Raw genomic sequence first — 202,133 nt, forward strand, 5'->3', positions numbered from 1 at the left:
GCAGCCTCGGCGACATCTCCACCCTCGCCGAACCCGAAGTCGTCGACGACCTCATCCAGAACAGGATGAACAGAGGGTGAAAAAAGGGGGCTAGTCCCTCTGCATCCACGACAGCGCGGCATCCGAAGGAGGATCGGGTGCTGCAAGACCAGCCCGACAGGAAAGGCAGCGCGCTGTTCCGGCAAGGCCCGGAACGCGGCCAGGAAAGGCTTGCCCGCTGCCCATGCCTGATGGGATCCCATGCCGGCGCAAGGCCGGTTCAACAGGAGGAGGAATGATGGCTTATGCATCGCCCGACGCGACGACCCGTTCGCGTCCCATGACGTCCGAGGAAAAGAAGGTCATCCTGGCCTCGTCCGCGGGCACGATCTTCGAATGGTATGACTTCTACCTGTATGGTTCGCTGGCGGCGATCATCGGGGCGCAGTTCTTTACCGCCTTCCCCGAGGCCACCCGGAACGTCTTCGCGCTTCTGGCCTTTGCCGCGGGCTTCCTGGTCCGTCCCTTTGGCGCGCTTGTCTTTGGCGCCCTGGGCGACCTGATCGGCCGGAAGTACACCTTCCTGGCCACCATCCTGATCATGGGCTTCTCGACCTTCCTGGTCGGCCTTCTGCCCGGCTATGCGTCCTGGGGGATCGCGGCGCCGATCATCCTGATCGTGCTGCGAATGTTGCAGGGCCTGGCGCTTGGGGGCGAATATGGCGGCGCGGCGGTCTATGTGGCCGAACACGCCCCGGCCAATCAGCGCGGCTATTTCACGGCGTTCATCCAGACCACGGCCACGCTGGGCCTGCTGCTGTCGCTGGTCGTGATCCTGCTGGTCACGTCCTATGTGAACGCAAATTATCCCGCCGTGCCGCAACTGGGCCTGGACGGGCAACCGCTGCTGGACGCCGCCGGCGCACAGGTCATGCTGGAGCCCTTCAAGGCTTGGGGCTGGCGCATCCCGTTCCTGGGTTCGGTCTTCCTGCTGCTGATCTCGCTGTATATCCGCCTGCAGATGAACGAATCGCCTGCCTTCAAGAAGATGAAGGAAGAAGGCGCGCAGTCGAAAGCCCCGCTGAAAGAAGCCTTCGGCAACTGGAAGAACGGCAAGATCGCCCTGATCGCGCTGCTGGGCCTGACGGCCGGCCAGGCCGTGGTCTGGTATTCGGGCCAGTTCTACGCGCTGTTCTTCATCCAGAACGTCGTGAAGGTCGACCAGTTCAGCGCCAACGTCTTCGTGGCCTGGTCGCTGATCCTGGGCACCGCGGGCTTCATCTTCTTCGGCTCGCTGTCCGACCGCATCGGCCGCAAGCCGATCATCCTGGGCGGCTGTGCCCTGGCTGCGGCGACCTACATGTGGGTCTTCCCGATGCTGACCAGCGTCGCGAACCCCGCGCTGGCCGCGGCGCAGAACACGCCTGTCACGGTCACGGCCGCGCCCGACGACTGCTCGTTCCAGTTCAACCCGGTGGGCACCGCGCAGTTCAACAACAGCTGCGACATCCTGAAGGCGGCGCTGTCTAAATCATCGGTCAACGTCCAGGAAACGGTGGATGCTCCGGCGGGCACCGTGGCGTCGGTCAGCATCGGCGAAACCGTTGTGCAGTCCTATGACGGCAACACGCTGACGGGCGACGCCCTGGCCGCCGAAAAGGCACGCTTCACGGCCGAGGTGAACGCGGCCCTGACCGCCGCCGGTTATCCGCTGACGGCGGCGGACAATACCACGGTTGCCAAGGCCAGCCACTTCTTCGACATCTTCAAGGCTCAGAACATCCAGATCGTTTTGATCCTGACCTATCTGATCGTTCTGGTGACGATGGTCTATGGCCCGATCGCGGCCCAACTGGTCGAGCTTTACCCGACCCGCATCCGCTATTCCGGCCTGTCGCTGCCCTATCACATCGGCAACGGCTGGTTCGGCGGCCTGCTGCCCGCGACTGCCTTCGCGATCTCGGCCCAGACCGGCAACATCTATGCGGGCCTGTGGTATGCGATCGTGATCGCCGTGATGACGGTGATCATCGGCACCCTGTTCGTGCCGAACGACAGCCACAAGAAGGACATCTTCGCAGACGACAACGTCTGACCGATGACGGCCGGTCCGGGGTTGCCCCGGTCCGGCCTTTTACCCCTAGCAGAGGAAGGCTTGGCCCATGGCGCGCATTCTGGTTGTCGAGGACGAGGACAACATCGCCGTGGCCCTGGAGTTCCTTTTGGCGCGCGAGGGCCACGTCCATTCGCGCCATGCTGAAGGCGGCACCGCGTTAAGCGCGATCCGCAGCGAGCGCCCGGATCTTGTGTTGCTGGACGTGATGCTGCCCGACATCTCGGGCTACGAGGTCGTGGAAAAGCTGCGCGCCGATCCGGGCCTGTCGGGCGTCCGCATCCTTCTGATGACCGCGCGCGGGTCCATCGTCGAAAAGCGGCGCGGGCTGGCGCTTGGGGCGGACGGCTTCATCGCGAAGCCCTTCGAACTGTCGGAACTGCGGGCCGAGATGACGCGCCTGCTAAGCTGACGATCAGCGCCGCGCCGTCCACAGCGACCAGGCGCCAAGCCCCAGGGCGATATAGGCGGCATTGACCAGAAGGCCCGCCAGAACCTGCTGCATCACCGGCTCGGGGCGGGGGCTGGTGCCGGTCATGGGGATGATGACCGCCACGAACAACGCGCCCGCAGCCAAGGGCAGCAGCATCCCGGTAATGGGGCGGTTGCGCAGCGTCGTCAGCAGCAGCATCACCAGCAGGCCGATGCGGAAGATGTCGCTTGCCTGCGCCGCCAGCAAATCGCCCATGTCCTTCATCCCCTTGCGTTTTCCGCAGCCTAGCCCGTGCGGTCCGGGCGGGTCCAGAGCCTATAGCGGAATTTCGGGCTGGTCCGGGTCCACCGGAACCGAGGGTGTTACATCGCCGTCTGCCGAAGGGGCATCGGGCAGCGGCGGGGGCGGTGGAGCGTCGGCTCTGCGGCGGATCAGGATGTCGCCATTCTCCAGCCGCTCGGGCGCCTGGTAATTGCCCAGGTCGTCCACCAGCACGCCCAGGTCCTGAAGGACCGGGCCAAGGTCGGTCAGCGCATTGCCCATGCCCTGTCCCAACTGGTCAAGCTGGGGGCCGAATTCGGTCCACAGGTTTTCGGCGATGATGCCAAGGCCCCGCTCGATCAGGCCAAGGCCTTCCTGGGTCTCGGTTTGCGCCACAACCGGGGCGGGAAAGGCCAGAAGGCCAAGGACCAGATAGCGATGCATGATCACCCCCGCAGGCAGACCGTCGGACAGGGACGATGCTACGCCCGCAGGGCAGGCCTGTCGAGGCGCGCAAATGGAAAAGGGCCGGCCAAAAGGCCAGCCCTTTAAACCGTGACGGAACCGGAGTTCCGCTTCGGATATCAGCTGTCGTCGTCGTCCGAAGCAACGGCGGCGATGACGCCCAGCAGCAGCAGCGCCGGGACAACCAGACCAGCGTTGGTCGAAGCGGGACGCTCCTCCACAACGACGGGCTCGACGTCGACGACGGGGGCGACATAGCCACCAGCCAGAGCCGAAGTGGCGGTCAGGCCGAGAGCGGCAGCGAAAGTAGCGAATTTGGTCATGATCATGCTCCGTTTCGTTGAAGGCTGCCGTCACCGGCAACATCGAGGCGACAGTTACACAATCCCCAGACGTTTGAAAGCTGCATTGGTTCAAATCCGTCGCTGGTTCATGCTGACTGTTGCATATTGGCCAACACCCCCCGCGGCCCCTGGTTCCGGCCCTGCAACGGGCACCGCAGGGGGTGTGGCATTCCTGCACTAGGCGCGGCGAAACACCTGTGAAAACGCGAAAAACGCGGCGGCGGCGGTGATGATCGAGGGGCCTGCCGGGGTGTCCAGATACAGGCTGGCCGTCAGCCCGCCCATGACCGCCAGGGCGGCGATCAGCACGGCATTGCCGACCATCCGTTCGGGGCTGCGCGACAATCCGCGGGCGGCGGCGGCAGGAACGATCAGCATGGCGGAAATCAGCAGCGATCCGACCACTCGAATCGACAGGGCCACTACAACCGCAAGGGCAATGGACAGGACCAGCCGTTCGACTCGGGGGTCGATGCCGGCGGCCATCGCCAGTTCCTCGTTCAGCGAGGCTGTCAGCAGGCGCTGCCACCGCCAGGCCAGCAGCGCCAGCACGCCGGCCGCGCCCGCCCAGATCAGCGCCAGATCGCCCCGGCCCACCGCCAGGATGTCGCCGAACAGATAGGCCGACAGGTCCGACCGGGCCTGCGGCACGAAGCTGATCGCCACAAGGCCGATCGCCAGTGCGGAATGCGACAGCACGCCCAGCATCGTGTCCATCGACTGTCCGCGCGTCACCAGGCCCGAGATCGTGACCGCCATGGCCGCCGCGACCAGCGTCGTCCCCGCATAGATCGAGATCTGGAAGGCCAAACTGACGGCCACGCCCAACATCGCCGCATGGGCGGTGGCATCCCCGAAATAGGCCATGCGCCGCCAGACGACGAAGCTGCCCAGGGGACCAGCCACCGCCGCGATGCCCAAGCCCGCCAGCATCGCGCGCATGAAGAAGTCGTCCAGCATCAATGCGCCCCGGCGTGGTGGTGGTGATCGTGGTCATGATCGTGGTGATGACGATACAGGGCCAGCGTTCCCTCGGCCTCGGCACCGAAAAGGGCGCGGTATTCGGGGGCGCTGCTGACGTGCTGGGGCGTGCCCTCGCAGCAGACATGGCCGTTGAGGCAGATCACCCGGTCAGAGGCGCGCATCACCACCAGAAGGTCGTGGCTGACCATCAGGACGGCCGCGCCGGTTTGGCGGCGCACCTCCTCGATCAGCTTGTAGAAGGCGACGATGCCGGGCTGGTCCAGCCCCTGGGTCGGCTCGTCCAGGACCAGAAGCTGCGGGTCGTGCAGCAGGGCGCGGGCCAGCAGGACACGCTGGAACTGCCCGCCTGAAAGCTGCGTCAACTGGCGCGCCTCGAGCCCCTCGACCCCGGTGCGGGCCAGGGCGCGGGCGGCATCCCCGTCGCTGACGCGCAGGGGCAGGGACAGGAAGCGGCGCACGGTCATCGGGATCGTGGTATCCACCTGCACGCGCTGCGGGACATAGCCGATCCGCAGCCCCGACTTGCGTTCGACATGGCCCGCCGCCAGCGGCATATGTCCCAGCAGCGCGCGCACCAGCGACGACTTGCCCGACCCGTTCGGCCCGACGACCGTCACGATCTCACCGGGGCGGATCTGGAAGTCGACGCCTTGCAGGACAGTTTCGGATCCGCCGGGACGCAGGATCGTCAGGCCGCTGGCCTGGATCAGGGCGGTCATGGCCGTGCCGCGCCGGCGCAGGCGGGGCAGAGGCCAAGGGCCTCGATCGTGGCGCGTTCCACCTGGAAACCGGACTCGGCGGCCAGTTCCGTCAGCGCATCGCGCACGGGCGCGGCGGGCAGTTCGGCCAGCATGTCGCATTCCCGGCAGATCAGGAAGGCGGGCGCATGGTCATGGCCTGGATGCAGGCAGGCGGCGAAGGCGTTCAACCGCTGCAGGCGATGCGCCAGCCCGTGTTCCACCAGGAACTCCAAGGCGCGATAGGCGACCGGCGGCTGGCGGCCGAAACCCTCGGCGGCGAGACGGTCCAGCACCTCATAAGCACCCATCGCGCGATGCGATTCCAGCAGGATCTCCAGCGTCCGCTGCCGCACGGGGGTCAGTCGGGCGCCATTGGCAGCCAGACGGTCGCGGGCCTCGTCCAGCACGCGCGCCTCGCAGGCGCGGTGGTCATGCGGGGCAAAGGCAGAATGAGGATCGTGATGGGCCAATCTTGTTACTTTATCACATTCTGTTTGACTTGTTATCATGTAACATGAATAAGCACGGCCCTGCAAGAAACCAACCCGTCGAGGTGACATGATGCGCATGATCCTTTCCGCCCTGGGCCTTCTGGCCGCCGGTCCAGCCCTGGCCGAACCGCCGCAAGTGGTGGTTGACACGCCCGTCACCGCCTCGCTTGTCCAGCAGGTGATGGGGGATCTTGGGCAGGTGCAGGTGCTGCTGCCAAAGGGGGCAAGCGCGCATCACCACCAGATGCGTCCGTCCGATGCGCGCGGGCTTCAGGAGGCCGGGCTGCTGGTCTGGACGGGGCCGGAACTGACGCCCTGGCTGGACCGCGCCGCGTCCTCGGTCGCCGGCGATGTCGCGCAACTGCGCCTGCTCGAGGTGCCGGGCACCTATCTGCGCGGTTACGACGATGGCCATGACCACGGCCATGAGGAACATGGGCACGGGCATGGCTCGGGTCATGGCGACGACCATGCACATGACCACGACCACGCACATGATCACGCACATGGTGACGATCACGCGCACGATGACGACGATCATCACGCGCATGGCGATGTCGATCCCCATGCCTGGCTGGACCCCGAGAACGCCCGCCTCTGGATCGCCGCCATTGCCGAAACGCTGGCCGAGGCCGATCCCGACAATGCGGCCGCCTACAGGCAGAACGCGGAAACGGCGGGCGAAGGCATCCTCCGGCTCGAGGAAGGCCTGCGCGCGCAGCTTCAGCCCCACGCCGGGGGCAGCTTTGTCGTCTTCCACGACGCTTATGGCTATTTCACCGATCACTTCGGCCTTCAGCCCGCCATCGCCGTTTCCCTTGGCGACGCCAGCACCCCGTCCGCGGCAAGGCTGAACGAGATTCGCGCCCGCATTGCCCAGTCCGGCGCCCTCTGCGCCTTTCCCGAATATGGCAGCGACCCGAAACTGGTCCAGGCCGTCACGGAAGGCAGCACCGTTCGGGCCGGGCGCGAACTGATGCCCGAAGGCGGAGATCTGGAGCCGGGCCCCGGACTTTACGCGCAAATACTGGGCGAGATGGGCGGGGCCATCGCGGATTGTCTGTCACAGTGACCTGACCCCGCCAAAAATTTCCGACGCTTTTACTTTGACAATCCAGACTGAATTGGTCAGATTTCGGGTGAAGGAAGACGGACCCCATTTTCGAGAGGCTGATCATGACCGCAGTACGTCCCGCAGACTTCGCGCAACCCGGCACCAGCGTGCTGGCCCGGATCCCGCAGCATGACGCGACCCAGCTGACCCGCGGGGGCAACCAGGCCCTGATCATCCTGGACGACCAGATCTATCAGCTTCGCATCACCCGCGCCGGCAAGCTGATCCTGACGAAATAGGAAAGGCCGCCCCGGACGCATGGCGCGATCCGGGGAGCAGGCCTGTCAGCCGCGCGGCTTGCTGCCGGGACGGCCGCCGCCCGAACCACCTGGCCGTCCGCCGGGCTTGCCGGAAAAGCGCGGCTTGTCGCCGCCGGCACCGCCGCGCGCGGGCTTCGGCCCGCCTGGTTTTCCAAAGGGCTTGCGATCCCCAGCCGGCTTGCCGCCCGGACGAGGACCGTCGCCCCGAGGCTTGAAGCCGCCCTTGGCCCGGTCGCCGCGCGGCTTGAACCCCTTGTCGCCGGGTTTTCCCTCTCCGCGCGGCTTGAAGCTCCGCCCGGCGTCATCGGCGTCGCGGCGGGGCTTGAACCCCCCTTCGGCACGATCCCCGCGGGACTTGAAGCCACGCTCTCCCTCGGGCCGGTCGCCACGCGGCTTGTAGCTGCGCTCACCTTCGGGCCGATCCCCACGGGGCTTGAAACCACCTTCCGGACGATCCCCACGGGGCTTGAAACCACCTTCCGGACGATCCCCACGAGGCTTGAAGCCGCCTTCGGGCCGGTCACCACGGGGCTTGAAGTCGCCCTCGGGTCGGTCGCCGCGCGGCTTGTATCCGGGCTTGCCACCTTGGCCTTCGCGGTCAGGCTTGGTGAAACGGGGACGGTCACCAAAGGCCCCGTCGCGATCCGTGCGCGGCTTGTCGGACCAACTGCGGGCGGGGCGGTCGCCGTCGCCTTGCGGGCGCTTGGCGCGGAACTGGGGCCGGTCGCCGCCTTCCTCGGATCGGGGCTTGCCGGACCAGGGGCGCGCCGGGCGGTCGCCGTCCTCGCGCGGGCCGGACTTGCGGGCAAAGCGGCCGTCGCCTTCGCCTCCTGACGCGCTGCGGAAGGTGCGGCGGGGCGCGTCACCGTCCTCGCGGCGCGGGCCGCGCGAGCCTTCGGCGCCACGCGGGCGCATCTCGCGTTCCTTCGGAGGTGTTTCCTCGCCGGTCAGCAGGCCGCCAAGCTGGTCGCGCAGCACGCGCTTCTTGACCTCGACCACCTCGTTCTTCTCCATCCCGGTCAGCTTGAAGGGACCATAGCCGATTCGGATCAGCCGGTTCACCTGAAGCCCGACATGGGACATCGCGCGGCGGATTTCGCGGTTCTTGCCTTCGCGGATGCCGACGGTCAGCCAGGCATTCGCGCCTTGCTGGCTGTCCAGCTTGATTTCCATCGGGGCGAATTCCTCGCCGTCGATGGTCGCGCCGCGGCGCAGGGGGGCGAAGGTCATGTCGCTGGGCGTGCCGTTGACCCGCACGCGGTAACGCCGCAGCCAGCCGGTCGAGGGCAGTTCCAGCCGGCGCTTCAATTCGCCGTCGTTGGTCAGCAGCAGCAGACCTTCGGAGGTCAGGTCAAGCCGGCCCACGGTCATCACGCGCGGCAGGTCGCGGGGCAGGGCATCAAACACCGTCTGGCGGCCCTTTTCGTCGGATTCCGTCGTCACCAGGCCCAAGGGCTTGTAATACAGCCACAGCCGGGTTTCCTGCGGCTCGTCCAGCTTCTTGCCGTCCACGACGATGCGGTCGGTCGGCAGCACGTCAAGCGCCGGGCTGTCGATCTTCTTGCCGTTGACCGAAACACGACCTTCCAGGATCATCCGCTCGGCCTCGCGGCGGCTGGCGACGCCCGAGCGCGCCATCACCTTGGCAATGCGGTCGGGGGACTGGGCAGAGGCCGGGGTCTGGTCGGCGGATTTCGGGGCACTGTCGTCGGTCATGGCGATATCTCCTGCGCATCGCTGCGGTGGCAAAGTCGCGCTTCTATCGGGCGCGGCAGGGCATGGAAAGGGCGACTTGCATGGCTGCCGCGCCCTTGCGACAAGCGGGCATGACCCGCTTCACCTCTCATATGGCCCTGGCGCTTGACCAGGCAAGGGCCGCCGCCCGCCGGGGCGAGGTTCCGGTGGGCGCGGTGGTGGTGGCCCCTGACGGCAGCGTGGTGTCGGCGGCAGGAAACCGTACGCGCGAGTTGTCGGACCCGACTGCCCATGCCGAGATCCTGGCGATTCGCGATGCCTGCCGGGCCGCGGGTTCCGAACGGCTGCCCGGCCATGACCTGTGGGTCACACTGGAACCTTGTCCGATGTGCGCGGCGGCAATCTCGGCCGCGCGGATCGGGCGGCTTTATTACGGGGCCAGCGACGTGCGGATGGGGGGCGTGGAACATGGGGCGCGGGTGTTCGACCACCCCCAATGCCACCACCGTCCCGCCGTCTATGACGGCATCGGCGCAGACCCCGCGCGGGCGCTGTTGCAGGGGTTCTTCCAGACCCGCCGATGATGGTTGCACGCCCCGCGCGGCTCGCCTATACGGTTTCCGACGCGGGTGTAGCTCAATGGTAGAGCAGCAGCCTTCCAAGCTGAATACGTGGGTTCGATTCCCATCACCCGCTCCAACCATCATCCCTGACGGACATCACGGGCGCGCGGGCGGCCTGTCATCGGCGACGCTGTCCTTGCGAAGGACCGATTGCAGTTCCATCGTATCAGCGTCCACCCGCACCAGATGGCCCTGCACGATGGCATAGCGGCTGCCGCGCGGTTCGGTGCCCAGGCCGTATCGGCCGGGCTGTTCGATGAAATCCACAAGATCCGCGGGCAGCACCTCTCCGGGAACAAGGGGGACAGCCGCGGCGCGAACGGGATCGGCCCCGGCCCGGCCCTGGGCCTGGGGGGTCGGGCCTTCGAAGACCGTCAATCCGACGGCCGCTGCTGCGGCAGTCGCGATCATCATGACCTTGTGTATCATCGTCTCGCCGGTTCTTCTGTCCTTATCGTTCGAAAACAAGGCAAGGACTGCGGCGGTTCCATCGACGCGTCACAGTTCCGTCGCGTTAGCGGTTTTTTCCGGCGAAGCGTGGCAACATTGCCGAAAAGTCGCGGCCCCGGCCGTCTTCATGCTCGACGAACTGGTGATAAAGCTGTTGGGCAAGCGCACCCATCGGCGTGTCCGCCCCGGCCGAGGACGCAGCCGCCTGCGACAGATTCAGGTCCTTGAGCATCAGTTCCGCCGCAAAGCCGGGCTTGTAGTCATTGTCGGCGGGCGATTTCGGGCCGACGCCGGGCGCCGGGCAATAGGCGTTCATGGACCAGCTATAGCCGGACGAAGTGGACACCACGTCGAACATCTTCTGCCGGTCCAGGCCCAGCTTGTCGGCAAGCGCGAAGGCCTCGCAGGTGGCGATCATGGTGACGCCCAGGATCATGTTGTTGCAGATCTTGGCGGCCTGACCGGCACCGGCATCGCCGCAGTGGACGGCCTTCTGGCCCATGATATCGAACAGCGGCTGGACGGTCGCGAAAGCATCATCCGGCCCGCCCACCATGAAGGTCAGCGTGCCTGCCTGCGCGCCGCCGATCCCGCCGGACACGGGGGCGTCAAGCGCCGCCAGTCCCGCCGCCTGGGCCTGCTGGGCCACGGCGCGGGCGCTGTCCACGTCCACGGTGGAACAGTCGCACAGGACCGCGCCTGGCTTCATGGCCGGGATCACCTGGTCGGCCACCGTGCGCAGGATCTGGCCGTTGGGCAGCATGGTGATGACCACGTCCGCATCCGACGCGGCGGCGGCGGCACTGTCGGCCAGGGTCAGGCCATCGGAGCGGGCGGCGGTGTCGAAGCCCGTCACCTGATGCCCCGCCTGCGCCAGGTTCAGGGCCATCGGCGCGCCCATGTTGCCAAGCCCGATGAATGCGATCTTCATGCCCGTTCCTCCCAATCCAGCTCGTTCGGTCCAAGGGGCGCCAGCAGCGCCGCGACATTGTCGGGGCTGGCATCGGCCATCCACTTGGGCTTGCGGTCCTTGTCGATGATCTGCGCACGCACGCCTTCCAGGAAGTCGGTGTCCTGCGTCGCGCGATAGGTAAAGCGGTATTCGCGGGCCAGCGAATCCTGCATCCGGCTGTCGCCCCGCGCTGCCCGCACCATGGCCAGACCCGCCGCCATCGACAGGGGCGAATTGGCGTGGAGGATCTTCAGCACCTGCGCGTTGCCGTCTTCCTCAAGCGCGTCGATGATGTCGGGCACCGTCTCCGCGGCAAAGGGCGACAGATCCATCGTCCGCAGGGGGGCAGTGGGGGCGTGTGCACCTTCGATCAAGGACAGATCGCCCGTTTCCTCCAGCCGAGCGATCAGGTCGGGCCATTCGCTTTCGGGCAGGTAGGTGTCGGCAAAGCCCGCGTGGATCGCGTCGCCCGCGCCCATCCGCGCGCCCGTCAGCGCCAGGTATTCGCCGATCCGGCCCGGCGCGCGGGACAGAAGCCAAGTGCCGCCCACGTCGGGGATCAGGCCGATGCCGGATTCGGGCATGGCGATCTGGGTCGTGTCACCCACGATGCGGTGGCTGGCATGGCCGCCCATGCCCACGCCGCCGCCCATCACGAAGCCCTGCATCAAGGCGACGATGGGCTTGGGATAATCGGCAATGGCCGCGTTCATGCGGTATTCGTCGGCGAAGAAGCGTTGCCCCGCCGCATGTTCGCCCGCCAGCCCGGCGCGATAGACGGCAGCGATGTCGCCGCCCGCGCAGAAGGCCCGGTCGCCTTCCGCGTCGATGATGACAAGCGCCACGTCGGCATCATCGTGCCAGCCGTCCAGGGCGCGGTGGATCGTCCTTGCCATCTCGTGGCTCAGGGCGTTCAGGGCCTTGGGCCGGGTAAAGGTGATGCGCCCGGCGCGGCCGGTCTTGCGGATGTTCAGATCGTCCACGTTCTACCCCCGTTCGGCCAGCATCGCCCGCGCGACGATCAGGCGCATGATCTCGTTCGTGCCTTCAAGGATCTGGTGGACGCGCAGGTCGCGCACGATCTTCTCGATCCCGTAATCGGCCAGATAGCCATAGCCGCCATGCAGTTGCAGGCACTGGTTCGCGACCTCGAAGGCGCGGTCGGTCACGTGCAGCTTGGCCATCGCGCAGAACTTGGTGGCATCCGGGGCGCGGCTGTCAAGCTTCCAGGCCGCCTGGCGTAGGAAGATGCGCGCCGATTGCAGCGCCGTCTCCATCTCGGCCAGACGGAACTGCAGCGCCTGGAACTGGTCGAGGCTTTGCCCAAAGGCGCGGCGCTCGCCCATATAGGCGACGCTCGCGTCAAGCGCCGCCTGCGCCCCGCCAAGCGCCGCCGCCGCGATGTTCAGCCGCCCGCCGTCAAGGCCCGCCATGGCATAGGCAAAGCCGCGGCCTTCCTCGCCCAGCAGGTGGTCGGCGGGAATGTCGCAATCATCGAACTGGACCTGCGCGGTGGGCTGGGCCTTCCAGCCCATCTTCTGTTCCAGGGCGCCGAAGGACAGGCCGGGGACGCCGTCGGGAACGATCACCGCGCTGATGCCCTTGGGACCGTCGGCCCCCGTGCGCACCATTGCGATATAGGCGTCGGAATAGCTGCCGCCCGAGATGAAGGCCTTGGTCCCGTTCAGCCGCCAGCCCGCATCTGTCCGGTCCGCCCGCGTCCGCAGGGCCGCCGCGTCCGAACCGCTGCCGGGTTCGGTCAGGGCATAGCTGAAGACCGTCTCCATGCTGCAAAGCCCCGGCAGCCAGCGGGCTTTGGCTTCGGGCGATCCGAACTTGTCGATCATGCCCCCGCACATGTTGTGGATCGACAGAAAAGCCGCGACCGAGGGGCAGGCCATGGCAAGCGCCTCGAACACAAGGGTGCCGTCCAGACGCGACAGGCCGGCCCCGCCGTATTCCTCGGACACGTAAAGCCCGCCAAAGCCCAGTTGCGCCACGTCGGCCCACAGATCGCGCGGGATGGTGCCGGCCTCTTCCCAGGCGCGGGCATGGGGGGCGATGCGGTCCTGGCCGAAGTCGCGCGCCATGTCGAAGATGGCCTGCTGTTCCTCGCTTGGTGCGAAGTCCATGTCCTCATCCCTCCCCTTAATTGAACATGCGTTTAATTGCCTCAGGATGCTGCCGCTGGCAAGGGTCACAGGCCGAGGTGGAACTCGGCCATCAGGTGGCGCACCAGTTCGGCCATCGCTTCGTCGCGGGTGGCGCCTGCGGCCAGGGCGCGCGACAGGACGGCGCGTTGCCGTGCGGCCGATCCGCCCCCGGCCACCATGTCCCTGGCGCGGGCCACCTGGGGTTGGCTGCCCAGGGCATCGGCGTCCTGGGCAATCAGCGCCAGCCAGTCCTCGAGAGCCTGGGCAAAGGGGATGATCCGGCCCGCGCCGAAGTCGATGGGGCCTTCCGCCAGGCCATAGCGCGCGGCGCGCCAGCGGTTTTCCCCCAGCAGGAAGGGGTCGTATTGCCGCCACCGCTGGTTCTGGCGCGACAGGCGCCACAGCATCCGCAGCGTGGCCTGGTTCAGCGCGGCCAGCGTAACCGTGTCGTCCAGCCGGGGCGAGGCATCGCAGACCCGCGTTTCCAGCGTCGGGAACCGGGAAGACGGGCGCAGGTCCCACCATATCTTGCTGCTGTCCTCGATCACGCCCAGGTCCACCAGCACCTGCACGGATCGTTCGAATTCGTCCCAACCACCGAACTGCGGGGGAAAGCCGGTCCGGGGCATCCCGCCGAAGACCGTGGTGCGATAGGACGCAAGCCCGGTATCGCTGCCCTGCCAGAACGGGCTTGATGCCGACAGCGCCAGCAGATGCGGCAGGAAATAGGACAATTGGTTCATCAGGTCGATGCGCTGGGCGGGCGACGGTATGCCCACATGGACGTGCATCCCGCAGATCAGCATCCGGCGCGACACCGCACCCAAGGCCCGCGACAGTTGGTGATAACGGTCCTTGTCGGTGTGGAACTGGTCGCGCCAATCGGCAAAGGGGTGGCAGGAGGCCGAGATCGGGGCCAGCCCGTATTCCCCCGCGATCCGTGCCACGGTGCGGCGCAGATGGGCCAGGTGGCCCCGCGCTTCGCCGATGTCGGCGGAAACGGGGGTCCCGACCTCGATCTGGCAGCGCAGGAACTCGGGGCTGACGCTGTCGCCCAGGGCGTCCCGGCAGGCAGCCATCAGCGCGTCGGGCGCCGGGGCCAGATCGCCCGTCTGCGGATCGACGAGAAGATATTCCTCCTCGATGCCAAGGGTGAAGTCGGGATCGTCGGACATGGGCTTCCTGTGCTGGCCTGGCGGGATGGAAATGCGCGGCTGCCGGCAATGCAAGGGGCGGATAAGGAAAAGGGCGGGGATGATCTCGCCCTTCGGCCTGTCAGTCCATGGCGCGGAAGTTGAACTCTCCGCCTTCCTTGATGCCCGAGGGCCAGCGGGCGGTGACCGTCTTGGTGCGCGTGTAGAAGCGGAAGGCGTCGGGGCCGTGCTGGTTCAGGTCGCCGAAGCCCGACTTCTTCCAGCCGCCAAAGGTGTGGTAGGCCAGCGGAACCGGGATCGGCACGTTGATCCCCACCATGCCGATGTTGATGCGGCTGGCGAAATCCCGGGCGGTGTCGCCGTCGCGGGTATAGATCGCGGTGCCGTTGCCGTATTCGTGGCTCATCGCCAGGCCGATGGCTTCCTCGTAGGATCCGGCGCGGACGGTGGACAGGACGGGGCCGAAGATCTCGGTCTTGTAGATGTCCATGTCGGGGGTCACGCGGTCGAACAGGTGCGGGCCGACGAAGAAGCCGTTCTCGTATCCCTGCAGGTTGAAGTCGCGGCCGTCCACGACCAGTTCCGCGCCCTGGTCGATGCCCGACTGCACCAGCCGCAGGATGTTTTCCTTGGCCGCCCTGGTCACGACGGGGCCGTAATCCACGTCATTGCCGGCGGTATAGGGGCCGACCTTCAGCTTCTCGATCCGCGGGACCAGACGCTCGATCAGCGCGTCGGCGGTCTTTTCGCCCACCGGAACGGCCACGGAAATCGCCATGCAGCGTTCGCCCGCCGCGCCATAGCCTGCGCCCACAAGGGCGTCGGCCGCCTGGTCCAGATCGGCGTCCGGCATGATGATCATGTGGTTCTTGGCGCCGCCGAAGCACTGCGCCCGCTTGCCGGTCGCCGCCGCGCGTTCATAGATGTACTGCGCGATCGGGGTGGAACCCACGAAGCCCACGGCCTGGATCACCGGGTTGTCCAGGATTGCATCAACGCTATCCTTGTCGCCGTTGACGACCTGCAAGACGCCATCGGGCAGCCCGGCCTCCTGCAGCAGTTGCGCCAGCATCAGCGGCACGGAGGGGTCGCGTTCGGACGGCTTCAGGATCATCGCGTTCCCGGCGGCCAGGGCGGGGCCCATCTTCCACAAGGGGATCATGGCCGGGAAGTTGAAGGGCGTGATGCCCGCCACGACGCCCAGCGGCTGGCGCATGGAATACATGTCGATGCCGGGGCCGGCGCTGTCGGTGAATTCGCCCTTCAGCAGATGCGGCGCGCCGATGCAGAACTCGATCACCTCAAGCCCGCGCTGGATGTCTCCCTTGGCGTCGGGAAAGGTCTTGCCGTGTTCGCTGGACAAGGCCTCGGCCAGCTTGTCCATGTCGCGGTTTATCAGGCCGACAAAGGCCATCATCACGCGGGCACGGCGCTGCGGGTTGGTGGCGCCCCAGGCCACCTGCGCCTCGGCGGCGCGGGCGACTGCGTGGTCAAGCTCGGCCTTGGTGGCCAGCGACAGGCGCGCCTGGACCTCGCCCGTGGCAGGATTGAAGACGTCGGAAAAGCGGCCCGAGGTGCCCTTGTATTCCTTGCCGTCGATCCAGTGGTGAATCTCTTTCATCGAATCCTCCTTGGTTGGACGCAGCCTAGCCTTGCGGATTTGCCGGATAAAGAGGAAGGATGGCAAAGACGTTTTGCGTTTTTGCAAAAAGGGCGGGCATGGACTGGGACGACCTGCGCATCTTCCTGGCGGTGTCGCGAACCGAAAGCCTGTCGGGCGCGGGCCGCAGGCTGGGGATGGATGCCTCCACCATCGGGCGGCGCATCGCACGACTGGAACGCGCGGTGGGTGCTGCGCTGTTCGCCAAGACGCCGCAAGGCTATGTCCTGACGGCCGAGGGCGCGCGGCTGGTCGCCCCCGCCGAGGCCGCCGAGCAGGGGGCCAATGCCGCGGCCGAGGCTGTGGACCGCGAGGCCGGGCTGACGGGCCAGCTTCGCATCGGCGCGCCGGACGGTTGCGCCAATTACCTGCTGCCGCAGGTGGCGCGCGATCTGTGCGCCGCCCATCCGGGGCTGGAGATCCAGATTGTCGCCTTGCCCAGGGTCGTGAACCTGACCAAGCGCGAAGCCGACATGGCCGTCGCGGTTTCGCCCCCGGACACGGGGCGGCTGACCGTGCAGCGGCTGGCCGATTACCACCTGCACCTGGCCGCGCATGAGGATTACCTGCGCGACACGCCCCCGATCCGCGACCTGCCAGACCTGCGGCACCACCGGATGATCGGCTATATCCCCGACATGATCTTCGACCCCGAACTGGACTATCTGTCGGAAACCGGGGTGCAGGTGGCGGCGATCACCTCGAACTCGGTGTCGGTGCAGATGCAGGCGATCCGGGCGGGGGCGGGGGTCGGGATCGTCCATGACTTCGCCATTCCCTTTGCGCCCGGCGTCCGGCTGGTGCTGCCGGACCGCATCGCGCTGAAGCGCAGCTTCTGGTTGATCCGCCACGCCGACGACCGCGCCTCGCGCCGCTTGTCGCTGCTGGCCGACCTGTTGGCGCAAGGCCTGCGGGCCGAGGTGGCGCGCCTTGAATCGCTGCTGGCCGTTCCGCGCCTTTGTCGGACTTGACGGATCAGGATTCCGGGAAAAGGATGGCCGTGAAGCACGTCGCCAAGAAAGGATGCACCATGCTCGTCAATCAGTTGCTGTCGATGAAATCCAGCTCGGGCAAGCCGGGAATCGAGGCGCAGACGATCCTGACCATCCGGCCTGACGCAACCCTGGGCGAGGCGGTCAAGATGCTGGCCGAACAGCGCATCGGCGCGGTCGTGGTGTCCGACGACGGCAGGAAGCCGCAGGGGATCCTGTCGGAACGTGACGTCGTGCGCCAGCTTGGCAAGCACGGCCCCGAGGTGCTTTCCACCCCCATCGCCGAGGTCATGACGCGCGAGGTGCAGACCTGCGCGATGAGCGACGACGCCCTGGCGATCCTGGAACGCATGACCCAGGGCCGCTTCCGCCACATGCCGGTGGTGGACGGCGACGGCAACATGCTGGGCGTCGTCTCCATCGGCGATGCGGTCAGCGGGCGGCTGAAGGAACTGGCGGCCGAGAAAGAGGCCCTGACCGGCATGATCATGGGCGCCTGACGCGGCGCCCCAACCGCTTGCCATCCCGGCAGAAATCGGCTTTCCCTGCGCGGCAGGCAAGCATAAGGACGCCCGTTCATGCGCATCGGTCTTTATCCCGGCACCTTTGATCCGATCACGCTGGGCCATGTCGACATCATCCAGCGCGCAATGGCCTTGGTGGACCGGCTGGTGATCGGCGTCGCCATAAACCGGGACAAGAAGCCGCTGTTCGACCTCGAGGAGCGGGTCGCGATGGTGCAGGCCGAATGCGACCAGATCGCCAGCCGCACCGGGGGCGAGATCGTCGTCCATCCGTTCGAGAACCTGCTGATCGACTGCGCCCGCGACGTGGGCGCCCAGGTCATCGTGCGCGGCCTTCGGGCGGTCGCGGATTTCGAATACGAGTTCCAGATGGTCGGCATGAACCGCGCCCTCGATGCCAGCATCGAGACGGTCTTCATGATGGCCGATGCCCGCCGCCAGGCCATCGCCTCGAAGCTGGTCAAGGAAATCGCGCGGCTGGGGGGCGACGTGTCCAAGTTCGTGACCCCCCCGATCCAGCAGGCCCTAGCAGACCGCTTTCGCGGATAAGGCTTGCGGCAGGTCGCCGCGCTGATAGCATCTGGACTGAACGCGCTGTCTGGAACCGGAGGGAATCCTTGACCCGATCCGACCTGTCCGCGCGCGACCACCGGAACCTGCCCGACGACATTCCCGATCCACGCCCGATCATCCTGTCCGACTTGTCGCAGGCGCTGACCCTGGGCTGGCGCGACTTCCGCCGCGCGCCTGCCTTCGGCCTGATGTTTTCGGCCTTTTATGTTCTGGGCGGCTGGGTGCTTGCCTCGGTCGCGCTGGCCTCGGGGCAGGAATGGTGGCTGATCCCCTTCATCCTGGGCTTCCCGCTGATTGTGCCCTTCGCGGCCGTTGGTCTGTACGAGGTCAGCCGCAGGATCGAGGCGGGCGAGCCGCTGGACACAGCCCGCATCCTGCGCGTGGTCTTCGATCAGCGCCAGCGGCAGATCCCGTCGATGGCGATGGTGATCCTGCTTTTGTTCATGTTCTGGGTCTTCGTGGCCCATACGGTCTTCGCGCTGTTCATGGGCGTGTCGGCGCTGACCAACATCACCTCCTCGCTTGCGGTGCTGCTGGAGGGCAGGGGGCTGGCGATGCTGGTCCTGGGCACGATCATCGGCGGCGGCTTCGCGGCCGTGCTGTTCTGCTTCACCGTCGTGGGCCTGCCCCTGCTGCTTGATCGAGAGGTCGATTTCATCACCGCCATCATCACGTCCTGCCGTGCCGTGGCGGAAAATCCAGGCGTAATGGCAATCTGGGCGGCGCTGATCGCGATCTGGCTGTTCCTGGCGATCCTGCCTGGCTTTCTGGGCCTGCTTGTGGTGATGCCGGTCCTGGGCCATGCCAGCTGGCATGTTTATCGCCGGGTGATGCCAGGCTGCTAGCCGCGCCCGATGAAAGGCATGTTGGTCGCCAGGACGGTCAGGGACTGGACATTCGCGCCCCTGGGCAGGCTGGCCATGTGAAGGACGGCATCGGCGACCACGCCCACGTCCATCAGCGGTTCCGCGCCCGGCGTGTTGGCGCTGACCTGGGCCAGCAACCCGGTCGCGGCATTGCCGATGTCGATCTGGCCGCAGGCGATGTCAAAGGGACGCCCGTCCAGCGACAGCGATTTCGTCAACCCCGAGACCGCGTTCTTCGAGGTCGTATAGGCAATCGAACCCGGTCTCGGCGCATGGGCGGCGATCGACCCGTTGTTGATGATCCGCCCGCCCTGCGGGTGCTGCGCGCGCATCAGCCGGAACGCCGCGCGGGCACACAGGAACATCCCCGTCACGTTGGTTGCGATCACGTCGCGGAAGGTGGCGGGATCGACTTCGTCCGGCGTGGCGGGATCGGCTCCGCGCCCGGCGTTGTTGAACAGCACGTCCAGCCGACCCCATTCCGCACGGCAGCGGTCGAAGGCCGCGTCCACGGCGGCCTCGTCCGTGACGTCGCAGGGCAGGATCAGGGCAGGTGCGTCCCCGGCGGTGTCCCGCAAGCCGCCTTCCTTGCGGCCCAGCAGCGAGACCCGCCAGCCTTCGGCCAGGAAGCGCCGCGCGGTGGCCCGCCCGATGCCGCTGCCCGCGCCGGTGATGACGACGGATCGCGCCGCGGCCATGTCAGACGACCTTCTGGGTCTGCTGGCCCAGCCCGTCGATGCCCAGGCGCATCACCTGCCCGCGCCGCAGATAGACCGGCGGCTTCTGCCCCATCCCGACGCCCGGCGGGGTGCCGGTGGCGATCACGTCGCCCGGCATCAGCGTCGTGAAGCGGGACGCATAGGACACGATCTCGGCCGGGCCAAAAACCATCGTCGCGGTCGTGCCGTCCTGGAAGCGGTGGCCGTCAACCTCCAGCCACAGGCGCAGGGCGGCGGCGTTCGCGACCTCGTCCGCGGTGACCAGCCAGGGGCCGATGGGGCCAAAACCGTCATAGCCCTTGCCCTTGTCCCAGGTGCCGCCACGCCGCAACTGCCAGTCGCGTTCGCTGATGTCGTTGATGACGCAATAGCCGGCGATGTGATCCGCCGCCCGGTCCAGCGCGATGTCCCGCCCACCGTCGCCGATCACGATGCCCAGTTCAACCTCCCAGTCGGTGGCGGCCGAATCGGGCGGCAGGGCAAGGTCGTCGTCCGGCCCGGCGATGCAGCTGGTCCACTTGGTGAACAGGATCGGCTCGGCCGGGACGTCCATTCCCGCCTCGGCGGCGTGATCGGCGTAATTGAGGCCGACCGCCAGGAACTTGCCGACGCTGCCCACGCAGGCCCCAAGCCGCAGATCCTGCTGCGGCGTCCCCTCGACCAGGGGCAAGGAGGCCGGGTCGATGGCGCGCAGGGCGGCCAGGCCCTTGGTGGTCAGGCAACCGCCATCGATGTCCGACAGATGCCCCGACAGGTCGTGCACCGCTCCCTCGCCGTCCAGGATGCCGGGTCGTTCCTGACCTTTCGCGCCGTATCTTACCAGTTTCATGCGTCCTCCCCTGTTTCGTTCCGTCGAACCTGTCCCGGAACCCTAGCGGAAGTCCAGCCGCCGCATTCTTGCGGATTGGCAGATGCTTTCTGCAGGCCCGCGCGAAAGTCGGGCCGGGGCAGGCATGACAAAACGGCCCGCGCAGGGCGGGCCGGGATGACAAGGGCAGAAGGCTTACTCCGAAGCGGGCGGAGCCAGCTTCTTGGTCGGGCCGTTGGCAATGGGGTCTTCCTGCCGCTGGACCGAACCTTCGAAATGCGCGCCGGATTCGATGGCGATGGTCTTGTGGATGATGTCGCCCTCGACCCGCGCGGATGCGGACAGGCGCACCTTGAGGCCGCGGACCCGGCCGACCACGCGGCCGTTCACCACCACCTCGTCGCCCACGATCTCGCCCCGGATGGTGGCGGTTTCGCCGATCACCAGCTGGTGGGCGCGGATGTCGCCCTCGACCGTGCCCTCGATCTGGATGTCGCCTTCGGTGCGGATATTGCCGACAACCGTCAGGTCCGGCGACAGGATCGACGGCGCATTGCGCCGCGCGGGCGATGCCGCAGGCGCTTCGGGCCGGTCATGATGGGGGGCGGGGGCCACGGCATCGGTCCCCGGGGCCGCGGGCGAGGGGGGCGTATGGGGTTTTTCGGTCACGCGGGTCTTACTGAACATTGCTGGCTGCCTTGATGAAGCTCATCGGGTCAACGGCCCGACCCTTCATGCGCACCTCGTAATGCAGATGCGGCCCGGTCGAGCGTCCGGTATTGCCCATATCACCGATCAGTTCGCCTTGCGACACCCTTTGGCCGGTCTTCACGCGAATCCGGGACAGATGGCCATAGCGGGTTTCCACCCCCAACTCGTGCTGGATCTTGATGAGATTGCCATAGGCCCCCAAACGTCCCGCATAGATCACCACGCCGTCGCCCGTGGCATGGATCGGCGTGCCGACCGGGGCCGCCATATCGATGCCTTCATGCGCGCGCCCCCAGCGGCGGCCGAAGCCCGAGGTATAACGGAACGACTGCTTCACCGGCATGGCCAGCGGCAGCTTCTCCATCGCGATGCGATAGGTGTTCATCTGGTCCAGCGTGACGATGATCTGGTTGGCCTTCGTCTCGCTGTTCGAAAGGGCCGCGTCGCCACGGGTCGAATAGCTCATCGGGGTCAGCGGGCCGCCCTGGCCGGAATAGCCTTCGCGGATGGTTTCCAGCACGTCATCGGGGTTCATGCCGACGGACCGGAACACATCGTCCAGTGGCTCGACCGAGATCGAGACGGCGTTTTCAAGCTGGGTCAGGATCTCGTCGTTGCGGGCCAGGATCTGTTCACGTTCCAGGGCCAGCTCCTCGGCCGTCTGGCGGGCCGCCTCGGCTTCCTGGACGGCGGAGGCACGTTCGTCGGCCGCCTGGCGCAGTTCGCCCGTCACGATATCCAGCGCGGCGGTCACTTCCTCGGCGTGGACATGGGAATGGTCGTCGGTCGCATCGGCCACGGCGCGGGCGCTGTCGCGTTCGTCGATGGCGCTGCGCAAGGTGGACTGCACACTGTCGAGGCCGGCTTCGAGTTCCCGGCGGCGTTCCTCGGCGGCCAGAAGCTGGGTCTGCATCTGCGAGACCTTGTCAAGCGCCAGGGCAAAGCGGTTCTGCGCCGCAAGCGCCTCGGCCGCGCGGGCATCGCGTTCCTGGGACAGTTCTGTCAGGCGCTGCTCGAAGGCCGAGGTGGTCGCAGTGATCTGGTCGCGGGCCGAGGTGCCGGCGCTGAGCGCGTCGATCGCCAGGATCGAGCTTGCAACCAGCGTCCAGCCAAAAGCCAGCGTGATGCCGCTGATGCCGACAAGCTGGGTCAGGGGACGCAGGCGGACGAACCGGCTTTCGTCGTCAGAGCGCAGGTGGAGCCGTTTTTCCGGCAGGATGCGTTCCAGCGAAGCGTTGAGGCGGTTCGTCAAGGTTGGCAAATCATGTCCCCCGTTGGCGCGTCCGAGATGACTCGGGCGATCTGGTTCCGGTTCGCTGCGGGTAAACCGCATGTGTGCCTTCCTGGCAACATCAGGATCGTTTCGGTTCCCTTTATGCGCGGAACCTCGCCCCTTCGGGCAAAAATCCGCCGACTGGCACAAGATGTAGGGGCCGCCCTCAGGATATCTCATAGGGTAGTGGTCCGTTGCGTTCGCCCGGTATGCGCAGCGGCCGGTCGATGGGCGGCACGGACCGCTGGTGGCAGTCGGGGCGGGGGCAGATCCGGCAGGAGATGCCGATGGGCTCGAACGCGCGGGGCTTGGTCAGGTCCAGCCCGTCGGCATAGACGACGCTGCCGGCATGGGACACTTCGCAGCCCAGGCCGATGGCAAAGCGGCGCACCGGCGCGTTGAAGGCGCCCGCGTGCTTGGACACGTCGCGCGACATCAGCAGATAGCGCATCCCGTCCGGAGTCTCGGCCAGCTGGCGCAGGAAGCGGCCGGGCTGTTCAAAGGCCTGGTGGACATTCCACAAGGGGCAGGCGCCGCCGAAGCGGGCGAATTGCAGGCGCGTGGCGGAATGGCGCTTGGTGATCGTGCCCGCCTGATCGACGCGCACGAAGAAGAAGGGAACCCCCTTCGCGCCGGGCCGCTGCAGGGTGGACAGACGGTGCGCCACCTGTTCCAGCGAAGCGTCGAACAGGTGCGCCAGCCGTTCCAGGTCGTGCCGTTCGGCCTGGGCTGCGGCCAGAAAGGCGCGATAGGGCATCAGCGCCGCCCCCGCGAAATAGTTGGCAAGTCCCACCCGCGCCACGTCCCGCGCGGTCTGGCTGCGGAACCGCGCAAGATCCAGCGTAGCGTCCAGCAGGTCCGACTGGCGTTCCAAAGCAACAAGATGCAGCAGCTGAAAAAGCTGCGTCGGCCGTTCGGCGGCGGCATTCACATGGATTTCCGTCCCCACGCGTCGAAAGACCGCATTGGCGGGCAATTCCGCCCGCGTCACGCGGATCCCGCGGGCGGCAAGGGCTGCGACGCCCGCATCCCACGGATCCAGCCGCTGGCCCGCCGGGCAGGCAAAGCGTTCCGCCGCGCGGTCCACGGCGTCGATGTAGTTGTCGCAGTAATGGAAGAAGTCCCGCACCTCCTCCCACGGGGTGGAGAGGGCGTTCTGACCGGACGCCCCGATCGCCTCGTCCAGGGCGGCAAGGCGTTCCTGGCCTTGCCGATGCGCGCGGTAGAGGTCCAGGAAGGCCCGCGCCAGCACCGGCGCGTTGGTGGCGGCAAGGCGCAGGTCGGCCAGGGGCGGAACGGCATCAAACAGCGGATCGGCCAGGGCTTCCTGCATGTCGATCACCATGCGTTCGGCGTCGCCCGCAGCCAGCGTTGTCAGGTCCACCCCGAATTCCTGCGCCAGCCGCAGCAGCACCCCGGCGGAAATCGGGCGGTGGTTGTTTTCCATCTGAGACAGATAGGGCAGGGACACCCCCAGCCGTTCGGCGAAGCGCCGCTGGGTCAGCCCGCTGCGCCCCCGCGTTTCGCGCAACGACGTTCCGGCATAGATCTTCTGCATGGCCATGATGCGTCCCCCCCTTTTGCAAAAGCTGCATTAGCTTTTGCAAAGCGGTCACGACAAGAGCCGCGATGGATGGACCGACGATGGGACGGATCAGGATCATGGCATGATCGTGGCACAAAATCCCTAAGATATCGTTGCGGCTTGCACCCCGCCCCGCCACGCGGTTTGATCGTGTCATGAAGCAGCGCCCCGGAAACCGCGTCCTGACGGGAACCCGCATCCGCGAACGCCGCCTGGCGCTGTCGCGGCGGCAGGCGGACGTGGCGCGCGAGGCCGGGATCTCGGCCGCCTACCTGAACCTGATCGAGCACAACCGCCGTCCGGTGGGCGACCATCTGGTCCTGCGCCTGGCCGCCGCGCTGGACGTGTCGGCGGCCGAACTGGCCGAAGGGCGCGAGGAGGCCCAGATCGCGGCGCTGCGCGAGGCCGCGGCGCGGCTGCCCGACGACGTGACGCCCGAGCTGGACCAGACACCCGAACTGCTGGCCCGATTTCCCGGCTGGGCCTCGGCGCTGATCGCCACGGCGCGACGGGCCGATGCGCATGAACGCCAGCTTGTCACCCTGTCTGACCGGATGCGGCAGGATCCCTATCTGCTGACCACCCTGCACGAGGTGCTGTCGGCGGTGACTTCGGTCCGGTCCACGGCTTCGATCCTGGCGGAAGGGGGCGAAATCCCGCCCGACTGGCGCGCGCGGTTTCACGCGAACCTGGACGGGGACAGCCTGCGCCTGTCCAGCACCGCGCAGGCCCTTGTTGCCTATCTGGACAGTTTCGAGGCGCAGGACGCGATCTTCACCCCGCAGGAGGAGGTCGAGGCCTGGCTTGCAGCGGGCGCCCCGCCCGTCGAGGAGGCGGCCGACCTGGCCTCGGATGCCGCCCGCGCCTTGGCTCGCGCCCACCTGCTGCGGATGGAGGAGGAGCGCCTGGCCCTGCCGGATGCGGCCCTGGCCGAGGCCGCGGTGGAAGAGGCCGACCCCCTGCGCATGGCCGACCGGCTGCGCCAGCCCCTGGACCTGGTGATGCGCCGCCTGGCGCTGCTGAAACCGGCTGGGTTCGAGGCGGCGGGCCTTCTGGTCTGCGACGGATCGGGCGCGCTGACGCTGCGCCGCCCGGCGCCGGGCTTTCCCCTGCCGCGTCCCGGCGACGCCTGCCCGCTTTGGCCGCTGTTCCAATCCCTTGCCGCGCCGCAGACCGCCATCGCAAGGCTGGTCGAGGCGCCGAACGGCCGACGGTTCCGCACCCTGTCGCTGGCCACCCGCCACCAGCCCCTCGGGACCGAGGGGCCGGTGCTGACCCGCGCGCAGATGCTGATCCTCCCCGAGGAGCCGGGCTCGCCCGGCAGCCCCGATCTGCTGATCGGTCCCGCCTGCCGCATCTGCCCGCGCATCGATTGCGCGGCGCGGCGTGAACCCTCGATCCTGCTGGCGGCGTGAATCCTTTGACAGCGCGGGCCCGCCCGGCACATTATCGTGGCACCTGGGGGGACCATCGACCGAATGCTCGACATCCTGATGATCGAGGATGAACCCAACATCGCCGAGGCGGTGCGCTTCATCCTGTCCCGCGAAGGCTGGCAGGTCGCGCTTCATGCCGACGGCGCGGGCGGGATCGAGGCGATCAGGGGCGCCAAGCCGCGCCTGGTCATCCTGGACGTGATGCTGCCGCATCGGTCGGGGACCGAGATCCTGGCGGAACTTCGCGGCGACCAGGATCCCAGCCTGGCGGCGACGCCGGTGCTGATGCTGACGGCGCGCGGGCAGGCCTCGCTGTCGCTGCCGCAGGCGGATGCCGTGCTGGCCAAGCCCTTCGCCAATGACGACTTGCGCGCCATGGTGCGCCGGATGCTGAACTGACCGCCATGCCCGACCGGCCGCTGTTTCTCGAACGCGCCTCGTTCCGCCGCCGGCGGCTTGGCGACGCGGCGCGCGTTCTTCCGATGCTGGCGGCGATCCTGGTCCTGGTCCCGGTCTGGTGGATCCCGGCGCAGGTCAGCTTCGCGGCGGGCGCGGTCTGGCTGTTCGGCCTGTGGGCCGGGTTGATCCTGGCCATCTTCGTGCTGCACCGCGCGCTGCGCCGGGCGGATGCCGCCACCCTGCGCGCGACCCAGGCGATGGCGCGGGACGACGACCATGCCCTTTGAGGCGCTTGTCGCGGGCTGCCTGGCCTATGTCGCGCTGATGTTCGGCGTGGCCTTTGCCGCCGACCGTGCCGCCTCCAGGGGCCGGGTCCGGTGGCTGGACCATCCGGCGGTCTATACGCTGTCGCTGTCCGTCTATTGCTCGGCCTGGACCTTCTACGGAGCGGTCGGCTACGCCACGCGGTCGGGGCTGGAATTCGCCACGATCTATCTGGGGCCGACCATCGTCTTCTGCGGCGCCTGGTGGGGGCTGCGGCGCCTGGTGCGGGTGGCCAGGATGCATCATGTCACCTCGATCGCCGACCTGATTTCCGCCCGCTTCGGCAAGTCGAACCGCCTCGCCGCCCTGATCACGCTGATCGCCGTCATTGCCGCCACGCCCTATGTCGCGCTGCAGCTGCAATCGGTCAGCCTGTCCTTCGAGGTCTTCGCGACCGACAGCCTGACCGACATCCCGCTTGCCGGCGGCGGCGGCACGGCCCTGTGGGTGGCTGCGGGACTTGCGCTGTTCACCATCGTCTTCGGCACCCGCAACCTGGCCGCCGACGAACGCCACCACGGGGTCGTCACGGCCATCGCGCTCGAGGCGGTGGTCAAGCTGATGGCCTTTCTGGCGCTTGGCGTCTTCGTGGTCTGGGGACTGGCCGAGGGCCCTGCCGACATGCTGGACCGGATCGCGCAGGCCGCGGCCGGCCATGATGGCTGGCTGCTGAAGCCCGACCGCTGGACCGCGCTGATCGTCGTGTCTGGCGCCGCGATCATCGCCCTGCCGCGGATGTTCCAGGTGCTGGTGGTCGAGGCCGCGGACGAGGATCGGCTGGCGGTGGCCGGATGGGCCTTTCCGGCATACCTCTTCGCGATGTCGCTGTTCGTGCTGCCCATCGCGGTCATGGGCCAGCAGCTTCTGCCCGCCGACGCCAATCCCGACCTGTATGTCCTGACGCTGCCCGCGCAGTCGGGGCAGAACTGGCTGGCCTTTCTGGTCTTCCTGGGCGGCTTTTCGGCCGCAACCTCGATGGTGGTCGTCTGCACCATCGCGCTTGCGACCATGATCTCGAACCACTGGCTGGTGCCGCTGTGGCTGATCCTGCGCCGCAAGCCCCAGACGGGCGACCCCGAGGATCTGCGCGGCTTCGTCCTGAACGCCCGGCGGCTGGCGATCCTGGCGGTCATGGCGGTGGGCTGGGTCTATTACCGCGCAACGGGCGGGACGGCGGCGCTTGCCTCGATGGGGCTGGTGGCCTTTACCGGCATGGCGCAGGTGCTGCCCGCGATGATCGGCGGGCTGTTGTGGCGCGGGGCGAACCGGCAAGGGGCCTATGCGGGCGTGGGCACGGGCTTTGCCTTGTGGCTGGCGCTGATCTTCCTGCCCTCGGTCGGCATCGGCCAAGATCCCGCGCTGCCGCCAAGCGTGGATCCCCTGGCCTTCGCGATCTGCCTGTCGCTGGCGCTGAACACGCTGGCCTTTATCGTCTTCTCGATCTTCGGGATGCCCGACCCGGTCGAACGCCTGCAGGGCCTGTCCTTCGTCAGCGCCGTGGATCCGGTCCGTCACGGGCGCATGGCCCGCGGCGCCGACCAGGTCGAACCGCTGCTGGTGATGGCCCGCCGCGTCTGGGGGGCCGAGGACGCGCTGCGCTTTTTCCAGTCCGAGGCCGCGGCGCAGGGCAAGTCCGGCTATCTGCCCGACATGACGCCGCGCTTCCTGACGCGGCTGGAACGGCGTCTGGCGGGATCCATCGGCGCGGCCACCGCCCATGCGATGATCGACAGCGTGGCCGGCGGGTCCGAGTTGACCGTGTCCGACCTGATGCAGGTCGCGACCGAGGCGCAGCGTGCCAAGGAGGAAACGCAGCGCCTTGAAAACGCCCGCGCCGAACTGGCCCGCACCGCGACCCAGTTGCGCGAGGCGAATGACAAGCTGACGGCGCTGTCGATCCAGAAGGACGCCTTCCTGGGCCAGATCAGCCACGAATTGCGCACGCCCATGACCTCGGTCCGGGCCTTTTCGGAAATCCTCCGCTCGCCCGATTTGTCGGATGCGGATCGCGACCGCTTCGCGAAGATCATCTATGACGAATCCGGCCGCCTGACGCGCCTGCTGGACGACCTGCTGGATCTTTCGGTCCTGGAAAGCGGGCAGGCGCAGTTGTCGATCACGCCCGCGAACCTGCACGACCTGATTGAACGGGCGCTGTCGGCCGCCTCGGCCACCCAGCCCCAGCGGGTGTTCCGCCTGGACCGGGAACCGCTGGCCGAATACGTGGGTGTCATCACCGACGCCGATCGGCTGCTGCAGGTGCTGATCAACGTCATCAGCAACGCCCGCAAGTATTGCGATGCCGAGCCTCCGGTCCTGTCCATCCGCGTCCGCCGGACCCTGCGCGGCGGGGCGCAGATCGACATCGCGGACAACGGGTCCGGGATCGAGACCGCCCGCCAGGCGCTGATCTTCGAAAAGTTCTCGCGCCTCAACGACCCCGCGCGGGCAGGGGGCGCGGGCCTGGGCCTGGCCATCTGCAAGGAGATCATGGCCAACCTGGGCGGAGAGATCACCTATCTGCCCGGCCAGGGCGGCGCGGCCTTCCGCATCGTCCTGCCCCGCCGGCCGCCGGTCCCGGCGGATGCGGGGCTGAGGCGCGCATAAACCCTTTCTCAACCGCTTTTTGCCAGATTGCGGATCAGGCAAGGACGATTCGGGGCGAACATGGCGCAAACTGGTCAGGCAGGACTGTTAAGGACGCTGCTGCGGGCGCGCGACCGTGACGGGGACAAGCTTGCCCGCCTGCCGCAGCCCCAGCCCTTGTCGCCCGCGCGCGCGGCAGCCAATGCGGTGGGCCGCGCGGCAGAGCGCCTGTATCGCCTGCCCGTCCTGCCGGTCGAGGTCAAGCCGGGCACAGCGACCCTTGCCGAACTGCCCGAAATGCTTCCCGACCAAGGTCTTCTGGTCGTCCTTCAGGGACCGGGCGACCAGGTCGGCATGATGGCCCTGGGGTTCGAGACCGTGACCGCCCTGATCGAGGTGCAGGCCTTGGGCCGCGTCACCGCGCGCCCCAGCGAAAGGCGCAGGCTGACCCGCAGCGATGCGGCGATCTGCGTCGATTTCGTCAACGCGCTGATGGCGGAACTGGGATCCGAGATGGCTGGGCTTGACGGTTTCGGCGGCGTGCAGGGCTATCGCTATGCCACCTACCTGGACGATCCGCGCCCGCTGATCCTGATGCTGGAGGATCGGCCCTATCGCAGCCTGTCCCTTGACCTGCGCATGGGGGGCACGGAAACCCGCGATGGGTCCATCCTGATCGCGCTGCCCCACAAGGCCGAGGCTAGGGCGCCACAGCCCCTGCACCCCCCGGCGGCGCTGCCGCCAGCGGCCACGTCCCAGGATGGTGCGCCGCTTGCACCCCCCGCATCGGCTGCGGACGCGACCCTGGCCGCAGCCATGGCCTCGGCCCCGGTCGACGTCGTGGGGGTTCTTTGCCGCCGCACCATGACGCTGGGCGAGTTGCGCGGGCTGGTGCCGGGCAAGCTGTTGCCGCTGCCCCGCGTCACCCTGGCCGAGGCGCGGTTGGAAACGCGCGACGGCCAGCTTCTGGCGACAGGCAAGCTGGGCGAGTCCGAGGGCTGCCACGCCCTGCGGCTGCACAACCCGGCCCGAGCGACCCCCGCAGGCCGGCTTGACCCGATCATGCCGCCGGTCACGACCACGCCGCCCGACCTGACCCATGCCGACCCCTTCCGCAGCGCTGAACTGGTCCAGCCCGCCGGCCGCGACGCCCTTGCCCGGCAGGCGGCAGGGGCGTGAAATGCTGATTACACTTGAAATCCCGGCGGGGCGGTTCCATTTAACCCCGGTCCCGAATCAGCCGGGGCGATCAGGATGGAGTGGTCATGGCCAAGGAAGAAATGCTCGAATTCCCCGGCGTCGTGAAGGAACTCCTGCCGAATGCGACGTTCAGGGTCGAGCTGGAAAACGGCCATGAGATCATTGCGCATATGGCAGGAAAGATGCGGAAGAACCGCATCCGCGTTCTTGCCGGCGACAAGGTGCAGGTGGAGATGAACACCTACGACCTGTCCAAGGGACGGATCAATTATCGCTTCAAGTGACACGGGTGCCGCGATGACCGCGCCCCGTCCCGACCCCCGAAACGACCATGCGCGCCCGCGGCTGATCCTTGGATCGGCCAGCCCGAGGCGCCTGGATCTTCTGGCGCAGATCGGCATCGTCCCCGACGAGGTCCGCAGCGCCAATATCGACGAAACCCCGCTCAAGGGCGAACTGGCGCGCGACTATGTCCGGCGCATTGCGCTTGCCAAGGCCCAGGCCTTCCACCTGGCGCCGTCCGAAGTGCTGCTTTGTGCCGACACGACGGTGGCCGTCGGACGCCGCATCCTTGGCAAGCCAGGCTCGCGGGCCGAGGCTGCGGATTTCATGCGCCTCATGTCCGGCCGCCGCCATCGCGTTCTGACGGCCGTGGTCCTGCGCGACGGCGACCGCATCCGCGACCGCCTGGTCGAGACCACCGTGCGGATGCGGCCCATTGCGCCCCCCGAACTGGAAGCCTATCTGGACATGAACGACTGGCAGGGCAAGGCGGGCGGCTATGCCATCCAGGGCGCGGCGGCAGCCTTTATCCCCTGGATCCAGGGCTCGTTCTCCTCGGTCGTCGGCCTTCCGTTGTCGGAAACGGCGGCCATGCTTGCGGCCTGCGGTATCACCATGAAGGAACCCCGATCATGAAGGGACGTCAGGTCGTTCTGGGCCAGCTTTTCGGCGTCGAGGCCGCCGCGCTTCTGGAGGACGGCGTCCTGACTGACCTGCTGGTCGACGCGAACGCGCTGTCTCCGCTGGTGCCCGGCGACATCTGCCGGGGCGTCGTCGAACGCCTGATGAAGGGGCAGGGCGGCGTCTTCCTGCGCCTGCCCGAAGGACAGCGGGGCTATCTGCGAGACCGATCCGGCCTGCGCGAGGGGCAGTCGCTGCTGGTGCAGGTGACGGGCGTTGCGGACGAGGGCAAGGCCACGCCCGTGACCGGGCGCATCCTGCTGCGCGGCAGGCACGTGCTGGTCACGCCCGGCGCGCCCGGCATCAACGTGTCCCGCCGCATCCGGGAAGATGAAACCCGTGCCCGGCTGACCGGCCTGGGGCAGGCGGCCTTGCCCCCCGAGGATACCGGCATCATCATCCGCAGCATCGCCGAGATCGCAGAAGACGAGGATATTGCCGGTGAACTGCGCGGCCTTCTGGACCTGTCGGCCCGGATCGCGGGCGAGGTGGCGGGTGGTCCGGAACTGCTGCTCGGCGCCCCGTCACCCCATGAACAGGCCTGGATGGACTGGGCGGATCCCGAACCCGAGGCGGTCGAGGAAGGCCCTGACAGCTTCGAACGCTGCGGCGTCCTCGAGGCGGTGGACGCGCTGTTGTCGCCCGTCGTGCCCCTGCCGGGCGGCGCCCATGCCGCGATCGAGCCCACGCGCGCCCTTCTGGCCATCGACGTGAACACCGGCCAGGACGCCAGTCCCGCCGCCGCGCTGAAGGCCAATATCGCCCTGGCCCGCGACCTGCCGCGCCAGTTGCGCCTGCGCGGGCTTGGCGGGCAGGTGGTGGTGGATTTCGCGCCGGTCCCCAAGCGCGACCGGGCCACGCTTGACCAGGTGCTGCGTGCCGCCTTCAAGGGCGAAAGCGCCGAAACCTCGCTGATCGGCTGGACCACGATGGGCCTTTACGAAATCAACCGCAAGCGCGACCGCATCCCCTTGCATCGCCTGGCGCAGGCGGCCCGCTGATGGCCTGCCCGATCTGCAACAAGCCGGGCGTGCCGGCCTATCGTCCCTTCTGTTCGAAACGCTGCGCGGATGTCGACCTGGCGCGCTGGCTGCGGGGCGATTATGTCATCCCCGGCCTGCCGCAGGACGACCTGTCGTCGGACCAGGCGCCGGAAAGCGAAAAAAACACCGGCGGGGGTCTGGACAGTCGCATCAAGCGTCCGTAAACACCGCGTCACGCCACGCGCCAGACGGCGCGCAAGGTTGCCCGGATAGCTCAGTTGGTAGAGCAGCGGATTGAAAATCCGCGTGTCGGCGGTTCAAATCCGTCTCCGGGCACCATCCATCCTTTCGAAATCCATCTGATCCCGATATCCGGTCTGGCGCAGCGTCCGGTCTTGCACCGGGGCCGTTCGCGGTGCAGATGCTGCGAAACCCGCCGCGGTCTTGCGGCGCTGTGCACGAAGCAGGATCGTTGCGAAAGGAAGGCACATGTCACCAAAGGCAAACCTTGCAGGAGCGGCGCATGTCTGACAGCAATCCCGGCCCGGTCGAGCGGGATTGGTCGGCAGCGATCTCGCCCATCGAGGAGATCATCAACGAGGCCCGCAACGGCCGGATGTTCATCCTGGTGGACCACGAGGACCGCGAGAACGAGGGCGATCTGGTGATCCCCGCGCAGATGGCCACGCCCGAGGCGATCAACTTCATGGCGACCCACGGGCGCGGGCTGATCTGCCTGTCGATGCCCGGCGCACGGATCGACGCCCTGGGGCTGCCGCTGCTCAGCGCCAAGAACTCCAGCCGCCACGAGACCGCCTTCACCATGTCGATCGAGGCGCGCGAGGGCGTGACCACCGGCATCTCGGCCCAGGACCGGGCGCATACGATCGCCGTGGCGATCGACCCGACCAAGGGTCCGTCCGACATCGCCACGCCCGGCCACATCTTTCCGCTGCGCGCGCGCGAAGGCGGCGTCTTGGTCCGCGCGGGCCATACCGAAGCCGCGGTCGATGTCGCGCGGCTGGCGGGGCTGAATCCGTCGGGCGTCATCTGCGAGATCATGAACGACGACGGCACGATGGCGCGCCTGCCCGATCTGGTGGCCTTCGCGCAACGGCACGGGCTGAAGATCGGCACCATCAGCCAGCTGATCGCCTATCGCCGCCGCCACGACAACCTGATCGCGGAACGCGGCCAGATGGCGGTCACGTCCGTCCACGGCGGCGACTGGATGATGCGGGTCTTTGCCGACGACACCTCGGGGGCCGAACATATCGTGTTGACCAAGGGCGACCTGACGCAGCCCGGCCCGGTGATGGTGCGGATGCACGTCCTGGATCCGCTGCACGACGTTCTGGGCATCGGGCGCGAGAACGCAGGCACGCTGGGCCAGGCGATGCGGATGATCGCCGAAGAGGGCAGAGGCGTCGTGGTGCTGTTCCGCGACATCGAGCCGCGCCTGCCGCGCCAGGACGAGGTTTCGTCCCATGTCCTGCGCCAATACGGGCTGGGCGCGCAGATCCTGTCGGTGCTGGGGCTGTCGGATCTGATCCTGCTGACCAATTCGGCGCCGGTCAGGGTGATCGGCCTGGACGCATATGGCCTGTCGATCCATTCGACCCGCCCGATCAAGGAGTGAACCCATGGCCGCCAGCATCGAACACCATCAACTGCCCTTGCCCCGCATCGACGGCAACCTGCGCCTGCTGATCGTCGTCGCGCCCTATTACCGGCAGGTGGCCGACGGACTGGTCGCGGGCGCCCGCGCGGTAGCAGAATCCGCAGGCGCCGAGGTCGATCTGGTCGAGGTTCCCGGCGCGCTTGAGATCCCGACGGCAATTGCGCTAGCGGCCGCGGGCAACCTTTACGACGGCTATGTCGCGTTGGGCTGCGTGGTCCGGGGCGAAACGACCCATTACGACACGGTCTGCAATGACAGTTCCCGCGGGCTGACGCTGCTGGGCCTGCAGGGACATTGCATCGGCAACGGCATCCTGACGGTCGAGAACCTGCCACAGGCCGAGGTTCGGGCCGATCCGCAGGGCCAGAACAAGGGCGGCGGTGCTGCGGCGGCGGCGCTGCACCTGATCGCGCTGAAGCGTCGCTGGCAGGTTTGACCGCCCGCGCCACGTCATGAAAAAGGGGGCCTTCCGGCCCCCTTTCCTTATCCCGCCAGCAGTGCCGCGTTGCCGCCCGCCGCCGTCGTGTCCACGCACAGGTGGCGTTCATGCGCGACATGGCCGAAGTCGGGCAGGCCAGTGATCAGTTGCACGATCTCTCCGTCCCGTGCGGCCAAGCCTTCGGCATAGGCGCGGCCCTGCGCCTCGTCGCCCCACCACAGCACCGCAGCCATGGCCGGCAGGCGCGTCAGGACATCGGGCGCAAGCGTGCCATCCGCGCCAACCGCATCACCGCCAAGCGCCGCAACGGCGGCCATCTGGGCGGCCACGGTGTCTGCACCCGGCCCCATGCACAGCACCGGCGGTCGCGTATGGGCCGTCAGGCGGTTCAACTCGCCAGTCGGGCCAGGCATCAGGCGCTCGTCGATCTTGCGCGAGACATGGGCCTCAAGCTGCGAACGGATGCGGGCTTCGTCGGCCTGGGCCTGCCAGTTTCCGGTGCCGCCGGCAGGTGCCCGGGGCGCGAAGAACCGGGGCACATAGCGCGGGCCGCCGGCCTTGGGGCCGGTCCCCGACAGCCCTTCGCCGCCAAAGGGCTGGCTGCCCACCACCGCGCCGATCTGGTTGCGGTTGACATAGATGTTGCCGACATGGACCGCGTCCGAGATTTCCTGCACACGGCTGTCGATGCGGGTGTGCAGGCCGAAGGTCAGCCCGAAGCCGCGCGCGTTGATGTCGGCCACGACCCGGTCCAGCTTGTCGGCCTTGAAGGTCGCCACATGCAGGACCGGCCCGAAGATTTCGCGTTCCAGGTCGCCGATCCCGCCGACGCGCAGCATGGTGGGCGCGATGAAGGTTCCGCGCGACGGCGCGTGCAGCTTGTGGATGACGCGGGTGCCGTTGCTGGACAGATAGCTTGCAATGTCGTCACGCGCGCGCGTGTCGATCACCGGGCCCACGTCGGTGGACAGGTTCCAGGGATCGCCCACGACGAGTTCGTCCATCGCGCCCTTGATCATCTCGATCAGGTGGGGGGCGATGTCTTCCTGCACGTAAAGGCAGCGCAAGGCGGAACAACGCTGGCCCGCCGACCGGAAGGCGCCGTTCACGATGTCGCGGACCGCCTGTTCGGGCAGGGCGGTCGAATCGACGATCATGGCGTTCAGCCCGCCGGTTTCCGCGATCAGCGGCGTGCCGGGGGCCTGGTGCCCGGCCATCGTCCGCGCGATGGTCTGCGCGGTCGCGGTGGAGCCGGTGAAGACCATGCCGTTGACGCGCGGATCCTGCGACAGGGCGGTGCCCACCACGCTGCCGCGCCCGGTCAGCATCTGCAGGGCGGCAAGCGGCACTCCGGCCTGGTGCATCAGCCTGACGCCCAGGGCCGCGATGATCGGCGTCGCCTCGGCGGGTTTCGCGATCACCGCGTTGCCCGCCATCAGCGCAGCCGCGATCTGGCCGGTGAAGATCGCCAGCGGGAAGTTCCAGGGGCTGATCGCACCGACGATGCCGCGGGGGGCGCCGGGATTCGTCTCGCCCTCGGCCGCGTAATAGCGCAGAAAGTCGACCGCCTCGCGCAGTTCGGCCACGGCGTCGGCCAGCGACTTGCCGGCCTCGCGCGCAAGGATGCCGAAGATCGGGCCGAAGTTCTCCTCGTAGAGGTCGGCCGCGCGGCGCAGGACGGCGGCGCGTTCCGACGCGGGCGCGTCCCAGATACGGGCATCGTCGATGGCGCGGGCGGTGGTTGCGGCATCGGCCATCAGGACCGAGGCCAGGCGTTCGCCCGTGGCGGGGTTCACCACCTCATGCGCCTCGCCCGTGGGCAGGGATACGGTCAGCGGCGCCACGTCGGACAGCGCAACATCCCGCGCCGCGTTGATCCGCGCCAGGGTCTGTTCGTCCGACAGGTCGAACCCAACCGAATTGCGGCGCGAGGAACCGAACAGGTCCGCCGGGGCCAGCAGGGATGCGGGGGCCTTGGCGGTGGCAAGCGCATCAAAGGGATCGCGCGCCACTTCCTCGGGCGTGACGGTCTCATCGACGATCTGGTTCACGAAGCTGCTGTTCGCGCCGTTTTCCAGCAGGCGGCGCACCAGATAGGCCAGAAGGTCGCGATGCGCGCCCACAGGGGCGTAGATGCGGCAGCGGCCGCCCGTCTTGCGCAGCACGATGTCGTGCAGGCGCTCTCCCATGCCGTGCAGTCGCTGGAATTCGAACCGAATGTCGCCGGCCATTTCCAGGATCGCGGCGACGGTATGGGCGTTGTGGGTGGCGAATTGCGGATAGATCCGGTCGGCATAGCCGATAAGCTTGCGGGCATTGGCGATATAGCTGACATCGGTCGCAACCTTGCTGGTGAACAGCGGAAAGCCCGGATGCCCCTCGACCTGGGCGCGCTTGACCTCGCTGTCCCAATAGGCGCCCTTGACCAGGCGCACCATGATGCGGCGGTCCAGCCGGGTCGCGGTCTCATGCAGCCAGTCGATGGTCTGGCTGGCGCGCTTGCCATAGGCCTGCACCACCACGCCGAACCCGTCCCATCCGGCCAGCGAGGGGTCGGACAGCACCGCCTCGATGACCTTCAGCGACAGGACCAGGCGGTCCTGTTCCTCGGCGTCGATGTTCATGCCCATGCCGGCGGCCTTGGCCTGCCGAGCAAGGCGCAGCACGACGGGCACCAGCTCGCGCATGACGCGGCCTTCCTGCGCAACCTCGTATCTCGGATGCAGCGCCGACAGCTTGATCGAGATGCCGGGATTTTCCTCGACCGAGCCCTTGTCGCAAGCCTTGGCGATCGCGGCGATGGCGTCGGCATAGGCGCGGTCATAGCGGGCGGCGTCGGCCCCGGTCATCGCGGCCTCGCCCAGCATGTCATAGCTGTAGGTGAAGCCCTGCGCCTCGCGCGTCTTGGCACGCGACAGGGCGTCGTTGATGGTCTGGCCCAGCACGAACTGGCGGCCCATTTCCTTCATGGCCCGGCCCACGGCGGTGCGGATCACCGGCTCGCCCAGGCGGCGCACCATGCGGCGCAGCGTGCCCGCCTGGTCGTCGTCCAGCACCTTGCCCGTCAACATCAGGGCCCAGGTGGATGCGTTGACCAGCGAGGACGATGCCTCGCCCAGGTGCTTGCCCCAATCGGACGGGGCGATCTTGTCCTCGATCAGGGCGTCGATGGTGATCTTGTCGGGGACGCGCAGCATCGCCTCGGCCAGGCACATCAGGGCGACGCCTTCGCGCGTGGACAGGCCGTATTCCGACAGGAAATGCTCCATCAGGGACGGACGCGCCTCGGCCCGGATGCGGCGGACCAGGTCGGCCGCGCGGGCGGTGATGGCGGCGCGGGCGGCGGGCTGCAGGCCGGCCTGGGCCGTCAGGTGTTCCAGAAGCTGCGCTTCGTCAGCAAACTTGGCCTGGGTGGAAAAGACGCTGGGGCTGACGGAAGACGACATGGCCTGACTCCTTGACTGGTCCGGCGGAGTTATCAGAGAATGTCTAGGCCGTGTGCCTGAAGATGAAGATCGTCCTGGGCAGATCGAACAATTGCGGAAGGATCCTCAGGATGAATGTCAAGCTGGACGCCTATGACCGCAGGATTCTGGCCGAACTGACGCGCAACGCCCGCATCCCGGTGGCCGAGCTGGCCCGAAAGGTCGGCCTGTCCAAGACGCCGATCACCCTGCGCATCAAGCACCTGGAGGAGATCGGCCTTATCACCGGTTATCGCGCGATCCTGTCGCCGCTGAAGCTTGGCCTGACTCATGTCACCTATGTCGAGGTCAGCATGAGCGACACCCGGGAGGCCGCGCTGCAACAGTTCAACGCCGCCGTCCGCGCCATTCCCGAGATCGAGGAATGCTACATGATCGCCGGCGGCTTCGACTATCTGATCAAGGTCCGCTCGCGCGACATGGCCGATTTCCGGCGCATCATGGCGGAGAAGATCTCGGGCCTGCCGCATATCAGCAACACGTCAAGCTATGTGTCCATGGAGGCGGTGGTGGAGCAGACCTTCACCCTGGGCGAATAGACCGCAGGATGGCAGCAGGGCCAGGATGACGTGAAAGTGGCGGAGAGGGTGCCCGCCATATTAGGGTTGCTTCGCAGTCCTTACAGGGACTTTGAAGCCTTATAACACATTATATCATAGAAATTTTTTGACCATGATCTTCCCGTGAGTTGCGGTGAAATCCAATGGGATGCTATAGCTATGGCGGGTATTATAGCGGGTAAGAGATGCCGAAGGCTGCAAGGGAACTGTCCGCGCTTGAAGTCAAGCGCCTGCAACATTCGGGCAAGGGGAAGAATGTCACCTTCGCAGTTGGTGGCGTGTCGGGGCTACTGTTGCAAATTACCCCCTCCGGCGGGCGCACATGGCTGTTGCGCGTCGTCGTCGGAAACAGGCGGCGGGAAATTGGGCTGGGCGGCTATCCCGAGGTGACGCTTGCTGTTGCCCGTGACCGCGCCCGCGAGATCAAGGACCAGATACGGCGCGGCATAGACCCTGTGGAAGAACGGAAGGCGGCGAAGGCGGCGCTGGTCGCGGCCCAGCGCAGGGGGCTATCCTTCGCGGATGCCGTTGAGCGATACCTTGCGGCGAAGCTGGACGCCTTCAAGAACCCCAAGCATCGCCAACAATGGCGCAACACCCTCGAAACCTATGCCATGCCGGAACTGGGAGAAATGCTGGTGCAGGACATTACGGTTCAGGACGTGCTGCGGGTTCTGGAACCGCTCTGGCAAGCAAAGACGGAAACGGCCTCACGACTGCGCGGACGAATAGAGGCGGTGCTGTCATGGTCCACGGTGTCCGGGCACCGCACGGGCGACAATCCGGCGCGCTGGGCGGGCAACCTGAAAGAACTGCTGCCCACGCCATCCAAGGTTGCCAAGGGCGACAATCACCCGGCATTGCAGATAGACGATGCGCCGCGCTGGTTCGCAGCCATACGGGCCAAGCAGGGAATTGGCAGTCGGGCGCTGGAATTCGCGGCGCTGACCGCTGCCCGATCACAAGAGGTGCGCGGCGCGTGCTGGGATGAAATCGACCTTGATGCCGCAATGTGGGTTATTCCGGCGGAACGAATGAAGATGGACCGCGAACACCGGGTGCCCCTGACTGCTGAAGCGGTCTCGCTGCTGAAGGCTCTTCCGCGCTTTTCAGGCAATGCGCTGGTCTTCCCGGCACCGCGGGGCGGTAGAATGTCCGACATGACGTTGAGTGCGGCCATGAAACGGCTGCACGAGGCCGAAACCAAGAAAGACCTGCCCGGGTACATAGACCGGGTAAGCAAGCGTCCTGCGGTTCCCCACGGCTTGCGCAGCACCTTCCGCGACTGGGTTGCCGAACGGACCCACTTCCCCGGCGATATGGCGGAAATGGCCTTGGCGCACCGGCTGGCAAATGCGGTGGAAGCGTCTTACCGGCGCGGAGATATGGTGGAGAAGCGGCGGACCATGATGCAAGCTTGGGCGGATTATCTGACCGGCACAGGAGCCGGAAGCAATGTCATCAGCATCGGAGCGCGGGGCTGATGCAACGGGTTGCAAATCGCTTTCCTCCGGAAGCGTCTTCCTATCAGCGCAAATTCTGCGCCAATTATGCATTTACTTTCGTGCAGGGTCCTGCATTTCGGCCGTGACAATTAAAGGAACAGCGAAAGCGGATTAGACGTCAGTACAGAGGATTGTTACTTATCCGGCTAAACATCTAGCTTCCAGTTTCCAATATGAATTGCAACTTGTTGCAAATTAGTGTGTTGACGATGAATTTAGGGAGTAGTATTTTACGATATTGACCTGATTTGTTTTCGAATATATCTCGCCCTTGGAACCTATCCAATGCGGTGAGTAACTATGAATACCCAGGCCATTTTTCTAAATGCTGCTCAACTTGCTGCCCGTCACGGCGAACACCCTTTAACTCCGTGGAAACGTCTGAGGGCTGATCCCACTTTTCCCAAGCCGTATCGGTTTTCGGCGCGCCGCACAGTCTGGAAAATAGAAGAGATAGTGGAGTGGGAAAACTCGAAGAAACTAACCGAATAAAAACCCCGCCCAAGCGGCAAGCACGGGCGGGGCATAGTCTCTTGACAGGTAAATTGAGACTATCTCTCGCCCTTGATCCATTCAAGGAGCATTTACCATGCCATCGCATAAAAATCCAAGCGACGTGCGACATTATACGGTCCACAACACCAGAGCGGCGCAGGCAAATCAGTTTTCACTTGGGCCGACGCGAGAGCGGGCGGCCCTAGAGGCTCTAATCCGAGGTGGTTCTGCCGGAGCGTCTTTCTACGATGATCCTGCTCCACGCTGGGCAAGTTCGGTCTTCCTGCTGCGGAAAAGAGGCCTAGATATTTTGACCGCCAAGGAGCCACATGGCGGATTATACCAAGGAACCCACGCTCGATATTTCTTGCGGTCGATTGTGGTTCCGGTTCCTGCGTCCGTCACGGAGACGGAATGATGTCGGAGGCCTTTGCTGTTCAGGAAGATGCGAATGGCTATGACCGGTCTTTCCTTCGTCCGAGTGCCTACCCGGCGATACCACTCTTCACCCAACCCTGCGCACGGTGGCTGGGTGCCGGGCCAGAGGTCGATGGGGGCGCCTACACGTTTCAGACTGCCCGCGACATCCTTCCGTGGCTCTGGGGGCAAAAAAAGGCCCTTCTGGCGTGGCAGGGTGCGGCGCGAGCTATCAGACGCCCTGCTAGCTGTTCTTTTCACCCAGTGCAATCCGTTGCAGCGCAATAGGGGTATAAACAATGGGGCGTGACCGCAGGAACGAAATCCGGACAGAGCACTTCACAAAAATGGTTAGAAATCTGATGGCGACGCCCGCTTGGCGTGAATTGTCGCCCGTTGCCCAATCCTTATATCCTTGGCTGAAGCTGGAATGGGGCGGGCCAAGCGCAAACAACAACGGGAAAATCCGGCTTTCTGTGCGTCAGGCGGCTGATTGCATGGGATGCAGCATAAACACGGCGGCAAAAGCATTCCGAGACCTTCAAGGCAAGGGCTTTATCCATGTGCAGGAACCGGCCCGCTTGGGAGTGGGAGGAGAAGCGAAATCACCCTGCTATGAGATTACCGAACTAGCAATGCCAGGGCAGGTTTCAGGCCGGAAGCAATATCTGCAATGGTCGTCTGGAAACGACTTCCCTGTTGTAAAGGCAAACCACCCAGGGCCATGCCGGAAGAGGGAAAAAACAGAACCCCGTCTTAAGGCTGACGACAGCGCTGTCATACATTTTGATATGCATCCCCGGCGCACGTCACAGAAATGAATACGGCTTGTCTTAATAGTTGTGACGATTTGTCAGTTTTTTGGCTCCTTCACGTCACAGCTTTTGCGACATCCTTATCTACCAGTATGGGAGGCAGGAAGAATAGCCCAACTTCCTGACACCAACCGCTCGCCGGTGAGAAGGCGGCTCCGGCCAAACAGATGCCCGAAGCGCATCAGCTATCGAGAGGAAACCTAATCATGAACATCAATGATGACTGGAAACTGTCCCTGCATAAGGAGGAATTGCGAGCGTTGAAAAGTGGACTGATCACGGAACAAGACTTCAGGGCTATGATGTCCGGCAATACCGAGGCTGTTGCCCGCTGGGACAGGATATGCGGTGAGGTAAGCCGTGAGATGGGCAAGGCGCTTACACGCGACCCGATGGAGGGCATAAAGGTGCTCCCCGATTGGCCATATATTGGGACTAGTCCGTCAGGTCCGTCCGAGTGTTTTGCAGGGGGCACGGAGGACAGCCTTGACCCCCGCCCGGATGCCGATAGTCCATCTGAAGCATCCGAATATCCTGTACTCCCCTACGACGATGACGACGATGGCGGCTGCCCCCCTGGCGATACCGCTAGCCCGTATCAAGAACTATCTCTGTCCGCCCAGCGCCTAGAGGATAAACGCCAGCGAGAAGAAGGGTGAAAGGATGCAGCCTCTTTTGATCGCGGTCATCGCGGCCTATTTGATTGCGGGTCGGTTGTGGTGGCTCCGGATAATCGACGGGCTGACAAGACACCGTCTGGAAGGTGGCGCGCTGACCTGCTTGCCGACGATGCGCGCAGCGATGTTTCCCATCCCAACCCGACGGGAACATTCACCCTTCTCTGGCAGCTAACGTTCGGCCTCGGCTGGCTATCGGGTAGGTTAGCACATTCCGCAAACTTGCCGAGAACCTACCCATCCGGGATACTCTATAAGTTCTTGATAACATACAGTTCCTGTGTCTCTCTGATTGCAACGCGTTGCAATACAACATCTCAGTGCGGTTTGCCCCATTCGTACCCGGTAACCTACATCTCATGCCGTAATTTCTGCTGGTAGGTGGCTGACCTACGTTGTCGAGCGTCTTTCTTGCACTGTAGCGGTGCTCACGATTGAAAGAGCCGCGGCTGGTTGGCGCTGCAAGAACCAACAGGCGCGGCAGAGTGCAAAATCTGCACTTCCTCTCTGTACTTCCTTCCATTTAGAGTCGTCTAGAGCTGCCCTATCCAGGGAACGGCTATCCAGACCGCCAGAACCACAAAGAAAGTTGCTTGGCCAGCGCCGCTGACTGCTAAGTGGTGACGTGCTCTCTGAAGAGGCAGACCCGTTACCGAACCACAGTCTACGGTGGTAGTGGTTGGGAGGATGCGCTAGAGCGTCTGATCCAGCACCCAAAGTTCGCGATTTCCAACCCACGGCGTCACATGACAATCGAGCAGAACTACAACATCGCTTTCGTTGCCGCGCTCGCTCTGAAGGAAAAGCAAATTCAGCAGATTTATCGGCCGATCATCGCGGTGCATAAGTGGTTTGCAAGACGTCCTGGAACCCTCTTCCGCGGACTAACTCTCTCAGAGTTCGGCGAGCGCCCCATTGAAGATACCTTTTTCGAAAGCAACGATTTTCCTGGCAGGAAGGTCGCTGATCCCTTTATGGGCGGAGGCACCCCCCTCATCGAAGCCAACCGCGTGGGATGCGACGTACAAGGCTATGACATCAATCCCATGTCAGCGTGGATTGTCCGGGAGGAAATCGAGCATCTCGATATTCCGGCTTATCAAAAAGCTGCTCGTGAACTCCTCTCGGCGCTCGAAGAGGACATTGGAAGTTTCTACAAAACCGACTGCCCTATCTATGGCGATAAAGATGTTCCGGTTAAATACTTCATCTGGGTTAAGGAAGTATCCTGTACGAATTGCAGCGAAGACGTTCCACTCTTTCCTAGCTACCGGATTGCGGAAGACAAACGCCATACGGCTAATGTTTTGGTTTGCTCGAAATGCTACGCTCTCAACGAAGTTGCCTCGGTTTCCGAACCTGGAGCATGTAAATCTTGTGACGCGGAGCTCACTATGGCGGGTCCCGCAAAGCGCAATAGCTGCGCATGTCCATCATGCGGCGTAGCCAATAAGTACCCCCAACCTGAAAATGGTCCGCTTCGCCATCGTTTAGTTGCGCTAGAGTACTATAATCCCTCAAAAAAGAAGGATCATAAGGGTCGCTTCTTCAAGTCTCCCGATAAGAAAGATCACGAGCGTTTTGAAGCGGCCCAAAAATTGTGGGCCGATCATTCTCCGAAACATGTGCCTGAGCAACTCATTCTTCCCGGAGATGAGACGGACAGATTGCACCGGTGGGGTTACACAAAGTATCGGGAGCTCTTTAATGAGCGGCAGCTCTATGGGCTCGATAAAAGTGCTGCCTACATTGCCGCAATCCCCGATAAGCGAATTCGTCATGCATTAGCCACTAATTTCTCTGACTTGCTACGATATCAGAATATGCTTTGTCGATATGATACCATGGCGCTTAAGTCCCTCGACATCTTCTCGATTCATGGTTTTCCTGTTGGGTTAATCCAAGTTGAATCCAATCTTCTTGGCATTGCTAATAGCGGAGGTGCCAACGTGGGATCAGGAGGGTGGAGCAACATCATAGAGAAGTACACGAAGGCCAAGCGCTACTGCGACACGCCTTTCGAAGTTCGGCATGAAGGTAACCGGAAAACGCAGGTACCAATTTCTGGCGAGTGGATTGGTGAGCGTCTTAATGGTCATCGTCGGCGGGATATATCTATTCGCTGCATTAGTTCAACAGAGATTGACATCTCACCGAACAGTCTCGACGCGGTTTTCACAGACCCGCCATATTTTGGGAATGTTCAATACGGTGAGTTGATGGATTTCTGTTACGTCTGGCTGCGCGCACTCCTTGGCAAAGAGGCCGAAGGCTTCGAACGCATGTCATCACGTGACGATGGAGAACTCACCGGAAACCAGACACAAGGTCGCACGCTAATACACTTTACGGAAGGTCTAGCCGCCGTTTATTCTAAGATGGCAACGGCCCTGAAGCCCGGGGCACCGTTGGCATTCACCTATCACCACAATAAGCTTTCAGCATACGAGGCGGTCTCTGTCGCAATCCTGGATGCGGGACTTGTCTGTTCCGCCGCACTACCTTGTCCGGCAGAAATGGGGGGCTCCATTCATATCCACGGTACGAGCTCCTCTATCGTGGATACGGTATTCGTGTGCCGGACAAATGGGACAGTGGCAAGAAGCACACTCTGCGAAAATGCCGATCAACTAGCCTTGCTTATAATCGGTGAGCTCCAACAGCTATCCCAAGCCGGGATGAAGGTCCGCCGAGGCGATATTCGTTGTATTACCTTCGGACACCTGTCGCGTCTTGCCGTTTGGAGTCTTCGTAAAGCTTGGGATGCAACAATGACCACCGATGCTAAACTGCGGCTGGTCGCCGAGAAGCTAATGGCTTTTGGTGATCCCGAAGCAATTGTCGCACAATGTGAGGCAGCAGGATTTACTACTCATTTTCAAGTTTTGCCAGCTGGAGGCGCGAATATGAAGGGCCTAGAGAAAAATGCCATCACCTTTTGAAGTATCATTTGCTGAAATCGAACAGAATATTGAATTATACGTAGATGAAGTTTTCTCTACTCTTCAATCCGATTTTATGACAATGCCTAAAGGGGAAGGGTTTTTAGAGTATCCTATTTTTGAGGATGGATACGAGGCTCTTAAAAAGAACACCAAAGGCTTTTCAATACTGGATACAGAGTCGATCCTTCGGCTCTCCTTTGAGAAGCCAATAGTATTAATTGTCCTTCGGGCGATGCTTGGTTTTACGCCTCCGGAATGGGCTGATGCCGCGACGGCGGAGATCAAGTTAGAAGTTCCGCAGAACGCGGCTCGTGCGATTGATCGAAGAGTGAGGCTCAGACCCGGTGTTCCGCTCAAAACATCAGGTGTCACTGCCGAGCGCGTGCGCGCGCTCGTCATTGCCGCATGTCGTCTGCTTACAACAGGACCCGAACTGGTGGACGGCAAGCTCATTCATCGCCTGAGCAAGGCAGATACTATCTCCGGCTTAGCAAGCATCGCGCCTCTAGCCGACCTAGGAGTACCCTATTCTATGTTGCTTTATGAGCGCTTCCTTGGGCGCCCGTTCGCTGGACATCGAGACTCTGTTAGTGAGCTAGTCGGCGATGTTGTCGAATTGGCAATCGAAGAACTGCTCACAAAACACCATATAAGCTTCCGAAAAACTAAACGTGCCGAACGGATAGCTGGCTTCGAACAAGCTCCTGATTTTATCATCCCGAGTGAATATAATCCCCGCATCGTGATTGAGGCAAAGTTGACCAATGATGATGGGACCGCGCGAGACAAGGTGACGCGCGTTCAACACCTGCGCACGATGAGCCTAAAAGATCGTTCTCTTAAAGAGGGACCGCGTTACGAAGTCATCGCGTGTATCGCAGGACGGGGTTTCAAGCAGCGACGACAGGATATGAAGAAGCTGCTCGAAGCGACACAAGGAAAAATCTTCACTCTGCAAACCATTCCTGAGATGGTGCAATATTCGAGCTTGAAGAACTACGTAACTCGGTAGATTGACGCGCGTTATGGTGTAAGCTTCCAAAGCTTTACCGCCTTGTCTGCCAATTCATTCTGTCTTACTTGGATTGCATCCAACGTCCACTCTTTGACCTCGGAGAGTGACCGGGTGATCTCAATCTGAGACTGAGCATAAATCTTCTTTTTTTCATCGAAGGATGCGTTCGCCGCAGCTACATTCAGGGCACTATCCATGATGGTTAGGTTGCCCAACCGCTTGTACCAGTTAGTAGCGTCCTCCGCTGAGATATTACTCCAGTTCTCGCCTGGATTTTGAGGCAAGATATGCTCTAGATTAACGTCGTCATGGTGCTGGCTAATCCGGTATTCACCCTCTGGATTATCATGGCTGGCAATGGAACGAAGGTAGAAGCGAGCAAGGTAGTTTTTCGCAACGCTGGCATTGGAAAATGCTTCCCGGAAGGTAGCGTCTGTGGGGAGCGTCGCACGAGTAGCCTCATATAACTGGCGTGCTGTCGCGATTTCCTCAGTTGATACTTTTTCTGCTGTCGAGGAGAAGAGATTTTCTAGTGTCCCGCTGCCTCCTGATCCGCCAATTAGGAAGCGAACTGTCCAAGAAACCAGCATGGGCAATGCCCGTCGTATTTCTGCGTCCGTGAATTTTCGCAAAATCGCCAGGATCAGTGGTCTGCTTTGAGTGACACGAAGTTCAGCCAACGCATAAATTGCATCTTGCGTTGCAGAGCCGAGCGCACGCCACTTTGGATTGCCTGGATTTTGAAGCGCTACATAATCTGCCGCTGAGTTGTTAAGTTCTACTGAAAAGTCCACGGCTTGCTGGCGTCCGGTCACACGCTCTTTGATGCGGTCATACAGCTCTCGCTCGCGCGTCAATCCGTACTTCGAGGACCAGACATGCCGAATAAATGTTTTTATTTCCTTTTCGTTGTCTACACTCTCAATTCGGCTGCGCATACTGGTCCAAGCGTCTTGAACCTCGCCAAGTCTCGTCTCGGAAATTCGAAACAAGTAGTTCTTAAGAAGATCTGCAATTGAGAGGTCAATGCCTCGGTCGTTTAAAACTTCGAAGATAGTATAAGCGTTGGCTTTGCTGCTGACATTAACAACAATGACTTTCGCCTTGTTGTCGATGAAGTCCAGCCAATCGTTTAATGCCTCTATTGGTTCATGGGATTGGTCCGTAATTCTTTGTACGAACTCTCCTGCAATTTTCTTCGCGTCTGCAATACGTTTGTGAGCCTCGGTGCTAGGCGCGGTAATGGTATCCTCTATGATAGCTCCCTGAAAGAAGGGGTTATCGCTTTCATTCAGAACTACGTTCGCATGCGTTTCAAGCGTGCGCCGGTCGCGACGAGCTATGTACTCTGCTTGAATGGTTTCCGCGCGCTCTGCATCCCCGCGTGCCCGAAGATAGTTTCTCACCTGAGCGATGAAGATTAGCGTCGAAGCAATACGCTGCTGTCCGTCGATAACATGCACCTTGTCGTTTTCCGCAGGTGTCAAAACGATAGTTCCGAGGAAGTATTCCGGAGAGTTAGCGCGAATTGCGTCGCTGATGTCTCGCAACAAATCTGTAATCTGATCAATTTCCCACGCAAACGAGCGCTGGTAAGCCGGTACCTCGATTTTCCTGTCTGAGATCAGGTGTCCAATTCCATCCAGATGCACATCAATGCGCTCGATTGATCCCAGCATGCCCTCGGCCTCATTTGTTCATTTCGCGCGGTTGGCGATTCTTGGCAGCAATGTATCAGACCCGTCTGCGTGTGGAAGTTCTGGGGAGGAGTGCGTTGCTAACGTTCTCCATCTGATTAGGTGGAGCAGGCTCCGCAACGCTTCTTAGTACGCAGCGACAAAAATCGATGCTTAGTAGCTGAGGCATTCGAGTAAGCTTCGGCACTGACCAATTGGCACTTTTGCTCATCAACGTCAGCAACTGTGGAGTTTTTAGTTCGCCATGCGCCTTCTCCTGTCAAGCCAGTGGGTAGGCTTGCCCCAGTGCTAACCCGAGCACCGGGTCGGTACATGTACATTTTCAACCGTTTACCGGATGGAGGGTGGTATAGCGGGTAAAGCGGAAAAAAGCCGCTTTTTACTAACGAAATCAATGATTATTGGCGGAGAGGGTGGGATTCGAACCCACGGAACCCGTGAAGGCTCAACGGTTTTCGAGACCGCCCCGTTCGACCACTCCGGCACCTCTCCGCGCTTTTGGGGTGGTGAGGCGGGGATTTAGAGGGGTAGGGGTTGAAGCGCAAGTGCTTTCTGTCGAAAAAACACCTGTATCAGGAAAGGATGCCCGATGCTGCGGTTCTTGTGTTTCTGCTTTCTGGTCGCCTTCGCACAACCCGGTCATGCGCAGCCCGCGCCGCCCGCCCCGCAGCACCAGCAGGCGGCACGGATCCTGTGGGAGGTGATGCAGCTTGACCAGCTTGCGCCCACCCTGCGCGACGAGGCCCTGGCCGAGGGTCGCGAGATGGCCGCGACCATGTTTCCGCGCGGCGGGACCGGCCGGTGGCTGGAACAGGTTGCGGCGATCCATACGCCCGCGCGCATCCGCGCCTTGTTCCTGCGCGGGGTTGCCGAGGCGCTGCCCTCGACCGATCCGGCGCATCTTCAGGCAGGGCTTGCCTTCTACCGGACCGGCCTGGGGCGGCAGCTTCTGGCCCTGGAGACCCGCGCCCGCGTCGCCATGCTGGACGACAAGGTCGAGGAGGCCGCGCGCCGGGCCTGGGAACAGGCGCAGCGACAGTCCACACCCCGCGCGGACCGAATCGAGCGCCTGATCCAGGCCGCCGACCTGATCGAGCCGAACGTGGCGGGCGGCCTGAACGCCTCGGTCGCCTTTGCCCGCGGGTTCGAGGCGGGCGGAGGCTTTCCGATGCCCATGGGCGAGGACCAGATGATCGCCGACGCCTGGGCCGAGGAACCGCGGATGCGGGCCGACACGGAAAGCTGGATCGGCGCCTATCTGTTCCTGGCCTATGCGTCCCTCAGCGACGCGCAGCTGGACCTTTACACGATCTTCGCCCAGTCGGACGGGGGCCGGGCCTTGGCGCGCGTGATGTTTGCAGGGTTTGACGGCGTGTTCACGCGGACCTCGCAGGACATGGGCCTGGCCGCCGCCGCGGAACTGAGGGGGCGCCAACTGTGAGCGGCACCGTTCTTCTGGTGGGCGTCCTGGCCCATCCCGACATGCTGCAGGTCCTGGGCCTGGATGGCCGGTCCGAAGTCCTGCCGGGCAGGCTTGCAGGCGGCGCGCGGGCCGGGATCGACAAGGACGGCTGGCCCCGGCTCGAGGGGGGCGGGGGGACCGTTCGCGCGGTCCGGGTCACGCCCAATCCGGCCCTGGATCGATATTCCGCCGTGATGGATCTGAAGCCGCGAAACGGCATCCTGGGCCTGGGCGATGGCAAGACCGAGGGCGAGGCGCAGCCTGCCCTTGCCGCCGGAATCGCACGGCATATCCTGACCGCGCCCCCAGATCGGCCCGCCGGGGATATCGCCAAGCGGCTGACGATGATCGGGGTGATTGCGGCCTCGGAACTGCGGGGGTCGGAAAGCCCTTATTCCGGCAGCCCGCTGGTCGATCGTCGCGCGCCCGAGGATGTCCAGATCCTTGAACAGCACGAAGCCTATGGCGGCTTCTTCTCGGTCCAGGTCTGCAAGCTGCGGCATCGGACCCATGCGGGCGGGATGACCCCGGACCTGCCTCGCGAGGCGCTTGTGTCAGGTGATGCGGTCGTGGTGCTGCCCTGGGATCCGGTCCGCGACCGCGTGCTTCTGATCGAGCAGTTCCGCATGGCCCCAGTGTTCCGCCGCGACCCGCAGCCCTGGCTGCTAGAGGCCGTCGCCGGTCGCGTCGACGCGGGCGAGACGGTCGAGCAGGCAGCCCTGCGCGAGGCGCGCGAGGAAGCGAACCTGCCGCTGACCCGCCTGTTCCCGGCGATCCACCACTATCCCAGCCCCGGTGTGCTGGGCGAATATCTCTATCTTTATGTCGGCATCGCCGATCTGCCCGACGGGATCGAGGGCGTCCACGGCTTGGAAACCGAAGCCGAGGACATTCGCGGTCATGTGATCGGCCGCAGCGACCTGGCCCGGATGGCCATGTCGGGTCAGGTGGCAAACGGCCCCCTGGCCATGCTGTCGCTGTGGCTGGAACTGCGAAAGGACACGATCCGGGCTGCGCTTGGGCAGGTCTGAACAGGGGGGCGGGGTTGTGCCCTGGCGGGGGCCATGTGTAGTTAGCGCGGAACTTGATCCAGACCGGAAGGTTGCTTGACCATGCGAATTTGCCCCGACCTGGCCGACATGATCGGCAACACGCCCCTGATCCGCCTGCGCCAGGCCAGCGAGGCGACGGGCTGCGAAATCCTGGGCAAGGCCGAGTTCATGAACCCCGGCCAGTCGGTCAAGGATCGCGCCGCGCTCTACATCATCAAGGACGCGGTGGCCCGCGGCGCGCTGCGGCCCGGCGGCACGATCGTGGAGGGCACTGCGGGCAATACCGGCATCGGGCTGGCGCTTGTCGGCGCCTCGATGGGCTTCCGCTCGGTCATCGTGATCCCGGAAACCCAGAGCCAGGAGAAAAAGGACATGCTGCGCCTTGCCGGCGCGCATCTGGTCGAGGTTCCGGCGGCCCCCTACAAGAACCCCAACAACTATGTCCGCTATTCCGGCCGCCTGGCTGAGGCGCTGGCCCGAACCGAACCCAATGGCGCGATCTGGGCCAACCAGTTCGACAACACCGCCAACCGCCAGGCCCATGTGGAAACCACCGGCCCCGAGATCTGGGACCAGACCGGCGGCAAGGTCGACGGCTTCATCTGCGCGGTGGGTTCTGGCGGCACGCTGGCGGGCGTGGCCGAGGCCTTGCAGCCCAGGGGCGTGAAGATCGGCCTGGCAGACCCCGAAGGCGCGGCGCTGCATTCCTTTTATACCACGGGCGAGTTCGATGCGCCCGGAAGCTCGATCACCGAAGGCATCGGGCAGGGGCGCATCACCGCGAACCTGGAGGGTTTCACCCCGGACTTCAGCTATCGCATCCCCGACGCCGAGGCGCTGCCGGTGGTCTTCGACCTGCTGGAACACGAGGGCCTTTGCCTGGGCGGCTCATCGGGCGTCAACGTCGCGGGCGCGATCCGCATGGCGCGCGACATGGGGCCGGGCCACAGGATCGTCACGATCCTGTGCGACTATGGCAACCGCTACCAGACCAAGCTGTTCAACCCGGACTTCCTGCGTGCCAAGGGCCTGCCCGTGCCTGGCTGGCTGACCCGCGAAGCGGCCGACATTCCCGAAGTTTACGAAGGCTGACCCCCATGATCCGTGCGTTCCTGGCTGTCGTCCTGACGGTCCTGACCCTCCATGTGTCTCCTGCCTGGGCGCAAGAACCGACGGTTCCCAATTACCAGACCTGGGAACGTGTCGCGACCCAGAGCGAGGAACTGGCCGGCAATGCCGACACGCCGGCTGCGCAACTGAACGACATCCGTGCCCGCGTCGTCGAATGGCGCAGGCAGTTCGAGGATGCGCAGGGGATCAACGCCGACCGCATCGCCACGGTGGAGGGGCAGATCGCCTCCTTGGGTCCGGCGCCGGCCGAAGGGGCCACGGAACCCGAGGACATCGCTGCGCGCCGCGCGGAATTGCAGGCGCAGCTTGCCGAATTGCAGGCCCCCCGCCTTGCCGCAGTCGAGGCTTTCAGCCGGGCCGACGCCTTGATCCGGCGGATCGACCAGGTGTTGAGCGAACGGCAGGTCAGCGAACTGGCAAGGCTTTCTACCTCGCCGGTGCTGCCGGGCAACTGGCTGCTGGCGGCATCGGAGACGACCCGGCTGGTCAACGGGATCTGGGAAAACACCGGCCAGCGGATCAACGAACGCGCCACATGGAACGAGATTCGGCCCCGGTTGCCGCAGGTCGCCGGATATCTGATCGCGGCGCTGCTGCTGCTGACGCTGGGACGGCATTGGGTGGAAACGCTTCCCTCGCGCCTGTCGGCGCGGGCGATGGATTATTCGCGCGCCGTGGTGGCCTTTGTCGTGTCGCTGGCTCAGATCGTGCTGCCGATGATCGGGATCTATCTGCTGATCAGCGCCCTGACGGCGACAGAGATCTTTGGTCCCTGGACGCGGCCTTTCCTGGACGCCTTGCCCGTCGCGGCGGTGATCCTGTTCGGGGCCGCCTGGCTGGCACGGCAGTTGTTTCCCACAAAGTCGGTCGCCTATGACACGCTGAACGTTCCCCCGGAAAAACGCCAGAATGCACGCTGGCTGATCAATTCCCTGGCGCTTGCCCTGGCGGTCCATCATGTCGCCTCGGTCGCCTTCCTGCCGCTGTCGGGCCTGGCCGAGCGGAACGCCCGGCTAGAGCGCGTGCCGCTGGATTTCGCCGAAGGCGCGGCCGTTGTCTGGCATTTCGTGCTGATCGTGATCGCGGGGGCACTGCTGTTCAAGCTGGGCGTGATCCTGCGCCGGTTGAAGCCTTGGCCCGACCAGCCCGGCGCCAGCTATCGCCATCGCGTCCTGTCCTTTGCGGGCACGCTGAGCCGGCCGCTGGCCATCGCGGCGGTGATCGCTGCGGCCATCGGTTACGTCAATATCGGCAACCTGCTGATCTGGCCCTGGATCCAGACCCTTGCCATGCTGGGCCTGCTGATCCTGCTGCAGGACTTCATCGCGGACCTGTTCAACATGCTCAAGCGCGGCCAGGAAGGCGCGCGCGACGGGCTGGCGCCGCTGCTGATCGGTTTTGCCCTGGTCTTGCTGTCGATCCCGATCTTCCTGCTGATCTGGGGTGCGTCGGGCAACGAACTGGCAGAATACTGGAACCGCTTCCGGCAGGGCATCACCCTGGGCGGCGTGCGCCTGTCGCCCGGCGCGGTGCTGATGTTCCTGCTGGTCTTTGCCATCGGCTATTCCATCACCCGCGCGGTGCAGGGGGCGATGCGCACATCCGTCCTGCCGAAGACCAAGCTGGATCCGGGGGGCCAGAACGCCCTTGTGTCCGGCATCGGCTATATCGGCATCATCCTGGCGGCGCTGCTGGCGATCACCTCGGCCGGGATAAACCTGTCGTCCTTTGCCATCGTCGCCGGTGCGCTGTCGGTCGGCATCGGTTTCGGCTTGCAGAACATCGTGTCGAACTTCGTGTCGGGCATCATCCTGCTGATCGAGCGGCCGGTGGGCGTGGGCGACTGGATCGGCGTGGGCACGCAGCAGGGCATCGTCCGGCGGATCTCGGTCCGGTCCACCCAGATCGAGACCTTCGACCGCCAGCAGGTGATCATCCCGAACGGCGACCTGATCACGCAGCAGGTCACGAACTGGACGCGCGGCAGCCTGATGGGGCGCATCACCATCACCGTAAGCGTGGCTTACGGCAGCGATACCCGCCGGGTGTCCCAAATCCTGCGCGAGATCGCCGAGGACCAGCCGACCGTCACCATCGATCCGGCCCCCTTTGTGCTGTTCAGCGGCTTTGGCGCGGACGGCCTTAACTTCAGCATGTATGTCGTCGTGACCGACGTGAACGGCAAGGGCGCCGTCCAGAACGAGATCAACCACCGCATCGTCGAACGCTTTGCCGAGGAAAACATCGAGATCCCCTATGCGCAGCGCGACATCTGGCTGCGCAACCCCGAAGCGTTGAAAGCCTCGGTTCCGGCGCCAAGGCTGCGGTCCACGCCCGAGGAGGGCGACGGGGTTCCAGCGGACCGCAAGGCCGTGGCCGAGGACGAAACAGAAGCGCCTGCTTCGGACAGGCGATAGGCTTTGGCGTGCAGGGGCGGAACGCCGGAGGCTTCTAGCGCCCGACCGGATCCACATCGGCCAGTCCCTCGCGCGACAAAAGGATCGCGACGGGGCGCAGCCAGGGGATGTGCCAGCAGACGATCATCACCGCGACCATGATCGGCACGGCCAGGAAGGCGCCCGCGATGCCCCAGATCGCGCCCCAGAAGGCCAGCGACAGGATGATCCCGAAGCTGGACAGCTGAAGCGTCTGGCCGGTCAGCATCGGGTCCAGGATATTGCCCAGCACGAAGTGGACCAGCAGACAGGCAAAGCCCACGGCGATGGTGGCGGTCGAATCGCCTGTCAGCACGAAGGCCAAGGCCACCGTGATCCCCCAGGCGATGACCGAGCCGATATTGGGGATGAAGTTCAGCACGAAGGTCAGCAGCGCCATCGCCATCGCCAGTTCCAGCCCGGCCACCACATAGATCAGCCAGACACCGGCGGCGGTCAGCGCGCTGACGAATGTCTTGACCACCAGGTATCGGTTCACCCGCCGCATGATCGAGGCCATGATCAGCCGCACGCGCAGCGCCTGGTCGGGATCGCCCGTCAGCCGTTCGACCTTGATCGGCAGCCAGGCGCGTTCCGCGAACATGAAGCCCACGAACAGGATCACCAGCAGGCTACCCGACAAGAGCCCCGAGGCCTGTCCTGCAAGCGAGCGCAGCCATCCGGTGATGTTGAACTCGGTCAAGGCCGCCAGAAGCCGCGTCTGCGCCTCGGGGCCGAAACGCTCGATCAGGGCCGTCAGCGCCACCTGCACGGATTCGGCATAGGTGATGGCGCGGCCCACGACCTCGTTGACCTGGGACATGATCGTGGTGGACAGCCATATCAGCCCCAGCGTGATGCCGATCAGCGCCAGCGTGGTGGCAAGCCAGTTCGGCACCTTCAGCCGGGTCGAGATCGCGTGGATCGCGTCCGAGGTCAGCGAGAACAGGATCACCGCGATCGCAAGGCAAATCAGCACGAAGCGCGCCTGGAACAGCAGGAACAGGACCAGCGAAAAGGCGATGATGCCCAGGAACCCCGTCTGGAGCCTTTGGCGCAGCACATCTTCGCTGGATGGGGTCAAGCTGTCCTCACGTGGAAAAAGGGCCCGGACGATGCCGGGCCCTGGTTCATGCGTCGGGCGCTTCCTCGGTATCGCCCTGTTCGGCGATCCGCGCGACCGAGACCACTTCTTCGCCCGCGGCAGTACTGAAGACCCGGACACCGCCCGCGCTGCGCGACCGGAAGCTGATGCCGTCCACCGGCACCCGGATCGACTGGCCCGTGGAAGTCGCCAGCATGATCTGGTCGTCCATTTCCACCGGGAAGCTGGCGACAAGCGCGCCGCCCCGCATGGCCTTGTCCATGGCCATCACCCCCTGGCCGCCGCGCCCGCGCACCGGATAGTCATGGCTGGAACTGATCTTGCCCGCGCCCCCTGCCGTGATGGTCAGGATCAGATCCTCGGCCGCCGACATTTCGGCATAGCGTTCCTGGGTCACCGCGCCCTCGGCCACGGCTTCCTCGTCCTCGTCGGCCTCGGCCCCGTCGTCCAGGGCGCCTTCGACCGCGCGGCGCATCTTCAGATAGGCGGCGCGTTCGGCTGGATCGGCCTCGAAGTGGCGGATCACGGACATGCTGACCACGCGGTCGCCATCGGCCAGCCTGATGCCCCGGACGCCCGTGGAATCGCGGCCCTTGAAGACGCGCACATCGGTCGTCGGGAAGCGGATAGCCCGGCCAAGCGCGGTGACCAGCATCACGTCGTCATCCACCGTCGCCATGCGAACGCCAACCAGTTCCACGCCATCAGGCAGCTTCATGGCGATCTTGCCGTTGGACCGCACATTGGCGAAATCCGACAAGGCGTTGCGGCGCACGTCCCCATCCGAGGTCGCAAAGACCGCTTGATAGTTCTCCCATTCGGTTTCCGGCGCATCGACCGGCATCAGCGCGGCGATGGACACGCCCGGCTCGATCGGCAGGATGTTGACGATGGCCTTGCCCTTGGCGGTCCGCCCGCCCAGCGGCAGCCGCCAGGTCTTCAGCCGATAGACCATGCCGTCCGTGGTGAAGAACAGCAGTTCGGTATGGGTATTGGCGACGAACAGCGTGGTGACCACGTCGTCTTCCTTGGTCGCCATCCCCGACAGTCCCTTGCCGCCACGACGCTGCGACCGGAACTCGGCCAGGGCCGTGCGCTTGATGTATCCACCCGAGGTGATGGTGACGACCATGTCCTCGCGCTCGATCAGATCCTCGTCCAGCATGTCGCCGGACCATTCGGTGATCTCGGTCCGCCGGGGCACAGCGAACAGTTCGCGCACCTCGCGCAGCTCGTCGCTGATGATGCCCATGATCCTTTCCCGCGACCCCAGGATCGCCAGATAGTCGCGGATCGAATCGGCCAGTTGCTGCAATTCGCTGGTGACTTCCTGGACGCCAAGCTGGGTCAGGCGCTGCAGGCGCAGGTCCAGGATCGCGCGGGCCTGGGTTTCGGACAGGTTATAGGTCCCGTCCTCGTTCACCGGATGCAGCGGATCGTCGATCAGGCGCAGGTATTCCAGGATGTCATGGGCCGGCCAGCGGCGTTCCATCAGCCGCTCGCGCGCCTCCGCCGCGTCAGCCGAGGACCGGATCGTCGCCACGACCTCATCGACATTGCTGACGGCCACGGCCAGGCCGCACAGCACATGGCTGCGTTCGCGGGCCTTGCGCAATTCGTATGCGGTGCGGCGGGCGACCACTTCCTCGCGGAAGGTGATGAAGTGGGTCAGGAAGTCGCGCAGCGTCAGTTGTTCGGGCCTGCCGCCGTTCAGCGCCAGCATGTTGCAGCCGAAGCTGGTCTGCAGCGCGGTAAAGCGGAACAACTGGTTCAGCACCACGTCTGGCGTGGCGTCGCGGCGCAGTTCCACAACGACGCGCACGCCGTGGCGGTCGGATTCGTCCTGAACCGAGGCGATGCCTTCGACCCGCTTTTCCTTGGCCAGTTCCGCGATGCGTTCGATCAGGCTGGACTTGTTGACCTGATAGGGAACCTCGTCGATGACGATGGCCCAACGGTCCTTGCGCAGTTCCTCGATATGCGTCCTGGCGCGGATGATGACGCTGCCCCGGCCTTCCAGATAGGCCTTGCGCGCGCCGGACCGGCCCAGGATCAGCGCCCCGGTGGGAAAGTCGGGGCCGGGAATGATCTCCAGCAGGCGCTCGGTCGGCAGGTCGGGGTTGTCGATCAGTTCAAGGGTGGCGTCGATCACCTCGCCCAGGTTGTGGGGCGGGATGTTGGTCGCCATGCCGACGGCAATGCCGCCCGCGCCGTTGACCAGCATGTTCGGGAAGCGCGCGGGCAGGACGGTGGGTTCGCGGTCCTTGCCGTCGTAGTTGTCCTGGAAATCGACCGTGTCCTTGTCGATGTCCATCAGCAGGAAGTTCGCGGGCTTGTCCATGCGCACCTCGGTGTAACGCATGGCGGCGGGGGGATCGCCGTCCATCGACCCGAAGTTGCCCTGGCCGTCCAGCAGCGGCAGCGACATCGAGAAATCCTGCGCCATCCGCACAAGCGCGTCATAGATCGCCGCGTCGCCATGGGGGTGGTACTTGCCCATCACATCGCCCACGGGCCGCGCCGACTTGCGATAGGCCTTGTCGGGCGTGTTGCCGGATTCGTCCATCGCGTACAGGATGCGGCGATGCACGGGCTTCAGACCGTCGCGCAGGTCGGGGATCGCCCGGCTGACGATGACCGACATGGCATAGTCCAGATACGAGGTCCGCATCTCGGCGCTGATGTCGATCATCGGCCCGTCATGGGGCATCACCTGACGGGTCGGAGCGGTGGTTTCGTCACCCGCCCCGGGCGTCTCGGGCAGGTCGTCTTCGGGGGTGTCGGCCACGGGATTTCCTCAACATCTTGTTGAGTTACATATAGGTGACCCAAGCCCCGGAGGCAATCTTGGGGCCGCGTTTTCAGGCCTGTTTCGCCCGTTTTGCCGCCATTCCCCACATGATCGCCAAGCCTGCCGAAAAGATCGCGTTCCAAGCCGCCATCGACAGGCCCAGGAAGCGCCAGGCGACCTCGTCGCAGCGCACCACGGGGGCGTTCTGCAACCGCGTCATCAGATCCTGGGGGGACATGGTGGCAAGGTTGCCGATGGTCCCGGAACAATGCGACGGGCCTGCCCACAGCTTCCACTCGACGCCGGTGTGATAGATGGCAAGGCCCATCGCAATGCCCGCCGCGATCATGCCCAGGACCGCCAACGCCCGCACCCGGCCCGTCCACCAGACCAGCAACGCCACGGCGATCGCCGCGACATGGGGCCAGCGTTGCAGGATGCACAATTCGCACGGGGCATAGCCGACGGCCTGAAAGCCAAGCGCGGCGATCAGCAGCGCCGCCGACCCGGCCCCGGCCAGCAAGGAAAGTTGTCGTTCGTCCATGATATTCCCCGGTCTGTTCCGGCCTTGTGGATCGGCCCAGCGGGCGCCCGCGTCAAGCGCCTTGCAGTTCCGTCGCAGCGCTGTGATCGTGAAGGCGAAGGCCCCTTTGCGGAACCCGCTGGACGGGCCGGTGTTTTGGTGATGACGGCCCCGCGGCATGGGGCCAAAGGAGGTCTCGGCACATGCGATGGCGTGGACGGCGCGGCAGCAGCAATATCGAGGATCGGCGCGGCATGGGTGCCGGCGGGGCAGGGGGCGTTGGCATCGTCGGGATGCTGGCGATCCTGGCCGTGGGCTATTTCTTCGGCATCGACATCTCGCCGGTGGTGCAGGGCCTGGATCAGGGCCGGCCGCAGGAAAACCGCGCCATCACCCGCGAGGAACAGGAATGGGGCGAATTCGTGTCGGTCACGCTGGCAGACACCGAGGAGGTCTGGGGCCAGGTCCTGCCGCAGCAGGCTGGCATCGACTATGCCGAACCCCGGCTGGTGCTGTTCAGCGGCGTCGTTCAGTCGGCCTGCGGGGGTGCGTCCTCGGCGATGGGCCCGTTCTATTGTCCGAACGACCAGCGGGTTTACCTGGACACCGACTTCTTCGACATGATGGCAAGCCGGATGGGGGCAGGGGGCGATTTCGCCTATGCCTATGTCATCGCGCATGAGGTCGGCCACCATGTCCAGAACCTGACCGGCGTGCTGGGTGAAACACAGCGCCTGCGCAGCCAGTTGAGTGAGCGGCAGGCCAACCAGATCTCGGTCCTGACCGAACTTCAGGCCGATTGCTATGCGGGCATCTGGGCGCGGCAGGCGCAGCAGCGTTTCGGCACCCTGGAGGCTGGTGACCTGGAAGAGGCGATGTCCGCGGCCGAGGCCGTGGGCGACGACGTGATCCAGTCGAATGCGGGCCGGACGCCGGTGCCCGACAGCTTTACCCACGGCAGCGCGGCGCAGCGGCAGGAATGGCTGATGCGCGGCTTCAACTCGGGCGACATGGCCCAATGCGACACATTCAGCGCGGCAGGAAACTAGCCGCAACAGGAGGAAAGACGATGCTGACGACGTTGACGATCCTGACCCTGGCAACCGGTGCGCTGATGCTGCGCCGCCGCCCCCAGCCGAAGCCCGTGCCGGTGCGCCGCCGCCGCTAGCGCGGAAGGCGCGGCGCCCGGCCTTCGTCCAGCGTGGCCCATTCGGGCCAAAGCTGCAGCCATTCAAGCGCCGCGATCGCAAGGCCCGCCGCCACGATCAGCAGCACCAGCCTGACGGTGCGCGCGCTTGGCGGGTTTCGCGCCCATTTCGATGCCCGAAGCAGCCAGATCAGGTTGTTCACGGCAACGCCCTCCTGCTAGATCGGGGCGACTCGATCAGAGAGCGGGTCGCCTTTCAAGACCGAACCTGCGAGACTGCTTTGCCCCATCATCAGGATTCCCGCGACCTTCCCTATAGCGCCCGGCAGATGTACGACCTGGTCGCGGACATCGAAAGCTATCCTCAGTTCCTGCCCTGGAACAGCGCCGCCCGCATCCGGTCCCGCGACGAACGCCCCGACGGATCCGAGGAGATCGCGGCGGATCTGGTCATCAGCTTCAAGGTCTTCCGCGAACGCTTCGGCAGCCGCGTGGTGCTGTGGCCCCAGGAGGAACCGCTGCGGATCGACACCGAATATCTGGACGGCCCGTTCAAGTACATGCGCAGCGGCTGGACCTTCGCCGACCGTCCCGAAGGCGGCTGCCATGTCGAGTTTTTCGTGGATTTCGAGTTCCGCAACGCGATCCTGCAAAGGCTTATCGGCGTCGTCTTCCACGAGGCGATGGTGCGGATCGTGCGGGCCTTCGAGGCCCGCGCAAAGGTGCTTTATGGCGCGGACGCCGGCAAGGTGGGGTAAGACCCTCGCCAACCGGGTGGCATGGCGGGGCGTTACCCCCACCAGACCATGTCAGGTCAGTGCGGCCTTCAGCGCCTCGGCCCGGTCCGTCTTTTCCCAGCTGAAGGCCGTGCCCCGGTTCAGCTGGTAAGGCTGGCGCCCGAAATGCCCGTAGCTGGCGGTGGGGCGATAGATCGGGTGCAGCAGGTCCAGGTCGCGGATGATGGCGAAGGGGCGCAGGTCGAAGACCTCTCGCACCGCTGCCACGATCCTGTCATGCGCGACCGTTTCCGTCCCGAAGGTATTCAGGCTGATCGACGTGGGCTGCGCCTCGCCGATGGCATAGCTGACCTGGATCTCGCAGCGGCTGGCAAGTCCGGCCGCGACGATGTTCTTGGCGACCCAGCGGCCGGCATAGGCGGCCGAGCGGTCCACCTTGGACGGATCTTTGCCCGAGAACGCGCCACCGCCGTGGCGGGCCATGCCGCCATAGCTGTCCACGATGATCTTGCGCCCGGTCAACCCGCAATCGCCGACCGGCCCGCCGATCACGAACTTGCCGGTCGGGTTGATGAAATACTTGGTGTTGTCCGACAACCATTCGGCGGGCAGCACCGGCTTGATGATCTCCTCGATCACGGCCTCGCGCAGGTCGGACAGGGTGATTTCCGGGTTGTGCTGCGTGGACAGCACCACCGCGTCGATCGCCTCGGGGCGGCCATCCGCACCATAGCGCAGCGTCACCTGCGACTTCGCGTCCGGGCGCAGCCACTTCAGGGTGCCGTCGCGGCGGACCTTGGCCTGCCGTTCCACCAGACGATGCGCATAGGTGATGGGGGCCGGCATCAGCACGTCGGTTTCGTCCGAGGCATAGCCGAACATCAGCCCCTGGTCGCCCGCGCCCTGGTCTTCAAGGTTGTCGCGATCGACGCCCTGATTGATCTCGGGCGACTGCTTGCCGATGATGTTGATGACCGAGCAGGTCGCGCCGTCGAAACCGACGTCCGACGAGGTATAGCCGATGTCGTTGATGACACCGCGCACGATGCTTTCCAGGTCGACCCAGGCATTGGTCGAAATCTCGCCCGAGATGATGGCGACGCCGGTCTTGACCATCGTCTCGCAGGCCACGCGAGCGCGCGGATCCTCGGCCAGGATGGCGTCGAGGATCGCGTCGGAAATCTGGTCGGCGATCTTGTCGGGATGGCCCTCGGAAACGGATTCCGAGGTAAACAACGAATATTCCATGACTCAGTACCGGTAATGATCTGACTTGAAAGGACCTTCGGGCGTCACGCCAATATAGTCGGCCTGTTCGCGCGACAGTTCTGTCAGCTTGGCGCCCACCTTGTCCAGATGCAGCCGAGCGACCTTTTCGTCGAGCGCCTTCGGCAGGATATAGACCCCCGGCGCATATTCGTCGCCCTTGGTCCACAGCTCGATCTGGGCAAGCACCTGGTTGGTGAAGCTGGCCGACATCACGAAGGACGGATGGCCCGTGGCATTGCCCAGGTTCAGCAACCGGCCCTGGGACAGCAGGATGATGCGGTTGCCCGAAGGCATCTCGATCATGTCTACCTGGTCCTTGATGTTGGTCCACTTGTGGTTGCGAAGCGCCGCCACCTGAATCTCGTTGTCGAAATGGCCGATATTGCCGACGATCGCCATGTCCTTCATCTCGCGCATATGCTCGATGCGGATGACGTCCTTGTTGCCGGTGGTGGTGACGAAGATGTCGGCGGTGGCGGCCACGTCTTCCAGCAGGACGACCTCGTATCCGTCCATCGCGGCTTGCAGGGCGCAGATCGGGTCCACTTCCGTCACCTTGACGCGCGCGCCCGCGCCGCGCAGGGACGCGGCCGAGCCCTTGCCCACGTCGCCATAGCCGCAGACCACGGCGACCTTGCCGGCCATCATCGTGTCGGTGGCGCGGCGGATGCCGTCGACCAGCGATTCCTTGCAGCCGTATTTGTTGTCGAACTTGGACTTGGTGACGCTGTCGTTCACGTTGATCGCGGGGAAGGGCAGCAGGCCCTTCTTGTGCAGGTCATAAAGGCGATGGACGCCGGTGGTGGTTTCCTCGCTGACGCCTTTGATGGCGTCGCGCTGGCGGGCGAACCAGCCGGGCGTCTCGGCGATCCGGCGGCGGATCTGCGCGAACAGCGCCTCCTCCTCCTCGCTGGTCGGCACGTCGATCAGGCCGGTCTCGCCCGCCTCGACCCGGGCGCCCAGCAGGACATACATCGACGCGTCGCCGCCGTCGTCCAGGATCATGTTCGCCGTGCCCTCGGCGAACTGGAAGATCCTGTCGGTATAGGCCCAGTATTCGGCCAGCGTCTCGCCCTTGATGGCGAAGACCGGCACGCCGGTCGCGGCGATCGCGGCCGCGGCATGATCCTGGGTCGAATAGATGTTGCAGGACGCCCAGCGGACCTCGGCGCCAAGGGCCGTCAGCGTCTCGATCAGCACGGCGGTCTGGATCGTCATGTGCAGGCTGCCTGCGATCCGCGCGCCCGCCAGGGGCTTGGCCGCGCCGTATTCGGCGCGCAGCGCCATCAGGCCGGGCATTTCCGTTTCGGCGATGTCCAGTTCCTTGCGGCCGTAACCGGCCAGCGAGATATCCCTGATGATGTAGTCGGTCACGGCGGTTCGTCTTTCGTCTATTCTTGCAACCCTGCCCGGATAGCCCAAGCGGGCCGGAATCGAAAGGGAAAAGGGATATGCCCTGGCGCCCCTATGTGGCTGCGGCGGAACCCCAGATCCGCCGCAGCCCGGAGGACGGCGGTGCGCCGCACATCCCCCTTTGATGCGACAAGCCTTCGCAAGTCGGGGAAAGACCCTCCCGACGCCAGGTTGTCAAAGGAATCTGAAAATAGGTTTAAGCCGGGGCGCGGCCTTGGCGGGCCGACTGCACAGGCTCGAAAGGCGTTTTACAAAACGCGTGGCGGCCCGACGGCATCAGCCGCCTTTCCGCCGAAGCTTCACCGTCGCGGTCCGGGCGATCCGCTGCACGAAGTCCGACAAGGCCTGTTCGGCGGCTTCCAAGGGCGTGCGGGCGGGCCGCAATGCCTCGACCCGGCCATCGACGACCATCTGGGCAAGGCCATAAACGAAGATGCGCGAGGACATCACCAGCATCGGGATGTCCTCGTCATCGCGAAGACGCCCTGCGTCGCGGGCGCGTTCCAGCATCCGCGTCATCAGGTCGATCACCGAATCGAGGTAGCGCCGCAGTTCCGGCACCCGACCCACGTTCAGACTGGGGTGGCTTGCGATCATCCGGAACTGGATGCGGTGGTCGGCTGCCCAGCGGATATAGGCCTTTCCAAGCGCCAGGAACTGCCCGACCGCATCACCGGGATCGACCTTGACGACCGCCTTGGTGCAGGAATCCATCAGGCGCACCAAGGCTTGTTCGGCCACCGCCAGAAGCAGGCTGTGCTTGTCGGGAAAGATGCGCTGCAGGTCGGACGGGTCGATCCCCAGGCGCGCTGCAACCTGTTCCAGATCCGGATCTCGCCGGTCCAGATCATCCATCATCTGAAGGGTCGCCACCACGGCCTGCCCATGCAGGCCAAGCCCCCTCATGATGTCGTCATGTCTGCTCACGGCACGATCCTGATCAACCACGCTCATGTCAGGGCCGACCCGGGGCGTCATGCGACGGATGTTCCCTGACACGGAACGAACCACGTTCACCAAGGTTCCCCGCCAAGCCACCGATCCGGCTGGACAGGATCCTGGCGGTCCTGCCGGCAGCTATGCCGGAACGGCCGAGGAAACCCGGTGAACAACGACTGAACATAACCACTGACGATCCCGACACGGGGCCCATGAAACAAGGTAACACGCAGCAAGGCTGCTGCGAACTTCGCTAAAACGACAGGTCGCGTCCCGGCCTAGCCTTCCGCGCGGGATTGGCGCTTGCGTTCGTGGGGATCCAGGAAACGCTTGCGCAGGCGGATGTTCTTGGGCGTCACCTCGACCAGCTCGTCGTCGTTGATATAGGCGATGGCTTCTTCCAGCGACATGCGGACCGGGGGCGTCAGGCGCACGGCCTCGTCGGTGCCGGACGCGCGGACGTTGGTCAGCTTCTTGCCCTTGAGCGGATTCACTTCCAGGTCGTTGTCGCGGCTGTGTTCGCCGATGATCATGCCCTGATACAGTTGTTCCTGTGCGCCGATGAACATCTTGCCGCGGTCTTCCAGGTTCCACAGCGCATAGGCGACGGACACGCCGTCCTCCATGCTGATCAGCACGCCCTGGCGGCGGCCCTGGATTTGGCCCTTGTAGGGGGTCCAGCCGTGGAAGATGCGGTTCAGCACGCCGTTGCCGCGCGTGTCCGTCATGAATTCGCCGTGATAGCCGATCAACCCCCGGGACGGCACATGGGCGACGATCCGCGTCTTGCCGTGGCCTGCCGGGCGCATGTCGACCATGTCGCCCTTGCGTTCGCCGGTCAGCTTCTCGATGACGACGCCGGTATAGTCGTCGTCCACGTCGATGATGACTTCCTCGACCGGCTCAAGCCGCTGACCGTCCTCCTCGCGGAAGATCACGCGGGGGCGGCTGATCGACAGCTCGAAGCCCTCGCGGCGCATGTTCTCGATCAGGACGCCCATCTGCAATTCGCCCCGGCCCGAGACGATGAAGGCGTCGCCGCCCGGCGTATCCTCGACCTTGATGGCGACGTTGACCTCGGCCTCGCGCATCAGGCGCTCGCGGATGACGCGGGACTGGACCTTCTTGCCGTCCTGGCCGGCCAGAGGGCTGTCGTTGATGCCGAAGGTCACGCTGATGGTGGGCGGGTCGATCGGCTGGGCGGGCAGGGCGGTATCCACGTCAAGCGCGGCAATGGTGTCGGCCACGGTGGCCTTGGACATGCCGGCCAGGGTGACGATATCGCCGGCCTGCGCCTCGTCGATGGGGGTCTGTGTCAGGCCGCGGAAGGCCAGGACCTTGCTGATGCGGAACTGTTCGATCCGTTCGCCGTCGCGCGACAGCGCCTTGACGGTGTCGCCGGCCTTGGCGCGGCCAGCCTCGACCCGGCCGGTCAGAAGACGGCCCAGGAAGGGATCGGCCGACAGCGTGGTCGCCAGCATCTGGAAGGGCTCGGTCGACCGGGCGATCTGCTTGGGCGGCTGGACGTGGGACAGGATCAGGTCGAACAGCGCCGACATGTCCTTGCGCGGACCGTCCAGCGTTTCGTCCGCCCAACCGCCGATGCCCGAGGCGTAGACATGCGGGAAATCCAGTTGCTCGTCATTCGCGCCCAGGTTGGCGAACAGGTCGAAGACATCGTTCAGCGCGTTGTCGGGTTCGGCTGCGGGCTTGTCCACCTTGTTCAGCACCACGATCGGGCGCAGGCCCAGGGCAAGCGCCTTCGAGGTGACGAACTTGGTCTGCGGCATCGGCCCTTCGGCCGCGTCGACCAGCAGGCAGACGCCGTCGACCATGGACAGGATGCGCTCGACCTCGCCGCCGAAATCGGCGTGGCCGGGGGTGTCCACGATGTTGATCCGCGTGCCCTTCCATTCGACCGAGGTGGCCTTGGCAAGGATGGTGATGCCGCGTTCGCGTTCGATGTCGTTGCTGTCCATCGCACGTTCGGCGACGGCCTGGTTTTCGCGGAAGGACCCGGATTGACGCAACAGCTGGTCGACCAGGGTCGTCTTGCCGTGGTCAACGTGAGCAATGATGGCGATGTTGCGGATATCCATGGGCGACCTTTTCAATTTGCGGTCGCCCTAAACAATCGCGGGCAAAAACACCAGATGAAAACTGGAAAACGGCCGCTGCCTGCCGACGCAACGGAAAACCCCGCCACGTTGGGTGGCGGGGGCGTCCGGGACAGGATGCCGGTCCATCGGCCTTTGCCAATGCCGGCTGCAGGGATGCGTCAGCCGTCCGTGCAAGTCGTCTTAGCGAAGGCCAAGAAAGGACAGGATGAACAGGACGACGACGACCAGGCCGACGATGTAGATGATGGAATTCATGGGTTGTCTCCGCTGATGATTGCGTCCGAGGTTCGGATTTTCCGAACGGCGTCATCGTGATAACGCGAATGTGCAACCGAGGTTCCCGGCCCGCTGCCTGTCAGCCGATCCGGCGCGGCAGCCAGCCCAGGCCTTGCGCCGTCAGCCCGGCGGGATTGTATTCGGCGCTGACCCAGCCCTTGTAGCCGGAATGATCCAGGGCCGCGAAAAAGCCCTGGTGGTCGATCATGCCGCCGCTTGGCTCGTGCCGCCCCGGAACGCTTGCGATCTGGATATGGCGGATGATCGACGCGTGCCTGCGCCAGGTCGCCATCGCGTCGCCGGTGATCAGGTGCGCGTGATAGCTGTCGAACTGCAAGCCCAGGTTCGGCGCGCCGACCTCGGCGATCAGCTCGGCCGCAAGGCCGAAGTCGGCCAAGAAATAGCCGGGCTGGTCCTTGGGGTTCAGCGGCTCGATCGTCAGGCTTACATGGGGCGCGCGGGCCGCAGCCCAGGCCAGGTTGCGGGCAAAGCTGTCCTGTGCCTCTGGCCCCTGGGCATAGCCCGCCATGATGTGGATGTGCCGCGCCCGCAGCGCGCCCGCAAAACGCAGGGCGCGGTCGAAGTCGCTGCGGAAACGGTCCTCTCGTCCCGGCTCGGCGGCGAAACCGCGCGGGCCGCCGGCCCAGTTCGGCGGGGGAGTGTTCATCAGAACGAATTCCAGCCCCGCCGAGATCGCCGCACGCGACAGGTCGCGAGCAGGGATGTCATAGGGGAACAGGATCTCTGCCCCCTCGAAACCCGCATCCGCCGCGGCCGCGAATCGGTCCAGCATCGGCAGTTCGGTGAACAGCATGGTCAGGTTGGCGGCAAACCGGGGCATCAGGGCTCCAACGGGAAGAAGACGCCCTGCGACCGGATTCCCGCGCGTCCGTCCTGTTCGGTGGCGGCGGCGGCAAGGCGGTAGAAGGTCTTGCGGTCGATCAGCGCCTCCATCCCGGCGCGGACATGGACATAGGGGCGCGGTTCGTCAGCCGTTCCTCGCAGGGTGATCGGGTTCTCCGGCCCCGCCGTGACCCTGTCCCCCACATTCGTGGTGAAGGCCACGGCATCGGCCACGATATCCGCATCGACGGCCACGAAGGGTGCGTCGGCAACCCGGATCCCCACCTTCTCGACCGGGGTGACCAGGAAGAAGCGGTCCCCCTCGCGCTTGAGGATGGTAGAGAACAGCCGCACCATCGCGGGCCTGCCGATGGGTGTGCCTTCGTGGAACCAGGTGCCGTCGGCGCGGATCTCCATGTCCAGGTCGCCGCAGAAGGGCGGGTTCCACAGATGCACCGGCGGAAGGCCGCCCTTGGCCACCTTGCTGGCTGCTGCGGCAATGCCCTCGGCGCTCACAGCTTTGTCACCGCGATCTGCCATTCCTTGTAGTCGTCTTTCGGTTATCCCCTTATGGTCTGGTGTAGAGCAGTCAGGGGGCATTGTCATGGCTTCGGATGAAAGTCTGGTGCAGCGGGTCGAACAGCTAGGCCAGACCCTCGGCAATGCCCGTTCCAGCATCGAACAGAAATTCGTGGGCCAGCACCAGGTGGTCGAACAGGTGCTGGCGGCGATCCTGTCGGGCGGCCACGCGCTGCTGGTGGGCCAGCCGGGCTTGGGCAAGACGATGCTGGTCGATACGCTGTCGACGGTCCTGGGCCTGGGCAGCCAGCGGATCCAGTTCACGCCCGACCTGATGCCCGCCGATATCCTGGGGTCCGAGGTTCTGGATGTGCTGCCCGACGGCAGCCGCGCCTTCCGCTTCATCGAAGGCCCGGTCTTCACCCAGCTTCTGATGGCGGACGAGATCAACCGCGCATCCCCCCGCACCCAGTCAGCCCTGCTGCAGGCCATGCAGGAGCGGGAGGTCACGATCAGCGGCCAGCACCGCCCCCTGGGCCGGCCCTTCCACGTGCTTGCCACCCAGAACCCGATCGAGCAGGAAGGCACCTATCCGCTGCCCGAGGCGCAGCTTGACCGCTTCCTGCTGCAGATCGACGTGGACTATCCCGACCGCGACACGGAACGGCAGATCCTTCTGGCCACCACCGGGGTCGAGGATGCGCGCGCCCATGCGGCCTTCGACGCCGAGGGTCTGATCGCCGCGCAGCGCCTGATCCGGCAGATGCCCGTGGGCGAGGGCGTGGTCGAGGCGATCCTGGATCTGGTCCGCTCCTGCCGTCCGGGCGGGGCGGAAACGGCCCCCTTCCTGGGCGACAGCCTGATGTGGGGGCCGGGACCGCGTGCCGCGCAGGCGCTGATGCTGGTGACCCGCGCGCGTGCCGTGCTGAACGGCCGCTTTGCCCCGACGCTGGAAGATGTCGAGGCGATGGCCGCCCCGGTCCTGCGCCACCGCATGGCGCTGTCCTTCTCGGCCCGCGCGCGGGGCGAGACGGTGGACGGCGTGATCGGTCAGTTGCTGGACGACCGGCTCGGGGCGCGCCAGGCCGCATGACCGCGTCGCCCGCCGACCTCCGCGCCAGGGCGCAGACGGCAAGCGGACACCTGCCCGCGCTGATCCTGTCCGCCGAACGCCTGGCCGCGATGATCGCGCCCGGCGCCCACGGGTTGCGTCGGGGCGGTCCGGGCGAGGATTTCTGGCAGTATCGCCCCGCCGGGCCCGGCGATACCGCCCGATCCATCGACTGGCGCCGCTCGGCCAGGTCCGACACCCAATTCGTCCGCGACCGAGAGGCGCAGACCGCGCAGGCGGTGGGCTTGTGGATTTCGGCCGGGCAGGGGATGGGCTATGCGGGGGCCGCCGACCGCCCGACCAAGTCCGACCGCGCGCAGCTTCTGGCCCTGGCCCTGGCAATGGTGCTGTTGCGCGGGGGCGAGAAGGTGGGGCTTCTGGGCCAGCCTGCCCGCGCGGGCCGGGTCCAGGCGGACCGGCTGGCGGAACAGATCGCGACAATGGTGGCCGCGCGGGGCGACGCCGATGCGCCCCCGGTCGATCTGCTGCGCCCCAACCAGCGGCTGGTGATCCTGTCGGATTTCCTGGACGATCCAGCCTGGGTCCAGGGGTTGCTGTCCCGCGCCGCCGGGATTGGCGTGAAGGGCGTGCTGATGCAGGTTCTCGACCCCGACGAGGAGGTATTTCCCTGGTCCGGCGCGGTCCTGTTCCGGTCGCTGTCTGGCGCGATCCGCCATGACAGCCGCGACGCGGGCGGGTTGCGCGAGGCCTATCTGGCCCGCCTGTTCGAACGCCGCGACTGGCTGCGCCGTCAGGCAACCGGCGCGGGCTGGCAGTTCGGCCACCATTGCACCGGCCACCCGCCCGCCACGGCCTTGAGCTGGCTTTATCAGGTGCTTGCCGACTGATGCTGATGCTGGGTCCCATAGGCTTCGCGGCCCCCTGGGTGCTGACCGCGCTGATCGCGCTGCCGATCCTGTGGGTGATCCTGCGCGCCCTGCCGCCCGCGCCGCGCCTTGTGGCCTTTCCGGGCGTGGCGCTGCTGCGCGGCTTGCTGGACCGCGTGCCGGTCGCGCGGCGGACGCCGTGGTGGCTGCTGCTGCTGCGCCTTGCCGCCGTCGCCGCGCTGATCCTGGCCTTTGCCGGGCCAAGCTGGAAGCCGGTCATGGCATCGGGGCAAAGCGGGCCGCTGCTGGTGGTCCTGGATGCGGGTTGGGCTGCCGCGCCCGACTGGCCCGCGCGCCTGACCCGCGCCGAATCCGCCCTGACCCAGGCCGCCGCCGACGGCCGCCCCGCCGCGCTGCTGCTGGCCGACGGGCAGGCGGCGCAGGGCGCGCTGCCCTTTGCCCCCGCCGATACCTTGCTTGCGGGCCTGCGGGCCGCGCAGCCCGCCGCCTGGCCAACTGGCCTGCCCGACGATCCCGCCGCCTTGCTGGCCAATGCGCCCGAGGGCCAGCTTGCGACCCTGTGGATCACCGACGGGCTGGATCACCCGAACCGCGCCGCCTGGCTTGGGGCGCTGTCCCAGCGTGGCCCGGTGACCGTCGTCCCGCCTGCCCGCGCTCTCCGGTCCCTGTCGCTGCACGAGGGCGAAACGCCCTCGCTGACGCTGGCCGCGACCGACGACTTGGCACCCGCCATCCTCGCCATCGGTCCCGACCCGCAGGGCGTCGAACGCGAACTGGCCCGCCTGACGCCCGGAGAGGCCGCGACCGCCGCCGGCGTCACCACCCGCCCCACCGCGATCGACCTGCCGCCCGAACTTCGCAACCGCATCACCCGCTTCCAGATCGAGGGCGAGGCCCATGCGGGCGCGGTCGTGCTGGCGGATGACCGGGTGAAGCGCCGCAAGGTGGGCCTTGTGGGCGAGGCGGATCGCCAGGCCGAGGGCCAGCAGCTTCTGTCCCAGCTTCACTACCTGCGCCGCGCCTTGACGCCCACGACCGATCTGGTCGAGGGTGGGCTGGGCGACGTGCTGAACACCGCGCCCGACGTGATCGTGCTGGCCGACCAGGTTGATCTGGCCGAGGCCGATGACCTTGCCGCCTGGGTGGACGAAGGCGGGCTTCTGATCCGCTTTGCCGGTCCGCGCATGGCCGCCTTCGAGGGTTTGCAGGACGAACCCCTGATCCCCGTGGCCCTGCGCCAGGGCGGGCGCGACATTGGCGGCGCCCTGTCCTGGGGCGATCCGCGCGGCATCGCGCCTTTTGCCGCCGACGGTGTATTCGCGGGCCTGACCGCGCCCGAGGATGTGGCGGTTCGCGCGCAACTGATGGCGCAGCCCGCCCCCGAACTGGCCGAACGCACATTGGCCGCGCTTTCGGACAACACGCCGCTGGTGACCCGTGCCCGGTTGGGGCAGGGGCAGGTCGTGCTGTTCCATGTCACGGCCAATGCAGAATGGTCGAACCTGCCGATCTCGGGCCTGTTCGTCCAGATGCTGGACCGGCTGGTCCAGACCGCCCGCGTTACCCCGGCCCAGGAAGCCGCCGACGACCGCGAACAACCTTTCTGGACGCCGGAAGAGGTTCTGGACGGCTTCGGCCGCGCCTCGCCCGCCGAAGGGATGGCCCCTGTCGCGGCGGCGGATCTGGCGCTTGGCGCGGGCCCGGACCGCCCGGCTGGCATTTATGCCGCAGGCGAACGCAGGGTGGCATTGAATGCCGGCGGGCCGCTGGTCCTGGCCCAATGGCCCGGCGCCGCGGTGGAAGCCGTGGGCACAACCGGCGGGCGCGACCTGAAGGGCGTGCTGCTCGCGTTGGCCGCGCTGATCCTGGCTGTCGATGCGCTTGGCTCGGCCATGCTGGCGCGGGGTGGACGCGTTGCTGCTGCGGGACTGCTGCTGGCGCTGCTGGTCCAGCCCGGCCCGCCCGCCATGGCGCAGGACGTGAACCCGGAACTGGCCCGCGCCGCCAACGAGGTCGCCTTGGCCTATGTGGTCACGGGTGACGACCGCGTCGACGAAGCCTCGCGCGAAGGGCTGCGGGGCCTGTCGATGCTGTTGTCGCAGCGGACCTCGGTCGAGCCGGGCGATCCGGTTGCCATCGACCTGGACCGGGACGAACTCTCGGTGCTGACCTTCCTGTATTGGCCGATCACCGACAGCCAGCCCGCGCCTTCGCCCCAGGCCTATGTGCGGCTGAACCACTTCATGCGTTCGGGCGGGATGATCCTGTTCGACACGCGCGACGGCGACGTGACCGGCGTGGGGGGCCCCGATATGTCGCAGGCGCTGCAAGCCCTTGCGGCGCCGCTGGAGATACCGCCGCTGGCGCCGGTGCCGGACGACCACGTCCTGACCCGCAGCTTTTACCTGATGTCGGATTTTCCGGGCCGCTGGCAAGGCAACCCGGTCTGGCTGGAAGCGCCCCCTGCGGGCGCCGAGGCGGCCGAGGGCGTGCCCTTCCGTCAGCTCAACGACGGCGTCAGCCCGGTCGTGATCGGCGGCAATTCCTGGGCCGAGGCCTGGGCCGTGGATGAGAACGGCTATCCCACCTTTCCCATCGGCGGCGGCTGGGAAGGCGAGATGCAGCGGGAGATGGCCTTCAGGTTCGGCGTGAACCTGATCATGTATGTGCTTACGGGCAACTACAAATCCGACCAGGTCCATGTGCCCGCCCTGCTGGATCGGATGCGGACCGAGGAGACGCTTGGCCCATGACCCAGCTTCGCTTCGACCCGCTGCTGCCCTGGTGGGCAATTGCCGCCCTGGCCGTGCTTGCGCTGCTGGTGGCAGGCTTCGCGCTGTGGCGCGGCCTGCGGGGCTGGGCCTGGCGCGGGCTTGCAGGCCTTGCGGCCGCCCTGGCCCTGGCTGGACCCGCGCTGGAGATCGGCAGCCGGGCCGGGCTGTCGGACATCGTGATCCTGATCGACGACAGGTCGGCCAGCCAGACCCTGCCGGAACGGACCGCACAGGCGGATGCCGCGGTGGACGCCATGACCCGCCAGATCGCCGCGCTGCCCGATACAGAACTGCGCCGCGTGACGGTGAGGGACAACGACGACGGCACGCTGCTTGCGACCGAGATGGCCCGCGCCATCGCCGCCGAACCCGAAACCCGGCTTGCAGGCGTCATCACCGTCACCGATGGCCGCCTGCACGACCCCGCGATGCTGCCCGCATCCGTTCCCGCGCCGGTCCATGTCCTGCTGACCGGCCGCCCCCAGGACTGGGACCGCCGCCTGGTGATCGAGGAGGCGCCTGCCTTCGGCCTGATCGACCAGGAAGTCACCATCCGCCTGCGGATCGAGGATCAGGGCGCCGTCCCGCCCGAGGCGCAGACGGGTTCGGTCAACCTGCGCCTGTCGCTTGACGGTGAGGACGAACAGGTCGTGGCCGTTCCCCTGGGCCAGCCGATCAGCCTGCCGCTGGTGCTGGATCACGCGGGCCAGAATGTCGTGCAGATCGGCTTCGACGCGCCCGAGGGGGGCGAGTTGACCGACAGGAACAACACTGCCGCGATCAGCATCAACGGCGTCCGCGACCGCCTGCGCGTGCTGCTGGTGTCGGGCGAACCCCATGCCGGCGAACGCACCTGGCGCAACCTGCTGAAATCCGACGCGGCGGTCGATCTGATCCACTTCACCATCCTGCGCCCGCCCGACAAGTCGGACGGCGTGCCGGTCAACGAACTGTCGCTGATCGCCTTCCCGACCCAGGAACTGTTCATGGAGCGGATCGGCGATTTCGACCTGATCATCTTCGACCGCTACAGCGTGCGGGGCATCCTGCCGCCGGATTACTACCTCAACATCGCCCAATATGTCGAAGACGGCGGGGCGATCCTGGTATCTGCCGGACCCGAGATGGCCGGGGTGGAAAGCCTTTACCTGTCGCCCTTGGGCCGCATCCTGCCCGCCCGCCCGACTGGCCGCGTCCTGGAAGAACCCTTTCTTCCCCGCCTGACCGAGGACGGGCAGCGCCATCCCGTGACCGCCGCCCTGCCTGGCTCCGAAGGCGACGATCCCAGCTGGGGCCGCTGGCTGCGCATGGCGACGGTCCAGCCCGACCCCGAAGCGCAGGTGGCGATGACCGGCATCGACGACGAGCCGCTGCTGATCCTGGACCGGGTGGGCGAGGGGCGGGTGGCGCTTCTGACCTCGGACCAGGTGTGGCTGTGGGGGCGCGGTTTCGAAGGCGGCGGGCCGCAGCTTGAACTGCTGCGCCGCATCGCCCACTGGTCGATGAAGGAGCCCGAGCTTGAGGAAGAGGCGCTTCTTGCCGACGTCTCGGGTGATCTTGCAGTCCGCTTCACGCGCCGCACCATGGGCGACAGCGCCGGCCCGCTGGTGGTCACCCGCCCCGACGGCCAGACCGAGGAAGTTGCGCTGACCGAGGCCGGGCCGGGCCGTTTCACAGCCGACTGGACCGCGCCTGAACCGGGCCTCTACCGCCTGCAGGACGGCGATCTGCGTCGCGTCCTGGCCCTTGGCCCGGCGGCGCCGCGCGAGTTCGAGCAGACGGTGGCGGACGCGGGGGCACTGCAGCCGCTGGTGGACGCGACAGGCGGCGGCGTGGTGTCGCTGTCGGACGGCATCCCCGACCTGCGCAGCGTGGCGCCGGGCCGAAACGCCCACGGCGCGGCGGCCCTGGGCGACTGGATCGCGATCACCCCGCGCGAGGCGGCCTCGGTCACCGGGCTGGAACGGCGGCCGTTGCTGCCCGGCTGGGCCTGGCTGATCCTGGTCGCAGGGCTGATCCTGACCGGCTGGCTGCGCGAGGGACGGCCCGGCAAGGCCGCGCCCACGGCCCGACCGGCATCCGGCTGAACGCTTGCCAAGGGGCAAGCGCATTGCTAACCGGGAAAAAACGTCCCGAAGGAACGCTCATGGCCGAAGAAACGCGCGCCCCCGCCCCTTACACCGCGGCCGACCTGTCGCTGATCAAGCGCATCATCCCCCACCGCTATCCGTTCCTGTTCATCGACAAGGTGCGCGACATCGTCCCGCATGAAAGCGGCGTGGGCATCAAGATGGTCACCTGCAACGAGCCGCATTTCCAGGGCCATTTCCCGGACGAGCCCGTCATGCCCGGCGTCACCATCGTCGAGGCGATGGCCCAGACATCCGCCGTGATCGTGGGCATCAGCATGAACATCATCGACAAGCCCCTGGCGACCTATTTCATGGGCATCGACAAGTGCAAGTTCCGCCGAATGGTCGTTCCCGGCGACGTGCTTGAGCTGCATTGCAAGGCCCTGCGCGGCGGCGGCAAGATCTGGAAGTTCGAGGGCCGCGCCTTGGTGGACGGCCAGCTTTGCGCCTCGGCCGAGTTCACGGCGATGATGGCGATGAAGACCGATGGCTGACAGCCTGATCCACCCAAGCGCCGTGATCGAGGAAGGCGCCCGGATCGGCGCGGGCGTGCGGATCGGACCCTTCTGCGTGGTGGGTCCAAAGGTGCGGCTGGCCGACGGGGTGGTGCTGAAATCCCATGTCGCCATCGCGGGCGACACGACGATCGGCGCGGAAACGGTGGTCTTCCCCTTCGCCTCGATCGGCGAGGTGCCGCAGGATCTGAAGTTCAGGGGCGAGGATGTGCGGCTGGAAATCGGCGCGCGCAACCGCATCCGCGAATATGTCACCATGAACCCCGGCACGCAGGGCGGGGGCGGGATCACGCGCATCGGCGACGACGGGCTGTTCATGGCGGGCTGCCATGTGGGCCACGACTGCCAGTTGGGCGACCGGGTGATCCTGGTCAACAACGCCTCGCTGGCCGGGCATTGCCATCTGGACGACGACGTGATCGTCGGCGGGCTGTCGGGCGTGCATCAATGGGTGCGCATCGGGCGCGGCGCGATGATCGGCGCGGTGACCATGGTGACGGCGGACGTGATCCCCTATGGCCTGGTGCAGGGGCCGCGCGGTCATCTGGACGGGCTGAACCTTGTGGGACTGAAGCGCCGGGGCGCCAGCCGCGCCGATATCCACGAATTGCGCGAGATGCTGGACAAGTTGGGCGCGGGCAGCTTCCGCGACACGGCCCGTGCGCTGGCCGGGGGCGACGGCGGCACGATGGTCCGCGACGTGCTGGACTTCATCCTGGGTCCGTCTGACCGCAGCTTCCTGACCCCGAAGCCCGCATGAGCCTCCCGGAATGACCCGAACAGCAGTCATCGCGGGCCAAGGCGCCCTGGCCCCTGCCGTCATTGCCGCACTGGACGCGCCGCTGGTCTATGCCCTGGAAGGTTTCGCGCCCGAAGGCGTCGATGCACAGCCCTTCCGCCTGGAACAGCTGGTGCCCTTCCTGGACAGCCTGCTGGACCAGGACGTGTCGCGCGTGGTCTTTGCCGGGGCGATCCGTCGCCCGCGCCTTGACCCGGAACTGTTCGACAACCGCACCGCGCAACTGGTGCCGCGGATCATGATGGCGATGCAGTCGGGCGACGACGGCGCGCTGCGGGCGGTCCTGGACGTGTTCGAGGAGCATGGGCTCCAGATTGCCTCGGTCGCCGAGATCGCGCCGGACCTGATCCCGGGCGAGGGCGTCTTGGTGGGCCAGCCGACCCCCTCCGACCGCCGGGACGCCCAGCGCGCGGCCTTGATCCATGCCACGCTGGGGCCGCTTGACGTGGGGCAGGGGAACGTGGTCGCGCAGGGCCAGTGCCTTGCCATCGAGACGCTGCCCGGCACGCAGGCTATGCTGGCCTTCGCGGGCAGTCATGCCGGGTTGCGGCCCAATCCCCAGGGCGCCCGGGGCGTCTTCTTCAAAGCGCCGAAGCCCGGCCAGGACATGCGCATCGACCTGCCGACCCTTGGCCCCGACAGCGTCACCCAGGCCGCCGAGGCAGGGCTTGCGGGCATTGCCTGGCAGGCGGGCGGGGTGATCCTTCTGGACCGGGCCGAGGCGGTCCGGCGCGCAGAGGCCACAGGATTGTTTTTGTGGGCGATGGAGCCTTCGGGTATCTAGGCAACGAAGAAATCGGCTTCTTCGTCGCGTGAATACCCACAGGACATCAGCAGCGGGGCCAAGCGCATGAAGTTCTTCCTGATCGCAGGCGAGCCTTCGGGCGACCAGTTGGGCGCGGCCCTGATGGCGGGTCTGCGCGAACTGGTGCCGGACGCGCAATTCGTGGGTATCGGCGGCGAGGCGATGACCGCACAGGGCCTGCAAAGCCTGTTCCCCATGCAGGAACTGAGCGTGATGGGCATCTGGGAGGTGCTGCCGAAATATCGCCAGTTGAAGCGCCGCATCGCCGAAACGGCCGCCCGCGTGGCCGCCGAAAGCCCTGCCGCGCTGATCGGCATCGACAGCCCCGATTTCTGCCTGCGCGTGGCCCGCGCGGCGCGGGCACAGCGGCCCGGGTTGCGGGTGGTCCATTACATCGCGCCCTCGGTCTGGGCCTGGCGGCCGGGGCGGGCGCTGAAGATGGCCCAGGTCGTGGATCACGTCCTTGCGATCCTTCCCTTCGAGCCGCCCTTGATGCAGGCCGCGGGGATGACCTGCGATTTCGTGGGCCATCCCATCGCCACCGCTCCTGTCGCGGGACCGGACGAGGCCGCGCTGTTCCGCGCGGGCCACGGCATCGCGCCCGAAAGCCCCGTCGTGCTGTGCCTGCCCGGATCGCGCGGCGGCGAGGTGGGGCGGCTTCTGCACCGGTTCGGGCAGGCGCTCAGCGACCTGCGTCATTACGTTCCCGACATGCGGGTGGTCCTGCCCACCGTCCCGGGGGTTGCCGGTCAGGTAAGGCAGGAGACGGCCAATTGGCCCGTCCGGCCGCTGGTGGTCGAGGATGCCGAGGGGAAGCGCGCGGCCTTCGCAGCGGCGGATCTGGCGCTGGCGGCGTCGGGGACGGTCAGCCTGGATCTGGCGGCGAACCGGGTGCCGATGGTGATCGGCTATGACATGGCGCCGCTCAGCCGGATGCTGGTGGGAATGCTGCTGAAGACGGACACGGTGACGCTGGTGAACCTGGTCAGCGACACGCGCGTGGTGCCCGAGTTCCTGGGCCGCGACTGCCAGCCCGGCCCGATGGCGCAGGCGCTGCTGCGCCTGCTGGACGACCCCGCGGCGCGGCAGGCGCAACTGGACGCGATGGACCTGACCATGGACCGGCTGGGCAAGGGGGGCGAGGCGCCGGGTCTGCGCGCCGCCCGTTCGGTGCTGGGGGCGGTTACAGGACCGCGGTGACGATCACCTCGACCTTGTAGTCCGGCGTTGCCAGCTTCGCCTCGCCCGTTGCGCGGGCAGGGGTGTGGCCCTGGGGCACCCACTGGTCCCAGACCGCGTTCATTTCCGCGAAATCGGCCATGTCTGCCAGCCAGATCTGGGCCGACACGATGCGGGTCTTGTCCGTCCCTGCCTCGGCCAGCAGGCGGTCCACCTGTTCCAGCACCACGCGGGTCTGGTCGGCCACGGATGCGCCGGGCTCGCCCACCTGGCCCGCCAGCCAGACGATGCCGCCCGCGATGACCGCCTGGCTCATGCGCGGGCCGGTCGCGATACGCTTGATGTCGCTCATGTTCATGCTCCTTGGATGAGACGCCAGAAAAAGATCGCGGTCATGCCGAAGCCCACGATGGCAATCAGCAGGCGCAGCTTGTCGCGCGGGATGCGGCGGGCGACGGGCGCGCCGGCATAGCCGCCGACGACCGTGCCCAGGGCCATGACCGCCGCCGGCCCCCAGGCCACCGCGCCGCCCGCCGCGAAGATCGCAAAGGCGATCAGCGACAGCGCGAAGGACAGCCAACATTTCAGCCCGTTCATCTGGTGCAGGTCGGTCATGCCCCACATGGCGAAGACCGCCAGCAGCACGATCCCAAGGCCGCCGTTGAAATAGCCGCCATAGATCGCCACCGGCAGCAGGATCCCAAGGCCGAAGGGCACGACGACCGACCGCCACCGCGACGCCATGCGCCGGACCTCGTCCGCGCGATAGAAGACAAGGGTCGCGCCCAGCAGCAGAAAGGGCACCAGGACGGAAAACGCCTCGTTCGAGCTGACAAGCAGAAGGCCGCTGCCCACCGCGCCGCCGATCATGGTCCAGATCGTCAGCTTGGCGAAGGGCGCGTCCTCGATCCGGCGGATGTCGCTGCGAAAGGCGATGGCCGCCGACAGATAGCCCGGCAGGGCGGCGATGGTGCTGGTGGCATTGGCCACGACCGGCGGGATCCCCACGAAGACCAGGGCCGGGAAGGTGATGAAGGTGCCGCCGCCGGCGACGGCGTTCAGCATCCCGCCGAAGAATGCGGCGGCAAACAACAGCGCGGCTTCCAGCATGGCAGTCCTTCGGATCGGGCGAAGGACGCGGGTCCTTGGCAGGTGGTGGCGCAAGTGGCCGGATTCGGGTCGGCAGCGACGCTAACCCCAGGGGTGCAGAGGCACAAGCCCGACCGCAGTCGCCTGTTTTTCTGGCAGCAATGCCGGTTTTCCGGGCGTCCCGAACCAAGGCATGGAAGCGACACTCTGGTGCCGAGAAATGTCGCAAACGGTGTTGCGCGGTCGCGGATCGCACGGCTAACCTGTGCGGGCGCCCAACAACGAAAACAGAAAGAGGGAGAGCGCCTTTTGCTGGATGACCGCCACGGCGATGCTTTCGTCGCATTCGAGCATGTGCAGAAAAGCTATGACGGCCAGACACTTGTCGTCAAAGACTTGAACCTGTCCATCGGCAAGGGAGAATTCCTGACCATGCTTGGACCGTCGGGGTCCGGCAAGACCACCTGCCTCATGATGCTGGCCGGGTTCGAGACAGCGACTCATGGCGAGATCAGGCTGGCGGGCCGCCCGATCAACCAGGTGCCGCCGCACAAGCGCGGCATCGGCATGGTGTTCCAGAACTATGCCCTTTTTCCGCACATGACGGTGGGCGAGAACCTGTCCTTCCCCCTGGAAGTGCGGGGCATGGCCAAGTCCGAACGCGAAACCCGCATCGCCCGCGCCCTGGACATGGTGCAGATGGGCAAGTTCGCGAACCGCCGGCCCGCGCAGCTTTCGGGCGGCCAGCAGCAGCGGATCGCGCTTGCCCGCGCCCTGGTCTTCGACCCCGAGCTTGTGCTGATGGACGAACCCCTGGGCGCGCTTGACAAGCAGTTGCGCGAACACATGCAGTTCGAGATCAAGCATCTGCACGAACGCCTTGGAATCACGGTGGTCTACGTCACCCACGACCAGGGCGAGGCGCTGACCATGTCGGACCGGGTCGCGGTTTTCAACGACGGCCGCATCCAGCAGCTTGCCGCGCCCGCCGACCTGTATGAACGCCCCGAGAACAGCTTCGTGGCCCAGTTCATCGGCGAGAACAACAAGCTGCCCGGTGTGATCGAGGAATTGTCGGGCGACAAGGCCCTGGTGCGCCTGTCCACGGGCGAGGTGATCGACGCCACGCCGGTGAACGTGACCGCCAGGGGCCAGCAGGTGCTGGTGTCGATCCGCCCCGAACGGGTCGAGTTCAAGCCCGAGATGATGCCCCCGGGTGCCCACATGATCGGCGCCGAGGTTTGCGAGGTCATCTACATGGGCGACATCCTGCGCGCCCGCCTGAAGGTCGCGGGCAGCGGCGACTTCGTGATGAAGATGCGCAACACGATCGGCCAGACCCGGCTGGAGCCCGGCCAGCAGATCAAGGTCGGCTGGCATCCGGCGGATGCCCGTGCCCTCGATCCGGTCTGAAGGCCGTCCCGGCCCACGAATGATGGCGAATGCCGCATGTCCCTGCAGTTGGAGTGATCAATGAAGAAGACGCTTGCCCTGACCACCGCGCTTGGCCTGATCGCCTCGCCCGTGCTGGCCGATGTGAACCTGCTGTCCTGGGGCGGTGCCTATGGCAACAGCCATCTGGAAGCCTATGCCAAGCCCTTCGAGGCCGAGACGGGCATCAAGGTGAACATGGCCGACGCCGACAACCCCGCCACCCCCATCAAGGCCATGGTCGAGGCCGGCAACGTCACGACCGACGTGGCGTCGGTCGAATATGCCGATGCGGTGCGCCTGTGCGATGAAGGCCTGCTCGAGGAAATCGACCCGGCGATCCTGGTCGCCGCCGAGGATGGCACCCCCGCGACCGAGGATTTCATCGAGGGCGCAATCACCGAATGCTTCGTCGCGACCGATGTCTATTCGATGGTCCTGGCTTTCGACGACAGCAAGTTCCCGGAGGCCAAGCCCTCGACCCCCGCGGATTTCTTCGACCTGGAACGGTTCCCCGGCAAGCGCACCATGCGCAAGGGCGCCAAGTTCAACCTGGAACTGGCTCTGATGGCCGACGGCGTCCCGGCGGCCGAGGTCTACGAGGTCCTGGGCACGCCCGAAGGCGTCGACCGCGCATTCGCCAAGCTGGAAACGATCAAGAACGACGTGATCTGGTGGGAAGCGGGCGCGCAGCCGCCGCAACTGCTGGCCGATGGCGAGGTCACGATGGCCTATGCGTTCAACGGCCGGATCTTCAATGCCGCGCAGGCCGAGGGCAAGCCCTTCGAGATCATCTGGGACGGCCAGATCTATGAGATGGAGGGCTGGGTGATCCCGAAAGGGGCCGAGAACCTGGAGGAAGCCAAGCAGTTCGTGGCCTGGACGACCTCGCCCGCGCCGCAGGCCCGCGCGGCCGAGTTCATCAGCTATGGTCCCCCGCGCCGTTCGGCGGCGGCCATGGTCGGCAACATCGAGGGCACGGACCAGCCGATGGGCCCGAACCTGCCCACGACCGAGGCGAACATGACCAACGCGCTTGGGTCGGACCTGGAGTTCTGGGTCGATCGCGACGCCGAACTGAACGAGCGTTTCAACAGCTGGCTGGCAAGCTGAACCGGACGGGACGGGCAGGCGATGCCCGTCCCTTGCCCCTTGGGGGGCCAAGAACATGGGGCAAAGACCCTTCACCAACGGGAGTTCAGGAACGTGAAAACCACTCTGGTCCTATCCACGGCCTTGGCGGGCATGGCCTTCGCGGCAACCGCGCAAGAGGTCAATGTCGTGTCCTGGGGCGGCGCCTACGAGGTCAGCCAGGTCGAGGCCTATAACAAGCCCTTCACCGCGGCGACCGGCATCAAGGCCAACATGATCGCTGCCGACGACCCGGCCACGCCGCTGAAGGCGCAGGTCGAGGCGAACAACATCACCGGCGATGTCTTCGACCTGGCGATGGCCGATGCGATCCGGCTGTGCGACGAAGGCGCGCTGATGGAGTTCGATCCGGCCGATCTGCCCGCCGGCGCCGATGGCACCCCCGCCGCCGAGGATTTCGTCGACGGCTCGCTGGGTGACTGCGCCGTGGGCAACATCGTCTGGGGCACGGTGATCGGTTACGACAAGACCAAGTTCGAAGCCGAGGCGCCCACCACCGTCGCCGATTTCTTCGACACCGAGAAGTTTCCCGGCAAGCGCGGCCTGCCCAAGTCGCCCAAGCGGACGCTGTATCTGGCCCTGATCGCCGATGGCGTTGCCGCCGACGACATCTATGACACCCTAGCCACGCCCGAAGGCGTTGACCGTGCATTCGCCAAGCTGGACACGATCAAGAACGACGTGATCTGGTGGGAAGCCGGCGCCCAGCCGATGCAGTTGCTGGCCGACGGAGAGGTCGTGATGACCACCGTCTACAACGGCCGGATCTTTGACGCGATGGTGGGCGAGGGCAAGCCCTTCGACGTGATCTGGGACGGACAATACCTTGAGATCAACGCCTTTGTCGTTCCCAAGGACGCCCCCAATCCCGAAGCGGCCGTGGAATATGTGAAGTTCGCGACCGGCACCCAACCGCTTGCGGATCAGGCGAAATACATCGCCTATGGCCCGGCGCGCCAATCCTCGGCCCCGCTGGTGGGGATGTATCAGGATGGCACGACCGAAATGGCGCCGCATATGCCCACCGAACCCGAACACCTGACGACCGCCGTCGTGGACGACCCCGAGTTCTGGGCCGACCACGATGCCGAACTGTCCGAGCGTTTCAACAGCTGGCTGGCTGGTTCCTGACCGGGCGGCGCCCTGCGGCGCCGCCTTCACCCAAGGTTTCGAGAGAGCAAAGCATGACAAGACGACTGATTGCAGGAACGGCGCTTGCGCTGATCTTTGGGGTCGCCGCGCAGGCCCAGGACGGCCCGATCAACATCACCACCTATGGCGGTGCTTTCGGGGCCGCCGTGAACGAGGCCTTCGTCAAGCCTTTCACCGCCGAGACGGGCGTTCAGGCCACGATGGTGGACAACGACAACCCGCCCGCGACGCTGAAGGCCCAGGTCGAGGCCGGCAACATCACCAGCGATGTCTTCGATGTCGAGCAGTCGGACGTGCTGCGGCTGTGCGACGAAGGCCTGATCGAGCCGATCGACCCCTCGATCCTGCCCGCCGCCGCCGACGGCACCCCTGCGGAGGACGATTACCTGCCCCAGGCGCTGCATGAATGCGCGACCGCGATCATGGTCTGGTCCACGGTCATCGCCTACAATACCGAAGCCTTCCCGGACGCCGCGCCGACCACCGTCGCGGATTTCTTCGACACCAAGACATTCCCCGGCAAGCGCGGCATCATCAAGCGGCCGAAATACGCGCTTGAGTTCGCCCTGCTGGGCGACGGCGTGCCCGCCGACGAGGTCTACGACGTCCTGTCCACGCCCGAAGGCGTCGACCGTGCATTCGCCAAGCTGGACAGCATCAAGGACCAGGTCGTCTGGTGGGAAGCGGGCGCCCAGGCCCCGCAGCTTCTGGCCGACAAGGAAGTGTCGATGACGCTGGCCTATAACGGCCGGATCTTCGACGCCATCGTCGACGAGGGAAAGCCCTTCGCCTTTGTCTGGGACGGCGCGAACCTTGACATGGATTATTGGGTGGTGCCGATGGGAGCGCCGAACAGGGACGTGGCGATGCAGTTCATCGCCTTTGCCTCGGACCCGGCGCGGCAGGCGGATCTGTCGAAATACATCGCCTATGGCCCGCCACGCGAATCCGCCTCGGCCAGCGTCGGCACCTACAAGGACGGCACCACGGAAATGGCGCCCTATCTGCCAACGACGCCCGAAAACGCCGAGCGTGCCGTGGTCAACGATGCCGGGTTCTGGGCCGACCATGACACCGAGCTGACCGAACGCTTCAACAGCTGGCTGGCCGGCGCCTGACAGCCGACGATCGCCGCCGCCCTTTGCAGGGGCGGCGGCCCAGATACCTTGGGGAATACATGGCGAACGCTCTTGATCCGCACGCGGCCATTGCGACGACGGCCACCGGCCTTACCGATGGCGCGCTGCGGACCGCCGATGGCAGGCCGCTGGTCCGCGCGCTTGCGCGGTCGCAGTCGCTGGCCCGCCGCCGGGCCTTTCTGCTGGTGCTGCCGCTGCTGGCCTTTATCCTGATCACCTTCGTCGTGCCTATCGGGCAGATGCTGCAGCGGTCCTTCTACAACGACGGCTTTTCGGCCCATATGCCGCAACTGTCGCAATGGTTCGCCGACAATCCGCGCGGGGTCGAGCCGGACGACGCGGCCTGGACAGCCCTGGCCACCGACCTGCAAGCCGCCGCCGAGGGGCGCACCATCGGCATCGTCGGCACCCGCATCAACTATGACGTGCCGGGGACGCGGTCGCTGTTCACCTCGACCGGCCGTCAGGTCCGGCGGGGGTTGGAGCCGCCCTATCAAGCCGCGCTGCTGGACATCAACGAGGACTGGGGCAGCCCGCAACTGTGGTCCGCAATGCGCAATGCCGCGACCCCGCTGACCGGCAACTTCTATTTGGCGGCGGTGGACCGCAGCCGCGCCGATGACGGCAGCATCGTCCAGGTCGAGGAGCGCCAGCAGGTCTACGTGATGCTGTTCATGCGCACCTTCTGGCTGTCGCTGGTCATCACGGCCATCACCTTCATTCTGGGCTTTCCCATCGCGCATCTGCTGGCGACCCTGCCGATGCGGAAATCGAACCTGCTGATGATCCTGGTGCTGCTGCCCTTCTGGACTTCGCTTCTGGTCAGGACCACGAGCTGGATGGTGTTGCTGCAACAGCAGGGGGTCATCAACGATGTCCTGGTCTGGCTGGGCGTGATCGGGGGCAGCCAACGGTTGCAGATGATCTATAACCAGACCGGCACGATCATCGCGATGACGCATATCTTGCTGCCCTTCATGATCCTGCCGCTTTATTCGGTGATGCGGACGATCAACCCGTCCTATGTGCGCGCCGCGCGTTCGCTTGGCGCGACAAGCTGGACCGCCTTCCGCCGCGTCTATTTCCCGCAGACGCTGCCCGGCCTGGGGGCGGGGGCGCTTCTGGTGTTCATCCTGGCCGTTGGATACTACATCACGCCGGCGCTTGTGGGCGGATCCTCGGGCCAGCTGATTTCCAACATGATCGCGATGCACATGACCGACACGCTGAACTGGTCGATGGCGGCGGCCCTTGCCGCGCTGCTGCTGGGCGCGGTCCTGCTGCTGTACTGGGTGTATGACCGCATGGTCGGCATCGACAACCTGAAGCTGGGGTGATCCATGGCTGTCCCGACCTATGCAACCCCGCTGGAGCGCATCTGGCATTACGCCTATCTGGTGATCTGCGGGCTGATCTTCTTCTTCCTGATCGCGCCGATCATTGTCATCATCCCGCTGTCGTTCAACGCCGAGCCGTATTTCACCTTTACCGACCGGATGCTGTCCTTCGACCCCGAGGGTTACAGCATGAGGTGGTATCGCAGCCTGCTGACCTTCGGGATGCAGAACCCTGACGCCACCGGCTGGGCCTTCTGGTCGGATGCCTGGCAGAACGCGAACTGGGTGAAGGCCGCTAAGAACTCGATCATCATCGGGGTCTTCTCGACCCTGCTGGCGACGGTGCTGGGGACGCTGGCCGCCTTGGGCCTGTCGCGCCCCGAGATGCCGTTCCGCCGGGCGATCATGGCGATCCTGATCTCGCCCATGATCGTGCCGCTGATCATCACGGCGACGGGGATGTTCTTCTTCTATTCGAACCCTTGCGAGCTTCTGGGCCTGGTGGGCCTGCCCACAAACTGCGGGCGGCTTGCGGGCACCTATCTGGGCGTGATCCTGGCCCATGCGACGCTGGGGATTCCCTTTGTCATCATCACCGTGACCGCGACCCTTGTAGGCTTCGACCAGTCGCTGAACCGGGCGGCGGCGTCGCTGGGGGCCAATCCCCGCACCACCTTTTTCCGCGTGACCATGCCGCTGATCCTGCCGGGCGTGATCTCGGGCGCTCTGTTCGCCTTTGTGACCAGCTTCGACGAGGTGGTGGCCGTGCTGTTCATCGCCGGCCCGGAACAGCAGACCATCCCGCGCCAGATGTGGAACGGCATCCGCGAGCAGATCAGCCCCGCCATCCTGGCCGTGGCGACGCTGCTGGTGATCTTTTCCATCGCGCTGCTGACCACGGTGGAGTTGTTGCGCCGGCGGTCGGAACGGATCCGGGGCGTAACGCCGCGGTGAAGCCTGGGGGCTTCGCGCCCCCAGACCCCCGCGGGGTATTTGGGCAAGGAAGAAGTCCTAGGGCAGGATCGCCAGCCACATCCAGATCGACAGGACCGAGACGGCCGTGCCCACAAGGACGGTGGTGGCGGCGACCCGCTTGGCCGAGCCGTAGAGGTTGGCGAAGAGATAGGCGTTCACCCCCGGCGCCATGGCGGCGGTCATCACCGCCGACCGCAGCCCTGCATCGTCCAGGCCCGTGATGCGGGCCAAGGCATAGGCGATGCCGGGATGGACCAGCAGCGAGCAGGCGCAGCACATGGCGATGGCGCCCATGTCGCCTTCAGGGCGATAGCGATAAAGGACGCCGCCCAGGCCGAATAGCGCGGCGGGCAGGGCGGCACCGGCGATCATGTCCACGGCGGCCCAGAAGCCCTCGGGCATGACAAGGCCGGCCTGTTGCAGCACGTTCATGGTCATGCCGGCCAGGATGCCGATCACCAGCGGCGTCCGCAGCACCCCCGTCATGGCGCGCAGCGCGACGCGGCCGACCGACAGGCCGCTGCCATGGGCGCGCGTGAACTCCATGAAGGTGATGCCGAAGGTATAAAGCAGCGGCGAATGGATCGCGATGATCGCCCAGTTGCCCGACAGCGAGTCGGGGCCATAGGCGCGTTCCATGATCGGGATGCCCAGCAGCAGGCTGTTCGAGAACAGGCAGACAAAGCCGATCGCCACGCAATCCATCGGTGGGCGGTTGAACAGGAACCGCGCCCCGGCCCAGCCGATGAAATAGCTGGAAAAGGCACCGACATAGAAGGGCAGCAGCAGGCCGGGCCGGAACTCGGTCCCCAGGTCAAGCCGCGACATCGAGGCGAACAGAAGCGTGGGTGCAGCGAAGTTCTGGGCGAAGACCATCAGCCCGTCGACCGCGCTTTCTCGGAAGATGCCGCGCCAGGCTGCCACATAGCCGAAGCCCACGATCAGGAAGACCGGGACGATGATGTTGAACAGCGCGCTCATAGCGCAGCGGGGTGGTCGGGCGTGTCCGCCGCGGCCTCGATCACCATGCCGTCGAAGGCGGGCTGGATGTGGTCCGGCGTCGTCGCTGCAACGGTCGCGTAATCCATGTCGATATGCATGTTCGTCAGCACCCCGCGCGGGCAGCCGGATCGGGCGATCCAGTCAAGCGCCTGCGCCAGATGCGCATGGCTGGGATGGGGCTGCGGCCGCAGGGCGTCGCAGATGAAGACCTCGGCCCCGTGGATCAGCGGCCAGGCGGCGTGGGGGATGTCGGACACGTCGGGCAGGTAGACGATCCCGCCGATGCGCAGGCCCAGCGCGGTGATTTCCCCGTGCTGGACGCGGAAGGGGACCAACGTAACGGGGCCGCCCGGGCCGTCGACGCGGATGGGTCCGTCGATCAGGTGATGGTCGCAGATGGGCGTGTAATAGCTGCCGGGCGGGGTCTTGAAGATATAGTCGAAGCGATCCAGCAACTGTTCGGACGTGGGCATGTCGGCCCAGGCCGGGATCAGGCGACCCGCGTTGTAGGCCACCTGCCGCAGGTCATCGATGCCGTGGATATGATCGGCATGGGGGTGCGTATAGACCACTGCGTCCAGCGTCGCCACGTTCGCATCAAGCAGTTGCGGCACCAGGTCGGGTCCAGTGTCGATCAGCACCTGCGTCACCCCGCCGGGGCCGGGGCGTTCCACCAAGAGCGAACAGCGGCGGCGGCGGTTTTTCGGATTGGCAGGATCGCAGGCGCCCCAGCGGTTCCCCAGCCGGGGCACCCCGCCCGAGGATCCGCAGCCCAGGATCGTTGCCCGGATCATGCCGCGGCCTTCGAAAACAACCGGTCGAAATTGGCCGAGGTCTGGGCAGCGAATTGCGCGTAATCCATGCCGAAGATCTCGGCCACCAGGGCGGCGGTCTTGGCGACATAAGCCGGTTCGTTGCGCTTGCCGCGATGCGGGGGCGGGGCGAGGTAGGGGCTGTCGGTCTCGACCAGGATGCGGTCCACGGGAGCCGTGGCGAAGATCGCGCGCAGGTCGGCCGACCGGGGAAAGGCCGCGATCCCCGACATCGACAGGTAGAAGCCCAGATCCAGCGCCGTCTGCGCCAGGGCCGCGCGGGAGGTGAAGCAATGCATCACGCAGGAAAACGGGCCCGCCCGGTGTTCCTCGGCCAGGATGCGGGCCATGTCGTCGTCGGCATCGCGGGAATGGATGATCAGCGGCAGGCCGGTGCGGCGCGCGGCCTCGATGTGAATGCGGAGGCTTTCGGCCTGCAAGGCGGCACTGTCGGCGGTGTAGTGATAGTCGAGGCCCGTTTCGCCGATGCCCACGAACTTCGGATGCGCGGACAGGGCGACAAGCTGGTCAACCGTCGCCATCGGCTCGTCCGCCACGCTCATCGGATGGGTGCCGGCGGCGTAGAAGACTCCGTCATAGCGTTCAGCCAGGGCGCGAACCTGCGGTTCCTGGCGCAGGCGGGTGCAGATCGTGACCATCCGCGTGACGCCGGCCGCGCGGGCGCGGTCGATCAGCGCGTCATGCTCACCCTCGAAGTCGGGGAAATCCAGATGGCAATGGCTATCGACGATCGGCGTGGGGGGTGCCGCTTGGGACATGGATCAACCTTTGGATGGCAGGGCGGATCGCGCGGGCGGCAGATGCGCCAGTTCGATCAGCATATCCATCACCAGGGCGGCAGGGTCAAGGTTGACCGCCCGTCCGGTTCTCGCACGCGCCGACAGGCGCGCCTGCGCATCGGCCCAGGCCCGCGCGGCCTGGTCATCGGGCGACAGGCGGGCCAGCAAAGCGCCCTCGCCCCGGGCGGCCTGCGGCAGGGGCGGCCCCATCAGCCCGGCGCGGGCGGTTCTTGTCAGGAAGCGGTCGAGCACGGTCATGGTCAGGTCGAAGGGATCGCCATCCGCCCCCGCGCGCCCGGCCGCCCCGTCTGCGAAAACCGCCGCGCGCGGCCGGTCCAGCCGGGGCAGGGTGGTCATGAGGTCAACAAGCTGCTGGTAGCGGTCAAGCCCGCTCTGGCCTGCCAGCCGCAGGGCCTCGCCCACCGATCCGTCGGACAGGGCGGCCAGGGCCTCGGCATCCTCGTCGATGCCCAGATGCGCCAGGACATTGCCCATCTGCGCAGGCGTCAGCGGCGACAGGCGCAGGGTGCGGCAGCGGGACCGGATCGTCGGCAGAAGGCCCGCGGGCTGGTGGGCGATCATCAGGATCAGCGCATCGGCGGGGGGTTCCTCCAGCACCTTCAGCAGGGCATTCGCAGCCGCGAGATTCATGTCGTCGGCGGCGTCGATGATGGCAACGCGCCGGCCTCCCTCGGCCGCCGACAGGTGGAAGAAGGACAGAAGCCTGCGGATTTCGTCCACGGTGATCTGCGCGGACAGCCGTCCCGCCTTGTCGTCCCACGGCCTGCGGACCAGATGCAGGCGCGGTTCGGACAGGGCTGCGACGCGCCGCGCCTCGGGCGTGTCGGTGGCGCCGAAGGGGCCAGAGGCGCCCGACAGCATCCAGCGGGCGATGGCCCAGGCCAGCGTCGCCTTGCCCACGCCGCGCGGGCCAGTCAGCAGCCATGCATGGTGCAGGCGGCCGCCCTGGGCGGCCTCCATGAACTCGGCGATGGCATTGTCCTGGCCGATCACGCGGTCGGTGTGGCGCGGATGGGGGGCGCCGGGAACCCGGTCGGGTTCGGGAATGTCCTCTGGCTCAGTCTTCACAGGGCGGCCCGGATGCGGGCGGCGACATCGCTTTCGCTGCCGCTGCCATCGATCAGGCGGACGCGGTTCGGAAACTCCCTGGCCAAGGCGCGGAAGCCTTGGGCCAGCCGCTGCTGGAAATCCAGGCCGAGGCTTTCGAAGCGATCCTCGGCCCCGCCCCGTGCGTTGCCGCGGCCAAGCGCGGTTTCGGGGTCGAGGTCGATGACAAAGGTCAGGTCGGGTTCGACCCCGATCGCCAGGTCATGCATCCGGTCCACGAAGCCGCGCAACTCGCCCCGCGTCGCGCCTTGGTAAACGCGGGTGCTGTCGGCGAAGCGGTCGGTGATGACGGTTTTTCCGGCGTCCAGGGCCGGGCGGATGGTGCGCTCCAGGTGATCACGCCGGGCGGCGGTGAACAGCAGGCATTCGGTTTCCGCCGACCAGCGTTCGCCCGCGCCTTCCACCAGCAGGCGGCGGATCTCCTCGGCGCCGGGGCTGCCGCCCGGCTCGCGGGTCAGCACGACGTCGCGGCCTTCGGCACGCAGGGCTTCGGCCAGCAAGCGGGCCTGCGTGGACTTGCCGCAGCCGTCGACCCCCTCGAAGCTGATGAACATCAAAGGCCGGCGGCCTCGACGGCCTTGTGGCCCAGACGCATGACGGCGCCCTTCATGCGGCCCGTGAAGCCGGCCTCGGGCACGTCCTCGGCCGCCAGCAGCGGCGTCACCGCATCCTGTGTGCCGGGGACCGAGACGACCAGCCGGCCGATCTGATCGCCCTTGGAGATGGGCGCGGGAATGGGGGATTCATAAACCGCCTCGACCTTGACCTGGTCCTGGGAACCGGCGGGGACCAGCACGTTCACGCCGTCCTTCGTCGTCAGGCCGACGCGCGCCTTCGTGCCCAGCCAGACCGGTGCTTCCAGCACGGTGTCGCCCGCGGGCACCAGCGTTTCCATGCTGAACTGGCGGAAGGCCCAGTTGACGATCCGCTCGGACTCCTCGGCCCGCGCGGTTTCGGATTGCAAGCCGCTGATGACAAAGATCACCCGGCGCCCGTCCTGCACGGCCGATCCGACCAGGCCATAGCCCGCTTCCTGCGTATGCCCGGTCTTCAGCCCGTCCGCCCCGATGTCCAGCTTCAGGATCGGGTTGCGGTTGAAGCGGTTCGACGGCACCCGGTCCATGTAGCGGAACTCGGTCAGGGCAAAGTCATCGTAATACTGGGGAAAGTCGTTGATGATGTGCATGGCCAGCATCCCCAGATCCTCGGCCGACATCACATGGCCTTCCGCAGGCCAGCCGGTCGAGTTCTTGAAGACCGAATGCTTCAGGCCCAGCGTCTTTCCCCGTTCGGTCATCTGTCGGGCAAAGGCTTCCTCGGTCCCGGCCAGTCCTTCGGCCAGCACCACGCAGGCGTCGTTTCCGGACAGGACGATGACGCCCTTGATCAACTGCTCCACGGTCGGCGTGTCGCGGGGTTCCACGAACATCTTTGACCCGCCCATCTGCCATGCCTTGGTCGATACCGGCAGCGTGTCGTCCAGCTTCAGGCGGCCGTTCTGCAGCGCCTCGAACACCATGTACAGTGTCATCAGCTTGGACATGGAAGCAGGCGGGATCGGCACATCGGCGTTCTTCGACATCAGCACCGTGCTTGTGTTGACGTCATAAACCCAGGCCGAGGTTGCCGTCGTCTCGAAGGCCTGCGCCGGGGCAGCCAGACAGAAAATGGCGAGAAGCCGCAGCAGGAACGCGCGCATGGAAGATCCTTTGCCTGTTTGGTGTCGATGGTTACAACAAGGCCATGCGTCCCGCAACGCGGGCGGCACATCCTGAGATAGAATTGATGCTCAGTTTCCCGTGGCCTCGCGCCAATGGCGCCGGCACAGCGAGACATAGGTCTCGTTTCCCCCGACCTGGACCTGGGCACCTTGGGTGATGGCGCGGCCCTGCTCGTCGCGGCGGATCACCATCGTGGCCTTCTTGCCGCAATGGCAGATCGTGCGAACCTCGCGCAGGTCGTCGGCCAAGGCCAGCAGCGCGGCCGACCCGGGAAATAGTTCGCCCCGGAAGTCGACGCGCAGGCCATAGCACATCACCGGGATGCGCAGGTCGTCCGCCACGCGGGCCAGTTGCCACACCTGGGCAGATGACAGGAACTGCGCCTCGTCCACGAAGACGCAGGCGCAATCCGCCGCCCGGTCTTGGATCAGCGCGAACATGTCGGTGGCCTCGTCGAAGGTCAGCGCGTCCTCGCCGATGCCGATGCGGCTGGCGATGCGGCCCTGTCCCGCCCGCCGGTCAAGCGCCGCCGTCAGCAGCAGCGTCCCCATCCCCCGTTCGCGATAGTTATAAGACGCCTGCAGAAGCAGCGTGCTCTTGCCCGCGTTCATGGTCGAGTAATGGAAATAGAGCTTGGCCATGCCGCCAGATAGCCGCGCGCCCAAGGCGCATCAAGGTTGCAAAAAAGCCGCAGGGCGCGAACCCTGCGGCTTCTTCGTTGTCAAAATACCCAAAGGGCGACATCGCCCCCGGCGTTACGCCTGCCGGCTTTTCGGCGCACGAGAGGGACGGCGCGCCGGCCGCTTGTTCCCGCCCGCGCCCATCGGCTTGCCCATGCCCGGGCCACGACCGCCCTGCGGACGGGCCGAAGGAACCGGACCAACCGGGGGTTCGCCCCCGATGACCGGGATCGCGGCCTTCATGGCCTTTTCGATGGCGCGCAGTTCGCCGACCTCGGCCGGGGCGCAGAAGGCCACGGCGCGGCCGTCGCGGCCTGCGCGCGCGGTGCGGCCGATCCGGTGGACATAGTTTTCCGGCACGTTCGGCAGGTCATAGTTATAGACATGCGCGACCTCGGGGATATCCAGGCCACGGGCGGCGACGTCGGTCGCCACCAGCACCTGCGTCTGCCCCTTGCGGAAGGCGTCCAGCGCCCGTTCCCGCTGGCCCTGCGACTTGTTGCCGTGGATCGCGGCAACCGCGAAGCCCCACTTCTCCAGCAGCTTGGCCAGCTTTTCCGATCCATGCTTGGTGCGGCCAAAGACCATCGCCAGCTCGCCCGGATGCTTGGACAGGTATTCCGCCAGCAGCGTCGCCTTGTCGCCCTGCGTCACGAAATGCACGCCCTGCTCGATCTTCTTGGCCGCCTGGCCGGGAGGGTTGACGGCGACCCGGACCGGATCGGTCAGATAAGTGTCGGCCAGTTCCTCCATCAGCTTGGGCATGGTGGCGGAAAACAGCAGCGTCTGGCGGTCCTTCGGCAGCATCCGCGCGATCTTGCGCAGCGTGTGGATGAAGCCGATGTCCAGCATCTGGTCGGCCTCGTCCAGCACCAGATAGGTGGTGGCCTCCAGGCTGATCGCGCGCCGCTCGATCAGGTCCATCAGGCGCCCCGGCGTGGCGATCAGCACATCGACGCCGCGCGACAGCCGTTCCGTCTGCACGTTGATGGACGCGCCGCCCACGACGCGGAAGCTGCGGATCGGCGTGCCTTCGGCATAGGCGTCGATATTGGTGGCGATCTGCGTCGCCAGTTCGCGGGTTGGGGCCAGGATCAGCGCGCGGCAGGTCTTGGGATCGGGCTTCTTGCCGAAGTTGATCAGCCGGGTCAGCATCGGCAGGCCGAAGGCCGCCGTCTTGCCGGTGCCGGTCTGGGCCAGACCCAGCACGTCGCGGCCCTTGACGACCGCCGGAATGGCCTCGTCCTGGATCGGCGTGGGCTTCGTCAGCCCCATCGCGGCCACGTTGGCGTTGATGCGGTGGTCGATGCCCATGTCGGCAAAGGGACCGGTGGGCAGCGGATCACGGGCAGGCGCCCTGCGGCCTTCGTTCGCGTCGAAATTGGGCAGGTTGCGCGGCCGGGGTTTCTGGCCGCGGGACGGGCGGCGGCTATTGGTCGGTTCCATAAAAAAACTCTCGTGCCCCGTCCCCCGTATCGGACGCAAGGCAATGGCCGCGACGATACGCGGCGTTCAGCAGGGATGCAGGCGCGATACGAGGATGCCCGCAAGCCTCCCCGCGTGAATGGGAAACTGGAATGATTGCCGGACCCTGGGCGAAAAACGCGGCTGCTCACGCGGCAGCAGGCATCGGCTGGACCCACATGGGGCGGTTTGACGTGAAAGTCAAGTCGCACCGGCAGGCCTGCATCTTGTTAACGATGTTTAACAATGGCTGTGGCAAGGCTTTCCCGCCAATGGCAAGATGTGCAGACAAAGCGGCTTTGATTTTGTTCCAGTTTACGTTTTTCAGGAGTGCGGGCCATGGCTACCGTCAAGGCGTATTACGGGATCGACAGCCAGATGCTCGATCTCAACTTCTATTCGCGCCATTTTTTTGAAGATTTCTTCTATGAAGACATCGACATTTGGTATGAAGGCCGGACGTATCAAGACATCTATTCGATCAACGGCTGGGACTGGCCAACCGACCTGCTTCTTTCAGTCATGGGAAGCGGCTTTGGCTTCAACCCTTGGGGCGCGGTGGTTCGCGGAACCGTGACTGCAATAACGGAAGAAATCTATGACGGTGACATGATCTGGATTGCCCAGGATGTGTCCGTCTCTGCGGCAAGGCTCTATGGTGCCGGGCTGACACCCGGAGACGCGGACGACCGGGCTGTGCTCGCCTCGATGATGGCCGGGAACGACACCGTCAACCTCAGCGCCTTTGACGACCGGTTCGAGGGATGGGCGGGCCATGACCGGATGTTCGGGCATGGCGGCAATGACACGCTGATCGGCGGGACGGGCAATGACGTGCTGGACGGAGCGTCCGGCATCGACAGGCTTGTGGCCGGCGACGGGCAGGACTGGTTGCGGGGCGGCACGGGCAAGGACCGGCTGGAAGGCGGCGGCGGGGCAGACACGCTGGAAGGCGGCGCGGGCCAGGACCGGATGCTGGCCGGTCTGGACACCGCGCGGGATGTCTTCGTTTTCCGCGGCACGGGCGACAGCGTTCGCGGGTCGCAGCGCGACACGATCCTGCAGTTCCGGGCGGGTCAGGACGACATCGACCTGTCTGGCGTCGACGCCCATTCTGGACGGGGCGGAAACCAGGCCTTTGCCTTTGCCGGCACCAAGGCCGCCGCGCATTCACTCTGGTATGTCAAGCATGCCGATGGCGTTCTGGTCCAAGGCGACGTGAACGGCAACAAGACCGCCGATTTCGAAATCTGGGTGGATGACGCGACGCGCCTTGGCGCGAGCGACTTCATCCTCTAGGCACGGTCGGCCGTGTCCAGCCAGATCGTCACCGGCCCGTCATTCGTCAGCCTTACCTTCATGTCCGCGCCGAAGCTGCCGGTCTGGACCGGGATCCCCTGTGCGGCAAGGCTGTCTGCGAAATGTTCGTAAAGCCGCCGCCCATCCTCGGGCGCTGCGGCTGACGAAAAGCCGGGGCGGTTGCCGGTGCGGGTGTCGGCCGCCAGGGTGAACTGGCTGACCACTAGGGCGCCGCCGCCCATGTCCAGCAGCGACCGGTTCATCCGGTCCTGGTCGTCGCGGAAGATGCGCAGCTTGGCCACCCTCGCGGCCAGCTTGTCGGCCGCGGCCTCGTCGTCGCCCGTCATCGCGCAGACCAGCACCAGAAGCCCCGGCCCGGTGCGGCCGATCACCGCGCCCTCGACCTCGACCGAGGCTTCGGTGACCCGTTGGACAAGCGCGCGCATCAGCCCAGCATGATCCCGGCAATCACCGCCATCAGCCCGATCATCGATGCGCCAAGGGCGGCCATGTTCACCGCCACGACCCTGCGCATCCGTTCGCGCAGCGCCGCGTCGTCCAGCCCGGCGCTGCGGGCGCGGGCCACCGTCGCGATGCACCAGATCAGCGCCGCGACCCCCGCCAGGGTCAGCGCGGCGCCCCCCCAGATCAGCCAGTTGAAAACCGTCATCGGACCATCCTTGCCAATGTTTCGGCCCGTGGCCTAGCGGCGATTGCGCGTTGCGGCAAGACCGCCTAACAGATGCCGCAAAGGACGGGCAGGATCAAACGGAAGGAAGACCCCGATGAAGGACGACCAGGCCTACAGCGTCGCCGCAGACGAGTTGCGCCAGTTCATCGAGCAGTTCGAACAGCTCGAGGCCGAGAAGAAGGACATCGCCGAGCGTCAGAAGGAAGTCATGACCGAGGCCAAGGCGCGGGGCTATGACACCAAGGTGATGAAGAAGATCGTCGCCCTGCGCAAGCGCGACCGCGACGACATCGCCGAGGAGGAGGCGATCCTGGAAATGTACAAGCAGGCGCTTGGCATGGGCTGAGGCCCTTATTCCTTTGACTTCCCGTGTCTGATCCCCTATGGACGCCCCTTCGGCTTCGCATTTCCGGGGCGGCGGACCAAGGGAGATGTCTGTCGCAAGGATCGCGGTGCCTTCACGGGTGTCCGCACCCCCCATTCTGGCGATGACATGACAGACAAGACGATAGCCGCGCCCCTGGCCGCGGCTCTGGCGGCCAAGGGCTATGCCAGCCTTACCTCGGTTCAGCAGGCGGTTCTGGAAAGCGACGCGGAAGGCCGCGACATGCTGGTTTCGGCCCAGACCGGGTCCGGCAAGACCGTGGCCTTCGGCCTGGCCATCGCGCCGCAGCTTCTGGACGGCGACATCCTGCCCGACACGGATGTGCCGCTGGGCCTGGCCATCGCGCCGACGCGCGAACTGGCGCTGCAGGTCGCGGCCGAACTGACCTGGCTCTATGCCCAGGCCGGCGCCCGCATCGCCACCTGCGTGGGCGGCATGGATTACCGCAGCGAACGCCGTGCCCTGGAACGCGGCGCCCATATCGTCGTGGGCACCCCCGGCCGCCTTCGCGACCATATCGAACGCGGGTCGCTGGACCTGTCCGGCCTGCGCGTGGCCGTCCTGGACGAGGCGGACGAGATGCTGGACCTCGGCTTCCGCGAGGATCTGGAATTCATCCTGCAATCCGCGCCCGAAGACCGCCGGACGCTGATGTTCTCGGCCACCGTGCCCCCCGCGATCGAACAGCTTGCCGGCACCTTCCAGCGTGACGCCAAGCGCATCATGGCGCAGGGCGAATCGCGCCAGCACGGCGACATCGAATACCGCGCCTTCAACGTCGCCGCCCGCGACCGCGAACCCGCGATCTTCAACATCCTGCGCCTGCACGAGGCGCGCACCGCGATCATCTTCTGCAAGACCCGCGCCAACGTGAACCACCTTCTGGCCCGCATGGGCAACCGGGGCTTCAAGGCCGTGGCGCTGTCGGGCGAGTTGAGCCAGCAGGAGCGCACCCATGCGCTGCAGGCGCTGCGCGACGGCCGGGCACAGGTCTGCGTGGCGACCGACGTGGCGGCGCGCGGCATCGACCTGCCGGGGCTGGAACTGGTGATCCATGCCGACCTGCCCACCAATTCGGAAACGCTGCTGCACCGCTCGGGCCGGACGGGACGGGCAGGGGCCAAGGGCGTCTCGGCCCTGATCGTGATGCCCTCCGAGATCCGCAAGGCGCAGATGCTTCTGAAGCGCGCCCGGGTCGAGGCCGAATGGGGTCCCGCGCCTTCGGCCGACGAGGTTCGCGTCCAAGACGACACCCGGATGCTGGACCACCCGGCCCTGCGCGACGGGTCCGAGGACGACGGGGACATGGCCCGCACCCTGTTGGACCGGTTCGGCCCGGACCGGCTGGCCCAGGCCTTCATCCGCATGTGGCGCGAAGGCCGCCCCGCACCCGAGGAGCTGACGGTCCTGACCGATCGCGCCCCTGCTGCCGCCCGTGAACGCCCGCCTTTCGGCGAGGCGGTGTGGTTCTCGCTTTCGGTGGGCCATAGCGGCCGGGCCGAGGCCCGCTGGCTGCTGCCCAAGATCTGCGACGGCGGCGGCATCAACCGCGACGCGATCGGCGCGATCCGCGTCCGTGAGCACGAGACCTTCGTCCAGATCGCCGTGGCCCAGGCCGGCAATTTCGGCAAGGCGATGGAGCTTGAGCCTGACCTGATGATGCGCCGGCTTGAAGGCGAGCCGAACCTGGACCGGCCCGCACCGCGCGCAACCGATACTCGTCCCGCCCGTCGCAAGCCCGAGGGGGATTGGCAAAAGCCCGCCCGCACGGACGATGCGGAAACGGCCGTCGCCAAGCCCCGCAAGGCCCGCTGGACCCCCGAGGATCGCGCGGCCAAGGGCGCCAAGCCCAGCCGTCCCGCCTTCGACAAGCCCGGCGGGTCGCGTTCCGGTGCGCCAAAGCCTGCGGGCGCCCGCGACCGCGGCGCCAAGTTCGCCGCGCCCCGAAAAGGCGGAAAGCCGCGCAAGGGCGATTACTGAAGCTTTGAAGGCGCCCTGACCGGGCGCCTTTTTCGCAAGCGGCCGTCGTATTCACGATTAATGTTGACCTTGGGTCAAACTAGTTCCACGCTGAACCCGTGTTTCCCGTTGTGGTGGAGTATGTGATGATTAAACGTGTTTCCCCCCCCGGCAAGGATCCTGACGCGGTTCCTCGCAATCCCCAGCCTGCGCATGTCCTGCAGAAGAAGGATTTCGTGGACCGGGTCGTCGCGGCAAGCGGCGCCAAGAAGGCCGACGCCCGCCCCATCATCGAGGCGACGCTGGCGCAACTGGGAAAGGCCTTGTCCGCAGGCGAAACCCTGGCCGTGCCGCCCCTGGGCCGCGCGCGGGTCAACCTTGAACGCGACCAGCGTGGCGGAGAAATCATCACCCTGCGCCTGCGCCGCCGCCCTTCCAGCATCCAGCATTCCGCCGACTGAATCCCGTCGATTCGCCCTTGCGATCCGTTTTTCCCCCTGCTAGATGCTGCGCCCACGGGTGATTAGCTCAGCGGTAGAGCGCTTCGTTCACATCGAAGATGTCAGCGGTTCAAATCCGTTATCACCCACCATTTCCCCTTCCGTTGCGTCGGCCAGATGTTGAACACTCCTGTCACAGACGCCGCCACCTTGTCCGTCGCCCCGATGATGGACTGGACCGACCGGCATTGCCGCGTCTTCCACCGCCTGATGACGCGCCGCGCGCTGCTTTACACCGAAATGGTGACCGCCCCCGCGATCATCCACGGCGACCGTCCCCGGCTGCTAGACTATGATGCCGCCGATCATCCCGTCGCCCTGCAGCTGGGCGGATCCGATCCCGCGGAACTGGAAGCCGCGACCCGGATCGCCGCCGATTGGGGCTATGACGAGATCAACCTGAATGTCGGCTGTCCCAGCGACCGCGTGCAGTCGGGCTGTTTCGGCGCCGTGCTGATGAAGACCCCGGATCTTGTGGCCGAATGCGTGGGGCGCATGATCGCAGCCAGCCCGGTCGAGGTCACCGTCAAATGCCGCATCGGCGTCGATGACCAGGTGCCCGAGCAGGTCTTGCCTGACTTCCTGGACAGGATGCGCGCCGCCGGCATCCGCCGCGTGACGATCCATGCCCGCAAGGCCTGGCTTCAGGGCCTCAGCCCTAGGGAAAACCGCGACATCCCGCCTCTGGACTATCCGCTGGTCCACCGGATGAAGCAGGACTTCCCCGACCTGCACCTGTCGATCAACGGCGGCATTGCGGACATGGACGCGGTGCGCGACCACCTGCAGGTCATGGACGGGGTCATGATCGGGCGCGCGGCCTATCACCAGCCCTGGGACATCCTGGGCGGCGCCGACCGCCTCTGGGGCGACCGACCGCCCTTCGAGGCGCCTGACCAGGTGGCGCAGGCCATGCGCCCCTATATCCTGTCCCACCTTGCCGCAGGTGGACGGCTGCATCAGATCACGCGCCACATGCTGGGCCTGTTCCACGGAATGCCCGGCGCGCGCGGATGGAAACGCACCCTGTCCGAAGGCGCGTCCAAAGGCGGGATCGAGGTTTATGACGCCGCCCTGTGCCAGGTCACGCAACTGGCGGCGTGAGACTTCTTCTTCATCCAAATATTCTGGGGTGAGGCCCGCAGGAGCCGAGGGGCGAAGCCCCTTACTCCGCCGCCCTTTCGGCCGTCTTGGCCTGATCCCACAGCCTGTCCATCTCGGCCAGGTCGCTGTCCTCCGGGCGGCGGCCTTCGGCGGCTAGCGCGGCCTCGATGGCGCGGAAGCGGCGGGTGAACTTGCTGTTGGCGCGGCGCAATGCCTGTTCCGGGTCGATCTCAAGATGCCGCGCCAGGTTCGCCATGACGAACAGCAGGTCGCCGAACTCTTCCTCAAGCGCGTCGGGTCCAAGGCTGTCGCGGGCCTCGACCAGTTCGGCAGTTTCCTCGGCGATCTTGTCCAGCACCTGGGCAGGGCCGGGCCAGTCGAACCCCACGCGGGCCGCGCGGTTCTGCAACTTGATTGCGCGGGTCAGGGCCGGCAGGCCCAGGGCCACGCCGTCCAGCGTGCCGCGCTCGGCCTTGCCGGCGCGCTCGACGGCCTTGATGGCTTCCCAGTCCTTGACCTGCTGGGCGGCGGACTTGTCGCGGGATTCGTCGCCGAAGACATGGGGATGGCGGAAGACCAGCTTGTCGGAGATCGCCGCCGCGCAATCGGCGAAATCGAACATGCCCTTTTCATCCGCCATCTGCGCGTGGAACACCACCTGCAGCAGCAGGTCGCCCAACTCGCCCGGAAGCTCGTCCCAGGCCTGCCGCTCGATAGCGTCGGCGACCTCGTGGGCTTCCTCGATCGTATAGGGTGCGATCGATGCGAAATCCTGCTCGATGTCCCAGGGGCAGCCCGTCTGGGGGTTGCGCAACTGGGCCATGATATCGACCAGTCGGGCGATCTCGGACTTGGGATCGCGGCGGATCGGTTCGGTCATTGCGATTTCCCTTCGCTTCTGTCCTGATGGGCCATTGCCACAGCCAAGGTGCTTAGTCCACATGCCTGTCCTGAACCGCATCGCCGAATTTTCGGATGACATGACCCAATGGCGGCGGCATCTGCACCAGCATCCCGAACTGGGCTTCGACTGCTTCGGCACCGCCGCCTTCGTGGCGGAACGCCTGCGCGACTTCGGCGTGGACGAAATCCACGACGGCATCGGCAATTCCGGCATCGTCGGCATCATAGAGGGGCAGGGGCCGGGCCCCACCATCGGCCTGCGCGCCGACATGGACGCCCTGCCGATGGACGAGGCGACGGGCCTGGATTACGCATCCACCGTGCCGGGCCGGATGCACGCCTGCGGCCATGACGGCCATACCACGATGCTGCTGGGCGCCGCGCGATACCTTGCGGAAACGCGCAATTTCACAGGTCGCGTCGCGCTGATCTTCCAGCCGGCCGAGGAAAACGGCGGCGGGGGCGAGGCGATGGTCCAGGACGGCATGATGGACCGCTTTGGCATCACCCGCGTCTTTGCCATGCACAACAGCCCCGGCCTGCCCGTGGGCATGATGAACACCACACCCGGCCCGATCATGGCCGCCGTCGATACATTCGAGATCCATGTCCAGGGCCGTGGCGGGCACGGGGCGATGCCGCACCTGACCGCCGATCCCATCGTCGCGGCCGTGGCCGTGGTGAACGCGATCCAGACGATCTCCAGCCGCAACCATTATGCGCTGGACGACCTGGCACTGTCGGTCACGCAGATCCACACCGGCAGCGCCGACAATATCGTGCCTGACACGGCCTATATCTGCGGCACCGTGCGCACCTTCGCCCCCCATGTCCGCGAGATGGTCCGCCGCCGGATGGCGCAGATCTGCGACGGGCAGGCGGCCGCCTATGACGTCTCGATCCGCCTGGCCTATATCGAGGGCTATCCCGCCACAATCAACGACCCCGACCAGACCGCCTTCGCGGTGCAGGTCGCGCAGGAGATCGTGGGCCATGACAACATCTCGGGCGATGCAGGGCGCGAGATGGGGGCCGAGGATTTCAGCTACATGCTGAACGAACGGCCCGGCTGCTATCTGTTCATCGGGCAGGGCGACACGGCCAGCGTCCACCACCCGGCCTATGATTTCAACGATGCGATCTCGCCCATCGGGGCCAGCTTCCTGGCCCGGCTGGTCGAACGCGCGCAGCCCGTGGCGCGGTGACGTTCACGATCCTGTTCTAGACCCGAAGCCGTCCCGGCCTTTCTTGCCAAGCCGGGGCGGCGGCGATAGGTTGCGCGCCAATTCGGGCGGGGTCAGACCGCCGTGTCAGCCGAAAAGGGATAATCCATGTTCGTCACACCCGCCTATGCCCAGGCCGCCGCAGGCGGTGCAGGCCCTACTGCAGCCTTTGCGCAGTTCATCCCGCTGATCCTGATCTTCGCGATCATGTATTTCCTGATGATCCGCCCGCAGCAGAAGCGGATGAAGCAGCACCGCGAGATGGTCTCGGCGCTGAAGAAAGGCGATCACGTCGTCACCTCGGGCGGGATCATCGGCAAGGTGTCTTCGGTCCGCGACGACGAGCTGGAGGTCGAGATCGCGACCGGCGTCAAGGTCCGCGTGATCCGTTCGACCGTTTCGCAGGTTCTGAACAAGTCCGAGCCTGTCGCGGCAAACGCCTGACGCCACCAGAACAACAACAATCAAGGGCTTCGGCAAGATGCTTCAGATCGACCGTTGGAAACGCATCCTGATCGTCGGGCTTTGCGTCCTGGGCATAGGCTTTGCCGTGCCCAACCTGTTCTACCAGCGGGTCGAAAGCCATAACGACGCCGTGGCCGAGATCGAGCGCACCGGTGTCGAGACGCCCGAACTGGCCGCCGCGCGCGATGGCTGGCCGTCGTGGCTGCCTTCGTCGGTCGTGGCGCTTGGCCTTGACCTGCGGGGCGGGGCGCATCTGCTGGGCGAGGTCCGCGTGGCCGAGGTCTACAAGGCCCGCATGGACGCCCTGTGGCCCGAACTGCGCCGTGCGCTTGCCGACGAACGCGCCACGCTTGGCGCGATCCGCCGCCTGCCTTCGCCCGAAGGCACCCTGAAGATCGAGGTCGAGAACGCCGACCAGATCGCCCGCGCGACGGAAATCGTGCGCGGCTTTTCGACGCCCGTGACGACGCTGACCGGCGCGGGCCAGCAAAGCCTGGCGATCCAGCAGCAGGGCAACACCATCACCATCCAGTTGTCGGACGCCGAAAAGGCCGTGACCGACGACCGCACCGTCCAGCAAAGCGTCGAGATCATCCGCCGCCGCGTCGATGAGGTCGGAACCCGCGAACCGACCATCGTCCGCCAGGGCGCCGACCGCATCCTGATCCAGGTGCCGGGCATCGGCTCGGCCGAGGAATTGAAGGCGCTGATCGGCACCACCGCCAAGCTGACCTTCAATTCCGTTGTCGGCACCGGCACCAATCCCGATGCGCGGCCGGGCGTGGGGCAGGTGGTCCTGCCATCGGCCGACCAGGACGGCATTTACTACACGCTGGAAGAAAGCCCCGTCGTCACCGGCGAGGAACTGACCAATGCCGTGCCGGGAACGGATCCGAACGGCCAGCCTGCGGTCGATTTCAGCTTCAACCCGACCGGCGCGCGCAAGTTCGGCGCCTATACGGCCGCCAATATCGGCCAGCCCTTCGCGATCGTCCTGGACAACCAGGTGATCTCGGCGCCCGTGATCCGCTCGGCCATTCCCGGCGGAACGGGGCAGATCTCGGGCTCGATGGGCTTCGAGGAAGCGAACCGGCTGGCCGTGCTGCTGCGCGCAGGCGCGCTGCCGGCGCAACTGGATTTCCTGGAAGAACGCACCATCGGCCCCGAACTGGGGCAGGACAGCATCGACGCGGGGCGCCTGTCGTCCGTGATCGCGACGGCTGCGGTCGTGGCCTACATGATCGCCAGCTATGGATTGTTCGGGGCCTTCGCGTCGATTTCCGTGATCCTGAACGTGATCCTGATCCTGTCGATCATGTCGATCATGGGGGCCACCTTGACCCTGCCTGGCATCGCCGGGATCGTGCTGACCGTGGGCACGGCGGTGGACGCCAACGTCATCATCTATGAACGCATCCGCGAGGAATTGCGGGCAGGCAAGCGCGTCGCCAAGGCCATCAGCGACGGCTTCGACGAGGCGATGAGCGCGATCATCGACGCCAACGTCACATCCTTCATCGCGGCGGCGGTGATGTTCTTCCTGGGCTCGGGCCCGGTCAAGGGCTTTGCCGTCACGCTGACCATCGGGCTTGTCACCTCGGTCTTCACCGCGATCTTCCTGACACGGCTGATGATCGTGTGGTGGCTGGAATGGCGCAAGCCCAAAGAACTGATCCTGTAAGGGGACCGATATGGCATTCCGTCTGAAACTTGTCCCCGACAATACCCGGATCGACTTCTTCCGCTGGCAGTTCCTGACCTTCGGGGCGTCGATGGCGGCGATGGTGGCGTCTGTTGTCCTGATCTTCACGATGGGGCTTAACTTCGGCATCGACTTCAAGGGCGGCACCACCATCCGCACCGAAAGCCCCACCGCCTTCGAGGTGGGTGATTACCGGGATGCCCTGAACGACCTGGGCTTCAGCGACCTTGCCATCACCGAGGTCTTCGACCCCAGCTTCGGTGCCGATCGCCACGTGGCCATGATCCGCATCGGCACCACGGACGAAACCGGATCGGTCAGCCCGGACGAGTTGAACCGGATCGAGGCTGCGCTGCACGAGGTCGATCCGCAGATCACCTTCGCATCCGTGGAATCTGTCGGGCCGAAGGTGTCCGGCGAATTGATCAAGACCGCCTTCTATGCGGTGGGCGCGGCCTGCCTGGGCATCATGGCCTATATCTGGCTGCGCTTCGAATGGCAGTTCTCGATCGGGGCCGTGGTGTCGCTGATCCATGACGTGCTGCTGACGGTAGGGCTGTTTTCTCTGTTCCAGCTGAAGTTCGACCTGACGACCATCGCGGCGCTGCTGACGACGCTGGGCTTTTCCTGCAACGACACGGTCGTCGTCTTTGACCGGCTGCGGGAAAACCTGATGAAATACAAGACGCGACCGCTGATCGAGCTGATGAACCTGACCACGAACGAGACCCTGTCGCGGACCATCATGACGGCGGTGACGACCGGGATTGCCCTGACGGCGATGCTGATCTTCGGCGGCGACGTGATCCGGGACTTCGTGATCGCGATGCTGTTCGGGGTGGTCGTCGGCTGCTATTCCACGATCTATGTCGCAAAGAACATCGTGCTGTGGCTGGGCGTGAAGCGGGACTGGTCCAAGAAGGATCCGAAGCTGGCCGCCTCGCCCTTTGAAAATGCGGAACGTCCCTGATGAAGCTGACCCCCAGCGATTTCGGCGGGGCCCTTGCGGTCGAGGGCTATGGCCCCGGCTTCTTCCGCATCGGCAGGACGGTGATGCAGGGCGCGGTTCTGGTCACCGCAGGCGAAGCGGATGCCTGGGGCGGCCTTGACGACCGCGCGGCGCTGCTGGCCCTGGGGGGACGGATCGATGTCCTGTTCCTGGGCATGGGCGCGGATGTTGCCCATGCCCCGGCCGATCTGGTGGCGGCCCTGCGCGAGATCGGGATCGCCGTTGAATCCATGTCCTCGCCCACGGCCGCGCGCAGCTACAACGTGACGGTCGCGGAAGGGCGGCGGGTCGCCTGCGCCCTGCTGCCGCTGTGAGCCTGCTCTCCGTCCAAGGCCTGTGCGTTGCGCGCGGCGGGCTGCGGACGGTCGAAGGGGTAAGCTTCACCCTGGACGCGGGCCAGGCGCTGATCCTGCGCGGCCCGAACGGCATCGGCAAGACGACGCTGCTGCGCACGGTCGCCGGGCTGCAGCCCCCGGTCGCGGGCCGGATCAAGATGGATGACGACGCGGTTGCCTATGCAGCCCATGCCGACGGGCTGAAGGGCGCGCTGAGCGTGGCCGAGAACCTGGCCTTCTGGGCGCAGGTCTTCGGCGGCGGCGATGTCGCGGGCGCGATGGCGGCAATGGGTCTCGCGTCCCTGTCGGACCGGCCTGCGGCGGCGCTGTCGGCGGGCCAGAAGCGTCGGCTGGGCCTGGCGCGGCTGCTGGTCGCGCGGCGTCCGCTGTGGGTGCTGGACGAACCGACCGTGTCGCTGGATGCGGCCTCGGTCGGGCGGTTTGCCGACATGGTGCGCGGGCATCTGGCGCAAGGCGGCGCGGCGCTGATCGCCACCCATATCGACCTGGGGCTGGATGCGCGGGTGCTGGATCTGACGCCCTTCCGGGCCAAACCGTCCCCTGATGCCCAGCCCGCGGGCTTCAACGAAGCCTTCGCATGATCGCCCTGCTGCGGCGCGACCTGACCCTTGCCGTCCGCGCGGGCGGCGGCTTTGGCCTGGGCGTGGCCTTCTTCCTGATCCTTTGCGCGCTTGTCCCCTTTGGCGTCGGCCCCGACACTACCGCGCTGCAACCCATCGCGCCCGGCATCCTGTGGCTGGGCGCGCTGCTGGCCTGCCTGTTGTCGCTGGACCGCATCTTTGCCCTGGATCACGAGGATGGCAGCCTGGACCTGCTGGCGACATCGCCGCTGCCGCTGGAAGGGGCGGTGGCGGTCAAGGCGTTGGCCCACTGGATCACCACAGGCCTGCCGCTGATCCTGGCCGCCCCCTTGTTCGGCATCCTGCTGCACCTGCCCGGCCAGGCGATCCCGCCGTTGCTGGTTTCGCTGCTGCTGGGGACGCCCGCGCTGTCGATGCTGGGCGCCTTCGGGGCGGCCATTACTGTGGGCCTGCGGCGCGGAGGGCTTTTGTTGTCGCTGCTGGTGCTGCCGCTTTACATCCCCACCCTGATCTTCGGGACCGAGATGATCCGGCGCGGGCAGGAAGGCGGCGCGACCGCGACTCCGCTGCTGTTCCTGGCCGGGATCACGGCGGGCACGCTTGCCGTGATACCTTTTGCCGCAGCCGCCGCGCTGCGGGTCAATCTGCGGTGAAGCGGCTTGAGCGGCAAGCCCGCGGACGCTAGGGAACAGTCATGTCGATCTGGGAATATGCCAACCCCGTCAAGTTCATGCGCACATCCGGCGCGATCCTGCCATGGGTGGTGGCAGGCGCGGCGGTCTGCACCGTCACGGGGCTGGTCTGGGGCTTCCTGACGCCCGATGATTTCCGGCAGGGATCGACCGTCAAGATCGTCTTCCTGCACGTCCCTGCCGCCATGATGGCGATCAACATCTGGGTGATGATGTTGGTGGCATCGCTGATCTGGCTGATCCGCCGCCACCATGTCAGCGCGCTTGCCGCCAAGGCCGCCGCCCCCATCGGCGCGGTGATGACGCTGATCGGCCTGATCACCGGCGCGGTCTGGGGCCAGCCGATGTGGGGCACCTGGTGGGAATGGGATCCGCGCCTGACCAGCTTCCTGATCCTGTTCCTGTTCTATATCGGCTATATCGCCCTGTGGTCCGCGATCGAGGATCCCGACAGCGCCGCCGACCTGACCGCGGTCCTGTGCCTTGTCGGATCGGTCTTTGCGCTTCTGTCGCGCTATGCCGTCTTCTTCTGGAACCAGGGCCTGCACCAGGGCGCCAGCCTTTCCGTCCAGTCGGGCGAGCGGATGAGCGCGGTTTACCGATACCCGCTGTATCTGACGATGCTGGGCTTCGGCCTGTTGTTCCTGTCGCTGCTGTTGATCCGCACCCGCACCGAAATCCGCAGGCGGCGGCTGGCCGCGCTGCAAGCAAGGGAAATGCGCGCATGATCGAGCTTGGAAAGTATGCGGGCGCCGTGATCGGCGCCTATGGCCTGTCGCTGGCCCTGCTGGGCGGGTTGATCTGGCAGACGCTGGCCGCCAATGCCCGCGCCCGCCATGCCTTGGAAAGGCAGGAAAGCCGTGGCTAGGATTTCTCCGCTTGTCGTGTTGCCACCCGTGGTCTTTGCCGCCCTGGCGGGGATGTTCCTGTGGGGAATGAACCGCGACGATCCGACGGCGCTTCCCTCGGCCATGGTTGGCCGCGAGGCGCCGGCAGTCCCGCAGACGACGCTGCCCGGGAAGACCCAACTGACGGACGAGATGCTACGCCAGCCGGGGGTGAAGCTGGTGAACTTCTGGGCAAGCTGGTGCCCGCCCTGCCGGGCCGAGCATCCGACGCTGACGGAACTTGCAGCGCAGATGCCGGTCTATGGCGTCGATCTGCGTGACACCGATGCCAATGCCTTGGCCTTCCTGACCGAGGATGGCGATCCCTTCGCGGCCATTGCGACCGATCCCAAGGGCCGGACCGCGATCGACTGGGGCGTCACGGCCCCGCCCGAGACCTTCATCATCGATGGCGAGGGCCGGATCCTTTATCGCTTTGCAGGCCCGCTGGTGAGAGAGGATTACACCAACCGCTTCCTGCCCCAGCTTGAAAAGGCGCTGCAGGCCGAGGAGTGATCCCCCGGCGTCACGGCCCGTCGTTCAGATAGGGCGTCGATTCGCCCTTTGCGGCCTTGTCTGATTTGGCGGACTTGGCCCTGGGCGCGGCGGGTTTGCGGGGTTTCTTGGCAGCCTTGGGTGCCATCGCCTCGGCCACGTCCGGCATGGCCTGGTTCGTTGCCTGGGCGTTGTCGCCCGCCTGCATTCCGTCGCCTGACATGTCTCCGCTGCCCAACTGGTCGCGAAGTTCCTGTTCGGCCTGGTTCCAGTGATCCGAATCGCGGCCTTCGGGGCGGCCTTCGCTTTCCCAGATCTCGTGGGCGCGTTGCCTGATGCGTTCCTGATGGTCCTGATCCATTTACATCCTCCTTTGTTGGATTACGCCGCTTGCGGGCCGTTGCGCAGGAAGGCCATGACCGTTTGCCAGCCGACGGCAACGGTTCCGCTGACCGCGCTGTCCTGCGCGACCTCGTCGGCCGAGGTGTCGATGCGCAGGGTCCACTCCCCCTCGGGCAGGGCAAACTCTGCATCATCGCCCGCGTTGACAAGCACCAGCAGTTCCGTCCCGTCGGGCGAGATCTGGTGCAAGGCGAAGCAGCGCAGTTCCGCGTCCTGCCAATCGCCTTCTTCCATCGCTCCGCCGCGCGGGTGCAGCCAATGGAAAACCGGCTGCCGGTCCTGGGCGTCGTCCGGCGCGGCGCCAAAGCGCGATTGCGACAGCGGCACCTCGTGGCGGAAGGCCGCAAGGGCCTGGACCGCGTTCAGCACCTCGTCGCGGGCCTTGTTCCATTCAAGCCAGCTGATTGCGTTGTCCTGGCAATAGGCGTTGTTGTTGCCGTCCTGGGTGTTGCCGAAGTCGTCGCCCGCAAGGATCATGGGGACACCATGGCTCAGCATCACGGTCGCCAGCATGGCGCGGACCCGGCGGATGCGGGCGGCGATGATGCCCTCGTCCTCGGTGGCGCCCTCGGCCCCCATGTTGTCGGACAGGTTGTGGTCGTGGCCGTCGCGGTTGTCCTCGCCATTGGCGTCGTTGTGCTTGTCGTTGAAGCTGACGGTGTCCCACAAGGTGAAGCCGTCATGGGCCGCGACGAAGTTCACGCTCGAGGTCGCTGGCCGGTGGCTGTGGTTGAACTGCACCGGTGATCCCGACAGGCGTTCCGCCATCGCTGGCAGCAGGCCCGGATCGCGGCGCCAGAAGGCGCGGGTGTCGTCGCGGAACTTGTCGTTCCATTCGCGGAAGGGCCAGCGATATCCGCCCACCTGATAGCCGCCCTCGCCGATGTCCCAGGGTTCGGCGATCAGCTTGACGCCCGACAGCACCGGATCCTGCCGGATGGCATTGAAGAACGACCCGTCACGTTCGAAGCCCTGGGATTCCCGGCCGAGCGTCGAGGCCAGGTCGAAGCGGAAGCCGTCGACATGCATCGCCTCGACCCAGTAGCGCAGGGAATCCATGACCATCCGCAGCACCATGGGATGGGCGACGTTCAGGGTATTGCCGGTGCCGGTGGTATCAAAGGCGTGCCGGGGGTTGTCCGGCGACAGCAGGTAATAGGATGCATTGTCGATGCCCCGGAAGGACAGGGTCTGGCCCAGTTCGTTGCCCTCGGCCGTGTGGTTGAAGACCACATCCAGGATCACCTCGATCCCAGCCTTGTGCAGCTTGCGGATGGCCTCCTTCACTTCCCGGATCTGGCCCGACTTGAGGTAGGGCGCATGGGGCGCGAAAAAGGACAGGGTCGAATAACCCCAATAGTTCGACAGGCCCTTTTCAACCAGGTAGCGATCGTTGGCAAAGGCGTGGATCGGCAGCAGTTCCAGGGTCGTGACGCCGATGCGCTGCAGATGTTCGATCACCGCGTCGCTGCCCAGGGCCCGGAAGGTGCCGCGGTCGGCTTCGGGCACGTCCGGGTGAAGCTGGGTGAGGCCCTTCACATGGGCCTCGTAGATCATGCTGTTCTGCCAGGGCGTGCGGATCGCGCGGTCCGTATCCCAGTCGAACTTCGCATCGACCACCACGGCCTTGGGCATGAAGGGCGCGCTGTCGCGGGTATCGAAGCTGAGGTCGTCCTCGCCGATCGTGTAGCCGTGCAGGGCGTCGTCCCACTGGATCTGGCCCCGCAATTCGCGGGCGTAAGGATCCAGCAGAAGCTTGTTCGGATTGAAGCGGTGGCCCTGTTCCGGCTCATAGGGGCCGTGCACGCGATAGCCATAAACCTGGCCCGGCTCGATCCCTGGCAGATAGCCGAACCAGATGCCGCCCTCCATGTCGGGCAGCTCAAGCCGGTGAAGCTCTTTCTGGCCGGTTTCGTCGAACAGGCACAACTCGACCTTTGTGGCATGGTCGGAAAACAGGGCGAAGTTCGTGCCTTCGCCCAGAAATTCGGCGCCGAGGATATCGGGGCGGGTGACGGAAAGATCGAAGGCCGGAGCGTCTTTGATGTCGCGCATATTCGATTGCACCTCAGGCGACATCGCGGGACTGCAGCACGGGCCGGGCCGCAACGTGCAGCGACACGGGCACGCGCACGGCCTCTCGCCGGTCAAGCATGGCCTGGGTGATCAGCACGGTGCCCCTGTCGCGGCGGAACCACAGGTCGTCTTCGTCCGGATCCTCGCCCACGACCAGCCCGGCCGGCACCTTTGTTCCCGGCGCCACCAGGCAGCGCGTCAGCCGGGCCGAGGCCGGGACAAGTGCGCCGGGCATCGCCACGCTGCCGCGGCCCAGATACCATTCCGACAGCGTGGAGGCGCGGGGCAGGCGGGCCGGCTGCTGGCCCACGAAGTCCAGGTGCGACAGCCGCAGCGACTCCAGTGTGCCGACATCGCGCCAGTAGGTGTGGCCCGACGGACCCGCCGGTAGGCGATAGGACATGGCCAGCCCCTGCGCCACGGCGGCGGGAATGACCTCGTGCCCGAAGTCCAGCGAGGCGATGTCGCGGCCGAACAGCGCATCGCGCAGCCAGTCGGCCTCGAAGACATAGATGCCCATCGACACCATCGCGTGGTCGGGATCGCCCGGAATGGCCGGCGGATGGGCGGGCTTTTCCAGGAAGGAAAGAATGCGGCCGCTTGTGTCGGTCTGCATGACGCCAAAGCCGCTGGCGGCAGTGACGGGCACCACATCGACGGCCACGGTGACTGCCGCGCCCGAGGCCTTGTGGGCCGCGATAAGCGGGGCATAGTCCATGTCATAGATATGGTCCGCCGCCACGACCAAGACCTGATCCGACCCCCAGCCCTCGACCTGCGCCCAGTTGTGGCGCACCGCATCGGCGGTTCCAAGATAGGTGTCGCGCCCGTCCTTCAGGATCATCGCGCCCGATGCGAAATGCCCATCCCAGCGTGCCGGCAGGTGGTCGTGCAGGGTGGCGGGGGCGAATTGCGTGGCGACCACAAGCCGGTCGAGACCCGACCTGACGATGTTGGCCATCGCGAAATCGACGATCCGGTTGCGACCCGCGAAATGCACGGCGGGCTTGCTTTCGGCGGCGGTCAGTTCATGCAGGCGGGTGCCCTTGCCGCCCGCCAGCAGGATGGTGGCAACATTCAGGTCCGAACGGGTTTTCGAGACAAGATGGGACTGCAAAGCTGACACCGGCGCTATCCTTTGGTTGGAAATCAAGCAGCCCAATGGGCGACTCGCCTTCCAAACTGAAACAACGCGTGATTGTTCCAGTGGATATCATTTGTTAACCCGATCAGCGGCTGTTCCGGGTCCGGACGCTGACCATGCTGCCGTCGGAAAAGGCACGGGCCAAGAAGGCATCCGGCACATGCGCCCCCCCAGGGGCAAACTCGACCGTCATGGTCCGGTCATGTTGGCTGCGGATCAGGCGCAGGGCGGCGCCATCATCCTCGACCTGTACCTGCGCGTCTGCACCTTCCAGAAAATCTGCCTGGTCTCGCCGCAGCGCCAGCAGTTGCCGCGTCCAGTGCAGCTTGGCATCGGGATCATCGCCCTGCGCTGCAAGGGCGTCCCAGTCCACGGGCAGACGGTTGTCAGGGTCGGTCAGCGCCAGCAGCCCGTTTTCGTCGCCGCGATAAATGTCGGGAAAGCCCGGCATCAGCATCTGGATGGCCAGCTGGGCAAAGGACAGGGCCTGCCCCCGGTGGATCAGCGCCTGAAGGGCCGGGGGATTCCTGGCCTGCCATTCCTGCATCAGGTCGCGGGCGAAGGTCTTGGCCGCGTTCTCGGCGGCCTCGTCGGGATTGGTCCAGAAGCTGGTCAGCTTGGCCTCTCGCATCGCCTTTTCGATGTGCTGGCTGACCCGGTACGTGGCGTTTTCGGCCTGACCGTCCCAGACCGCCAGGGCCGCCTGCACGACATACCATTGCCACCGAGGCTCCAGGTCTTGGGCGGAAGGCAAGGCAGCCGCGTCCTGAAACAAGGCGTGAAAATCGTCGGGCAGGTGGCTGATCGCGACCAGACGCATCCGGGAATCGCCCGACCGCTTGGTGTCGTGGGTCGAGACCAGCGTCATGTCCGCCGCACGGCGCGCGGCCAGGAATGCATTGGCGTGATCGGCACTCACGGCGGGTTCGTCGGGTTCTGCGCCCACCTCGTTCGCGGGCAGATAGCGGGTCCAGCGGAACCCTGCGGTATCTTCCTGGGCCTTGGCCAGAAGCGCGCCGGAAACCTGCTGGAAGCGCCGCACAAAGGCGCGGGCCGCATCGCTTTCGGGATTGGCCATCAGGTCGGCCAGCAGATCAAGGACGGCGCGGTCACGCAGCCCCTGTGCCGCATCCTCGGCAATGGCGTGCAGAAGCTTCTGGTCCTCAGGGCTGGCGCTGTCGGTGACATAGGTGCGATAGCGGGGGGTCGCCACCAGCAGGGCGGTGACGGCCTCGCGCAGCGATTCTGGGCCTGGCTCGGCCAGGGCAGAGCCTTGGGCCGCAAGCGCGGCCAGGTCGCCAAGCTGGCGGCGTTCGGCGGCCAGTTCATTGTCCAGGACATCCAGCTTGGCCTGACGCAGTTCCTCGCGGAACTCGGTCGAGATGCCGGTGGCCTCGCGCCAGAAACCGTCCAGCCTGTCGATCCCCGACGCATCGGTCAGAAGCTGGGCGATCAGCCGCGCCGCCTCGTATCCGGTGGTCCCGACGGTGGGCCATTCCGGCGGCAGGGTTTCATCCCCAACGAGGATCTTTTCCACCCAGACAGGCGTGTCGGGCAGCGCCTCGTTCAGCCACCGAAGGTAGGTGGCGGGATCGGCCAGCCCGTCGATATGGTCCACGCGCAGGCCCTGGACCTGCCCTTGGCGAACAAGATCGAAGATCAGGCTGTGGGTGTCTTCAAAGACGGCCCGGTCCTCGACCCGCATGCCGATCAGGCTTGTGACGTTGAAGAACCGCCGGTGGGTGATGCCGTCCCGTTCAAGCGCGTAATGCACCAGCCTCCAGTGCTGGTTGTCGTGCAGGGCGCGCAGGTCGCTGGTGACGGGGCTGTCCTCGGCCAGGGGAATGGCGACGTCCCCGAAATGCCACATCCCGTCGGCCACGCGGAAGGCGCCGTCGGACAGCATCTTCTCGAACGGTTCGGGCAGGAAGGGCAGGACCAGCGGACCGGCGGCCCAGTCGATGTCGAAGTGCCGGGCATAGCGGCTGGCCTGGCCCTGCTTCAGTACATCCAGCAGCCAGGGGTTTTCCAGGGTGAAGGCCGTGTGGTTCGGCACGATGTCCAGGATGATCCCAAGCCCCCGGTCGCGGGCGGCCGCGGCCAGCCGGTCGAACCCGTCCGGGCCGCCAAGCGCGGGGTCGATCCGGGTGGGATCGGTGATGTCGTAGCCGTGGGTCGAACCCGTGGTCGCCAGAAAGATCGGCGACAGGTAGAGATGCGAGACGCCCAGGTCCGACAGATAAGGCAGCAACTGCGTCACCCGTTCGAAATCGACGCCGTCGCGCATCTGGATCCGGTAGGTGGCGGTGGGGATGTTGGTCATGAGAGCCTTGCGCTGACAGAGATGGCAAAGGGGTCTTGGCCGATGCGGCCAAGCGAGAAGCCGGCACCGCCCAGGGGCTGAAGCCCCCCGTCGGCCTGGCCCAGGGACAGGCGCAGGTCCAGCGTGCCGGCGTTGAAGAACCACGTCGCATGGGCCGAGGCCGCGCCGTGGCGCGCGACATGGGCAGGCCGGCTGCGGCCGCTTTTCAGCAGCGGCACGACGGCGTCGCGGCGGAAGGCCAGGGCATGGGCGGTCAGGTCCAGCCATTCGGCGGCATTGGCGCCCGCGCTCCAATCCAGCTTGGAGCGGGCGAAGGTATCGGGGGACAGCGGATCGGGCACCTTCGATCCAAGGCTGGCGATGCCCGCGAACTCGGCCGCGCGGCCTTCGCGAACGGCCTTGGCCAGATCGCCTTCGAAATCGGCAAAGAACAGGAAGGGCGTGGTCGCACCCCGTTCCTCGCCCATGAAGATCATGGGCACATAGGGGGCCGTCAGCAGCAGCGCATAGGCCACCTTGACCCCCTGCGGGTCGGCAAGCGACAGCAGCCTTTCGCCAAGGGCGCGGTTGCCCACCTGGTCATGGGTCTGGGTCGAGTTGACGAAGCCCGTTGGCGGCAGATCGCCGCAAGGTTCGCCGCGCGGTTCGTCGCGGCCGGGGCGGGGCTGGCCTTCCTCGATATGGCCGCGTTCAAGCGCCAGGCACAGGTCGCCAAAGGGATCATGCGCAAAGCTGGCGTAATAGCTGTCGGATTCGCCGGTCAACTGGACATGGACGGCGTGGTGGAAGTCGTCGTTCCAGCTTGCATCATAGCCGTTCTCGCGCAGGAAGCGTTCGTTGCGCTCGTCCTCGACGATCAGGTGGATGGCGCGGCTTTTGTCCACGGCCCGGATGCGCCCCGCAAAGGTCGTCATGAAGTCTTTCGCGCCCGGCCCGCTGATCTGGTGGACCGCGTCCAGCCGCAGCCCGTCCATGCGGTATTCGCCGATCCAGTATTCGGCACATTGGATCCAGTATTCCCGAACGGCAGGCTGGGAAAAGTCGATGGCGGCACCCCAGGGGGTGTGGCGGGCCTCGTCGAAGAAGGGCGGTGCGGCGTGGTGCAGATAGGCGCCTTCGGGGCCGAAATGGTTCATCACCAAATCCAGGATCACCATGATCCCTAGCGAATGGGCCTGGTCGACGAAGCGCCGCAGGTCGTCGGGCGTGCCATAGGTCGGGTGCAGGGCATAGGGCAGCACGCCGTCATAGCCCCAGCCCCGATCCCCCTGCCATTGTCCCAGGGGCATCAGTTCCACCGCCGTGACGCCCAAGTCGGCCAGGTCCGCCAGCTTTTCGGCAGCGGCCCCCAGCGTCCCTTGCGGCGTGAAGGTGCCCAGGTGCATTTCATAGATCACGGCCTCGGACCAGTCGCGGCCCCTCCAGCCCGCCTGCGGGCGATCATCGGCAGGCGCCACCACGACCGAGGGCGCGTGGACATCGCCCGACTGCAACCGGCTGGCCGGGTCGGGGATTTCCTGCCCGTCCACGCGCAGCAGGTAGGTGTCGCCGGGCCGGGCCGGGGCGGTCGCCGTCCAGAAGCCGTCGGCATTGCGCGTCATCGGCTGCGCCTGTCCGTTCAGGATCAGGGCCACCTCTGACGCCTTGGGCGCCCAGGTGCCCAGTGTCCAGCCCTCGTCGGACCAGCGTCCGCCCCAGTCATGCACCATATTCTGTGTCCTCACATCATCGGCTTGCCGCCGGTGACGGCGATGGTGGTGCCCGAAACATAGCTGGACATCGGTTCGGCCAGCATCACATAGGCCGAGGCCAGTTCAACCGGCTGCGCGGGCCGGCCGATCGGATAGTTCGCGCCGAAGTTCGACACCTTCTCGGCATCCATGCTGGCGGGGATCAGCGGCGTCCAGACCGGGCCGGGGGCCACGGCATTGGCACGGATCCCGCGTTCGGCCAGCATCTGCGCCAGGCCCATGGTAAAGTTCTGGATCGCGCCCTTGGTGGTGGCATAGGCCAGCAGGTTGGGGCTGGGATTGTCCGAATTGATCGAGGCCGTGTTGATGATCGAGCTGCCCGGTCCCATATGCGGCACCGCCGCCTTGGTCAGATAGAACATCGCGTCGATATTGGTGGCGAAGGTATAGCGCCATTCCTCGTCCGGGACGTCCTCGATCTTGTCGAAGGTCAGCTGGTGGGCGGCGTTGTTGACCAGGATGTCGATCTTTCCGAACGTCTGCGCGGTCTCGGCGATGATCCTGCGGCAATGTTCGGGATCCGAAAGATCGCCCGGAAAGGTCAGGCATTCCCGCCCCGCATCGCGGACCAGTTGCGCGGTGGACTGGGCGTCGTCGGTTTCGTCCAGATAGGACAGCGCCACATCCGCGCCTTCGCGGGCAAAGGCGATGGCCACGGCCCGGCCGATGCCGCTGTCGCCGCCGGTGATGATCGCTTTCATCCCCTCCAGCCGGCCCGCGCCGCGCCAGCTTTCCTCGCCATGGTCGGGCTTGGGGTCCATCTTCTGAAAGCTGCCGGGCAGTTCCTGCTGCTGTTTCGGAAACGGGGGCTTGGGATAATCACGCATCTTGCGGCCTCGCGGTCTGAAGGGTGGTCGGTATTGCGGAGAACCCGCCCTTCCTGAACCGCCGGAACGCCATAGGGTTTCCGCCTTGCTGTTTATCAGCCGATGAAAGGGGCACGGCCGGCGCGGAACAACTGCCGCCGCGGCTTCGTTTGATCCCGAACCAAGACGGAGCAATGACATGCGCAACAGCGACATTCTGATAGCGGCGGGCGGCTTTCTGCTGGTGGGCGGGCTGGTCGCCCGGGCCTGCAGCACGACGGGCGGGTCCGGCGGCCGTTATGTCCGGTCCGCCGGACGGCGCGAGATGTCCGCACCCCCGCGCGACTGGGATCGCGTGGACGAAACCGCGGACGAATCCTTTCCCGCAAGTGATCCCCCCGGAAACTACTGAGGCAACCATGGCCGAGGATGCCGAACTGATCGCCTACCGAAAGCTGGTCGCGGCCTTGCCCGACCTGCTGTCCCCCGAGGCCCGCCAGCCGATCTGCGACTGGCTGATCGAAAGGCAGGTCATGCGCGACGGGCAGGAAGACCCCGGCGCCGTGATCGTCGAGGGTTTGGAAACCGAGCTTGCCATTGCCGAGACCTTCAGGAAGATCGTCGACAGCCTGGAATGCCGCCCGCGCTAGGACAGGGCGGCGATCAGGGCTTCTGTCTCGACCATCTCGATCTGCTGGCCGAAGCGCTTGGCATACATTTCCATCGCGGCATCATGGGTGTCGTCCGTCGAAGAGCAGACGGCATCCGATACTACGATGACGCGGTAGCCCAGATCGACGGCGCCCATGATGGCCGCCAGCAGGCAGACATCGGTCTCGCCGCCGGTCATCACGACCGTGTCGATCCGATCCTGTTGCAGCATCCCGTGCAGGCGACCGTCCATCCAGGGCGAATAGACGGGCTTGTCGAAAAGCCGCGCCGGCGGCAGGTGGATCTCGAGTTCGGGCAGAAGGCGCAGCAGGTCCGGCTCAAGGGTCCGGCGCAGCATCTGCGGCCATTTCTGGTAATACCGCCGCCATGCCCCCGGCGCATCCTCCAGGGTTTCGGGGGTGATGAAGCGCGTGAAGATCGTGCGGTCGGGGATCCTTTCGACCAGATCGCAGATGTTCGGCAGCACGCGCCGCAGCCAGTCCACTTCCCAGTCCGACCCCTTGTCGAAAAGGCGCTGCATGTCGATGCAAAGGTGGATGGTCCGTTCGCCGGGCGGGCCATAGGCCAGGCCTTCGCTGACCTTGGTGGCATCTTGCATGTTCATCCGGCTCTCCTTGCTTTCGGTCCGGGTCGGAAAACCGCGCGAGTGGGCGGAAGTTTCCGAAGCAGCGCCTGGGCAAACATTTGTTCGTTCAGGCCCTTGGCCGGCCGGGCGGAATGGGTGGCATGTCGCCGGGCAATCATGTTCCGCCTTTGTTTCCGGTCCAGCTTTCGGTAAACCCAAGGAAGGGCGGCGACAGGACGGGACGCGGATGGAAGGCGCGGATCAGGTGGGGGAAGACGCGCAACGGGTGATCCGCAAGATCATCCATGTGGACATGGATGCCTTCTATGCTTCGGTCGAACAGCGCGACAATCCCGACCTTCGCGGCAAGCCGGTGGCCGTCGGCGGTTCAGCCGCGCGGGGCGTCGTCGCCGCCGCCAGCTATGAGGCCCGGGTCTTCGGCGTCCGGTCCGCCATGCCGTCCGTGACTGCGAAACGGCGCTGCCCCGACCTGATCTTCGTCAAGCCGCGCTTCGAGGTGTATCGCGCCGTATCCCAGCAGATCCGGGAAGTCTTTGCCGAACATACCGACCTGATCGAGCCGCTGTCGCTGGACGAGGCTTATCTGGACGTGACGCAGAACAAGCAAGGCATCCCCATCGCCACGGATATCGCGCTGATGATCCGCGACAGGATCCGGCAGGTGACGGGGCTGAACGCATCGGCCGGGATCTCCTACAACAAGTTCCTGGCAAAGCTGGCCAGCGACCTGAACAAGCCGAACGGGCAGGCGGTCATCACGCCCGCCCGTGGCCCGTCCTTCGTGGCCGAGCTTGCGGTCGGCAAGTTCCACGGCATCGGCCCCGCCACCGCGGCCAAGATGCAGCGTCTGGGCATCGCTACCGGCGCCGACCTGCGCGACAAGCCGGTCGAGTTCCTGCGCCAGCATTTCGGCAAGTCGGGCGACTGGTATTTCCGCATCGCCCGCGGCATCGACCATCGCCCGGTCGAGCCCCACCGCATCCGAAAGTCCGTGGGGGCCGAGGATACGTTCGACTGCGACATCTTCGATCTCGACGCCGCCTGCCGCGAGATCGTGCCCCTGGCCCAGAAGGTGTGGCGTGCCTGCGAGGGGAAAGGGCTGACCGGCCGAACCGTGACGCTGAAGGTGAAATACGCCGACTTCCAGCAGATCACCCGCAGCCGGACGCTGGCCGGCCCCGTCGGGGGCGCCGAGGATTTGCGCGCCATCGCGGTCGGCCTGATGCAGCCGCTGTTCCCGGTCGAGAAAGGCGTGCGCCTGCTGGGTGTCACCCTGTCGTCGCTCGAGTCGGTGGACGAGGCGCAGGAACTACAGCTTCCGCTGGGGCTTCCTGGCCTTTGATCGTGCTCAGTCCAGAAGGGACACGATCCGGCGCAGCGCAAGGCGATAGCCTTCGGTCCCGCAGCCCGCGATCACCCCGTCGGCGCGCAGGCTGACATAGGAATGATGGCGAAAGCCCTCGCGCTTGTGGACGTTCGAGATATGGACCTCGATCACCGGGCCGTCAAAGGCGTTCAGCGCGTCCAGGATCGCGACCGAGGTATGGGTATAGGCGGCTGGGTTGATGACGATGCCCGCGCCATCCTCTCGTGCCTGGTGGATCCAGTCGATGATCTGGCCTTCCGTGTTCGATTGCAGGAACCGCGTTTCCACACCCAGTTCGGCTGCCAGCGCCGCGCAGTCGCCTTCGACATCGTCCAGTGTTTCGGACCCGTAGATATCGGGCTGGCGCTTGCCCAGCAGGTTCAGGTTCGGACCGTTCAGGATATAGACGAGCTTCGGCATGAAGAGACCTTACGACTAGAAATGCGCGGCGACAGACCCGCCCGCCGAGAATTGCTTGAAGGGGCGCCCGCAGCAGCGACGAAGGCCTGTCGCGTTACCAGGCGCGTTGTCGCCTGAGGGCGACCATGTGCCGGGCATTGGCGGCGCCGTTGGAATTGAAGCATGATCCTTCCCCCTTCCGGCTGCCCCGCCCGTGTTAAAACCTATTCCTGCGCCATAGTGAAGCTGAAGCGCATCCCGCGAAGGGAAGCGGCATTTCCAGACATTGGGTTATCGCGGGGCACAGGTGGGCGCGGCCTTGCCTTGTCGCGTAACAGGGCAAGGCGGAAAGCTTGGCTGCCCTATCCGACGGTCTGATGATCTGCCGAGAACCAATTGACGTGCCGTGGAAACTTTTGGTCACGTCGGCGATTGGCAAAGGCATGAGGGCGTGCTTCCCTTGTCGGGAAAGGTGGTGGCATGGCGTCGCTGATGATCATCCTGCAACTGGCCGGTGCCGTGGCCTTGCTGCTGTTCGGCCTGAACCTGGTGCGCGACGGCGTGACCGAAGGGTTCGGCATCCGGCTGCGCATGGCCCTGGGCATCGGCACCCGCACGGGGCCGGGAGCCTTCCTGGCCGGACTTGCCGCCACCCTGGGCCTGCAATCCTCGACCGCCACCGCCTTGCTGACCGCCTCCTTCGTGGACCGGGGCATGATCCGGGCGCGAATGGCGCAGATCGTCCTGCTGGGGGCCAATGTCGGCACCGCGCTGACGGCGTGGATCGTGTCGGCCGGGGTCGCGGCGGTGACGCCGGGGCTGCTTCTGGCGGGCTATGCCCTGTCCAAGCAGCGCAAGCCGGTTTGGACGGGAACGGGGCGGGCGCTGATCGGTGTCGGGCTGATGCTGCTGTCGCTGTCCCTGCTTGACCATGCCGCGATGCCCCTGCGCACGTCGCCCTTGCTGGCCGCATTCCTGCCCATGCTGGACCAGGCCTGGCCCGTGGCGCTGCTGATGTCCGCGGCCCTGGCATTCGCCTGTTCGTCCTCGCTGGCGGCGGTGCTGCTGGTCCTGTCGCTGGGCTTGCCGGCGGGGCTGACGGTGGTGCTGGTTCTGGGCGCGAACCTGGGCGGGGCCGTGGTGCCCGTCATGCTGACAGCAGGCCTTGGCGCGAACGCGCGCCGCGTCGCCGTGGGCAATCTTGTGATCCGGGCGCTCGGCTGCCTTGCCGCGCTGCCTTTCGCCGGCCAGATCGGCGGCCTGCTGCAGCAGGCGCCCTTGCCCTGGACCGGCCTTGCAGTCGAGGCGCATCTGGCCTTCAACCTGGCTGTCGCGCTTGCGATCTGGCCTTTTGCGGGAATGATCGCCCGCATCCTCGAACGCTTCGTCGCCACCGAGGAAGACCAGGCCGAACCTGCGCCCCGCTGGCTGGACGAAGCGGCGTTGCAGACGCCGATCCTGGCCCTCACCGGCGCATCCCGCGAAGTCCTGGCCATCGGCGACGCGGTCGAACGGATGCTGGCGCAGACCCGGCTGGCCTTCCAGCAAAGCGACCCTGCCCCCCTGGCCGAGGTTGCGGAACTGGAGCAGCGGGTGGACCGCCGCCAGCAAGAGGTGAAGACCTATCTGTCGCGCCTTGGCAGCCAGGCGACCGAGGATGAACGCCGCCGCGCGATCACCATCCTGGATTACGTCATCAACCTGGAACATGTGGGCGACATCATCGACAAGGGGCTATCCCCGGAGGTCCGCAAGAAGATCGGCCTGGGCCTGCGCTTTTCCGAACCGGGCTTCGCCGAACTGGACCGGATGTTCGTGATGACCCAGGAAAACCTGCGCATGGCGCAGACGGTCTTCATGACCCGCGACCTGGACATGGCCAGGCGGTTGATGGAGCTGAAGGTCGACATTCGCAATCTGGAACGGCAGTCCGCGCAGCGCCACCTGTTCCGCCTGCGCGAGGGGCTGGCGGCCAGCCGCGACACGTCGTCCCTGCACCTGGACATCCTGCGCGACCTCAAGCGGATCAACGCCCATGTCGCCTCGGTCGCCCATCCCATCCTGGACGAGGACGGGCTGCTGTTCGAAAGCCGCCTGCGTGGCAGGTAGGGCCTGGGGTTAATAAATGTCAACTCGGTCCCGACAATGGGGAACGGTCGCGGCGCGGGACGGTTGTGAAGGCAACGCCCGGCCGGCCAAACTTGGCCCAAGGCGGTTAAACCCGAGGAGTTTTCCATGGCTGAACAAACACTTGACACGCTGTTCCACGAAACCCTGAAGGACATCTACTATGCCGAGCGCAAGATCACGACGGCGCTGCGCAAGATGGCCCGTGCTGCCCAGCACGAGGAACTGAAGGCCGCGTTCGAGATGCATGAACAGGAAACCCAGGGCCAGATCGAGCGTCTGACCCAGGTCTTCGAACTGATCGGCAAGCGCCCGCGCGGCAAGACCTGCGACGCCATCGAGGGCATCATTGCCGAGGGCGAAGAGATCATGGACGAGTTCAAGGGCAGCCCGGCGCTTGACGCGGGTCTGCTGGCGGCGGCCCAGGCGGTCGAGCATTACGAGATCAGCCGCTATGGCACGCTGAAGGCCTGGGCGCAGGTTCTGGGCATGACGGAGGCGGTCGCCCTGCTGGATGAAACGCTGAACGAAGAAAGCGCCACGGACGAAAAGCTTACCGGCCTGGCGGATTCGGTCATCAACGCGGCCGCGACCGAAAAAGCGGCCTGATCTTTCCTGCAAGTACCTGTCATGGCGGCCCGGGAATCCGGGCCGCATTTTCTATTCCGCGGCAGGGTCGTGGCCGGATCTGCCGTTTTCCGCCCAGCTTGCCGCCGCCTTACATGATCGCGGGTTTGTGAACGAACGCAGGACAGCCGGATCGGTTGTCTTTCAACCTGATCGGCGGGGACGATCAACCACGGGGGGAGCAATGCCCGACGATCCGAGAACCGATATGCTGCCTCTGGTCGAGGAACAGCTATCCGTAACCAAGCAGAGGGTGCTGACCGGACGGGTCCGGATCGCCACCCAGACAGAAACCATCGACCATCTGCTTCCCGCAGAACTGACCCGAGAAGAGGTCGAGGTGGTCCGGGTGCCGGTCGATCGCCGCCTCGACAGCGTGCCCGACATGACCACCGAAGGCGACCTGACCATCATCCCCGTGGTCGAGGAAAGGTTGGTCGTGTCGCGCGAACTTTATCTTCGCGAGGAAATCCACGTTCGCCGCATCACCCGGCGGGACAGCGTCGAAATACCGGCCCAGACCCGCCGCCAATCCGTCCAGGTCGAGCGTTTCCCCGAGACCCTTGACCCCAACCAAACCAGCAGCAAGGACGATCAAGATGACCTATGACAACGAAGTCGGCGCCAGCAGCGCACAGCAACTGGGCACCACCGGCAATGCGTCGCTGTCGGCGATGTTCGACAGCCACGACGATGCGCAGCGCGCGGTCGATCGGCTGGTGCAGGCCGGGATCCCGATGGCGCATATCCGCATGGTATCGGGCGGCTCGGACACGCCTTCAGCGACCCGCACGGACGAGGACAAGGGTTTCTGGGACAGCCTTGGCGATTTCTTCTTCCCGGACGAGGATCGCTATACCTATGCCGAGGGCCTGTCCCGCGGCGGCTATCTGGTCACGGTGACGGGCCTGGGTGCCGCGCATCACGACATCGCCCTGGATATCCTGGACGACGAAGGCAGCGTCGATCTGGACGAACGCGCGGAAACCTGGCGTTCCGAGGGCTGGAACGGCTACGAGTCCAGCAGCTATGCGGCCGCGGGCGGCAGCGCTTCCATGACCGGGGGGTCGTCGACCGCGGCGCGGACCGGCAACCTCGACACGCAGATGGAATACGGCGCTGAAACTGGCCGTCTGGACCAACGCTCGGACGACGAGACCATTCCCGTGGTCGAGGAACGCATCCACATCGGCAAGCGCGACAACAGCCACGGCCGGGTCCGCGTTCGCGCCTATACCGTCGAGGAACCCGTCAGCGAAAGCGTCGACCTGCGCGAGGACCGCGTCGAGATCGAACGCCGTCCGGTGGACCGCGCCGTGACCGGCGCCGAGGCTGCCTTCCAGGACCGCACGCTGGAAGCCGAGGAATATCGCGAGGAAGCGGTGGTCCAGAAGGAAGCCCGCGTGGTCGAGGAAATCGGCCTGCGCAAGACCAGCGAGACGCATCGGGAAACCGTGTCGGACACCGTGCGCCGGACCGAGGTCGAGATCGACGACGAGCGCGACACCCTGGACGCGGCGCATCGCAACCGGGACGACCGGACGCTCTGACGCAATCGAGATTGGAAAGGGAAACGGCGCCCCCTGGGGCGCCGTTTTCATGCCGGCTGCCGCAGGCGCGCCTGCCGCAGCGCGGCCAAGTCCGCGCTGCCCGTGCAAAAGCAGGCCGTCCGCAACTGTCGCAGCACGATGTCCAACTGGCCCAGCAACGCCTCCGGCCCGTCGATGGCCGAGGCAAGCACCGCCCCCGCCAGCGACACCACATCGGCCCCCAACCGGATCGCGCGGGCGGCGTCCAGCCCATCGACGATGCCGCCCGATCCGATGATCGTGGCATCGGGCGCGGCCTGTCTTGCGCCCCGTATGGCCTGGGCGGTGGGGATGCCCCAGCCCGCGAAACAGGCAGCGACACGGGCCGCGGCGGGGTCGGGGGCGCGCGCGGCCTCGACCTTGGCCCAGTCGGTGCCGCCGGACCCGGCCACGTCGAAGACGCCCACCCCTTCGGCCGCAAGCCTTGCGACGACGGGGCCAGACAGTCCTGCGCCCACTTCTTTCACGACAACGGGCACGGGCAGGTCGCGCGCCAAGGCGCCGATCTTGGCGGCAAGGCCGCGCCAGTCGCGGTCGCCTTCGGGCTGCACGGCCTCTTGCAGGGGGTTCAGGTGCAAGATCAGCGCCGATGCGCCAATCGCCTCGACGGCGCGCATCGCCTCGTCCCGGCCAAAGCCGCGGTTCAGTTGCGCGGCGCCGAAATTGGCCAGGATCGGGATGTCGGGGGCCAGGCGGCGCAGGCTGCCGTCAAGGCCCGCGGCCTCGCCCCCCTCGATCACGACGCGCTGCGATCCGACGGCCAGGGGCAGGCGCAACTGCTGGCAGACCTGGGCCAAGGTGCGGTTGATCGCCCCGGCCCGCCGCGGCCCGCCGGTCATCGATCCGATCATCACGGGGGCGTCAATTCGGCAGCCAAGAAATCTGGTGGACAAATCCACCTCGTGCCACGAAACTTCGGGCAGGGCGACATGTTCGAACAGGACTGCCTCGAGCCCGGTCGTTACGGTTGCGCCTGCCTTTCCGGCAAGCACGACATCCAGATGTTGTTCTTTCCGCGAGGTGAGTGTGAGACCAGAGTCATTGTCTTTCCAAAGCGACGGATCGGGGTGGGTCATGCCTGTCAGCCCTTGTCATTTCGCACTGTGCCTGCTTGCACAACGCCCGTTCTGAAGGACAGTCTCATGCACCAGCAGGCAATAGACAAGGCGAAGGCCGCGCCCACACATTTCGACATGCAGGAGAGCTTTGTCCGCCAGCTTGACGCGCGCATCACCCATCACCTGTCCCAGCTTTCCCCCGCGCCCGCCCGCCTGATCGACGCCGCAAGCGACGCGATGGGCAGCGGCAAGCGGCTGCGGCCCTATCTGCTGCACCTGGTGGCGGGCGATGTTGCAGACCGCGACGCGGTCTTGGACATGGCCGTGGCCCTGGAAATGGTGCACACGGCATCCCTGATCGTGGACGACCTGCCGTCGATGGACAATGCCATGCTGCGGCGCGGAAGGCCCACGACCCATGCCCGCTTTGGCGAGGCGACGGCGATCCTGACCGCGATCGGGCTGCTGAACCATGCGATCTCGATCGCCAATGGCGTGGCTGGGCTGGCCGACGGGCAGCGTGGCGCGCTTGTGTCGATCCTGTCGGGGGTGATGGGATGGCAGGGACTGGTCGCGGGGCAGGAACTGGACCTGCACGGCTTCTCCGACAGGGACGGCGTCGACGACGGCCCGCTGGACCGCATCACCCGGATCAATGCGCTGAAGACGGGCGCCCTGCTATGCGCCGCGGTCGAGGCGGGGGCGATCCTCGGCGGACGCCCCGATGCCGAACGCAGCCTGCTGCGCCGCTTCGGCGAGGACCTGGGCCAGGCCTTCCAGATCGCCGACGACCTGATCGACATGCTGTCCGACAGCGCCGCCACCGGCAAGGACTGCCGCAAGGACGTTGGCAAGGAAACCTATCTGGCAGTCTATGGCGCAGAGGAGGCGCTGCGCCGGTGCCGCGGGCTGCTGGCCTCGGCCGATGCGGCGCTTGTGGGCGCGGGCCTGTCGCCCGAGCCGTTCCGCTGCATGATCGACGCGATCTTCACTCCGATGCTGGACCGCGTGCCGCAGGCGCAGGCGGCCAGTGCCGCGAGGTAGTTGCCCCCGCAGGGCGCGGGCCAGAACCCGCGCCTAGGGGCGGATGTAAAGCCCGTCGCGGCTGACCGGGTCTGTCCGGCGGCGCGGGGCCAGAACGGTTGACCCGACCGCCTTGGCCGCCAGCCGCAGCTTTTCGCCCTTGGTCGTGGACAGCCGCCCGTTCCAGGCATCCGGTCCCTGCGCCCGCAGCTTGACGCCGATCTGGCGATAGATGTTGCGGGCGGCAGCGATGGCCAGGGCCGGGCGGCGGGGCAGGGCGGCAATGCCCACGTCCGCGCTGCGATAATAGATCTCGGCATCGTCCAGCAGGCGCAGCGCGACGCGGTGCAAGGCAGGGCGTTGGGACAGGTCGTCGGGGTCCACAGCCTCGATCCCCTCGGCCCGCAGCAGATCGCGCGGCAGATAGGTTCGCCCGATCCGCGCGTCATCGATGACGTCCCGAGCGATGTTGGTCAACTGGAAGGCAAGGCCCAGGTCGCTGGCGCGATCCAGGACAGCCTCGTCCCGGACGCCCATGATCCGCGCCATCATCACGCCGACGACCCCCGCCACGCGATAGCAGTATTCCAGCAGGTCGCCCATCCCGTGATAAACCTGTCCGTTCACGTCCATCGCGAAGCCGTCCAGCAGTTCATCGACATGGCGGTGCGGGATGTCGCGGGCTGCGACGACGCGGGCGAGCCCGGCATAGACCGGAGCGGCCGCATCGCCCCGCAGCGCCCGATGCGTCAGGTCGCGCAGTTCCGTCAGCCGGGCCGCAGGATCGCCCTGGGCCGTGGCCGCGAAGCCCGCCTCCTGCCCGTCGATCACGTCGTCGGCGTGGCGGCACCAGGCGTAAAGCATCACGCAATCCTCGTGCATCCCGGCGGGCAGGAACTTGGACGCCATGGCGAAGCTTTTCGACCCCACGGCGATGGATTGCCGCGCCTGGTCCAGGGTCGCGTCGCTCATGCCCGTTCCCCGATCATCAGCGACGCCGTGGCCTCGGCCGATCCGACGACGCCGGGAATGCCGGCGCCGGGATGGGTGCCCGCGCCGACGATATACATGTTCTCCAGCCGCTCGTCGCGGTTGTGGGGGCGGAACCAGGCGCTTTGGGTCAGGATCGGCTCGATGGAAAAGGCCGATCCCAGATGCGCGTTCAGTTCCGTCTTGAAGTCCTGCGGCGTGAAGTGGCGCACCGTCACAAGGTCGCGGCGCAAGTTAGGGATATAGCGTTCTTCCAGATAATCCAGGATGCGGTCGCGATAGGCCTCGGCCGCCTTGTCCCAATCCATGTCAACAGTGCCCAGATGCGGCACCGGGGCCAGGACGTAATAGGCGCTGCACCCTTCCGGGGCGAGGCCGGGATCCGTCACCGACGGCGCGTGCAGGTAAAGCGAGAAGTCATCGGCCAGTTGCTTGCCCCCGAAGATCTCTCCGATCAACTCGCGATAGCGGGGGCCGAACAGGACCATGTGGTGGCGCAACTCGGGGCGCAGGCCGCGCAGCCCGAAATAGATCACGAACAGCGACATGGAATGGCGCTTGCGGGCCAGCTTGTCGCCCTTGGGGTCGCGCAGAAGGTTGCGATAGGTGTGGACCACGTCGGCATTGCTGGCGACCATGTCGAAGGGATGGCGCTGGCCGCGCGCATGGACGGCGGTGGCGCGGTTGCCCTCGGTCTCGATCCGGTTCACGGGGCTGTCCAGGTGGAGGGTGCCGCCCAGGTCCTGGAACAGTTGCACCATGCCCGCGACAAGGGCGCCGGTGCCGCCCTTGGCGAACCAGACGCCGCCTTGGCGTTCAAGCGCGTGAATCAGCGCATAGATGGACGAGGTCGTGAACGGGTTGCCGCCCACCAGCAGCGTGTGGAAGCTGAAGGCCTGGCGCAGGTGTTCGTCCTTGATGTGGCGCGCCACCATCGAATGCACGGACCGCCAGGCCTGAAGGCGGGCCAGCTGCGGCGCGGCGCGGATCATGTCCGAGAAATGCAGGAAGGGCACGGTGCCCAGCTTTTCATAGCCCTCGCGATAGACGTCGCGGGAATAGGCCAGGAAGCGGCGATACCCCTCGACATCGGGCGGGTTGATTGCGTGGATCTGGCGTTCGATCGAGGGCTGGTCGTCGGCATAGTCGAAGACTGTCCCGTCTTCCCAGCACAGGCGATAGAAGGGTTCCACCGGCAGCAGGGTCACGTGTTCGGAAATGTCGCGGCCGGACAGCCGCCACAGCTTCTTCAGGCAGTCCGGATCGGTGATGACCGTCGGCCCAGCATCGAAGGTAAAGCCCGCGTCGTGATAGACATAGGCCCGCCCGCCGGGTTTGTCGCGCTTTTCGAAGACCGTGGTCGCGATGCCCGCGCTTTGCAGGCGGATGGCAAGCGCAAGGCCGCCCAGGCCCGCGCCAATGACGGCGGCCGTCTTGCCGGGAGAGTGTTTCATGCAGGCTTCACCTTGAAGGTTTCGGGCAGGCAGCGCAGCGCGCGCCCGACCGGGACGGGCGGTCGGCCCGTCAGGATGCGGGCCTTGTCGGCCCATGTGCTTTGCCCGGCATAGAACCGCTCGATCAGCGGCTCGGGCAGGCGATAAAAGCGTTCCATCACGTGGCGCCGTTCGTCGGGGGCGGCAGCCTCGAACAGCATCCGCGACAGCAGGCGATAGAAGCCCTGCGCCTTGGCGTCGGCCAGCGAATCGCCGCGCAGCGCCCCGGCCAGGACCTGTGCACCCTGGCGCCAGTGCCGGGCGATCAGGTCGGCGCTGCGGACCGCGTGCGGCAGGCTGTATCCCGTCAGCGCGTGAAAGCGCATCGCGCGCAGCCCGATGGTCGGAAGGTCGGCGGGGATGCCCCGCCAGAAGGCGTCCGCGTCAAAGCGCAGGGCAATGGGAAGGACGCCGTTCTCCTCGCGCTCGACAGTGGCGATGCGCCAGCCTTGGGCCGCCGCATATTCGGCGATCCCCGCGCGTTGATCGGCGGACGAAAGACTGGCGCCGTCGGAGTAGTAGGTGGCCTCGACCAGCAGGCGGCGGTCGTCAAAGGGCAGCAGGTAGAAGAAGCGATAGCCGTCCATCTGCGGGACGGTCGCGTCCATGATGACCGGGCGCGTCAGCCCGTGGGGCGCTTCCAGCAGGATCTCCTGGCCCAGGAACTTCTGGAAACGCACCTCGATGGACGGATGGGGCGAAAAGCCGCGCGCGTCGACGGCAAGATCGCCCTCGATCCGCTGCCCATCGGCCAGCGTCACGCCCCCTGCGTCGACCGATGCGACCCGCCCGGTGATCCGCGTCACCCCCGCCACGCCGGACAAGGCCGCGCCCAGGCTGTCCGCATCAATCGAGGCATAGCCCGACCGAAGCTGGCGGCCATAACCCGGAAAGCGCACGTCCTGCCCGTCCCACTGGCAGCGCAGGGCCGGTTGCAGCCAGGCACGCTGCGCCGAATCAACATCGCCCGAATGGAAGGACCAGGTGTGGCCGGCCAGGGGTTCGGGACGCTGGTCGATCAGCACCACATCCGCCGCGCCCGCCAGCCGCAACGCCGCCAGCGAGCCTGCAAGTCCCGCCCCCGCGACCACGATCCGGCCCGTCTGATTCGTCCTAACCTTTTGTATCTTGTGGCCCCTTGTCTTGGCGGGCTGCGTCTTTACCTTGGAGGAGATGACAGATGAAAACCGCCCGGCCCCGCTGATTTCGGACGAACGATCCGCCAGTCTGACGCTGGATGCAAGCAAATTGCCGCGGCCTTACGGCAGGGGGCGACAAGCCGTCGCACTGATCGTGCTGGCGCTGCTGGGCAAGCTGGTGATGCTGCTGATCCTCGGGCGGCCGCTGAACTGCGATTGCGGGCAGATCTGGGCCATGCCGGACCAGGCGGGCCTGAATTCGCAGACGGTGCTGGACCCCTACAGCCTGTTGCACCTGGTCTTTGGCGCGGTGCTGGCCAAGCTGGTTTTCTGGAAGCGGCCCGACTGGCCGCTGTGGACCATCATGGCGGCGGTCGTCGTCAGCGGCACTGTCTGGGAAATGGCCGAGAACCTGCCCGTCACCATCGACATGTTCGGCTATTCCTCGGGCGATCCGCTGGCCTATCACGGCGACAGCATCGTCAATTCCTTCAGCGACACGGCCGCCGCGGTTTTCGGAGCGGCCTTGGCGCTGCCCCTTGCGGGCTGGGTCGTCGCGGCCATCGCCGTCGCGGTCGAGCTGCTGTTGTCCCTGTGGGTGGGCGACGGCTATGTCATCGGGCTCTGGCGCGTGCTGACGTCCTGATCATCGCCTCGACCCGGTCGATCGCGCCTGCCGCCCCCTGCCATCCCGGGGCTTGGGCCGCGAACTGGGCTGCCGCTTGCCTGAAGGCGGGATCGGACAGCAGGTCGCGCACCGCTTGCGCGATCCGCCCTGTGCCGCGCTGCCAGGGCTGCAGCCGCAGCCCTGCGCCGCAGCGTTCGATGCGCGCGGCCACCCCCGGCTGGTCATGCGTCAGCGGAATGGCCAGCATCGGCACCCCCGCGGCAAGGCATTCCAGCGTCGTGTTCAGCCCCGCATGGGTCACGCACAGATCCGCGCGTTCAAGCACCGCCTGCTGGGGCACGAAGGATCGCACCCAGTCGGCGGGAATGGCGCGGGCCTGATCCTCGGTCAGCGATCCCGCGTGCGACACCAGGACCTGCGCCCCCGCCTGCCGACAGGCCCGCGCGATGCGCGCAAGCAGCCGCGCGCGATGCCCCTGCAACGTCCCCAGCGAGGCATAGACAAAGGGCCGCTGCGGATCGGGACGGATGTCGTCGGGGAAATCCTGTGCCACCTGCCCCTTGCGGAAGGGACCGACAGCCGCGATGTGGCCGCCGTTCGCCGGGCGCGGATAATCGAACCCCGGCGCCATCTGCGACAGCGCCAGGTCAGGCGACAGGCAGTCCTGCAGCCGCCCAAGATCGCCCAAGGTCCAAGCCTGCGCCCAGCGGCGGATCACCCGCGTCTGCGGCGTCATCAGCAGGTCGGCCACCCGTTCGCCCCCCAGATTGCGGCGCAGGCCACCGGCGGTGGGATCATGAGGCCAGCCCAGGAAGGGCAAGGGGATGCCGGGTTCAGGATCCATCGGCACCGCGCAGGCGACCGAAACCAGCGGCACGCCCGCCGCCCGCGCCAGAAGGCCCGAGGCAGGCTCCATCTGGTCGCCCAGCACCACGTCAGGGGCCAGGTCGCGGATCACCGACAGGCCGTCGCGGCACAGCCGGTCGGTGCGGCGGGCGCCCGCCAGGATCTCGGGCAGCAGGCGGCGGGGCTGGGGGCGGGCAGCGGGGCCGGGCAGGGTGACCTGGGCCGCGCCGCCCTGCAGAACGATGCCCGGTTCGGTCACGAAGATCGCCTCGTGCCCGCGTCGCGTCAGTTCCTGGGCCAGCGCCTCGAAGGCGCGCAGGTGGCTGTGAAGGGGCGGGGTGATCAGGACGGCGCGCATGGGATCCATCGGTTGGGGCAGGGCAGTCGTGCCACAATCGCCAGCCCGTTGCACGGGGTTCGCGCGGCCCGCTGCTTGTGCTATCGCAAGCGCTGTCGCAGGGGGCGTCGCAGGGGGCAGGGCGATGGGCATCGGACTGATCATCTTCGATTGCGACGGCGTTATCGCCGACAGCGAGGTCCTGTCGGCATCCGTGCTGATCGACCAGTTGGCGGCCCTGGGCATTGCCGTGACGCCCGCAGACGTGCGCCGCGACTTCCTGGGCCGCAGCTTTCCCACCGTCGCGCAGACGATTCGCCAGGCGCATGGCCGCCCCTTGCCCGACAGCTTCGAGGCAGATTACCGCGCGCGCCTGCTGGACCGCTTTACCACGGAACTGCTTCCGACGCCCGGGGTCCGGGCGATCCTGGACGGCCTGCGGATTCCGGCCTGCATCGCCACATCCTCTAGCCCGCAGCGGGTCGCGCATACGCTGGAGGTCCTGGGCCTGGCCGGACGGTTCGCAGGCCGCGTCTTCACCGCCAGTCAGGTCAGCCGCGGCAAGCCCGCGCCCGACCTGTTCCTGTTTGCCGCCCAACGCATGGGCGCGGCGCCGGAAGGGACACTTGTGGTCGAGGACAGCGCCCCCGGCATTGCCGCAGGTCTTGCCGCCGGAATGGCGGTCCTGCATTACGCTGGCGGCGCCCATCTGCGCGGGGCCGAGCCGATGGCCTTGCCGCCGGGCCTGCGGTCCTTTGACAATTGGGACGAATTCTCCCAACTGTTGGCAAGCCTACAGGAAGGAGCGTCGACCCCGTGAACGCCGGCAGATTCAGCCCCGAGGCGGTGCGCCTGGACGATGCGGCGCGGGCCGGCTGGCTTTATTATGTCGCAGGCAACACCCAGGACGAGATCGCGCGCAAGCTGGGCGTCAGCCGCCAATCCGCGCAGCGCTTGGTCGCGATGGCGGTCAGCGAGAAGCTGATCAAGGTGCGCGTCGATCATCCCATCGCGCGCTGCATGGATCTGGCCGAGGCCTTGGCGGATCGTTTCGGGCTGGCATCCTGCGAGGTCGTGCCATCGGACCCCGATGCCCCCGACCTGCTGACCGGCATTGCGATCGCCGCCGCGGTGGAACTGGAACGGGTGCTGAAATCGCCCGAACGGCGGGTTGTCAGCCTGGGCACGGGCCGGGCGCTGAAAGCCACGGTGGAACAACTGCCGCGCATGGCCTGCCCGCAGCACGTGGTGGTGTCCCGGCTGGGAAACATGATGCAGGACGGCTCGGCCTCGCCCTATAACGCCACGATCAGCCTGGCCGAACGGATCGGGGCGCCGCATTACCCCTATCCCCTGCCGGTGCTGGCGCGCGATCCGGCCGAACTGGCGGCGATGCGCGGCCAGGATGCCGTGCGCAACACCATCCGCCTGTCCAAGCAGGCCGATCTGTCGCTGGTCGGCATCGGCCAGATGGACCGCAGCGCCCCCCTGTTCGTGGACGGTTTCGTCAGCAGGGCCGAGATGGACGAACTGGCCGCCCTGGGCGCGGTGGGTGAGATCACCAGTTGGGTTTACGACCGCGGCGGTCAGGTCATCGACTGCGCCTTCAACGCCCGCGTCGCCTCGGCCCCGCTGCCGCGCGCCTCGCAGCGCCCGGTGATTGCCGTTGCGACAGGTGAGGCAAAGGTGCCCGCCATCAGGGCGGCGCTTGTGGGCCGGCTGGTGAACGGGCTTGTCACCTCCGAGGCGACAGCAGAACGGCTGCTGGCCGACTGATCCCGGGACATCTTGTCTTTGATCCCCCGCCATCAGGCGGCGGTTTCGCATCAGGCGGCGGTTTCGCCATGCAATTTTGGCGATTGACAGAATCTACGGCCTTTGTGAATATTTGCCCGTCGGTTTGGCAAATGCCCAAACGACCTGGGGAGGATAGCATGACCATCACTTTCCGCGCCTTGATGGGCGCGACGGCCTTGTGCGCATCTGCCGGCATCGCGGCAGCGCAGGACAATGTCACCCTCACGATCGCGACCGTGAACAACGGCGACATGATCCGGATGCAGGGCCTGACCAACGAATTCACCGCCGCCAATCCGGGCATCAACGTCGAGTGGGTCACGCTCGAGGAAAACATCCTGCGCGAACGCGTGACGACCGACATCGCCACCCAAGGTGGCCAATACGACATCCTGACGATAGGCACCTACGAGGTTCCGATCTGGGCCAAGCAGAACTGGCTGGTGCCGCTGGACCTGGGCGCGGACTACGATGCCGACGACCTGATCCCGGCGGTCCGCGACGCGCTGTCGGCCGACGGCCAGCTTTACGCCGCGCCCTTCTACGCCGAATCCGCGATGGTGATGTATCGCACCGACCTGGCCGAAGCCGCGGGCGTGACGATCCCCGAGGAACCGACCTGGACCGACATCATGAATGCCGCCCAGGCGATGACGGACAAGTCGGCCGAGCAATACGGCATCTGCCTGCGCGGAAAGCCCGGCTGGGGAGAGAACATGGCCTTCCTGACCGCGATGGCCAACAGCTATGGCGCACGCTGGTTCGACACCGACTGGCAGCCCCAGTTCGACAGCGAGGAGTGGAAGGCCACGCTGACCGACTACCTGACGATGATGAACGAATACGGCCCCCCCGGAGCGTCGTCCAACGGCTTCAACGAGAACCTGTCGCTGTTCCAGCAGGGCAAGTGCGGCATCTGGATCGACGCCACCGTCGCCGCCAGCTTCGTGACCGACCCCGAGGATTCGACCGTGGCAGATAGCGTGGGCTTTGCCCAGTTCCCCAACAAGGAAGGCGTGGACAACCACGGCAACTGGCTTTGGGCCTGGAGCCTGGCCATCCCGGCATCCTCGGACGCGCAGGACGCGGCCAAGACCTTTATCGCCTGGGCGACCTCGAAGGGTTATACCGAGCTGGTGGCCGAAAAAGAGGGCTGGCGCGCCGCGCCTCCGGGCACGCGGACCTCGCTTTACGAGAATGCCGACTATCAGGCCGAGGCGCCCTTTGCCGCCATGACGCTGACGGCGATCAATGCGGCGGACACGCAAAAGGCATCCGTGCAGGACATCCCCTACACGGGCGGCCAGTTCGTCGCGATCCCCGAGTTCCAGGGCATCGGCACGGCGGTCGGCCAGCAGTTCTCGGCGGCGCTTGCCGGGCAGATGTCGGCTGAAGACGCCCTTGCAGCCGCCCAGGCCAATACCACGCGCGAGATGACCCGCGCCGGTTACATCAAGTAACGAGTTCCACCGTCACCTGTCAGGCACCGTCCGGCCCTCCTCCGGGCGGTGCCCCTTCGGGGCGCACATGCCCGGCCGACAAGGGAGCTTTCCGCCATGGCCACACGCCAGACCCAAGGGCTTGCCCGGCTGATGCGGGCGCCCGCGATCATCCTTCTGCTGATCTGGATGATCGTGCCGCTGTGCATGACGCTGTATTATTCCTTCCTGAACTACAACCTGCTGAACCCCGGCATGACCAGTTGGACGGGGTGGTTCAATTACCAGTATTTCTACACCGATCCCGCCTTCGTCGAGGCGATCTGGAACACGCTGGTGCTGGTGCTGGGGGTGCTGTTCATCACGGTCGTCGGCGGCATCGCCATCGCCTTGCTGATCGACAAGCCGATCTGGGGACAGGGGATCGTTCGGATCCTGGTCATCAGCCCCTTCTTCGTGATGCCGCCGGTCGCCGCGCTGATCTGGAAGAACATGATCATGCACCCCTCATACGGCGTGCTGGCGGACGTGGCGCAATTCTTTGGCGCCAGCCCGGTGGACTGGTTCGCGCAGTATCCGCTGTTCTCGATCACCCTGATCGTGGCCTGGCAATGGCTGCCCTTCGCCACGCTGATCCTGCTGACATCCCTGCAATCGCTGGACACCGAACAGATGGAAGCGGCCGAGATGGACGGCGCGCCTGCCTATGCGCGGTTCCTTTATCTGGTGCTGCCGCACATGGCCCGGGCGATCACCGTGGTGATCCTGATCCAGACCATCTTCCTGCTGGGCATCTATGCGGAAATCCTGGTCACGACCAATGGCGGTCCCGGCTTTGCGTCCACCAACCTGACCTTCCTGATCTATCGCGCGGCCCGGCTGAACTTCGACATCGGCGGCGCGGCGGCGGGGGGCATCATCGCCGTGATCCTGGCCAACCTGATCGCCATCTTCCTGATGCGCGCCGTCGGCAAGAACCTGGACTGAGGGGGCAAACATGGCACGCGCAACATCCCGCAACGCCCGCATCGGCTGGACCGTCGCCGCCTGGTTCGTGGCGCTGCTGATCTTCTTTCCGATCCTCTACACGATCATCACCAGCCTGAAGACAGAACAGGAAGCCATCGCAGGCTTCGACCTGATCCCGTCCTTCACGCTGGAAAGCTTCCAGACGGTGCAAAGCCAGAACAACTACTGGCGGCCCTTCACCAATTCGGTGATCCTGGCGGTGGGGTCCACGCTTCTGGCGCTGATCGTGGCGATCCCGGCGGCCTGGGCCATGGCCTTCTCGCCCACGAAGCGGACCAAGGACATCCTGATGTGGATGCTGTCCACCAAGATGATGCCCGCCGTGGCCGTGCTGGTGCCGATCTACCTGATCTTCCTGCGCACGGGGCTGATGGACACGCGGATCGGGCTGACGGTCCTGCTGATGCTGATCAACCTGCCGATCGTGGTCTGGATGCTGTACACCTATTTCCGCGAAATCCCCGGAGAGATCCTGGAAGCCGCGCGGATGGACGGCGCCAGCCTGCGCGACGAGATCCTGTATGTGCTGACGCCCATGGCGATCCCGGGCATCGCCTCGACGCTGCTTCTGAACATCATCCTGGCCTGGAACGAGGCCTTCTGGACCATCCAGTTGACCACCACCAATGCCGCGCCGTTGTCGGCCTTCATCGCCAGCTTCTCCAGCCCGCAGGGGCTGTTCTGGGCGAAGCTGTCGGCGGCATCCGTCATGGCGATCGCGCCGATCCTGGTCCTGGGCTGGTTCAGCCAGAAACAACTGGTCCGGGGCCTGACCTTCGGCGCCGTGAAATAAGGGGAACATTCATGGGACAGATAACCCTGCAGGGCGTGGCCAAGCGGTTCGGCGAGGTCGAGGTGATCCCGCCCCTGGACCTGACCATCGACGACGGCGAATTCGTGGTCTTCGTGGGTCCCTCGGGCTGTGGCAAGTCGACGCTGCTGCGCCTGATCGCGGGGCTGGAGGATGTGAGCGATGGGCGCATCCTGATCGACGGGGCGGATGCGACAGAAGCATCCCCGGCCAAGCGCGGGTTGGCGATGGTGTTCCAGTCCTATGCGCTTTACCCGCATATGTCGGTCAGGAAGAACATCGCCTTTCCGATGAAGATGGCGGGCGTGCCCAAGGCCGAACAGGACCGCCGGATCGAGGCGGCGGCAAAGGCGCTGAACCTGACCAACTACCTCGACCGCCGCCCCGGCCAGCTTTCGGGCGGCCAGCGCCAGCGTGTGGCCATCGGCCGGGCCATCGTGCGCGAACCGGCCGCCTTCCTGTTCGACGAGCCGCTGTCGAACCTGGACGCCGCGCTGCGGGTGGGAATGCGGCTTGAGATCAGCGAACTGCATAACCGGCTGAAGACCACGATGATCTATGTCACCCACGACCAGGTCGAGGCCATGACCATGGCCGACAAGATCGTGGTGCTGCAGGCGGGCCGGATCGAGCAGGTCGGGTCGCCGCTGGATCTGTATCACAGCCCCCGCAATGTCTTCGTGGCAGGCTTCATCGGCAGTCCGCGCATGAACCTGTTCGGGGGCGCGGCAGCGGCCGAATACGGCGCCCAGACCATCGGCGTGCGGCCCGAACATATCCGCATCTCGGCCACCGAGGGCAAATGGAAGGGGCGCGTCGGCGTCAGCGAACACCTGGGATCGGACAGCTTCTTCTATGTCGAGGACACCGGCCTGGCCGAAACCATCACCGTCCGGTCCACCGGCGAAGTCGATCTTCACCACGGCGACACCGTCTGGCTGACCCCGGACGAGGGGAAAATCCATCGCTTCGACAAGAACGGAGACCGCATCTGATGCGACGGTTGGACGGCAAGCGCGCGCTGATCACCGGCGCCGCGCGCGGCATCGGGCTGGAATTTGCCCGCGCCTATCTGGCAGAGGGTGCCCGCGTTGCGATCTGCGACATCAACATCGACGCGGCGCGGAAGGCGGCAGACGGCATGGGCGAAGGCGCCATCGCGTTGCGCCTGGACGTCACCGACCAGGCCAGCATCGACGCCTGCGTGGCCGAGGTCGAAGGCGCATTCGGCGGCATTGACATCCTGGTGAACAACGCTGCCCTGTTCACCGCGGCCCCCATTGTGGAAATCACCCGCGCCGATTACGACCGCATCTTCGCGGTCAACGTCTCGGGCCCGCTGTTCATGATGCAGGCCGTGGCGCGCGGCATGATCGCGCGCGGAAAGGGCGGCAAGATCATCAACATGGCGTCCCAGGCGGGGCGGCGGGGCGAAGCCTTGGTGGCAGTCTATTGCGCCAGCAAGGCCGCCGTCATCAGCCTGACGCAATCGGCGGGACTGAACCTGATCGAACACGGCATCAACGTGAACGCCATCGCGCCCGGCGTGGTGGACGGGGAACACTGGGACGGCGTGGACGCCTTCTTCGCGAAATACGAGAACAAGGCCCCCGGCCAGAAAAAACGCGAAGTGGGTGCGGCCGTCCCCTTTGGCCGCATGGGCACCGCCGCCGACCTGACCGGCATGGCGATCTTTCTCGCCTCGCGTGATGCCGACTACATCGTCGCCCAGACCTACAACGTCGATGGCGGCAACTGGATGAGCTGAGGCTTGTCCCCCAGAAGAAAGGTTCCGGCCATGGCCGTTTCACTGAACGCATCCGCCCTTGATCACCTGCCGGACGCAGTGGGCCGCCCCGGCTATGACCGCGCCGCGCTGCGCCCCGGGATCGTCCATGTCGGCGTCGGAAACTTTCACCGCGCGCATATGGCCTGGTATCTGGACCAGCTTTTCGAGGCGGGCGAGGGCCATGACTGGGCGCTGATCGGCGCAGGCGTGCGGCAGGGCGATGCCGCGATGCGCGACCGGCTGGCCGCGCAGGACTGGCTGACCACGGTTGTCGAACTGGACCCGGACGGGCTGAATGCCCGCGTGATCGGGTCGATGGTCGATTTCGTGCCGGTCGATCCGCAGGCGGTGATCGCGGCGATGGCCGATCGGTCGATCCGCATCGTGTCGCTGACCATCACCGAGGGCGGCTATTACGTCGATGCCAAGACCAATGGCTTTGACGCCGCGCATCCCGACATCGCACATGACGCGGCCCATCCGGACGCGCCGCGCACGGTCTTCGGCATGATCCTGGCGGCGCTGCGGCAGCGGCGGGACGGGGGGCTTGAGCCCTTCACCGTGCTGTCCTGCGACAACCTTCCGGAAAACGGCCATGTCTGCGCCCGGACCGTCGCGGAACTGGCGCAACTGTCGGACCCGTCGCTGGCCGACTGGGTCCGGCGCAAGGTGGCCTTTCCGAACTCGATGGTCGATTGCATCACGCCCGCCACATCCGACCGCGAACGCACGCTTGTCCGCGACCGCTTCGGCATCATCGACGCCGCCCCCGTCGTCTGCGAGCCGTTCCGCCAATGGGTGCTCGAGGATCACTTTCCCCAGGGCCGCCCGCCGCTGGAAAAGGTCGGGGCTGAATTTGTCAGCGATGTCAGCCGCCACGAGCTGATGAAGCTGCGGATCCTCAACGGCGGGCACGCGGCCATTGCCTATCCGTCCGCGCTGCTGGGGCACCATTTCGTCCATGACGCCATGGCCGACCCGCAGGTCGCGGACTGGCTGCGTGGGTTGGAGATGCGAGAGATCATCCCGACGCTGCAGCCCATCCCCGGCGTCAGCTATGACGACTACCTTGACCTGATCGTCAGCCGCTTTGCCAACCCCGAGGTGGGGGACACGATCCCGCGCCTGTGCCTGGACGGGTCGAACCGGCAGCCCAAGTTCATCCTGCCGACCCTGGCCGACGCGCTGAAGGACGACCGCGACATCGAGGGCTTGGCGCAAGAGGTGGCCTTCTGGTGCCGCTATTGCGAACGGACGGACGAGGCCGGCCATGCGATCGCCCCCAATGACGACAACAGCGATGCCCTGCGCGACTATGCCCTCGCGTCGCGCCGCGACCCGCTGGCCTTCCTGGCGAATGAAGCCGTCTTCGGGCCCCTGGCCGCAAACCCGCGCTTTCGGCAGGCCTTCGCCCGCAGGCTGAAGATCGTGCAGGACCAGGGCGTGCGCGCGGCTATCCGGGACTACCTGGCCGCCGCATGAGAAACGGCCCCGCGAGGGGCCGGTCCTTCGTCAGGGGCGCAGCGTCTGGATGGTGACGTATCCCAGGGCCGGCCCGATCCATTGGCGCGACACGGCGATCTGCCCGCCCTGGACCATGTAGCTGTTCTGGAAGGTGGTGCCGTGGCCTTCGCAGTTCTCCACAGTCACGCCGGGGGCGGGGCCTGCACCGACGGTGCAGGTGAACTGCAACGGCCGTTCGATCCCGTCGCCCGCGAAATAGCGCATGATCCGCGTGCCGGTGCCAGCGGCGCCGGCGCGGATCAGCCCCTCGGTCGCGGGCTCGGCCACGGACAGGTCGTTGCCCAGGCCACGCGTGCCCACCAGCATCCCGCCGCGCAGGATAAGCGCCTCCTCGGCCGGCGTCATGTAGGTGCGCATGGCGCCGTTCTGTCCCGTCATCGCCATGACCTGCGTGCGGCCCAGGCTTTCGAACCCCGCCTGGATCAGCGGGCCCGGGTTGACGCGCAGCGCCTCGGCCGCGGCGTCCTGCGCCGATTTCGGCGGGGCGGCGGGCTGGTCGGGGGCGCGGCGGTCGGCCATGACCTGCCCGGCCGTCTGCGACAGGACGCCAAAGACACCCGTGTCCTGGTCATTGCCGCAGGCTGCCAGCGTGCCCAGCAGCGACGCCGCCAGCGTGATCTTCAACGCGCCGTTCATCGCCAGAACCTCCCCCAGCCTTCATAGAGTTTGACGGAATGGCTGTCCCTGACGCGGTCGTACAGGCGCCCGTTCACGTTCAACTGCGCGCCGCCGTCGCGCGACAGCGACCGAAGCGTGGTCTGCACCCGTTCCCGCGACGGCTGGCCCGAGGCCCAGCCCAGCGGGATCGACAGGGTCACGCCCTTGTCGAAGCTGCCCTCGCCGAACTCCTCGGCCGAGAGATCCGTCTTGGTCGCATAGGCCCCGATCCGCCAGCCGTTCGCGAATTCGCGGGTCAGCGTCAGCGTCGCGCCCTTGTCGCCCGCCAGGTACTTGCCCACGTCCAGTTGCGCGGTAAAGCCCTGCGTGAATTCGTAATAGGCCGAGACATGGCCCATTGTGACCTCGTAGTCGCGGAAGTCGAACAACTGGTCGAAGTCGCGCTTGCGGACCCGGTTCACCTCGGCGCCGAAGGCCAGCGGGGAATTTGCGGGCTTCCACAGAACCTCGGTCGAGACGCCGCCATAGGCGCGTTCCAGCAGGCCGGCGGTCACGCGGGTATAGACGGTCGGCGTGGGCTTGGCATACCAGGCCAGCGTCAGTTCCGGGATCACCGGGCTTTTGTTGCCCGTGTACATCCGCGTGTCCGAACGCACCCGCGGCACGCCTTCGGGTGTCGTCTCAAGCTCGGGGTTGTTCAGGTATTCATCGACACCGTAGAAGCTGCCGTCGTTGCGGCCCTTGCCCGGGCCACGCTGATAGATGTCGCCAAAGGCCCGCTGGCGCAGGGCGCCGGTCAGGATCAGGCCGGGCATGATCTCGTAGCTTGCGCGCGCTTCGGCGCCGACCTCGTGGGTCAGGCCATCCTCGGCGCTGAAGATCCCCAGGTCCAGATAAGGCTTGATGGCCCAACGAAAGCGGGGATAGACGCCTTCGCTGCGCACCAGACCCGGTGCACCCGCCGGGGCATCGGACAGGGCCGAGGCGGCGGCGATCTGCCCGGCCTCGGTATTCTCCAGCCGCTCGATGTCGGACCGCCGCACGGTGACGGAGGACGTCGGCACCCCGTCCGCGGTCGAGGTGATGACGAAGGTCTCGACCGAGGGGGGCAGGGCGCGGGTCATCAGGCGCGCGGTGCGCCCGATCGCCTCGGCCTGGTTGATGTAACGCTGGTTGCGCAGGCGGACCTCGGCCCGGTTGGGGCCCAGAGCCATGCTTTCCAGGATCTGCCCTTCCTTGGCCATCGCATCGCCAAGCGCGGTCTGGATCGCGGGCTGCGCCGTCGGATCCTGCGACCAGACACCCGACCATCCGTCGGGATCGGCCTGGGGCGCGGGGCGCGGCCGGACCGGGGCGGGCGCCTTTTCCAGCCCTGACGGATAGGGCGCCTGGCGCGGGTTCAGCGCGACCGAGAACTGTGCGCCGAAGGTTTCTCCGCCGATGGAATAAAGGCCGACCTGGTAGCTGTCGCCAAAGCTGTAATAGGCGCCCAGGTTCAGGCCGTTGCCGGGCTCGTTGCCCTGCTGGGCCACCTGGCCGTCGCTGTATCTGGTGACATAGTCGTTGTTGGAATATTCGGCCACCAGGCTGAGGCGGTCGTTGACCTGCCAGCTGACCGATGCAAAGGGTCGCGCGCCGCCGCGGAACCAGTCATCGACATTCGGCGTGCCGCCTTCGTCGCCTGAATCGATCGTGCGCGACTTGCCCGCCAGAACGCCCCAGCCCAGGCCCGCCGAGACGCGGATGGCCGGGGTGACCGACTTGGTCGCGACGATGTATTCGCCCGAATAGACGCCAGTGCCCAGGAAGTCCTGCAAGCCCACCGCGACGGCAGGGCGCCAGCCCTGCTCGTCCAGAAACTGATAGCGCAGGTCCAGCGACCGGTCAGAGATATACCCGTTCCTGCGCCCGTCGTTGATCCCCTCGACCCGCGAATAGCGCAAGACCGTGGTCAGTCCCGGCAGCGCCTGGAACAGGACGCTGGACCGCCGCCCGTAGTCCGACCAGGAAACCGTCGCCCCCAGCGTGCCGTCTGGCAGCGTTTCGGCCGTGGGCGTGTCGATGCCGCCGGGCAGGCCATAGGTGGACATGGTGCGGCCGTACATCGGCTCGGCGATGGCGGTTGTGCTGACCGATCCCAGCACCATGGCGGCGGGCAGGGTCGTCGCCAGCAGGCGTCTCAGGATGGGGGATCGGCGCATCGGCTTGTCCTCGTTCAACATGGACCGGATCATAAGGGCAAACCGCCCTGCTGGCATCCCGTCGGCGCATCATGGCGGGCCAGATGCGTCATGGATGCCGCAGGACGGTCAGGCCGTCATTCCGCGGGCGGGGTGGCAGCCGGTTCGCCGGCGGGCGCTTCCGGGGTCGCGGCAGGGGCAGCGGGCAGGCGCGGCGCGATGGTCGCGGCCGGTGCCGGGTCTGCGGGCGCTGCATCCGCCTCGGGGGCGGGGGGCAGGTTTGCCGTGCCCTCGGACGCCGGAGCGGTGGCCGCGGGTGCCGCCGGGGTCGCCGCCGCAGGCGCCGCCGCAGGCGCAGGCGCAGGCGCAGGCGCAGGCGCAGGCGCGGCCGGCGCCGGGGTGGCTGCGGGCGTTTGCGCGGGGGTCGCTGCCGGCGTTTCTGCCGGTTCGGCCTCGGTCGCGGCTGGCGTGGCCTCAGGGGCCGGCGCAGGGCGTGCGGCGGCGGGACGGCTGGCGACCGGGGCTGTGCGCGGCGCTGCAGGGGCCGGGGCGCGGGTCGCGGCGACGGCCTGGGCCACCTCGGCCGCGGCGGGGCCCGCGCAACCGGCCTCGGTCCGGCCCGACACGGTCAGGCGCGCGGTGAAGGGGAACCTGTCGCCCGACATGCTGTCCTGGCAGGCGGCGGCGCGGATGTTCAGCACGAAGGGACGGCCGGAATGCACGCCCACATATTCGACGCCCTGCGCGAAATTCAGGCGGTTCACGCGGATCGGGCGGCCGTTCTGGTTGTCAGGGGTCTTGTAGATCGCGGTGCTGCCGGCGACGTCGACAGCCCAGAAAGGCTCGTTGCCGCGCGCGCTGAAGGCCGCGGTGTTGTAGGTGGCTGCCTCGGCCGTGGACACGGGCCGCGCCTCGGCCCCGGTTTCGATCGGCTGCTCCAGCGGCGACACGCCCGGAGGACCCTGGTGGCCCTGAACCTCGGGCTCGGCGCCGCCGATGGTGGGAAGATTGACGCCCTCGCAGGCGGCAAGCGGCAGGGTCATCAGCGCGATGAGTGCAAGACGCGGTGTCATCGGTCAGCCTTCTTTGGGATCACTGTCACGCCAGCGTTAGCAACCGCCGGGCGCGCGCACAAGCAGACAAGGCCCGGCTGCGGCGACAGCCCGCCGCCCGGCCCGATCAACAATTCGGCACGTTGACCGCTAGCCCCCCCAGCGATGTTTCCTTGTACTTGTCCGACATGTCGCGGCCGGTCTGGCGCATCGTCTCGATCGCGGCGTCCAGGGGCACGAAATGGGTTCCATCGCCGCGGAGCGACAGGCTGGCCGCGCTGACGGCCTTGATCGCGCCCAGGCCGTTGCGCTCGATGCAGGGCACCTGAACCAAGCCGCGGACCGGGTCGCAGGTCATGCCCAGGTGATGTTCCAAAGCGATTTCCGCCGCGTTTTCCACCTGTTCGGGCGTCCCGCCCAGCACGGCGGCCAGCCCCGCAGCCGCCATCGCGGATGCGCTGCCGACTTCGGCCTGGCACCCGGCCTCGGCGCCCGAGATGGAGGCATTGTGCTTGACCAGGCCGCCGATGGCCGCAGCGGTCAGCAGGAACTCGGGGATGTCCCTTTCCGACGCGCCGGGAACGTGGTCCAGCCAATAGCGGATCACGGCGGGCACTGTTCCCGCCGCGCCGTTGGTCGGCGCGGTGACGACCTGACCGCCTGCCGCGTTTTCCTCGTTCACGGCCATGGCATAGGTGGACATCCAGTCGTTGATGACATGGGGCGCGGTCAGGTTCATGCCGCGTTCGGCCAGCAGCTTTTCGTGGATGGCCTTGGCGCGGCGCTTGACCGACAGCCCGCCGGGCAGGATGCCGTCGGTGGTCAGCCCCCGGTCCATGCAGTCGCGCATCACCTGCCAGATCCGCATCAGCCCCTGGCGGATCTCGGCGTCCGAGCGATAGACGCGTTCGTTGTCGTGCTTCATCCGGGCGATGGACTTGCCGGATGACCGGGCCATCTCCAGCATCTCGGCTGCGCTTGCAAAGGGATAGGGCACGGCGGGCGCATTGTCGCTGCGCTTGTCGTTGCCCTTGTTTGCCAATTCCCCATCCGTCAGCACGAAGCCGCCGCCGATGGAATAATAGATGCGGTGGAAGATCACGTCGCCCTGCGCGTCGGTGGCCGACAGGGTCATGCCGTTGGCATGGCCGGGCAGGGCATTGTCATAGTCGAAGCGCAGGTCGCGGTCGGGGTCGAAGGCCAGGTCGCCCAAGCCTTCCGGCGACAGCAGCTTGCTGTCGCGGTTGCGGGCAAGCGCGGCTTCCGCAGCCTCCATGTCCAGTGTCGCGGGGACAAAGCCCGCCAAGCCCAGGATGGTCGCGCGGTCGGTCGCATGGCCCTTGCCGGTAAAGGCAAGGCTGCCGTGCAGGCTGGCACGCAGCCCATGCACCCGGAAGGGCTGCTGGCGCAATTCGTCCAGGAACCGCGCCCCCGCGACCATGGGCCCCATCGTATGGGACGACGACGGGCCGACGCCCACCTTGAACAGGTCGAAAACCGACAGGAACATGCGTCCCCCTTGCATTTTGACCCTCATCTAAGCATCTGACCGGCTGAAGACCATTCCGATTGCGACAGTTGGGCAGGATGTTAGCGACATCGGTGCCGCTCAGGCTATGCTTACGGGATGGGCATGATGCCCGCAAATTAGGCATTCCGGCAGATGGTCGAAAAAGCGGCACCGGGTGTCCGTGACGCGATCTTGCGGGCCGCGGCAGGCAGGGCGAAGGAACGGGATATGCAACTGGGCGACCCTATCATTCTTGGCGACACGCGGCTTGGCCCGCCGGTGTTTCTTGCACCGATGGCGGGAATCACCGATCTGCCGTTTCGCCGCGCCGTTGCGCGATACGGCGCGGGCCTGATGGTCAGCGAGATGGTCGCCTCGACCGAGATGGTGACGCCCCGCCCGTCCACCCGCGCCGCCGTCCGCGCCAAGGCCCTGACCGAGGGCGCGCTGCCCGTCAGCGTGCAGATCGCGGGGCGCGAGGCCGGCGCGATGGCCGAAACCGCCCGCATCGTCGAAGGGATGGGCGCGCGGATCATCGACATCAACATGGGCTGCCCGGCCAAGAAGGTCACGGGCGGGCTGTCCGGCGCGGCGCTGATGCGCGACCTCGACCATGCGCTGACGCTGGTGGATGCGGTCGTGGGTGCCGTGTCCGTGCCGGTCACGCTGAAGATGCGGCTGGGCTGGGACGAGGATTGCCTGAACGCGCCGGACCTGGCGCGGCGTGCCAGTGATGCGGGGGTCCGGATGCTGACCGTGCATGGCCGGACACGCGCGCAGTTCTACAAGGGGCAGGCTGACTGGAGCCGCATCCGCGCGGTGGCGAACCTGCCGGGCCGCCCGCCGCTGGTCGCCAATGGCGATGTGGTGGACGCGGCCTCGGCCCGTGCGGCGCTTGCGGCGTCGGGCGCGGATGCGGTGATGGTGGGGCGGGGCGCGCAGGGCGCGCCCTGGCGGCTGGCGCAGATCGCGCACGACCTGGTGGGCAGCCCCGCGCCCGACCTGCCGCGCGGGGATGCCCTGGCCGATGCGGTGGCGGAACATTACGAGGATATCCTGGACTTCTATGGCACCGACCTGGGCCTGCGCGTGGCGCGCAAGCACCTGGGCTGGTATGCGGACGCGAACGGCGCGCCCTTGCGCGACCAGATGCTGCGCGCCGACAGCCCGGCGGCGACGCTGGCGCTGATCCGGCAGGCCTTCGGCGATGCTCGGGTGGCTGCATGACGCGCCCAGGCCCGGCTGGCTTCGACCAGGTGCAGCCGGGGCCGGGCTGGGACACGCTGCCCTTGCCGGCCCTTGTGCTGGACGACCAGGGCCGGGTCGCCGCGATGAACGACGCGGCCGAGGTTTGGCTGAACATGTCGCGCAACTCGACCCTGGGGCGCCAGCTTGACGGGGACGAGATGCGGACCCGGCTGCGCATCCAGCCCCCGCTGACGCCGCTGATCCGCCGCGTGCTGCGCGGGGACGAGGCGCTGTATCAGCCCAATGTCTGCTTCGAGATCGGCGACCGCGCCGGCGGCCACCAGGACCGCCACGCCGCGGTCCATGCCGGCCCGGCCGAGGCGATCGGCGGCGCGGTCTCGCTGCTGCTGGTCCCGCAGGACGAAGGCGCGCTGCAATCGCAAAGCCGCGCGGTCCGCACCGCTGCCCGCAGCGCCATCGGCATGGCCGAGATGCTGGCGCACGAGATCAAGAACCCCCTGGCGGGCATTCGCGGCGCGGCGCAGCTGATCGGCATGAATGCATCCCGCGAGGATCGCGAGATGGCCGAAATGATTGTCAGCGAATCCCGGCGCATCGTGTCGCTGCTGGAACAGGTGGAACGCTTCGGCGACACCTCGGCCCCGAACCTGCGGGCGATCAACGTCCATGACGTGCTGGAAAAGGTGCGTCGCTCGGCCGCCGTGGGTTTTGCCCAGAAGATCGCGATCGCGGCGGAATACGACCCCTCGCTGCCCGATGCGCTTGCGGATGCGGACCAGTTGACCCAGGTCTGCCTGAACCTGGTCCGCAATGCCGCGCAGGCGCTGAAGGATACCGCGCGCCCGGTGATCCGGCTGCGCAGCTTTTATGACCATACCCTGCGCCTGCCGCCCGACGACACCGACCCGACCGGCCGTCCGCTGCCCCTGCAGATCGAGATCGAGGACAACGGCCCCGGACTGCCCCCCGCCATCGCCGACCAGGTGTTCGAGCCATTCGTGTCGGGGCGCGAGAACGGCACCGGGCTGGGGCTGGCGCTTGTCAGCAAGATCATCACCGACCACGGCGCGCTGATCCGCGTGGATTCGCGCCCCGGCCGCACCGTTTTTCGCATTTCATTGCCCAAGGCATAAGGACCCGCGCCATGGACGGAACCGTTCTGATCGCCGACGACGACCGCACCATCCGGACGGTGCTGACACAGGCGCTGACCCGCGCCGGCTGCCGGGTCCATGCCACGGGCAGCCTGGCGCAACTGTCGAAATGGGTCGAGGAAGGCCGGGGCGATCTGGTCATCACCGACGTGATGATGCCCGACGGCAACGGTATCGACCGGATCCCCGCCATCCGCGAGGTGCGGCCCGACCTGCCGGTGATCGTGATCTCGGCCCAGAACACCATCGTCACCGCGATCCGCGCGACCGAGGCAGATGCCTTCGAATACCTGCCCAAGCCCTTCGACCTGCCCGACCTGATGTCCAAGGCCAACCAGGCACTGTCGCGCCGGCCCCGCAAGTCGGACCCTATCCCGGAAGCCCTGGCCCCGCGCCCGGCCGCCGATCCGGCCATGCCGCTGATCGGCCACGCCCCCGCGATGCAGGCGCTGTTCCGCATGGTCGCGCGCATCCTCAACGCCGACCTTCCCGTGCTGATCGCGGGCGAGCCGGGCGTGGGCAAGACCACCATCGCGCGCTCCTTCCACGACCTGTCGGACCGGCGCGACCAGGGGCTTGCGATCCTGACCTCGGCCGACGCGACCGAGGAGGCGATCACCCGCGCCGCCGACAAGGCCCGCAGCGGCACGATCATCATCGAAAACCCGGCAGGCTTCGATCCCGCCGCCCAGGCCCGACTGATCGGGCTGATCGAATCGCTGGAAAGCGGCCCGGACCGGGCAATGGCCCCGCGCATCGTGGCGACCACCGGTCCCGATCCCCAGGCCGACGTGGCGGCGGGGCGGCTGCGGTCGGACCTGTATTACCGGCTGGCCGGCGTGACGGTCACGGTGCCGCCGCTGCGCGCGCGCGTGGACGACATCCTGCCCCTGGCCAATCACCTGTTGGCCCGCGCGGCGACGCAGGGCCTGCCCGACCGGACGCTGGGCGACGACGCGGCCAGCCTTTTGCGGGCGCACGCCTTTCCCGGCAACGTCCGCGAGCTTGAGAACATGATGCGCCGCCTGGCCCTGATCGCCAGCGGATCGGCCATCACCGCGCCCGAGATGCGCGAGGCGCTGAGCCAGCAGGGCAGCGCCCGTGTGACCCCCGTGGCCGTCGCCATGCCGGTCGCGCCCGTCCAGACGGACAGCCCTGCGCCCGGTTTTTCCCTGGGCAGCGGCAACGGCCCCTTGTCGGATTCGGTCGAGGCGCATCTGCAACGCTATTTCGACCTGCATGGCGACAGCCTGCCTCCGCCGGGCCTTTACGACCGCATCCTGCGAGAGATCGAGCGGCCCCTGCTGCAGGTGGCCCTGGACGCTACAGGGGGCAACCAGCTGAGATGCGCCGACCTGTTGGGAATAAACCGCAATACCCTGCGCAAGAAGCTGACCGAGCTGAATATCGAGGTGACACGGCGCCGCAAACTGATGTAAAACCGCCACAGGGGGCGGCGCCAGCGTATCGGCGCTGCAACAGGAAGCCGCGTCAGACGGCAGGCGGGGGCAATGGCAGGTGCCGCTTCAGGGTTGAGCTGGGAAAGGCTCGCTAAGGTCGGACTGCCGCGTCATTGGCGCGGCGCCATGGCCGCTGGCGTTCTGTTGGTGGGCGTCCTGCTGGCCATCGCGACGACGACCGTCCTTGGGCCGCTGGCGCAGGGCGCCGAAAGCCGGATGCTGCGGCTGATCCTGCTGCTGGATCTGGCCTATCTGATCCTGCTGATCGGAATCATCGTGCTGCGCATGGCCCGGCTGATCACGGCACGCCGAAAGACCGCTGCCGGGTCCCGGCTTCATGCGCGTCTGGTGCTGGTCTTTGCCGGTCTGGCCCTTGTGCCCACGGTGCTTGTGGCGCTGTTCGCGGGCTTCCTGGTCAATATCGGGCTGGAAGGCTGGTTCTCGGGGCGGGTGCAGCAGGTCGTGACCACGTCCCAGGCCGCCGCCGAGGCTTATCAGGAAGAACATCGCAGCGACCTGACCGAGGATGCCCTGGCCCTTGCCAGCGTCCTGACCCAGGCGGGCCGCGCCAACCCCCTGATCGAGGACGGCGAGTTGCGCCTGCTGCTGGGGCAGGGACAGGCGCTGATCCAGCGGGGCCTGCGCGAAGCCTATATCATCAACGGGAACGGAGAGATCCGCGCCAGGGGCGAACGGTCCTACCTGTTCTGGTACGAGGCCCCCTCCAGCGGCGATCTGGACCGCGCCCAGGCCGAAGGCGTGGTGCTGATCCAGGATTGGCAGAACAACGAGTTCCGCGCTCTTGTGGCCCTGCCGCCGCTGGCCGACCGCTATCTTTACGTCACGCGCGACGTGGACGGCGACCTTCTGGGGCTGGTGGACGATACGCGCGCGACCGTCGGCAGCTATCGCCAGCTTGAACAAACCCGCAGCCAGGTGCTGTTCGAGTTTTCGCTGGTCTATCTGGCCTTCGCGCTGCTGCTGGTCGCGGCCGCCGTGCTGCTGGGGCTGTGGTTCGCCTCGCGCCTGTCGCGGCCCATCGGGCTTCTGGCGCAGGCCAGCGAGCAGGTGGGCCACGGCAATCTGGATGTGCAGGTGCCCGAACCCGACACGGGGGACGAGATCCAGACCCTGGGCCAGTCCTTCAACCGCATGACCCGCCAGTTGAAGGCGCAGCGCGAGGAATTGGTCGACAGCTACCGCGTCAGCGACGAACAGCGGCGCCTGTTCGACAATGTCCTGTCATCAGTCACGTCTGGCGTCATCGGCCTGGACGCGGCGGGGGAAATAGATTTCGTCAACCGATCCGCCAGCCGCCTGCTGGGGCTGGACCCCAAGCGCGACATCGACGCGCTGCTGTTCGAGGCGGTGCCGGAATTCGCGCCGCTGTTCGACCGGCTGTCAGCCTCGGTCGCGGAAACCGTGCAGGACGAGGTGCGGCTGATGCGCGAGGGTCGCGTCGAAAGCCTGCTGGTGCGCATGGCGGTCCGGCGCGGCACCGACGGCGACCTGGAAGGCTATGTGGTGGCCTTCGACGACGTGACCGAGCTTGTCACCGCGCAGCGCATGGCCGCCTGGGGCGACGTCGCCCGCCGTGTCGCGCACGAGATCAAGAACCCACTGACACCAATCCAGCTGTCCGCCGAACGCCTGCGCCGCAAGTTCGGCAAGCTGGCCACGCCCGAGGACAAGGCCTCCTTGGACCAGTATACCGACGTGATCATCCGCCAGACCGGCGACCTGCGCCGCATCGTGGACGAATTCAGCCGCTTTGCCCGGATGCCCGAACCCGACCGGGCCGAAACCGACCTTGCCGCCCTGCTGCGAGAGGTTGCGCTGTTGCAGCAGGACGCGCTGAAGGGCGCCCTTGTGGCCGACATCCCCGACGGTCCGGTGATCGTCGACTGCGACGCCGGGATGCTGCGGCAGGCCTTCACGAACCTGGTGAAGAACGCGGGCGAAGCCGTTGACGAACGTGCCGAAAATCCGCCCCCCGGGTGGCAACCCAGGGTCGCCGTGACGCTGCGGGCGGATCATGACGCGGTCACGATCCAGATCGCCGACAACGGTCCCGGCCTGCCCGCCGACCGGTCGCGCCTGTTCGAGCCCTACGTGACCATGAAGGCCAGCGGCACGGGCCTGGGCCTGCCCATCGTCAAGAAGATCGTCGAGGAGCATGGCGGCAGCCTGTCCCTGTCGGACGGCCCCGGCGGGCAGGGCGCCCTGGCCGAGATCCGCCTGCCGCGGGAACGCCATCCCGTGCGCGGCGCGCAACGCAAGACCAAAACAAAAGAAGATGAGGCAGCACCGATATGAGCGATATCCTGATCGTTGACGACGAACGCGATATCCGCGAACTGGTCGCGGATATCCTGAAGGACGAGGGGTTCGAGACGCGCCTTGCCGCGAACTCGGACGAGGCGCTGGCGGCGTTGAACGAACGCCCGCCTTCGCTGATGGTCCTGGACATCTGGCTGAAGGACAGCCGCATGGACGGGATCGACATCCTCAAGCAGGTCAAGCGCAACAACCCCGATGTGCCGGTCATCATCATCTCGGGCCATGGCAACATCGAGATCGCGGTCGCGGCGATCAAGCAGGGCGCCTATGACTTCATCGAGAAGCCGTTCAACATCGACCAGCTGATGGTGGTGGTGAACCGCGCCATGGAAACCAGCCGCCTGCGCCGCGAGAACAGCACCCTGCGGCGGGGATCCGATCGCGCGACCGAGATGCTGGGCCATTCGGTCGCCTTCAAGCGGCTGCGCGACAACCTGGACAAGGTGGCGAAATCCAACGGCCGCGTGATGCTGGCGGGCGAACCGGGGACCGGCAAGGAGATGGCCGCCCGCTATATCCATGCCCATAGCCCCCGCGCATCGGCGCCCTTCGTCACCGTCCCCTGCGCCACCATCGAGCCCGAGCGGATGGAGGAAGTCCTGTTCGGCCGCGAAACGCCCGAACGCGGGATCGAGCCGGGGCTTCTGGAACAGGCCCATGGCGGGGTGATCTACTTCGACGAGGTGGGCGACATGCCGATGGGCACCCAGCCCAAGATCCTGCGCGTGCTGACCGAACAGCAGTTCGTGCGGGCAGGGGGCGCGGACCGGGTGCGGGTGGATTTGCGGGTCATCTCCTCGACCAACCGCGACCTGCCGGCAGAAATCGCGGCCGGCCGGTTCCGGCAAGAGCTTTACGACCGGCTGAACGTGGTGCCGGTGGCGGTGCCCTCGCTGATCGAACGGCGCGACGACATCGTCCTGCTGGGCCGCCATTTCATCGACCAGTTTCACCGGACCCAGGGCCTGCACCCGCGCGAACTGCCCGAGGAAACGATTGCCGCGCTGCAATCCATGCGGTGGCCCGGCAACATCCGCCAGCTGCGCAACGTCATCGAGCGGGTGCTGATCCTTGCCGAAAGCAGTGGCCCGATCCAGCCGGCCGAGCTTGAGCCGCAGGGGGCCACACCCGACAACAGCGACGCCCTGTCCCTGGGACCGCAGATCACGGCCATGGCCCTGCGCGAAGCGCGCGAGATGTTCGAACGCGAATACCTGGTGGCCCAGATCAACCGCTTCGGCGGCAATATCAGCCGCACCGCGCAATTCGTGGGGATGGAGCGCAGCGCCCTGCATCGCAAGCTGAAATCCTTGGGCGTGGTCGGCGGGATGCGGGCCGAGGACGAGTTCCTGATGGGCAAGTGACCACCGCGGCCCCGGCCCATCGCGGGCGGTTGCGCGATGCGTCCCGTCGTCATAGGCAGGGCGTGACGCGCAATCTGCGGGCAGCAGGGGAACGGGCATGAAGATCATCATCTGCGGCGCGGGCCAGGTCGGCTGGCAGATCGCCCGGCACCTGTCGGGCGAACGCAACGATGTCACCGTCATCGACAACAATGCCGAACTGATCCGCCGCGCGACCGACGCCCTGGACGTGCAGGGCGTCACGGGCTTTGCCAGCCACCCCGACGTGCTGGACCAAGCGGGCGCGCGCGATGCCGACCTGATCATCGCCGCCACCCATTCGGACGAGGTGAACATGGTCACCTGCCAGGTGGCCCATTCGATCTTCCAGGTGCCGCGCAAGATCGCCCGGCTGCGCAGCAACGCCTATCTGGATGCCATCTATTCCGATCTCTACACCACGTCGCACCTGCCCATCGACGTGGTCATCAGCCCCGAACGAGAGGTCGCGAATGCCGCCCTGCAACGGCTGTCCGCGCCGTCCACCTTTGACGTCGAAACCTTCATGGGCGGCAAGGTGCAGCTTCTGGGCATCGTGCTGGAGGAGGACTGCCCGGCGCTGAACACGCCCCTGCGGCAGTTGAGCGAACTGTTCTCGACCCTGCGCGCCATCGTCGTGGGCGTGCGCCGCCAGGGGCGGCTTTTCGCGCCGGAACCGGGCGACCAGTTGTTCGCGCATGACCAGATCTATGTCTTCAGCCACCGCGAGGATGTGGGCCGCACGCTGGAAATCTTCGGCAAGCCGCCCTTGAAGCAGGAACGCATCGCCATCATCGGCGCGGGCAACGTGGGCCTTGCCGTGGCACAGGCACTTGAAGCCCGCCCCGACCGCATCCGCGCCAAGCTGATCGAACGCGACCGCAGCCGCGCCGAGTTCGCGGCCGACCGTCTTGAACGCACCATCGTGCTGAACGGCGACGGCTTGTCCGCCGAACTGCTGGAGGAAGCGGCGGTGCCTAGTGCCGACGCGGTCCTGGCCGTGACGGACGACGACAAGACGAACATCCTGGCATCCGTGCGCGCCAAGCAGGCCGGGGCCAAGCTGGCCATCGCGCTGATCAACGACCCGACGATGGTGCCCCTGATGGAGGTGCTGGACATCGACGCCTATATCAACCCGCGCGCCACCACCGTGTCCACGATCCTCCGCCATATCCGCCACGGTCGGGTGCGCGACATCTATTCCATCGGCGACGCCGAGGCCGAGGTGATCGAGGCGCAGGCGCTGTCCACCTCGCCCATCTCGGGACGGACGATCCGCGACATCGAGTTTCCGGAAGGTGTGCTGATTGGCGCCGTGCAGAAGGGTGACCGGATCGTGAAGCCCGTCCCCGACACGCGGATCGAGGAAGGCGACGTGATCCTGATGTTCGCCCTTACCAAGGACGTGCCAGAGGTCGAGCGGCTTCTGCAGGTCTCGATCGACTTCTTCTGACGCGCGATGACCGGCCTTCTGCGCCTGCCGCTGTTCGTTCTTGTCGCCGCCCTGACCGGGCTGTCGATGATGGTTCCCGCGGCCTATGCCTCGGTCACCAACAATGACGAACTGGCGCGGATCTTCCTGTATTCGGGCCTTCTGGTGCTGGTTGTGGCGGGGCTGATCGGCCTTGCCACGGCGGCCAACCCGCGCCAGGCCCGGCCGCGCGACGCGCTGCTGACCATGCTGGCCGTCTATGCCGGAATGCCCCTGGTCATGGCGCTGCCCTTTGCCGAGGCCATGCCCGACACCGGCCTGTTCCATGCCTGGTGGGAAATGACCTCGGCCCTGACGACGACCGGGGCCTCGCTCTACTCGGCCGATCTGCTGCCGATGCCCCTGCATCTGTGGCGGGCGATGGCGGGCTGGATGGGCGGGCTGTTCATCCTGGTCGCCGCGACCGCGATCCTGGCGCCCCTGCATATCGGCGGGTTCGAGATCATGGCCCAGCCCTATGGACGGCGGGAATATCACGAACGGCTGCCCCGCTCGGCCGATCCGCTGGACCGCAACCCGCATCTGTCCGGCCCGGCCTTCCGGACCGTCCTGACCCATCCGCATTACCGGCTGATGCGGTCGGCGTTGGCCGTTTTTCCCGTCTATGCGGGGCTCACGCTTGCCCTGTGGCTGATCCTGCTTCTGCTGGGGGATCCGGCGCTGATCGCGCTGTGCCGGTCGATGGGCACGCTGTCCACCAGTGGCATTTCTCCGGTCCTTGGCCCCGTCGGCGGCAGTTCGGGGCTGCCGGGGGAAATGGCCGTGTTCCTGTTCCTGATCCCGGCGCTGTCCCGCCGCTTCTGGCCCGGCGGGGGCGAGTTGCGGGCCAGCGACCGCCTGGCCGACGACCCCGAGCTGAAGATGGCCTGCGCCTTCGTCTCGCTGGTCGCGCTGTCCCTGTTCACGCGCCATTTCCTGGGCGCGATCGATGCGACGCAGGCACCCGCCGGAACGTCCGAGATGGTGTATGACCTGGAAAGCGGGCTTGCGGCCTTCTGGGGCGGGCTGTTCAACGGCCTCAGCTATCTGACGACAACCGGCTGGACCTCGATCGACTGGCAGGGCGCACGGGCCTGGTCGGGCCTGACCTCGCCCGGCCTGATCCTGGCGGGGCTGGCGATGATGGGGGGCGGGGTCGCCACCACGGCGGGCGGGGTCAAGCTGCTGCGCGTCTATGCGCTGGCCCGCCACGGCCAGCGGGAGATGGAGCGGATCGTGCATCCCAATTCCGTCGCGGGCGGCGGCCAGATCGCCCGGCGCCTGCGCCGCGAGGGGGCTTACCTGGCCTTCATCTTCTTCATGCTGTTCGCGACATCCATTGCCGTCGTGGTGGCGCTTGTGTCGATCCAGCGGATCGAGATCGAGACAGCCACGATCCTGTCGATTGCCGCGCTGACCAACACCGGCCCCCTGGCCGCGGCCATCCCGCTGACGCCTGCATTCGAAGGCACGGCGGGCATCGCCTCGGCGCCCTGGGAAGGGTGGTCGGGGTTGCCCGTCTTCACCAAGGCGGTGCTGGCGGGGGCGATGATCGTGGGGCGGATGGAAACGCTGGCTGTTCTGGCGCTGTTCTCGCCCCAGTTCTGGCGCCGTTAGGCCGTAACGGTTTCGTGTCCGACCTGCTTGCAAGCGGTCGGTCAACGGCTTAGATGTAAAAACCACAGGGACAGTTCGAAAACGGAAATAAGAATGGCTGGCGACAAGCAGAACCTGCAGGACGCGTTTCTCAACCATGTCCGCAAGGCGAAGGTGCCCGTCACGATCTTCCTGATCAACGGTGTCAAGTTGCAGGGCGTCATTACCTGGTTCGACAATTTCTGCGTTCTTCTTCGCCGCGACGGCCAGTCCCAACTGGTTTACAAGCACGCCATCAGCACGATCATGCCGGGTCAGCCCATTTCGCTGTACGAAGGCGAGGATTGATTGGCAGAACTCACGGAAACCGAAGCAAGACCCACCCGCGCCTATGTGATCCATCCGGATCTGGCCAGCCGCACCCAGCGGCGCGAGCCCGAACATGCCCTGGCCGAGGCGGTGGCCCTGGCCCATGCGCTGCCGGGGATCGAGATCGTGGGCGACGAGGTTGCGCGCCTGCGCAAGCCTGATGCGGGTCGCCTGTTCGGCAAGGGCAAGCTGGCCGAGATCGGCGAGCGCCTGACCGAGGGAGAGGTCGATCTGGTGCTGGTGGACGGCCCTGTCAGCCCCGTGCAGCAGCGCAACCTGGAAAAGGATTGGGGCGTCAAGCTTCTGGACCGGACGGGGTTGATCCTGGAAATCTTCGCCGACCGCGCCCGGACCCGCGAAGGCGTGCTTCAGGTGGAACTGGCCGCGCTGTCCTATCAGCGCACGCGGTTGGTGCGCGCCTGGACCCACCTGGAACGGCAGCGGGGCGGGCTTGGCTTCGTGGGCGGTCCGGGGGAAACGCAGATCGAGGCTGACCGCCGCGCCATCGACGAACAGATGACGCGCCTGCGCCGCCAGCTTGAACGTGTGGTCAAGACCCGCACCCTGCACCGCGCCGCCCGCGCCAAGGTGCCCTATCCCATCGTCGCGCTTGTGGGCTACACGAACGCCGGGAAATCGACGTTGTTCAACCGCCTGACCGGGGCCGAGGTTCTGGCCAAGGACATGCTGTTCGCCACGCTGGACCCGACGATGCGGGCGATCCGCCTGCCGGGTGCCAAGGGTGCTGCGGGCGGTGGACAGGGACGCAAGATCATCCTGTCGGACACCGTCGGCTTCATCAGCGACCTGCCCACCGAACTGGTCGCAGCCTTCCGCGCCACATTGGAGGAGGTGCTTGAGGCAGACCTGATCCTGCATGTCCGCGACATCAGCCACCCCGAGACCGAGGAACAGGCCGCCGACGTGGCCGAGATCCTGGAAAGCCTGGGCGTGGACGAGGATGTCGCCCTGATCGAGGTCTGGAACAAGATCGACGCGCTGTCCGCCGACACCCGCGCCGCCCTGCGCCGCACCGATGCGCGCACAGAAGGCATCCAGGCCGTCAGCGCCCTGTCGGGAGAGGGGCTGGACGACCTGATCGCCGCCATCGACGCGCATCTCTCCGAAGCCCTGGACGAGCCGAAGACATCTGCCACGGTGACGCTGCCCTTCTCGGACGGGCGGCGCCGGGCCTGGCTGCACGAGGCGGGCGTGGTCGAGCGCGAGGAGTCGGGCGAGAATGGCGTGACGCTGCATCTTCTGTGGACTGACCGGCAGAAGGCGGGTTTCGCAGCGCTGAACGCCCCGGACGAGGACGAAGAGGCGTAGGGTGCGTGCTTGCACGCACCGTTGTTGAGGCCGGTTCCGGTGCGTGCAAGCACGCACCCAACGGACGCAAAGCAGGTTTCAGGCTGCCCAATCCACCGGTTGCCGCCCTTGCTGTTCCAGCCATTCATTGATCCGTGAAAATGGCTTGCTGCCAAAGAACCCCCGCCGCGCCGACAGCGGCGAGGGATGCGCCGTCGCGATCACCAGATCCTCGGCGCGCGGCAATCCTGCCACCGCCTTCTGCGCATGCGCCCCCCACAGCAGGAAGGCCAGTGGTCCGTGCTTCTGTGCATCAGTCACGGCATCGCGTGCCAGCCGGTCCCAGCCCCAGGAAGCGTGCCGCCCTGCATCCCCCGGCGGCACCGACAGGGATGTATTCAGCAGCAGCACACCCTGATGCGCCCAACCCGACAGATCGCCCGTAGCCGGGGCCGCGCCGATGTCGTCGCGCAGTTCCGTGAAGATGTTCTTCAGCGACCGGGGCAGGGCCACCTCGGGCGCGACCGAAAAGGCCAGGCCATTCGCATGGCCCGGCGTCGGATAGGGATCCTGGCCCAGGATCACGACCCGCACCCGTTCCGGCGGCGTCGCCTCGAGCGCGGCAAAGACCAGAGCGGGGCCGGGCAGCCAGTCGTCCAGGCCTTTCAGCCGGTCGCGGATCGCGGGCCAGTCCTGCCGGAAGAAGGGCAGGTGGTCCCAGGCCTTGGGCGGCTTCATGCCTCGGGCGCCCCGGTGACCTGCGCCAGGCGGGTCAGGCGGTCCATGGCCGCGCCGCTGTCGACGGATTCTGCGGCCATGACGGCCCCCTCGCGCAGGTCGCCCGCCTTTCCGGCGATTAGCAGCGCGGCCGCCGCGTTCAGCAGCACCGCGTCGCGATAGGCGCCGCGTTCCCCGCTCAGCAGCGCGCGAAAGGCCGCGGCGTTTTCATGCGGCTCGCCGCCGATGATCGCCTCGAAGGGGTGGCGGGGCAGGCCCGCATCCTCGGGGGTCACGGTGAACTCGGTGATCTCGCCATCCTTCAGCGCGGCGACATGGGTTTCGCCGGCGATGCTGATCTCGTCGGTGCCATCGGCGCCGTGGACCAGCCAGGCAGCCTCGCTGCCCAAGTCGCGCAGGACCTCGGCCATGGGGCGGATCCAGTCGGCGCTGAAGGCGCCCGTCAGCTGCCGCCGGACCGATGCGGGATTCGTCAACGGTCCCAGCAGGTTGAAGACGGTTCTTGTGCCCAGTTCCGCGCGTGGCGGGCCGACATGGCGCATGGCCGGATGGTGCATCGTCGCCATCATGAAGCAGATGCCCGCCCGGGCCACCGCCTCCTGCGCCACGGCAGGCCCGCCCAGCACATTGATCCCCATCGCGGTCAGCGCATCCGCCGCGCCCGATTTCGACGACAGGTTGCGGTTGCCGTGCTTTGCGACCGGCACGCCCGCGCCCGCCACCACAAAGGCCGTCGCGGTCGAGATGTTCAGCGTGCCCTTGCCGTCCCCGCCGGTGCCCACAATGTCGATCGCGCCTGCCGGGGCGGTGATGCGGTGCATCCGCTGGCGCATGGCGCGGGCGGCGGCGGCGATCTCGTCCACCGTCTCGCCGCGCACGCGCAGGGCCATCAGCAGCCCGCCGATCTGGGCAGGGGTCGCCGCGCCGTCGAAGAGCGCGGAAAAGGCGGCCTCGGCCTCGGTTCCGGTCAGGGGGCGGGTGGCAGCGATCCCGATCAGCGGGCGGATGTCGGTCCCGCTCATGCCGCGGCTTTCCGGGGGGTGCAGCGGGCAAGGAAGGTGCGGATCATCTCGTGCCCGTATTCGGACGCGATGGATTCGGGGTGAAACTGCACCCCTTCGACCGGCAGGGCTTCGTGGATCAGGCCCATGATCGTGCCGTCGTCCGAGGTGGCGGTGACGCGCAGGCAGTTGGGCAGGCTTTCGGGCTGGACCGTCAGCGAATGATAACGCGTCGCGGTCAGGGGCGAGGGCAGGTCTGCGAAGACGCCGGTGCCGTCATGGGTGATCGCGTCGGTTTTGCCATGCATGATCCGGTTGGCGCGCACGACCTTTCCCCCGAAGGCCTCGCCAATGGCCTGGTGGCCCAGGCAGACGCCGAACAGCGGAACGGCCCGGTCGGCGGCGGCGCGGATCAGGTCAAGGCAGATGCCCGCCTGCGCCGGATCGCAGGGCCCGGGCGAGATCACGATGCCTTCGGGCGCCATTGCCAAGGCTTCCTCGACCGTCAGGGCATCGTTGCGGCGCACGACGACCTCGGCCCCGGCCTCGGCCAGATAATGCACGAGGTTCCAGGTGAAGCTGTCATAGTTGTCGATCAGAAGGATCATGGTATGCGCCCTGATATGGTGGCGGTTTCCCCGCCCGGATGGGTCCGCTATAGATGGGGCAAAGCGCGCCGGGGGGTCAAGACCGGCACGGGCAAGAAGGGACAGATGGCACGCGGTTTCTGGACGGGTTTTCTGCATGGCGGGCTGGTCGGCGTCACCGCCCTTGCGGCCCTGTTGCTGGCCGTGCCCCTGCCGCAGCCGGATGCCGAGGCAGGGGCGCAGCCCGCGCAGGCCACTGTTCTGCCAGTCGCCCCCGACACCCCCGCGACTGCCGAGGTCCCAGAGGACAGCCCTGTGCCGCAGTCCGGTGAAGCAGAGGAAGCGGTTGCGGCGCCCCCGCCCGCCGGGACACCGCAAGCCGATGTGCCGGTGGCCGACCCCCCGCCCGCCGATGCCCCTGTCGCCGGTGCGGTCGATCTGCCCGTGGGGTCCGAGTTCGGGCGCGGCGGCGATCTTGCGCCCAGCCTGCCCGCGTCGCTTGCCTCGGATCGCCCGGCCGTGGCCGAGGCGCCTGCGGTCATGGCCCCCACCTCGGAACCCGCGCCGGTGGCGATCACCATGCCCGATCCGCGCCCGCAGCCAGCCGGCGATCAGGACGGCCCGGTCCAAGGGGCCCCGATCGCGGGCGAGGATGCGCCGCAGCTTGACCGTCCCGCGACGCTGGCCCGCCCCGGCCTTCCCCTGCTGCCGGGTCGCGCCGCCGCGGAAGGCCCGGACGCCGTGCCGTTGATGCCGCTGGATCTGCCCGGCACCCCTTCCGCGCCGGGCCTGCCCGCGCCGGTGCTGGATCTTTCGCTGCCCCCCGACCTGTCGGATTTGCAAGGACTGTCGCGTGACTGAAGGCCTGACCCTGAACCCCGCCCTTGCGGCGACCTTTGCGCCCCCGGTGATGGAGGCGCGCCGCTGGCTGGCGGGCGTGACCTTTCCGGCGGATCGCCCGCTGATCAATGTCAGCCAGGCCGCCCCGGTCGAGCCTCCTCCCGTCGCCCTGCGCCGGGCAATGGCCGATGCGGCGATGGACCGGCCGGAAGCGCATCTTTATGGCCCGGTGCTGGGCAATCCCGACCTTCGCGCGGCAGTGGCGGCCGAGTTTTCCCGCAGCTATGGCGGAACAGTCGATCCGGGGCAGGTGGCCATCACCCAGGGCTGCAACCAGGCCTTCTGCGCAACGATCACGACGCTGGCGCGGGCCGGGGATCAGGTCATCCTGCCCACGCCCTGGTATTTCAACCACAAGATGTGGCTGGACATGCAAGGCATCGCGGCGGTGCCCTTGCCCTGCGGCGAGGGGCTGCTGCCCGATCCGGACCGTGCGGCCGCCCTGATCGGCCCCCGGACGCGGGCGATCGTGCTGGTGACGCCCAACAACCCCTCGGGCGCGGAATACCCAGCCGGCCTTGTGGGCCGCTTCTTCGACCTGGCGCAGGAACGCGGCATCGCGCTGATCCTGGACGAAACCTATCGCGATTTCGACAGCCGGGCAGGGGCGCCGCACGACCTGCTGGCGCGGCCCGACTGGGACCGCACGGTGATCCAGCTTTACAGCTTCTCCAAGGCCTATCGGCTGACCGGGCATCGGGTGGGGGCGCTGATCGCCTCGACCGCGCGGATGGCGCAGGTCGAGAAGTTCCTGGACACCGTGGCGATCTGCCCGTCCCAGCTGGGCCAGATCGGCGCGCTGTGGGGAATGGGCAATTTGCGCGACTGGCTGGCAGGCGAACGGGCCGAGGTGCTGGCCCGGCGCGACGCGACGGTGGCGGCGCTGTCGGGCCTGCCGGGCTGGCGGGTGAAAAGCGCGGGCGCCTATTTCGCCTGGGTGCAGCATCCGCTGGCCGAATCCTCGGCCAGCCTGGCGCGGCGGATGGTTGCGGATATCGGCGTGCTGGCGCTGCCCGGCACCATGTTCATGCCGCCTGACGATCCCGACGGCGCGCGCCACCTGCGCATCGCCTTTGCCAATGTCGACGCCCCACGGATCGCTCAACTGGCCGAGAGGCTGGCAGCGCTTTCGGGTTGACAGGCTTGTGGCAAGGCCGCGCGCGTCCTAAAGACAAGGCCGACACGAGAAGGGGAAGCACCGGGCCATGAAGAACCTGCGGACACATGGAAAATCGACGATCGTCTGGGTGCTGATGGGCCTGATGGTCCTGGGCCTGGGCGGCTTCGGCGTGACCAGCTTTTCGGGCGGCTCGACCTCGATCGGGTCGGTGGGCGACACGACGATCACCGCCGACGACTATGCCCGCGCGCTTCGCAACCAGATGAACGCCTATCAGCAGCAGACCGGCCAGCCGATGAGCATGGCGCAGGCCCAGGCGATGGGCCTGCCGCAGGCCGTGCAGTCGCAGTTGGTGACCGCCGCCGCGCTTGAGGAACAGGCCCGCCGCATCGGCGTGGCCGTCGGCGACGAGAAGGTGCGCCAGACCATCCTGGAGGCGCCTGCCTTCCGCGGCCCGACCGGCAGCTTCGACCGCGCCGCCTATGCCGAGGTGCTGCGCCGCGAGAACCTGTCCGAGGCCGAGTTCGAGCGCGAGGTCCGCACCGACGAAGCCCGCCTTCTGATCCAGCGGGCCGTGGCGGGCGGCGTCAGCGCCCCCGAAGCGGCTGTCGAGACCACGGCGAAGTGGATCCTTGAACGCCGCGACGTGTCCTGGCGCGAACTGACTGCCGACATGCTGCCCGCGCCCGTTGCCGAACCGGACGAGGAGACGCTGAAGGCCTGGCACAGCGCCAATGCCGACCGCTTCACCGCGCCGGAATTGCGCAAGATCACCTATGTCTGGCTGACCCCGGAAATCCTGGCCCCCGAGGTTCAACTGGACGAGGCCGCCCTGCGCGCCGCCTATGACGCCAACATCGACGAATACCAGCGGCCCGAGCGTCGCCTGGTCAGCCGCCTCGTCTTCCCCTCTGCCGAGGAAGCCGAGGCCGCGAAGGCGCAGATCGACGCCGGGACCGCGCCCTTTGAATCCTTTGTCATCCAGCGCGGGCTTCAGCCCGAGGACGCCGAACTGGGCGAGGTCGCCCAGGCCGACCTGGGCGCGGCGGGCGAGGCCGTGTTCGGGCTTGAACAGCCGGGCGTCGTCGGCCCCCTGCAGACCGATCTTGGACCCGCGCTCTTCTCGGTCCACGCCATTCTGGATCCTGTGAACATCCCCTTCGAGGAAGCCCAGCAGGATCTGCGGGCCGAAGCCGCCCTGGACCGTGCGGCCCGCACCATCGAGGACCGCATGGCCGAATACGAGGATCTGCTGGCAGGCGGGGCCACGCTGGAACAGGTGGCCGAGGAAACCGAGTTGCAGCTTGGCACCATCGAATGGTCCGCAGGCGCCACGCCCGAGGAAGGCAGCATCGCCGGCTACCAAGCGTTCCGCGACCGCGCAGCCGAGGCCACGGAAGCCGATTTTCCGGAACTGGCCAGCCTGGATGACGGCGGCGTCTTCGCCCTGCGGCTGGACGAGATCGTGCCCCCGACGCTGCGCCCCTTCGAGGAGGTCCGCGACGAAGTCGAGGCCGATTGGCGCCGTGCCGAAACGCATCGCCAGCTTCTGGCCCTTGCCGCCGAACAGCGCCTCACCACCGAGGCCGCCGAGGGCCAGCCCGCGCCGGAATGGACCGAGGTGAAGGATATCACCCGCGACGGCTGGATCGAGAATGCCCCGGCGGACGCTGTCGCCCGCGCCTTCGCCATGGCCGAACCCGGCGAGATCGAGATCGTGGATGCCGATAACAGGGTGATCCTGCTGCGCCTTGACTCGGTGGATCAGGCCGACCTGGCAGGCGAGGATGCGCAGCGCATCACCGACGCGGTGGGCGACCGGCTGGAGCAGTCGCTGCAGTCCGACCTCTTCGACTATTACGCCCGCGCCGTGCAGCGCGAGGCGGGGATCAGCCTGGACCAGTCCGCGATCAACGCCATCAACGCACAGGTCCAGTGATGGAACTGACACCCGACTTTGCCGCCTTCGAGGCGGCGTGGAACGCAGGTCAGAACCAGCTTGTCACCATCCGGCTGGCCGCGGACCTGGACACGCCGGTCAGCCTGATGCTGAAGCTGGCCGAGGCGGCGCCCATGTCCTTTATGCTGGAATCGGTCACGGGCGGCGAGGTGCGGGGCCGGTACTCCATCGTCGGCATGAAGCCCGACCTGATCTGGGACTGCCGCAACGGCAAGGCCCGCATCAATCGCCATGCGCGCTTTTCGGACGACTTCCAGCCCGACGACCGGCCTGCGCTTGACAGCCTGCGGGCGCTGATTGCCGAAAGCCGGATCGAGACCATGCCCGATGGCGTGCCCCCGGTCGCGGCGGGCCTGTTCGGATACCTGGGCTATGACATGATCCGGCTGGTCGAACACCTGCCGGACGTGAACCCCGACCCGCTGGACCTGCCCGACGCGATGCTGATGCGGCCCTCGGTCGTGGCGGTGCTGGACGGCGTGAAGGGAGAGGTGACGCTGTGCGCCCCCGCCTGGCACGACGGATCGGACAATGCCCGCGCAGCCTATGCACAGGCTGCGGAACGCGTGATGGACGCGCTGCGGTCGCTGGACCGCCAGCCGTCCGAACCGCGCGCCCTGGGTCACGACGCCCGGATCGGAGAGCCGGTTTCGAACTTCTCCAAGCCCGATTATCTGGCGGCGGTGGAGAAGGCCAAGGACTACATCCGCGCGGGCGACATCTTCCAGGTGGTCCCCAGTCAACGCTGGCGGATGGATTTCCCGCTGCCGCCGCTTGCGCTTTACCGCAGCCTGCGCCGGACCAATCCGTCGCCCTTCATGTTCTTCCTGAACCTGGGCGGCTTCCAGATCGTCGGTGCCAGCCCCGAGATCCTGGTGCGCCTGCGCGACGGAGAAGTGACGATCCGCCCCATCGCCGGCACCCGCCCGCGCGGCGCGGACGAGGCCGAGGATCGCGCGCTCGAGGCCGATCTGCTGGGCGACCAGAAGGAGCTGGCCGAACACCTGATGCTGCTGGACCTGGGCCGGAACGACGTGGGCCGGGTGGCGAAGCCCGGCACGGTGAAGCCCACGGAACAGTTCGTCATCGAACGATACAGCCATGTCATGCATATCGTGTCGAACGTGGTGGGCGAGTTGCGCGAGGACGAGGATGCGCTGTCCGCGCTGCTGGCAGGCCTGCCTGCGGGCACCGTGTCCGGCGCCCCAAAGGTCCGCGCGATGGAGATCATCGACGAACTGGAGCCGGAAAAGCGCGGCGTCTATGGCGGTGCGGTCGGATATTTCGCCGCCAATGGCGAGATGGACATGTGCATCGCGCTGCGCACGGGCGTGCTGAAGGACGGTGGGCTGTATATCCAGGCGGGGGGCGGGGTGGTCTATGACAGCGACCCGGAATCAGAGTTCACCGAAACCGTGAACAAAAGCCGCGCCCTTCAGCGCGCGGCCGAAGGTGCGGCCCGCTTCGTGCGCGGCAACTGACCCAAGATGAAACGGCCCCCGAAAGGGGGCCGATCATGTCGTGGTGCGACAGGGGGATCAGTTGGTCGCCGGGGCGGTGCCTTCGGTGGCGGCCCCATCGGCCGGCATCGTGCCATCGGCAGGCATTGCCGCGCCATCGGCGGGTGCGGCGCTTGGCGCCATCGGCTCGGTCGCGGTGGTCCCGGTCATCGCCGGGTCGGTCGTGGTGGCCGCAGCGTCCGGCGTGGTGGTCATCGTGGTGCTGTCGGTGGCCATGCCGCCGCCAGCCGCATCACCGCCGGCCGCATCGGGGGCCGCTTCCTGGTCACGGAACACATATTCCGGTGCAGCCTCGGCCTCTTCCTGGGTCAGGTCGCTGGTGATCTGCTGGGCGTCATAGTTGATCGTCAGCTGGTCCCACGGAACCGCGATCTGCTTTTCGCCGATGCCCAGGAAACCGCCGACGCCGATCACGGCCGCCTTCACGGTCCCGGCGTCACCGTCGATGATCACGTCGTTGATCTCGCCGATCGAGTTGCCGTCGGGCGATGTGACGGTCGCGTCGGTGATCCAGTCGATCCGCAATTCGTTCGCGGCCTGCTCTTGCTCGACCTTGCCGCTGGCGGCGACCTCGGCTTCGGCGGCACCCTCGGCCGCCGCCTCGGCATCGGCTTCCATCGGCGCGTCGGCCGCAGGCGCGGTTTCGGTGCCCATCGTGGTCGTGGTGTCGGTCGCAGGATCGGCGGGGGCAGGCGTGGTCGCTGCGTCCTGCGCGAAGGCCTGACCCATGATCAACGGCATGACGACGGCGGTGCTCAACATCAACTTGCGCATGTCTTTCCTCCTGATATGCCGCGCATAACTTGCGATGCGCGATTGAGGAAATAATGCCCGATTGGCCCGCTGGTTCCGGCGGCAGGCCTAAAATCGGCCTCTGCGGCCCTAGTCCTCGCCGCGATAGGGCTGGACGTATTGCAGCGCCATGTCCCAGGGAAAGAAGATCCAGGTGTCCTGGCTGACCTCGGTGACATAGGTCTGGACCATCGGCTTGCCCTTGGGCTTGGCATAGACGGTGCCGAAGTGGGCCTTCGGATACATCTCGCGGATCAGTTCCAGCGTCCGGCCGGAATCGACCAGGTCGTCGATCACCAGGATACCCTCTCCGTCGCCCATCAGGGCAGGGTCCGGCCTGTTCAGAACCTCGAGCTGGCCCTGGCCCGCCTCGGCGCCGACGCCCTTGTAGGACCGGATCGAGATCGAATCGATGGTACGGATGTCCAATTCGCGCGCCACGATCATCGCGGGGACCAGCCCGCCCCGCGTCACTGCCACGACGGCACGCCAGTCCGACCCGTCCAACCGCCATGCAAGCGCGCGGGCGTCGCGGTGCAATTGATCCCAGCTGACGTGGAACCCTTTCTCGTGGGGCAGGCGGTCGATCATGGCAGTCCCTCTTTCAGTGGCGCAGGATCAGCGACAGGCCCAGAAGGCCGATCGCCAGGCCCGCCGCGCGGTCGATCCAGAATTTTGCGACATAATACCTACGCCGCAGCCAAGGCAAAGCCATCAGCGACGCAAGGGCGGTATAAAATGCCAGTTCGACGGAAACTGCCGTAGCGTAAATCACCAGCTTGTCGCCCGCCGTCATCAGCACGGGAAAGATCGACAGCAGCACCGCCGAATAGAACAAGGCGGGTTTGGGATTGGACAGGTTCAGGATCATCCCGGCCAGAAAGCCCATCCCGCGGCTGCTCTCGGCCGGGTCGGGTAGGGGGTCGGGGGCGTGTTTCCAGATCTTCCAGGCGATCCAGACCAGATAGGCGCCCCCCAGGATCTTCAGCGCCACATAAGTCCAGGGCATTGCGCGGAAGATGACGGTCAGTCCCAGCAGCGCGAAGATGCACCAGATCGACGCGCCGACAGCCAGCCCCCATCCATAGGGCAGGGCGCGCCTGCGTCCCAGGGCGAAGGCGCTTTGGCTGACGGCGATGACGCCCGGTCCGGGCGACAGGATCGCCAGGGACAGGGTGCCGACGAACAGGGCAATCTGATCGGCCGTGATCGTCATGGCGGGGCGATCAGTCCTTCTTCACCGTCGCGATGTCAGGCGCGTCCACGGCCTTCATGCCCACGACGTGATAGCCTGCATCGACGTGATGCGTCTCGCCCGTGACGCCTGCGCCAAGATGGGACAGCAGATACAGGGCCGAATTGCCCACATCCTCGGTCGTGACGTTGCGGCGCAGGGGCGAGTTCAACTCGTTCCACTTCATGATATAGCGGAAATCGCCGATGCCGCTGGCGGCCAGGGTCTTGATCGGGCCGGCGCTTATCGCATTGACGCGGATCCGGTCCTTGCCCAGATCCTCGGCCAGATAGCGCACGCTGGCTTCAAGCGCGGCCTTGGCCACGCCCATCACGTTGTAATGGGGCATCACCCGTTCCGCGCCGTAATAGGTCAGAGTCAGCAGGCTGCCGCCGTTCGGCATCATCGCCGAAGCGTGCCGCGCCACCGCCGTGAACGAATAGACCGAGATGTCCATTGTCATCAGGAAATTGTCGCGCGTCGTGTCGGCATAGCGGCCGCGCAGCTGGTCCTTGTCTGAAAAGCCGATGGCATGAACCACGAAATCCAGAGTGCCCCATTCCTGTTGAAGCGATTGAAACAGTTTCTCGATGGATGCCTCGTCGCTGACATCGCAGGGTAGGACCAGCGACGAGCCAAGCTGCGCGGCCAGCGGATCGACCCGCTTCTTCAGCGCCTCGCCCTGATACGAGAAGGCAAGTTCGGCACCTTCGTTTGCCACGGCGCGGGCGATGCCCCAGGCGATCGACTTGTCGTTCGCCAAACCCATGATGAGGCCGCGCTTGCCAGCCATCAATCCCTGCTTCTGCTCGCTTGACATGTGCTGCCTCTCGCGCTTTCAACCCTTTGTAAAAGGTGCTTAGGCCAAAGGGTTGCTAGCATCAAGCGCAAGGAAAGCACCATGGTTGATCGAGACGGATTGTTTGCGGGCGACGACCCGTTCGACATCGCGCGACGCTGGCTGTCCGAGGCGGAACGGACCGAGCCGAACGATCCCAACGCGATCGCCCTTGCAACGGTGGACGAGGATGGCCTGCCCGACGCGCGCATGGTTCTTCTCAAGGAGATCGAGGGGCAGGGGGCCGGCGGCGGCTTCGTCTTCTACACCAATTACGACAGCGCGAAGGGCCGGCAGATCGCGGCCACGGGCAAGGCGGCCTTCGTGATGCACTGGAAGTCCCTGCGCCGCCAGATCCGCGTGCGCGGCGATGTCACGCGGGTCGAGGGACCGCAGGCCGACGCCTATTACAACAGCCGGGCCCTGCAAAGCCGGATCGGGGCTTGGGCCTCGCAGCAGTCCCGCCCGCTGGAAAGCCGCGCCGCGCTGCTGGCCGAAGCTGCCCGCCAAGGCCTGCGCCACGGCACAAACCCGCCAAGGCCGCCCTTCTGGGGTGGGTTCAGAATCACCCCAAGGCAGATCGAGTTCTGGGCTGACGGCGCTTTCCGGTTGCATGACCGCTTTCGCTGGGACAAAGAGGCCTCTGGTGCGTGGATTGTACAGCGGCTGTCACCCTAGGGCTTGACGAACGGGCCTTGGTGGCTGACCATGAATGATAGGCGCGGGTTTCGCGCTTGTCTTCCGTGAACGACCGCCGCTTGCAGGCACAAATTGAACGGTTGGTTTGGTTGAATTCGGGGCAGGACAAGACGCGCTGAGCGCATGTGGTGGAAAGATGACGGATGAGAAGGGACTGAAGCTGGTATCTGGCCTGGTCAAGTGGTTTGACCCGACCAAGGGCTATGGCTTCATCCTGAACGAGGAAGGCGGCGCGGACATTTTGCTGCACGCCAACGTGCTCAGGAATTTCGGACGCAGTTCGGTCGCCGACCAGTCGCGCGTGACGGTCTGGATGCAGCCGACCCAGCGTGGGCTGCAGGCAACCGAGGTGGTGTCGATCGAACCGCCCATTTCGGACGGCTCGGCGCCCATCGCGGATCTGGACAACGGCGTGATCGAGCATCTCGAGGCGCTGCCCCTGCGTCCCGCCCGCGTGAAGTGGTTCGACAAGGCCAAGGGCTTTGGCTTCGCCAACATCTTCGGCCATCCCGACGATGTCTTCCTGCATGTCGAGGTGCTGCGGCATTCCGGCTTTGCCGACCTCTCCATCGGCGAGGCGATCGGCATCCGCGTCGTCGAAGGCCCGCGCGGCCTCATGGCGGCCCAGGTGACCAGCTGGGATCGCGGCACCGAACAGGGGGGCAGCAGCCTGGCGGCAGACCACCTTGGAGACCAGGTGCAGGACATCAAGGACTTCATGGCGCATGTGGCCGAATAAGGTCGCGCCAGCGGCCTTTCTCCTGTCCGTCCTGGCGGCGTTTCCCGGTGCCGCCGATGTCGCCTGCGCCCCCGACCGGGCGACTTTCCAGACCGATGGCGGCCCCGTCTCGTTCCAGGTCGAACTGGCCGATGACGAGGCCGAACGCGCCCAGGGACTGATGTTCCGCAAGTCCCTGCCACGGGGCGACGGGATGCTGTTCATCTATGACGAACCCCGCGCCGTCAGCTTCTGGATGCGCAACACCTTCATCCCGCTGGACCTGATCTTCATGGACGAAGCCGGGGTGATCCGCCACATCCACCGCAACGCCGTCCCTCTGGACGAGACTCCGATTTCAGGCGCGGCTGTCGGAGATCCATCACCCGAACGCCGGATGATCCTTGAGATCGCGGGGGGCGAGGCCGGCCATTTCGGGCTGGCCGTCGGTCAGGCCATGGCGCATCCCGCGCTGGATCAGGATTTGGCCGAACTGCCCTGCCGCTAGGGCTTTCCACCGGCGACGCGATCCGCTAAACGGATCGCGTCGGGGCGTAGCGCAGCCTGGTAGCGCGACGGTTTTGGGTACCGTAGGCCGGAAGTTCGAATCTTCTCGCCCCGACCACCGCCTTCATTCCGCCGCCTTCACCGCCATCGGGTTGTTCGGATGCGTGGTCCAGTTGGCATAGGTGCCGCGGCGGATGCCGGTGCGCAGGTCCATCTCTCCCACCGCCAGTTCGCGCATGTCGATGCAGTTCTCGACCGGGCAGACGTCCAGGCACAGGTTGCACGCGACGCATTCCTCCTCGATCACCTCGAAGACGCGGCCGGGCTTCATGGCGATGGCCTGGTGGCTGGTATCCTCGCAGGCGGCATAGCAGCGGCCGCACTTGATGCACAGGTCCTGGTCGATCCGGGCTTTGGTGACATAGTTCAGGTTCAACTGGTTCCAGTCGGTGACGTTCGGCACCGCCCGCCCGATCAGATCCGACATCGCCATGTCATGGCTGTCCAGATAGTCGCGCAGGCCCGAGATCATCTCCTGCACCACCTTGAAGCCATAGGTCATGGCCGCGGTGCAGACTTGCACCGTGCCCGCGCCAAGGGCCATGAATTCGGCCGCGTCGCGCCAGGTCGTCACCCCGCCGATGCCGCTGATGGGCAAGCCGTATGTGGCGGGGTTGCGCGCGATCTCGGCCACCATGTTCAGGGCGATGGGCTTGACGGCGGGCCCGCAGTAACCGCCATGCGCGCCCTTGCCGTCGATGGTGGGTTCGGGGGCGAACAGGTCCAGATCGACACTTGTGATGCTGTTGATGGTGTTGATCAGGCTGACGGCATCGGCGCCGCCGCGCATCGCGGCCTCGGCCGGTTTGCGGACATCGGTGATGTTGGGCGTCAGCTTCACGATGCAGGGCATGCGCGAGTATTGCTTGACCCACCGCGTCACCATCTCGATGTATTCGGGCACCTGGCCCACGGCGCTGCCCATGCCGCGTTCGGACATCCCGTGCGGGCAGCCGAAGTTCAGTTCCACGCCGTCGGCCCCGGTATCCTCGATCCGGGCCAGGATGTCGCGCCAGGATTGCTCGTCGCAGGGCACCATCAGCGAAATCACCAGGGCGCGGTCGGGATAGTCGCGCTTGACCGACTTGATCTCTCGCAGGTTCACCTCCAGCGGGCGGTCGGTGATCAGTTCGATGTTGTTGATCCCCAGGACCCGGCGGTCAGGACCGTGGATCACGCCATACCGGGGACCGTTCACGTTGACGACGGGCGGGCCTTCGGCACCCAGGGTCTTCCACACCACGCCGCCCCAGCCGGCCTGGAAGGCGCGGCGGACGTTGTATTCCTTGTCGGTGGGCGGGGCAGAGGCCAGCCAGAACGGGTTGGGCGACTTGATTCCGATAAAATTGCTGCGCAGGTCGGCCATGATGGATCTCCTCAGCCGGGAATCTCGACCGGGCGTCCGGTCAGGTGGGCGTCGATGTCTTCGGCGGCGTCGCGGCCCTGGGCCACGGCGGTGACGGTCAGGTCGTCGCCGCCTGCCGCGCAGTCGCCGCCGGCCCAGACGCCGGGGATGCTGGTGCGGCCGGGGCCTGCGACGCCTATCTTGCCGCCGTCCAGTGCCAGGTCCTGCGGCACGCCGTCCAGCCGTTGGCCAATGGCGCGGAACAACTGGTCGGCCTTCAGGCGGAAGCGCTCGTCGGTCAGGTGCAGCCCGCCATCGGGATCGACGGCGGTATAGGCAAACTCGACCTCGACCACCGAGCCGTTGCCGTGGACCTTGACCGGCGCGGCGTTGCAGATGATGCGGACGCCGCTGGCGGTGGCGTGGTCCTGTTCATGGCGGCTGGCGCCCATCTGCGACTGGTCGCGGCGATAGACGATGGTGACGTTTTCCGCCCCCAGCAGACGGGCCTGCACGGCGGCGTCCACCGCCGTCATGCCGCCGCCGATCACCACCACGTCGCGGCCGATGGGCAGGGTGGTCAGGTCGGCTGCCTGGCGCAGGTCGCGGATGAAGCTGACCGCGTCCAGAACGTTGCGGCGTTCCTCGCCCTCGGCCCGCAGGGCGTTCACTCCGCCCAGGCCCATGCCCAGGAAGACCGCGTCATACTCTGCCCGCAGCATCTCCAGCGTGATTTCCTGCCCCAGACGCTGGTCGTGGCGCAGTTCGATCCCGCCGATGCCCAGGATCCAGTCCACCTCGGCCTGGGCAAAGCCGCCGACGGCCTTGTAGCTGGCGATGCCGTATTCGTTCAGCCCGCCAGGCTTGGGCCGCGCCTCGAAGATCGTGACGTCATGGCCCTTGGCGGCAAGTCTGTGCGCGCAAGCAAGGCCGGCGGGACCCGCGCCGACAACCGCGATGCGCTTGCCCGTGGGGGCTGCGCGGCGGAAGGGATGGCCTTCCTGCGCCATCAGCCCGTCGGTCGCGTATCGCTGCAACGCGCCGATCTCGACCGGGTCGCCCTCGGCATCCATGCGCACGCAGGCGCCTTCGCACAGGTTTTCCGTAGGGCAGACCCGGGCGCACATGCCGCCCAGGATATTGGCGTGAAAGATCGTCATCGCCGCCGCGTCGGGCGTGCCCGTCGCGATCTGGCGGATGAACAGCGGGATGTCGATGCTGGTCGGGCAGGCGGTGATGCAGGGCGCATCGTGGCAGAAGTAGCAGCGGTCGGCCGCGACGCGCGCCTCGTGCCGGGTCAGGGGCGGCGCGACATCGGCGAAGTTGGCCGCCAGTTCATGCGGGGTGAGGCGACCGGGAACAACTCCGGCCACCAGCCTGGCTTGGGACATTTGCGTCTCCTGGCTCTCTCCTGTTGGTAAGAATCAGGCTGGCACAGGTCCGTTTTTTTATCAAATGGTAAAAGTTGGGACGCAGGCCTTTGCGGAACTTTCAGGCAGGCAGGTCCAGGATCGCGGCAAGACCGCCCAAGGCAGACCGTTCCAGCCGCAATTCGCCCCCATGCAGGGCGGCAAGATCGGCGACGATGGCAAGCCCCAGCCCCGACCCCGAGGCTCCGTGTTCGTCCAGGCGCCCGCCCCGGATCAGCGCGCGGGGGGCGTCGGTTTCGGCCATGCCCGGGCCGTCATCCTCGATGCGGATGATCAGGCGGTCGGTCTGGGTCACGCGGATCGCCAGCCTGCTGTGGCCCCATTTGACGGCATTGTCGGACAGGTTGCCGATCATCTCCTCAAGATCCTGCCGCTCGCCCGCGAAGCCTGCGTCGGGTGGGCAGTCGATGCTGGCCTCCATGCCCTTATCCCGCAAGGGCCATCGCAGCACCATCAGGATGTCGTCGATGACCGGGCGCACCAGCGTCCGCTGGCCCAGCACGCGGGGTCCGGCGGATCGTGCGCGGCGCAGGTGCCAGCCGATCAGCCGGTCCATGCGGGTGATCAGGGTCTGGCCGTGATGGTGGGGGGGCAATTCGTTCGCCAGCGCCGCCAGGGGCGTCTTCAGCGAATGGGCAAGGTTGCCAAGATGCTGGCGGGATCGGGCCAGAAGATCGGCGTTCTGGTCAAGGGCTGCGTTGATCTCGGCCGTCAGGGGGCGCAGTTCGCTGACATCGGGCCGGGCCAGGCGGTCCCTGGTTCCCGCCCGCACCCGGGCCAGATCGCGGCACAGCCGGTCGAGGCTGCCAAGGCCCGCCGTCACCTGCACCACGCTGGCCCCCGCAAGCACGATCCCCAGCACCGCCAGGGCAAGGCCCAGCGGGCGGCTGATCTGGCGCAGGCTGTCGTCGATCTGGCCACGCGGCGCGGTGACGGTGACCGCAACCCGCGAATCGCTGTCGGGCAGGGTGGCCTGACGGCGCAACACGCGCAGGGCCGCACCGTCCGCGCCCACCCCGCGCCCGCCCGTGATATTGCCGACCGGCCCCTGCAGCGACCCGTCCAGCAGCGATGCCGACCGGGCAATCACGCTGTCACCCGCCTCGACCTGCCAATACCATCCGCTGAAGGGCAGGCCGAAACGAGGATCCGTCGGGGCGTCGTCCAGTTCGATCCGGCCGCCATCATCGGTCTCGACCGAGGCGATCAGCCCGTCCGCGATCGCCGCCGCCTCGGCATCGAAGCGGTCCGTTACGAAATCTTCCAGCAGAGACGAGATGAACAGAAAGGCCGCCAGCAGGGCAGCGCCCAGCCAGACTGCCGCCAGCAGCAGCAGCCGCCCGCGAATCGAGCCGGTCATCCCGCTGCCCGCAGCAGGTAACCCTCGCCCCGGCGGGTCTCGATCACGCCCTCTCCAACCTTCCGGCGCAGCCGGCCGATCACCACCTCGATTGACTTGAAGTCGCGGTCGGTGTCGGTGTCATAGAGGTGGTCCGACAGTTCCGTGCGGCTGACGATCCGGTTCTGGTGATGGATCAGATATGCCAGAATGCGCTGCTCGAACGCGGTCAGCTTCAGCGCCAGGCCGTCGCGGGTGATGACGCCAAGCTGGCTGTCCAGGGACAGGACGCCTGCGCGGATCACGGGGCGCGCATGGCCGGCGGCGCGGCGGATGAGGGTCTGGCAGCGCAACACCACCTCGTCCAGGCGGAAAGGCTTGACGGCATAGTCGTCGGCACCCGCGCGGAAGCCCGCCACCTTGTCGGTCCAGTCGCCGCGCGCGGTCAGGATCAGGACGGGCGTCGTCACCCCCGTATCGCGCCAGCGGGTCAGAACCTCGATCCCCGCCATGCCCGGCAGGCCCAGGTCCAGGATCACCACGTCATAGGATTCCGTCGAACCCAGGAACTCGCCCTGCCTGCCATCCGCCGCGCAGTCGCTGACAAAGCCTGCATCCTGCATGGCGGCGGCCAGTTGAGCGGACAGGACGGGATCATCCTCGACAATCAGGGCGCGCATGGTGTCCTTCCTACTGCTGCGCCGCCTGGCGGGCGGCAAGCTGGCCCCGGCCGGACACCGACAGGAACCGTCCCGTGCGCGCGTCTATGCGGATGTCCAGAAGGTTCTGCTGCGGGGTCATCAGCCGGAACTGATAAACCAGTTCGGCCCCCAGATCCCGTTCATGCGGATGGGGCGCGCGGGTGTCGGCCGCCAGCAGCCGCCCGGCATAGCGGTCCGACACGGCCGCCGCGACCTCGTGCAGGGGCAGGGGGCGGAATTGCTCGATCATCTCGGGCGCGACATCCTGGGCCTGCGCGGGGGCGCAGGTCAGGCAGGCAAGGGCAAGGGCGCGAAGCAGGATCATGGCAGCAGCATAGCGGGCGAAAGCCAAATGGAAACCAAACGGACCATTGGCCATTCGTTCGGTGTGGTTTCGATAGAACGTGATTCGTCGGGGCGGGTTGCCGCCCGGGAAATAGAAAGGAACGATTATGGCCATTTGCAGATTTTCAACTTCGGCCGCCGTGCTGGCGCTTGTTGCGGGCATCGGCACAGGCGCGCTGGCCCAGACCGCCGCGCCGGCCGAACTGCCCGCGCCGATCGCGGGGCTGAACCTGAACAACCTCGAGATCGAGACCAAGCGCGACGGAATGCGCGAGATCGAGGGCCGCACCGCAGATGGCGTCGACATCGAGGCGAAGGTGGACATGGCCGGCAATCTGGTCGAGGTCGAGGCCGATGACGGCGTCCTGCCGCAAGGCCTGATCGACGCCCTGGTGCCCGCGGCCGTGAAAGGAAACCAGGTCATGTCGCTGTTCGGATCGATCACCGAGGTCAAGCAGCGCCCCGAGCATCTGGAGGTCAAGGGCCGCCAGCCCACCGGCGCCGAGATCGAGGTCAAGTTCGACCGCCAGAACGCCCTGATCGGCGTCGAGGTCGATGACGCCGCCGTGCCCGCCGACCTTGTCAACGCGCTGCTGCCCCAGGCCGTGCGTAACAACGAGGTGATCGGCCAGTTCGACCGCATCGACGAGATCGAGAACCGCAATGGCCGCGTCAAGGTCGAGGGCGAGGATGCCAATGGCCGTGACATGCGCGCCGAGTTCGACGCCGATGGACGCGTTCTGCGCTTCGGCAGCGAGGACGGCCCGCGTGGCGACCGCCGTGGCCCGCCTCATCGCGACCACGGTCACAGGGACCATGCCGGACGCGCCGACGGTCCGGTCGAGCGACCGATGGGTGGCCCGCGGGCCCAGGGCCCAGCGGGCGACGCGCGCGGGCCGGCGCCCGTCCCGGCCGATTTCGACGCAGTCGCGCTTAATCAGCGCCTGACGCAGGCCGGCTACGGCAATTTCGGCTTCCTGCGCGCCGACGGACCCCGCCTGATGCTGGAAGCCACCAATCCCCAGGGCGAGGCGGTGACGCTTGAGTTCGACCCCCAGGGAGAGGTGGTTCGCGAGACCGCCCGGTAACTGCATGGCAACGGGCCGGGAAGGGGCGGGCGACCGCCCCTTTTCCCTCAGGCGATATAGCGGTCCCTGCGGTGGTTGAGCGCGATGGTCAGGTTCAGGATCAACGCGCCGAGGAAGCTCCACCCCACGGTTGCGGGATCGCGCAGGGCCAGGGCGACCGCGAACAGCACCGCGTCAAAGGCCAGTTGCACCCAGCCCGCACGGAAACCGGTTGCGTCCTGGACATAAAGGCCGACGATCCCGATGCCGCCCAGCGATGCGCCGTGACGGAACAGCGCGATCATCCCGGCCCCCGTCAGGCAGCCGGCGAGGACTGCACCCACGGCGGGATGGATCTGGCCGAAATGCAGATGGGCCGGCAGGACCACCGCCAGCGCCGAGACGAGGGCCACGGCCATGAAGCTTTTGGCGACAAAGGTCGGGCCGAAGCGCTTCCATCCCAGCCAGTAGAAGGGCAGGTTCACGGCAAAGAACACCGGTCCGAAGGACCAGCCGGTGGCATAGGATATAAGGATCGCCAGCCCCGCCGTCTGCCCCGTGACAAAGCCCAGATGCGTCAGCAGCACCACGCTGACGGCCGCCATGAAGCTGCCGAAGGCGATGCCTTGCGTGTCGTCGAGGGTGCTGTGTCTGGCGGTCGGCGTGCTCATCCGTGGTGCTATCGCCTGCGGGACGCTGTGCCGCAAGGGGTGACGAAGAAGGGGGGCAGTCTGCCCCCCATCCCGTTCCGGGATTCCCCCGAAGGATATTTCGGCACAGAAGATTGATCAGTCGAAGGCGCGGTCTGTGATGATGTGGTTGAACGCACCTTCCGGCGCCTTCGAGATCACCGGATCGGAACCCCCGGCCATCAGCGTGTCCACGGTGCGCTGATAATCAGCCTCGTCCAGGGTGCCGTCGCTGCCTGCGGTCAGCTTGCCGATCTCGGTGACCATGCGGACCTGATGGTCCAGGGTCTGGGCGCCGGTCTCGTCGTTGTCCAGAACGATCTGGGCAGCTTCCTCGGGATTTTCCTCGGCGTATTTCCAGCCCTTCATGCTGGCGCGAACGAATTTCACCAGGTCGGTGACCTTGGCGTCGTCTTCCAACGTGCTTTCCAGGACATAGAGGCCATCCTCCAGCGTGGCGACGCCCTGGTCCTCGTATTTGAAGGTCACCAGATCCTCGGGCGCGATGCCGGCGTCCAGGACCTGGCCGTATTCGTTATAGGTCATGGTGCTGATGCAGGCGGCCTGCTTTTGCAGCAGCGGATCGACGTTGAAGCCCTGCTTCAGGACCGTCACGCCATCCGGGCCGCCTTCGGTCGACAGGCCAAGCTGGCTCATCCAGGACAGGAAGGGATATTCGTTGCCAGAAAACCAGACGCCCAGGGTCTTGCCCTTGAAGTCGGTCTTGGGATCGGTGATGCCGCTTTCCTTGAGGCAGGTCAGCATCATCCCGGACGCCTTGAAGGGCTGGGCGATATTGACCAGCGGCAGGCCCTTTTCGCGGGCGGCAAGGGCGGCAGGCATCCATTCGACGATCACATCCGCGCCGCCCCCTGCAAGCACCTGGGTCGGCGCGATATCCGGACCGCCGGGCAGGATGGTGACGTCCAGGCCCTCCTCTTCATAGAAGCCCTTGTCCTTGGCGACGTAGTAGCCCGCGAACTGCGCCTGCGTGACCCATTTCAATTGCAGGGTCAGTTCCTGCGCGCCCGCGCCGCCCGCCGCCAGGGCAAGTCCGGCGCCCAGCATCAATGTCTTCATCTTCCCTCTCCTGTGTTGGGGTCTTCAACCCCGTTGAGGACGCTGCGACGGGTGCCAGAACGTCACCTTCTTTTCGATCAGCGCCACGATGCCATAGAACAGCGATCCCGCGATGGCCGCCACAAGGATTTCCGCCCAGACCAGCGGCAGATCCAGCCGCCCCACTGCGGTCGAGATGCGAAAGCCCATGCCCTTGGTCGGACTGCCGAAGAACTCGGCCACGATGGCGCCGATCAAGGCCAGGGTGGTGGTAATCTTCAGCCCGTTGAACAGGAAGGGCATGGCGGCGGGCAGGCGCAGCTTCCACAGGCTGGCCCCGTAGGGCGCGGCCCAAGTCGCCATCAGGTCACGCTGCATCGGTTCGGTCGCCGCAAGGCCCGCCACCATGTTCACCAGGATCGGGAAGAACACCATCACCACGACCACGGCGGCCTTCGACTGCCAGTCGAAGCCGAACCACATCACCAGGATCGGCGCGATGCCGACGATGGGCAGGGCGGCGACGAAATTGCCGATGGGCAGCAGCCCGCGTTGCAGGAAGGGGCTGCGGTCGATGGCGATGGCGGTCGCGATGGCGGCACCTGCGCCGATTAGCCAGCCGGTCAGCGCCCCTTTCACGATGGTCTGCACGAAATCGCTCCAGAGGATCGCGGTGTTCGCGGCGAAGCTGGCGCCGATCTGGCTGGGCGCGGGCAGGATCACGGGCGGGACGGCATAGATGCGGACCGCCATTTCCCACAGGATCAGGATCGTGGCGCCGAAGATCAGCGCCACCGCCAGCCGGGTCGCGCGGCTGTCGAAGCGCGACAGCCAGGTGTTGAGGCCGATTGCCCCAATCCAGACCGCGATGACGGGCAGCGCGCTCATCGTGCAAGCCCCATGCGCCGCAGGGTCAGCCGTTCCAGCGCGCCGATCAGCATGACCAGCACGGCGGCCAGGATCGCCGCGGCGAACAGCGCAGCCCAGATCTGCACCGTCTGCCCGTAATAGCTGCCCGAGAGCAGCCGCGCCCCCAGACCCGAGGTCGCGCCGGCAGGAAGCTCTCCGACGATCGTGCCGACGAGGGCTGCGGCAATGGCGACCTTGAGGCTGGCGAACAGGTAGGGCAGCGAGCTGGGCAGCCGCAGGCGCCAGAACTGCTGGACGCGCGATGCGTTCCAACTATGCATCAGGTCAAGCTGCATCGCGTCGGGCGTGCGCAAACCCTTGACCATGCCGACTAGCACCGGAAAGAAGGACAGCCAGGCTGCGATCATTGCCTTGGGCAGAAGCCCGGTCACGCCCATGCTGGCAAAGACCACGATCACCATTGGTGCGATGGCCAGGATCGGCACCGTCTGGCTGGCGACGGCCCAGGGCATCACCGACTGGTCCATCGCGCGGTTGTGGACGATGCCTACCGCCAGCAGGACCCCCGCCGCCGTGCCGATGGCAAAGCCCGCCAGCGTCGCCGACAGCGTGACCCAGCCATGCCAGACCAGGCTGCGCTTCGAGGTGATCTTCTGGCCTGCAATGCCTTCCCACAAGCCTGCCGCTACCTGATGTGGCGCAGGCAGGACCGGACGTTCCAGGGTCAGCGTCTGGCGGATCAGGTCGCCTGTGGTCAGCACCGTGTCGGCCCGCACCGCCTGGTCCCGGACCCATGTGGCGTTCATCCAGATGGCGGCCAGATACCAAATCGCGATGATCGCCAGCAGCACCGTCAGGATGGGCAAGGCGCGCCCAAGCCCGCGGCCCAGGACAGTGGACCCCGGCGAGGCTGTGGCCTCAGTCATAGCTGTGCCCCTCGCGCAGGCCATCGCGGACCTGTTGCGCCAAGGCGATGAACTCGGGCGTGTCGCGGATCTCCAGCGGGCGGTCGCGGGGCAGGGGGCTGTCGATCACCCGCGTGATCCGCCCCGGACGCGGCGACATGACCACGATTTTTGTGGAGAGATACACCGCCTCGGGGATGGAATGGGTGACGAAGCCGATGGTCTTGCCGGTCTTCTTCCACAGGTCCAGCAGCGCCTCGTTCAGGCGGTCGCGCACGATCTCGTCCAGGGCGCCGAAAGGCTCGTCCATCAGCAGGATGTCGGCGTCGAAGGCCAGGGCGCGGGCGATCGAGGCGCGCTGCTGCATCCCGCCCGACAGCTGCCAGGGATACTTGCCGCCGAAGCCCGCCAGGTCCACCAGGTCCAGCACGCGGGCGATCCGTTGTAGTCGGTCCGCCCTTGCAAAGCCCATGATCTCCAGCGGCAGGCTGATGTTTCCGGCGATGGTCCGCCAGGGATAGAGCCCCGGCGCCTGGAAGACATAGCCATAGGCCCGCTGCCGCCGCGCCTGATCCGGCGTCATGTCCGCCACCTCCAGCTTGCCTGCGGTCGGCGTCTCAAGCGCGGCGATGGCGCGCAGGAAGGTCGTCTTGCCGCAGCCCGACGGGCCGATGAAGCTGACGAAATCGCCCCGCTCAATGGTCAGGCTGACGTCCTTCAGCGCATGGACCGGCCCGTCGGCGGTCTGGAAGGTCAGGGAAACGTCGCGGGCCTGGATGACGGTCAAGTCACACCCCGCTTGCCGGGATGCCCGACCGTTCCACCGGGCGCGGGGCGGTCAGTTCCTTCCAGGCCGACAGCGCGCGGTTCACGGTGCCGCGCGGCTCTCGGGGCACGAACTCGCCATGGCCTTCGCGGCTGGTCAGCGTGCCGCTGTCCACCGCCACATGCCCGCGCGTCAGGACATAACGCGGCAGGCCCTTCACGCGCTGCCCCTCGAAGACGTTATAGTCGATGGCCGACTGCTGGCTGTCCGCCGCGATGGTCTTCTCGGCCTCGGGGTCCCAGACTACCAGGTCGGCGTCGCTGCCGACCAGGACCGCGCCCTTGCGGGGATACATCCCCAGGATCTTGGCGATGTTAGTCGAGGTGACGGCCACGAACTCGTTCGGCGTCAGGCGGCCCGTGCCGACCCCATGGGTCCACAGCATCGGCATCCGATCCTCAAGCCCCCCTGTGCCGTTCGGTATCTTGGTGAAGTCGCCGATGCCGGTCCGCTTCTGCGCCGTGGTGAAGGCGCAATGATCCGTCGCCACGACCGACAGAGACCCCGATTGCAGCCCCGCCCACAGGCTGTCCTGGTGCAGCTTGTTGCGGAAGGGCGGCGACATGACGCGACGCGCCGCATGATCCCAGTCCGCGTTGAAATATTCGCCTTCGTCCAGCGTCAGGTGCTGGATCAGCGGCTCGCCCCAGACGCGCTTGCCCTGGGCGCGGGCGCGGCGGATTGCCTCATGGCTGTCCTCGCAGGACACGTGGACCACATACAGCGGCACGCCCGCCATGTCGGCCACCATGATGGCGCGGTTGGTGGCCTCGCCTTCGACCTGCGGGGGGCGGGAATAGGCGTGGGCCTCGGGGCCGGTATTGCCCTCGGCAAGCAGCCTGGCCGAAAGCTCGGCCACCACGTCGCCGTTCTCGGCATGAACCATCGCGATGCCGCCCAGATCGCCGACCCGGCGGAAACTGGCGAACAACTCGTCGTCGTTCACCATCAGCGCGCCCTTGTAGGCCATGAAATGCTTGAAGCTGGTGATGCCGCGATCCACCACCGCCTGCATCTCGTCAAACACCTGCTGGTCCCACCAGGTCACCGCCATGTGGAAGCTGTAATCGCAATGCGCGCGGCCCGACTTGTTGTCCCACATCTGCAGCGCGTCCAGCAGCCCCTGGCCGGGCGAGGGCAGGGCGAAATCCACCACCATCGTCGTTCCGCCCGCCAGCGCCGCCCGCGTGCCGCTGTCGAAGTCATCGGCGGAATAGGTGCCCATGAAGGGCATCTCGAGATGCGTATGCGGGTCGATCCCGCCGGGCATGACATAGCAACCGGTGGCATCCAACACCTTGTCACCCGTCAGCCCTTGGCCGATGGCCGCGATCCGGCCCCCCTCGACCAGCACATCGGCCTTGTAGCTGAGATCAGCCGTGACGACCGTTCCCCCGCGAATAACCGTGCTCATCGACTGGCTCCTTCTTCTTCACGAAAATATCCTGCGGGGGTCCGGGGGCGCAAAGCCCCTGGCTTCGTCTGCGTCAGCGGACAACCTCTGCCGCATCCAGCACCGCGTGCAGCAGCACATCCGCCCCGGCGCTTGCCCATTCCGGCGTGATCTCCTCGGCCTCGTTATGGGACAGCCCGTCCACGCAGGGGCACATGATCATCACCGTGGGCGCCACCTTCGCGATCCAGCACGCGTCGTGGCCCGCGCCCGAGACGATGTTCATGTGGCTGTAGCCCAGCCGTTCGGCGGCATCGCGGACCTTGCCGACAAGGGCCGGATCGAAGGTCACCGGGTCGAAGTGACCGACCGGCTCGATCTCGATCCCCAGGCCCAGTTGGGCGGCGATCTGCGGTGCCTCCTCTTCCAGCCGGGCGCGCATCGCGTTCAGCTTGTCGAGGTCGGGCGAGCGGAAATCGACGGTGAAGACCGCGCGGCCGGGAATCACGTTGCGGCTGTTGGGCCAGACATTGGCCTGTCCCACGGCGCCCACGGCATCGGGCTGGTGGTCCATCGCGATGCGATGCACGGCCTCGATGATGCGCGCCATGCCAAGGCCCGCGTTCACTCGCATTGACATCGGCGTCGATCCGGTATGGGCATCCTTGCCGGTCAACGTGACTTGCAGCCACCACAGGCCCTGGCCATGCGTCACCACGCCGATCTGCTTGCCCTCAGCCTCCAGGATCGGGCCCTGTTCGATATGGTATTCGAACATCGCATGGATGCGGCGTTCCCCCGGAACCTCGTCCCCCCGCCAGCCGATGCGGTCCAGTTCGTCGCCGAACAGCTTGCCCTCGGCGTCGGTGCGGCTGTTGGCGTAATCCTCGGTCAACACGCCCGCAAAGACGCCGGACGCCAGCATGGCGGGGGCAAAGCGGGCACCTTCCTCGTTCGTCCAGTTGGTCACCACGATGGGGCGGCGCGTCATGATGCCCATGTCGCGGATGGACCGGATCACCTCCAGCCCCGCCAGCACGCCCAGCACGCCGTCGAACCTGCCGCCCGTCGGCTGGGTGTCCAGATGGCTGCCGATATAGACCGGATCAAGCTCCGGCTCGGCCCCTTCGTGGCGCATGAACATGTTGCCCATGCGGTCGAGGCCCATGGTCATGCCCGCATCCTCGCACCACCGGCGGAACAGGGCGCGGCCCTCGGCGTCGGCATCCGTCAGGGTCTGGCGGTTGTTGCCGCCGGCGATGCCCGGCCCGACAAGGGCCATTTGCATCAGGCTGTCCCACAGCCTTTCGCCGTCGATCTTCATGTTGGCAGCCGGAACCAGCCCGCTGGCGTCGGTCATCTGTCGTCCTTCCTGTCGGGCCGCCCCGTTCTGGCGCGAGGTCGGCTTGATGGGTCTGGCCCTGTGGGAAAAGGCCTAAAACCCTTCCATTATTGACCAAATGGTCAGGATCACGCTACCACGGGGCATGGTTCAGTCAAGCGTTCAGACGCCTGTTCGCGGAACCGCCGGGGCGCTGCCCGAAATTGCACCATCGGACCGAGGCTGGAATGGCAGATCACACCGAACCGCCCTTGTCCCGCATCCAGCAGAAGAACCGCGAGCTGATCCTGAAGGGCGCGCTGACGGTCTTTTCGGCCAATGGCTTCCGGGGCGCCACCATCGACCAGATCGCCGAGGCAGCTGGACTGTCGAAGCCCAACGTCCTTTACTACTTCGCCTCCAAGGACGAGATCCACCGGACGCTGCTGACGACCCTTCTGGACATGTGGCTTGCGCCGATGTTGCGCATCAACCCGCGGGGCGAGCCCCTGGCCGAGGTGCTGGCCTATGTCCAGGCCAAGCTGGAGATGTCGCGCCGCTTTCCGCGCGAAAGCAGGCTTTTCGCCCACGAGATCCTGCAAGGCGCGCCCCACCTGACCGAGATCCTGGGCGGCGGCTTGCGCGAGGTGGTGGACGGGGCGGCGGCCATCCTGCAGGGCTGGATGGACGAAGGCCGCCTGGCCCCGGTCGAGCCGCGCCACCTGATCTTTTCCATCTGGGCGCTGACCCAGCATTATGCCGATTTCGACGTACAGGTTCGGGCTGTCCTTGGGCCAAGCCATGACCCCCTTGCCGAGGCGGGGCCTTTCCTGGACAACCTTTACCGCAAGATGCTGAGCGTCTAGCAGGGTTCGGTCAGCATCCCCGCCGCCGACTGGATCAGGGCAAGGTTCTCGCGTGCGGCGGCGATGAAATCCTCGACCTCGCCGCTGGCCCAGTCCTTGGTTGCGGCATTCGTCGCGGCGACGATGGCGGCGGCCAGGATCTCGATCTGCGCGGGCTTCGTGTCGGGACAGCGGCGGCGCAGCAATTCGCGCATCTGCGCCCGCCGCGACAGGATGGTCGAGTTGCGCAACGCGCCCAGCTTGGGGTCCTGCGTGGACAGGTGCAGGATGTGCCCCAACAGCTCGCGTTCGTCCAGGAACCGGGCCAGATGGGCGGTGATCAGACGGTCCAGATCCTCGATCAGAGTGCCGCGGCCGGTCACGAATTCCTCGGCCGCGTCGGCCGGATAATCGGGGGCGGGCCCCATCATCGCGGCTTCCTTGTAGGGGTAATAGTTGAAGAAGGTGCGCGTGCTGATCCCCGCTTCCTTGGCGATCGCCTCGGTCGTGACATTGGGCAGGCCATCGCGGACCGCCAGCTGGATTGCCGTCGCCTGGATCTTCTTCGCGGTCCGGTAACGGCGCGTCATCTGCGGCATCTTGCGCTTTCTGATTGTCGTTTATTGTCACGAAAGGGTGTCAGCAATCATGCGTCGCCGTCAAGGCGCATTGCCCATCCGCCTGATTCGAAACAGTGGCCCATGAAAAAACGCCGCGCGCCAGGGCGAGCGACGTTGCAGGCAAGCGGTCTGAAAGCGGCGCAGGGCGCGTCAGGCGCCCCAGGTGCGGATCGGCCCGCAATCCATGTGGACGAAGTTCGACCGGGAATACTTGCCGACGCCGCCTGCACGGCAGGACATCGCGGCATTGTACATCTGGCCCACCGAGCGCGACTTCAGCCGCAGGTCTGCCGCCTTGCCCACCATGTGCAGCGAGTTGCGCGCTACCCCGCCGGAACTGCGGCGCAGCATCGCGTTTGTGCGCGGCGAGCGATAGCCCGACAGCATCATGTAGGGTTCATTGGTCTGCAGCAGCCGGTGCGAGGCAGCGGCCACGTCAACCGTGCGCGGGTCGATCCCGATCGCCTCGCCCGAGCGCCAGTCGCGCATGAAGATGTTGATCTCGTTCAGGGCTTCGCGGATGTACTTGCCATCCACCCAATAGACCGTGTCCAGGCTTTCGCCGGTGCGGCCCGAATACATGCGGATGCGGCGCATGTCGCCCGCGCCGCGCAACAGTCCGAAGGCGTTGCCCATTACGGGTGCTGCCGCCACGGTTGTAGCCGCGAACACACCCAGGATGCCGCGACGTGAAAGAAGGTCGAATGTCATGTCAGATCGCCTGTCCCGCTTCGTCTTTTTTCCGCCGCATCCCGTGCGACGCCACCGAGGTTATCCCCGGTTGCCTAACAATATGTCAAAAGGCCGTGCGGTCGGGAAAGAGATTCCTGCCGCCCAGCCCAGTATCGGCGGAAATTAGGCGAAATTCTGCCGATACTTAGTCGCTGTGGCCGATCGGTCTCGTGGCTGTGGCGCGGCTGCAACCATCCGGCCCAGGTGCCCGTTTCCCTGCCTGCAATTGCTGGTGCCGGACCCGGCAAACTGGCAGAATCCGGCGCAGACGTTGGAAGGAACTGGAATGCGCGGCTGGACAGTCATCGCGGCTATTACGTTGATCTTGGGCGGACAATCGGCGGTTGCGCAGCCTCGGCTTGGACTGGCCCCGGCCTTGGGTGTTGCCGTGGCACCACGGCTGGATTTCAGCCCCGAGGAGTTGGCCCTGGCAGAAGCCGCAGCCGGCCTGCCCGAGCTTGCAGCCTATTACGGGGCGAACGGCTTGCGGCCGATCTTCACCGGCGAGAATGCCGTGAAATTGCGCAGCGCCTTGGTCGACGCCACGGCCACCGCGCCCCAGCACGGCATTCCCGCAAGCCGCTATGCCCTGGATACGCGACCCGCCGATGCCGCGGATGCGAGGTCCGAGGTCGCGCAGGCGCGTGTCCTTGTCCGGTACATGCGCGACATGACGGGCGGGATGATTCGTCCCGGTTCCGTCGACCCCCTGATCAAGCGAGAGGTGAAGCGCCCGCCCATCGACCGGCTGATCCGGGACTTTGTTCAATCCCCCGACCCGCGCCAGTTCCTGCTGGACCTGCAACCGCGCCATCCGGCCTATCTTGCCTTGCAACGGGCCCTGACCGGCGGCCAGGCCCTGGCCATCCCCGCCGATCTGCCCCGCGCCCCCGAGGCGCTGTGGCGGCCGGGCGCCCGCGGTGCGGGCGTTGTCCCCATCCGCGCGCGGCTGGAGGCTGCGGGCTTTGCCGCGCCGGCCGGCGATCCGCAGGTCTACGACGCCGCCTTGGCCGATGCGGTGGCGCGCTACCAGGCGGCGGTGGGCCTTCCCTCGGACGGGGTGGCGGGGCCCAAGACAATCGCGCATCTGAACGGCGATGTGCCGCAGGACGGGCGCAATCGCGCGATCGTCGTGGCGCTTGAACGGATGCGGTGGATGGGGTCCGAGGATCTGGACAGCCGTCACGTCTGGGTGAACATCCCCGAGTACACCGCCCGCATCATGGAGAACGGGGCCGAGACCTTCCGCACCCGCACCGTTGTCGGCAGCACCGACCACGATCGCCAGACGCCCGAATTCTCGGACCAGATGGAACATGTGGTGGTGAACCCGCGGTGGAACGTGCCCCGGTCGATCACGGTCAAGGAATACCTGCCCAAGCTGCAGGCCAACCGCAACGCCGTGTCCCACCTGGACGTGGTGGACGGCAACGGCCGGGTGGTCGCCCGCGACCGGATCGACTTCGGGCGCTACACGGCAGCGAACTTCCCCTATCGGATGCGGCAGAAACCCAGTGACGACAATGCCTTGGGGCTGGTGAAGTTCATCTTCCCGAACCCCTGGAACATCTATCTGCACGACACGCCGACGAAGCACCTGTTCCAGCGGGCGTCGCGCGCCTATTCCCACGGCTGCATCCGCATCGGCGATCCGTTCGATCTGGCCCATGCGCTGCTGTCCCGGCAGACCCCTGATCCGCAGGCCATGTTCCAGCGCGCCCTGTCCCGCGAGGACGAGGTCTGGCTGAAGCTGACGCCGGCGGTTCCGGTTCACCTGGTCTATTTCACGGCCTTTCCCGATGCCGATGGCACCATCCGCCGGTTCGAGGATGTCTATGGCCGCGACGCGCCCTTGTATGACGCGATCCAGAAGGCCGGGCTGGATTCATAGGCTCGAAAAGTCTAAGCCCCTCTCCGACAAGGGGGCGATCATGGCTATCACCATCGGACAATTGGCGCAGGCGCTCGAGGCGAAGGCCTGGGGGGATCTGGACCTGCCCGTCACGGGCGCGTCCGAACCCCAGGCCACCGGCCCGGTCGGTCCCGAGGGCGGGGTCATCGCCATGGCCATGGCGCCGAAATATGCGGATGCGCTGAAGCCCGGCAGCATCGCGATCCTGGCCGAGGGCATGGACCCCGAGGCCTATGGCTTGAAGGCCGCGATCTTCGCGCCGCGCCCGCGCCTGCTGATGGCGGGCCTGACGCGCGCCTTCGATCCGGGTCCCGACATCGCCCCCGGCATCCATCCGACAGCGGTCATCGATCTCTCGGCGCAGATCGGGGAGGGTGCCGCGATCGGGCCTTTCGTGGTGATCGGCGCGGATGTGCGGATCGGCCGCGGCGCCCGGATCGGCCCACATGTTTCGATCGGTCGCGGATCGCGCTTGGGGAACGACGTGCTGTTGAACGCGGGCGTGCGGATCGCGCATGGCGTGACCGCGGGCGACCGGCTGGTCGTGCAGTCGAACGCGGTCATCGGCGGCGACGGCTTTTCCTTCGTTACTCCCGAGGAATCGGGGATCGAGGAGATCCGCCGCACCCTGGGCACGCGCGCGGGGATCAAGCAGCAGCACTGGACCCGCATTCATTCCCTGGGCGGGGTCGAGATCGGCGATGACGTGGAAATCGGCGCCAATGCCACCATCGACCGCGGCACGATCCGCGCAACCCGCGTCGGCAACGGCACCAAGATCGACAACCTTGTGATGCTGGGCCACAACGTCACCGTGGGCGACGATTGCCTGCTGTGTTCGCAGGTGGGCGTCGCGGGGTCGGCGCGGATCGGCAACCGCGTCGTTCTGGCCGGCAAGGTCGGCGTGAACGACAATATCGACGTGGGCGACGACGTGATCGCGGGCGGGGCAAGCAAGATCTTCACCCGCGTTCCGGCGGGCCGCGTGGTCCTGGGCAACCCGGCGGTCAAGATGGAAACCCAGATGGAAATCCAGAAGGCCGTCCGCCGCCTGCCGCGCCATGCCGAGCAACTGGCGCGGCTTCAGGAAACCGTTACACGATTGTTGGACAAGGGCTAAGGCAGGAGGCTTCATGACCGACCAGATCAGGAACCGCATCCGGGCCATCATCGCCGAACAGGCCATGCTGGAACCCGACCAGATCACCGACCATTCCACCCCGCAGGACCTGGGCATCGACAGCCTTGGCCTGGTCGAATCGATCTTCGCCATCGAGGAGGAATTCGACATCTCGATCCCGTTCAACGCCAATGAACCGGACAAGTCCGACTTCGACATCTCGAACATGGGCACGATCATGGCCGCGGTCGAACGGCTGGTGGCGCAGAAGGCCGCATGAGTCCGAAGAAGACGGGAAAGAAGGCGGACGTCCCCGCCGCAGTGTCGCGCCCCAGTCCCACCCGACCGGACGGGCTGCGGCGGGTCGTCATCACCGGGGCAGGCACCATCAACGCCCTGGGCCATGACGTGCCCACGACCCTTGCCGCCTTTCGCGAGGGCCGCTGCGGGATCGGCCCGCTGGAGTTCCGCGATGTCGAGCGGCTGTCGATCCAGATCGGCGCGCAGGTCCATCCATGGCAGGCCGAAGATTACTTCAACCGCCAGCAAATCCTGCTTTACGACAAGTTCACCCAGTTCGCGCTGCTGGCCGCCAAGCAGGCCGTCGCGCAGGCGGGGCTGGATTTCCAGGGCGCGCTTGGCCTGCGGTCGGGGGTCGTGCTGGGCACGGCGGGTGGCGGGCTGAACACCTGGGACGAGAATTACCGCACCGTCTACGAGGAAGGGAAGAACCGCGTTCATCCCTTCGTCGTGCCGAAGCTGATGAACAATGCCGCCGCCAGCCATGTCAGCATGGAGTTTGGGCTGCGCGGCCCTGCCTTCACGGTTGCCACCGCCTGCGCCAGTTCCAACCACGCGATGGGCCTGGCCTTCCAGATGATCCGGTCGGGCGGCGCGCAGGTCATGCTGACCGGCGGGTCCGAGGCGATGCTGTGCTTTGGCGGCGTCAAGGCCTGGGAAGGCTTGCGCGTCATGTCCAAGGACGCCTGCCGCCCGTTCTCGGCCAACCGCAACGGCATGGTCCAGGGCGAGGGCGCGGGCGTCTTCGTCTTCGAGGATTACGAACACGCCCATGCCCGCGGTGCCGACATCCTGGCCGAGGTGGTGGGCTTTGCCATGTCCTCGGACGCGCAGGACATCGTCATGCCCTCGGCCCAGGGGGCCGAACGCGCGATCACCGCGACCTTGCAGGATGCCGGCCTGAACCCCGAGGACGTGGGCTATATCAACGCCCACGGCACCGGCACGGCGGCCAACGACAAGACCGAATGCGCCGCCGTTGCCCATGCCTTCGGGCACCACGCCGACCGGCTGATGATGTCGTCGACCAAGGCGATGCACGGCCACATCATCGGCGGCACCGGCGCGGTGGAACTGCTTGCCTGCATCATGGCGCTGCGCGACGGGGTGATCGCGCCGACGATCGGCTATCAGGAAGCGGATCCGGAATGCGCCCTGGACGTGGTGCCGAACGAGGCACGCGATGCGCGGGTCGATGCAGTGCTGTCCAATGCCTTCGCCTTTGGCGGGCTGAACGCCGTGATCGCGCTGCGGCGCGTGTGACGCATGGAAAAACCGCGCCCGAAGGGGGCGCGGTTCATGATCGTGGTCGAAGGATCAGTTCGCCGGCGCCTCGGCAGGGGCCTCTGCAGCCGGTGCATCGGCGGGCGCCTCCGCTGCTGGCGCGGGTTCCGCGGCATAGGCGGTCAGGGCGTCAAAGGCGGCGGTGAAGCCCGCCAGCGACAGCGTCAGGCGCACGGGGTTTTCGCGGTCGCCGCCAAAGGGCAGCAGCGTCACGGTCGCGTTTGCGCCGCGCTTCAGCCCGTCCAGTTCCGCCTGAGTGAAGCCCATGCGGGATACGCAGCCCACCGGCGCGCAGAAGTTGAAGGGATAGCCGCGCGGCTCGGCGGTTCCCACGGCGAAACCCAGGCCCTGCACCAGGTCGGTTTCCAGCGGCGCCACCAGCGTCGCCCCCGCGGCGATCTCCTCGCTGTTGCGCAGCGGGATCAGCGTCATCTCGGCCACCGAATTGCCTTCGCTGTCCTCGAGCAGCTGGTACAGCTCGCACGGATCCTTGCCCTGGTCGGCCCTGAGGCAGCGGGTGGTCCAGTCCTGATGGGTTTCCTTGACGTAATACTGCCCGACCTGCGGTTCGCCATTGGCGGCAGGGGCTGCGCCAGCGGCAGGGGCTGCGCCAGCGGCAGGCGCAGCGCCAGCGGCTGCACCCTCGGCGGGGGCGGCAGGCGCGCCGGCGGGCGCCCCATCCGCTGCCGGGGCCGCCGGAGTTTCGGCGGCGGGTGCTTCCGCTGCCGGTGCTGCTGCCGGTGCCTCAGCCGGTGCTTCGGTCGCGGGGGGCGTGCTGTCCTGCGCGAAGGCCGGGACCGCGATAAGGGCAAGCGCCGCCAGAAGGGCCTGCGAGGGTTTGATTGGCATGGTTGTTTCGTCCCTTTGCTCAATGCGTTGAGCGGGCGTAGCATGTCCGATTTCGTTTGTCAGGCCGCATCGGAAAGGCTGCGTTCACCATGGCTTGACCCCGGATGCGACAGGCGGGCTTCTGCCTGTCGCAGGGTTGAAACGCCTGTGTCACACGGGGGGCGGGAATTTCAAAGGGTCGTGGAACGAACCACGACCCCGACGCCGAACGGCGAACCTCTCCCTGCCGGACTGGCCGGTCATCATTGATCCGCACGCTAGTTGCGGCCCCGTGATCCGTCAACTGTCCAGAGGGATAGGCTTGTCACAAAAAAGAACCGCGCCCGAAGGCGCGGCAGTTTCAACAGGGAGGAAGGTTCGCGCATCGACGACCATGATGCCGAACAAATCCCATACTGGCATGAAGGACTTAACATTGTATTGTTGGTGCGGACGCCGCAACGGGTCGGCGCGCAACAGGGGCAGGGGGCGGCATGGCGGGCGTTGTGGACAACGGGGCGAACACGATCTTCCTGGGCGGCGGCGGTCCCGCCTATGGCAGCCCGCAATCGCTGCTTCTGAAATACGCCAACCGGCACGGCCTGATCGCCGGTGCCACCGGAACCGGCAAGACGGTCACCTTGCAGACCCTGGCGGAAAGCCTGTCGCTGGCCGGGGTGCCGGTCTTCCTGGCCGATGTGAAGGGCGATCTTGCGGGCCTGTCGCAGCCGGGCGGGGCCGAGGGGCCGCTGCACAAGCCGTTCTCCGAGCGGGCAGGGCAGATCGGCCTTTCGCTGGACTACCAGGCCTTCCCGGTCACCTTCTGGGACGTCTGGGGCCAGAAGGGCCATCCGGTCCGCACGACCCCGGCCGAGATGGGGCCGCTGTTGCTGTCGCGGCTGCTGGACCTGACAGATGCGCAGGAAGGGGTGATGAACATCGCCTTCCGGGTCGCGGACGAAGAAGGCCTTGCCCTGCTGGATCTGAAGGATCTGCAGGCGATGCTGGTCTGGGTGGGCCAGAATGCGGCCGATCTGTCGCTGCGCTACGGAAATGTCAGCGCGGCCAGCGTGGGCGCGATCCAGCGGGCGCTGCTGGTGCTGGAAAACCAGGGCGGCGACAGCCTGTTCGGCGAACCGGCGTTGGAACTGTCGGACATCATCCGGCAAGACGCTTCGGGCAGGGGGATGATCAACATCCTGGCGGCCGACAAGCTGATGCAATCGCCCCGGCTCTACGCGACCTTTCTTCTGTGGCTGCTGTCCGAACTGTTCGAGCAACTGCCCGAGGTGGGCGACCCCGACCGCCCGCGCGTCGCCTTCTTCTTCGACGAGGCGCATCTGCTGTTCGACGGCGCGCCAAAGGCATTGGTCGAGAAGGTGGAACAGGTCGCGCGGCTGATCCGGTCCAAGGGGGTCAGCCTCTGGTTCATCAGCCAGAACCCGGCCGACATTCCCGAAGGCGTCCTGGGCCAGCTTGGCAACCGCATCCAGCACGCGCTGCGCGCCTTCACTGCCAAGGACCAGAAGGCGCTGCGGATGGCGGCCGACAACTATCGCGCCAATCCCGATTTCGACACTGCCGAGGCGATCCAGCATGTCGGCACGGGCGAGGCCGTGACCTCGCTTCTGGAAGCCAAGGGCGTGCCGGGCATGGTGCAGCGCACGCTGATCCGCCCGCCCTTCAGCCTCATCGGACCCGCAAGCGATGCCGAGCGCGCGCAGGTGATGAACGCGTCACCCATGGCGCTGAAATATGGCCGCAGCATGGACCGCGAGTCGGCCCATGAACTGCTGTCCCGCCGTGCAGAAGAGGCGGCGAAGGCGAAGGCGACGGCCAGGGCCAAGGACACCGACGACCTGTTCGACATGACGCGCGACGAATACCGCAACGCCCGCCGATACCAGCCGCGGGACGAGGCGCGGCCCGAGCGCGGCCGGTCATCCCGCAGCGACACGATGGTCGAGGCTTTCGGCAAAAGCCTCGCCCGGCAGCTTGGCACGAAATCCGGCCAGGCGATCGTCAGGGGTGTGCTGGGCTCGCTGTTCCGGGGGCGCTGATCGCCAGTCCCACCTGCGCCAGCATCGCGGCGCCGATGCGCGCCCCCGCCCGCACGGGAACGGGGGCGTTCGCGACCGCCGCCCGCATCTCGGCCAGGATGGCGATCATCAGCAGGACATGGCGGTGCATGTCGTAATCGGCAGCCCGTTGCAGCCGAGCATCATTCTGCAAGGCTTCCTCGGCGCGCAGGCGGGGCAGGGCGGCGCCCGGCGCGGGCGTATGGTCAAGCCGCAACAGGCGCCTGAGGTCGCGGTCCCGGCGCCAGCCCGACTGACCTTCGCGCGCGGCGCGGATCAGGATGCGGGGACGGCGCAGCGATTCCGTGGCGGACCGGGGGCGGAAGGCGATCACATTCGGCATGTAGCTCATTTTGAACTGTCCCATTCAAGTTGGTGAGACCAGCTTCACACAACCTTAACGGGTGTTGCCGTTGCGTTTATCGCAGCGTTCGCTGAGGCAACGTATCTTTAGGATTTGTTAGGGAATGTTGCGGCTAGCTGCTGGTGTCAGCCGCTCATTAACCACGTTTAACGCAACCCAAGGTAGTTCAGTTCCGCCCCCCTGCTGCCTAGGATGACAAGGGACAAGACATGACGCTTTTGACCGGTGATTTCGCCATCGATCCTCTTGCTGCGGAGCACCGTTCGCCGACCGGGACCGCCAGCCTGCCCGCCAGCGAGCTTCCCGATGACGCCCGCCTTTACCTTCGCCATGTCGAGGAAGGCCAGTCGATCCGCGCCCTTGCGCGGTCCGAGGGATGTCACGCCTCGACCATCCTGCGCCGCATCCGCCGGTTCGAGGCGCGGCGCGACGACCCCCTTGTCGATGGCGCCCTGACCGAGGCTGCGGAACGGCCGCGCCAGTTGGACGACCGCCAGGTCCTGCGGATCCTGCGGCGGCTTGCCGAACCGGGGGCGGTGCTGGTCACTGCCGACGGGATGGACAAGGCCATCGTCAGCCGCGACGACATCAGGACCGCCGTCCTGGACCGATGGACAGCCGAGGTGATGGCGCTGAAGGGCTGGGTCGTGCCCTCTGCCGCGCCGGGGCGGATGCAGCGTTATGCCATTGCGCCTGCGGGCCGCGACGCGCTGCGGGCGATGCTGCAATCGCCCCGCCAGCGCAAGGCCGTGCCGGGACCGGCCGACTTCACCGAAGCCAGTCCCGTTGCCCCCGACACAGCCCCCGACACTGCGCCCGGCATGGCCGAGGCAGCCGCCGGTTTCGATCACGCCGACCGCCACCGCGTCTGGGAAAAGCGCGTGATTCAGGACCCCGAGGACGGCCGCCGCCGCCGGACCAGGGTGAACATTGCGGAAAGCCCCCTGCTGCTGCTGGCGCGCAGGCGGGACGGCGCGGGCAAGCCCTTTCTTTCCTCCGGCATGGTGGCCGCGGGCGAACGCCTGCGCGAGGATTTCGAACTGGCGCAGATGGGACCGCGCGTGACGCAGAACTGGACAGGCTTCATGACGTCGGGAATCGATGTCAGCCGCAGCGGCGGCGGATATCGTGGAGGGTCCGAATCCGCGCGTGATCGGGTGGCGATGGCGCTGCGCGACCTGGGGCCGGGAATGGGCGACATCGTCCTGCGCGTCTGCTGCTTCCTGGAAGGGATCGAATTGACCGAGCGTCGCCTGGGCTGGTCGGCCCGGTCGGGCAAGATCGTGCTGCGCCTGGCCCTGATGCGGCTGGAACGGCATTATCAGGAAACCTATGGCAGCGGGTCGCGGCTGATCGGCTGAGGGGCAGAATGCAAGAAGGGGCGCCGCCTGGGCGCCCCTGTCCGCAACAACCAACTGGTTAATACGGTTAACAAATCACTGGTTACCCGGATAACAGGGGGACTCGTTAAAAGGGTCACAAGCAAAGTCGTGGATCCCTTGGCAGAACCCTGCTATTCGGCCGCGATCGACTGATCGGCCTTTTCTGCCCGAGCCGCCCGGATGCCTGCGCCATAGGCCGGGCTGATCCGGTCGAAATGAACCAGCACGCGGTCCAGCACATCCTCGTCCGCGCCTTCCATCGCCGCGGCGATGTTCTTGTAAAGCCGCGCCCGTTCCTCGTCGTTCAGGACGCGGTCATGCAGCGCGCGGGGCTGTTCGTAATCGTCGATCAGCTGGCGATGCGGCTGGCGCGCGGCCACGCCCTGCAGGCGCAGCGGGGGTTCGGCAAAGGACGGATCCTCGGTCGCGCCGCCGCGGCTGTTGGGTTCGTAATAGGCATCCGTGCTGCCGGTCACCTGACCGAAGAAGTTCATCTGCCCGTCCTTGTGATAATGATGGACGGGGCATTTCGGTGCGTTTACCGGCAGATGTTCGTAATGTGTGCCAAGGCGATAGCGATGCGCGTCGGCATAGCTGAAGACCCGGGCCTGCAGCATCTTGTCGGGGCTGTAGCCGATGCCGCGCACCTTGTTCGACGGGCTGAAGGCCGCCTGTTCGATCTGCGCGAAATAGTTGTCGGCATTGCGGTTCAGCTCGAACTGGCCGACCTCGATCAGCGGATAATCCCCATGCGGCCAGACCTTGGTCAGGTCGAAAGGATCGTAAGGGGTCTTTTCCGCATCCAGTTCCGGCATGATCTGGACATACATCGTCCAGCGGGGGAACTCGCCCCGCTCGATCTTGCCGAACAGCGCCTCTTGATAGCCCTCACGGGTGTGGCCGATGATCTCGGCGGCCTCGCCGTTGGTGTAGAAGCGGTGGCCCTGCTGGGTCTTGAAGTGGAACTTGACCCAGAAACGCTCGCCGTACTTGTTCCAGAAGGAATAGGTGTGGCTGCCGAAACCGTCCATGAAGGTCGGGTCCTGCGGCAGGCCGCGATCCGACATCAGGATCGTCACCTGGTGCAGCGCTTCAGGAACCTGGCCCCAGAAATCCCACATCGCGGTCGGGCTGCGCAGGTTGGTGCGCGGATGGCGCTTCTGCGTATGGATGAAGTCAGGGAACTTCAGTGGATCGCGGACGAAGAAGACGGGGGTGTTGTTGCCCACCAGATCCCAGTTGCCCTCGTCGGTATAGAACTTCAGCGCGAAGCCCCGCACGTCGCGTTCGTGGTCGGCCGCGCCCATCTCACCCGCAACGGTCGAGAATCGCGCCAGCATCGGCGTGGTCTTGCCCACCTGTCCGAAGATCGAGGCGCAGCTGTATTGCGTGATGTCATGGGTCACGGTGAAGCTGCCGAAGGCGCCCCAGCCCTTGGCGTGGACCACGCGTTCCGGGATTCGCTCGCGGTTCTGATGGGCCAGCTTTTCCAGAAGCTGATAGTCCTGCATCAGCACCGGACCGCGATCGCCCGCAGTCTCGGTATGCTGGTTCGAGGCGATGGGCGCGCCTGCCGTCGTGGTCATGCGCGGGCGGGTGGGATCCTGAGTCATCTGGCAGTCCTTCACTTAGCTTTTGTTGTATCTGACACCGGAACTGGATAAACGGAAATTGGATATTCAGATCGCGGCGATAAGGATTCCTGATGAACATAACCCTTCGCCAGTTGCGCTATTTCCTGGCCTTGGCGCGGGAAGGCCATTTCACCCGCGCCGCCGAGGCCGCGCATGTCACCCAGCCTGCCTTGTCGATGCAGATCCGCGCGCTCGAGATCGAGGTGGGCAGCCCCCTTGTGGAACGGACGCCCCAAGGCGTTGTCCTGACCCCGCAAGGCCGCGCCATGGAAGCCCATGCCCGGCAGGTCATGACCTCGATGGCGGGGCTGGAGCAGGCGATGCGGCAGCCGGGGCAGGGGGGGCGGCTGATGCTGGGGATGATTCCCACAGTCGCGCCTTATCTGCTGCCCGAGGCCTTGCCGATCCTGCGGGCACGCGATCTCAGCCGCGACCTGCACCTGCGAGAGGCGCAGACCGACCGGCTGATCGACGAACTGTCCCAGGGGCGGCTGGACGCGGCAGTCGTCGCCACCCCGCCGGATACCGACGGGCTGGTAGCAGAGCTGCTGTTCAGGGATCATTTCCTGCTGGCCGGAAGCAGGGACCGCATCGCGGGCCTTGGCACGGCCCGGCCCGAACCGCGCGACCTCGATCCCGGCCACCTGCTTTTGCTGGATGAGGGTCATTGCCTGGGGGACCAGGCGCTCGAGGTCTGCGGCCTGGGCCGCCGCACCGCCCGGCTTGACCTGGGCGCGGCCTCGTTGTCGACGCTGTGCAGGCTGGCCGCGCAGGGCATGGGGCTGACCTTCCTGCCGCAGCTTGCCGCAAGGCAGGAATGCGCGGCAGCGCCCGGCTTGTCCGTGGTCGAGTTTCCCGACCCGCAGCCGTGCCGCGACATCCTGCTGTTGCGGCGCGCCACGACCCCGGCCGGCGGCTGGTTCGACGAACTGGCCGAATCGATGCGGACGGCGGGGCGCGCCCTCATGCCCGCCTCGCCGGCTTTTCCCCATCCTCCCGCGGCTTGACAGGTGTCGCGGCATTGCGGCAGGTGCGGCGACAAAGGGGGACGGCGCGGAACCCAAGGTGCCGCAGCCGCCTTGCTAGGCAACGCCATCACATCAGGAAGAAAACTTCATGCAGGACATTCTGGCCCTTATGCAGCAACCCGAGGCCTGGGTCGCGCTTGGCACCCTTGTCGTGATGGAGGTCGTGCTTGGCATCGACAACCTTCTGTTCATCTCGATCCTGTCGAACAAGCTGCCCGAGGATCAGCGCGAACGCGCCCGCAAGATCGGCATCGGCCTGGCGCTGATCATGCGGCTTGGCCTTCTGGCGACGATTGCCTGGATCGTGCAGTTGACCCAGCCCGTATTCGCCGTCTGGGGCAACGAGTTTTCCTGGAAGGACATCATCCTGATCGTCGGCGGCCTGTTCCTGGTCTGGAAGGCCACGAAGGAAATTCACCACCACGTCGATCCCGTCGATCACGAGGACACGATGATCGGCAAGGCCGGCATCACCTTCGGCAGCGCGATCGCGCAGATCCTGATGCTGGACCTGGTCTTCTCGATCGACAGCATCATCACGGCGGTCGGCATGACCCCCCATGTCGAGATCATGGTGGTCGCCGTGGTGACGGCCGTCACCGTGATGCTTCTTGCCGCCAACCCGCTGGCCGAGTTCATCGGCAAGAACCCCACGATCGTGATGCTTGCGCTGTCCTTCCTGCTGCTGATCGGCACCACGCTGATCGCGGAAGGCTTTGGCGTCCATGTCCCGAAGGGCTATATCTATGCCGCCATGGCCTTCTCGGCCATTGTCGAGGGGCTGAACATGTGGGCCCGCAACGCCCGCGTCCGCGAAAAGGCCAGTCCCCGCTAGGGGCTGGCCATCGTCCTTGGGGATCATGTCAGGAAAGGCTGGTACCCGAGGTCGGACTCGAACCGACATGCCTTGCGGCGGCGGATTTTGAATCCGTTTCAGCACGTTTCTAATGTCGCCCCATGAGCGCCAGTAAGCACTAAGGCGCTTGTAAATAAAGCGTTCTTGCTTCTAAGTATCCGCCACCAGCACGCGCGATTTCTCCGCACCGTGCTTACTAATTGCTTACATGGCGGGCGCGATGGCAGAGAACAGAACGAAGCTGACGAGGGCCAGCGTGGCTGCGATCGAGGCGGATGCCGCCAGACAGGTTCTGGTCTGGGATACGGAAATCCGGGGCTTTGGCCTGCGTGTCTCACCTGGGGGCGCCAAGGCCTATGTGATGCAGCGCAGGGTAGGGGCCACGTCCCGGCGCGTGACGATCGGCCGGGCGGACGACATGAGCGCAGAAGCTGCGCGCAAGAAGGCCACAGTGCTGGCGGCAGAGTTTGCCGAAGGCGTTGACCCGGTGGCAGCCAAAAAGGAACGCGCCAGACGCGCCACGACCCTGCGCCAGGCGATGGAAGCCTATATCGCCGCACCGAAGAAGAAGGGTGTGGGCAAGGGCGCAGAGAAGAAGGCACGCACCCAGCGCGATATCCGCGTCGTCATCGAGCGTAAGTTCGGGGATTGGCTGGACCGGCCCGTCACCGACTTCACCGAAAGCATGGTGAAGGAGCGGCACGCCGCGCTAGCCAAGGAAAGCCCCGCCCAAGCCAATCTGGCGTTCCGGTATTTCCGAGCGGCCATCAATCACCTGATCGCCGATGCCGACGAAGGCGAAGCGCCGATCATCAAGACGAACCCAGTCACCCGCCTGAACCGGACGAACCAATGGGCGGACGTGCGGCCGGCCAAGGGCCGCATTCCTGATCGGTCCATTCCCGATTGGGTGGAGGCAGTAAAGACCGGGCTGGACGATCTGGCGCTCGGGTCGGAGATGCGCGACGCGCTGCTGTTCCTGCTGCTGACAGGGGCCCGCGCAGGCGAACTGTTCGGATCGGCCAAGGACGGCTATCCGGCCCTGCGCTGGGCGTCTGTCGACCTGCGGCACGACAAGGTGACGTTTCCCGACACAAAGAACCGGCTGGACCATGAACTGCCCTTGCCGGCGCAGCTGAAGGCCCTGCTGCAGGATCGCAAGAAGCGCGCCGGTCCCGAGTTCGTCTTCAGTGATGCCAAAGGCCGGATGCCAGCCGATCTACGGCCCGCGTTCCGGCGCCTGGAGGCGCGTACGGGCATCAGCATTACCGCCCACGACCTACGCCGGACCTTTGCCAGCGTGGCCAGCAAGCTGGATATTTCGACCTACAAGGTCAAACGCCTGACGAACCACATCAGCGGCAATGACGTAACGGCCGATTATGTCGAAGTAGAGTTCGACGATCTGCGCGACGCGATGCAAAAGATCGAGAACCATATGCTGCGAGCCGCAGCGCAGAATGCCGGAGCCCTATCCGAAAGCACCTGATAGGGCGGCGCTAAACTGACATACAAAAACTCGGATATATCCAATCTTCTGCATGTCTTAGCACTGCTTTATGGCCTAATAGAATGACATACAACAGCACATTCAATGACTTATGGTTAAATACTATAGACAAGACAGCTTACAACGGGTATATATGACGCAGTGGGGGACAAGAAATTGTCTTTCGCCCTGAATGATGAACAGGCTTACAGGATGAACAGGATTTAACTGCTCGAAAGAGCGGCATGGGCCGAAATACCCCATCAAAAGGAAACGTTACGGCGCCCTGCGCCATCCAAGATGGAGAAAGAAAATGCCCAAAGCCTGTTCACCAAAGCTGGATGCTGTTGCGACCAATCCAGTATCTCTGATCGAAGAGAGCATTGCCGTTCCGCGATTGCTTGCGACGGACGCAGCAGCGACAATTCTTGGCGTGTCGCCTAAATGGCTGGAACGCGACCGATGGGTTGAGCGCCGTATTCCATTCGTCAAAGTAGGGCGGATGGTGCGTTATCGCGCAAGCGATATTGCCGCCTATATCAATGCGAACATCCAAGGCGCCGCCTAACGAAAACCGCCACTCCGGGCCAGGAGCGGCGGCGCATTCGTTCGGCGGGTCTGCTGATAATATGGCGCTACTCGCTCTTGCCTGCAAGTCTTGAGGCAAGGATGACTTACGAAAACGCAAAGCCAAGCCGGCAGGCGCGGAAGGCGCAAGCCCGCCACCTAGCGAAAGGCTTCATCGCCAATATGAAAGCACGCCAAAATGATGGCGAATGGTCGAACATAAATTCGCCCAAAGCGATTAAGATTGTCGAGCGGGGCATGATAAAGCTGATCCTCAATAGTGGCCGACCTTTTGCCATGCAGATATCGCACGGTGAAGCGGCGGCATTCTTTGGGGGCGAAGTGGACCTTACGGGCCAATATGCAATGGCCTTCGCCGTCGACAGCAATGGGCACCCCTACAACACATTTCCTGTCTGCTGTCTCCCTCGCGCGGATTACATTGGACCATCGCCTACGGCAGGTGAACTCGCGGCAGAAGCTGAACGGGCTGCCTATCTAAAACTGTTCGATGAGCAGCTTGGGCTGCATCCCCACGTCCCGCGGCATGTGGCTGATGCCGATGCTGACAGGCGGCGCCCATGAAAGGCGCGGAACAACAGGGGCGCTTGCCTGCCGCTCTGGAGGCGGTTCAGAAAGGATGGCACGTCTTTCCGGCGCTGGTCGGTCAGAAAAAGAGCCACAAGAAGGCAGAATATAGCGGCGGGCGGCTTTGGGGTGCGACCAAAGACCCCGAAGAGGTCGTTGCCGATTGGGCGCGGTGGCCGGACGCCAATATCGGGCTGCCAACCGGGACAATCAACGGGTTCTTCGTCGTCGATCTCGATACGGCAGACGGGCATGGCGTAGATGGCATGGGCAGCTTCGCCATGATGGCCGATGCGTTCGGACTACCGGAGACCGTGACGGCGGAAACTCCGTCAGGTGGCCGGCATCTTTATTTCAGATGCCCTAGGGACGAACGGATATTCAACAGCCAAGGCGCTGTGCTGCCAGGCGTGGACGTGCGCGGCGATGGTGGCTTCGTTGTTGCCCCGCCCAGCATCAAGCCGGGCGCCCTGCGGCCATACCGCTGGATCAACTCGCCGTCTGACTTTCCGATCGCCGATTGCCCCGACTGGCTGCTGCAGGCGTGCCGCCAGGCGTCAGCAAAGGCATTGCGCCCGACAAGCACCGTTACGGCCGCGCCTGCCTTTGGCTCGCAGCCCGGCGCGTCAGGGAAGACAGGCCTAGACTATGAGGTCCAGATTAGAGGAATGGCTGAAGACGGCTTGAAGCATGGCAACGTACGAGACGTCGCGGCTACCATGGCCGCACAAGGATGCACGCCGCAGTTTGTGGAAGGCTTTATCCGCGCCCATTGTCCGGTCTGGGACGAGAACGTCGAGAAGAGCATCCAGAGCGCCTTCGAAAAGTTCGCCCAGGAACAGGCGGAACAGCACTTCGCGGGCGATCCTGTCGACCTATGGGGCCGCTTCGACCCGCCGGCACTGCCCAAGGGCCAGCTGCCAGGCTTGATCGAAGACTTCGCGCTGATCCAGGGCGAACAGATGGGGGCCGACCCGGCGGGGCTTGCCGTGGCCGCGCTGGTGACATGCGCAGCCGCTATTCCCGACCGGATCAAGGCAAAGGTGAAGCAGCATGATGACGGATGGTTCGAGGCGCCGCGCCTATGGGCCGCGCTTGTCGGCAGTCCTTCGGCCAAGAAGTCTCCGATCCTGAACGCCGCGGTGGAGCCCCTGCGCCAGATAGACACGCGGCAGTTTGGGGAATGGCGCAACGCCATGAAACTCTGGGACGCTCTGTCCAAGGAAGAACAGCGCAAGACGCCAAAGCCCCGCCCGGTGCGGCTGCGGATCGAAGACGCCACGGTCGAGGCCACGCAGGCCGCGCTTGAGAATTCGCCCGACGGCGCGCTGATGCTGCAGGACGAGTTGTCCGGCTTCTTCGGCGCAATGGATAAATACAGCGGCGGCAAGGGCGCTGCGGCCGATCGGGCGTTCTGGCTGCGATCGTTTAACGGCGGACGCCCTTCTGTTTGTCAAGCGGCAATGCGAGTGCGGTTGATGTCCTGCTGTCGGCGCATGATGATACCGAAGACCTCG

194 protein-coding genes and 6 tRNA genes are annotated in these 202,133 nt (G+C 66.2%); 114 read left to right on the plus strand and 86 right to left on the minus strand.

The features are described from left to right. The first annotated feature begins 274 nt into the window (after positions 1-274). Together IE224_RS09815 and IE224_RS09820 are read left to right on the plus strand one after the other, a co-directional pair. Positions 275-2,074 carry an MFS transporter gene (locus tag IE224_RS09815; protein WP_229849317.1) on the plus strand — a complete coding sequence of 600 codons (1,800 nt, stop codon included), beginning with the start codon at positions 275-277 and terminating at the stop codon, positions 2,072-2,074. 67 nt (positions 2,075-2,141) lie between these two features. Continuing rightward, positions 2,142-2,504: a response regulator transcription factor gene (locus IE224_RS09820; protein WP_167621473.1), complete on the plus strand. Its 363-nt coding sequence runs from the start codon at positions 2,142-2,144 to the stop codon at positions 2,502-2,504. A 3-nt stretch (positions 2,505-2,507) separates the two neighbouring features. Here IE224_RS09820 and IE224_RS09825 read toward each other — a convergent pair whose 3' ends face one another. The 6 genes from IE224_RS09825 to IE224_RS09850 all read right to left on the minus strand — a co-directional run bounded on the left by IE224_RS09825 (position 2,508) and on the right by IE224_RS09850 (position 5,789). Next, positions 2,508-2,780, minus strand: coding sequence for a hypothetical protein (locus tag IE224_RS09825; RefSeq protein ID WP_191309964.1), 273 nt, complete (start codon positions 2,778-2,780; stop codon positions 2,508-2,510). 60 nt (positions 2,781-2,840) lie between these two features. Beyond that, entirely contained in the window at positions 2,841-3,230 is a 390-nt protein-coding gene (locus tag IE224_RS21000) for a hypothetical protein (RefSeq protein WP_229849318.1), read from the minus strand. A gap of 140 nt (positions 3,231-3,370) precedes the next feature. Beyond that, positions 3,371-3,574, minus strand: a complete 204-nt coding sequence (locus IE224_RS09835) for a hypothetical protein (protein WP_370463831.1) — start codon at positions 3,572-3,574, stop codon at positions 3,371-3,373. 198 nt (positions 3,575-3,772) lie between these two features. Beyond that, on the minus strand, positions 3,773-4,555 hold the full coding sequence (locus IE224_RS09840; protein ID WP_191309967.1) for a metal ABC transporter permease: 783 nt from the start codon (positions 4,553-4,555) through the stop codon (positions 3,773-3,775). Beyond that, positions 4,555-5,298 (minus strand): metal ABC transporter ATP-binding protein, encoded by a 744-nt coding sequence (locus IE224_RS09845; RefSeq protein ID WP_191309969.1) that lies wholly within the window; start codon positions 5,296-5,298, stop codon positions 4,555-4,557. The genes IE224_RS09840 and IE224_RS09845 overlap by 1 nt, the downstream gene beginning before the upstream one ends. Next, the gene (locus IE224_RS09850; RefSeq protein ID WP_229849319.1) at positions 5,295-5,789 is read right to left on the minus strand and encodes a Fur family transcriptional regulator; all 495 of its coding nucleotides are present in this window, start codon (positions 5,787-5,789) and stop codon (positions 5,295-5,297) included. The genes IE224_RS09845 and IE224_RS09850 overlap by 4 nt, the downstream gene beginning before the upstream one ends. A 97-nt stretch (positions 5,790-5,886) precedes the next feature. Here IE224_RS09850 and IE224_RS09855 point away from each other — a divergent pair, with 97 nt between their 5' ends. Further along, on the plus strand, positions 5,887-6,882 hold the full coding sequence (locus IE224_RS09855) for a zinc ABC transporter substrate-binding protein (RefSeq protein WP_229849320.1): 996 nt from the start codon (positions 5,887-5,889) through the stop codon (positions 6,880-6,882). 104 nt (positions 6,883-6,986) lie between these two features. Beyond that, positions 6,987-7,163: a hemin uptake protein HemP gene (gene hemP / locus IE224_RS09860; protein ID WP_167621478.1), complete on the plus strand. Its 177-nt coding sequence runs from the start codon at positions 6,987-6,989 to the stop codon at positions 7,161-7,163. 45 nt (positions 7,164-7,208) lie between these two features. Here the strand turns inward: hemP and IE224_RS09865 are convergent, their stop codons facing one another. Then, complete coding sequence (locus IE224_RS09865; protein ID WP_191309984.1) at positions 7,209-8,900, minus strand: pseudouridine synthase; 1,692 nt, start codon at positions 8,898-8,900, stop codon at positions 7,209-7,211. Positions 8,901-8,980: 80 nt separating this feature from the next. Between IE224_RS09865 and IE224_RS09870 the strand changes: the two genes are divergently transcribed. Beyond that, positions 8,981-9,463, plus strand: a complete 483-nt coding sequence (locus IE224_RS09870) for a nucleoside deaminase (RefSeq protein WP_229849321.1) — start codon at positions 8,981-8,983, stop codon at positions 9,461-9,463. A gap of 41 nt (positions 9,464-9,504) precedes the next feature. Next, a tRNA-Gly gene (locus IE224_RS09875) sits at positions 9,505-9,578 on the plus strand. 20 nt (positions 9,579-9,598) lie between these two features. On the opposite strand, the gene IE224_RS09880 is transcribed toward IE224_RS09875, so the two are convergent. The 6 genes from IE224_RS09880 to IE224_RS09905 form a co-directional block, all read right to left on the minus strand. Beyond that, the gene (locus IE224_RS09880) at positions 9,599-9,916 is read right to left on the minus strand and encodes a hypothetical protein (RefSeq protein ID WP_191309986.1); all 318 of its coding nucleotides are present in this window, start codon (positions 9,914-9,916) and stop codon (positions 9,599-9,601) included. 100 nt (positions 9,917-10,016) lie between these two features. Further along, positions 10,017-10,883 (minus strand): 3-hydroxyisobutyrate dehydrogenase, encoded by an 867-nt coding sequence (gene mmsB, locus IE224_RS09885; RefSeq protein WP_191309988.1) that lies wholly within the window; start codon positions 10,881-10,883, stop codon positions 10,017-10,019. Continuing rightward, a complete protein-coding gene (locus tag IE224_RS09890) occupies positions 10,880-11,887 on the minus strand; it encodes an enoyl-CoA hydratase/isomerase family protein (protein ID WP_191309991.1) in 1,008 nt (335 codons plus the stop codon). The genes mmsB and IE224_RS09890 overlap by 4 nt, the downstream gene beginning before the upstream one ends. Before the next feature lie 3 nt (positions 11,888-11,890). Next, complete coding sequence (locus tag IE224_RS09895; protein WP_191309993.1) at positions 11,891-13,036, minus strand: acyl-CoA dehydrogenase family protein; 1,146 nt, start codon at positions 13,034-13,036, stop codon at positions 11,891-11,893. 65 nt (positions 13,037-13,101) lie between these two features. Next, positions 13,102-14,232: a carboxylate-amine ligase gene (locus tag IE224_RS09900; RefSeq protein WP_191309995.1), complete on the minus strand. Its 1,131-nt coding sequence runs from the start codon at positions 14,230-14,232 to the stop codon at positions 13,102-13,104. 100 nt (positions 14,233-14,332) lie between these two features. Continuing rightward, a complete protein-coding gene (locus IE224_RS09905) occupies positions 14,333-15,832 on the minus strand; it encodes a CoA-acylating methylmalonate-semialdehyde dehydrogenase (RefSeq protein WP_191309997.1) in 1,500 nt (499 codons plus the stop codon). Positions 15,833-15,930: 98 nt separating this feature from the next. Here IE224_RS09905 and IE224_RS09910 point away from each other — a divergent pair, with 98 nt between their 5' ends. The 4 genes from IE224_RS09910 (at position 15,931) to IE224_RS09925 (ending at position 18,805) form a co-directional block, all read left to right on the plus strand. Continuing rightward, positions 15,931-16,842 carry a LysR family transcriptional regulator gene (locus IE224_RS09910; protein WP_191309999.1) on the plus strand — a complete coding sequence of 304 codons (912 nt, stop codon included), beginning with the start codon at positions 15,931-15,933 and terminating at the stop codon, positions 16,840-16,842. Between the two features lie 59 nt (positions 16,843-16,901). Continuing rightward, positions 16,902-17,363 (plus strand): CBS domain-containing protein, encoded by a 462-nt coding sequence (locus IE224_RS09915; protein WP_167621488.1) that lies wholly within the window; start codon positions 16,902-16,904, stop codon positions 17,361-17,363. A gap of 78 nt (positions 17,364-17,441) precedes the next feature. Beyond that, positions 17,442-17,936 (plus strand): pantetheine-phosphate adenylyltransferase, encoded by a 495-nt coding sequence (coaD, locus tag IE224_RS09920; RefSeq protein ID WP_167621489.1) that lies wholly within the window; start codon positions 17,442-17,444, stop codon positions 17,934-17,936. A 68-nt stretch (positions 17,937-18,004) separates the two neighbouring features. After that, a complete protein-coding gene (locus IE224_RS09925; RefSeq protein ID WP_229849322.1) occupies positions 18,005-18,805 on the plus strand; it encodes a DUF2189 domain-containing protein in 801 nt (266 codons plus the stop codon). On the opposite strand, the gene IE224_RS09930 is transcribed toward IE224_RS09925, so the two are convergent. From IE224_RS09930 to IE224_RS09950, 5 genes are all read right to left on the minus strand, one after another. Continuing rightward, positions 18,802-19,524 carry an SDR family oxidoreductase gene (locus IE224_RS09930; RefSeq protein WP_191310001.1) on the minus strand — a complete coding sequence of 241 codons (723 nt, stop codon included), beginning with the start codon at positions 19,522-19,524 and terminating at the stop codon, positions 18,802-18,804. The genes IE224_RS09925 and IE224_RS09930 overlap by 4 nt on opposite strands. Before the next feature lies 1 nt (position 19,525). Further along, entirely contained in the window at positions 19,526-20,374 is an 849-nt protein-coding gene (locus tag IE224_RS09935; RefSeq protein ID WP_191310003.1) for a fumarylacetoacetate hydrolase family protein, read from the minus strand. 174 nt (positions 20,375-20,548) lie between these two features. Further along, positions 20,549-21,040: a bactofilin family protein gene (locus tag IE224_RS09940; protein ID WP_167621492.1), complete on the minus strand. Its 492-nt coding sequence runs from the start codon at positions 21,038-21,040 to the stop codon at positions 20,549-20,551. Then, complete coding sequence (locus tag IE224_RS09945) at positions 21,030-22,316, minus strand: DUF5930 domain-containing protein (protein ID WP_229849323.1); 1,287 nt, start codon at positions 22,314-22,316, stop codon at positions 21,030-21,032. Before IE224_RS09945 ends, IE224_RS09940 begins: the two co-directional genes overlap by 11 nt. A 187-nt stretch (positions 22,317-22,503) precedes the next feature. Further along, positions 22,504-23,901 (minus strand): helix-turn-helix domain-containing protein, encoded by a 1,398-nt coding sequence (locus IE224_RS09950; RefSeq protein ID WP_167623381.1) that lies wholly within the window; start codon positions 23,899-23,901, stop codon positions 22,504-22,506. Positions 23,902-24,077: 176 nt separating this feature from the next. Here IE224_RS09950 and IE224_RS09955 point away from each other — a divergent pair, with 176 nt between their 5' ends. The 12 genes from IE224_RS09955 (at position 24,078) to IE224_RS10010 (ending at position 33,930) form a co-directional block, all read left to right on the plus strand. Further along, the gene (locus IE224_RS09955; protein ID WP_191310007.1) at positions 24,078-25,337 is read left to right on the plus strand and encodes a helix-turn-helix transcriptional regulator; all 1,260 of its coding nucleotides are present in this window, start codon (positions 24,078-24,080) and stop codon (positions 25,335-25,337) included. Between the two features lie 63 nt (positions 25,338-25,400). Then, positions 25,401-25,757, plus strand: coding sequence for a response regulator transcription factor (locus tag IE224_RS09960; RefSeq protein WP_167621495.1), 357 nt, complete (start codon positions 25,401-25,403; stop codon positions 25,755-25,757). Between the two features lie 5 nt (positions 25,758-25,762). Beyond that, positions 25,763-26,044 (plus strand): hypothetical protein, encoded by a 282-nt coding sequence (locus IE224_RS09965; RefSeq protein ID WP_191310009.1) that lies wholly within the window; start codon positions 25,763-25,765, stop codon positions 26,042-26,044. Further along, positions 26,034-28,688, plus strand: coding sequence for an ATP-binding protein (locus IE224_RS09970; protein ID WP_167621496.1), 2,655 nt, complete (start codon positions 26,034-26,036; stop codon positions 28,686-28,688). Before IE224_RS09965 ends, IE224_RS09970 begins: the two co-directional genes overlap by 11 nt. 60 nt (positions 28,689-28,748) lie before the next feature. Continuing rightward, on the plus strand, positions 28,749-29,846 hold the full coding sequence (locus tag IE224_RS09975) for a FliM/FliN family flagellar motor C-terminal domain-containing protein (RefSeq protein WP_191310011.1): 1,098 nt from the start codon (positions 28,749-28,751) through the stop codon (positions 29,844-29,846). A gap of 86 nt (positions 29,847-29,932) precedes the next feature. Beyond that, the gene (infA, locus tag IE224_RS09980) at positions 29,933-30,151 is read left to right on the plus strand and encodes a translation initiation factor IF-1 (protein ID WP_036636451.1); all 219 of its coding nucleotides are present in this window, start codon (positions 29,933-29,935) and stop codon (positions 30,149-30,151) included. 13 nt (positions 30,152-30,164) lie between these two features. Continuing rightward, the gene (locus IE224_RS09985; RefSeq protein WP_191310014.1) at positions 30,165-30,785 is read left to right on the plus strand and encodes a Maf family protein; all 621 of its coding nucleotides are present in this window, start codon (positions 30,165-30,167) and stop codon (positions 30,783-30,785) included. Further along, entirely contained in the window at positions 30,782-31,831 is a 1,050-nt protein-coding gene (locus tag IE224_RS09990; RefSeq protein WP_191310016.1) for a ribonuclease E/G, read from the plus strand. Before IE224_RS09985 ends, IE224_RS09990 begins: the two co-directional genes overlap by 4 nt. Further along, positions 31,831-32,037 (plus strand): DNA gyrase inhibitor YacG, encoded by a 207-nt coding sequence (locus IE224_RS09995; protein WP_167621500.1) that lies wholly within the window; start codon positions 31,831-31,833, stop codon positions 32,035-32,037. Before IE224_RS09990 ends, IE224_RS09995 begins: the two co-directional genes overlap by 1 nt. Positions 32,038-32,076: 39 nt before the next feature. Next, positions 32,077-32,152, plus strand: a tRNA-Phe gene (locus tag IE224_RS10000). Positions 32,153-32,336: 184 nt separating this feature from the next. Further along, positions 32,337-33,452 (plus strand): 3,4-dihydroxy-2-butanone-4-phosphate synthase, encoded by a 1,116-nt coding sequence (ribB, locus tag IE224_RS10005; protein WP_191310018.1) that lies wholly within the window; start codon positions 32,337-32,339, stop codon positions 33,450-33,452. A gap of 4 nt (positions 33,453-33,456) precedes the next feature. Then, a complete protein-coding gene (locus tag IE224_RS10010; protein ID WP_191310020.1) occupies positions 33,457-33,930 on the plus strand; it encodes a 6,7-dimethyl-8-ribityllumazine synthase in 474 nt (157 codons plus the stop codon). A 47-nt stretch (positions 33,931-33,977) separates the two neighbouring features. Here the strand turns inward: IE224_RS10010 and putA are convergent, their stop codons facing one another. Beyond that, a complete protein-coding gene (gene putA / locus IE224_RS10015; RefSeq protein ID WP_191310022.1) occupies positions 33,978-37,379 on the minus strand; it encodes a bifunctional proline dehydrogenase/L-glutamate gamma-semialdehyde dehydrogenase PutA in 3,402 nt (1,133 codons plus the stop codon). Positions 37,380-37,489: 110 nt separating this feature from the next. Here putA and IE224_RS10020 point away from each other — a divergent pair, with 110 nt between their 5' ends. From IE224_RS10020 to IE224_RS10045, 7 genes are all read left to right on the plus strand, one after another. Then, a complete protein-coding gene (locus IE224_RS10020; protein ID WP_167621504.1) occupies positions 37,490-37,957 on the plus strand; it encodes an Lrp/AsnC family transcriptional regulator in 468 nt (155 codons plus the stop codon). 206 nt (positions 37,958-38,163) lie between these two features. Continuing rightward, positions 38,164-39,462: a tyrosine-type recombinase/integrase gene (locus IE224_RS10025; protein ID WP_191310024.1), complete on the plus strand. Its 1,299-nt coding sequence runs from the start codon at positions 38,164-38,166 to the stop codon at positions 39,460-39,462. Between the two features lie 610 nt (positions 39,463-40,072). Next, positions 40,073-40,396, plus strand: a complete 324-nt coding sequence (locus IE224_RS21390; protein WP_373305539.1) for a winged helix domain-containing protein — start codon at positions 40,073-40,075, stop codon at positions 40,394-40,396. A gap of 298 nt (positions 40,397-40,694) precedes the next feature. Next, positions 40,695-41,216, plus strand: a complete 522-nt coding sequence (locus tag IE224_RS10030) for a helix-turn-helix domain-containing protein (protein ID WP_191310026.1) — start codon at positions 40,695-40,697, stop codon at positions 41,214-41,216. 200 nt (positions 41,217-41,416) lie between these two features. Further along, complete coding sequence (locus IE224_RS10035; RefSeq protein ID WP_191310029.1) at positions 41,417-41,869, plus strand: hypothetical protein; 453 nt, start codon at positions 41,417-41,419, stop codon at positions 41,867-41,869. Between the two features lie 764 nt (positions 41,870-42,633). Further along, positions 42,634-44,829, plus strand: coding sequence for a DNA methylase (locus tag IE224_RS10040; protein ID WP_191310031.1), 2,196 nt, complete (start codon positions 42,634-42,636; stop codon positions 44,827-44,829). After that, positions 44,813-45,844, plus strand: coding sequence for a hypothetical protein (locus IE224_RS10045; RefSeq protein ID WP_191310033.1), 1,032 nt, complete (start codon positions 44,813-44,815; stop codon positions 45,842-45,844). Before IE224_RS10040 ends, IE224_RS10045 begins: the two co-directional genes overlap by 17 nt. A gap of 11 nt (positions 45,845-45,855) precedes the next feature. Here the strand turns inward: IE224_RS10045 and IE224_RS10050 are convergent, their stop codons facing one another. Next, the gene (locus IE224_RS10050; RefSeq protein ID WP_191310036.1) at positions 45,856-47,526 is read right to left on the minus strand and encodes a DUF262 domain-containing protein; all 1,671 of its coding nucleotides are present in this window, start codon (positions 47,524-47,526) and stop codon (positions 45,856-45,858) included. A gap of 420 nt (positions 47,527-47,946) precedes the next feature. Next, a tRNA-Ser gene (locus tag IE224_RS10055) sits at positions 47,947-48,036 on the minus strand. 97 nt (positions 48,037-48,133) lie between these two features. Between IE224_RS10055 and IE224_RS10060 the strand changes: the two genes are divergently transcribed. The 4 genes from IE224_RS10060 to IE224_RS10075 all read left to right on the plus strand — a co-directional run bounded on the left by IE224_RS10060 (position 48,134) and on the right by IE224_RS10075 (position 53,606). After that, complete coding sequence (locus IE224_RS10060; protein WP_191310039.1) at positions 48,134-48,985, plus strand: hypothetical protein; 852 nt, start codon at positions 48,134-48,136, stop codon at positions 48,983-48,985. Then, complete coding sequence (locus IE224_RS10065) at positions 48,982-50,037, plus strand: NUDIX domain-containing protein (RefSeq protein ID WP_229849324.1); 1,056 nt, start codon at positions 48,982-48,984, stop codon at positions 50,035-50,037. Before IE224_RS10060 ends, IE224_RS10065 begins: the two co-directional genes overlap by 4 nt. A gap of 81 nt (positions 50,038-50,118) precedes the next feature. Then, positions 50,119-51,150, plus strand: coding sequence for a cysteine synthase A (locus IE224_RS10070; protein WP_191310256.1), 1,032 nt, complete (start codon positions 50,119-50,121; stop codon positions 51,148-51,150). 5 nt (positions 51,151-51,155) lie between these two features. Further along, the gene (locus IE224_RS10075) at positions 51,156-53,606 is read left to right on the plus strand and encodes a DUF3772 domain-containing protein (protein ID WP_191310041.1); all 2,451 of its coding nucleotides are present in this window, start codon (positions 51,156-51,158) and stop codon (positions 53,604-53,606) included. 34 nt (positions 53,607-53,640) lie between these two features. Here the strand turns inward: IE224_RS10075 and IE224_RS10080 are convergent, their stop codons facing one another. The 3 genes from IE224_RS10080 to IE224_RS10090 form a co-directional block, all read right to left on the minus strand. Then, entirely contained in the window at positions 53,641-54,708 is a 1,068-nt protein-coding gene (locus IE224_RS10080) for an AI-2E family transporter (protein ID WP_229849325.1), read from the minus strand. A 46-nt stretch (positions 54,709-54,754) separates the two neighbouring features. After that, on the minus strand, positions 54,755-57,439 hold the full coding sequence (gene gyrA / locus IE224_RS10085) for a DNA gyrase subunit A (protein WP_191310260.1): 2,685 nt from the start codon (positions 57,437-57,439) through the stop codon (positions 54,755-54,757). 151 nt (positions 57,440-57,590) lie between these two features. Beyond that, on the minus strand, positions 57,591-58,064 hold the full coding sequence (locus tag IE224_RS10090; RefSeq protein ID WP_191310043.1) for a disulfide bond formation protein B: 474 nt from the start codon (positions 58,062-58,064) through the stop codon (positions 57,591-57,593). 182 nt (positions 58,065-58,246) lie between these two features. Between IE224_RS10090 and ypfJ the strand changes: the two genes are divergently transcribed. Beyond that, positions 58,247-59,092, plus strand: coding sequence for a KPN_02809 family neutral zinc metallopeptidase (gene ypfJ / locus IE224_RS10095; protein WP_191310045.1), 846 nt, complete (start codon positions 58,247-58,249; stop codon positions 59,090-59,092). A 115-nt stretch (positions 59,093-59,207) separates the two neighbouring features. Here ypfJ and IE224_RS10100 read toward each other — a convergent pair whose 3' ends face one another. After that, positions 59,208-59,393, minus strand: coding sequence for a hypothetical protein (locus IE224_RS10100; RefSeq protein WP_167621510.1), 186 nt, complete (start codon positions 59,391-59,393; stop codon positions 59,208-59,210). A 78-nt stretch (positions 59,394-59,471) separates the two neighbouring features. Here IE224_RS10100 and IE224_RS10105 point away from each other — a divergent pair, with 78 nt between their 5' ends. Beyond that, the gene (locus IE224_RS10105; RefSeq protein WP_167621511.1) at positions 59,472-59,948 is read left to right on the plus strand and encodes a type II toxin-antitoxin system RatA family toxin; all 477 of its coding nucleotides are present in this window, start codon (positions 59,472-59,474) and stop codon (positions 59,946-59,948) included. A 51-nt stretch (positions 59,949-59,999) separates the two neighbouring features. On the opposite strand, the gene metK is transcribed toward IE224_RS10105, so the two are convergent. The 4 genes from metK to typA form a co-directional block, all read right to left on the minus strand. Beyond that, positions 60,000-61,175, minus strand: a complete 1,176-nt coding sequence (gene metK, locus IE224_RS10110; protein WP_191310047.1) for a methionine adenosyltransferase — start codon at positions 61,173-61,175, stop codon at positions 60,000-60,002. 3 nt (positions 61,176-61,178) lie between these two features. After that, entirely contained in the window at positions 61,179-62,570 is a 1,392-nt protein-coding gene (gene ahcY, locus IE224_RS10115; RefSeq protein ID WP_191310049.1) for an adenosylhomocysteinase, read from the minus strand. A 315-nt stretch (positions 62,571-62,885) separates the two neighbouring features. Then, a complete protein-coding gene (locus IE224_RS10120) occupies positions 62,886-63,536 on the minus strand; it encodes a TetR/AcrR family transcriptional regulator (RefSeq protein WP_191310051.1) in 651 nt (216 codons plus the stop codon). 290 nt (positions 63,537-63,826) lie between these two features. Next, on the minus strand, positions 63,827-65,647 hold the full coding sequence (gene typA, locus IE224_RS10125) for a translational GTPase TypA (RefSeq protein ID WP_167621515.1): 1,821 nt from the start codon (positions 65,645-65,647) through the stop codon (positions 63,827-63,829). Between typA and IE224_RS10130 the strand changes: the two genes are divergently transcribed. Next, positions 65,570-65,983: a hypothetical protein gene (locus IE224_RS10130; protein ID WP_191310276.1), complete on the plus strand. Its 414-nt coding sequence runs from the start codon at positions 65,570-65,572 to the stop codon at positions 65,981-65,983. The genes typA and IE224_RS10130 overlap by 78 nt on opposite strands. Before the next feature lie 40 nt (positions 65,984-66,023). Here the strand turns inward: IE224_RS10130 and IE224_RS10135 are convergent, their stop codons facing one another. Next, a complete protein-coding gene (locus IE224_RS10135) occupies positions 66,024-66,785 on the minus strand; it encodes a hydroxypyruvate isomerase family protein (RefSeq protein WP_167621516.1) in 762 nt (253 codons plus the stop codon). After that, complete coding sequence (locus tag IE224_RS10140; RefSeq protein WP_191310053.1) at positions 66,785-67,327, minus strand: DUF1285 domain-containing protein; 543 nt, start codon at positions 67,325-67,327, stop codon at positions 66,785-66,787. Before IE224_RS10140 ends, IE224_RS10135 begins: the two co-directional genes overlap by 1 nt. Positions 67,328-67,391: 64 nt before the next feature. On the opposite strand from IE224_RS10140, the gene IE224_RS10145 reads away from it, so the two are divergent. From IE224_RS10145 to lpxB, 8 genes are all read left to right on the plus strand, one after another. Further along, the gene (locus IE224_RS10145; RefSeq protein ID WP_191310055.1) at positions 67,392-68,399 is read left to right on the plus strand and encodes an AAA family ATPase; all 1,008 of its coding nucleotides are present in this window, start codon (positions 67,392-67,394) and stop codon (positions 68,397-68,399) included. Further along, on the plus strand, positions 68,396-69,265 hold the full coding sequence (locus IE224_RS10150) for a DUF58 domain-containing protein (protein ID WP_191310057.1): 870 nt from the start codon (positions 68,396-68,398) through the stop codon (positions 69,263-69,265). Before IE224_RS10145 ends, IE224_RS10150 begins: the two co-directional genes overlap by 4 nt. Next, positions 69,265-72,018 (plus strand): DUF4159 domain-containing protein, encoded by a 2,754-nt coding sequence (locus IE224_RS10155; RefSeq protein ID WP_191310059.1) that lies wholly within the window; start codon positions 69,265-69,267, stop codon positions 72,016-72,018. The genes IE224_RS10150 and IE224_RS10155 overlap by 1 nt, the downstream gene beginning before the upstream one ends. Further along, entirely contained in the window at positions 72,015-74,126 is a 2,112-nt protein-coding gene (locus IE224_RS10160; RefSeq protein ID WP_191310061.1) for a hypothetical protein, read from the plus strand. Before IE224_RS10155 ends, IE224_RS10160 begins: the two co-directional genes overlap by 4 nt. A 59-nt stretch (positions 74,127-74,185) precedes the next feature. Then, on the plus strand, positions 74,186-74,665 hold the full coding sequence (gene fabZ / locus IE224_RS10165; protein ID WP_167621522.1) for a 3-hydroxyacyl-ACP dehydratase FabZ: 480 nt from the start codon (positions 74,186-74,188) through the stop codon (positions 74,663-74,665). Further along, complete coding sequence (lpxA, locus tag IE224_RS10170) at positions 74,658-75,446, plus strand: acyl-ACP--UDP-N-acetylglucosamine O-acyltransferase (protein ID WP_167621523.1); 789 nt, start codon at positions 74,658-74,660, stop codon at positions 75,444-75,446. The genes fabZ and lpxA overlap by 8 nt, the downstream gene beginning before the upstream one ends. A gap of 10 nt (positions 75,447-75,456) precedes the next feature. Continuing rightward, a complete protein-coding gene (locus tag IE224_RS10175) occupies positions 75,457-76,269 on the plus strand; it encodes an LpxI family protein (protein WP_191310063.1) in 813 nt (270 codons plus the stop codon). Positions 76,270-76,335: 66 nt separating this feature from the next. Continuing rightward, positions 76,336-77,490, plus strand: a complete 1,155-nt coding sequence (gene lpxB / locus IE224_RS10180; RefSeq protein ID WP_191310065.1) for a lipid-A-disaccharide synthase — start codon at positions 76,336-76,338, stop codon at positions 77,488-77,490. Here lpxB and IE224_RS10185 read toward each other — a convergent pair. Further along, on the minus strand, positions 77,474-77,821 hold the full coding sequence (locus IE224_RS10185; RefSeq protein WP_191310067.1) for a RidA family protein: 348 nt from the start codon (positions 77,819-77,821) through the stop codon (positions 77,474-77,476). The genes lpxB and IE224_RS10185 overlap by 17 nt on opposite strands. 2 nt (positions 77,822-77,823) lie before the next feature. After that, positions 77,824-78,579, minus strand: a complete 756-nt coding sequence (locus tag IE224_RS10190) for a sulfite exporter TauE/SafE family protein (protein ID WP_167621527.1) — start codon at positions 78,577-78,579, stop codon at positions 77,824-77,826. Positions 78,580-78,867: 288 nt separating this feature from the next. Between IE224_RS10190 and IE224_RS10195 the strand changes: the two genes are divergently transcribed. From IE224_RS10195 to IE224_RS10220, 6 genes are all read left to right on the plus strand, one after another. After that, positions 78,868-79,971, plus strand: a complete 1,104-nt coding sequence (locus tag IE224_RS10195; protein WP_167621528.1) for an ABC transporter ATP-binding protein — start codon at positions 78,868-78,870, stop codon at positions 79,969-79,971. A gap of 60 nt (positions 79,972-80,031) precedes the next feature. Further along, a complete protein-coding gene (locus IE224_RS10200) occupies positions 80,032-81,102 on the plus strand; it encodes an ABC transporter substrate-binding protein (RefSeq protein ID WP_191310069.1) in 1,071 nt (356 codons plus the stop codon). Between the two features lie 93 nt (positions 81,103-81,195). Beyond that, positions 81,196-82,272 carry an ABC transporter substrate-binding protein gene (locus IE224_RS10205; RefSeq protein ID WP_229849326.1) on the plus strand — a complete coding sequence of 359 codons (1,077 nt, stop codon included), beginning with the start codon at positions 81,196-81,198 and terminating at the stop codon, positions 82,270-82,272. Between the two features lie 53 nt (positions 82,273-82,325). Continuing rightward, entirely contained in the window at positions 82,326-83,411 is a 1,086-nt protein-coding gene (locus IE224_RS10210; RefSeq protein WP_191310073.1) for an ABC transporter substrate-binding protein, read from the plus strand. Positions 83,412-83,470: 59 nt separating this feature from the next. Beyond that, the gene (locus IE224_RS10215; protein WP_191310075.1) at positions 83,471-84,769 is read left to right on the plus strand and encodes an ABC transporter permease; all 1,299 of its coding nucleotides are present in this window, start codon (positions 83,471-83,473) and stop codon (positions 84,767-84,769) included. Between the two features lie 3 nt (positions 84,770-84,772). Next, a complete protein-coding gene (locus IE224_RS10220; RefSeq protein WP_167621533.1) occupies positions 84,773-85,723 on the plus strand; it encodes an ABC transporter permease in 951 nt (316 codons plus the stop codon). Positions 85,724-85,780: 57 nt separating this feature from the next. Here IE224_RS10220 and IE224_RS10225 read toward each other — a convergent pair whose 3' ends face one another. From IE224_RS10225 to IE224_RS10260, 8 genes are all read right to left on the minus strand, one after another. Then, complete coding sequence (locus IE224_RS10225; RefSeq protein WP_167621534.1) at positions 85,781-86,725, minus strand: AEC family transporter; 945 nt, start codon at positions 86,723-86,725, stop codon at positions 85,781-85,783. Next, complete coding sequence (locus IE224_RS10230) at positions 86,722-87,540, minus strand: MBL fold metallo-hydrolase (protein WP_191310077.1); 819 nt, start codon at positions 87,538-87,540, stop codon at positions 86,722-86,724. Before IE224_RS10230 ends, IE224_RS10225 begins: the two co-directional genes overlap by 4 nt. Next, positions 87,537-88,337, minus strand: coding sequence for a TatD family hydrolase (locus IE224_RS10235; RefSeq protein ID WP_191310079.1), 801 nt, complete (start codon positions 88,335-88,337; stop codon positions 87,537-87,539). Before IE224_RS10235 ends, IE224_RS10230 begins: the two co-directional genes overlap by 4 nt. 3 nt (positions 88,338-88,340) lie before the next feature. Beyond that, positions 88,341-89,447, minus strand: a complete 1,107-nt coding sequence (locus tag IE224_RS10240; RefSeq protein ID WP_191310081.1) for a DNA polymerase III subunit delta' — start codon at positions 89,445-89,447, stop codon at positions 88,341-88,343. After that, the gene (gene tmk, locus IE224_RS10245; protein ID WP_191310083.1) at positions 89,444-90,040 is read right to left on the minus strand and encodes a dTMP kinase; all 597 of its coding nucleotides are present in this window, start codon (positions 90,038-90,040) and stop codon (positions 89,444-89,446) included. The genes IE224_RS10240 and tmk overlap by 4 nt, the downstream gene beginning before the upstream one ends. After that, positions 90,040-91,185, minus strand: coding sequence for a D-alanyl-D-alanine carboxypeptidase family protein (locus IE224_RS10250; protein ID WP_167621539.1), 1,146 nt, complete (start codon positions 91,183-91,185; stop codon positions 90,040-90,042). The genes tmk and IE224_RS10250 overlap by 1 nt, the downstream gene beginning before the upstream one ends. Before the next feature lie 90 nt (positions 91,186-91,275). Continuing rightward, positions 91,276-91,848 (minus strand): thymidine kinase, encoded by a 573-nt coding sequence (locus tag IE224_RS10255; RefSeq protein WP_191310085.1) that lies wholly within the window; start codon positions 91,846-91,848, stop codon positions 91,276-91,278. A gap of 114 nt (positions 91,849-91,962) precedes the next feature. Beyond that, positions 91,963-93,201, minus strand: a complete 1,239-nt coding sequence (locus IE224_RS10260) for a DEAD/DEAH box helicase (protein WP_229849335.1) — start codon at positions 93,199-93,201, stop codon at positions 91,963-91,965. Positions 93,202-93,690: 489 nt separating this feature from the next. On the opposite strand from IE224_RS10260, the gene IE224_RS10265 reads away from it, so the two are divergent. Next, on the plus strand, positions 93,691-94,650 hold the full coding sequence (locus IE224_RS10265) for a calcium-binding protein (protein ID WP_191310089.1): 960 nt from the start codon (positions 93,691-93,693) through the stop codon (positions 94,648-94,650). Here the strand turns inward: IE224_RS10265 and dtd are convergent. Both dtd and IE224_RS10275 read right to left on the minus strand, forming a co-directional pair. After that, on the minus strand, positions 94,647-95,096 hold the full coding sequence (gene dtd / locus IE224_RS10270) for a D-aminoacyl-tRNA deacylase (RefSeq protein WP_191310091.1): 450 nt from the start codon (positions 95,094-95,096) through the stop codon (positions 94,647-94,649). The two genes, IE224_RS10265 and dtd, sit on opposite strands and share 4 nt — an antisense overlap. Then, a complete protein-coding gene (locus IE224_RS10275; protein ID WP_191310093.1) occupies positions 95,096-95,320 on the minus strand; it encodes a hypothetical protein in 225 nt (74 codons plus the stop codon). Before IE224_RS10275 ends, dtd begins: the two co-directional genes overlap by 1 nt. 115 nt (positions 95,321-95,435) lie before the next feature. On the opposite strand from IE224_RS10275, the gene IE224_RS10280 reads away from it, so the two are divergent. The 5 genes from IE224_RS10280 to dusA all read left to right on the plus strand — a co-directional run bounded on the left by IE224_RS10280 (position 95,436) and on the right by dusA (position 99,289). Next, positions 95,436-95,687, plus strand: a complete 252-nt coding sequence (locus IE224_RS10280) for a DUF2312 domain-containing protein (RefSeq protein WP_191310096.1) — start codon at positions 95,436-95,438, stop codon at positions 95,685-95,687. Positions 95,688-95,834: 147 nt separating this feature from the next. Then, positions 95,835-97,706: a DEAD/DEAH box helicase gene (locus IE224_RS10285; RefSeq protein ID WP_191310098.1), complete on the plus strand. Its 1,872-nt coding sequence runs from the start codon at positions 95,835-95,837 to the stop codon at positions 97,704-97,706. 125 nt (positions 97,707-97,831) lie between these two features. Continuing rightward, the gene (locus tag IE224_RS10290; protein WP_191310100.1) at positions 97,832-98,146 is read left to right on the plus strand and encodes an HU family DNA-binding protein; all 315 of its coding nucleotides are present in this window, start codon (positions 97,832-97,834) and stop codon (positions 98,144-98,146) included. Between the two features lie 56 nt (positions 98,147-98,202). Then, positions 98,203-98,277, plus strand: a tRNA-Val gene (locus IE224_RS10295). 25 nt (positions 98,278-98,302) lie between these two features. Beyond that, positions 98,303-99,289, plus strand: coding sequence for a tRNA dihydrouridine(20/20a) synthase DusA (dusA, locus tag IE224_RS10300; protein WP_191310102.1), 987 nt, complete (start codon positions 98,303-98,305; stop codon positions 99,287-99,289). A 61-nt stretch (positions 99,290-99,350) separates the two neighbouring features. On the opposite strand, the gene mazG is transcribed toward dusA, so the two are convergent. Further along, positions 99,351-100,169 (minus strand): nucleoside triphosphate pyrophosphohydrolase, encoded by an 819-nt coding sequence (mazG, locus tag IE224_RS10305; RefSeq protein ID WP_191310104.1) that lies wholly within the window; start codon positions 100,167-100,169, stop codon positions 99,351-99,353. A 61-nt stretch (positions 100,170-100,230) separates the two neighbouring features. Here mazG and IE224_RS10310 point away from each other — a divergent pair, with 61 nt between their 5' ends. From IE224_RS10310 to IE224_RS10355, 10 genes are all read left to right on the plus strand, one after another. Beyond that, positions 100,231-101,397, plus strand: coding sequence for a M20 aminoacylase family protein (locus IE224_RS10310; protein ID WP_191310108.1), 1,167 nt, complete (start codon positions 100,231-100,233; stop codon positions 101,395-101,397). 126 nt (positions 101,398-101,523) lie between these two features. Beyond that, entirely contained in the window at positions 101,524-101,859 is a 336-nt protein-coding gene (gene yajC, locus IE224_RS10315; protein WP_167621559.1) for a preprotein translocase subunit YajC, read from the plus strand. A 37-nt stretch (positions 101,860-101,896) separates the two neighbouring features. Next, positions 101,897-103,561: a protein translocase subunit SecD gene (gene secD, locus IE224_RS10320; RefSeq protein WP_191310110.1), complete on the plus strand. Its 1,665-nt coding sequence runs from the start codon at positions 101,897-101,899 to the stop codon at positions 103,559-103,561. Positions 103,562-103,571: 10 nt separating this feature from the next. After that, on the plus strand, positions 103,572-104,552 hold the full coding sequence (secF, locus tag IE224_RS10325) for a protein translocase subunit SecF (RefSeq protein ID WP_191310112.1): 981 nt from the start codon (positions 103,572-103,574) through the stop codon (positions 104,550-104,552). Next, on the plus strand, positions 104,552-104,905 hold the full coding sequence (locus tag IE224_RS10330) for an Mth938-like domain-containing protein (protein WP_191310114.1): 354 nt from the start codon (positions 104,552-104,554) through the stop codon (positions 104,903-104,905). Before secF ends, IE224_RS10330 begins: the two co-directional genes overlap by 1 nt. Further along, positions 104,902-105,528 carry a heme ABC exporter ATP-binding protein CcmA gene (ccmA, locus tag IE224_RS10335; protein WP_191310116.1) on the plus strand — a complete coding sequence of 209 codons (627 nt, stop codon included), beginning with the start codon at positions 104,902-104,904 and terminating at the stop codon, positions 105,526-105,528. The genes IE224_RS10330 and ccmA overlap by 4 nt, the downstream gene beginning before the upstream one ends. Beyond that, a complete protein-coding gene (gene ccmB / locus IE224_RS10340) occupies positions 105,525-106,181 on the plus strand; it encodes a heme exporter protein CcmB (protein ID WP_191310118.1) in 657 nt (218 codons plus the stop codon). The genes ccmA and ccmB overlap by 4 nt, the downstream gene beginning before the upstream one ends. A 41-nt stretch (positions 106,182-106,222) precedes the next feature. After that, complete coding sequence (gene ccmC / locus IE224_RS10345; RefSeq protein ID WP_167621565.1) at positions 106,223-106,948, plus strand: heme ABC transporter permease CcmC; 726 nt, start codon at positions 106,223-106,225, stop codon at positions 106,946-106,948. Further along, positions 106,945-107,088 (plus strand): heme exporter protein CcmD, encoded by a 144-nt coding sequence (ccmD, locus tag IE224_RS10350; protein WP_191310120.1) that lies wholly within the window; start codon positions 106,945-106,947, stop codon positions 107,086-107,088. Before ccmC ends, ccmD begins: the two co-directional genes overlap by 4 nt. Beyond that, positions 107,081-107,623, plus strand: coding sequence for a DsbE family thiol:disulfide interchange protein (locus IE224_RS10355; protein WP_229849327.1), 543 nt, complete (start codon positions 107,081-107,083; stop codon positions 107,621-107,623). The genes ccmD and IE224_RS10355 overlap by 8 nt, the downstream gene beginning before the upstream one ends. A gap of 10 nt (positions 107,624-107,633) precedes the next feature. Here IE224_RS10355 and IE224_RS10360 read toward each other — a convergent pair whose 3' ends face one another. From IE224_RS10360 to IE224_RS10385, 6 genes are all read right to left on the minus strand, one after another. Then, positions 107,634-107,963 carry a DUF2934 domain-containing protein gene (locus IE224_RS10360; protein ID WP_191310124.1) on the minus strand — a complete coding sequence of 110 codons (330 nt, stop codon included), beginning with the start codon at positions 107,961-107,963 and terminating at the stop codon, positions 107,634-107,636. 20 nt (positions 107,964-107,983) lie between these two features. Next, positions 107,984-110,059 (minus strand): glycogen debranching protein GlgX, encoded by a 2,076-nt coding sequence (gene glgX, locus IE224_RS10365; RefSeq protein ID WP_229849328.1) that lies wholly within the window; start codon positions 110,057-110,059, stop codon positions 107,984-107,986. Between the two features lie 13 nt (positions 110,060-110,072). Continuing rightward, positions 110,073-111,206 (minus strand): sugar phosphate nucleotidyltransferase, encoded by a 1,134-nt coding sequence (locus tag IE224_RS10370; protein ID WP_229849329.1) that lies wholly within the window; start codon positions 111,204-111,206, stop codon positions 110,073-110,075. Between the two features lie 103 nt (positions 111,207-111,309). Next, positions 111,310-113,547 (minus strand): malto-oligosyltrehalose synthase, encoded by a 2,238-nt coding sequence (gene treY, locus IE224_RS10375; protein ID WP_191310128.1) that lies wholly within the window; start codon positions 113,545-113,547, stop codon positions 111,310-111,312. After that, a complete protein-coding gene (gene treZ, locus IE224_RS10380) occupies positions 113,544-115,256 on the minus strand; it encodes a malto-oligosyltrehalose trehalohydrolase (RefSeq protein ID WP_191310130.1) in 1,713 nt (570 codons plus the stop codon). Before treZ ends, treY begins: the two co-directional genes overlap by 4 nt. A gap of 11 nt (positions 115,257-115,267) precedes the next feature. After that, positions 115,268-116,125: an SDR family oxidoreductase gene (locus IE224_RS10385; RefSeq protein ID WP_191310131.1), complete on the minus strand. Its 858-nt coding sequence runs from the start codon at positions 116,123-116,125 to the stop codon at positions 115,268-115,270. Between the two features lie 178 nt (positions 116,126-116,303). Here IE224_RS10385 and IE224_RS10390 point away from each other — a divergent pair, with 178 nt between their 5' ends. Continuing rightward, positions 116,304-116,516, plus strand: coding sequence for a hypothetical protein (locus IE224_RS10390; RefSeq protein ID WP_167620773.1), 213 nt, complete (start codon positions 116,304-116,306; stop codon positions 116,514-116,516). 7 nt (positions 116,517-116,523) lie between these two features. After that, positions 116,524-116,754 (plus strand): hypothetical protein, encoded by a 231-nt coding sequence (locus IE224_RS10395; protein WP_167621573.1) that lies wholly within the window; start codon positions 116,524-116,526, stop codon positions 116,752-116,754. Here IE224_RS10395 and IE224_RS10400 read toward each other — a convergent pair. Continuing rightward, positions 116,751-117,380: a cysteine hydrolase family protein gene (locus IE224_RS10400; RefSeq protein WP_229849330.1), complete on the minus strand. Its 630-nt coding sequence runs from the start codon at positions 117,378-117,380 to the stop codon at positions 116,751-116,753. The genes IE224_RS10395 and IE224_RS10400 overlap by 4 nt on opposite strands. A gap of 208 nt (positions 117,381-117,588) precedes the next feature. Here IE224_RS10400 and dinB point away from each other — a divergent pair, with 208 nt between their 5' ends. Then, on the plus strand, positions 117,589-118,704 hold the full coding sequence (gene dinB, locus IE224_RS10405) for a DNA polymerase IV (protein WP_191310139.1): 1,116 nt from the start codon (positions 117,589-117,591) through the stop codon (positions 118,702-118,704). Between the two features lie 6 nt (positions 118,705-118,710). Here dinB and aroQ read toward each other — a convergent pair whose 3' ends face one another. Beyond that, positions 118,711-119,148 carry a type II 3-dehydroquinate dehydratase gene (aroQ, locus tag IE224_RS10410; protein ID WP_167621575.1) on the minus strand — a complete coding sequence of 146 codons (438 nt, stop codon included), beginning with the start codon at positions 119,146-119,148 and terminating at the stop codon, positions 118,711-118,713. Positions 119,149-119,607: 459 nt separating this feature from the next. On the opposite strand from aroQ, the gene IE224_RS10415 reads away from it, so the two are divergent. The 4 genes from IE224_RS10415 to IE224_RS10430 all read left to right on the plus strand — a co-directional run bounded on the left by IE224_RS10415 (position 119,608) and on the right by IE224_RS10430 (position 123,431). After that, complete coding sequence (locus IE224_RS10415) at positions 119,608-121,236, plus strand: Na/Pi cotransporter family protein (protein WP_191310142.1); 1,629 nt, start codon at positions 119,608-119,610, stop codon at positions 121,234-121,236. Positions 121,237-121,362: 126 nt separating this feature from the next. Beyond that, entirely contained in the window at positions 121,363-121,863 is a 501-nt protein-coding gene (locus IE224_RS10420) for a YciE/YciF ferroxidase family protein (protein WP_167621577.1), read from the plus strand. Between the two features lie 202 nt (positions 121,864-122,065). After that, entirely contained in the window at positions 122,066-122,491 is a 426-nt protein-coding gene (locus IE224_RS10425) for a YsnF/AvaK domain-containing protein (RefSeq protein ID WP_191310144.1), read from the plus strand. After that, positions 122,481-123,431, plus strand: a complete 951-nt coding sequence (locus IE224_RS10430) for a YsnF/AvaK domain-containing protein (RefSeq protein WP_191310146.1) — start codon at positions 122,481-122,483, stop codon at positions 123,429-123,431. The genes IE224_RS10425 and IE224_RS10430 overlap by 11 nt, the downstream gene beginning before the upstream one ends. A 47-nt stretch (positions 123,432-123,478) precedes the next feature. Here IE224_RS10430 and fni read toward each other — a convergent pair whose 3' ends face one another. Next, entirely contained in the window at positions 123,479-124,546 is a 1,068-nt protein-coding gene (fni, locus tag IE224_RS10435) for a type 2 isopentenyl-diphosphate Delta-isomerase (protein WP_191310148.1), read from the minus strand. A 66-nt stretch (positions 124,547-124,612) separates the two neighbouring features. On the opposite strand from fni, the gene IE224_RS10440 reads away from it, so the two are divergent. Next, the gene (locus IE224_RS10440; RefSeq protein ID WP_191310150.1) at positions 124,613-125,572 is read left to right on the plus strand and encodes a polyprenyl synthetase family protein; all 960 of its coding nucleotides are present in this window, start codon (positions 124,613-124,615) and stop codon (positions 125,570-125,572) included. Positions 125,573-125,605: 33 nt separating this feature from the next. Here the strand turns inward: IE224_RS10440 and IE224_RS10445 are convergent, their stop codons facing one another. The 3 genes from IE224_RS10445 to crtY are packed head-to-tail and all read right to left on the minus strand — an operon-like array spanning position 125,606 to position 129,125. Next, a complete protein-coding gene (locus IE224_RS10445; protein WP_191310152.1) occupies positions 125,606-126,523 on the minus strand; it encodes a phytoene/squalene synthase family protein in 918 nt (305 codons plus the stop codon). Continuing rightward, on the minus strand, positions 126,520-127,995 hold the full coding sequence (locus IE224_RS10450; RefSeq protein WP_191310154.1) for a phytoene desaturase: 1,476 nt from the start codon (positions 127,993-127,995) through the stop codon (positions 126,520-126,522). The genes IE224_RS10445 and IE224_RS10450 overlap by 4 nt, the downstream gene beginning before the upstream one ends. Further along, positions 127,992-129,125: a lycopene beta-cyclase CrtY gene (gene crtY / locus IE224_RS10455; RefSeq protein ID WP_202380126.1), complete on the minus strand. Its 1,134-nt coding sequence runs from the start codon at positions 129,123-129,125 to the stop codon at positions 127,992-127,994. The genes IE224_RS10450 and crtY overlap by 4 nt, the downstream gene beginning before the upstream one ends. Positions 129,126-129,207: 82 nt before the next feature. Between crtY and IE224_RS10460 the strand changes: the two genes are divergently transcribed. Then, on the plus strand, positions 129,208-129,819 hold the full coding sequence (locus IE224_RS10460; RefSeq protein ID WP_202380127.1) for a DUF2585 family protein: 612 nt from the start codon (positions 129,208-129,210) through the stop codon (positions 129,817-129,819). On the opposite strand, the gene IE224_RS21280 is transcribed toward IE224_RS10460, so the two are convergent. Continuing rightward, positions 129,788-131,005, minus strand: coding sequence for a glycosyltransferase (locus IE224_RS21280; protein ID WP_268246539.1), 1,218 nt, complete (start codon positions 131,003-131,005; stop codon positions 129,788-129,790). The genes IE224_RS10460 and IE224_RS21280 overlap by 32 nt on opposite strands. A gap of 124 nt (positions 131,006-131,129) precedes the next feature. Here IE224_RS21280 and IE224_RS10470 point away from each other — a divergent pair, with 124 nt between their 5' ends. The 8 genes from IE224_RS10470 (at position 131,130) to IE224_RS10505 (ending at position 139,331) form a co-directional block, all read left to right on the plus strand. After that, positions 131,130-131,804: an HAD family hydrolase gene (locus IE224_RS10470; RefSeq protein WP_167621587.1), complete on the plus strand. Its 675-nt coding sequence runs from the start codon at positions 131,130-131,132 to the stop codon at positions 131,802-131,804. Beyond that, the gene (locus tag IE224_RS10475) at positions 131,801-132,760 is read left to right on the plus strand and encodes a sugar-binding transcriptional regulator (protein WP_167621588.1); all 960 of its coding nucleotides are present in this window, start codon (positions 131,801-131,803) and stop codon (positions 132,758-132,760) included. Before IE224_RS10470 ends, IE224_RS10475 begins: the two co-directional genes overlap by 4 nt. Positions 132,761-132,918: 158 nt before the next feature. Beyond that, complete coding sequence (locus IE224_RS10480; protein ID WP_191310159.1) at positions 132,919-134,241, plus strand: ABC transporter substrate-binding protein; 1,323 nt, start codon at positions 132,919-132,921, stop codon at positions 134,239-134,241. A 96-nt stretch (positions 134,242-134,337) separates the two neighbouring features. Next, entirely contained in the window at positions 134,338-135,207 is an 870-nt protein-coding gene (locus IE224_RS10485; RefSeq protein WP_191310161.1) for a carbohydrate ABC transporter permease, read from the plus strand. A 10-nt stretch (positions 135,208-135,217) separates the two neighbouring features. Continuing rightward, positions 135,218-136,042, plus strand: coding sequence for a carbohydrate ABC transporter permease (locus IE224_RS10490; protein ID WP_167621591.1), 825 nt, complete (start codon positions 135,218-135,220; stop codon positions 136,040-136,042). Between the two features lie 11 nt (positions 136,043-136,053). Next, complete coding sequence (locus tag IE224_RS10495; RefSeq protein WP_191310162.1) at positions 136,054-137,055, plus strand: ABC transporter ATP-binding protein; 1,002 nt, start codon at positions 136,054-136,056, stop codon at positions 137,053-137,055. Next, positions 137,055-137,828 (plus strand): L-iditol 2-dehydrogenase, encoded by a 774-nt coding sequence (locus IE224_RS10500; RefSeq protein ID WP_191310164.1) that lies wholly within the window; start codon positions 137,055-137,057, stop codon positions 137,826-137,828. Before IE224_RS10495 ends, IE224_RS10500 begins: the two co-directional genes overlap by 1 nt. A 30-nt stretch (positions 137,829-137,858) precedes the next feature. Then, entirely contained in the window at positions 137,859-139,331 is a 1,473-nt protein-coding gene (locus IE224_RS10505; protein WP_191310166.1) for a mannitol dehydrogenase family protein, read from the plus strand. 30 nt (positions 139,332-139,361) lie between these two features. Here the strand turns inward: IE224_RS10505 and IE224_RS10510 are convergent, their stop codons facing one another. The 4 genes from IE224_RS10510 to IE224_RS10525 form a co-directional block, all read right to left on the minus strand. Beyond that, positions 139,362-140,009, minus strand: coding sequence for a YjbF family lipoprotein (locus tag IE224_RS10510; RefSeq protein ID WP_191310167.1), 648 nt, complete (start codon positions 140,007-140,009; stop codon positions 139,362-139,364). Next, positions 140,006-142,192, minus strand: a complete 2,187-nt coding sequence (locus IE224_RS10515) for a YjbH domain-containing protein (protein WP_191310169.1) — start codon at positions 142,190-142,192, stop codon at positions 140,006-140,008. The genes IE224_RS10510 and IE224_RS10515 overlap by 4 nt, the downstream gene beginning before the upstream one ends. Positions 142,193-142,308: 116 nt before the next feature. Continuing rightward, positions 142,309-143,244 carry a COG3650 family protein gene (locus tag IE224_RS10520; protein ID WP_191310171.1) on the minus strand — a complete coding sequence of 312 codons (936 nt, stop codon included), beginning with the start codon at positions 143,242-143,244 and terminating at the stop codon, positions 142,309-142,311. Between the two features lie 106 nt (positions 143,245-143,350). Further along, entirely contained in the window at positions 143,351-144,733 is a 1,383-nt protein-coding gene (locus tag IE224_RS10525) for an L-serine ammonia-lyase (protein ID WP_191310173.1), read from the minus strand. A 228-nt stretch (positions 144,734-144,961) separates the two neighbouring features. Here IE224_RS10525 and dusB point away from each other — a divergent pair, with 228 nt between their 5' ends. The 9 genes from dusB (at position 144,962) to hflX (ending at position 157,046) form a co-directional block, all read left to right on the plus strand. Next, a complete protein-coding gene (dusB, locus tag IE224_RS10530) occupies positions 144,962-145,960 on the plus strand; it encodes a tRNA dihydrouridine synthase DusB (RefSeq protein ID WP_191310175.1) in 999 nt (332 codons plus the stop codon). Further along, positions 145,957-147,075: a two-component system sensor histidine kinase NtrB gene (locus IE224_RS10535; protein WP_167621599.1), complete on the plus strand. Its 1,119-nt coding sequence runs from the start codon at positions 145,957-145,959 to the stop codon at positions 147,073-147,075. The genes dusB and IE224_RS10535 overlap by 4 nt, the downstream gene beginning before the upstream one ends. An 11-nt stretch (positions 147,076-147,086) precedes the next feature. Beyond that, a complete protein-coding gene (locus IE224_RS10540; protein ID WP_191310177.1) occupies positions 147,087-148,535 on the plus strand; it encodes a response regulator in 1,449 nt (482 codons plus the stop codon). A 72-nt stretch (positions 148,536-148,607) separates the two neighbouring features. Beyond that, a complete protein-coding gene (locus IE224_RS10545) occupies positions 148,608-150,872 on the plus strand; it encodes a sensor histidine kinase NtrY-like (protein WP_191310179.1) in 2,265 nt (754 codons plus the stop codon). Then, positions 150,869-152,260 carry a nitrogen assimilation response regulator NtrX gene (ntrX, locus tag IE224_RS10550; protein ID WP_191310182.1) on the plus strand — a complete coding sequence of 464 codons (1,392 nt, stop codon included), beginning with the start codon at positions 150,869-150,871 and terminating at the stop codon, positions 152,258-152,260. The genes IE224_RS10545 and ntrX overlap by 4 nt, the downstream gene beginning before the upstream one ends. 97 nt (positions 152,261-152,357) lie before the next feature. Then, a complete protein-coding gene (trkA, locus tag IE224_RS10555) occupies positions 152,358-153,734 on the plus strand; it encodes a Trk system potassium transporter TrkA (protein ID WP_191310184.1) in 1,377 nt (458 codons plus the stop codon). A gap of 6 nt (positions 153,735-153,740) precedes the next feature. After that, positions 153,741-155,369, plus strand: coding sequence for a potassium transporter TrkG (locus IE224_RS10560; protein ID WP_191310186.1), 1,629 nt, complete (start codon positions 153,741-153,743; stop codon positions 155,367-155,369). Between the two features lie 93 nt (positions 155,370-155,462). Beyond that, positions 155,463-155,696 (plus strand): RNA chaperone Hfq, encoded by a 234-nt coding sequence (gene hfq, locus IE224_RS10565; protein WP_020949330.1) that lies wholly within the window; start codon positions 155,463-155,465, stop codon positions 155,694-155,696. Beyond that, entirely contained in the window at positions 155,697-157,046 is a 1,350-nt protein-coding gene (gene hflX, locus IE224_RS10570) for a GTPase HflX (protein ID WP_191310188.1), read from the plus strand. It begins immediately after the preceding gene. 78 nt (positions 157,047-157,124) lie between these two features. Here hflX and IE224_RS10575 read toward each other — a convergent pair whose 3' ends face one another. The 3 genes from IE224_RS10575 to IE224_RS10585 are packed head-to-tail and all read right to left on the minus strand — an operon-like array spanning position 157,125 to position 159,372. After that, positions 157,125-157,763, minus strand: a complete 639-nt coding sequence (locus IE224_RS10575) for a uracil-DNA glycosylase (RefSeq protein ID WP_167621606.1) — start codon at positions 157,761-157,763, stop codon at positions 157,125-157,127. Continuing rightward, positions 157,760-158,785, minus strand: coding sequence for an anthranilate phosphoribosyltransferase (trpD, locus tag IE224_RS10580; protein WP_191310190.1), 1,026 nt, complete (start codon positions 158,783-158,785; stop codon positions 157,760-157,762). Before trpD ends, IE224_RS10575 begins: the two co-directional genes overlap by 4 nt. Next, positions 158,782-159,372 carry an anthranilate synthase component II gene (locus IE224_RS10585; protein WP_191310192.1) on the minus strand — a complete coding sequence of 197 codons (591 nt, stop codon included), beginning with the start codon at positions 159,370-159,372 and terminating at the stop codon, positions 158,782-158,784. The genes trpD and IE224_RS10585 overlap by 4 nt, the downstream gene beginning before the upstream one ends. A gap of 105 nt (positions 159,373-159,477) precedes the next feature. On the opposite strand from IE224_RS10585, the gene IE224_RS10590 reads away from it, so the two are divergent. The 4 genes from IE224_RS10590 to trpE all read left to right on the plus strand — a co-directional run bounded on the left by IE224_RS10590 (position 159,478) and on the right by trpE (position 164,812). Further along, a complete protein-coding gene (locus IE224_RS10590; protein WP_191310194.1) occupies positions 159,478-160,212 on the plus strand; it encodes a hypothetical protein in 735 nt (244 codons plus the stop codon). Further along, complete coding sequence (locus IE224_RS10595) at positions 160,205-161,389, plus strand: aminotransferase (RefSeq protein WP_268246540.1); 1,185 nt, start codon at positions 160,205-160,207, stop codon at positions 161,387-161,389. Before IE224_RS10590 ends, IE224_RS10595 begins: the two co-directional genes overlap by 8 nt. A 67-nt stretch (positions 161,390-161,456) precedes the next feature. Further along, positions 161,457-163,310, plus strand: coding sequence for a peptidylprolyl isomerase (locus IE224_RS10600; RefSeq protein WP_229849332.1), 1,854 nt, complete (start codon positions 161,457-161,459; stop codon positions 163,308-163,310). Beyond that, on the plus strand, positions 163,310-164,812 hold the full coding sequence (gene trpE / locus IE224_RS10605) for an anthranilate synthase component I (protein WP_191310196.1): 1,503 nt from the start codon (positions 163,310-163,312) through the stop codon (positions 164,810-164,812). Before IE224_RS10600 ends, trpE begins: the two co-directional genes overlap by 1 nt. A 57-nt stretch (positions 164,813-164,869) precedes the next feature. Here trpE and IE224_RS10610 read toward each other — a convergent pair whose 3' ends face one another. The 4 genes from IE224_RS10610 to fabI all read right to left on the minus strand — a co-directional run bounded on the left by IE224_RS10610 (position 164,870) and on the right by fabI (position 167,697). Beyond that, positions 164,870-165,625 carry a PRC-barrel domain-containing protein gene (locus tag IE224_RS10610; protein ID WP_191310197.1) on the minus strand — a complete coding sequence of 252 codons (756 nt, stop codon included), beginning with the start codon at positions 165,623-165,625 and terminating at the stop codon, positions 164,870-164,872. Positions 165,626-165,733: 108 nt separating this feature from the next. Then, positions 165,734-166,234: a xanthine phosphoribosyltransferase gene (gene gpt / locus IE224_RS10615; RefSeq protein WP_167621612.1), complete on the minus strand. Its 501-nt coding sequence runs from the start codon at positions 166,232-166,234 to the stop codon at positions 165,734-165,736. A gap of 13 nt (positions 166,235-166,247) precedes the next feature. After that, positions 166,248-166,859, minus strand: coding sequence for a LysE family translocator (locus IE224_RS10620; RefSeq protein WP_229849333.1), 612 nt, complete (start codon positions 166,857-166,859; stop codon positions 166,248-166,250). A gap of 10 nt (positions 166,860-166,869) precedes the next feature. After that, positions 166,870-167,697, minus strand: coding sequence for an enoyl-ACP reductase FabI (fabI, locus tag IE224_RS10625; protein ID WP_191310199.1), 828 nt, complete (start codon positions 167,695-167,697; stop codon positions 166,870-166,872). Positions 167,698-167,778: 81 nt separating this feature from the next. Here fabI and pdxH point away from each other — a divergent pair, with 81 nt between their 5' ends. From pdxH to IE224_RS10645, 4 genes are all read left to right on the plus strand, one after another. Beyond that, on the plus strand, positions 167,779-168,393 hold the full coding sequence (gene pdxH / locus IE224_RS10630; protein ID WP_191310201.1) for a pyridoxamine 5'-phosphate oxidase: 615 nt from the start codon (positions 167,779-167,781) through the stop codon (positions 168,391-168,393). Between the two features lie 157 nt (positions 168,394-168,550). Further along, complete coding sequence (locus tag IE224_RS10635; RefSeq protein WP_167621615.1) at positions 168,551-169,153, plus strand: cold-shock protein; 603 nt, start codon at positions 168,551-168,553, stop codon at positions 169,151-169,153. After that, complete coding sequence (locus IE224_RS10640) at positions 169,140-169,640, plus strand: DUF192 domain-containing protein (RefSeq protein WP_191310203.1); 501 nt, start codon at positions 169,140-169,142, stop codon at positions 169,638-169,640. The genes IE224_RS10635 and IE224_RS10640 overlap by 14 nt, the downstream gene beginning before the upstream one ends. Before the next feature lie 40 nt (positions 169,641-169,680). Beyond that, positions 169,681-169,757: transfer RNA gene (locus tag IE224_RS10645), tRNA-Pro, on the plus strand. Between the two features lie 6 nt (positions 169,758-169,763). Here IE224_RS10645 and preA read toward each other — a convergent pair. From preA to IE224_RS10670, 5 genes are all read right to left on the minus strand, one after another. After that, entirely contained in the window at positions 169,764-171,065 is a 1,302-nt protein-coding gene (gene preA / locus IE224_RS10650; protein WP_167621617.1) for an NAD-dependent dihydropyrimidine dehydrogenase subunit PreA, read from the minus strand. Between the two features lie 11 nt (positions 171,066-171,076). Continuing rightward, complete coding sequence (locus IE224_RS10655; RefSeq protein ID WP_191310205.1) at positions 171,077-172,435, minus strand: NAD(P)-dependent oxidoreductase; 1,359 nt, start codon at positions 172,433-172,435, stop codon at positions 171,077-171,079. A gap of 100 nt (positions 172,436-172,535) precedes the next feature. After that, positions 172,536-173,834 (minus strand): sensor histidine kinase, encoded by a 1,299-nt coding sequence (locus tag IE224_RS10660; RefSeq protein WP_191310207.1) that lies wholly within the window; start codon positions 173,832-173,834, stop codon positions 172,536-172,538. Beyond that, the gene (locus tag IE224_RS10665) at positions 173,831-174,493 is read right to left on the minus strand and encodes a response regulator transcription factor (protein ID WP_167621620.1); all 663 of its coding nucleotides are present in this window, start codon (positions 174,491-174,493) and stop codon (positions 173,831-173,833) included. The genes IE224_RS10660 and IE224_RS10665 overlap by 4 nt, the downstream gene beginning before the upstream one ends. A gap of 10 nt (positions 174,494-174,503) precedes the next feature. Further along, positions 174,504-174,839, minus strand: coding sequence for a PepSY domain-containing protein (locus tag IE224_RS10670; RefSeq protein WP_167621621.1), 336 nt, complete (start codon positions 174,837-174,839; stop codon positions 174,504-174,506). 127 nt (positions 174,840-174,966) lie between these two features. Here IE224_RS10670 and IE224_RS10675 point away from each other — a divergent pair, with 127 nt between their 5' ends. Continuing rightward, complete coding sequence (locus IE224_RS10675; protein WP_191310209.1) at positions 174,967-175,947, plus strand: hypothetical protein; 981 nt, start codon at positions 174,967-174,969, stop codon at positions 175,945-175,947. A gap of 47 nt (positions 175,948-175,994) precedes the next feature. On the opposite strand, the gene IE224_RS10680 is transcribed toward IE224_RS10675, so the two are convergent. From IE224_RS10680 to IE224_RS10710, 7 genes are all read right to left on the minus strand, one after another. Beyond that, positions 175,995-176,597, minus strand: a complete 603-nt coding sequence (locus IE224_RS10680) for a YitT family protein (protein ID WP_191310211.1) — start codon at positions 176,595-176,597, stop codon at positions 175,995-175,997. Between the two features lie 117 nt (positions 176,598-176,714). Next, positions 176,715-177,695, minus strand: coding sequence for an ABC transporter substrate-binding protein (locus IE224_RS10685; protein ID WP_191310214.1), 981 nt, complete (start codon positions 177,693-177,695; stop codon positions 176,715-176,717). Positions 177,696-177,719: 24 nt separating this feature from the next. Then, a complete protein-coding gene (locus tag IE224_RS10690) occupies positions 177,720-178,562 on the minus strand; it encodes an ABC transporter permease (RefSeq protein WP_191310216.1) in 843 nt (280 codons plus the stop codon). Beyond that, the gene (locus tag IE224_RS10695; RefSeq protein WP_191310219.1) at positions 178,559-179,470 is read right to left on the minus strand and encodes an ABC transporter permease; all 912 of its coding nucleotides are present in this window, start codon (positions 179,468-179,470) and stop codon (positions 178,559-178,561) included. The genes IE224_RS10690 and IE224_RS10695 overlap by 4 nt, the downstream gene beginning before the upstream one ends. Next, entirely contained in the window at positions 179,463-180,236 is a 774-nt protein-coding gene (locus IE224_RS10700) for an ABC transporter ATP-binding protein (protein ID WP_191310220.1), read from the minus strand. Before IE224_RS10700 ends, IE224_RS10695 begins: the two co-directional genes overlap by 8 nt. A gap of 1 nt (position 180,237) precedes the next feature. Further along, complete coding sequence (gene hydA, locus IE224_RS10705) at positions 180,238-181,689, minus strand: dihydropyrimidinase (protein ID WP_191310222.1); 1,452 nt, start codon at positions 181,687-181,689, stop codon at positions 180,238-180,240. Between the two features lie 73 nt (positions 181,690-181,762). Then, positions 181,763-183,028, minus strand: coding sequence for a Zn-dependent hydrolase (locus IE224_RS10710; protein WP_191310224.1), 1,266 nt, complete (start codon positions 183,026-183,028; stop codon positions 181,763-181,765). 209 nt (positions 183,029-183,237) lie between these two features. Here IE224_RS10710 and IE224_RS10715 point away from each other — a divergent pair, with 209 nt between their 5' ends. Continuing rightward, positions 183,238-183,855 carry a TetR family transcriptional regulator C-terminal domain-containing protein gene (locus IE224_RS10715; protein ID WP_191310226.1) on the plus strand — a complete coding sequence of 206 codons (618 nt, stop codon included), beginning with the start codon at positions 183,238-183,240 and terminating at the stop codon, positions 183,853-183,855. Here IE224_RS10715 and IE224_RS10720 read toward each other — a convergent pair. Further along, positions 183,852-184,424, minus strand: a complete 573-nt coding sequence (locus IE224_RS10720; protein ID WP_167621631.1) for a TetR/AcrR family transcriptional regulator — start codon at positions 184,422-184,424, stop codon at positions 183,852-183,854. The two genes, IE224_RS10715 and IE224_RS10720, sit on opposite strands and share 4 nt — an antisense overlap. 180 nt (positions 184,425-184,604) lie before the next feature. After that, positions 184,605-185,165 (minus strand): peptidoglycan L,D-endopeptidase MepK, encoded by a 561-nt coding sequence (gene mepK / locus IE224_RS10725; RefSeq protein ID WP_167621632.1) that lies wholly within the window; start codon positions 185,163-185,165, stop codon positions 184,605-184,607. A 307-nt stretch (positions 185,166-185,472) separates the two neighbouring features. On the opposite strand from mepK, the gene IE224_RS10730 reads away from it, so the two are divergent. From IE224_RS10730 to IE224_RS10745, 4 genes are all read left to right on the plus strand, one after another. Further along, positions 185,473-187,077 (plus strand): L,D-transpeptidase family protein, encoded by a 1,605-nt coding sequence (locus IE224_RS10730; protein ID WP_229849334.1) that lies wholly within the window; start codon positions 185,473-185,475, stop codon positions 187,075-187,077. A gap of 40 nt (positions 187,078-187,117) precedes the next feature. After that, on the plus strand, positions 187,118-188,218 hold the full coding sequence (lpxD, locus tag IE224_RS10735; RefSeq protein WP_191310228.1) for a UDP-3-O-(3-hydroxymyristoyl)glucosamine N-acyltransferase: 1,101 nt from the start codon (positions 187,118-187,120) through the stop codon (positions 188,216-188,218). Positions 188,219-188,231: 13 nt separating this feature from the next. Further along, a complete protein-coding gene (locus tag IE224_RS10740) occupies positions 188,232-188,498 on the plus strand; it encodes an acyl carrier protein (RefSeq protein ID WP_167621634.1) in 267 nt (88 codons plus the stop codon). Between the two features lie 74 nt (positions 188,499-188,572). Beyond that, a complete protein-coding gene (locus tag IE224_RS10745; protein ID WP_167623391.1) occupies positions 188,573-189,781 on the plus strand; it encodes a beta-ketoacyl-[acyl-carrier-protein] synthase family protein in 1,209 nt (402 codons plus the stop codon). 54 nt (positions 189,782-189,835) lie between these two features. Here IE224_RS10745 and IE224_RS10750 read toward each other — a convergent pair whose 3' ends face one another. Continuing rightward, entirely contained in the window at positions 189,836-190,651 is an 816-nt protein-coding gene (locus IE224_RS10750; protein ID WP_191310230.1) for an invasion associated locus B family protein, read from the minus strand. Between the two features lie 473 nt (positions 190,652-191,124). Between IE224_RS10750 and IE224_RS10755 the strand changes: the two genes are divergently transcribed. After that, on the plus strand, positions 191,125-192,690 hold the full coding sequence (locus IE224_RS10755; protein ID WP_191310232.1) for a helicase HerA-like domain-containing protein: 1,566 nt from the start codon (positions 191,125-191,127) through the stop codon (positions 192,688-192,690). Here IE224_RS10755 and IE224_RS10760 read toward each other — a convergent pair. After that, on the minus strand, positions 192,653-193,060 hold the full coding sequence (locus IE224_RS10760) for a DUF6477 family protein (protein WP_191310234.1): 408 nt from the start codon (positions 193,058-193,060) through the stop codon (positions 192,653-192,655). The two genes, IE224_RS10755 and IE224_RS10760, sit on opposite strands and share 38 nt — an antisense overlap. A gap of 221 nt (positions 193,061-193,281) precedes the next feature. On the opposite strand from IE224_RS10760, the gene IE224_RS10765 reads away from it, so the two are divergent. After that, the gene (locus IE224_RS10765; protein WP_191310236.1) at positions 193,282-194,433 is read left to right on the plus strand and encodes a DUF6456 domain-containing protein; all 1,152 of its coding nucleotides are present in this window, start codon (positions 193,282-193,284) and stop codon (positions 194,431-194,433) included. Positions 194,434-194,585: 152 nt separating this feature from the next. Here IE224_RS10765 and IE224_RS10770 read toward each other — a convergent pair whose 3' ends face one another. After that, complete coding sequence (locus IE224_RS10770) at positions 194,586-196,067, minus strand: catalase (protein ID WP_191310238.1); 1,482 nt, start codon at positions 196,065-196,067, stop codon at positions 194,586-194,588. 92 nt (positions 196,068-196,159) lie between these two features. Here IE224_RS10770 and IE224_RS10775 point away from each other — a divergent pair, with 92 nt between their 5' ends. Together IE224_RS10775 and IE224_RS10780 are read left to right on the plus strand one after the other, a co-directional pair. Then, positions 196,160-197,095, plus strand: a complete 936-nt coding sequence (locus tag IE224_RS10775; protein ID WP_191310240.1) for a hydrogen peroxide-inducible genes activator — start codon at positions 196,160-196,162, stop codon at positions 197,093-197,095. 109 nt (positions 197,096-197,204) lie between these two features. Further along, positions 197,205-197,951: a TerC family protein gene (locus IE224_RS10780; RefSeq protein ID WP_191310242.1), complete on the plus strand. Its 747-nt coding sequence runs from the start codon at positions 197,205-197,207 to the stop codon at positions 197,949-197,951. Positions 197,952-197,990: 39 nt separating this feature from the next. On the opposite strand, the gene IE224_RS10785 is transcribed toward IE224_RS10780, so the two are convergent. After that, positions 197,991-198,097 (minus strand) — tRNA-OTHER (locus IE224_RS10785). A gap of 95 nt (positions 198,098-198,192) precedes the next feature. Between IE224_RS10785 and IE224_RS10790 the strand changes: the two genes are divergently transcribed. The 4 genes from IE224_RS10790 to IE224_RS10805 all read left to right on the plus strand — a co-directional run. Beyond that, positions 198,193-199,461 carry a tyrosine-type recombinase/integrase gene (locus tag IE224_RS10790; RefSeq protein ID WP_191310244.1) on the plus strand — a complete coding sequence of 423 codons (1,269 nt, stop codon included), beginning with the start codon at positions 198,193-198,195 and terminating at the stop codon, positions 199,459-199,461. 313 nt (positions 199,462-199,774) lie between these two features. Beyond that, on the plus strand, positions 199,775-200,029 hold the full coding sequence (locus IE224_RS10795; protein ID WP_191310246.1) for a helix-turn-helix domain-containing protein: 255 nt from the start codon (positions 199,775-199,777) through the stop codon (positions 200,027-200,029). 101 nt (positions 200,030-200,130) lie between these two features. Then, the gene (locus tag IE224_RS10800; RefSeq protein WP_191310248.1) at positions 200,131-200,613 is read left to right on the plus strand and encodes a hypothetical protein; all 483 of its coding nucleotides are present in this window, start codon (positions 200,131-200,133) and stop codon (positions 200,611-200,613) included. Further along, positions 200,610-202,133, plus strand: a 1,524-nt coding sequence (locus IE224_RS10805) for a bifunctional DNA primase/polymerase (protein ID WP_191310250.1), incomplete at its 3' end; no start/stop codon positions are given. The genes IE224_RS10800 and IE224_RS10805, both read left to right, overlap by 4 nt.

The organism is Paracoccus aerius (assembly GCF_014656455.1).
Taxonomy (GTDB): Bacteria; Pseudomonadota; Alphaproteobacteria; order Rhodobacterales; family Rhodobacteraceae; genus Paracoccus; species Paracoccus aerius.

Coding starts and splice junctions, on each gene's coding strand:
- IE224_RS10330 (WP_191310114.1), top strand. CDS start 104,552: ATGAAGCTGACCCCCAGCGATTTCGGCGGGGCCCTTGCGGTCGAGGGC.
- IE224_RS10575 (WP_167621606.1), bottom strand. CDS start 157,763: ATGAAGCCGCCCAAGGCCTGGGACCACCTGCCCTTCTTCCGGCAGGAC.
- IE224_RS10290 (WP_191310100.1), top strand. CDS start 97,832: ATGATTAAACGTGTTTCCCCCCCCGGCAAGGATCCTGACGCGGTTCCT.
- gpt (WP_167621612.1), bottom strand. CDS start 166,234: ATGATCGACCGCCTGCCCCACGAGAAAGGGTTCCACGTCAGCTGGGAT.
- IE224_RS10175 (WP_191310063.1), top strand. CDS start 75,457: ATGACCCGAACAGCAGTCATCGCGGGCCAAGGCGCCCTGGCCCCTGCC.
- IE224_RS10415 (WP_191310142.1), top strand. CDS start 119,608: ATGGCGTCGCTGATGATCATCCTGCAACTGGCCGGTGCCGTGGCCTTG.
- fabI (WP_191310199.1), bottom strand. CDS start 167,697: ATGTCAAGCGAGCAGAAGCAGGGATTGATGGCTGGCAAGCGCGGCCTC.
- IE224_RS09840 (WP_191309967.1), bottom strand. CDS start 4,555: ATGCTGGACGACTTCTTCATGCGCGCGATGCTGGCGGGCTTGGGCATC.
- IE224_RS10765 (WP_191310236.1), top strand. CDS start 193,282: ATGACGCTTTTGACCGGTGATTTCGCCATCGATCCTCTTGCTGCGGAG.
- hemP (WP_167621478.1), top strand. CDS start 6,987: ATGACCGCAGTACGTCCCGCAGACTTCGCGCAACCCGGCACCAGCGTG.
- IE224_RS10160 (WP_191310061.1), top strand. CDS start 72,015: ATGACCCAGCTTCGCTTCGACCCGCTGCTGCCCTGGTGGGCAATTGCC.
- IE224_RS10490 (WP_167621591.1), top strand. CDS start 135,218: ATGGCACGCGCAACATCCCGCAACGCCCGCATCGGCTGGACCGTCGCC.
- dinB (WP_191310139.1), top strand. CDS start 117,589: ATGGAAGGCGCGGATCAGGTGGGGGAAGACGCGCAACGGGTGATCCGC.
- IE224_RS10150 (WP_191310057.1), top strand. CDS start 68,396: ATGACCGCGTCGCCCGCCGACCTCCGCGCCAGGGCGCAGACGGCAAGC.
- mazG (WP_191310104.1), bottom strand. CDS start 100,169: ATGACCGAACCGATCCGCCGCGATCCCAAGTCCGAGATCGCCCGACTG.
- fni (WP_191310148.1), bottom strand. CDS start 124,546: ATGACCCACCCCGATCCGTCGCTTTGGAAAGACAATGACTCTGGTCTC.
- aroQ (WP_167621575.1), bottom strand. CDS start 119,148: ATGCCGAAGCTCGTCTATATCCTGAACGGTCCGAACCTGAACCTGCTG.
- IE224_RS10275 (WP_191310093.1), bottom strand. CDS start 95,320: ATGACGGTTTTCAACTGGCTGATCTGGGGGGGCGCCGCGCTGACCCTG.
- IE224_RS09955 (WP_191310007.1), top strand. CDS start 24,078: ATGAAGCAGCGCCCCGGAAACCGCGTCCTGACGGGAACCCGCATCCGC.
- IE224_RS10360 (WP_191310124.1), bottom strand. CDS start 107,963: ATGGATCAGGACCATCAGGAACGCATCAGGCAACGCGCCCACGAGATC.
- mmsB (WP_191309988.1), bottom strand. CDS start 10,883: ATGAAGATCGCATTCATCGGGCTTGGCAACATGGGCGCGCCGATGGCC.
- IE224_RS10665 (WP_167621620.1), bottom strand. CDS start 174,493: ATGCGCGCCCTGATTGTCGAGGATGATCCCGTCCTGTCCGCTCAACTG.
- IE224_RS09900 (WP_191309995.1), bottom strand. CDS start 14,232: ATGTCCGACGATCCCGACTTCACCCTTGGCATCGAGGAGGAATATCTT.
- IE224_RS09960 (WP_167621495.1), top strand. CDS start 25,401: ATGCTCGACATCCTGATGATCGAGGATGAACCCAACATCGCCGAGGCG.
- dusB (WP_191310175.1), top strand. CDS start 144,962: ATGCAACTGGGCGACCCTATCATTCTTGGCGACACGCGGCTTGGCCCG.
- IE224_RS09910 (WP_191309999.1), top strand. CDS start 15,931: ATGGACTGGGACGACCTGCGCATCTTCCTGGCGGTGTCGCGAACCGAA.
- IE224_RS21000 (WP_229849318.1), bottom strand. CDS start 3,230: ATGCATCGCTATCTGGTCCTTGGCCTTCTGGCCTTTCCCGCCCCGGTT.
- IE224_RS10680 (WP_191310211.1), bottom strand. CDS start 176,597: ATGAGCACGCCGACCGCCAGACACAGCACCCTCGACGACACGCAAGGC.
- IE224_RS10030 (WP_191310026.1), top strand. CDS start 40,695: ATGGGGCGTGACCGCAGGAACGAAATCCGGACAGAGCACTTCACAAAA.
- IE224_RS10035 (WP_191310029.1), top strand. CDS start 41,417: ATGAACATCAATGATGACTGGAAACTGTCCCTGCATAAGGAGGAATTG.
- fabZ (WP_167621522.1), top strand. CDS start 74,186: ATGGCCGAAGAAACGCGCGCCCCCGCCCCTTACACCGCGGCCGACCTG.
- IE224_RS10390 (WP_167620773.1), top strand. CDS start 116,304: ATGCGCAACAGCGACATTCTGATAGCGGCGGGCGGCTTTCTGCTGGTG.
- IE224_RS10695 (WP_191310219.1), bottom strand. CDS start 179,470: ATGACTGAGGCCACAGCCTCGCCGGGGTCCACTGTCCTGGGCCGCGGG.
- IE224_RS10260 (WP_229849335.1), bottom strand. CDS start 93,201: ATGGGCATCGACCACCGCATCAACGCCAACGTGGCCGCGATGGGGCTG.
- IE224_RS10590 (WP_191310194.1), top strand. CDS start 159,478: ATGGCACGCGGTTTCTGGACGGGTTTTCTGCATGGCGGGCTGGTCGGC.
- IE224_RS10425 (WP_191310144.1), top strand. CDS start 122,066: ATGCCCGACGATCCGAGAACCGATATGCTGCCTCTGGTCGAGGAACAG.
- IE224_RS09940 (WP_167621492.1), bottom strand. CDS start 21,040: ATGTTCAGTAAGACCCGCGTGACCGAAAAACCCCATACGCCCCCCTCG.
- trkA (WP_191310184.1), top strand. CDS start 152,358: ATGAAGATCATCATCTGCGGCGCGGGCCAGGTCGGCTGGCAGATCGCC.
- treZ (WP_191310130.1), bottom strand. CDS start 115,256: ATGGTGCATGACTGGGGCGGACGCTGGTCCGACGAGGGCTGGACACTG.
- IE224_RS10670 (WP_167621621.1), bottom strand. CDS start 174,839: ATGATCCTGCTTCGCGCCCTTGCCCTTGCCTGCCTGACCTGCGCCCCC.
- IE224_RS10740 (WP_167621634.1), top strand. CDS start 188,232: ATGACCGACCAGATCAGGAACCGCATCCGGGCCATCATCGCCGAACAG.
- pdxH (WP_191310201.1), top strand. CDS start 167,779: ATGGTTGATCGAGACGGATTGTTTGCGGGCGACGACCCGTTCGACATC.
- IE224_RS10515 (WP_191310169.1), bottom strand. CDS start 142,192: ATGCGCCGATCCCCCATCCTGAGACGCCTGCTGGCGACGACCCTGCCC.
- IE224_RS09855 (WP_229849320.1), top strand. CDS start 5,887: ATGATCCTTTCCGCCCTGGGCCTTCTGGCCGCCGGTCCAGCCCTGGCC.
- IE224_RS10420 (WP_167621577.1), top strand. CDS start 121,363: ATGGCTGAACAAACACTTGACACGCTGTTCCACGAAACCCTGAAGGAC.
- IE224_RS10505 (WP_191310166.1), top strand. CDS start 137,859: ATGGCCGTTTCACTGAACGCATCCGCCCTTGATCACCTGCCGGACGCA.
- IE224_RS10800 (WP_191310248.1), top strand. CDS start 200,131: ATGACTTACGAAAACGCAAAGCCAAGCCGGCAGGCGCGGAAGGCGCAA.
- IE224_RS09995 (WP_167621500.1), top strand. CDS start 31,831: ATGGCCTGCCCGATCTGCAACAAGCCGGGCGTGCCGGCCTATCGTCCC.
- IE224_RS10400 (WP_229849330.1), bottom strand. CDS start 117,380: ATGAACATGCAAGATGCCACCAAGGTCAGCGAAGGCCTGGCCTATGGC.
- metK (WP_191310047.1), bottom strand. CDS start 61,175: ATGGAATATTCGTTGTTTACCTCGGAATCCGTTTCCGAGGGCCATCCC.
- IE224_RS10265 (WP_191310089.1), top strand. CDS start 93,691: ATGGCTACCGTCAAGGCGTATTACGGGATCGACAGCCAGATGCTCGAT.
- IE224_RS10510 (WP_191310167.1), bottom strand. CDS start 140,009: ATGAACGGCGCGTTGAAGATCACGCTGGCGGCGTCGCTGCTGGGCACG.
- IE224_RS10440 (WP_191310150.1), top strand. CDS start 124,613: ATGCACCAGCAGGCAATAGACAAGGCGAAGGCCGCGCCCACACATTTC.
- treY (WP_191310128.1), bottom strand. CDS start 113,547: ATGACCAACATCCCCACCGCCACCTACCGGATCCAGATGCGCGACGGC.
- IE224_RS10215 (WP_191310075.1), top strand. CDS start 83,471: ATGGCGAACGCTCTTGATCCGCACGCGGCCATTGCGACGACGGCCACC.
- IE224_RS10775 (WP_191310240.1), top strand. CDS start 196,160: ATGAACATAACCCTTCGCCAGTTGCGCTATTTCCTGGCCTTGGCGCGG.
- IE224_RS10620 (WP_229849333.1), bottom strand. CDS start 166,859: ATGACGATCACGGCCGATCAGATTGCCCTGTTCGTCGGCACCCTGTCC.
- IE224_RS10610 (WP_191310197.1), bottom strand. CDS start 165,625: ATGCGCAAGTTGATGTTGAGCACCGCCGTCGTCATGCCGTTGATCATG.
- IE224_RS10525 (WP_191310173.1), bottom strand. CDS start 144,733: ATGTTCCTGTCGGTTTTCGACCTGTTCAAGGTGGGCGTCGGCCCGTCG.
- IE224_RS10560 (WP_191310186.1), top strand. CDS start 153,741: ATGACCGGCCTTCTGCGCCTGCCGCTGTTCGTTCTTGTCGCCGCCCTG.
- IE224_RS09950 (WP_167623381.1), bottom strand. CDS start 23,901: ATGGCCATGCAGAAGATCTATGCCGGAACGTCGTTGCGCGAAACGCGG.
- IE224_RS09990 (WP_191310016.1), top strand. CDS start 30,782: ATGAAGGGACGTCAGGTCGTTCTGGGCCAGCTTTTCGGCGTCGAGGCC.
- IE224_RS10675 (WP_191310209.1), top strand. CDS start 174,967: ATGGCCATTTGCAGATTTTCAACTTCGGCCGCCGTGCTGGCGCTTGTT.
- IE224_RS09975 (WP_191310011.1), top strand. CDS start 28,749: ATGGCGCAAACTGGTCAGGCAGGACTGTTAAGGACGCTGCTGCGGGCG.
- IE224_RS09820 (WP_167621473.1), top strand. CDS start 2,142: ATGGCGCGCATTCTGGTTGTCGAGGACGAGGACAACATCGCCGTGGCC.
- IE224_RS10385 (WP_191310131.1), bottom strand. CDS start 116,125: ATGCGTGATTATCCCAAGCCCCCGTTTCCGAAACAGCAGCAGGAACTG.
- IE224_RS09970 (WP_167621496.1), top strand. CDS start 26,034: ATGCCCTTTGAGGCGCTTGTCGCGGGCTGCCTGGCCTATGTCGCGCTG.
- IE224_RS10710 (WP_191310224.1), bottom strand. CDS start 183,028: ATGACCGACGCCAGCGGGCTGGTTCCGGCTGCCAACATGAAGATCGAC.
- IE224_RS10485 (WP_191310161.1), top strand. CDS start 134,338: ATGGCCACACGCCAGACCCAAGGGCTTGCCCGGCTGATGCGGGCGCCC.
- IE224_RS10660 (WP_191310207.1), bottom strand. CDS start 173,834: ATGACCGGCTCGATTCGCGGGCGGCTGCTGCTGCTGGCGGCAGTCTGG.
- IE224_RS10145 (WP_191310055.1), top strand. CDS start 67,392: ATGGCTTCGGATGAAAGTCTGGTGCAGCGGGTCGAACAGCTAGGCCAG.
- IE224_RS21390 (WP_373305539.1), top strand. CDS start 40,073: ATGCCATCGCATAAAAATCCAAGCGACGTGCGACATTATACGGTCCAC.
- IE224_RS10200 (WP_191310069.1), top strand. CDS start 80,032: ATGAAGAAGACGCTTGCCCTGACCACCGCGCTTGGCCTGATCGCCTCG.
- IE224_RS10795 (WP_191310246.1), top strand. CDS start 199,775: ATGCCCAAAGCCTGTTCACCAAAGCTGGATGCTGTTGCGACCAATCCA.
- trpD (WP_191310190.1), bottom strand. CDS start 158,785: ATGAGCGGGACCGACATCCGCCCGCTGATCGGGATCGCTGCCACCCGC.
- IE224_RS09815 (WP_229849317.1), top strand. CDS start 275: ATGATGGCTTATGCATCGCCCGACGCGACGACCCGTTCGCGTCCCATG.
- IE224_RS10155 (WP_191310059.1), top strand. CDS start 69,265: ATGCTGATGCTGGGTCCCATAGGCTTCGCGGCCCCCTGGGTGCTGACC.
- IE224_RS09845 (WP_191309969.1), bottom strand. CDS start 5,298: ATGACCGCCCTGATCCAGGCCAGCGGCCTGACGATCCTGCGTCCCGGC.
- ypfJ (WP_191310045.1), top strand. CDS start 58,247: ATGCGATGGCGTGGACGGCGCGGCAGCAGCAATATCGAGGATCGGCGC.
- IE224_RS09965 (WP_191310009.1), top strand. CDS start 25,763: ATGCCCGACCGGCCGCTGTTTCTCGAACGCGCCTCGTTCCGCCGCCGG.
- IE224_RS10690 (WP_191310216.1), bottom strand. CDS start 178,562: ATGAGCGCGCTGCCCGTCATCGCGGTCTGGATTGGGGCAATCGGCCTC.
- lpxA (WP_167621523.1), top strand. CDS start 74,658: ATGGCTGACAGCCTGATCCACCCAAGCGCCGTGATCGAGGAAGGCGCC.
- dtd (WP_191310091.1), bottom strand. CDS start 95,096: ATGCGCGCGCTTGTCCAACGGGTCACCGAAGCCTCGGTCGAGGTCGAG.
- IE224_RS10045 (WP_191310033.1), top strand. CDS start 44,813: ATGCCATCACCTTTTGAAGTATCATTTGCTGAAATCGAACAGAATATT.
- IE224_RS09985 (WP_191310014.1), top strand. CDS start 30,165: ATGACCGCGCCCCGTCCCGACCCCCGAAACGACCATGCGCGCCCGCGG.
- IE224_RS09865 (WP_191309984.1), bottom strand. CDS start 8,900: ATGACCGACGACAGTGCCCCGAAATCCGCCGACCAGACCCCGGCCTCT.
- IE224_RS21280 (WP_268246539.1), bottom strand. CDS start 131,005: ATGCGCGCCGTCCTGATCACCCCGCCCCTTCACAGCCACCTGCGCGCC.
- IE224_RS10040 (WP_191310031.1), top strand. CDS start 42,634: ATGACAATCGAGCAGAACTACAACATCGCTTTCGTTGCCGCGCTCGCT.
- IE224_RS10540 (WP_191310177.1), top strand. CDS start 147,087: ATGGACGGAACCGTTCTGATCGCCGACGACGACCGCACCATCCGGACG.
- IE224_RS10140 (WP_191310053.1), bottom strand. CDS start 67,327: ATGGCAGATCGCGGTGACAAAGCTGTGAGCGCCGAGGGCATTGCCGCA.
- secF (WP_191310112.1), top strand. CDS start 103,572: ATGGCATTCCGTCTGAAACTTGTCCCCGACAATACCCGGATCGACTTC.
- yajC (WP_167621559.1), top strand. CDS start 101,524: ATGTTCGTCACACCCGCCTATGCCCAGGCCGCCGCAGGCGGTGCAGGC.
- IE224_RS10190 (WP_167621527.1), bottom strand. CDS start 78,579: ATGCTGGAAGCCGCGCTGTTGTTTGCCGCCGCATTCTTCGGCGGGATG.
- hydA (WP_191310222.1), bottom strand. CDS start 181,689: ATGAGCACGGTTATTCGCGGGGGAACGGTCGTCACGGCTGATCTCAGC.
- ccmB (WP_191310118.1), top strand. CDS start 105,525: ATGATCGCCCTGCTGCGGCGCGACCTGACCCTTGCCGTCCGCGCGGGC.
- IE224_RS10210 (WP_191310073.1), top strand. CDS start 82,326: ATGACAAGACGACTGATTGCAGGAACGGCGCTTGCGCTGATCTTTGGG.
- mepK (WP_167621632.1), bottom strand. CDS start 185,165: ATGACATTCGACCTTCTTTCACGTCGCGGCATCCTGGGTGTGTTCGCG.
- IE224_RS10020 (WP_167621504.1), top strand. CDS start 37,490: ATGAATGTCAAGCTGGACGCCTATGACCGCAGGATTCTGGCCGAACTG.
- IE224_RS10310 (WP_191310108.1), top strand. CDS start 100,231: ATGCCTGTCCTGAACCGCATCGCCGAATTTTCGGATGACATGACCCAA.
- IE224_RS09835 (WP_370463831.1), bottom strand. CDS start 3,574: ATGACCAAATTCGCTACTTTCGCTGCCGCTCTCGGCCTGACCGCCACT.
- IE224_RS10600 (WP_229849332.1), top strand. CDS start 161,457: ATGAAGAACCTGCGGACACATGGAAAATCGACGATCGTCTGGGTGCTG.
- IE224_RS09915 (WP_167621488.1), top strand. CDS start 16,902: ATGCTCGTCAATCAGTTGCTGTCGATGAAATCCAGCTCGGGCAAGCCG.
- IE224_RS10655 (WP_191310205.1), bottom strand. CDS start 172,435: ATGTCCCAAGCCAGGCTGGTGGCCGGAGTTGTTCCCGGTCGCCTCACC.
- IE224_RS09870 (WP_229849321.1), top strand. CDS start 8,981: ATGGCTGCCGCGCCCTTGCGACAAGCGGGCATGACCCGCTTCACCTCT.
- IE224_RS10730 (WP_229849334.1), top strand. CDS start 185,473: ATGCGCGGCTGGACAGTCATCGCGGCTATTACGTTGATCTTGGGCGGA.
- secD (WP_191310110.1), top strand. CDS start 101,897: ATGCTTCAGATCGACCGTTGGAAACGCATCCTGATCGTCGGGCTTTGC.
- IE224_RS10770 (WP_191310238.1), bottom strand. CDS start 196,067: ATGACTCAGGATCCCACCCGCCCGCGCATGACCACGACGGCAGGCGCG.
- trpE (WP_191310196.1), top strand. CDS start 163,310: ATGGAACTGACACCCGACTTTGCCGCCTTCGAGGCGGCGTGGAACGCA.
- infA (WP_036636451.1), top strand. CDS start 29,933: ATGGCCAAGGAAGAAATGCTCGAATTCCCCGGCGTCGTGAAGGAACTC.
- IE224_RS10520 (WP_191310171.1), bottom strand. CDS start 143,244: ATGACACCGCGTCTTGCACTCATCGCGCTGATGACCCTGCCGCTTGCC.
- IE224_RS10255 (WP_191310085.1), bottom strand. CDS start 91,848: ATGGCCAAGCTCTATTTCCATTACTCGACCATGAACGCGGGCAAGAGC.
- IE224_RS10640 (WP_191310203.1), top strand. CDS start 169,140: ATGTGGCCGAATAAGGTCGCGCCAGCGGCCTTTCTCCTGTCCGTCCTG.
- hfq (WP_020949330.1), top strand. CDS start 155,463: ATGGCTGGCGACAAGCAGAACCTGCAGGACGCGTTTCTCAACCATGTC.
- coaD (WP_167621489.1), top strand. CDS start 17,442: ATGCGCATCGGTCTTTATCCCGGCACCTTTGATCCGATCACGCTGGGC.
- IE224_RS09935 (WP_191310003.1), bottom strand. CDS start 20,374: ATGAAACTGGTAAGATACGGCGCGAAAGGTCAGGAACGACCCGGCATC.
- IE224_RS10750 (WP_191310230.1), bottom strand. CDS start 190,651: ATGCCAATCAAACCCTCGCAGGCCCTTCTGGCGGCGCTTGCCCTTATC.
- IE224_RS10060 (WP_191310039.1), top strand. CDS start 48,134: ATGCTGCGGTTCTTGTGTTTCTGCTTTCTGGTCGCCTTCGCACAACCC.
- dusA (WP_191310102.1), top strand. CDS start 98,303: ATGTTGAACACTCCTGTCACAGACGCCGCCACCTTGTCCGTCGCCCCG.
- glgX (WP_229849328.1), bottom strand. CDS start 110,059: ATGCGCGACATCAAAGACGCTCCGGCCTTCGATCTTTCCGTCACCCGC.
- IE224_RS10220 (WP_167621533.1), top strand. CDS start 84,773: ATGGCTGTCCCGACCTATGCAACCCCGCTGGAGCGCATCTGGCATTAC.
- IE224_RS10235 (WP_191310079.1), bottom strand. CDS start 88,337: ATGTCCCAAGCGGCACCCCCCACGCCGATCGTCGATAGCCATTGCCAT.
- IE224_RS10460 (WP_202380127.1), top strand. CDS start 129,208: ATGACAGATGAAAACCGCCCGGCCCCGCTGATTTCGGACGAACGATCC.
- IE224_RS10135 (WP_167621516.1), bottom strand. CDS start 66,785: ATGCCCCGGTTTGCCGCCAACCTGACCATGCTGTTCACCGAACTGCCG.
- IE224_RS10760 (WP_191310234.1), bottom strand. CDS start 193,060: ATGAGCTACATGCCGAATGTGATCGCCTTCCGCCCCCGGTCCGCCACG.
- gyrA (WP_191310260.1), bottom strand. CDS start 57,439: ATGCCCCATGACGGGCCGATGATCGACATCAGCGCCGAGATGCGGACC.
- IE224_RS10430 (WP_191310146.1), top strand. CDS start 122,481: ATGACCTATGACAACGAAGTCGGCGCCAGCAGCGCACAGCAACTGGGC.
- preA (WP_167621617.1), bottom strand. CDS start 171,065: ATGGCCGACCTGCGCAGCAATTTTATCGGAATCAAGTCGCCCAACCCG.
- IE224_RS10395 (WP_167621573.1), top strand. CDS start 116,524: ATGGCCGAGGATGCCGAACTGATCGCCTACCGAAAGCTGGTCGCGGCC.
- IE224_RS10685 (WP_191310214.1), bottom strand. CDS start 177,695: ATGAAGACATTGATGCTGGGCGCCGGACTTGCCCTGGCGGCGGGCGGC.
- IE224_RS10010 (WP_191310020.1), top strand. CDS start 33,457: ATGGCCGCCAGCATCGAACACCATCAACTGCCCTTGCCCCGCATCGAC.
- IE224_RS10075 (WP_191310041.1), top strand. CDS start 51,156: ATGATCCGTGCGTTCCTGGCTGTCGTCCTGACGGTCCTGACCCTCCAT.
- ccmD (WP_191310120.1), top strand. CDS start 106,945: ATGATCGAGCTTGGAAAGTATGCGGGCGCCGTGATCGGCGCCTATGGC.
- IE224_RS10185 (WP_191310067.1), bottom strand. CDS start 77,821: ATGAGCGACATCAAGCGTATCGCGACCGGCCCGCGCATGAGCCAGGCG.
- ribB (WP_191310018.1), top strand. CDS start 32,337: ATGTCTGACAGCAATCCCGGCCCGGTCGAGCGGGATTGGTCGGCAGCG.
- IE224_RS10470 (WP_167621587.1), top strand. CDS start 131,130: ATGGGCATCGGACTGATCATCTTCGATTGCGACGGCGTTATCGCCGAC.
- IE224_RS10720 (WP_167621631.1), bottom strand. CDS start 184,424: ATGACGCGCCGTTACCGGACCGCGAAGAAGATCCAGGCGACGGCAATC.
- putA (WP_191310022.1), bottom strand. CDS start 37,379: ATGTCGTCTTCCGTCAGCCCCAGCGTCTTTTCCACCCAGGCCAAGTTT.
- IE224_RS09825 (WP_191309964.1), bottom strand. CDS start 2,780: ATGGGCGATTTGCTGGCGGCGCAGGCAAGCGACATCTTCCGCATCGGC.
- IE224_RS10545 (WP_191310179.1), top strand. CDS start 148,608: ATGGCAGGTGCCGCTTCAGGGTTGAGCTGGGAAAGGCTCGCTAAGGTC.
- IE224_RS10535 (WP_167621599.1), top strand. CDS start 145,957: ATGACGCGCCCAGGCCCGGCTGGCTTCGACCAGGTGCAGCCGGGGCCG.
- IE224_RS10225 (WP_167621534.1), bottom strand. CDS start 86,725: ATGAGCGCGCTGTTCAACATCATCGTCCCGGTCTTCCTGATCGTGGGC.
- IE224_RS10445 (WP_191310152.1), bottom strand. CDS start 126,523: ATGAGCGACGCGACCCTGGACCAGGCGCGGCAATCCATCGCCGTGGGG.
- IE224_RS10480 (WP_191310159.1), top strand. CDS start 132,919: ATGACCATCACTTTCCGCGCCTTGATGGGCGCGACGGCCTTGTGCGCA.
- ccmC (WP_167621565.1), top strand. CDS start 106,223: ATGTCGATCTGGGAATATGCCAACCCCGTCAAGTTCATGCGCACATCC.
- IE224_RS10070 (WP_191310256.1), top strand. CDS start 50,119: ATGCGAATTTGCCCCGACCTGGCCGACATGATCGGCAACACGCCCCTG.
- IE224_RS10230 (WP_191310077.1), bottom strand. CDS start 87,540: ATGATCCGGGCAACGATCCTGGGCTGCGGATCCTCGGGCGGGGTGCCC.
- IE224_RS10585 (WP_191310192.1), bottom strand. CDS start 159,372: ATGATCCTTCTGATCGACAACTATGACAGCTTCACCTGGAACCTCGTG.
- typA (WP_167621515.1), bottom strand. CDS start 65,647: ATGGATATCCGCAACATCGCCATCATTGCTCACGTTGACCACGGCAAG.
- IE224_RS10635 (WP_167621615.1), top strand. CDS start 168,551: ATGACGGATGAGAAGGGACTGAAGCTGGTATCTGGCCTGGTCAAGTGG.
- IE224_RS10025 (WP_191310024.1), top strand. CDS start 38,164: ATGCCGAAGGCTGCAAGGGAACTGTCCGCGCTTGAAGTCAAGCGCCTG.
- IE224_RS09905 (WP_191309997.1), bottom strand. CDS start 15,832: ATGAAAGAGATTCACCACTGGATCGACGGCAAGGAATACAAGGGCACC.
- tmk (WP_191310083.1), bottom strand. CDS start 90,040: ATGTTCATCAGCTTCGAGGGGGTCGACGGCTGCGGCAAGTCCACGCAG.
- IE224_RS10755 (WP_191310232.1), top strand. CDS start 191,125: ATGGCGGGCGTTGTGGACAACGGGGCGAACACGATCTTCCTGGGCGGC.
- lpxB (WP_191310065.1), top strand. CDS start 76,336: ATGAAGTTCTTCCTGATCGCAGGCGAGCCTTCGGGCGACCAGTTGGGC.
- IE224_RS10090 (WP_191310043.1), bottom strand. CDS start 58,064: ATGGACGAACGACAACTTTCCTTGCTGGCCGGGGCCGGGTCGGCGGCG.
- IE224_RS10050 (WP_191310036.1), bottom strand. CDS start 47,526: ATGCTGGGATCAATCGAGCGCATTGATGTGCATCTGGATGGAATTGGA.
- IE224_RS10495 (WP_191310162.1), top strand. CDS start 136,054: ATGGGACAGATAACCCTGCAGGGCGTGGCCAAGCGGTTCGGCGAGGTC.
- IE224_RS09930 (WP_191310001.1), bottom strand. CDS start 19,524: ATGGCCGCGGCGCGATCCGTCGTCATCACCGGCGCGGGCAGCGGCATC.
- ntrX (WP_191310182.1), top strand. CDS start 150,869: ATGAGCGATATCCTGATCGTTGACGACGAACGCGATATCCGCGAACTG.
- IE224_RS09880 (WP_191309986.1), bottom strand. CDS start 9,916: ATGATGATCGCGACTGCCGCAGCAGCGGCCGTCGGATTGACGGTCTTC.
- IE224_RS10790 (WP_191310244.1), top strand. CDS start 198,193: ATGGCAGAGAACAGAACGAAGCTGACGAGGGCCAGCGTGGCTGCGATC.
- IE224_RS10285 (WP_191310098.1), top strand. CDS start 95,835: ATGACAGACAAGACGATAGCCGCGCCCCTGGCCGCGGCTCTGGCGGCC.
- IE224_RS10500 (WP_191310164.1), top strand. CDS start 137,055: ATGCGACGGTTGGACGGCAAGCGCGCGCTGATCACCGGCGCCGCGCGC.
- IE224_RS10450 (WP_191310154.1), bottom strand. CDS start 127,995: ATGAAACACTCTCCCGGCAAGACGGCCGCCGTCATTGGCGCGGGCCTG.
- lpxD (WP_191310228.1), top strand. CDS start 187,118: ATGGCTATCACCATCGGACAATTGGCGCAGGCGCTCGAGGCGAAGGCC.
- IE224_RS10280 (WP_191310096.1), top strand. CDS start 95,436: ATGAAGGACGACCAGGCCTACAGCGTCGCCGCAGACGAGTTGCGCCAG.
- IE224_RS09895 (WP_191309993.1), bottom strand. CDS start 13,036: ATGGACTTCGCACCAAGCGAGGAACAGCAGGCCATCTTCGACATGGCG.
- IE224_RS10715 (WP_191310226.1), top strand. CDS start 183,238: ATGGCAGATCACACCGAACCGCCCTTGTCCCGCATCCAGCAGAAGAAC.
- IE224_RS10250 (WP_167621539.1), bottom strand. CDS start 91,185: ATGCGCGCGTTCCTGCTGCGGCTTCTCGCCATTTTCTGTCTGGCTGCC.
- IE224_RS10780 (WP_191310242.1), top strand. CDS start 197,205: ATGCAGGACATTCTGGCCCTTATGCAGCAACCCGAGGCCTGGGTCGCG.